This window comes from Vitiosangium sp. GDMCC 1.1324 (assembly GCF_003044305.1).
GTDB lineage: Bacteria > Myxococcota > Myxococcia > Myxococcales > Myxococcaceae > Archangium.
The window spans coordinates 344,645-547,463 of record NZ_PZOX01000007.1; the positions used below are offsets into that span (position 1 = coordinate 344,645).

Here is a 202,819-nt window from a genome sequence, read left to right on the forward strand (position 1 = left end):
GCGCCGTCTTCAGCGCCCGCTCCAACAGGCGCGGGAAGCTCTTCGCGTCCACGACGGAGGTGCTGGAGGCCGTGCAGTGCCGGAACATCTCCGCCGTGTTGATGCCGCCCTCGTCGGTGCTCTCCTGGATGGCGCCCAGCCCGAAGCGCTCGGTGGACACCTGTCCGCTGAGGGTCAGCACCGGCACCTGATCCAGGTGCGCGGAGGCTACGCCCGTCATCGCGTTGGTGGCCCCGGGGCCCGCTGTCACCGCGCACACGCCCAGCCGGCCCGTGGCGCGTGCGTACCCGTCCGCCATGAAGGCCGAGCCTCCCTCGTGGCTGCCGATGATGAAGCGGATGCGCGAGTGGCGGCGCAGCGCCTGCACCAGCGGCGCGATGTTGCCCCCGGGGATGCCGAACACCGCATCCACCTGCTCCGCCTCCAGGTGCGCCAGCAGCGCCTCCGCCACCGTGACGTCCTCCAGCGTCTGGAAGGAGCGCAGCTTCACCAGCGCCGCCGAGGGCTCCTCTCCTCGCGGGTGTGGCTCCGGCTGCACCACATCCTCGCGAGGATGGGCGGCCGTGGCCAGCTCCCCGTGACGCCCGTCCCTCTGGGCGGAAGCTCCCTGCGGAAACAGTGCGGGAGTGGACTCTCCGCGGCTCAGAGGATTCGACGCAACCTGGGCGAGGGCGGGCTGGGACACAGGCTCCCCTTTCTTTGCGTGGGACGTTCGGGGGGGCGCGCTTCCCCGGATCAGAGGGTTGGTGGACCTGGACCGCATCTCAGGCAGTGAGAACGGAGAGGAACGCGTGCGCGCGACGCGATGTGTCGGGCGTACGACAGGTTTGCAAACTACCTCAAATTTTTGACAGATGGAACACTGAAATTAAATTTTTTCAGGTCGGCTGGACGGCTGGTTGTGGTAGGGCCCGCGCCCTTGGCAAGAGCCAACCCCTTGAATTGTCGGGCAGAAGTCAGTTCGCGTTAAGCTGCGCGGCACCCTCGCGGGCTGGATGACACGCGAGGCTGTCCCACACCGATACGAGAGAAGTGATGCCTGTCCCACAGAACGTCGCCACGGACTACGGCTTCCGGGTCCACGCCCCCGGGTACATCACGCCGGCGGAGGCTCGCGCCTGGTTCGAGGATTTGAAGGCCCGGGTGATCGCCCTGGAGGGCAAGTCGTTCGGGATGATGGTGGACTCGCGTACCCAGAAGGCGAACCCACCGGACACCCAGGAGCTCATCAAGGAGTCGATGGTGTGGCTGCGCAGCCATGGGATGGAGCGCTCGGTGGTGGTGCTCGACAGCACGGTGGCGCTGATCCAGATCCTCCGGCTGGCGAAGGCCACGGGCGTATACGCCTATGAGCGCTACATGGACGCGCTGAAGGACCCCGAGTGGGAAGCCAAGGCGGTGGGGTGGATCGTCCATGCGATTGACCCGGATCTGCCGCAGCCGGATCAGAAGCAGGTGCGCTGAGCGGGCCCGCGTCCGCTGGACGCGCTGCGGGCCACGGGTTGATGGGCACACGCCCGGCGCCTCTCGTGCCGGGCGTGCAGCGCCTACCGCTGATAGAAGAGCAGGCTGGGTTCGCCGACGCCCACGAAGGTGCCGGCTGCGATCGCGTGCCAGGTGTGGCGCCAGTTGGTGTGCTTCGCCACCAGGGTGAGGTTCCCGTTGTTGTCCACCTGGTAGAACTCACCGAGTCCCGCGGCCCGTTCGTAGAACAGAAGGCCATTCATGATGTTCTGGGAGAGTCGGCAGGGGATGATCACATCCCAGCGCTTGCTCCAGTTGGTGTGCTTCGCCCGGGGGAGGAGGTCCCCGTTGTTGGGGTCCACCGCGTAGAACTCGCCGAGTCCCGCGGCCCGGTCGTAGAAGAGCAGGATGTTGATGTCGTTCCCGAAGTCCCTGTACGTGAGGATGTTGTTCCAGCTCTTGCTCCAACCGGAGTACTTCTTCGCCAGGGAAATGTTTCCCTGTCCATCCTGCCGGTAAAGCTCCCCCTGCCCCGCGGCCCGATCATAGAAAATCAGGGAGCTGAAAGTCTGGCCTTTCAAGAAGGGCCCCGGGACGATTTGATCCCAACTCTTGCGCCAGTTGGTGTGCTTTGCCACCAGGGAGATGCCGCCCTTTCCATCCACCACGTAGAACTCCCCGTGTCCGGCTGCGCGGTCGTAGAAGAGCAGGGATTCGTTGCCCGTGGGTTGCGGTAGGAAGCTACCCGAGACGATCTGTGTCCAGCTCTTGCGCCAGCCTTTGTGCCACTTCAGCAGCTGGAGCGAGCCATCCATGTCCGTGGTGAGGAACGTTCCCGTTCCCGCGCTCCGGTCATAGAAGAGCAGATCCGTATGCTCGCCGAACTCCGCATAGGAGCCGGGGATGAGCAGATCCCAGGTGCTCACCAATCCTCCCTGGGTGTGCGCGAGCGTCATGTTCGGCCCATCGAGGGTATAGACTTCGGCGACTCCGTTGGCGGAAACCCCAGGGCCCCAGTCCGCGGAGATGGGTTGCGGTGATTGTTCCTGTGCCATGTCTTCCCCCGTGTGCTGTGGGCAGTAACCCGCCCGGGTCCAACCCAGAAGCTGGAAATGGTTCCGGGATTTGTCAGCCGATGCAGTACTGGAGGGAGGGGCCAACCCCATGGTCGGCGGCGCCCGGGATCACAAGGGCGAGGAGCGCGGGGTCTCGAGCAATTGCAGCGTGCGCACCGCGACATCGACGAGCGTCTGCGCACATGGGTAGCAGCCTCCGCCGCAGCACTGGGGCCACTCGCCCTCGGGGTCTCGTAGGAGCGGGTACACGCAGCCTCGGTAGGTGACGGGCAAGCCGAGCTCGTCGCATGCCTGCCGCAGCGCGTCCTGCACACGTGGGTCCCTCACATCGGTCACCTGCGGTTCGTAACCGCCTGGCGCCTCGCCCGCCGCAACCCGGGACATTTCCTCTCGGAGACCATGCCGCCCATGGCTCGTGGGCTTGCCAGAGGGGCGGGTGAGCATGGTGTGAGAGTCGGCTAGCCTGGGCACGCCAACTCGCTCGGGAGTCGCTCGATGACGCTGGACCGCCGTGTCTTTCCCTGTCTGCTGCTTGCCTTGAACCTGGCGTGTGCCACGACGCGGCCGGTTTCCTCTGGACCTGATACGCCCCGGCTCCTCTCCTGGTCCGAGCAGCTCGCCGTCCGCGAAGGCTGGCTCGCGAAGCGTCACGAACTGCTGCTTCCGATGATGCGCCACCACGGCGTGGGCATGTGGATCATCGTGAATGAGGAGTTCCATGATGATCCACTCACCCAGTACGTGGCACCGCCGCGCCCGTACACCGGGTTTCGAGACGTGTTCGTCTTCATCGACGCGGGAGAGCAGGGGCTGAAGAAGATCGCCCTGCCGAGCTACGCCGAGGAGAACATCACGCGCTTCTTCGAGGTGCCGGAAGAGACGCGCGTGTACAAGCAGGTGTTGGGCGAGCTCTACAAACAATACCAGCCGAAAACCGTCGCGCTGGGGATCGGCGGCAAGCGCGCGGTGACGCACAGCCTGACGCGGGACGGCTACACGTACCTCGTCGAGGCGTTGGGGGCCGAGGCGGAGGCGCGCTTCATCAGCGCGGCGCCGCTCATCGAGGAGTACCTGGACACGCGCATTCCCGAGGAGCTGGAGCACTACCGCACGCTGGTGGCGCTCACGGAGCAGATGGTGCGGCGGGCGCTCTCGTCCGAGGTGGTGAAGCCGGGCGTGACGCGGGTGGGGGACGTGCGCCGCTGGCTGTTCGACGAGCTGGGGCGGCGAGGCGTGGGCACCTGGTTCCAGCCGGACCTGCGCGTGCAGCGCAAGGGGCAGGGCAATGGGGCGTCACACGGCTTCCTCGCGGTGGCTCGCGAGGACGTGGTCATCCAGCGGGGAGACCTGCTGCACGTGGACTTCGGCATCAGCTACATGGGCCTTCACAGCGACTGGCAGAAGATGGCCTACGTGCTGCGCGAGGGAGAGACGGATGTCCCCGAGGGGTTGAAGCGGGCCCTGGCGAACACGAACGCGCTGCAGGACGCGCTGGTGAAGGCGTCGCGTCCGGGGCGCTCGGCCGCCGAGGTGTATGACGCGGTGATGGCCGAGATGAAGGAGAAGGGGATTCAGGCGCAGGTGTACTCGCATCCGCTGGGCAACCAGGGGCACGCGCTGGGGGCCTCCATCGACTTCCGCTCCGCCAGCCGGAAGGAGGAGCCCAAGCCGTTGCGCGAGGGCTCGTACATCGCCATCGAGCTCAACACGCGCACCCCTGTGATTGAGTGGGACGGCCAGGAGGTGTTCGCGATGGAAGAGGACCCCGCGTACCTCACGAGCGAGGGCTGGCGCTTCTTCGTGCCCCGGCAGGAGGCCTACTACCTCATCCCGTAGGCGCCAGCGGCCCCGGGGCTCACGCCCCGCCCGTGCGGTCGGCGAGCTCCCCGGCCACGGGGCTGTCCTCGATACCGAGCCGCCGCTCCAGGACCAGCTCCAGGTAGAGCGCCGTCTCCTTGTTCTTGATGCGCGAGAGCAGCTTCACCTTGTTACCCTGCTGGTCGAGAGCCAGAAGGCTGAAGGACGGCCCCCGGTAGCCGTAGCTCAGGCCGAAGATGTCTGGCTTCCGGCTCCACTCCTTCAGGCAGTAGAGCTGGGTGAGCCCCTGGGCGGGCACGGTGCGGTTGCCCGGCCAGGGCAGGGGGCCGTGATTGATGGTGATCTCGCCCCGGTTCACCCTGACGCGGGTGGTATTCAGGAAGCCCGCCAGCGCCCAGTAGGTGAGGAGTGCGCCCACGCCCAGATGCAGTGAGAGGAAGAGCAACAGGAAGGGCCATACGGCGAGCGGCGCATCCACCACGCTCGGCACCATCACGGTACAGGAGATGGTGAAGAACGCCGCGCAGAAGAGCGCCGTGAAGACGTGATTCAGGCCGAACCAGCGCCAGGAGAGGACGGTGTACTGGTCGTTCTCTTCCTCTCGAAGTCCGGTAGGGCGTGCCACCCGGGGCCGATGCGGCGCGAGCCCATGCTGGGACTCGGTGGTGGGCATGCGCGCCTTGCGGCCCACCAGATCATAGACAGCACCGCACACGTGACACTTCGCCAACGCCAGGTCGAAGCGCACGTCCTCGGCGCGCAGGGGCGCCTGGCAGACCTCACAGTGGAGCTGCATGGTCCGCGAGCATGACAATGCGCTCGCGGGCCGTGCAATCCCTCACACCCGCGAGTGTTCAGCGCGTGTAGATGCGCTTGTGGTCGCGCGTGCCCTGGTAGCGGAAACCCTCGCCCGCCGTGTCCTCGGCCGGCTTCTCGTCCAGCTTCTCGCGCGCCGCCATGATGGCCTCGTACTCGGGGATGCTCAGCGCGCGCCGCCTCTCCAGCAGCGTCTCCAGGCCCAGCGCCTTCACGCGCGCCTGCGCCTCGGGCTGCACCACGCCGCTGAAGAACTCCGCGCACGAGCCGCTCCCGTACGAGAACAGGCCAATCCGCTTGCCCGTCAGATCCTCGCGCGACGTCGACAGCAAGCTCGCCAGCGCCAGGTACATGGAGCCCGTGTAGATGTTGCCCACCTGCGAGGGCAGCACGAGGCTCGGGCCCACCAGCCGGTCGAAGCTCGCATCCGGCTCCTTGTCCCCGTCCAGCGCGCGCACGTGGCGGTGCGCCTTGCGCGACATCTTCCCGTACGGCACGTGGTACACGAGCGCGGCGAAGCGATCGCTGTACAGGCCTCCCTCGCCCGCGTCCCCGGCCGCCTCTTGATAGGCCTTGTACGCGCCCTCCAGCGCGTCCAGGTAGCACTGCACCGAGTAGTGCCCGTCCACCACCGCGTCCTTCGAGTAGAGCGGACGCCAGAAGTCCATCACGTCCTTGGCGTACACGCCCGACTTCCCCGCCTCGAAGGCCAGCAGCTTCGGCGTGTCGGACACCAGCAGCGCCACCGCGCCTCCTCCCTGCGTGGGCTCGCCCGGCGTGCCCACCCCGTAGCGCGCGATGTCCGAACAGATGATGAGCGCCTTCTTCCCCTTCGCGCTGCCCGAGCGCACCCAGTCCAGCGCCATCTGCAGCGCCGCGGTGCCGCCGTAGCACGCGTGCTTCGTCTCGAAGACGCGGCAGCGCGTGGACACTCCCAGCAGGCCCTGCACATACGAGGACACCGGCTTGGAATGATCCACCGCCGTCTCGGTGCCCACCACCAGCATGCCCACGTCCTCGCCCGTGGCCCCGGCCGCATCCAGCGCCATCCGCGCCGCCCGCGCCGCCAGCGTCACCGTGTCCTCCTCCACCAGCGGCACCGCCATCCGCGTCACACCCAGCCCGTCCACGTACTTGCCTGGCGCCACTCCTCGCGCCTTGGCCAGCTCCGCCAGCTCCACGTACGTGGGGGGTACGGCGATCCCAAGGCTCTCGAGTCCTGCTTTCATCCAGCACTCCTTCAATTATTCAGCGGGGGTGTTGGAAACAGTCTGACCTATCTGCTGGGTGCATTTCCACCCCCATAAGGGTCCTTGTCATGGTGACAAGGTGCGGGAATGTGGTGATTCGAAGGCTCGAAGCCCCGCGGAGCCGGGGCCGGGGTTATGAAGTCCTCACGGCCTGTTTCGGAGGCTTTCCGTGTCCGAGCGTTCCACCGAATCCCGCTCTCCCGTGCGTTCCATCGAACCCGATATCGATCGCCTCGGCCCGACGCGCCGGCCGGAGGAGCGGCCGGTGATGTACCAGAGCTGGCGCCAGCTCCTCTTCCTCCACTGGACGCTGCCACCGGAGGTGGTGGCGCCGTTGCTGCCGCCGGGCCTGACGCTCGACACGTTCGATGGACGGGCCTGGGTGGGGCTGGTGCCCTTCACCATGCGAGGGGTGCGTCCCAGGGGCCTGCCCGCCGTGGGCTTCCTGTCGGACTTCCACGAGACCAACGTGCGCACGTACGTGCACTTCAAGGGCAGGGACCCGGGCGTCTGGTTCTTCAGCCTGGAGGCGGCCAACTCCATCGCCGTGCGGATCGCCCGAGCGTGGTTCAAGCTGCCGTACCACTACGCGGGCATGGAGCTCGTCGCCGGGGCCCAGGGGGAATCCTTCGCCTACCGCTCCGAGCGCCGCTGGCCCGGGCCCACGCCGGCCACCTGCGCCGTGCGCTGCAGGCCCAAGGGGCCCGCCGCCGCCTCCATTCCGGGCACGCTCCAGCACTTCCTGGTGGAGCGCTACTTCCTCTACTCCACCGCCCACGGGAGGCTCTACCGCGGGCAGGTGCACCACGCGCCCTACCAGGTGCGGGGCGCCGACGTGGAGGGCCTGGACGAGTCGCTCCTGGCGGCCGCCGGCCTGCCTCGTCCTCCCGAGCCTCCGCACGCCCTCTTCTCGGAGGGCGTCGATGTCGACGTGTTCCGCCTGAAGCGTGTGGAGCCGTGACGGCCGCGCTCCCGGAGCAGGCTCACGGGCAGGCGTGACAATCGGCGGCGCAGCTGGAGGGCGTGTTGCCCGTGCCGCACTTCTCCGTCGCCTGGCACGTCCCGTCTCCGCAGCTGTAGATGTCCGCCGCCTTCATGCGCGTGGTGATGGGGCGGTAGGTGACGCCGTTATAGGTGCAGGACGTGTAGTAGGTGTTGGTCGAGTCCCGGGTGCAGTACGTCGAGCAGTTCCCCACGTACGTCATGGGCACGCACTGCGAGGAGTTGGGCACGCCGGAGAGGGCGCACACGCGCGGGCTGCTCTGGCTGCTCGTCAGGGTCAGGCCATCATTGGCGCCGAAGGTGCCCGTGCTCCCGTCGAAGAGGTTGCCGAAGAAGCACCCTTCCTTGACGCCGTAGTCCGTCAGCTCCTGGCTCGTATAGGGGATGGTGTTGCCGGCTCCGTCGAGCCCCAGCAGTGACAGGTTGACGTGGATGCCGAACTTGTTGGCGTGCGCCGCCATGCAGGCCGACACCACCTGCAGCTCCGCCGTGGTGGCCGCCGAGCCGCCGGCCCAGCTCGTCGCCAGTCCCAGCCCCCCGTTCCACGTATAGGTGATGTTCGTGTTCGAGTCCGTGAACGTGCGCGTCTGGCCCGCGGGAACCGCGCACGTCACCACGTACCTCATCACCTCATCGCGCACCGCCGGGTCCGCCTGGAACCAGGTCCTGAAGCTGCTCGTCGATAGGCCGTTGAGGCTCAGGCCGTTGAGGCTCAGTCCATTGAGGCTCAACCCGTTGAGACTCAGGCCGTTGAGGCTCAACCCGTTGGGAATGCTGACATCCTGTGTCGTGCTCCCGAACTCCCCTGTTGTCAGCTCGCCTGTCTCGTCGGCCGGTCCTCCCGCCGGTCCGCACCCGATGGCGCACACCAGCGTGAGTACCACCCCCCCCATCCAACCCGCCGCCGGACGATGCTCCCAACCACTGCGCCGAGACTCGAAGGTCTTCATCAGCATGGGCCCACCCCCTGGGAACGGTTGTGATATTTTGCTCTGACTGTAATTCCCCCTCGTGGAGCCCCTCGGAAATCGGCCCGACAGCCTGAACTCCACGCGATAAGTGTGAGTGGAGAGAGAGGTGAAAAAAAGGATACCCCAGGCAAAACAGGCTATTCGGTCAGAATTGAGACATCTGAATGGTCTGAATCCAGGGTCGTTGTAAATGGAGTGTCGGGTAGCGGAAGACCCACCGCGTCACGAGCGAGGAGGTACTCGGTCCGTAGGGGGGGACTGGCACGGTCCGTACGGGGACGCGCGGGCTCGACGTGAGGCACGGGCGGCCTCCGTCCGTGTGGAAGGGGAAGGGGGCCCGTCAGCCGACGAGTGGCAGGGTGCTGGCGCGCGCGGCCGAGGGGGTGACGCCGAAACCGCTCGTGTCGCGCACCACCCAGCCGGCGATGTCCGCGAGGGGACCGCCGGTGACTTCAATGCCCTCGGGGCCGCGCCGTGCATCCACCTGGCCCACGTGGGCGCAGGCCCGCACGCTCACGCGCGTCCCGGCCGCACGGGCCTGGGCTCGCTGGTGCAGCTCGCGCGCCGTCTCCAACAACGTGTGGGCATCCGCGCGGGGAGGCTCGTCGAGCGGGCGCACGCCCAGCAGCGCCATGCCCGTCTGCACGGCGAGCACGAAGCCCGCGGCGCGCAAGTCCTGCTCCAGCCCGTCCAGCACCTCGGAGACGGTGGCGTAGGCGGCGTCGTCCTCGGCACCTTCCTCGAGCACCACCTCCGCGTGCAGGGCGAAGGCGCGCACGCTGCGGCCCGTGGCCGTCACCCGCTCGGCGGACATGGGCACCACCGCCTCGCGCAGCGCGGCGCGGAAGGAGGCCACGTCCGGGTAGCGCCGGTCCGCTTCCTTCTCCAGGCAGCGCAGCACCACCGCGTCCACCGCGGGCGGCACGGGCGCTTCCGTGCTCGGCCGGGGCGGCGGCGCTTCCAGGTGCATCCGCTCCACCTCCAGTCGATCCTCCGACTGGTACGGGTAGTGGCCCGTCAGCATCTGGTACAGCAGCACGCCCAGTGCGTACACGTCCGTCGTGGGCCCGATGCTGCCGCCGCGGAACTGCTCGGGCGCCATGGCCTGCGAGGTGCCCAGCCGCTGCCCCGCCACCGTCAGCCCCTCCTGCCCCGGCTCCGGGTGGATGAACTTGGCGATGCCGAAGTCCAGCAGCTTCACCACCGGCGGGTCTCCCTCGGACACCACCGCCACGTTGCTTGCCTTGAGGTCGCGGTGCACCACGCCCGCGCGGTGGGCCGCCTCCAGCGCCCCGCACACCGGCTCCAGGTAGGCCAGCGCCCGCTCCGGCGACAACCGCCCCCGCTCCTGCAGCAGCTGGCTGAGCGTGCGCCCCGGCAGCAGCTCCATCACGTAGTAGGGACTGCCGTCCGGCAGCATCCCGAAGTCGTAGACGTCCACGATATGCGGGTGGCGTATCTGGTTGACGACCCGCGCCTCGCGCACGAACCGCTGCAACATTTCACCCTGATCGGTCAGGTGCGGATGCAGCACCTTCACCGCGGCCCGCCGGCCGAGGATGCGGTGTTCAGCTTCGTACACCGCACCATGCCCTCCCGAGGCGAGCACCGCCTTGAGCATGTACTCACCTGCGAGGGAGCCGGGAGCAGGCTGCGCGCGAGCAGGGATGTCTCGGGGCGGTGTCCGCTCGTTGCGAGGGAGGATGTGAAAAGTGCTGTCCGAGTCCGCCATCACTTCAAGACTAGCACTGGCAGCGGAGCCGCTCCTGCGGGGGGGGGGGGCCTCTGTCGAGCGGAGGGCACTTGGGCTACCCTCCCGGGTCGAGGTGTCCAGTGCTGGATGGATGGGCATGCAAGGCATCGGGAGGGTGGGATGCTCCAGGCCCCGGCTCTGCTGGATACTTCCACGGCTGACGAACACCTGCCCTCGGGAAGAGTATGCCCATGAAGATGGTGGACGACCTCACGATGTGTGGAGGGCCGGCGAACCCGCTCCCTTCCGCGGAGAGCGCGTGCCTCATCCTCACCAGCACGACGACGCCGGCGGCGATCGGAAAGGTCTTCCGCATCGAGTCCCCGGAGCATGTGCTCGGACGAGGCGTGGACGCGGGCTTTCAAATCAATGACCACGGGGTGTCGCGCCGGCACGCACGAATCTCCCGCACGGCCGAGGGCGGCTTCCACATCGCCGATCTGGGCTCGACCAATGGCACCTACGTCAATGGGGTGCGCATCGCGTCCGCCGAGCTGCACGAGGGGGACCGGGTCCAGATTGGGACCGTGACGGTGCTGCGCTTCTCCATGCGCGAGCTGGTGGAGCAGGGGGAGGAGCAGCTGCGCCAGGCGCTGAGCGCGGCGCGCGTGGGCATCTGGGACTGGAATGCCGTCACCGGCGCGGTGACGTGGTCCGAGCAGGTGGACCGGCTCTTGAGCCTGCCGGTGGGCTCGCTGTCGGGGCGCCCCACGGACCTGTCCGAGGTGGTGCATCCGGGAGACCTGCAGCGCGTGCGCGAGGCGCTGGCCACGGCGCTGGCCCAGCGCGCCCACCTGGACGTGGAGTACCGGATTGAGGTGGCGGGGGCGCGGGGCCGCTGGCTGTCGTGCAAGGGCGACGTGCTGTGCGACGAGACCGGGACGCCCGTGCGCATCACCGGCACGGTGATGGACATCACCGAGCGCAAGCTGGCCGAGCAGGAGCTGCGCCGGCAGGCCCTCATCTTCGAGAGCCTGTGCGAGGGAGTCGTGGTCACGGACCGGGGCGGGCGCATCATCGACTGGAACGCGAGCGCGGAGAAGATGTTCGGCCGGGGCAAGGCCGAGGCGCTCGGGCAGACGCTCTTCGGGCTGCTGCACCCGGGCGAGGAAGACAAGCGCACCGGCGAGGTGCTCGCGGCGCTGGAGAGCCAGGGCCGGTGGACGGGGGAGATGGACTTCAAGCGGCCCGATGGTGCGCAGTGCTACTGCGAGTCCGTGGTGGCGCCGCTGCGCGACGCCGAGGGCCGGACCATCGCCCACATCCTGGTGCACCGGGACACCACCGAGCGCCGCCTGCTGCAGGCGCGGTTGCAGATGGCGGACCGGTTGGCCTCGGTGGGCACACTGGGCGCGGGCGTGGCCCATGAAATCAACAACCCGCTGGCCTACATGCTCGTCAACCTGCACCTCGTGTCCGAGGGGCTGGAGCGGCTGAGGACGTCGCCGGTGGCGCACGACGTGGAGCCGCTCCACCAGGTGGTGCGCGAGACGGTGGAGGGGGCCGAGCGCATCGCCTCCATCGTGAGGGACTTGAAGACGTTCGCCCGCGGCCAGCAGGAGGACCGGCTGGGACCGGTGGAGGTGAGCAAGGCGGTGGAGCTGGCGTGCAAGATGGCGGACAACGTCATCAAGCACCGCGCCCGGCTGGTGACGCAGTTCGAGCCCGTGCCCTCGGTGCAGGGCAACGAGTCGCGCCTGTGCCAGGTGTTCCTCAACCTGCTGCTCAACGCGGCGCACGCCATTCCCGAGGGGGATGCGAAGGACCATGAGATTCGCGCCATCATCCGCGAGAGCGGCACGGGCGAAGTGGTGGTGGAGGTGCGCGACACGGGCGTGGGCATGACGCCGGAGGTGCAGGCGCGCATCTTCGACCCCTTCTTCACCACCAAGCCGGTGGGGGAGGGCACCGGGCTGGGGCTGTCCATCTGCCACGGCATCATCGACTCCATGGGCGGCCGCATCGCCGTGGAGAGCGCACCGGGCAAGGGGAGCACCTTCCGTGTGCACCTCGGGGTAGCCGGGACTCCCGTGGAGGTGCGGGCGGAGCCCGTGCCCGCGCCCGCCCCGGGGCGAGCGCGCATCCTGGTGGTGGACGACGAGCCCTATGTGACGCGGGCGCTCCAGCGCTCGTTGTCGCCCGAGCACGAGGTGGCCACCGTGAATGGTGCCCGGGCCGCGCTCAAGTTGATGGACCAGGGCAGCCGCTTCGACCTCATCCTCTGTGACGTGATGATGCCGGGGATGACGGGCATGGACCTGTACGCCGAGCTCAACCGCTCGGTGCCGGATCAGGCCCAGCGTGTGGTGTTCATGACCGGTGGGGCCTTCACCCCCCGCGCGCTGAGCTTCCTGCAGGAGGTGCCCAACCCGAAGATCAGCAAGCCGTTGGACCTGCGGCAGCTCCGGGCGCTGGTGGGCCGCTCCGCCCAGACACCCGCCCCCGCGGCCTCCCCGTCCGCGGCCTCATCCGTCGCCATCCTCCAGGGAGGCGTGTGATGAGCGACGAGCCGTCGGGACGCACCGCGGCGGCTTCCGAGCTGGTTTCGGACGGCTCCCCACCGCCTCTCCATGCCGTCCCCCCGGCGTCGCCCTTGCAGACCGAGCTGACGGTGCGCGCGCTGGTGGCCGGAGGACTCATCGGCTCGGTGCTGGCCGTCACCAACGTCTACATGGGGCTGAAGACGGGCTTCTGGGAGTCCGGGTGCCTCTTGTCCGCGCTGCTGGCCTTCGGAGGCCTGTCCGCGCTCGCCCGGCGCGGCACCCCGCTGTCTCCGCTCGAGACGAATCTCTCCCAGACGGCCGCGGTCTCCATGGGCGCGATGCCCGCCAGCGCGGGACTGCTGGGCGCGATGCCCGCGCTCGCGCTCATGGGCTCGCCGCCATCCTCCGGGGCAGTGGCGCTGTGGGGCGTGGGGCTGGGGGCGCTCGGGGTGTTGTTCGCCTTCTCGCTGCGGCGGCGCCTGCTCGAGGAGGAGGCCCTGCTGTTCCCCACCGGTGCCGCCACCGCGGAGCTCATCTCCACGCTGCACTCCACCGGCTCGGCCTATGCCGCGCGCGCCCGGGGCCTGTGGGTGAGTGGCCTCGCGTCCGCGGTGCTCACGTGGTTTCGGGATGCGTGGGGGCTCGTGCCGTCGGCCTCGATGCTGCCCGCGACGGTGCGGGTGGGCGGGCTCGGCGCGAACAGCTTGGCGCTGGGCCTCGGATGGAATCCGATGATGCTGGGCATCGGCGTGCTGATGGGCCCCCAGGCGGGGCTGAGCATGCTGCTGGGCTCGATGGTGGCGTGGGTGGGGTTGGCGCCCTGGCTGGTGCGCACGGGGCTCGTCCCGAGCGCGGACTTCCCGATCCTCCAGGGCTGGCTCCTCTGGCCCGGTGTGGGGCTGATGGTGGGCGCGGCGGCTACGTCGCTCGCCTCGCAGGTGCGCGCGCTCCCGGCCGTGGTGGGGGACCTGCGGGGGCTCGGGGCCCATGGCGAAGGCTGGGAGTCCACGGCGGGCCGGTGGGTGGCCCGGGCGGTGCCTCCGGTCATCCTCCTCACCCTGGCCACGGGGTGGCTCGCCTTCCACCTGAGCCCGCTCCACTTCCTGCTCGCGCTGACGCTGGCCTTCCCGCTGTGCGCGGTATGTGCCCGCGCGACGGGTCAGACGGACATCGCGCCCATCAGCACCGTGGGACAGCTCGCGCAGGTGGGCTTTGGCGTGGTGGTGCCGGAGCAGCCCGGCCTCAACATCGCGGCGGGCTCGGTGGTGTCGGGCGCCGCGTCGCACACCAGCGGGAGTCTGTGGTCGCTCCAGTCCGGGCGCCTGTTGGGAGCGAATGCTTCCCGCCAGCTCCTCGTCCAGCTCTCGGGGCTGCTGCTGGGGGCCGCCGTGGCCGTGCCCACCTACTCCCTGTTGGTGTCCGTGTACGGGGTGGGCTCGCAGGCGCTGCCCGCGCCCACGGGGTTGCAGTTCAAGGCCGTGGCGGAGATCTCCTCGCATGGGCTGGGTGGAATGCCGCCCTCGTCCACGCTGGCCACCGGCCTGGCTTTCGCCCTGGGCATCCTGCTGTCGGTGGGTTCGCGGGGACGGCTGGCGCGTCTGCTGCCCTCGGCGGCGGCCATGGGCATCGGCTTCGTCGTCCCGGCCTACTATGCGGTGACGCTGTGTCTGGGCTCGTTGCTCGCCGTGCTCGTGGCCCGTCTCCGGCCCTCTTCTACTCAGACGCTCCAGTCGGCGGGGGCGGGCGCCATCGTCGCCGAGTCCCTCATGGGCGTGCTCATCGCGGCGCTGCTCTCGTTTGGGCTCATCCATCCGCCGGGGTGAGCGCGGCTCACGGGCCTCACGCGGCGGGGCTGAGGCGTGCGCGCTCCAGGCTGCGTTGCAGCCGACCCCCCATGACGTTGGGGATCGTCTCCGCCCGGCGCAGCGCCTCCTCCAGGATGCGCACGGCCTCCTCCTGCTCGCCCCGCCGCAGCCAGGCCAGGCCCCGCAGCTCCAACACCTCCAGCGGCTCCTGCTCCACCGAGTACTCGTTGGAGCGGGCCAGCAGCGCGTTCCACTCCTCGGTGCTGGCGTCTCGGGTGAGCAGGGCCACGGCGGAGAAGAGGACTTCCTCCGCGGGGGTGAATTCCGCGCCGGTCTGTCCCAGCGTCCGGCGGATCTCCATCAGCCGCTCGCGCGCCTGCTCATACTGCCCGGTATAGGCCAGGGCCCGCGCCTGTAGCAGCAGCGCCCACGGCCGGTGGGCCATCTCCGGATGGCGCCGCTCCAGCTCGATGGCCCGGGCGATGTGCGGGGCCGCTGCCTCCGCCTCCCCCGCCTGGTAGAGCAGCTCTCCCATGTTGTGCTCGGCGAAGTACTCCCAGCCCACCATTCCCAGCTCGCGTCCCAGGTGCATGAAGCGCTCCTGGTCCAGCATCGCGCCGTGGAAGTCGTTGCGCGCCACCCACAGGTTGCGCCGGTTGCAGATGGCGCTGCCCAGGTGGAGCCGGTCCCCGCGCTCGGTGCATGCGGCGATGACCTCCTCGAAGAGGCGCTCCGCCTCGTTGATGCGGCCGATGTTGGGCAGGATGACCCCCAGTAGCAGCTGCGCTACCACCCGCGACTCGTAGCCGGCATCCCCCAGCTTCCGGGCGCGCTCGATGGCCTCCTGCAGCGGCTCGCAGCACTCCTCCCACTGGCCGTTGCGGAACTGCGCGCGCCCCAGGCCCAGTAGCAGCCGCACCTGCAGGAGCTGCGACTGCAGCTTCCCGGCGAAGACCAGCTCCTGGGCCCCGTACACCCGCTCCTCGGAGCGCGCGTAGTCGTTGATCCAGTCGTAGGCCATGGCCTCGTCCAGCATCAGATCCACCTCGTCGCTCACCGCCCCCAGCTGCCGGGCCAGCTCGAGCGCCGCGGCGAAGTCCGCCAGCGAGTCCTCGTAGCGTCCCACGCGGTAGCGCATGAGGCCCCGCCCCCGGAGCACGGTGAACCGGCGCCGCCGGTCCTCCGGGTCCAACAGCTCCAGGGCGCGCGTATAGGTGGACTCGGCCTCGATGTACGCGTGGCGGCCGCGGGCGGACTCGGCCAGGTCGATGTAGAGGGCGGCGGCCTCGTCGCGCAGGCCCGCGGCGGCGGCGTGCAGGGCCAGACGGGGCAGGCGCTGGCGCTCGGAGGCACCGGCCTCGCTCAGGTAGTGGCGGAAGGCGGCGCGGTGGATGCGCACCCGGTCCGCTTCGGGCAGCGAGCGCTCCACCGTGGCGCGCAGCAGCTCGTTGCGGAAGCTGAGGCCCTCCTGGCGGTGGCTCACCAGCAGGCCCAGGTCCAACAGCCGGCGCGTGGCGTGGCGCGGGTCCAACGGGAAGTCCGCCGCGCCCCCGTCCTCCTCCAGCGCGTGCACCACGCCCTCGGCCTCGGCGGCGGTGAAGTCCGGGCCGAGCAGCGCGCACAGCCTCGCGTGGGCCGCCAGCTCCACCGGCAGGGCGCCCAGCTCGCGATCCGCCAGCCAGTCCACCAGCCGCAGCTCCGGCATGCGCTCCAGCTCGTCGGTGGCCAGGTACCAGCTGCCTCCGCTGGCGCGCTGGCGCACCAGGCCTTGGCGCTTGAGGCCGCGCACCAGCTCCACCAGGAAGAGGGGCACGCGCTGGGCGCGCTCCGTCAGCCGCTCGAGCGCGGCGGCGGGGACGTTCTCCGCGGGGCGCAGCAGGGTGCGGCACAGCTCCACCGCGCTGAGAGGAGACAGGGGGCCGAGCGGCAGCACATGGCGACGGGCGGCGCGCGTACCCCATGAGGGGCGCAGGCGCTCGAAGCCCGGGCGCGCCAGCACGCACACCCAGAGGGGCAGGCGGGACTCGGCGAGCGCGGCGTACTCGAGCGCGTCCAGGGCCGTCTCCTCGGCGTACTGGGCGTCGTCGAGGATGAGGCACATGGGACGGCGGCGGGCCCGCGCGGCCAGCAGCTCACCGGCGGCGCGCATGGCCAGCGAGCGCAGCGCGCCTGGTGCCGCGGCCCAGTTCTGCAGCCCGGCGGCGCCCGGGGAGAGCCACCCCAGCGTGGAGGCCACGCCGGGCCACAGCTCGGCGGCCAGCTGCGGTCCCAGCAGCTCGAAGCAGGTGGCGCGGCCCTCGTGGTCGGAGCCCGTCAGCTCGGAGCCACCACGGAAGTCGTACAGCGCTCCGCGCAGCAGCATGCGCAGGGTGCCCTCGGGATCGCCCTGCACCGGCTCCCGGGCGCGCCACGCGGTGACGCATGCGTGGGGCAGGGCCACCTGGAGCTGCTGCAGGAGGGCGGCGCTCAGGTGCGTCTTGCCGTGTCCCCGGTCCCCCAGCACGGTGACGAGCGTGGGCGCGCCCTCCACCAGAGCCAGGCCCGCGCTCTCCATCAGCTCGGCCAGCTCGCTGCCGCGGCCCACCAGCACCCCGCTGCCGTGCTGGAGGATGGTGACGTCCTCTCGCCCCGTGGCGGTGGGCGCGCGCCGGAAGATGCCGTCCCGGTCCGGGAGCGGCTCGCAGAGCAGGTCCGGCAGGGCCTCCGCCGCCGCGGTGGTGAGCAGCAGTGTGGAGGGGTCCTCATCCGTGGGGTAGCGGTCCTTGCGGGAGAAGATGGGGCCGAGGTAGCGCGCGGGGCCTCCGGGGCGGCGCTGCACCGTCACCGTGGCCACGTCCACCAGCGAGGCGGACGCCAGGTTCTGCGCGGCGAGGCCCTCGGCGGCCTGCCGGGCGCGCTGCACGGGGTTCTCCCCCACGTCCGGGTCGAAGGCGCCGGCGAAGCGCGTGCCCTCGTGGAAGGCCATCTGCCCGCCAAAACTGGCGAGCGCCTTCTGCACGGTGACGGGGTTGGCGCCCGAGCGGAAGAAGAGCACCGCCACCGAGCGCCGCACGGGGGCGGGTGGCGTGGCGGCGGGTTTCTCCAGGGGGGGCAGCAGGGCGGACACCGGGGTGGGAGGCTTCTCGGTGCTGGCCAGCGCCTCCTGGAGCGCGAGCTTCAGGAGGGCCACGGAGTCGTAGCGGCGCTCGCGCTCCTTGGCGAGGCAGCGCAGTACCACCTGCTCGAGCGACGCCGGCACGGGGGTGTGCTCCGAGGGGCGCAGGGGCCGGCGCGCCAGGTGCGCGTGGATGACATCGGCCGGGGTGCCGAAGAAGGGCGGCCGGCCGGTGAGCATCTCGTAGAAGAGGACACCCAGGGAGTAGATGTCCGAGCGGACGTCCAGGAAGGGCTGGCCCGAGCACTGCTCGGGGGACATGTACTCGACGGTGCCGGCGAAGGAGTCGCCGATGGGGGGCGTGGGCTCCTCGGCGGAGGAGGTGGGCTGCGTGCTCACGGGCCGCGCGAGGCCGAAGTCGAAGAAGCCTGCGGAGCGCGCGGAGTCGTCGAGGAAGACGTTCTCCGGCTTGAGGTCGCCGTGCAGGTAGCCGTGGCCGTGCACCACCGTGAGCGCGTCCAGCAGGGCCTGTGCGCGCGAGGTGAGCTCGGGCATGGGCATGGGGCCGGACAGCTGCGCCAGACGGTGCGCCAGGGTGGGCAGCGCGACGTACTGCATGATGAGGTACGGGGAGCCATCGGGCAGCGTCCCCGAGCCGTGCACGGAGGGCACCGTGGGTGGGCCGATGACGCGCAGCACCTCGGCCTCGCGAGTGAGCTGGGTGCGCGCCAGGGGCACCTCGGCATGGGCCACCTTGATGGCCACGCGCAGGCCGTCATGCTCACGCCTCGCGGAGTAGAGCGTGCCGAAGCCGCCGCGCGCCACCTCGTCCTCCAGGTGGTAGCCCGCGATGGCGAGCGACGGCTCCATTCGGCCGCTCCCCGGGATGGGGGCGTTGGTCGGGGTGGCTCCTCGGGGACAGTGCGCGTGGGTCCCCTCCCAACGCTGCCCGCATGTCACACAACGCGGCACGTCCCCAATCTACCGCAACCCGAGCGGCTTTCCCCCTGCCTGGCAGAGATCGGGCTCCCCCTCGTTGGAGGATGGCTGCTGCGTCGCGTTGCTCGTACTCAGGAAGTCGTGAATCCCGGGCCAGGTTTCGTGGGGAGTGCGCCCTCGCGTGCCCATGCACTTCACGGTGTGGGTGGGAGTGCGAGTCTCGTGCCGCGTGCCCTACGGACGGGTGGAGCAGCAGGTGGAGGTTGCTAGAGGTTGCTACACGAACAGCAGCCGCCGCGCCGGAGGCGGACTCTGGTCACCGCGACGACCCCCGCCGCGGGTCCTGGCGTATGCCGGCTCAAGGAGTGGCAGTTCACCGAGCTGGCCCAGGTCGTGCGTACCTTGCACGCAACTCCAGCCGTTCCGCATGCTCTGCAACAGGAGAAGACGGAGCAGAAACCACAGGAGAAGACATGGACTGGCAGCAACGGATGAAGGTTGCGGAGGCGCGCGAGCTGGTCAAGGCCTACTACCTGGGTTCGGAACAGAACGGGTACCGGTACACCGAGCCCCCACCGGTCACGGTCGCGATCCTGGATGATGGATGCGATGACGATCACCCGAACCTGAGGTCCGTGATCAAAGCGAGCCACAGCTTTCTAACCAAGAGCAAGGCCGTCAAGAACAAGGGGAGCTCGCACGGAACCCTGTCCGCTGGGCTGGTCGGGGGGATTGCGGAGGGTGGCTTCCTGGGAGGCGTGGCGCAGCCGGATAGCGGAATCAACACCTCGCTCATTGTCGCCCAGTATCATCCCGACAGCGCCGACGATCAGAAGATGTTCACGACGCTCTGCGAGATGGGAGCCCGGGTCATCAGTTGCAGTTGGGGCTATGGACCCGGCTATTTCAGAGCCAACAAGGGCGCCGCCCAGAAGGCGCTTAAATTACAAAGACTGCTCAGGGAACTGAGCGAGAATTTGGGCGTGGTGTTTGTCTTCTCCTCCGGAAATGAGGGAAAGGAGTTGGCCCCGAAGGATGTCCTGTTCGCGGAGAGCGCCATCCTGGTCTCGGCGACGCTCAATCTGGAGGATGCACCGGAGGTGAAGAGTGGCCCTTGCAGCTATGGGGCCGGGATCACCGTCTGTGCGCCCGGTAGCGACGATTCCGGGCTCCGCCCCATCAGCACCTGCAATCAGGGAGCAGGTGACGAGTCTCTCGGGAGTCCGCATTTCGACTACCACGGGAACACCTCCGCGGCCTGTCCGATGGTGGCCGGGGTGGCGGCCCTCGTCATCGCGGCGAACCCGGCGCTTTCAGCCATGGAGGTCAAGACGATCCTGTGTGAGACCGCCGATGTCATCGATCCGGATTGTGAGCACAACAAGGGGGAATGGACGGTGGCACGCGCGGCACTCAGCCAGGGACAGCTTGGCTCGGTGGATCGCAGGGTGTGGGGTGCCGCGTATAGCCGGTGGTATGGTTTTGGCCGCGTCAACGCGGAGGCGGCCGTCCAGAAAGCCCTGTCGCTGAGGACCTAGTCCGGAGCGCTTGCTGGGGCCCAGTGCGAGCAGGGGCTGGTTCGTTTCGGGTTTTGAGCAGACCGGTGGCCGAGCGTCTGTCCGGACGCTCGCTGACTCACTGATGCCGCTATTCATGAGTCCTCCCAGGTGCAAGTGGACCGGAGAGGGTCGCTCAGTCCTCGGGGGGCGGACCCCGGGCCGTGACACCTTGCGCCGTAGAGGGAGCGGCTCCACCTAGAGGAGGTCTCGGAATGGGTGGGCCGGGGGCGGCGGAATGGTCGTGTTCCTCATGGATTCGCAGCCGGAGCCGGCGCGGGTGGCGCGTCATGCCATCGCCGCGCGGCGGTTGCGGTTGGAGGTGCCCGGCCTGCTGGGGAACAAGTACCTGGGGCGGCGGCTGGAGCGGACGCTCGAGACGTGGCCGGGGGTGGAGGAGGCCAGGGCGGAGCCGCGCAGCGGCCGTGTGCTCGTGCGGTATGCGCCGGGAGCGCCGCTGCTGGGCCGCTTGAAGGAGCAGCCCGAGCCCTCGCGTGCGCCGGAGCCGAAGCGGCGCGCTCTCCCGGGAGCGGCGGAGCGGCGGCCCCAGCGCCCCTGGCATGCCCTGGACTCGGTGGAGGTGCTCGGGCTGCTGCGCAGTGACTCCGGAGGCCTCTCGCGCGAGGAGGCGGCGGAGCGGCTGCGCGGGTATGGCCTCAACCTGGTGGAGGAGGTGGGCCAGCGCTCGCGCTTGGCGATTCTCGGCTCGCAGGTGGCCAACGTGCCCATGGGCCTGTTGCTCGGCTCGGCGGCGGTGTCTGCGCTGACGGGGGACCTGCTGGAGACCGCGGCCATCCTGGTGGTGGTGGGCATCAACGCGGGCATCGGCTACCGCATCGAGAGTCACAACCAGGAGCTGATCTCCTCGTGGCGCAAACTGGAGGCCGGCGAGGTGCAGGTGCTGCGGGGTGGTGTGCTGCTCCCGGTGTCCACGGCCGAACTCGTGCCGGGAGACGTGCTGCTGTGCCGGGCGGGGGACGTGCTGCCCGCGGATGTGCGCGTGCTGGACGCGCACCGCCTCACCAGTGACGAGTCTCCACTCACCGGTGAGAGCGAGCCGCAGCCCAAGCAGGCCGCGGCGGTGGACGAGGACGCGCCGCTCGCCGAGCGGACCTCGATGATGTACGCGGGCACCACGGTGGCCACCGGGCATGGGCGCGCGGTGGTGGTGGCCACGGGTCGGAACACCGAGCTGGCGCGGGTGCGCGCGCTGGTGGAGGAGGCGGCGGCTCCGGTGGATCCGCTTGCGAATCGGTTGGCCCAGATGGACCGGCGCGTGGCGGTGGGAGCCGTGGGCGCGGCGGCGCTGGCGGGCGTGGCGGGCGCGCTGCGGGGGCGGCCTCCGAGGCAGGTGCTGCGCGGCGCGGTGGCCCTGGGCGTGGCCGCGTTGCCCGAGGGCCTGCCGTTGGTGGCCACGGCCGCGCTCGTGCGCTCGATGCAGCGGCTGCACCAGCGCGGCATGGTGGTGCGCCGGGTGGCCTCGGCGGAGGCGCTGGGCGGCATCACCGTCATCTGCACGGACAAGACGGGGACGCTCACGTACAACCAGATGCGGCTGGAGGTGATGGACCTCGGGCGGGGGCCGCTGGAGCCGGGCTCGGTGAAGGCGAAGCCAGACCGGGTGCTCGAGGACGCGCCGACGCTCGCGCTGGCCACGGTGCTGCTCAACAGCGATGTGGACATGCACCGCGAGGGAGCCCAGTGGGTGGTGTCCGGCAGCTCCACCGAGCGGGCGCTCGTCTCCTCGGCGCTCGCGGCGGGACTGGATGGGGCCGAGTTGCGGCGGGACTTTCCCCGGCGCGAGCTGCGGGAGCGCTCCGAGGGTGTGAACTACGTGGTGAGCCTGCATGGCACGCCAGAGGGCGGAGAGGTGGCCTTCGTGAAGGGGGCCCCGGAGCAGGTGCTCGGGCTGTGCGCGAGGGACCTGTATGGCCTGCTGGACGCGGCCGGCCGGGAGCGGGTGCTGCGCCGCAACGAGGAGCTGGCGGATCGGGGCCTGCGGGTGCTGGCGCTGGCCTGGCGGCGCATCGAGCCGGGACGTTCGCCGCCCCGGGATGGATACACGCTGATTGGCCTGGTGGGACTGAAGGACACGCTGCGAGAGGGCGCGGCGGACTCGATCCGGCTGGCGCGCGTCGCGGGCATCCGGACGGTCATCCTCACGGGGGACCAGCCGCGCACGGCGGCGGCCATTGCCCGCGAGGTGGGGCTCGAGGGCGCGGCGCTGGGCGTGGCGGAGCTGCGCAGGCTGTTGCCGCTGCCGGACGGCGAGCTGGTGAAGGCGCTGGACCGGGTGGCGGTGCTGGCGCGCGTGACGCCGGAGCACAAGGTGGCGCTGGTGAGAGCGCTGCGGGAGCGGGGCGAGCGGGTGGCCATGGCGGGCGATGGCATCAACGACGCGCCGGCGCTCAAGGCGGCGGACGTGGGCATCGCGGTGGGAGCGAGCGCCACGGACCTGACGCGGCAGGTGGCGGACGCGGTGATGTCGAGCGAGGACCTGCGCACCATCATCGCCGCGGTGGGCGAGGGCCGCATCGTGCAGGACAACCTGCGCCGGGCCATGCGCTTTCTCTTCGCCACCAATCTCTCGGAGATGACGCTCGTGGTGGGCGCGGCGGTGTTGGGGCTGGCGGAGCCGCTGACGCCCATGCAGTTGCTGTGGCTCAACCTGCTCACCGACACGCTGCCAGGCATCGCGCTGGCGCTGGAGCCAGGGGACCCGGACATCCTGGACCGGCCGCCCGCGCCACCGGACGCGCCGCTGCTGTCCGGCACCATCACCCGGAGCATCCTCCGCGATGGGCTGCTGCTGGCCGGAGTGGGAGCGGTGGGGTGGATGCTGGGAGGCCCGCCCCTGGCCTTCGGGACTCTCACGGCGGCGCAGCTCGGCTACGCGGCGGTGTGCCGTGCACCCGGGCGGGCGCGCTCGCCGAGCCAGACCCGGGCGGACCTGCGCTTCACGGCCTTCGTGGGTGGAGGCGCGGCATTGCAGTTCGCGGCGCTCACCGTGCCGTCACTGCGGCGGATACTGGGCATGCCCACGCCCTCGCTGCTCTCGCTGGGCGGCTTCGCGGTGGGGCTGGTGCTGCCCTCGCTGCTGGCGAGCTCTTTCGCTGTCCAACCGCTGGAGGTGTCTCCGTGAAGTTTGATCTCTCCTCATTCCTGCTCGGCTATGGCGCGGGTGCCACGACGGTGTTCCTCGGCAAGCGCCTGCGCCCACTGCTGCTGGAGCTGGCCACGATGCTCTACCGCTTCTCGGACTCGGTGATGGCGAAGGCGGCGATGAAGCAGGAGGACCTGGAGGACCTGCTGGCCGAGGCCCGGGCCCGGGCGCACCGTCACACCGAGCCCACGACGGCTCGCGAACAGGCCCAGGCCTAGGAGGCGCGCATGCTGCCGCGAATCATCTATCTGGCCCACTCCTCGCCTGGGCGCACGCGCCTGCGGCTGCCCTGGCTGCGTCAGGATTCGAAGCTGGCGACGACGGTGGCGGACGCAGTGGAGCGGTTGCCCGGCGTGGAGATGGTGGAGGTGAAGCCCTACACGGGCAGCGTCCTCTGCACGTATGACCCGGGAGAGCTCCAGGAAGAGACGCTGCTGGAGGAACTGCGGCGCGTCACCGGAGTGGAGCTGGTGGTGCGGCCCGGGGAGTCGGTGCCCGGCGAGGAGGAGGAGTTGCTCAAGGCCATCGACGGCGGCAGCAATCTGGCTGTCGAGGCGAGCCGCTTCTTCAAGGGGGTGAACCTGGACATGCTGAGGGCAACGGGAGGCCACATGGACCTGCCGACGCTGGCGACGTTCGGGTTCGTGACGGCGGGAGCCGTCGAGGTGCTGACCACGAAGAAGCTGCCGATGCCGCCCTGGTTCAACCTGGCGTGGTGGGCGTTCCGGACCTTCACCACGATGGAGAAGAAGGCCATCGAGAATACAGAGGCGCCGCTGCGGCCGGGGGACGGCACGAGGCGCCCGGAGTCCCACCGCGACAATGACAAGGCTCCCAGGCCGGAACCCCGGAGCTGAGACAGACATAGACAAACGGGGCAGGGTGGCTTCATTGCCGTGGGGCCGCCCACCCCCTGTCATGCCGTCAAGACTTGTTCATGCGGTGAGCTTGGGGAGGTAGTGCAGGGCGAAATCGCGAGGCGTGGGCATGCCCATGAAACATGGCACGTCCACGCCCAGGCCTCAGCGCACCTACCACCGCTGGCGGGTCTGTAGTCATTTACCGCTCACGTTCTTCAGGATTCCACGCCGGTCCCGCATCATTGTTTCATGCGACTGACCGTGGACCTTGAGCATGCTCCTCGAACGGGAAGGTATTCATGCCCCCCATGATCTGTCTCCATTCCAGGAGGCGGGGGATCCATGGCTTGGGTGGGCTTGCGCTCCTGTTGTTGCTCACGGCATGTGCCGCGACGCCCTCCAGGGGCGAGCCTCAGTGGTATGGGCAGACAAGTCCTGTCACTGCTCGGGACTTCCCTGGTGCGGCCCGAGCCGGGCATCAGACCGTCGAGGTTGACTTCGAGGTCGCCACGCCCCAGCGGGTAGAGGAACCTCGGCAGCGCGGCGTCGAATTGCCCCGGGCCTCTCAGTTGGGAGACCCACGAGCGCATCGGGATTTCGTCGAACGCCGAGTGACTGCCGTGGGCTTTGGCATCACTGCAGGAGGGTATCTTCTCTACTGCGAGGGATTGCCGCTGCCCGTGCTCGTTCCAGAGACCCATGTCGACCTGGGACTCACGAGCGCGGATGCGCTGAATGCATCCATCTATCCGGACCGGGATGCGGCACTGGCGGACATGGAAGCCAGTGCCCTCGGGTCAGGACACGCGAGGTACGCCTGGTACCGCGGAGCGGGAGGGAAGCTCATCGTGCCCACCCTCTTCTCTCCGGCCACCACCCCTCGCATCGCCCGGACGATGCGCGAGGTGCGGCAGGACCTGGCGGAGACGGTCCAGCGTGAGCTGAAGGTTGTGTTGTTGGGCCTGACAGGGGCCAAGGTTCTCCAGGGAGTGTTCTCGCGCGTGGTGCGGGTGGGCGCGGAGCCAGCACTTCGTCCGCTTTCCCGGCAGGAGGGACTCGGGGGAGAGACTCCGGCGCCGCGACAGCCGGTGCCGCGTTCCACTGCACCCGCGCCAGAACTCACTCCTGCGCCAGAGTCGGCTCCCGCGCCAACAGCACCCGCTCCCGCGCCAGCAGCGCCCGCACCATCGCCAGGATTGGTCCATGCGCTCACTGGTAACAACCCGACGCCGCCGGTGGCTGCTGGGCCACGCCTGCCTCAGGACGTTGCAGTCAACCCGAAGGTGCCCAGACAACTGTCGCCAGACCGGCCTATTGGCTCCAGCCTCACCCAGAACGCGCAGGTCCAGGCGGACATCCGGTACCTGCGGACCATTGGTGCCGAGAATATCCGGGTGAACCAGCAGCAGATTACGGTGCGCAACGGCCAGCGCGTCGGAACCAATCGGCCGGACCTTCAGTTCGACTATAACGGCCGCCGCTACCATGTGGAGTATGACACGCCCACGTCGGGCCGTGGCCCCAGCCACCAGTCGCGCACTACGTCCAACGACCGAGATGCGGAGACCATCCTCCTCATTGTGCCCTGACGGGCGAGGCTCACCTGATGACCGAGAACATGAAGGGACTGCTCCTGGATGACCGCTGGGCGCCTGTCACTTCGGAGATGGGCTTCTTGGAGACCAATGCGGAGCACGCCGCCCGTGCCTTCGCTGCGTGGCAGGGAGGGCTGCTGGCGCCCCGTGGCATCGCTGTGAAGGTGCGCTCGGTATCAGGCACCCTGGAGCAGGCCCTCTCCGCCCTGCTGCCCCTGACCAGTCCGGAGACGCGGCGGCACCTCTTCATGCCGACGCGTAGCGCCTGGACGGCATACGTCAGCAACGGGTGGACTGGGACCGATGCCGCGAGCGCCATGGGCTACATGGCCGAGACATTGGGCTGTCGGGGTATGCGCGTTGTCGCAGTACCCCACACCTACCGGAAGGGCAAAGGTCGCTATGGTGCCGTGATTCTGGAGGTGTACGGCCCGTACCAGACGCATTGGCTCAACTACCTACGTACCATCTATGCAGCCAACGATGGTGGCCCCTGGGTCTTCGGCCAATCCGGTGAGCCCTTTCCCTTCGAGAAATTGGAGCACTACCAGGCGCGCCGGGTGAGGGACCGGTTCACTTTCGACATGCTCAAGGAGTATCTGCGCCACCTGGGACTGTCGCCCTTCGAGGAGGATTTCTACCTGCCGGAGGGTGCACCGGCGTGGCTGGTGGAGAAGACAGGTACGTTCGTTCCCGCACAGACGGAATACACCCTGGCCCAGGCCCGGGCCCGGGAGGACCTCTGATACACGGCTGCTTCACGTCCAACGACCCGAACGCGGAAACCATCCTCCTCATCGTGCCTTGACGGACGAGTCTGACCTGATGACTGAGAACATGAAGGGACTGCTCCTGGATGACCGCTGGGCGCCTGTCACTTCGGAGATGGGATTCCTGGAGACCTCTGCGGAGCACGCCGCCCGCGCCTTCGCAGCGTGGCAGGGAGGTCTGTTGGCGCCCCGTGGCATCACTGTGGATGCGCACCCTGTGTCAGGCCCCCTGGAGCAGGCCCTCTCCGCCCTGCTGCCCCTGACCGGTGGGGAGAAGCGACGGCACCTCTTCATGCCGACTCGCAGCGCCTGGACGGCGTACGTCGACAACGGGTGGACTGGGACCGATGCCATGAGCGCCATGTCCTATATGGCTCAGACGCTTGGCTGCCGAGGCCTGCGCGTGGTCGCGGTGCCCCACACCTATCGGAAGGGCGAAGGTCGTTATGGTGCCATGATGCTCGAGGTGTACGGCCCGCACCGAACGGCCTGGCTCAATTACGTGCGTGCCGTGAGCGCGTCCAATGACGGGGGCCACTGGGCCTTCGACCAGTTTGGTGAGCCCTTCCCCTTCGAGATGCTGGCGCAGTACCAGACGCGCCGGGTGAGGGATCGCTTCACCTTCGACATGCTCAAGGAGTACCTGCGCCACCTGGGGCTGTCGCCCTTCGAGGAGGACTTTTACCTGCCAGAGAGTGCACCCGCATGGCTGGTGGAGAAGACAGGTCCGGTCGTCGCCACCCATGAGGAGTACACCCTGGCCCAGGCCCGCGAGGACTTCTGACGCACGGGCCGAAGGATCGCATCGGCCATGCACGAAGTCCCCGGGTTCACCTCTACCGTGGCCCCGAGCCGAACCGCGAGCGGAACATGCCCACCAGGTCCTCATCGAGGACGTAGTCCTCGACGTAGAGCCGTGCGGCCTCGAACTTCAGCTCGCGCAGCTTGCGGTAGTGCAGGTCCAGGTCGCGAGGCGTGGGCGTGCCCACGAGGCATGGTGCGTCCTCGAACCGTGAGCTGAGGATGCTGGAGAAGACGCACCCCATGAGTGTGTCCTCGATGGGGTGCAGCAGCTTGAGCGCGGCGCGGATCTTGTGGTCCCAGCCGGTGGCGAAAGAAATCTCCCGAATTTCCCCCACGGGCCTGTGGCTGCGGATGGCGCCCGCCTCGGTGAAGAGGACATCGCGGCGCTCCTGGAAGCGGCGGATGGCCCGGCGCGGGTCGAAGCAGTGGGGCGCCGAGTCATCCACCACGAGCGTTCCGGGCCTCAGCCTGTCCACCTCCACCAGGTTGGCGGCGCTGGTGGCGCTGAGGATGACGGAGGCGCTGTACACCTCCTCGGGCACGGTGCTGCCGGAGATGAAGGTCACCTCCACCTTCCCCCGGAAGCCCAGCTCCGTCACCAGCTCCTCGGTGAGCTGTGTCAGGTGCTCGCGCTTGGCGGGGACGTCGCACAGCCTCAGCCCCCGCGGGTGGGGCAGCGAGCGGAGCATCAGGCGCAGGATGGCGGTGCCGATGGAGCCGGCGCCGAGGAGCGCCACGGACTCCTCCTCCATGCGGCGGCCTCCGGCGCGCAGCACCTGCTCCACCATCATCACGAAGCAGGCGGCGGTGGTGGCATGGCCGGTGGTGAGCCGGGGCAGTCCGGAGCGCCCGGAGGTGGCCTCCTGGATGGAGCGCCCGTAGTCCGTGGCCGAGGGCACCAGTCCTGTCAGGGACACAGTGTCGGCGCCCAGGCGCGCGGCCTCCTCGAGTCCCTGGACGACGGCGTCCACGGTGCGCTGCTTGTCCACGTAGAGCGTGGCGTCCTCCAGCGGCAGCACGATGAGCCCGATGCGGCCGAGGAACGTCTCGTACACGCTGACGAGCGACGCATCCCCGTGAAGGCAGTCGCGGATGAACTCGCGGGGCGAGAGCCGGAGTTGCTCGAGGAAGGCGCGGGGCAGGGTGGCGAGCGCGGCCGCGTCGACGGAGAGCTTCGGGCTGTACTCCACCTTGCGCGCGGGCCGCCGGTCCTCCGAGCCCACGTCGTTGTACACGTCCGCGATGCTCAGCAGGTGCACGGCGCTCTCGGGCAGCGTGGGGCCCGCGTAGTAGAGCGAGAACATCACCTTCTCGAAGAGCACGGGGAAGGAGAGGTTCGACGAGACGAGCTCCTCCAACCGGGCGTCCAGCGTTCCGCGCAGGCCGTGGCGCTGCTCGCGCAGGTGCACCTTGAGGCGCTCCCAGATGTGGAGCACGGAGAGCATCTCCATGAAGTCGGGGCGCTGGAACTGGGCGGGGAAGGGGCTGGGGAGGGTGGTGGTGCCGTTGCTCTCGGCGGTGAGGAAGACGCGGACGGTGTGCGCCAGCAGGTTCAGCATGGCGAGGAAGCTGGCGTAGAACTCGCGGTCGCTCCCGAGCTGGCGCATGGGGATGACGGAGTCCAGGTCCGCGAAGGTGCCGTTGAGGAGCACGTTCTGCGGCTCGATGCACTGCCCGTTCTTGAAGTGCTGGATGTCGCTGGGGAAGTAGCCGAGCAGCAGCAGCCGGGCGGCGAGCTTCACCCACGAGTCGACCACGGCCTCGGGGTCCAGGTTGTGTTTGAGGGTGGCGTAGACGAGGCGCGTGTTGGCGAAGCCGCCCGAGCCGGTGCGCTGGCTTTCCTGGGCGAGCGAGCCGGCGAAGTGGCTCACGCGCGGGAAGGGCGCCTTGGGGAACCAGTAGACGTAGCAGGCGAGGCCGTCGCGCAGCTCGCCCTGGGCGATGGTCAGCGTGAAGCCGGACAGCAGCGGGAGCAGCCGGGCCCGGAAGCGTGCCACCACGTCCTCGGACCAGCGCACCACCAGCAGCGGCAGGGGCACCCCGCCGGGCTCGTGGAACTCCTCCAGGAAACGGCTCTGCACCTCGGCCGCGTGCTGCGCCTCGTTGAGTGCCTCGGGCAGCGTGAGCGCGCCGGGCACCTTGCGCTCCTGGATGAGGAAGTACTCCAGCGTGTTCGTCACCGAGTGCTTCGCGAAGCGCTCGAAGAGCCGCTGCTGGAGGAGCTGGAGGAAGCCGAGCTGGTCATCGCACCGCACCTCGGCGCCCTTGATGGCGAGCACGCTCTCTCCGGGGCCGCGCCGGTAGAAGGAGCGGAAGTGTCCCTGCGGGCGGAAGAAGCCCTCGGTGTCGAAGGTGCCGTTGGTGGGCGGCACGGGGATGTCCCGTTTCATCCGCTCCAGCTCCTCGGCGACCCACGGCTGGGCCTCGCGCAGGTAGCGCCAGAGCGCGGGGGCATCGCGGGCCACGTCCCAGGCGATGGCGAAGGGGCCGGACTCGGCGCGCGGCTTGCGCGTGCCCAGCTCCTCGAGGAGCTGCCCGAGCGGGTGGCGCAGCAGCTCCTCCTGGCTCAGCCCGAGCGCGTACCGGCTCTCCAGCAATTGCTGCAGCTCGAGCTGGCGCATCGAGTCCAGTCCGAGCTCCGCCAGGGTGCGCGTGGGGTCCAGGGCCTCGGGGGCGATGCCGATGAGGCGGGCGAGCTGCTCGCGCAGGAAGCCGGAGGGGCTCGCATCGGACGGTTCGGCGCGGGGGAGCGCGAGCCGGGCCGTGTGGAGCACGTCCAGCGTGCCCGCGAGGAACTCCTGACGGCAGGCATTGCGTTGAATCTTGCCGCTGGACGTCTTGGGCACGGAGCCGTGGCGCACGAGCACCAGCGTGTCCAGGTGGATGCCGTGCGCGGCGGCCACGGACTGCCGGGCGGCGTGAGCGATGTCCTCGAGGCTGTCGCCCTCCCTGTCCCGGTGGACCTCCTGGACGATGACGAGCCTCTCCTCCTGGCCCGAGTCGATGGAGAAGGCGGCGCCGCAGCCGGGGCGCAGCGCGGGGTGACTCTCCTCGACGGTGCGCTCGAGGTCCTGGGGGTAGTGGTTGCGCCCCCGGATGATGACCAGGTCCTTGATGCGGCCAGCGAAGAAGAGCTCGCCGTCCTGGAGGAAACCCAGGTCCCCGGTGCGCAGCCAGGGGCCTTCCTCCGTGTCGGCACGCCAGGCGCGGAAGGTGTGCTCGGTCTCCTCGGGGCGGTTCCAGTAGCCCTGGGCGACGCTGGGGCCGGAGACCCAGATTTCTCCCACGCGGTCGGGGGCGCAGCGCGTGCGCGTGACGGGGTCCACGATGATGACCTGTTGCTCCAACCACGAGCGGCCCAGTCCCACCATGCGCCGCGAGCCTGGAGTCCCCTCGGGAAGCTCGACAATCCACCAGGACTCGAGCGCCGCGCCGTCCACCGTGCGCACCGTCCGGCGAGCCCCCGGGAAGCCTCCCGTCACCATGAGCGTGGCCTCGGCCAGGCCGTAGAGGGGACGCAGCGCGTCCGGGCGGAAACCCGCGGGCGCGAAGTGGCGCGTGAAGCGCTCGAGGGTGTCGGGGCGCACGGGCTCGGCGGCGTTGAAGGCATAGCGCCAGCTGCTCAGGTCGAGCGCCTCGCGCTGCTCCAGCGTCACCTTGCGCGCGCACAGGTCGAAGGCGAAGTTGGGCCCGCCGCTGAGGGTGCCCCGGTAGCGGGAGATGGCCTGAAGCCAGCGCACCGGCTTCTGCAGGAAGCTCTCCGGGGGCATGAGGACGATGCGGAAGCCGGCGTACACCGGTTGCAGCACGCAGCCGATGAGCCCCATGTCGTGGTACATGGGCAGCCAGCTCACGCCGACGGAGTCCTCGGTGCTGCCAAAGGCCCGCTGGATGATGGCCGCGTTGTGGAGCAGGTTGCCGTGGGTGAGCAGCACGCCCTTGGGCACGGCGGTGGAGCCCGACGTGTACTGGATGAAGGCGAGCGAGCTGGACGTCACGTCCGCGGGCCGCCACTCCGCCTCGCTGCCCGGGGCGATGTCATCGGTGGCCACCCATCGCAGCGAGGCGAGCTCCGGCGAGTGGCTGGCGAGTCCATCCACCAGGTCCCGGATGGAGCCGAGCGTGAGCACCAGGGTGGCCTGGGCGTCCTGGGCGATGGCGCGCAGCCGAGGCAGCGTGCGGTGGAGACGGGTGGGATCCGGCGGGTACACCGGCACGGCCACGACTCCGGCGTACAGCGCTCCGAAGAAGGCGGCGGCGTAGTCCAGTCCGAAGGGGTAGAGAAGCAGGGCACGCTCCCCGGCCGCGGCGTACCGCTGGAGCGTGGCGGCGATGGCTCGCGCCTGACGATCCAATCCCGCGAAGTCCAGGTGCCTCGTCTCCGTCTCTCCGTCTTCCAGGAGGGTGAAGACGCGGCGCGAGGGCTGTTCGAGCGCCCTCTTCCGCAGGATGTCCACAAAGGTCGAGCCGTGCTCGCGCCGCGCTACTGCCTGGGGCTTCATGTCTCTCGGCACCGCGGAAGGGGGAGACGCCGCGTGGGGGAGCGCGGCGGTGCCGGAAGGGAATGGGGGTTCCCCAGGCGGCTGGATCTTCATCCGGCCGCTCGCCCGCTTCAACGGCGGAGGGGAAACCCCTGATGCATCGGGTGGGGTGATTGCCACCCCACGGATGACCTCAGCGTCGCGGCGAGTGTGTGCGGCGGGCGCTCGCGGAGGCGGGAGCCAGCTTGCGCCGGCCGAGCAGCGCGGCCAGGGTCAGCGCGGCGGCGACGAGCAGGGGCGTGCCGCCGGTCGAGGAGGCGCCGCAGCTCGCGGGGGGCACTCCGGTCGCGAGCGTCGAGTCACCCGGGACGATGCCGCCCGCACCCGGAGTGGAATCGCTGGAACCCGAGGGCACCTGGGCGATGGGGCCCTGTTGTTCGTCGGGGGGGCCATCCGAGGGAGTGGGGGTACCGGGAGTCCCGGTTGCCGGGTCCGTCTCCGGAGTGGGCTCCGGAGTGGGAGTGGCGACGGCGGGCATCACGTCCTCGAGGCTGGTGGCCTGGACGAAGCCATCGTGGAAGACCACGCCTTCCGGCGCGATGGACTCGTCGCGGTAGAGGCCGAGCTTGAGGTAGTTGCGCTGGCCCGAGTACTGCGTGGCCAACTTCATCTTCGGCAGGACGACCTTGCCGTCGTGGTAGAGCTCGACGAAGCCGACGTTCGGGTCGGGAGACCACTTCACGTGCAGGATGAAGTCGTTCCAGTGCTCGCGCTGGAGCGGCGAGGTCCAGACGATCTTCCCGCTGCTGCCGCCCACGCGCAGGGTCAGCGTGTCATTCACCACGTAGAACTCGAGCGGCGGAGAGCCGCCGTTGCCATCGTGGTGCCACTGGGTGAACAGCGCCCACTTGGGAGAGCGCGGGAAGCTGCTCGGGAAGAGAGTGCTCCACTTGTAGAAGTACTCGGAACCGGGCTCCTCGCGGCCCATGTGGAGGACCTCGTTGCGGTTGCCACTGGCGTTGATGGGATCATCGCCCTGGTGGACGGTGGCCTTCAGCGCGTAGCGGCCCTCTCGCACGGGGGAGCTGACCACCTGCAGGCGGCTGGCGGAGACACTCTGCTCGCGGTCCCACTGCGAGAGATTGCCGGTCTCGAAGTCTCCCTTCCACACGGTGGAGGCGAGCGCCACGGTGGGCAACATCAGCGCGAAGGGGGCAAGTTTCAGCAATCGCTTCAAGCTCGGTCCTTTCGTTCCGTTGGGCTCTCACGGACAAATGGCCGCGCTTGTGACTTCCCGGGCTGCTCCCCTGTCAGCCCCTCTGGAAGCAGGTGCTCTTCGTCTTGCTCGGGCACGCTCGGAACACACGGGCGCCGCGCAGGGGGCCCGCTCGGCGAGCAGGCACGGGCCCCCCTGGCATTTCAGGCGTTTAGCGCCGCGGCGTGGTGGCGGAGGTGGTCCGCGATGAACGTCGAGACGAAGTAGTAGCCGTGGTCGTACCCGTCCTGGACTCGGAGCGTCAGGGGCTGCCCTGAGTGCTTGCAGGCCTCCTGGAGGAGCTCGGGTTTGAGCTGCTCGACGAGGAACTTGTCACGCGTGCCCTGGTCCACGAGCAGGGGCGGGAGACGCGCGCCCGAGGAGATGAGCTCGGTGGTGTCCCACGCACGCCAGGCCTCCCTGTCAGGTCCGAAGTAGGTGGTGAATGCCTTCTGTCCCCAGGGGCAGCGCATGGGGGCGCTGATGGGAGCGAAGGCGGAGACGGAGCGGTAGCGGCCGGGCTGGCGCAGGGCGCAGACGAGGGCACCGTGTCCGCCCATGGAGTGGCCGAAGATGCCCTCGCGGTCCATGCGCGCGGGGAAGTTCTTGCCCACGAGCTCGGGCAGCTCCCGGGTGACGTAGCTGAACATGCGGAAGCGCGAGGCCCAGGGGGGCTGGGTGGCATCCACATAGAAACCGGCGGCGGTGCCCACCTCCCAGTCAGCGTCCTCCTTCGGAATGCCGGTGCTGCGAGGGCTGGTGTCGGGGACCACGAGCATCAGCCCCAGCTCGGCGGCGAGCCGTTGCGCACCGGCCTTGATGAGGAAGGTCTCCTCGGTGCAGGTGAGCCCCGAGAGGTAGTAGAGGACGGGCACCTTGCCCGCCCGGGCCTGGGGGGGCAGGTAGACGGCGAAGCGCATCTCGCCGCCACACACCTCCGAGTCATGGCGGTAGAAGGCGACGGTTCCGTCGAAGCAGCGGTGCTCGGAGGCGAGCCGGAGGTTCGGCTCCATCCTCAGTACCTCACCACCGAGCGGATGGACTCACCCCGGTGCATCAGGTCGAAGCCCTCGTTGATGCGCTCGAGGGGCAACGTGTGGGTGATGAGCGGGTCGACCTGAATCTTGCCCTCCATGTACCAGTCGACGATGCGGGGCACGTCGGTGCGGCCCCGGGCGCCGCCGAAGGCACTGCCCTTCCACACGCGCCCGGTGACGAGCTGGAAGGGACGGGTGCGGATCTCCTCTCCGGAGGCGGCCACTCCGATGATGATGCTCTCGCCCCAGCCGCGGTGGCAGCACTCGAGCGCCTGCCGCATGGTGTTCACGTTGCCGACGCACTCGAAGCTGTAGTCGGCGCCGCCCTGGGTGAGGTTGACGAGGTAGGGCACCAGGTCGGCGCCCACCTCGTTCGGGTTGACGAAGTGGGTGAGGCCGAACTTCTCGGCGGTGGCGCGCCGGGCGGGATTGAGGTCCACGCCGACAATCTGGTCCGCGCCCACCATGCGGCAGGCCTGCACCACGTTGAGGCCGATGCCACCCAGACCGAAGACGACCACCCGGGCCCCCGCCTCCACCTTCGCGGTGTAGACGACGGCGCCCACGCCCGTGGTGACTCCACAACCGATGTAGCAGACCTTGTCGAAGGGCGCGTCCTCGCGAATCTTCGCCACGGCAATCTCGGGGAGCACCGTGTGGCTCGCGAAGGTGGACGTCCCCATGTAGTGGTAGATGGGCTGCTTCCCGATGCGGAAGCGGGTGGTGCTGTCGGGCATGAGGCCCTTGCCCTGGGTCGCGCGGATGGCCGTACAGAGGTTCGTCTTGCGCGACAGGCAGGATTTACACTGGCGGCACTCGGGGGTGTAGAGCGGGATGACGTGGTCGCCCTTCTTCACCGAGGTGACGCCGGGGCCCACGTCCACCACCACGCCCGCGCCCTCGTGGCCGAGGATGCAGGGGAAGAGGCCCTCGGAGTCCTTGCCCGACAGGGTATACGCGTCGGTATGGCAGATGCCCGTGGCCTTCAGCTCGATGAGCACCTCGCCAGCCTTGGGGCCTTCGAGTTGCACCGTTTCGATGCTCAGGGGCTTGCCGGGTTCGAATGCGACCGCTGCCTTGATGTCCATGCTCGTGTCCTCCGGTTGCGAGATGTAGCGGGGAGCGGCGGAGGATAGCGGGCGCGTTCGCGGCCGGGGGGATTCATCGTCCGAAGAATTGCGCTTCCCGACAGCCGGGGTAACACATGGTCGGATTCATCAGTCTTCGAGTCACACCGGACGAAGCGCATGAGATGCGGAGTCGACAGAGCGCGAGCGATCGTGCGGCCTGGCGGGACGAGCGTCCTGCTGGTGTCGCTGCTGCTCGCGGTGTCGGCCTCCGGGTGTGCACGGATTGACGATTCCATTGATTCCCTCACCCTCCAGTTGGAGGAGATGAGCCGGCCCCGGCACGACACCGCCGGGAAGTCCGGACAGCGCACCGCTCCCCAGCACCTCGCCTCGGTGCGGGAGCCGGTGCCATCGCAGCGGAGCGCCGCCCGGGTTCGGGGGGTGCTCATCGCGGGCCTCGCGGTCAGCCGCGCGGATATCCCGCCCATGCCAGTGGGGACCGAGCTCCGACGGTCCCCCCCGGGCCAGGAGGCACCGCCTCCGAGGCTGGCCCGGAGAGCCGAGCCCTTGCAGGTGAAGAAGGTGCTCGCACCCGGTGTCGGGTCCGCCCAGGAGCGGACACGGGTGAGCGCGCCCGAGAAGTGGGCGCGCCAATCGGCCGCCGGCCTGCAGCCGGTGAAGGCCATCCGTCAGACAGACGTCGGAGCACCGCGGCAGGAGGTCAACACTCGCCGCGGTCGAGGGATGATGCAGGGGGTCGCACGAGGCCGGGGGATAGACTCCACCGAGCCGGCGGACCTCGCGCGCCCGTTGCCGGGCGGCACATCCCTGTGGGCAGGAGGTACTCTGCCCGACACTCCCCGTTCGCGGTGGGGCCCAGAGCCCACAGGGAGACTTGAAGCCGCGAAGCCTCATCCCCAACTCCTCGCACACCTCGAAGCCGCCAGGACACCTGACGGGGCGGCGGGCGTGGAGGGTCGGAGGAGGCGTGTACATGAATCGGGGAGTCGTGACTCGGGCCACCAGGACCTGTGTGCTCGCGGCAGCTGTGTGGCTTCCGGCTGGCGCGTGGGCGAGCAACCCCCACCTGTCGTTTCCGGTGGTGCTCCCCGAAGGGTCGGGCCTGTCGTTGCGCACGGGCCTGATGGCCCCGCGCCTCGAGGGCCACTGGTGGTACGGATGGAGGGAGGAGGGACAGGAGCCGGTGGTCTGCGCCCCGAGCACCTGTACGCCTCCGCGCGGCGTGGACGTGTGGCGCGTATACCCCCAGGACCAGGGGGGAGACTGGCAGGCGGGCGTCTTGAATGGGACGCCAGGCGCCACCGTGGGCGTGTCCGAGGTGGACTGGAGCGACGCGCTCGAGAACACCACCTGGACCACCGCGTCCGCCCTCCGAGTGGAGACCACGCTGTACACCGAGCTCGCCGAGCCCTTGCTGGCCTACGAGATGGTGCACCTCTATGGCCAGGGGAGCCGGGAGATGCAGGGCGTGGTGGCATCGGACACGGACCCGGCCATCCCCTCGGTGACAGAGAGCGGGGACGCGACGGTGATTACGCCGTGCGCGCGGCTCACGATTCAGAAGCTGGAGGCGTCCGACAGCGCCCACCGGCCGCTGGAGGAACATTTCCGTTGGAACGCGGCCACGGGCGAGTGGAACGGGGCGGCATACACGCTCGTCAACAGCGCGGTCTGGGAGAAGGGAGACCAGGGCCGGAGTGGTGGCCTGAAGGCCGAGGTGGATATCAGCGGCAAGGCACGGTTCCGGTATGACTGGGAGCTGTGGCGCGTCGCGATGCCCTCGCACGTGAGCGCCGCGGGTTGGTATCGACTGACGTTCAGCCTGGATGGGAGCGCCGCGGGTGGCAAGCGCTGTGGCGGGTATGCGCTCAACACGTCGATCACCGAGGCGGCGGTCGAGGTGGGTGACCAGTACCCGGCCGTGGTCGACCCCGTGTGGAACCTGTCCTACGTGGACATCTACGTGCGGCAGAAGGACTGAGCACGTCCACGCCTCGGGGCGATCGGGCAGTCCAGCCGCATTCGGGGATTGTGTGCCAACATCCCCCGCATGCCTCTTGTGACTTGTGCCCTGGTGGTTGCCGCTCTGCTCACGTCGTCCCCGGTGCCCCCGGAGGAGGCCGTTGCGCGGAAGCAGTCGCCCACGCTCCATGCACTGAAGTTCGACTGGAGATGGGATGGCGCGGGCACCGCGGCCCTCGCGGGCGTGCTGGTCACCGGGCTCGTCTTCAAGGAGCAACTGGCGCCCACCGGGTGCCACCTGTGTGACTACACCGTGGAGGGCGGGGACCGGCTTGGACTCGCCGACCGGTGGGGACGCACGGCGTTGCGGGCACAGGACGGCGAGGATCGCCGTGTGGCCTCCGACTGGAGCGACGTGGTGGGCAACGCCGTGCTGCCGGTAGGGATGCTCGGTGCGGAGTTCCTCATGGTCGCCGCGAGTGATGCCCCCTGGCCTTGGCTCGCCGAGGACGCCCTCATCATCACCGAGTCGTTGGCGTTCTCCACGTTGGTGAACACGGCGGTGAAGTACGGGTCGGCCCGGATGCGCCCCTATGCCTATGCGCGCTACGTGGCCGGCGAGAACCCGTCACGCCTCAGCGCGGCGGACCTCTCCTCCTTCTACAGCGGGCACACCAGCTTCGCCTTCAGCCTCGTGGTGACCGTGGGCACGCTGGCCGAGCTGCGCGGCTACCCGGGCCGCTGGCTGGTGTGGACGGTGGGCCTGCCGCTGGCCGCGCTCGTGGGGTCGCTGCGAATGGTGTCCGACAAGCACTACCTCACCGACGTGCTGGTGGGCTCGCTGGCGGGCTCGGCCCTGGGCGTGGCCGTGCCGCTGGTGCTGCACGGACGCAAGCCCTCGCCCGAGGGTGTCTCGCTCCGGGTGACCATGGCTCCAGGTGGGGCGGCCCTCGTGGGGCGCTTCTAATTCGCCTTCCCAGCGGCCAGTGGCTGGCGCGGCTCGCGGCAGTGCCACAGGTCGAAGGTCGTCACGGTGGAGGCGCCGCGGTGCACCGTCACCTCGCCGAGTGCCTCGACGCTCGCGCAGCGCTCCGAGAGCCGCTCCTGGCCGTTGTGGAGCGGTTGGCGCCGGTCGGACACCACCAGCAGGTCCCGGCCGTTCAACGCCTCGGACCCAAGCCAGTAGTCGTACTGCAACCCCGCTTCGCCCAGCACGCCATCCGACTGCGTCTCCGGCTGCCCTGGCAGGTAGAAGGCCAGCTCGCTCGCCGTCTTGTAGCCCCAGCCCACCACGAGGGGCTCGTGGCCCGCGCTCGAGGTGATGCGTGCGCGGTGGGTCTCCACCGCCGAGGCCAGCTCGCGCCAGCCATTGGTGAGCGCATCGCGTCCCGAGAAGGGCACCTGCGGCACGAGGGGAATCAGGTACATGCCCAGCATCAGCGCGCTGCTGCTGGCCACCGCGCTCCATGCCAGCACGCGCACCCGGCGCTGGCTCCATGCCCTGTCCCAGAAGCCCGCCAGCCCCACCATCAGCGCCAGGTAGCACGGCGCCACCCAGTTGAGCTTCACCCAGTGGTACGGCGCCACCGCGGAGAAGAGGAGCAGCCCGGGTGCGCTCGCGAGGATCAACAGCCGGGCCCTCGGCTCACCGCGCCAGGCCTCGCGCGCGAGGAGGAACGCGGTGACCCACAGTGCCACGTACAGCACCGGACCCACCGCCACCGCCTGGAGCCCGAGGTAGCGCCCGAGGAGGAACGGCTTCAGCCCGTGCACCTGCTGCACCCGGCCCGAAGTCTGGAAGGCGAAGCTCGCCCACCCATGGGTGGCGTTCCACACCAGCACGGGCGAGAAGACGAGGAGCGTGACCAGCACCGCGAGGTACGGGTGGGGCGTGCGGAGCGCGGCGCGGCCCCGCTCGGAGAGGAGCGCGGTGAGGAGTATCTGGGGAAGCAGGAGCCCCGCGGTGTACTTGGAGAGCATGCCCAACCCGCACAGCGCGCCCAGCAGGTACCAGCGGTAATGGAAGCGCCCGGGCCCCTTGCCGTCCGGGAGCACCAATTCACACAGCACGCGGAGCGCCGCCGCCCAGCACACGACGAGCGGCACGTCCGGCGTCATCACCACCGAGCCGAGCCCCAGCAGCACCGTCGCGTTGCCCGCCAGCGCCGCGAACGCGCCCGCGGCCGGGGAGTAGAGCCGTCGGCCCAGGGAGGCGAGCAGCAGCGAGAGCGCCACCCCGCAGAGCACGGCCGGCAATCGCACTCCCAGCTCCGTCGCCCCGAGCAGCCGCGTGGACAGGGCGATGAGCCACGCGCACATCGGTGGGTGGTCGAAGTACGAGAGCGCCAGGTGGCGGCCGTACTGCCAGTAGTACGCCTCCTGGGGAGCGACCTCGACGAAAGGGGCGTAGAGCAACCGGACGAGTGCGAGCGCGAGGGTCCCCACCACGGCGGCACGACCCCACACCTGGGCGGTGTCCGTCTCCCGCGGCAGGCTGGCGGGCAGCTGCCCGGTGGTGGAGGTGTCCATGGAAGTCTCCCGGCGCTCGGGGTGGGGTCCGGCGCGGCAGGTATACACCTATTTTCAGGGAGCACTTCCCTCCAGCGGCAGGGCGAGCGTGAAGGTGGCGCCCTGGCCTTTTCCGGCGCTCGTGCAGGAGAGGCGTCCGTTCATCTCGGTGGCCGCCAGTGCACTGATGTGCAGCCCGAAGCCGTGCCCGCTCTTCTTGGTCGTGAAGCCCTGGGAGAAGAGGCGTGAGAGGTACTCGGGCGCGATGCCCACGCCGTTGTCGGACACCGAGATGACCAACCGCTCTTCTCCTGTTTCCAGCCGGATGCGGATGCGCAGGCGCTTGTCCGTCCTGCTGCTCTCCTTCAGGGCATGCCGCGCGTTGCTCAGCAGGTTGATGAGGATCTGCAGCAGCTTGTGGCGATCCACGAGGATGGGAGGGACCTCGGCGTACTCCCGCTCGATGAGGATGCCCTCGCTCTCGATGGAACCGGCGTGCAGACGCAGGGCCTCCTCGATGAGCTCGGGCACCGGCAGCCGCTCCACCACTCCGGCGGCCCGCGCATGCCGCTGCTGCATGCTCACGATGGACTTGATGTGGTCCACGCTCTCGCTCAGGGCGTTCACCTCCTTGCGCAGCGCCTCGCGCTCCTTCTCCAGCTCCTCCGAGAGGGCGATGAAGTAGTCCGGGAGCCGTTGCCCGCGCGGATCCGTGGAGAAGAAGGTGCCGAAGTCCGGCGAGTGCTCGCGCAGCAGCTGGGCGGCTTTGAGCAGGCCGGCGACCCGCGAGGTGCGGAGCTGATCGCGCAACAGGCTGGCCGAGATGTTGACGCTGTTGAGCGTGTTGCCCACGTTGTGCAGCACGCCCGTGGCCACCTCCGCCATGCCCGCCTGCCGCGAGATGTCCACCAGGGTGCGGTGCATCTCGCTCAGCCGGGCCTCGGCCTCCTTGCGCTCCGTGATGTCCCGCGCGGAGAGGGTCAGCCCCGTCACCTTTCCCTCCGCGCCCAGGATGGGATTGAGAGAGATATCCATCACCCGAGGTTTGCCTCCAATCCTGTACTCATCCTCGAGCCGCATGCGCTGGCCGGTGAGCGTCGCGTCGAGCCGCGGGGACCAACGCGCCTGGAGCTCGGGCGGCATGGCGGCGAGGAACTCCTGTCCGGGGAGGATCTCCTGGCCGTGATGGGAGCGGAAGGCCCGCCGCATCGCCGCGTTGGCGGTGAGGACGCGCTTGTGCGTGTCGAGGGAGCAGACCAGGTCCTCGGTGCTCTCGATGACGCTGAGCAGCTTGCCTTCGCTCTCGCGCAGGGTCTTCAGGGTCCGCTCGAGTGCCTCTTGGGCCGCATCGCGTGCGGTGCTGTGCAGCGAGCTCACCAGCCATCCTCCCATCAGGGCGATGGCCGCGGAGACGTGCGCGGTGAGGAATTGATGCACGGAGAGGGGCCCCAGGTCGTGGCCGGAGCGCAGGCGGTAGAGCGGATAGAGGAGCTCCACGGCCACGCAGAGAAAGGCCGTGAAGAGGAGCCCCGGGCGTGGGCCCACCATGTACACCGCGAAGGCGGGGACCAGCATGCTGGTGGCGTGGACACCCCCAATGGGGGAGTTGTTCATGAAGATGGAGAACACGAGCGCCACCGCCACGGCCGCGCACAGGATGAGTCCCGGGATGGCGAGCGACGTGGCCTTGCGGGCCAGCGCGAGCACGCTCAGGTAGCACAGGCTCACGATGACCATGGGCACGTGAGCGGGCCTGAAGGGCTCGGACACCAGGTACAGCGACGTGAACAGCAGGGAGAACACGGTGACGCCGATCAGCACCCGGTACCGGAGGAGCTCGGAGGGGGGCGCCTGGCGGAGGTGCTCCGAGAGGAACCCGTCCAGCAGGGGCGTGAGCCAGGTGTGAGATCCCCGGCGTATGCCGCCCGTCGCCGGCGGCGGGGGTTCACCAGGTGCTACGGGCTTGGAAAGGGATGTGCTCGCCATGGGGGTCTGGCGAGTGTGTCCAGAAGCGGACGGCGCTTCAAAGCGAAGATGACGACAAGAAGCGTCCCTTGTGTGAGGGACTCACACGTCCGCGGGCGCGTCGTAGTTGGGCGTCAGGTCGATCACATACACGGTGAGCAGGTGGTAGATGATGACGTTGCTCACCCAGAAGAAGACTGCGGGGAAGCTCACGTAGACGAGCATCGTGCCCGGCCACACCTGCAGGTGCTTGCCGGTGAGCTCCACCGCGAGGAAGCCTCCCACCCACTCACCGGCCCAGCACACCACCGAGGCGATGGCGATGCGCGTCCAGAGCTTCATGCTCTTGGGGTGGAACCACCAGTAGTGCAGCGTCCACATCAGGAACACCGCGCCCGACCAGAGCACCATGCTCCCGAACGAGAACCATCCGTAGGGAGAATCCGGGTACAGCCAGCCGTACGTCCCATTCATCGCCTTCCAGGCCAGGTTCTGGCCCAGCTCCAGCAGCCAGAGCAGCGGAGCGATGTAGAGAATCTGGGTCGCCAGCACTCGCGCGTAGACGTTGAACGGCCGGCGTTGCGCGTCGGTCGTCAGAGCAATCGCGTTCATCGGATTCCCCCCGGAAGGAAAAGATGGGTTGGGTCAGGTAACGGCCGCTGATAGCACCCACCAGAACCCCCACCGCTTCCTTCGGGCCGTCATCCGCTTTCATTCTGGCGCCAAACCTCTATGGATTTCCAGTCCCGGACGATTTTTCCGGTGCGCTGAGGGTGGGATGGGTGGGCGGGCGCTCTTCCGTGACAAGCTCGCGCCGCCCTTCGACAGGAGCGAGTCATGTCCAAACCCACACCCCGCAACATGACCGACTATGAGGCCACCTACCGCAGCTTCCGGTGGGAGCGCCCCGAGTACTTCAACTTCGCCATGGACTTCGTCGATCGCTGGGCCACCGAGCGCCCCGATGCTCCCGCGCTGCAGTGGAGTGACGAGGCGGGAAACTCGCGGCGCTTCACCTGGCGCGAGGTGCGGCAGCGCTCGGAGCACGCGGCGCGGTTTCTTACGGGCCTGGGCCTGCGCAAGGGCGACCGCGTCTTCACGATGATGCCGCGCATTCCAGAGTGGTGGTTCCTCACGCTGGGCTGCATCCGCGCGGGCATCGTCTTCATGCCGGGCACGCCGATGCTCACCCCCAAGGACATCCGCTACCGGCTGGTGGCGGCGGAAGCTCAAGGCGTCCTCACGGACGCGAGCTGTCTGGACAAGTTCGAGGGCCTGGAGGGAACGGGCCGGGTGAAGACCTGGGTGGCAGTGGGCCAGGCGCCCTCGCCGTGGGTGCGCTACGAGTCCGAAGCGGCGGGCCCGGGCGAGCACGGCGCGCGGTTCGAGCGCACGCGGGCGGATGACCCGATGCTCATCTATTTCACCTCGGGCACCACGGGCATGCCGAAGATGGTGCAGCACACGCAGGCCAGCTATGGGCTGGGGCACCAGATTACGGGCCGCTACTGGTTGGACCTGACGCCGGAGGACCGGCACCTGACGCTGTCGGACACGGGCTGGGCCAAGTGCGCCTGGGGCAAGCTGTTCGGCCCGTGGAGCCAGGGCGCGTGCAACGTGGTGTATGACTTCCGGGGCCGGTTCGACGCGGCGCGGATATTGCGGATGCTCGAGCAGCAGAAGGTGACGACGTTCTGCGCGCCGCCCACGGCGTGGCGGGCCCTCGTGCTGCAGGACCTGTCGCAGTACGACCTGTCTTCCATCCGGCATGCCTTGAGCGCGGGCGAGCCGCTCAACCCCGAGGTCATCGACGCGTGGAAGCAGGCCACGGGGCTGTACATCCGCGAGGGCTATGGGCAGACGGAGTCGGTGATGGTGGTGGGGATGTTCCCCTCGCTGGAGCCGAAGGCGGGCTCGATGGGCAAGCCCTCGCCGGGCTTCGACGTGGCGGTCATCGACCAGGAAGGGAAGGAGGTACCGGCGGGCCAGGAGGGAGACATCGCGGTGCGGGTGAAGCCGGAGAAGCCGGTGGGCCTCTTCGATGGGTACCTCAACGACGAGGCGTCGAACCAGGTGTCGTTCCGGGGCGACTGGTACGTGACGGGGGACCGGGCGGTGAAGGACGCGGACGGCTACTTCTGGTTCGTGGGGCGGCGCGACGACGTCATCAAGACGTCGGGCTACCGGGTGGGGCCGTTCGAAGTGGAGTCGGCGCTGCTGGAGCACGCGGCCGTGGCGGAGTCCGCGGTGGTGGGCGTGCCGGACGAGCGGATCGGCCAGCGCATCAAGGCGTACGTGGTGCTGGCGCCGGGCTTCCAGGCCTCGGAGGCGCTCGCCCAGGAACTGCAGGAGTACGTGAAGAAGACGACGGCGCCCTACAAGTACCCGCGGGAGATTGAATTCGTGACCGAGCTCCCGAAGACGGTGAGCGGGAAGATCCGCCGCACGGAGCTGAGGGCCATGGCCCAACATCCCTCGAAGAAGGACTGACGCGAAGGCTCGCGTCAGTCCTCGCCAGGCTCAGATGTGCTGCTGGAACGCGCTCTCGAGCCTCGCCTTCGGCAGGGCGCCCACGATCTGCCCCACCACCTTGCCCTGCTTGAAGAAGAGCAGGGTGGGGACCGAGCGGATGCCGTACTGCTGGGCCGTGTCCTGGTTGTCGTCGACGTCGAGCTTGGCGACCTTGATGCGGCCCTTGTACTGGGTGGCGAGCGCCTCCACCGTGGGCGCGATGGCGCGGCACGGTGCGCACCAGGTGGCCGTGAAGTCCACCAGCACGGGCTCCTCGGCCTCCAGCACTTCGCGGCGGAAGTTCGCGTCCTGAACCTGAATGACGTCTGCTGACATGGTGTGTCCTCGCGTCCCGGGTGGGCGTATGGGCCCCGGGGTTGTGGTTGCCCGACTTCCCATGGCGAAGACTTAAGGGTCACGGCGCGGGTCCGCGAGAGCCCGCCGCGCAATGGATTGTTCCGCGAAGAGCCCCGTCAGCGTGTGCGACCCGGCTCTTCCCAGGGGACCGCGGCGCTGCGCTGGGCGAGCGTGTCGAGGAAGGCGCGCACCTTGAGCGGAAGCTGCCGGCCACTGGGGTAGACGGCGTAGATGGGGAGCCCTGGTGGGGACACCGCTTCCAGCACGGGGACGAGCACGCCCGCGCGCACGTCGTCCGCGGCGAGCACGGTGGGCAGCCGCACCAGGCCCAGTCCCGCGCGTGCCGCCGCGTGGCCGGCGCGAACGCTGGGGACCTGCAATCGGCCGCTCACCGGCACCGTGCGAGCGCCACGCGGGCCCGCGAAGAACCACACCTCACTCGTGCCCGGCTCGGCGACCAGCACGCACTCGTGGCGCTGGAGCTCATCCGGTGAGCGGGGGGTGCCGCGCCGGCTGAGGTAGGCGGGGCTCGCGTAGTAGCCGGTGCGCACGTGCCCGAGCCGCCGCGCCACTTGTGACGAGTCCGGGAGCGGCCCGGTGCGCAGGGCGATGTCGTACTCCTCGGCGACGAGGTCCACGTACGCCTCGGCGAGCGATACCTCCACGCGCACCTGCGGGTGGCGCAGGAGGAACTCGGTGATGACGGGCGTGAGCAGCTCGCCCAGCAGCGAGAAGGTGGCCACCCGCAGTGTTCCGTGAGGCGTGCCTCGCGACTCGCTCAGGGCCCGGTTCACCTCCTGGGCCTCGGCGACGAGCCGCGCGCAGTGGGCGTGGTACTCGCGCCCCGTCTCGGTGAGCCGCAGCCGCCGCGTGTTGCGCTCGAGCAGGCGCGTGCCCAGCCGCTCCTCCAGCGCCGCCAGCCGCCGGCTCACCGTGGACTTGCGCAACCCCAGCCGCGTGGCTGCCGCGGTGATGCCTCCCGCACTCACCACCTCGGCGAAGACGAGCATGTCATCCAGCAGCGGCGGGGTCGGGGACATGGTGCGCGGGAGCCTACGCCTCGGCTGCTGGGGCCGCGAGCGTCAATTGGGCTCTGGAACCCGCTCGACCGCCAGCTCGTCGAAGTTCACGTCGAGCAGCTTGGGTTGATCGAACGTGAAGCCCCGGATCTTCCCTCCCGAATCGAAGGAGAAGGTCATGAAGCCCTGCGGAAATCCCATGGGGTCCCTCCAATGAGTCCGGAAGGTGTCGTATTGCCAATGCTCCAGATCGGCCGTGAAGGCAGGGCTGTGGCTGAACCGGAGCACCAGCCTTCCATTCTCATTCGCGATGGACAGGTCCCCGTACATGCGGTCCCGGTACTTCCCGGCGTACCGCCCCAGTTCGAGTGAGGGCTTCGTCCCCTGTGTACGCGCGGCGACCTGCGCTGCTTCGGCCTCCTTCTCCTTCTGCTCGCCTTCCGTCCGGAACTTCAGCGCGATCCTGGCCCAATCGGTCGGTGGCGCTCCGAGGTAGGCATCGAGGATGCGGTACGCCATCGCGTTGAAGATGCCACCATCCTGGTGCGACAGGACGGTGATGCCGAGGTTCTCCTCCGGTACGAGGATGACGACCGCGGCCATTCCATCCATGCCGCCCGTGTGGGAGATAATCTTGCGCCCGCGGTAGTCGCGCAGGAACCAACCGAACCCATAGGCGCGGAACCGGGCATCGAGGGATTTGAGCTCGGGCCGGGGAGAGGGGGGATTGGGCACGAGCATCTGTGGCGTGAAGAGCTCGCGCGCCACCTTGTCACTGTAGAGCTTCTTGCCCTGGGAGGTGCCCTCCGCCAGCAGCAGTTGCATGTACCTGGCCATGTCATTGACGCTGGACACGATGGAGCCGGCGGGGCCGATGTTGTCCGAGTCCCGGTACTCGATGGCGACGGATTTGCCTTCGAGGCGCACATGCGGCATGGCGAGGTTCTTCGACTTCTGCAGGTCGCGGTAGAGCGAATTGCTCTCATCCATTCCGAGCGGGGTGAAGATGCGCTCGCGAATGAAGTCATCCCAGCTCTTCCCGGAGACCGCGTGGACGACCTCTCCCGCCGCCATATACATCACGTTTTGATAGGCGAAGGTGCTGCGGAAGCTGGAGACCGGCTTGATATGGACAATCCGTTTCAGCACTTCCTCGCGGTTGTAATCCGAGCCATACCAGAGAATGCCGCCGCTCACGTCCGGAAGACCGCTGCGGTGGGTGAGCAGATCCCGGATCGTGAGTTCGCGAGTGACATAGGGATCATAGAGCTGGAGGTACGGGAGGTATCTGCTGACGGGGTCGTCCCAGGAAAGCTTGCCTTCATCCACCAGCATGCCGAGCGCCATGGCGGTGAAGGATTTCGAGATGGAGCCGATCGCGAAGAGCGTGTGCTCGTCGACCGGAGCGGGCTCGCCCACCTTGCGAACGCCATACCCTTTCGAGAGGACCACCTTGCCATCCTTGACGACCGTGATGGCGAGACCCGGCACGTTCCAGTCGTGGATGGCGCCGTTGGCATAGGTGTCGAGGCCCTTGAGGGGGGCCGCCTGCCCCCAGGCCAGGGAGCAACTGAGCAACAGGACGAGGACGGAGATGGAGGTTGCTGCGGTGCGTTGGCGCATCGACCAGGCTCCTGGTCGTGAGGTCTGGAGAGAAGCGGAGGGAGGAGTAACCGGGGCGGGCCGCTCGTGTCCAACGGGCCGTGGGCCGGTTCGATCTCCGGGCACATGACCAATCCATGACATCGATATGCAACGAATGGAGGGCATGGATAGAATCACTCCCACGGCCGGTAAGGAGCTCATTGCCCGGACGCGTCCCTTCGCAACGCAGGATGTCACGCGCAGTTGGTGGCACGTCGCGTCAACCTTGGGCGCGTTGGTCGCCGCCATCGCGGTCGCGGTCGCCGCACCCTGGTGGCCACTGAGGGTCGTGGGCGGGCTCGTCGAGGCGCTCGTGCTCGTCCGCTCGTTCATCCTCTACCACGACTTCATGCACGGCGCCCTGCTGCCTGCCTCTCCCGTGACGCGGATGCTCTTCCACATCCAGGGCGTGCTGCTGCTCACCCCCGCCCGCATCTGGAATGACACCCACAACCACCACCACGCCAACACCGCGCGTCTCTCCGCTTCCTCTGCGGGTACGTTCGCCACGTGGACCACCGACATGTGGCGCGCTGCTTCCACCCGGCAGCGTCTCGCCTATGTCGTCGAGCGCCACCCGCTGACCCTGCTCTTCGGCTACATCACGGCCTTCCTGCTCAGCCTGTGTCTCGTGTCGTTCGTGCGCGACCCACGGCGGTACTGGACCTCGGGACTCGCGGTGCTCGTCCACATCGCACTGTCCGTCTTGGTCTGGGTCGCCTTCGGCCCGGCGGTGTATTTCTTCGCCTTCCTCGGGCCGCTCTTCGTGGGCTATGCGCTGGGCGCCTACCTCTTCTATGCCCAGCACAACTTCCCCGAGATCGAGATCAGCTCGGAGGACGAGTGGACGCATGCGGGCTCGGCGCTCGATGCCTCGAGCTACCTGGAGTGCGGTCCGGTGCTGGCCTGGTTCACGGGCAACATCGGCTATCACCACATCCACCACCTGAACCCGCGCATCCCCTTCTACCGCCTGCCCGAGGCCATGGCCGCGCTCCCCGAGTTGCAGCACCCGCGCGTCACGACGCTGCACCCCCGGGATGTGCTCGCCTGCCTGCGCCAGAACCTCTGGGAGCCGAAGCTGCAGCGGATGGTGGCCTACCGCGACGCGCGTGCTGGGATGTGAGGGCCGCACGCCTTTCACGTCTCACTCGCGAAGCATGGAGATCGCCCGCTCGAGGACCTCGTCCCGTCCCGAGCGGATGCCTTGCACGGTGGGCCGCACCTCCACGTCCGGAGTGACTCCCACGCCCTGCACCGGACGGCCATCCGGGTAGAGCAGGAGCTGGCCGGTGAAGAGGACACAGATGGCTCCAGGCAGGCACACGTTGGTGGTGTCTCCCACGGCGCCCGCGGTGGGTGCTCCCACGAGCCGGGTGCCCGCCGTGGCCTGGAGCATCATGGCCGTGTACTCGGCCTGGCTGGAGGCGCGCTCGTCCACGAGCATCACGGTGCGGCCGGTGTAGCGCGGTGGGGTGGCTCGGGAGATCTCCGAGTCGGAGAACCGCAGCTCCTGGCGCCGGCCGGAGGACACGAGCGGTCGGGCGACCACCGCCGCGTGCTCGGCACCCTTCACGTTGAGCCGGGGCGCGAGCTCCCACGCGGTGCTCTGGGGCTGGCCGCGCATGTCGAAGATGATGCCGCGAGTCCCCTTCAAGAACTCCAGCATCGGGTCGATCTGCTCCACCCGGAGCAGCCTCAGGTCGACATAGCCGAGGTTGCCCTCGAGCTTCCGATAGGGCTCGCCCCCCGTGGGGGGTTGCCGGAAGGGCGCGAGGAAGGCGCGGGAGCGGGGCAGCTTCAGCTCCTTCTGCTTGCCATCCGCGGACCTCACGCGCAGCGAGACCTGTGAGCCATCCGGTCCAGCGAGCAGCATCTCCGCCACCTTCAGCGAGAGCGCCGCGGGAGTCGAGGCCGCGAGGTGACGGCGGAGGAACGCAGCCCGCTCCTCCACGGGCTGTCCGTCCACGGTGAGCAGCTCGTCTCCCACGGAGAGCCCGGCCTCGCGGGCCACGTTGGCATCGAAAATCTCCGTCATCAGGGGGCGGCCCTCCACGTAGCGCGGGAGGATGGGGGCGGTCGCCTCGCCGAGCGTGCGGAAGACGGTGCCGCGCTCGGCCAGGAAGATGTGGCCGTCATGGACGCGGGCGGACAGCTCGTAGAGCGCGAGCGCGTAGGCTCGTGCATCCGAGGCCTCGCGGGCCTTGCGGAGGAACTCGGGCAGCACCGCGTCCCAGTCGTCGAGCGCCTTCGGGTCCGGGTGGAAGTAGCGCATGACATTCCAGAAGCGGCAGACGGCCAGCGCCCTGAGCTCGGGGGAGGGGTACTCCTGGTCCGCGTAGGTCTCGTCCGCGTGCCATGTGGGCAGTCCGGCCCGTGGTGAGGCATTGCGCGCGGGAGTCTTCGCCCTGCCCGAGCGGACGAGCTTCAGCGCGGCCTGGATGGCGGGGCCCTGTTCTCCTTCATCGGCGTTCGCGGGCACGGTGACATCCGCACGCAGTCCTTGCGAGCCCTCGGGGAAGACGAGCTCGGAGGTGCGCACGATGGCGCGGTGGCCACCGGCGAGGGGCAGCTCCATCGTTTTGACGGCGGAGCTCTCGTCGAGCGCTCCCTGGGCCACGAGGAAGGTGCGGGACGAGGATCCCACCATGGCCAGCAGCGGCGGGACGAGCGGGGTGCGCCCGTTGACGAGGAAGGCCACGGAGCGCTTGGGGGCACCGGGCGCGGACGCGAAGCCCTCGGCGAGCTTCAGGTCCATCGTGGTGCCGTAGCCGCCCGAGGTGGCGCCGAACTGGATGCGATAACCCGAGTGCTGGAGGTAGCGCTCACCGGGGCCCGTTACCGGCTCGGAGGGCAGCGCGCCCGCGAGGAAGCCCAGGGCCTGATCCATCCAGATGGCTTCATCCGCGCCACTGGCACGCAGGTCCACGACGACGCGGCGGGCCTTCGCGAGCTCGGGGCCCAGTGCGGAGACCGCCATGTACAGCTCCTGGAAGTTCCCGAAGCGGCGGTCGAGGTCCACCACGAGCACATCCCCCACCTGGCGTGAGAGGGGAGGGGGTTGCGCGCTCGGAGTGGGAGGGGGAGGCGTCTGCCGGACCACCCGCGTGATGGGGTCTCCGAGCCTGCCGAGCATCTCCTGAAGGGCATCGGAGATGGCTTCGGGAGAGTGGGCCCCCATCACCCGGGGCGTTGCCTCCACCAGCGCCGCGTCCCAGTCGAGCTCCCGGGAGGGCAGGGATGGATGGAAGTACTCCACCGCGCCCCAGACACGGCAGAGCGTCGCGAGCCGCGCATCGGGAGTGGCCTCCACGAGCTCCGGAGCGCCCTCGGCCGTGGGGGCCGCATATGCGGCGAGCCCCATGACGAGTGTGAGTAGAAAGATCGCTCCTGGTTGACGGCGAACCCGTGTGGTGGCCATGTTCCCCTCCCGATGTTGCCGCAGAGACACCGGGAGGAGTGAAAGGTTCCCCGAGGCCTATTTTCCGGCCGGCGGGTTGTCCGAGGCGGGCGAGGGCTCCGGGGCGGAGTGGGCATCCACCTCCTCGCGATTGAGCGAGGCCGGTAGGAACGCGTTGGCGAGGACGCCCACGAGCGCGGCCAGGGCCATGCCATGCAGCTCCAGGTGGATGCTTCCCAGCGCCACCGGCACCTTCGCGCCGCCCAGGCCGAGCACGAGGATGAGGCTCACCACGATGAGGTTGCGGCTGTGGGCGAAGTCGATCCGCGCCTCGGAGAGGGTGCGGATGCCCACGGAGGCGATCATCCCGAAGAGCAGGATGCTGACGCCTCCGAGCACGCCAGCCGGGAGACTCTGGAACACGGCGGCCAGCTTGGGCGAGAGGCCGAACAGCATGGCGAAGCCGGCGGCGATGCGCAGCACGGCGGGGTCGTAGACGCGGGTGACGGCGAGCACGCCGGTGTTCTCCGCGTAGGTGGTGGCGGCGGGCCCGCCGAGCACCGCGGAGGCCATGTTGGCGATGCCATCGGCGAAGAGGGTGCGAGGCAGGCCCGGCCTCTCCAGGAAGTTCTTGCCCACCACGCGGCCGTTCACGATGACGTCGCCGATGTGCTCGATGAAGGTGACCAGGGCCACGGGGGCGAGCACGAAGATGGCCGTCCACGAGAACGCCGGAGCGTGGAATGGAGGCAGGCCCACCCAGGCCGCGTCGCGGATGGCGTCGAGCTTCGCGGGCTCCACGGCGCCGAGCACCAGCGCCGTCACGTAGCCGGCGATGACGGCGATGAGGATGGGAATCATCTTGAAGAGGCCGCGAGCGAAGACGCTGGTGAGGATGGCGGCCAGCAGCGTGACGAGCGCGAGCCCCCAGTGGCTCTGGGCCTGGTTGACGGCGACTCCGGCGAGGCTGAGCCCGATGACGATGATGACGGGGCCGGTGACGATGGGCGGGAAGATCTGCTGGATGCGCTGCACGCCGACGGCCTTCACCAGGGCGGAGAAGACGAGGTACATGGCGCCGGCGGCGACGAGCCCTCCTCCGACGGCGGCGGGACCCTCGGCCTTGAGCACGGCGATGATGGGGGCGATGAAGGCGAAGCTGCTGCCCAGGAAGATGGGCACGCCGAGCCCGGTGAGGACGTGGAAGAGCAGGGTGGCCATCCCAGCTCCGAAGAGCGCGACGCTCGGGTTGAGGCCGGTGAGGAGTGGTACCAGCACGGTGGCGCCGAACATGGCAATGGTGTGCTGGAGGCCCAGCACGACCTTCTTCTGGAGCGGGAGGGGCGGCATGGAGCTTCGCCTTACCGCACCGGTGCCCCTGCCGGGTACTGCCTACTTGTTCGGGTGAGCCCGGCGCGCGGGGCTCGCGACAGGCCGAGTGCTCAGGGAACGAGCGCTCGGGCTAGACTCCCGCTCCGTGCCAGCCGACGACGAACAGAGGCCGGGGCCCGAAGCGCCACCCGATGCGCGGTGGGGGAAGGGAACGCGGGCCCACGAGGAGCGCATCTTCCTGGAGGGCCCGCGGTCTCGCGGGACGGAGCTGCGCCGGGCCCTGCGCATCTTCAGCGAGTGCATCAAGGGCTTCCGCACGCTGCACTTCGTGGGGCCGTGCGTGACGGTGTTCGGCTCGGCGCGCTTCGGCTCGGAGCACCCCTACTACCAACAGGCGCGGCGGATGGGGGTGGAGCTCGCGAAGATGGGCTTCTCGGTGATGACAGGAGGCGGGCCAGGCATCATGGAGGCGGCCAACCGCGGAGCACGCGAGGCCGGGGGGCGCTCGGTGGGGTGCAACATCCAGCTCCCCCATGAGCAGAAGCCCAACGCGTACCTCGATACCTTCGTCGAGTTCCGTTACTTCTTCGTTCGCAAGCTGATGCTGGTGAAGTACTCGTACGCGTTCGTGGCGTTCCCGGGTGGCTTCGGGACGATGGATGAGATCTTCGAGACGGCGGTGCTCATCCAGACGGGAAAGATTCGCAGCTTTCCGTTGGTGTTGATGGGCAGGGAATACTGGGCGCCGCTGGTGGACTTCCTGCGCGGGACGTTGCTGGCTGCGGGCACCATCGACGCGGCGGATGTGGACCGGCTGGTCATCACGGACTCGGTGGAGGAGGCTGCACAATGCATCCGTCAAGGCATGGAAGGCGGGCCGGGGCGCGGCAGGTTCCGATGAAAGGCATGCACCTGCTGCCGCTCCTGTCGCTGCTCGCCTGCCTGGAGGCCATGGCTGCTCCACTCCATCCCCCCGTCTCACTCATGAGCACGGAGTCCCTGGCGGCCGAGTTCCGTGTGCTGCGGCAACTCCCCGATGAGCCCTGGACTCCGGAGCTCAAGGGCTGGAATGGCTGGATGCATCAGGTGATGCTCGAGCTCGAGCACCGCCTGAGGGAGGGGGCGTACCTGAAGCCGGAAGTCGTCCAGCTCCTCGGCGAGCCGGACGAGGTGTGGCCCTGGCTCTCCAGACGGAGCGAGTACCAGTTGGGCTTGTCCGGCTACACGTACGACGCGAGCGAGGTCCTCGTCTATTACTGGCGAGGACTGCACGACTTCCTGTTCTTCTCCTGCGAGGGTCCGCTCATCGTCCAGGTGGACTGGTTCCTGGCCTACGAATGAGCGGAGGGTAGGCGTCAGCTCCAGTCGGAGTGGACGAAGCCGGCCTCGGGCCTGTCGCGGCGCTGGTAGGTGTGGGCGCCGAAGGCGTCTCGCTGGGCCTGGGTGAGGTTCTGCGGCAGCTCGGCGCTGCGGTAGCTGTCGAAGTAGGCCAGGCTCGCGCTGAACACCGGCACCGGAATCCCCAGCCGTGTGGCCACCCCCACCGTGCGTCTCCAGGCAGGCCCCATCTTCTCCAGCACCGGTGCGATGTTGTCGGCCAGCATCAGGTTGATCAGATCCGGCTTCTTCGTGAAGGCCTCGCGCAGCGGCGTGAGCAGCTTCGCGCGGATGATGCAGCCGGCCCGCCAGATGCGCGCCATCTCCGCCAGCGACACGTTCCACTTGTGCTCGTTGGACGCCGCCTGGATGAGCCGCATCCCCTGCGCGTACGTCACCACCCTCGCCGCGTACAGCGCGTCATGCACCCACGCCGCCACGTTCGCCTTCTCGTCCGCGGACAGGGACTCCTTGGGCCCATGGACGATGCGGCTCGCCGCCACGCGCTCCTCCTTCATCGAGGACAGGATGCGCGCATCCAGCGCCCCCGCGATGGAGGGCACCGGCACGCCCAGGTCGAGCGCCACCTGCACCGTCCACTTCCCCGTCCCCTTCTGGCCCGCCTTGTCCAGCACCAGGTCCACCAGCGGCTTGCCCGTCTCCGGGTCCTTCTTGCGCAGCACCTTGATGGTGGTCTCCAGCAGGAAGGACTCGGCGATGCCCTTGTTCCACTGCTCGAAGAGGTTGGCGATCTCCTCCTCGGACATCCCGAGCCCGCGGCGCAGCAAATCGTACGTCTCCGCCAGCAGCTGCATGTCCGCGTACTCGATGCCGTTGTGCACCATCTTCACGAAGTGGCCCGCGCCATCCGGGCCCACGTAGGTGACGCACACGCCTTCCTCACTCCTCGCGGCGATCGCCTCCAGCACCGGGCGCACCAGTGCGTACGCCTCGGCTGGGCCGCCCGGCATGATGGACGGGCCGTACCGCGCGCCCTCCTCACCGCCCGAGACGCCCACGCCCATGAAGTGCAGCCCCTTCTGCTTCCAGGCCTCCTCGCGCCTCTTCGTGTCCAGGAACCAGGAGTTGCCGCCGTCCAGCACCACGTCCCCGGGCTGCAGCAGCGGCTCCAGCTTCTCCATCATCGAGTCCACCGCCGCGCCCGCCGTCACCATCAGCATGATGCGGCGAGGGCGCTCCAGCGCCGCCACGAACTCCTCCAGCGAGGAGTAGCCCTGGAGGCTCTCGGGTGCGCCCTTCTTGCGCAGCTCGTCGAAGCGCTCGGAATGGCGATCCCACACCGCTACCCGGAAGCCATGGTCCGCTACGTTGAGCGCGAGGCTCTGTCCCATCACTCCCATTCCCGCTACGCCGAACTGCGCACGCCCCTTCTGCGGGCCCTGTGCTGTGCTCATTGCGTTGTCTCCTGCGTCCGCCGTGCTCACGGCGTCGAAAGCTGTGTCGGTGTCACTGGCCTTGTCCCGCGGCGGCCCGGTCCATCATCCATTGCGTGTGCTGCACCTTCGCGGCGGGGAGGTCCTCGCCCGCGAGCACCCGGCGCACCACGTCCCGCTTGCCCGCGCCGCTCACCAGGCCCAGCACCTTCCGGGCGGATTGGAGCACGGGCAGCGTCAGCGTCATCCTCCACGGCGGAGGCTTGGGGCCCACCACCGCCAGCACCCGCCGCTCCTTCTCCTGCAGCGCTGTGTTGCCGGGGAAGAGCGACGCGGTGTGTCCGTCCTCGCCCATGCCCAACACCACCACGTCCAGCGCGGGGGGCAGCTGCTTCTCGTAGTCGCGCGCCGCTTGATCCCTGTCCGTGCGCTCGCCCTGCATCCGGTAGATGTGCTCCGGCGGCACGCCCAGCGGCTTGAAGAGTGTCTCCTCCGCCAGCAGGTAGTTGCTCTCCGGGTGGTCCGGTGGAACGAAGCGCTCGTCCACGAAGTAGAAGTCCACGCGAGCCCAGGGGACGTCGCGCTTCGCCAGCTCCCGGTAGGCCGGCGCCGGAGTACTTCCACCCGACAGCGCCAGACTCGCCCGCTTGCCTTCGGCCAGGGCTTCCTTGAGCGCGCGTGCCACCCAGTCCGCGCCCTCGGCTCCCAGCGCATCCTTCTCCACCACGATGGGGGCGGGCCTCATCCCTTGAGCTCCGTCCAGCGCCGACCATCCTTCGACAGCAGTGCCGCCGCCGCATCCGGCCCCGCGCTGCCCGTCTCATACGTGTGCAGCGCGCCTCCCTTGCCCGAGTCCAGTGACTCGATGATGGGCGTCACCCAGGCCCACGCCTGCTCCACGCTGTCCTGCCGCGCGAAGAGCGTGGTGTTGCCCCGCATGCAGTCCAACATCAGCCGCTCGTACGCCTCCGGCACCGGCTTGTGGAAGCTGTTGGAGTAGTCGAAGTCCATGGTGACGCCGGCGATGTTGATGTCCTCGCCGGGCACCTTCGACTCGAAGCTCAGCGCGATGCCCTCGCGCGGCTGGATGCGCAGCGTGAGCACGTTGGGCTGCAGCCGCTGGCAGGTGTCGCTGGTGTTGAAGAGGCAGTGCGGCACGGACTTGAAGTGGATGGACACCTCCGTCACGCGCTTGCTCAGGCCCTTGCCGGCGCGCACGTAGAAGGGCACGCCCTGCCAGCGCCACGTGTCGATGTACGTCTTCAGAGCTACGTAGGTGGGCGTCTTCGACCCCTTGCCCACCCCCTGCTCCTCCCGGTAGCCCTTGTACTGCCCCTGCACCACGTACTTCGCCACTTCGCTGCCTTCCATGGTGCGCAGCGCACGGAACACCTTGTTCTTCTCGTCCCGGATGTCCTCCGCCGCGAACGAGATGGGCGGCTCCATGGCGCACAGGGCCAGCACCTGCAACAGGTGGTTCTGCACCATGTCCCGGATGACGCCCGTCTCGTCGTAGAAGCGCCCGCGCCCCTCCACGCCAATCTTCTCCGCCGCCGTTATCTCCACGTGGTCGATGTTCTGCCGGTTCCACAGCGGCTCGAAGATGGCGTTGGCGAAGCGGAAGACGAGGATGTTCTGCACCGTCTCCTTGCCCAGGTAGTGGTCGATGCGGAAGATCTGCTTCTCGTCCAGCACCGAGGCCAGGGCACGGTTGAGCTCCTTCGCGGTGGCCAGATCGCGGCCGAAGGGCTTCTCGATGACGAGCCGTCGCCAGGGCCGCTTCACGGCGGGGTCCTCTCGGTACAGCAGCCCGGCACCGGACAGGCCGTTGAGCAGCGAGGGGAAGGTGGAGGCCGGAGTGGCCAGGTAGTAGAGCTGGTTGCCCTGGGTGCCGAAGCGTTCGGCGATGCGGTCCAGGTGCTCGCGCAGGCGGATGAAGGACTCGGGGTCGTCGTAGCCGCCCGTCATCATCTCCAGCTTGGAGGAGAGCCGCTCCCAGGTGGCCTCGTCCAGCGGTTGGGTGCGGGCGAACTTCTGCAGCCCCTCCTTCACCTGGGCGCGGAACTGCTCCAGGTTGTGCTCCGAGCGGCTGAAGGCCACCACGGCGAAGTGGTGGGGCAGGAGCCCCTGGCGCGCCAGCTCGAAGAGGGCCGGGAAGAGCTTGCGTTGTGCCAGGTCTCCCGTGGCGCCGAAGAGGACCATGACGCAGGGGTCCGGTCTGCCCGCTCTCACCAGCGGTTCACCTTCGCGGGGATGGGTCTCGATGTGCAGGCCCTGCTCGTCCATGTCGCCCTCCGGAACTGCGGATGCGCGGGAACATATGCGCTCATGCCCGCGCTGGCGCACCAATACGTTGGGAGGCACACCCGTCCGTGAGGCCTGGGTTGCCGTCCGGTGCTGGATATGGGAGGAAGAACCGTTGGCCGGATGACGTGCCGGAGTTCCCCGCTCGCGAGTGGAGGCGGCGGGTTGTATCCTGGCCTGCCCACCTCCTGCCTTCTTCTTCGACGTCGCATGTCCTCCGATTCAGGTCGTGTCGCCATGCAAGAGTCCGCCCTTGCCCGGCAGGTGCTCGAGACTGTCCTCAAACGAGCCGTCTTCCACGAGGCCGCGCGCATCCGCGTGGTGCGCGGATGGGTGGCGGAGACGCAGTCGCTGTCCCCCGAAGGACTGTCCCAGCATTTCGCCGCCCACGCGCGGGGCACGCGGGCGGAAGGGGCGCGGCTGTTGCTGAACCTCATCCACGTGGAGGCGCGCTGCCGGACCTGTGGCCGCACCTACGCTCCCGAGCACTACCTCCTGCGCTGCCCGGTGTGTGGCAGCTCCGATGGGGAGCAGCTCGGGCAGACGGGACTGGCCGTCACCGCCATCGAGGTGGATTAGCCGCTCGACCGGCTCACCACGTGCCCACGCCGAGGTGCAGCCCGCCCCGGGCTTCTATCTCCTCCAGCAGCGCGGAGCCTCCGAGCGCCAGGCCCCAGGTAGGCATGGACTCCGTGACGAGCCGGCCGTCGTCGCGGGCGTTGTACGTCACCGGGACGGAGAGGCGGGAGAAGCCAGCGGCGCGCAGCAGCTTCTCTGCGGAGCGGCTGAGGAGGAAGGCGAGGGCGAGCTCTACGCCGTGCTTGGCCAGCAGCGCCAGTGCCCGGCGGGTGAGGAGCGTCCCGAGTCCCTGGCGCTGGTGCTCGGGCGACACCGCGATGCCCAGGCCCGCCACCTTCACCGTGCGGCCTCCCAGCAGCACGTCGCGGAAGGTGATGGCGCGGAAGCCCGCGAGTACTCCGCCGCGCCGCACCGTCACCACCAGGTCCGGCCGCGTGTCGTAGTAGTAGCGGCCGTGCAGCGAGGGCTCTCCCGGGAAGGTGCGGGCCACGAGTGCGCACAGCCCCGCTTCCAGCCCGGGTGGGAGCGCGCGGGTGTCGTGCACCTCGAGCTCCTGCTCCTCGCAGGAGGGCGGCCGGACGCGCCCGCGCGTCTTTACCGTCTCGTTGTAGAGCACCACCTTGTGCAACTCCACGGTGCCGCCGAAGACGGAGAGGCACAGCAGGTCGCGCAGCATCCCCTCGGCGCCCTCACCGCGACGCAGGCCCTTGCCTCCGAGCACGCGGATGAGGCCCTGGGCCGCGTCCACCGCCGCCTCCACGCCGTGCAACTTGATGATGGACAGGGTGCCGAACACGTCCTCGCCTCGCGACAGTGCGCCGAGCGCCGAGTCGAGCAGTGCCTCCAGTGTCTCCTCGGCCACGCGCATGCGCACCAGCCGCTCTTGAATGTACTGGTGGCGACCCAGGGGCTCTCCGAAGGTGCGGCGCGCCTGCGCGTGGGCCAGCCCCCGCTCCAGACAGCGGCGCACCGCCGCCAGGTACAGCACGCCGGCGAGCAGCCGCTCCTCGGTGAAGGTGGTGCGAAACAGGCGCACGCCATCTCCTGGCTCGCCGAGCCGCGTGTCCGGGGGCAGCATCACCCTGCGGGCGATGAGGTTGCCGGTGGCGGAGGTCGTCAGTCCCGTGAGGTCCGTCAAGGGGCGCATGTGCACGCCCGGGAGGGCCGTCTCCACGAGGAAGAGGTTCACCGCGTGGGCAGGCGGTACACCGGCCAGCCGCGCCGAGACGATGGCCAGGTCCGCGGACCCCACGTTGGTGATGCTGCACTTGCGCGCATCGAGCCTCAGCCCCTCCTTCTGGGGGCTCACCCGGGCGCGCAGGGCGAGGATGTCGGTGCCGGCGCGCGGCTCGGTGTTGGCCACGGCGCCCACCCACTCCCCGGAGAGCAGGCGGGGCAGATGATGCGCACACTGGGCCTCCGAGCCGGCATGGGCCAGCAACCGCGTGCAGACGAGGTGCGCGAGCAGCGAGGTGGCCAGCCCCAGGTCTCCCGAGCCCGCCGCGAAGCCCGCGAGCGCATGTACCGCGCCGATGAGCCCCTCACCCCCCAGAGTTGGCTCCAAGGCCACACGGAACATCCCCGCGTCGCCGAGCCGGCGGAAGACCGTTCGGTCCAATCCCGTGGGGGCCACGGCCTCCCGAGAGAGCCTGCGACCCACCTTCGAGCACTCGGCGCGGTAGCGCTCACCCAGGGTGCGGAATCGCTCGTGAAGCGCGCTCTTCATGCCTGTCTCCAGCGGTGTGTTGAGTCTACACCCGTGGGTGACGTGGCCGCTGGAGCAACAGGGCGGGCTCGGCCGCGTGGTCGCTCCAACAACAATTCTCATTTGACGAGATGTCCCCGCTTCACTGTTTCAGAGGGAAGCACCGTCTTTTCGCGTCCTGGCGCGTGGGTTGCACAACCCGTTCGGGCAATTCCTTTCAACCCGTGTGAGGAGAGAGATGATGAACCGCGTCTTCGGAAGCATCGCCGTGATGGGTGTACTGGCTCTGGGGGCTGGCTGCGGTGGAACCGAGCTGGAGGAGGCTCAGTCGCCCGACATGGAGGCGGTCACCCAGGCGGCGACGGAGGAGCCGCGCAAGTTGGATGACCTGATTGGCGCGCTCGACCGCGACCAGGGTGTGCTGCACGTCCGCGACGACTCTCAGGACGTCGTCCTGCGCGAGCTCCAGGCCCAGCGGGTGGACGAGACCACCTATCTGACCAAGGACGCGCTGACGGGTGAGGCGACGAAGTTCGTCCTCCAGGCCTACCCGCTGGTCAAGTGGTTGTCGCTGTTCAAGCTCTGTCCGAACGGCCAGTACGTGTTCTCGTGGCTGCAGTGCCCGACGCTCATCGTGAACGACCCGCTCACGCGCGTGTGGATGAACTCCACCTGCAACTGGAAGATCCAGTCGGCGGGCCTGAGCTCCTGCGTCAACACCAGCTCCGGCGCCAGCTACCGCTTCCAGTACCTGGAGGCGTGGAAGTGCGGCGTGGGCACCGGCTTCTGCGTGGAGCGCCGGGGCGCCACGGCCGTCCGCTACGACTACGCCCTGGCGTCGTGCGATCCCTCCATCATCACCAACGTGCAGAGCACCAACTACAACTTCCTCTGCAAGAAGTAGCCGGTGCTCGCGGAGGCGCTCGGGGGTTTCTCTAGAGCCCGAGCGCTTCCAGCGCGTCGCAGTGCGCCTGGTCGAGGCGCTCGCCGCGCCCCGGCTCCAGGTCGAGCACGAGGTGCGGCTCGCCGTCGCGCGTATACGAGGGCCACTCGGCCGCGCCCGAGCCGTTCGGATCGGCCCGGGTGGCGAAGCGGGTCCAGTAGCCGATGATTTTCGAGGAGAGCGCCCGCTCCTGGTCGGAGCCGAGGGAGAGCCGGCCCTTCTCGGCGCCGAAGACGAACGGCAGCTCGGCGGCGTGGGCCGCGCCCAGGTTCATGAAGGGGCCGGAGAAGCTCTTGGGCGCGTAGGTGAAGTGGTAGGTGTAGACAGGCTGTCCGTGCTCCACGTGCGTGCGCGCGAGCCGGCGGCTGGGGCAGAGGAAGAGGGCGTCGCGTAGCAGGTGATCGAAGGCAGCGTGCGGCGAGGCGAAGTCCTTCACCGGGTAGATGCGCAGCAACTCCTCCGCGTGCTCGGGCGAGCGCGCGCGCACCGCCTCCTCGTACTGCGCGGGCGAGTCCAGCTTCGCCCGAATCGTGAAGAGCGAGCCCTCATCCGCGTTGGTGCCGAGCAGCAGCGGCACCCGGGCGTACCGGCCCTCCGCGAGCAACTGGCGCGGCGCCGCGGGCACCACGTCTCCGTCCACCACCGGCGCGAAGCCCACGTGCGGCTTGAGCAGGTCCAGGGCGGCACCGCTCGCGGCGAGGAGCTGCTCGGGCGTCTTGGAGCGCAAGCACGCGGCCACGTCCTCGCCCGTGCAACCCAGCTCGCTGGCGAAGCGGATGCCGCGCTCCTCGGCGCTGTCCTCCTGGGGCGTGCCCGGGTCGCGCAGCGGCGTGGCCGTCAGGTAGCAGGTGCCACTCTCGGCGATGACGCGGTGGAAGAGGCCCTTGGCCTGGGGCGAGAGCATCTGCATGCACGCGGAGACGGCGCCGGCCGACTCGCCGAAGACGGTGACGTTGGCGGGGTCTCCTCCGAAGGTGGCGATGTTGTCTCGCACCCACTCGAGCGCGCGCCGCTGGTCCATCAGGCCGTAGTTGCTGGAGACGTGGTTCGGGTTCTCCGCGCCGAGCGCCGGGTGGGCGAGGAAGCCCAGCGCGCCGAGCCGGTAGTTCATGCTCACCACCACCACGCCCGAGCGGGTCAGCGCCGCGCCGTTGTACATCTCCTGGCTGGACGAGCCCATGGTGAAGCCGCCGCCGTGGATGAAGACCATGACCGGCGCGGGGCTCGCGGGCTGGAGCGCGGGCGTCCACACGTTGAGGGTGAGGCAGTCCTCGCTGGTGCCCTCCATGCGCTTGCCGGTGAACATCTCCATCTGCGGGCAGGCGCTGCCGAAGCGGGTGGCCTCGCGCGGCGCGCTCCACGCCTCGGGGGGCTCGGGCGCGCGCCAGCGGCGGGGACCGGTGGGCGGTGCCGCGTATGGGATGCCGAGGAACGCGGCGCTGCCATCCACGTACGCCAGACCCTGGACCGGGCCCTGGGTGGTGGCGACCACGGGAGCGGGTCCGTTCGCGGGGGCCGGCCCGCTCGAGTGGGCGCAGTGGGTGAGCAGCAGCAGGAAGAGCAGCTGCGAAGGGAGGGAGACTCGTACCGGGATGCGCATGGGGAGTGACGGAATCACACTCCCGCGCGCCTGCCCATGTGCGTGTGGGGGTCAGGCCCTGCCCAGGGCCTGCTCCAGGTGGAGGGCCTCCTGCCGCACCGGATGTTCCTCGGTCAGCGCTGTCCTGCCTGTGCGAAGGCCAGGCAGGGTTGTCTCGAGCGGGGCAGGGGGGCACTGTTGCCGCCCTCCCATGGCCCGAGTCCCTCAGTTCACGGTGAACTCGCGCGAGTAGCCAGTATAGGCGCGGATGAGCCCGTCCCAGCCGGACTTCCAGTCACCATCGTGACGGATGCGGTAGGTGCCCGGCGTGGCGTCCGCCGGAATCTTCCACTCGATGGTGACGTGCGAGCACCCGAAGGTAGGGACGCAGTTGTTGCGCTGCCAGCGGTACTTCGTCTCCCAGTCCCAGTCGTTGGCCACTGTCACCCACGAGGTGCCCGACTTGCGCTGCACCTGCAGGAAGGAGCCCTGGATGTGGAGGTTGTTCTTCGGGTGGCCACCCCAGAACTTCACGCTGACCGTCTCGCCCCGGGTGTAGGAGGCGCGTGCGTCCGTGACGAGGCTGCCGAAGCTCACCGTCAGCGGCTTGTCGTCGTACACCACGCCCGTCTGCACCGTCGTCTGGTTGTTGCGCAGGTCACGCGGGGTGGGGCCCGGCGCCACGCTGGCGCCCGTGCGCATCGCGATGGCCAGCTTGTCCACCTCCTGCTGCACCGCCGCGAGCTGCCACGGGCCGAAGTGGGTGGAGGCGCCCTCGTAGTCCTGCTTCGCGTACTCCTCGCGCGTGGTCAGGTAGCCGGCATAGGCGTTGGACAGGCCGGCGATGACGACCTGATCCACGCCCATCGGCGCGAGCTGTGCGAGCACCTGCGTGCGCAGCCGCCGGCCCGTCATGGTGGTGGGCTCGAAGGGCAGCGCCACCAGCGCCACATTGCCCAGCTTCACCACCTGGAGCGGCAGCACCTCGGGCGTCCACGGGTAGGGCTGCATCGTGCCCATCTCCAGGACGAGGGGCTTCTCTCCCTGGCATGGCGTGGTGGAGAGGGTGCAGTTGAAGGCGGTCCAGACGTCGTGGATGCTCTCGCAGGTGGCGCCCTCGTAGCCGAAGCCCGGGCCGTCCTCGGCGCCCGCGAGCATGGAGTCGCCGATGGCCGCCTCGCAGGTGGTGTGGGCCAGGCCATCCGCGTACTGGGGCGCCACCTGCACCTCGTCCATCTTCACGTACGCGTGCCGGTAGTCCACGCCGCCCGTCAGCTTCGCAGAGGCGCTGTCATAGAGCGTCTTCGCCAGGTTGAACTGCTTGCGGCCGGAGAGCTCCGTGCTCTCGAAGTCGTCCGCGCCGCCCCCGTTGGTGCCGCCGTAGATGTTGGGCGTCACGTCGCCCTCGTTGCTCTGCGCGAAGGCGGCCACGAAGGTCTTCTGCGCCGTGTAGCTCGTCCCCTTGAGTTTCTCGAAGAGGTAGGATGCATAGCCCTTGTTGTCGCCGCTGATGAGCAGGTTGTCGTTGCCCATGGACGTACCGTGCACGGCGAACCAGTTGACGAGGCCCAGCTCGCGCCCGTCATCGCCCTGCAGCCGCAGCAGCGTCATGCGCTTATCCGTGTCGTAGGCGGACTGCGCCCGCTCGGAGGCTGGGTTACGCAGGTAGGCCTCGGGAGAGCGGTTGATGCTCGCGTCGAGCAGGTCTCCGGAGGCGATGCGGATGCTGCCGGGCGCGAGGTTGTCATGGGCGCGGACGATGGACTGGTAGATGCCGTCCACGATGGCGTCGAAGTTCTGCTTGTCGTAGCCGAGGATGGTGAGGTTGTAGAGCGCGTAGTGGGAGAAGCCACCCGGGCCCGAGTGGGTGTGCGTGGCGCTCAGCAGCACGTTGTCGTCCGTGTAGAGGGTGCCGTACTTCGCGCGCAGCTTCTCCACCACCTGCTGCCTCACGCCCTGGAAGACCTGGCCGAGGTCCGTGCTCACGAACACCGCGCGCTTGCCGTTGCAGGGCGAGGAGATGACGAAGGCGCGCGAGCGCAGGCGCTGGTGGATGCCCGCCGTCTTCTGGTCCACCATGGCGTAGCCCATCATCCCCAGCTCCGCCGCCGGGCCGGTGATGTCATAGATGCCCGCGCCGATCTGGAAGCTCTGGTTGGTGGTGCACGGGTCCGCGAGCGCGGCCTGCTGCGTGGAGAGGGCGCTGTCGTCCGGGTCCGCCGGGTCCGGAGTCTCCGAGCTACATGCGCCCAGGGTGAGCGCGAGCACCGCGGCCGCGAGCGCGCGGGGCGAAGAGAAGACACGTCGTTGCATGGGGGCTCCTGTGTCGAGGTCTCCGCATTGTCCGCCCGAGGACGCCGGGGTGGCAGCCCCCTTCGGGTGCCGCGGTGCGTTGAGCGCGGGGTTCTGTCCGCTTCTTCTACGGAGGGAGGGTACGGTGGACGCGCTCCATCGCGGAGATGAGCTGCTCCACCTCGTCCCACGTGTTGGCCACGGTGGGTGTGGCGCGCAGCACCCCCTTGTCTCGCGGCACCAGCGGGTAGCCCTGCAGCGTCACGTTGATGCCTTCCTCGAAGAGAAGCTGGCCGCCGCGCTCCACGTTCTCCGCGCTGCCCACGTAGGCGCTGACGATGGGGAACGCGGTGTCGTTGTCCGTGGGAATGTCCCGCTCCCAGTACGCATCGAGGAGGGTGCGCGTGTACGCGTAGAGCGTGCGGCGCCACGCGTCGCCCTCTCGGGCGTTGAGCTCCAACCCAGCCAGCGCCGTGGCCAGTGACGCCGTGGGCACCGGGCCCGATACCAGGTAGCTCGTCACCGTGCACTTGAGGAAGGGCTTGAGCTTCCTCGGACAGCCGATGAAGGCCGCCAGTGAGGAGTACGCCTTGGACAGCCCCGACACATACAGCACGTTGTCGTAGGTGAGCCCCAGGTGGCGGATGACGCCGTTGCCCTTGCGGCCGTAGGGGTGCTCGGCGGTGGGCTCCTCGCCCAGGACGCCGAACCCATGCGCGTCATCCACGTAGACGATGGCGTCGTGCCTCCGTGCAATCTCCAGGATACGCCCGAGGGCCGGCAGCCGCCCCGTCGTGGACAGCACTCCGTCCACCACCACCAATCGCACCGTGGCGTCCGCGTGCGCCGTCAGTCCCGCCTCCAGCGTCGAGAGCTCATCGTGGCGGAAGCTGGTGAGCGTGGCCCCCATGTCCCGCGCCAGCCGGCAGCCGTCGTGGTTGACCTTGTGCACCACCCTGTCCGCGAAGATGGCCGCCCCCTTCCCCGTGAGTGCTGGAATGAGGCCGATGCCAATGAGGCTGATGGTGGGCAGCACCAGGGCGTCCTCGGTGCCCAGCAGCGCCGCCAGCTCTGCTTCGAGCCGCTCATACAGCTCGGGGCTGCAACACATGCGCGCCCACGAGGGATGCGTGCCCCAGTCGCGCACCGCCGGGCCGATGGCCTCCATCACCTCGGGCCTCAAGTCCAGCCCCAGGTAGTTGCACGAGGCGAAGTCCGTCAGCCACCTGCCTCGGACTCGCACCTTCCGGCCCCGGACGGCCGTGGCCACGTTGTCGTAGAGCCCACTGCGTTGCAGCAGCTCGTACACCTCGCGGTTCTTGTGGCTCAGCACCCGGTCGATGGCCCGGTCGAAGACGTCGCTCATAGGGGGAGGTATCCTCGGGCAGCCCTTTTAACCAATGCCCGCTCCGGGTGTTGCGGGTGGGGCTCCCCTGGCCATCGAATAAGGGGCCCGCTCCATCCGTCCGGGAAGACACCATGAATCGTTTCCTTGGCCCCGCATCCCTCGGCTTGTCCGTCCTGGCCCTCGCGGTTGCCCTCCTGGGCTCTCGCGGCGAGACGGTGGCTCCCGCTCCCCCGCCCTCCGAGCCGCCTTCCGCCTCCTCCTCCGCGGAATGGAAGGAGCTCGAGCGCCGGGTGAAGAACCTGGAGGACACCTCGCTGAGCCTGTCCAGGCGGATGATGCTGCTCGAGCAGCGGCCGGTGGTCTCCTCCGATGGGGGTGTGGTGGCCGCGGCTCCGACGGCGCTGGCCGCCGAGGTGGAGCAGCTCCGGTCGGAGGTTCGCGGCCTGGTGGCCGGCGAGGCGCTGAGCTCCGAGGGAGGGCGCCAGTACCTCAAGGACATGGTGCGCTCGGTGCAGGATGAGATGCGGACCGAGCAACGGGATGTCCGGATGCAGCAGTTCCAGCAGGCGCAATCCCAGGCGCAGGCGGCGCGCTCCGAGCGCCTGCGTCAGTTCGTCTCCGAGGCGCGGTTGAATTACAGCCAGGAGCAGGAGCTCACGCGCCGGATGCAGAACGAGGAGACCCAGCGGCAGGCGCTCTTCGATGCGGTGCGGGCCGGCGACAAGTCGCCCCGGGATGTCCGGCAGGAGGCCCGTCAGCTTCGCGAGCAGACGGACAAGGAGGTGAAGGCCCTCCTCGATGAGTCGCAGCAGGCGAAGTACGACGAGATGCGGCGCGAGGAGCGGCAGGCGGAGCGCCCCTGGGGAGGGCGGGGACAGGGGCCGGGGCCGCAGGGCGGTGGCCAGCCCTGAGCGGGGACTCCGTCGGACTCAGGCGCCTTCGGACGCACGGGCCAGGGCGCCCTCGGTGATGAAGGTGAGGAAGGCCTCGTAGGACATGCCCGCCTCCTTCGCGGCCAGCACGCACGGGGCGCTCGGAGCCAGGTACGAGTTGGGCGTGATGTCGATGAGCAGGGGCACGCCGCTCGCGTCCAGCCGGAACTCCACCCGGCCCCAGTCCCGCCCTCCCGCGAGCTGGAAGGCCCTCACGCACAAGGCCTCCACCGTCTCGCGCCGGCGCCACGGCGAGGCCGGTTGCCGTGTGGGCACGGGCTGGCGCCACCGCGCATCCCTCTCGAGCAACGGTGCGTCTCCGGACAACCCCGGCTCCGTGAACCACTTCGCGTCGAAGGTGCGCATCCGCAGGTAGCCCTCGGGCAGGTCGACGAAGGTCTGCTCCATCACTGGCAATGCACGCAGCGGATGTCCCGCCACCGACACGTAGAACTCGCGGCCCCCCACGTACTCCTCCACCAGCACCGGGCCACCGAAGCGGCCGAGCAGGTGGCGCGCCCTCGCCCGGACCTCGGTGTCGTTCCATGCCACGCTCGCTGCTTCCAGTCCGATGGAGGCGTGCTCGCCGCAGGGCTTGAGGACGACAGGCGGCTCCAATGCCAGGGAGAAGTCCTCCGCATTGGCCGCGTCATGGATGCACTGGAAGCGCGGAGTGGGGACGCCCTCGCTGGCCAGCAGGGCCTTGAGCGCGTGCTTGCTCTTGGTGAGGGCCAGGCCTCGTGCATCCGCGCCGGTGTAGGGGATGCCCAATGCGTCGAGCACGGTGGGCACCAGCAGCGCCGGAGCGCCTTCTCCGCCGAGCGTGTCACACAGGTTGAAGACGAGCGGCGGGCGCTCCCGGGCCAACGCGTGGAGCGATTCGAGCGCATCCGGGCCCAGCGCCAGCGGCGTGGCGGTATGGCCCGCGCGGGTGAGGGCCTGGGCGAGTGGGAAGGCATCCGAGTTGCGCCGCAGGCTTTCGAGATCGGGCACGTACGGGTGGAGCGGATTGTGGCGCGCGAGGACGGTGGCGGCATCCACGTCGTAGGCGACGCGCAGGGGGGCGGAACCTGTTGGCGGGAGGTTCGTGGGCGGCATGGTGTGGAGCGCGCTTGCTATTCCTTGACCGTGGCCCGGGTGCCGCCGTCGGTGCCTCGGATGAGCTGGAGCCCACTCCGCTGGATGCCACTGCCCTTGCCGTAATACCGCCGCTCATACTGCCGACGGTGCTGCTCCGCGTAATCCGGAGGCGTGCTTGCGTCCGGGGACTCCGTCGCCGGAGCTGTCTGCGCCGCTGCGTTCTCGGGGGCGGGAATGGGGCGGGGCATGAGATTCTCCCGCTCCTCGGGGGTGAGCGCACGGATGCTGGCGCCCTTTCCCGCCTCTTCGCCAGGGCTGGCCCGCGTGTTCTTCTGTGACTCCGGCGGCGTGGGAGCGGCAGGTGACGCTCCGTCCGCGGAGGACGCATCCTGCTTCGTGCAGCCCACGACGCTCAGGATGGCCACGAGTGGAAGTCGGGAGCGGCCCATGTGCATACCTCGGCTTCAGGCCAGTTGGCCCGTCACCGCGAGCGTATGTCAGGCCTTCTTGTCCCGTCACCCCATGCATCTGCCACGCGATGCAGTCCAGGCCGGCGGTCAGGCCTGGCTCGAGGGTGGCTCCTCGGGGGGAAGTTGGAGGGCCTCGACACGCGAGAAGGCGTCGAGGATCGCACGGATGATGGCGCTCCTCCCGGTGAAGAAGGCACTCAGGTGCCCACCCGGCAGGTAGCGCAGCTCCGCGCCGCGCCAGTGCTGTAGCAGGCGCAGGGTGGAGGAGGAGGGGACGAAGCCATCCCGGCGCGCGGCCACGAGGATGGCGCGGTGCGGATTGGACAGGGGCGGCAGCGCGGTGGTGGCCGCCGCGGAGAGCAGCTCGGTCAGCCGCTTGCGTGCCGCCTCGGGGCCTCCGGTGGTGCGGCCCAGCGCCTCCCAGTCGGGGAGGGCGGACAGCACGCCCTCGGTGAAGACGGGCGCCGACGAGTGCGCCGCGGCCAGGGGGATGACGGCCGCGGGGAGCGGGAACATCGTGGCGGCATAGGCGGCGATGCTGCCTCCCATGCTGTAGCCGGAGATGCCTACCTTGGGGTAGCCGCGCGCCAACAGCCACCCGAGCAGCGCCGTCGCCTCCACCGCCGTGGCCCGGAACATGAGCAGCAGGTCCAACACGGTGCGCACCGCGGGCCCCTTCTGCTCGGGAGGGCGGCGCGAGCCGTAATAGGGATTCTCCAGCAGCAGCGAGCCCACCCCGTAGTGGGCCAACTCCTTCGCGATGAAGCGGCGCAGGCCGAAGCCCTCGTCACCAGAGGCGGCCAGGAAGACGCACACCGGGGGGCGAGCTCCGGCGTCGTGCGGCAGCAACAGCTGGAAGCGCGCCTCCCGGCAGGACTCCGGCAGCGAGCCCACGGCGGCGGGGCTGGGAAAGCCGCCCTCCTGGATGAGCAGGTGCCCTTCGCGCCTCGGCTGGCTCATTGTCACCTCGGAGAGCTCGGGGAAGGCGAAGCCCACCGGGCCTCGGATGAGCTTCTCCAGCAGCGCGCTGGAGCCCCAGCCGTCCTCGAAGAAGCGGGGCTGGCGGGTTACCAGGAACCTCGCGGCGAGCGAGTCCAGCCAGTGCATGCGATTCATCCTTACAGACTCCCGGGGGAATGCCGCCGGCATCCTCGCCGCGTCCGGGCGGCATTCCAACCGGAAGTGCTGGCGCTATTGCTGTTCGCGGACGAATGCGCGGGCCGGCTCGGGAGCATCCGCCACCGACTCGAGGAGTCCGCGGGTGATGTGCTTCATCCCGCTCGGCATGAGCCCGGCCCGTGCGGCGCGAGGCTCCTGCGGGATTGCCGTACGCTGTCCGGTGTGCTGAGGAGGATAGCCCCATGTCCAGGACGAAGGCGAAGAAGAAGGCCAGGGCGGGAGCGCGGGTGGGGACGAGGCCGCGAGCGCAGGTGGAGCGCGTCCGGGTGACGCTGACGCTGGTGCACATCTTCGAGACCGCGCTGCGGCTGGTGGACACCGAGGGCCTGGAGTCGCTGACGATGCGGCGGCTGGCCACAGAGCTGGGCGTGGGGGCGACGACGCTCTACGGCTACGTGAGCGACAAGGAGGAACTGCTGGAGGGACTCGCGGAGTTCATCCTGCGCGAACAGCCGTCCGTGAAGGACACGGGCGACTGGGTGGCCCCGCTGCGCACCTGGTTCATGGCCCTGCGGCGCACGCTGCGCGCCCACCCGGGCATGGCCCACCTCTTCGTGCTCCATGTCGTCAGCAGCCGCCCGTTCATGCTGCACCTCGAGACGCACCTGGAGGTGCTGCGCATGGCGGGCATCTCGGGCCAGGAGGCGGTGCGCCTATGGGTGACGCTGCTGACCCATACGTTGGGCTTCGTCCTCTACGAGGCTCCGCGGGTGCACGAGCTGGCCACCCTGGGCGAGGAGGGCCGCACCGAGCGGCTCGCCCGGTGGATGTCGCTGCCTCCGGAGCGCTTCTCCCTCACGCTCTCCGCGGTGCCCCATCTCATGTCCTCCGCCTCGGATGAGCAGTTCGAGTTCGGCCTGGACTGCCTGCTCGACGGCATCCGCGCCCGCTCCGCATCGGCCAACACGGCCGGGCTCCAGAAATGACGAAGGCTCCGGGTTGGTGGGAAACCCGGAGCCCTCCTGCTCGCGTCGGATACCGACGGAGACTCGAATTCATGGGTCGGTGAAGCACCACCCGTGCCAATGTTCCAAGTGCCCGGACTTCCTGATGTGCCTTCTCTCGGCTCGGGAGCGTGTGGGACATGAAGGCGCGGGGGAAGTGTAAAGCCACCATACACAGGGGAGCTCAAACCCCTGGACTCCTTCTGGAAATCGACCTCGCACCCGGGTGTCCTGGTTCAGGACGAGAGCGCAGGGGAAGGTGGCTCGAATCAGGACACCCTTCCCACCGCCAGGGAGCGCACCCCCGCGCATCCTCGCGCCCGGAGCCAAGGCCTGCGTGAAGGTGGTATGCCCGGGAGCATGACGAATGCACCCGTGGCGCTCATCACCGGCGGCTCGCGAGGCGTGGGCCGCGCCCTCTCCCTGAGACTCGCGAAAGCGGGTTACGACATCGTCTCCACCTACCGGCGCGATGCCGAAGCCGCCGAGGTGCTCGTCAAGGAGGTGGAGGCGCTCGGCCGACGTTGCCGCGCCGTCATCGCCGACCAACTCGAGCCGGCCAGTCTCCATGCCGCCTTCGACCTGGTGCAGCAGGAGTTCGGCGGGCTGGATGTCTTCGTGGCCAACGCCGCCTCCACGGCCTTCACGCCGCTGATGCAGATGAAGCTCCACCAGATGGACAAGACGTTCAACGTCACGGTGAAGAGCTTCCTGCTGGGCGCCCAGCGTGCCGCGCCGCTGATGGAGGGCCGCAAGGGCCGCATCGTGATGGTGTCCGGCATGGACTCGCGCATGCCGCTGCCCTTCCACGGTTTCCTCGGCGCGATGAAGGGCGCCATGGAGATTCTGGTGAAGTACCTGGCGGCCGAGCTGGCCTCCAGCGGCATCCGCGTCAACGCGGTGAACCCGGGCTACATCGACACCGACTCCAGCCGCTTCTACATGGGCGAGGCCTGGGCCGCGCTCGAGGCGAAGGTGAAGGACAGCGTGCCGGTGGGCTACGTGGCCAGCTCGGATGAGATCGCCAAGACGATTGAGTGGCTGTGCTCCGAGGGCTCCTCGTACGTGAACGGCCAGACGCTGGTGGTGGATGGAGGCCTGGAGGTGAACTACGCCATGCAGTTCGCCAGCGTCCTCACCCAGTCCACCAAGTGAAGTACCTCGCCACGCTCTGGTTCTGGGCCGTCTTCGGGCTCACCGTGGTACCAGGCTTCCTGGTGGGCGTGGCGTTGTGGTTGGTGACTCTGCCGTTCGACCCGGACCGGCGCGTGCTGCACGCCTACGTGTGCCGCTGGTGCTTCCAGTACCTGCGGTGCTGGCCCGGCTGGAGCGTCCGGGTGACGGGACGCGAGCGGCTCCCCGCGGGGCCGTGCGTGCTGGTGGCCAACCACCAGTCCATGGCGGACATCTTCGCGGCCATGGGCCTCTTCCACCCCTTCAAGTTCGTCTCCAAGGCCTCGCTCTTCCGGATACCGATGGTGGGGTGGATGATGAGCCTGCTGCGCTACGTGCGTGTGGAGCGAGGGCGGCCCCAGTCCATGCGCGAGATGTTGGACGTGTGCCGCGCGTGGCTGCACGGGGGCATGCCGGTGCTCATCTTCCCCGAGGGAACCTACGCGGAAGGGGGCCGGTTGTTGCCCTTCCGGCGCGGGGCCTTCCGGCTGGCGCTGGATGAGAAACTGCCGGTGGTGCCGGTGGTGCTCGAGGGCACCACGGACCTCGTGGAAGGTGATGGCCCATGGATGAATCCCCGCGCGCACGTGCGCGTCCAGGTGCTGCCGCCCGTGCAGCCGGAGGACTTCGGAGCGGACGACGGAGTGCTCGCTGACCGGGTGCGCGGCCTCTTCCTCCAGGCCCTCGGTTCACATGACTCCTCGGGTTGAGGTAAAGAAAGGTCATCTCATGCCCACACGCCTGCGCCTCTACCAGGTCGATGCCTTCTCTTCCCAGGTCTTCGGGGGCAACCCCGCGGCGGTGTGTCCGCTCGACTCGTGGCTGCCGGATGACGTGCTCCAGGCCATCGCGGCGGAGAACAACCTCTCCGAGACGGCCTTCGTGCTGCGCGACGAGGTGCGAGGCTGGCAGATTCGCTGGTTCACCCCCCTCCAGGAGGTGGACCTGTGCGGTCATGCCACGCTGGCCTCGGCCTACATCCTCTTCACGCGGCTGGCGCCGGGGCTGGAGCGGGCGCAGTTCAACTCGCGCTCGGGACCGCTGGTGGTGACGCAGCAGGAGGGCGAGTGGATGGAGATGGACTTCCCCTCGCGTCCGCCAGAGCCGTGCCCGATGCCGGAGGGACTGGTGGAAGCCCTGGGCGCCCAGCCGCGCGAGACGCTGCTGTCGAGGGACCTGGTGGCCGTCTTCGACAGCGAGGATCAGGTGCGGGCGCTCGCGCCGGACATGGCGAAGCTGGCGCAGTTGGACTTCTTCGCGGTGGCGGCGACGGCGCGGGGCTCGGAGGCGGACTTCGTTTCGCGCTTCTTCGCGCCGCGGGTGGGCATCGCGGAGGATCCAGTGACGGGCTCGGCCCACTGCACGCTGGTGCCCTACTGGGCGCGGAAGCTGGGTAGGAAGCAGTTGCTCGCGCACCAGATTTCCTCGCGCGGCGGTGTGCTCCAGTGCGAGGACCGCGGCGAGCGCGTGGGCCTCTCCGGACAGGCCGTGCTGTACCTCGAGGGCTACATCACCTTGTGAGGCTCCTTCTTCCCCTGGGTGGGGGGGAGGGGTTTTCCTCCGCCTCGCCGGGGCGAGCCACCGAGAGGGGGCGCTGCCGGAGCAGCTCCGCGAGCAGCTCGCTGAAGGCCGTCACCTTGCGCGGTACGTGCTTGCGCCCCGGGTGCACCAGGTACACGGCTCCCGTCTGGCCCACCCAATTCGGCATCACGCGTACCAGCGTCCCCGCCGCCACCTCGGCGTCGGCCATGAATGAGGGAATCGCTCCGATGCCTGCCCCCGCCTTCAGGGCCTCGCGTACGAAGAACATGTCGTTGCACGTGATGCGGGGCCGCGCATCCACATCGGCTGTCGAGCCGGGTCCGGCAAGTAACACCTGCATCGTGCCGGGGTAGGCCACCCAGTCATGGCTCCGGAGCTCCTCGGGTGTGCGAGGCACTCCCCGGCGCGCAAGGTATACCGGCGCCGCATGGAGCTGGGCAACAATGGTCCCCACCCTTCGGGCAATGAGTGATGAGTCGCGCAGGGGTTTCTTCATCGAGACGCGCAGCGCGAGGTCGAACCCGTCCCGGACGAGGTCCACCACCGCGTTGGTGAGGTTCACTTCCACCTGGGTGTCCGGGTAGCGGGTCGTGAAGCGCGTCACCGCCTCCGACAGCACCATGGCGCCGAGATCGACGGTCGTGGTTACCCGCAAGGTGCCGGACGGTTCCTCCTCTCGCTCCGGAAGCTCCTCCAGCGACGCTTCCAGAGCAGCCAGAGAGGGAGCCATCCGAGCGTAGAGTGCCGCGCCAGCGGTGCTGGTCGACACCTTCCTCGTCGTCCGGTGGAAGAGCAGGACTCCGAGCGACTCTTCCAGCGTGGCCACCGCACGGCTCACGGTCGAGCGCGGCACGCCGAGCCGTTCAGCGGCGTTGGAGAAGCTCCCTGTGTCGTGGACCGCGACGAAGGCGCGGACGAGGTTCAAATCGATTGTTGCCATGGTGCACCACAGATGTTCGCCTCCGAGCATTGTTTCTGATGCAGCACGAATGCAAGTTGCTCGTGTCCAACAACGGAGACTTACATGTCCGCTTCAGCTCTTCTCGTGACGGGTGCCTCGGGTCAGCTCGGCCGCCGCGTTCTCGAACTCCTGCTCGACCGGAAGGCGGGCCCGCTCATCGCCACGACGCGCAACCCTGAGTCCTTGAAGGAGTTCGCCGCGCGGGGTGTCGAGGTCCGTCGCGCCGACTTCGACGACGAAGCCGGCCTGGTCCAGGCCTTCCGGGGAGCCGGGCGCGTGCTGCTCATCAGCACGGACGCCCTGGACCGTCCCGGCCGCCGCATCGCGCAGCACCGGGCGGCGGTGCGCGCCGCGGAAGCAGCGGGGGTCAAGCACGTCGTCTACACGTCGGTCCCCAACCCCTATCCCGGCTCCCCCGTGGCCGTCGCGGATGATCACCGCGAGACCGAAGCCGCGCTCGCTGCGTCTCGTCTCGACTTCACCATCCTGCGCAACAACCTCTACCTGGAGCTGCAGCTGCAACCGCTCAAGTCGGCCATCGCCTCCGGGCAGCTCGTCGATGCGCGCGGCACGGGGGCGACCGCCTTCGTCACGCGCGAGGATTGTGCCCGGGCAGCAGCGGCGGCGCTGGCCGAGCCGGCGACGGGCCGGCGCACGCTCGACGTGACGGGGCCCGCGGCAGTGACGAGCGATGAGCTCGCTGCGATCACCAGCGAGTTGGTGGGCCGCAAGGTCGTGCACGTCTCGGTGCCTCCCGACGCGCTGATTCAAGGAATGGTGGAGCACGGCCTGCCGCGGCCCGTGGCGGCTCTCCTCGCGTCGTTCGACGCTGGCACCCAGAAGGGGGACTTCTCCGGCGTCACCGATACGGTGCAACGCCTCACGGGACGCGCGCCGCAGTCGGTGCGCGACTTCCTCGCGTCCCACCGCGCGGCCCTGACCGGGAACTGATGCTTCCGTGGCTCGAAGGATCTGCCCGTAATGCTCACCGGTGAGGACCGGAACGGGCAGGGGCCAATCCACTGCGCATCGATGCGCAGTGACATGGGGGGTGCCCAATCCACTACTCACTGGTGAGGACCGGAACGGCAGGGGCCGATTCACTTCTCACCGGTGAGGACCGGAACGGCAGGGGCCGATTCACTTCTCACCGGTGAGGACTGGAACGGCAGGGGCCGATTCACTTCTCACCGGTGAGCAGTGGAACAGCTCGGGCGGCTGCGTAGCAGTTTTGCAGCTGGCCTGTATTCGCCCGACATCCGACGGTCTCCATGTAGGTGTCACTCCCGGGGTTGGCGCCGCGACCGTCAGCGGGCACACTGCGCGCCGCCTGAACGTACGAGCAGGGGGAGGGCTCCTCTGCCTGCTCGTGACGGACACAGGAGGGGAGCGCACGGATGCGCCTGCTGCACACGTCGGACTGGCACCTGGGACACACCCTGTATGACACCTCGCGCGAGGCCGAGCACGAGGCCTTCCTCGAGTGGTTGCTCGACTCGCTCGAGGCCCACAAGGTGGATGCGCTCCTGGTGGCTGGCGACATCTTCGACACCGCCAACCCCAGCGCTGAGGCCCAGGCCGCCTGGTATCGCTTCGTCGCCCAGGCCCGGATCCGCTGCCCGAAGCTGGACCTCGTCGTCATTGGCGGCAACCACGACTCGGCGGCCCGGCTGGATGCGCCCGATCCCCTCTTCGCCGCGCTCGGCGTGCGTGTGGTGGGCGGGCTCCCCAAGGTCCAGGGTGCGGTGAACCTGGAGCGTCTGCTGGTGCCGTTGAAGAACGCCCAGGGCAAGGTGGGCGCGTGGGTGGCGGCCGTGCCGTACCTGCGGCCCGCGGACCTGCCGCTCGTCCCGGAGGAGGCGGGGGACAAGCTCGTCGAGGGCGTGCGCTCGGTGTACGCCGAGGTGCTGGAGGGCGCCCGCTCCCAGCGCAAGCCGGGCCAGGCGCTCGTCGCCATGGGCCACTGTTACATGGTGGGCACCGAGCTGTCCGTGCTCAGCGAGCGCAAGATTCTCGGAGGCAACCAGCACGCGCTCCCGGTGGACCTCTTCCCCGAGAACGTGGCGTATGCGGCGCTCGGGCACCTGCACAAGGCGCAGCGCGTGGGCGGACGCGAGGGCGTACGCTACAGCGGCTCGCCCCTTCCTCTGTCGCTCTCCGAGGCCAGCTACGCCCACCAGGTGCTGCTGGTGGAGCTCGAGGGCGAGCAGCTCTCCTCCGTGAGGCCGCTGCACGTGCCTCGCCGGGTGGAGATTCAGCGCGTGCCTCCGCGCGACGCGGCCACGCTGGATGAGGTGGTGCAGATGCTGGAGGCCCTGCCGGAGTTGGAGCCGGAGACCCCCGACTGGCGCCGACCCTACCTGGAGGTGTGCGTCGCGCTGCCCCGCCCCGAGCCCGCACTGCGCCGCCGGGTGGAGGCCGCGCTCGAGGGCAAGGCCGCCCGGCTGGTGAAGCTCACTCCCGCGTATACCGGCAGCGGCAACGCGCTCGCGGATGACCGGCCGGGGGTGTCCCTCAAGGAGCGCACCCCCGAGGACGTGTTCCGCGCCCGCTACGCTCGTGACTACACCGAGCCGCCCGACCCGGCGTTACTCGAGGCCTTCCACGCGCTGCTCACCCAGGTGCAGGAGGATGCGTCATGAAGATCCTCTCCATCCGCGGCTGCAACCTGACGAGCCTCGCGGGCGACTTCTCCCTGGACCTGGACAAGCCGCCGCTCGACAAGATGGGGTTGTTCGCCATCACTGGCGCCACGGGAGCGGGCAAGAGCACGCTGCTGGACGCCATGTGCCTGGCCCTCTTCGATCGTACCCCCCGGCTGGGGGATCGCGGCGGCGTGCCGGTGGGACGCCCCGAGGAAGATGAGGACGCGCGGCTGACAGCCTACGACGTGCGCGGTGTGCTGCGGCGTGGCGCGGGCGAGGGCTTCGCCGAGGTGGACTTCCTGGGCAAGGACGGCCGGCGCTACCGTGCTCGTTGGTCCGTGTGGCGGGCGCGTAGCCGCGCCGAGGGGCGCTTCCGTCCGCAGGAGATGAGCCTCACCGACCTGGCCACCCAGCAGCAGTTCGGGCGCACCAAGTCCGAGGTGCTCAAGGCCATCGAGGAGCGGCTGGGCCTGTCCTTCGATCAGTTCCGGCGCTCGGCGCTGCTGGCGCAGGGCGAGTTCGCCGCCTTTCTGCGCGCGGATGCCAACGAGCGCGCGGAGCTGCTGGAGCGGATGACGGGGACGGAGGTGTACAGCCGGGTGTCCATGGCCGCGCACCAGCGCCACAAGGAGGTTCAGGAGGAGCTGGAGAAGCTGGCGCAGGGCGTGGCGGCCATTCCCCGGCTGTCGGAGGAGGAGCGTCAGGCGGCCGAGGAGGGGCGGGCGCGCGAGGAGGTGGCGCTGGCCGAGGCCCAGGCCGCTCAGGCGAAGGCGGAGCAGGCGCTGCGCTGGTACACGGAGCGGGCGCAATTGGTGGCGCAGGAGGCGGATGCGGAGCAGTCGCGCCAGCGCGCGGCGGAGGCGCTGGAGGCCTCGGAGCCCCGGAAGGCGGAGCTGGATAGGGTCCGCGCGGCGGAGGTGTTGCGGGCGCCGCTGAACCGGGCGGCCGAGGAGTCGCGGAAGCTGGTGGCGGCGGAGTCGGCGCTGGCGGCGCGGCGCGCGGAGGCGGAGGCAGCGCGAGCCTTGGCGCAGGCGCGCGAGGAGGCCCGGGCGAAGACGGAGGGGCGGGCCAGGGCGGCGGTGGAGGCGGAGGCCGCGGCGCGCCCGGCGTTGGAAGAGGCCGTGAAGCTGGATGCGGCGCTGGAGCGCACGCGGAGCGATGTCCGGGAGGCGGCGGGCAAGCTGGATGAAGCCCGGGAGTCCGAGCGGCAGGCTCGTGACGAGGTGGCTCGGGTGGCGGGGGACGAGTCGGCCGCGCGCTCGGCGATGACCGCGGCACAGGCGTGGCTGACCGAGCACGGGCGTGTGGCGGCGCTGGCCCGTGAGTGGCCCCGGTGGGAGGCGGAGCTCACCCGCTATGAGCGCGCGGCGGGGGAGGAGGCCAGGGCTCGCGGGGCATTCGCGAAGGTGCACGCACGGGCCGAGTCGTTGAGTGCGGACGTCCAGCGCCGCGACGAGGAGCGCCGCAAGGCGAATGAGTCCGTGGAGGCCGCAGCGGCCGCCGTGGCCAGTGCCGAGGCCTCGCTGGGCGAGGATGCCGGCTCGGAGCGGCGGGTCCGGCGGGAGTCGCTGCTGTCCCGGCAGGAAACGCTGCGAGCGCTGACGGACGCGTGCAAGGGCGTGAAGGAGGCCGCCCTCGCCGAGCAGGAGGCCTCCGGGGAAACCACGAAGGCTCGGGCGGAGCAGACCGCCGCGGCGACCGGGTCCGAGGCCGCGAAGGTGCGCCGCATCGGGCACGAGGCCGCGCTGAAGGAGGCCCGCCGTGCGCTCACTGAGGCCCGGGCGACATTGGACCTCGCGGAGTACCGTGTGGAGCTGCGGCCGGGCCAGCCTTGCCCGCTCTGCGGTGCCACCGAGCATCCCTATCGCCAACCCGGCACCGCGTTGGAGGGGCTCGCCACGAAGGCACAGGGACGGGTGGAGGAACTGGAAGGGGAGCTGAAGGCGGCGATTCAGGACGAGGCCTCGGCCAACGCACGGGTGGTGGCGGAGGGCTCTCGTGCGGCACAGGCAGAGGCCCGGCGCGAGGCCGCGGCGAAGCGGCGGATTCAGCAGCGCGAGGCGTGGAGCCACTCCCGCGCGAAGCTCGAGGGCGTGCTGCCTCCGGAGGATGTGGAGGCATCGGACGTCGAGGTATGGCTGGAGTCGGCGCTGACGGAGGCGAAGGCCCGGCTGGCCGCGCTGAAGGACGAGGAGGAGACGGCGGAGAAACTGGCCCGCGCGGCGAAGGAGGCCCGTGGCACGCTGACACTCGCGCGCGAGCGCCAGTCGGCGGCGGAGAAGGCGTGGCACGAAGCAGCCGATGCGTTGCGCCAGAACACGGAGGCCCAGGCCTCTGCTGGGCGTGAGGTGGAGCAGGCCGAGCGCGTCCGCCAGGAGGTGCTGGCCGGGCTGGCGGCTCCCTTCCAGGGCTCGCAACGCTGGGAGGAGTCGCTGGCCGCAGACCCCGCGGTCTTCCGCGCCCGCTGTGCGAAGTGGGTGGCGGAGTGGAGCACTCGCGAGCAGGCGTTGCGCGAGGCGGAGACGCGCGTGGTGCAGGCGGAGAAGAACCGTGCTCCCGCGGAGGCGCTCGTCAAGGAGCGGAGCTCCGTGGTCGAAAACCATGTGCGGGAACTGGCTCGGTTGGAGTCCGTGCTCCGGGAAACCCAGGCCGCGCGTGCGGGGGTGCTCGGCGGGCGTTCCACCTCCGAGGTGCGTGCCGGACTGCACCGGGAACTGGAGGAGTCCTCCAAGGCTTTCGAGCTCGTGCGCGCCGAGGCGGAGAGGGCGAATCAGGAGGCAGCCGCCGTCATCGCGCGTGCCGGTGAGGCGGTTCTGGTCTGTGAGTCCGTGAGCACTGCCAGGGTCGAGGCCGAGGCGGCGCTCTCGGCGCTGTTGTCCGCGCGGAGCCTCACCCGGGAGTCCGCGCAGGCCCTGCTCGCTCGGGACGCCGCCTGGTGCGAGGCCGAGGAGCGAGCCCTGGCGCAGCTCCGTCAGGCGCACGAGCATGCACTCTCCGTACTGAAGGAGCGTCAGGCTCAGCGCACCCGGCACGAGGCCTCCGGGCTTCCCTCCGTCGCTGAAGCGGAGGCTGCGGCCGCATGTGACCAGGCCCGCGCGGATACCAAGGTTCGGCTCGAGTCCGCTGCCAGGTGCAAGGCGATTCTCGAACAGGACGACGAGGCCCGCCGCCGTCAGGGTGCGCAGGCCCGGCTCCTGGAGGAGAAGCAGCGCGCCAGCGGTGTGTGGCGCACGCTCAGCGAGCTCATCGGCTCGCACGACGGCAGGAAGTTCAAGGTGTTCGCCCAGAGCCTCACCCTGGACGCGCTCCTTCATTACGCCAACGCGCACCTCGAGGAGCTGGCCCCACGCTACCGCCTGATGCGCGTGCCGAAGTACGACCTCGACCTCCAGGTGGTGGACCGGGACATGGGCGACGAGGTGCGAGCGGTCTCCAGTCTCTCGGGAGGGGAGAGCTTCCTCGTCTCGCTGGCGCTGGCCCTGGGGCTCGCCTCCCTCTCCTCGGAGACGACGCAGGTGGAGACGCTCTTCATCGACGAGGGCTTCGGCACGCTCGACCCGGCGACCCTGGAGGTGGCCCTGGCCACACTCGACGCGCTTCAGGCCACCGGACGGCAGGTGGGCATCATCTCCCACGTGTCCGGGCTCGCCGAGCGCATCGGCGTGCAGGTCCGCGTGGTGAAGCAGGGCGCCGGACGCAGCCGGCTCGTCGTGGTGGGCGAGCCGGGACTGCTCGTGCCCTCGGCTGCCGACATACGGTCCTCGGTGTCGGTGGGGTAGCGCGTCAGCTCGCCGTGCCCGCCAGGCTCGCCAGGTAGCGGTCCAGCGTCTCGGCGAACGTGGTGTCGTCGTTGATGAAGGCGAGCCCCACGCCTCCCTTGTATGGGTCGTCCACCACGTGCACCACCAGCGCGTCTCCCTGGAGGCGCTCGCCGTTGGGCAGCCTCACCTGGACCGTCACCACGCTGTCCACGGGAGGGCGGTGCGCCGTGCGCACGAAGAGGCCCCCGTTGGAGATGTTCGTCGCGTGCTCGCGCACGAAGTCCAGCTCCGTGCGGAACTCCATCTCCAGCTTCACCGCGAAGCGGCGTCCCCGGCGCTGCGTGTCGAACGTCTCGTACGCCGGGGTGCCCGGTTCTGGGATGCTCTCGGCCGGGGGCTCCTCGGTGGCGGGCTCCGTGCTCGGAGCGGGAGCGGGGGCCGCCGGGGCCTGGGCCTTGGCCGGGGTGTCGAAGTAGGCGATGGGGACGGATGTGGGTCCCGGCGGGGGCCCATCCGGGATGGGCTCGCGGACGGCGAGCTGCTGCAGGTGGCCGTGCAGCACGATGGCGGCGGCCTCGTAGTCATCCAACTCGTGGGCGTCCGGTCCGGTGAGTGCTCTGGCACGGAACGCGTCGCGCTCCGCCTTGGGCAGGCGCCACATCTCCACGAAGGTGCCACCGCTCTGCTGCACCTCTTCGATCAGCGCCTCCACCGCCGAGCGCGGGTAGCTGGGCACCTCCAGCTTCAGCTCCAGGGTGGCTTCCGTCTCCCGCAAGGCCACGACGATGCCAGGCGGCTTCGGCGAGGGCAGCAACGCCCCCAGCCCCTCCACCAGATCTCTCACCCGCTCTGCACGGGCCGAGCCATTCCACAACGCCGCGAGACCGAACACTGGCACGTCGACGGAGGTTAGCCGAGCCCGCGCTCCGGTGGGTCAACCATCGTGTATTTCTCGTCACAGGATGCCCCGCGAGCAGGCGAGCGTGAGGTGGGGCTTCCCCGACGGGCTTCGTGAGGCGCTGGTCATTCCAGGGGGCGGAGCCTGGTACGCGAGGGCAGGTTCCGGGAAACCCACCTGGGCAACGGGGGGCCTGCGACCCAGTTTCGCGGGCCGAGTGCCGCACCCCCTTCCCCGAGGCGGATCCCCATGCGTGTCCATTGTCGATTCCTCGCGGCCGCGCTGTTCGTGGCTGCGTTCGTGATGGGTTGTGGTCCTGGCAATCCGGGCCCCGACTCCCAACAGCCGGGAGTGGGTGAACAGCCCCAGGATCCAGACGATCCGACCCCGCCACCTCCACCTCCGCCCCCCGAGGAGGATCCATTCCCGGACGCTCCTGGCCCTCGCAACCCCCAGAACCCGACGCTCGATTCGGACTGCGACGGCCTGACGGACGCGGAGGAGTGGGGCAACGTCTATCCGGGCGACAAGAAGACGGACCCGAGCCGGTGGGACAGCGACGGGGATGGTCTACGTGATGGCCTCGAGGCGGGCCGCACCTCCACCGTCAACAAGAACCCGGAGTGCACGCGCCTGTTCCTCGCGGACGCGGACCCCTCGAGCCGGACGAACCCGGGGGTCGCGGACACGGACGGTGACGGGCTGAAGGACGGCGAGGAGGATCGCAACCACAACGGCAGGGTGGACCCGGGAGAGACGGACCCGGCCAACCAGGACACGGATGGGGATGGCCTGCTGGATGGTGAGGAGGACACCAACAGGAACAGCCAGGTGGACCCGGGAGAGACGGACCCGCGCAAGCGGGACACGGATGGGGACGGCCTCTCGGACGGCATCGAGCTGAAGGTGACCCATACGGATCCGCTCAACGCGGACACGGATGGGGACTCGTGCCGGGACGGTGCCGAGGATCTCAACGGCAACGGCGTGAAGAACCCGGGCGAGACGGATCCACACGACGGCTCCGACTGCGGCGCGGGCCGCTTCCTGGACACGGACAACGATGGCGTGCCGGACCAGGTCGAGGACGCCAACCGCAACGGGGTGCGCGACCCGGGCGAGACGGACTGGCGCAACCCGGACACGGACGGTGACGGGCTGAAGGACGGTGTGGAGGACCGCAACCGCAACGGCGTGGTGGACTCCGGTGAAACCGACCCGCGTCTGAAGGACACCGATTGTGACGGCCTGCTCGATGGCGCGGACCAGGGCGCCTTCAAGGGCGAGGACACGAATGGGAATGGGGTGCGCGACCCGGGAGAGACGGACCCGGCCAACCGGGACACGGATGGTGACGGCCTGCTGGATGGAGTGGAGCGGGGCGTCCCCGCGGGTTCGGCGCCCATCACCACCTGTGGCTATCCCGGAGACGCGGACCCAAGCACCACCACGGACCCGAACAATGCCGACTCGGACGGGGATGGCATCGCCGATGGCGCCGAGGACTCGAACCAGAATGGCCGGAAGGATCCGGGTGAGTTGGATCCGCGCAATGGAAGCGACGGGGCGAGCACCACACCGGCCGGCCAGGCGTGTGCGGCGCAGAACCTGCGGCAGGTCCTCTTCAAGGAGGACAGTGGAGGGGACGTCCGCCTGGCGCTTCGCCCCTCCTTCCAGGAGGTGAAGCAGATCGTCGTGAGCGGAAAGAGCCGGGGCTTCATCGGCTATGACGACACGAACAAGGTGGCTTTCATTGCCTACAAGCGTCCGCAGGCAGGCACCTCGACCACGGTGGTGGGCGACGAAGCGTTCGTACGCGGCCAGTTCTCTCCCTCGGTGACCATGGGCACCACCCAGACCTTCACCACCTGGGATGGCCACCCCGCGCTGCAGGCCTTCTACGACCAGAGCGCGACCACCCCGTTGCGGGACTACGCCAACGCGGTGGCCAACTCACTCGTGGGCTCGGGCGCGGGAGTTCTCTCGGGCGGCGCGGGAGTGACCGGGCCGTACAAGCTGCAGGTGCAGTATGTCCACCGCTCCAACTCGAGCGTACTGGTGGTGCTGGCCATCACCCCCAAGGCGCTCTTCAAGGAGCCGGGGCTCTTCGTCATGGGGGACACGGCGGGTGGTACGGCGCTGGCCCAGTTCGGTGACGCGGACGCGGTGCAGTGCGAGACCTTCACCGCCGGCAACGGCATGGCGGACTTCCTCTTCGTGGTGGACGACAGCGGCTCCATGCAGACGTCCCAGGGCGCGCTGGGCGATGCCGCCACGACCGTGGCCGAGCGGTTGGGTAAATCGCAGCTCGACTGGCGCATCGCCATGGTGACCACGTCCTATACACAGACGGGCTATGGCCTCCCCAACGCGGGGGTGTTCCGTGGCTTCACCCGGAGCATGGACCAGTTCAAGGCGTGGCTGCAGCAGAGCGCGCCGTGCCCGGACCCCAGCCAGTACTGCTGGGTGAACATCAACGGCTCCAGCGAGGAGCGCATCCTGGAGGGCGCGAGGGCGGCGGTGGACTACATGACCAACGCGAGCACGCCCGCGGCCAAGAAGTACCGCCCGGGCGCCAGGCTGGTGGTCATCGTCCTCACCGACGTGCGCGACCAGCCCGACACTCCGCCCGTCAGCACGTACATCAACTACTTCAAGGGCGCCAACCCCATAGGCCAGCTCATCCAGATGCACGGCATCATCTGTGACCCAGGCGGTGGCGAGTGCTACCCGGGCGAGCCCGTCAACGACCCGAGGCACCTGGACGTCATCCAGGCCACCGGGGGCGTCGTGGGCAGCATCCGCAGTACCTCGTCCATCCAGAACACCATCAACACCATCGTGGACAGTGTGATTGCCTCCACGGGCTACCGCACGCTCAAGCCACCCATCGGAGCCTCGGTGCGGGTGGCGCTGGAATCGGTTCAGGACCCCGCGCAGTGCACGGCGAGCGACCTGCCGCGTGGCCGGACGAACGGCTTCGACGTGGACGGTATCAGCCAGGTGCTGTCCTTCTACGGCGCATGCCGTCCGGCCTCGGCGGGGACGACGAAGGCCGCTGTCTCCTACCGCTACTGGAGCGACCTCACACCCAACAAGGATGGCAACCCGCCTCCCTGTTCGACGGACACGGGCTACTACGACCCGAGCGACCCGGACTTCTGCAAGGGACACCTCTCGTGCAACCGTCAGACGAACCGGTGCGAGTGCCCATCGGACTGCGGTGGTGGCGGCTCTCCTGGCGAGGTGTGCAACACCAGCAAGGACGTGTGCGACTTCACCTGCACGGCGGACTGTGGTGGTACGTGCGGCAGCTTCCAGATGTGCAACGCCTCCACGTGTAGCTGCCAATGCGTGGCATCCGCCACCTGCGCTCCGGGCTTCAAGTTCGACCCGGCGGCCTGCGGCTGCGTCTGTGACACGGCGGCGCTCAACTGCGGCCCCACCTACCAGGCCAACGCCAACGCTTGCGCCTGTGTCTGCAAGGATAACTGCGGTGGCACCTGCACGGGATTCACGCAATGCAACATGAGCACCTGTAGCTGTGAGCCGGTCCTCAACTGAGCGCTCACACCGAGGTGACCCCGGTGGGCTTCCGGCCCGCCGGGGTCACGGATGTCTCAAGGCCTCATCGCCACGTCGCCATTCATGAACGGCGGGATATCGGCCGGCTTGCCCGGGTTGCGCCAGACGGAGACTGGCTGGATGCCATCCTCGGTGAGCCGCCACGGCCCGAGCACCGCCGCGAGCTGCTCCGGGGTGCGCATGTGGAAGCCGGGCCCCATCATCTTCACCAGCTCGGGATGGTCCAGGGCCTTGGGGCGGGCGCCACCATCGCCGAAGCCTGATATGTCGCTGCCCAGGCGGGAGCCAGGCACCCGGGGAATGTGCTCACCATTGCTGTTAGAGTCGCCGCCCGTTCGTCCCCCCCCGACACGGAGTCCCATCCATGCAGAGCCGATCTCCCTTTCGCGTGAGCGCGATGCTGCTCGGCGCGGCCCTCCTCTCCGCCTGTGGCACCTCTCCCGCCGAGGACCGTGAGCGCGTCACCTTCCCCGCGCGCAACGACTTCCCCGTGGACTCGAGCAGCGTGGAGTCCCTGGCACCCGGTCCGCGCACCTATACGTTCGACCCGGACCTGGAGCGCAGCCACCTCTTCGTGCAGCTCTTCAGCGCCTCGCTCGGGCATGACCACGTGGTCCGCGCCACGAGTTGGTGGGGCTCCTTCCGCTTCGATCCGTCCAACCTCTCTTCCTGCGCGGTGTCCGTGACAGTGGAGGTGGAGGGGCTCGACCCCGAGCGCGACGAGATGCGCGACCTCTCCGGCATGGACCGGGTGTCCCGGAGTGATCGCGAGCAGATCCGCGAGCACCTGCGGACACCGGAGCAGCTCGACTTCGAGCAGCACAAGACCCTCCAGTTCACCTCGAAGTCCTGCGCCCTCACCGGGGAGCGGGGCGAAGGCGGCTACCCCGTGGTGGAGGTGACCGGCGATATGACGCTGCGCGGCGCGACCCACGAGGTGCGGCTGCCCCTGGAAGTGGCGATGGACGAGCAGCGGGTGGCGGCGCGAGGCGTGCTGACCACGCGCCACTCGGACTTTGGCTTCGAGCCCTATTCGATGCTCGGAGGGCTCTTCAAGAACAAGGACGAGCTCTACTTCGTCATCGACGTGCGAGGCATGCGCGTGCCCGGCAAGTGAGCCGCACGCCGGCCTGGGAGGGGGGATTGGGTTGGTTCCCTGAATTCAGGTAGAACGGGCCATCCCCTTTTCCGAGGATGCGAGATGAAGAAGGTTCTCTGGGCGGCCCTCGCCGTGTTGCTGGTGGGGGTGCTGGGGGCGGTGGGCTTCGTGCTGGGTTTGCGGCCCCGGGTGCGTCCAGCTCCGTCCCTGAAGGTGGTGGCCACGCCCGAGAAGCTCGCGCGGGGCCGCTACCTCGCGGAGAACGTCTCCATCTGCTTCCACTGCCACTCTCAGGCGGACATGAGTCTCTTCGGTACGCCTCCGAAGCCAGGCTCCCTGGGCGGGGGTGGCATGTGCATGGGTCCGGAGACGGGCTTCCCCGGCACCATGTGCGCCTCCAACATCACGCCTGATTCGGAGACGGGCCTCGGTCAGTGGACCGATGGGGAACTCATCCGCGCCATCCGCGAGGGCGTGAGCCGGGATGGTCGGCCGCTGATGCCCATCATGCCCTATGGCCTCTACAAGCAGATGTCCGACGAGGACGTGGAAGCCATCGTGGCGTACCTGCGAACGATTCCGGCTATCCGCAATCCCATCGCGCAGACGCGTCTCGACTTCCCGCTCAGCCTCATCATCCGCTTCATGCCCGAGCCCGTGGAGCAGGCCATCGCCACGCCCGCGCGCTCGGACACGGTGGCCTACGGCAAGTACCTGGTCACCGTGGGGGGCTGCGTGGAGTGCCACACGCCCACCGATGAGCAGCACAATCCACTGCCCGGGAAGCTGCTCGCCGGAGGCCAGGAGTTCGAGCTGGAGAAGGATGCGGTGGTCCACAGCGCCAACATCACCCCGCATGCGACAGGCATTGGAGGGCTCAGCCGCGAGGTCTTCATCGGGCTCTTCAAGCGTCACGCGCAGCCCGAGGCGCGGCGCGAAGTGGACCCGCGGTTCAACACGGTGATGGCCTGGCTGTCCTACGCGGGGATGACGGACGAGGACGTGGGGGCCATCTACGACTACCTGAAGACGGTGCCTCCGGTGGACAACGCCGTCATGGCCTGGACGGCCCCGAAGGTCGCGGCTCCGGCCTCACCCTGACGCAGCCTCCCCTGGCTGTCCGCCGCCAGGGGAGAGCCGAGCCACGCGGCGGGGATTGTTACTGGACCTGCACCTGGAAGTTGGCGGAGCCCAGCTCGGAGCCATCCGCGCCCACGAGCTTCGCCGTCCAGGCGCCGGAGTCGCCGGTGCGGAAGGTGCGGTAGGCGTGGGTGCGGTAGGACGAGCGGGGGACCTTCAGCTCCGTCTTGGAGACTTCCTTGCCATCCTTGGACCAGATGACGGTCACGGTCCCAGGCTCCACGCCGTTGACCTTGGTGGCGGCGTAGATGCGGGTGTTCGGAGCGACCGTGAAGCTGTCGGAGGCGCCGGTGACCTCATACTTCTCGATGCCGGTGCCGACCTTCACTTCTGCCGAGCCGGCGGCGAAGGCGGTGGTGGTGAGCAGCAGGGCGGGCAGCACATACTTCAGCCAGGAACGCTTGGACATGTGTCTCCTCCGATGTGAGGGACATCTACGCTAGTCCATCTCCCTGACGCGTCGAGCTTTCCACTCCCGCGTTCCCAGGCCACTCCTCCAGGAGCTCGCGGTGCGCGGAGATGGCCAGGAACGAGCGCCGCAGCGCCTCGTCGTGGAGCTTCCCCGCCTGCTCCTGGAGTTTGCGCTGGGCCGTCTCCAGGACTCGCTGTGCACGGGCGTCCTTTTGTGCTCGAAGGACTCGGAAGCAGGCCAGCCAGATTCTGAAGGGCTCCTCCACTCCGTGGAGCGCAATCCTTTCCAGATGCGAGAGGAGCTCCTCCGCGTATCCGAGGGCCTGCTGCTCCTCACCGGCCGCCAGTGCGACGGAGGCCAGGCCCGCGACGGACTCCATCTCGAGGTGGAGCATCCGCGCCTCCACGCGGATCCTCCGGGCCTGCAGGTAGGACTCCCGGGCCTCGGAGTAGCGCCCCAGGGAAGCCAGTGCGTGACCCCTGCTCATCCACGCATAACCCTGGTAGCGGGAGCTGCCGATCTCCTGGCTGAGCCACAGGGCCTGCTCGGAGAGCTCGAGCGCGGCGGGGGCATCCCCCAGGTGGGAGAGGACGAGTGCCAGGTTGCTCAGGTCGATGCACTCCCAGAACCGGTAGCCAATCACCCGGCTGAACTGGAGTGTCTGTTCGAAGTCCGCCCGGGCCCCGGCGAAGTCGCCCAGGCTCTTGCGCGCGTACGCCAGATAGCGGAGGGCGGAGAACTCCAGCCAGCGATCTCCCATCTTCCGGCAGAAGGGGATGACACGCTGGATGGGGGCGAGGCTCGCCTCCAGGTCTCCGGTCTCGTGGATGACGGCGCTCAGGTTGAGCAGGCTCTCCACCTCCACGTGCGCCAGCCGCGCCGACTCGGCGAGCGCCAGGCTCCGCTCGAAATGGCTCCGTGCGCCCGCGAAGTCCGCCTGGTGGTGCCGCAAGATTCGTCCCCACCGCAGGTGGCCGAGCGCCTCGCTGGCCACGTCTCCGAGATTGCTCGCCAGCCGGATGGCCTTGCGCGCCGCTTCCTCGCCCACCGCGAAATCGCCGATCTCCGAGGCGTAGAGGGCGCGGCGCAGGGCCGACTCGACCTGCCGCCGTTCGTCGCCGAGCTGTTCGGCCAGCGACTCCATCGTCTCGAGATCCTGCCGCTGCGCCTGCCGATCGCCCATGACGGCGTGGACCTTCTCGCGGGCCGCCACGATGGCATAGCGCTCGGGGAGATCCTCCCCGGGGGTCAGGGCCAGGGCACGCTCCAGGAACGAGCGCGCCTCCGCGTTGGCGAACAGGGACAGGGCCTCCTCTCCCGCGCGCCGCAGGTAGGCGGCCGCACGGACGCCCTGGCCGGAGGCCTCCAGGTGGTCGGCGATGAGCCCGAGGTGCTCCCGGGAGCGCTCGCCTCCGCGCGCCAGCAGCCACTCGGCGACGCGCCCATGAAAGGTGCGCCGCTCGCGCTTGAGCACGGTGTCGTAGGCCACCTCGCGGACGATGGCGTGCTTGAAGATGTACTCGCGCGTCCCGGCGAAGGCGGGGTTGGACTGCTCGAAGATGAGCTCGCGCTCCTGGAGCGCGGCCAGGGACTCGTGGAGCCGGGTGAGCGGATCCTCGTCCCGGCCCATCCCCGCGAGGGCCTCGTCCCAGAAGATGCGTCCCACCACCGAGGCCCGCTGGAGGATTTCCCGCTCGTGGAGGGGGAGGCTGTCCAGCCGGGACTGCAGGACGCCGCTCAATGTCGAGGGCACCTTGAGCGAGGTAAGCCGACGCGGCTCCACGCGCCAGCGCTCGCCGTCCGCGAGGATGACGCCCTCCTCGAGGAGCATCTGGATGAGCTCCTCGAGGTAGAAGGGATTGCCCTCGGCGCGGGAGACCACGAGCTCGTGAAGGGCCTGGGGAATCGCCTCCACCTTGCGTAGCAGCTCCGCCACGAGCCGGTGGCTGTCCTCCTGGGAGAGCGGCCGGAGCTCGAGCCGGACATGGGAGGGCGCGAGGGCCCATTCCGGCCGGCGCTCGAAGAACTCCGGCCGGGCGGTGCACAGCACGAGGAGCCGCTCGGGCGCGAGCGTCTGGAGCAGGCGCTCCAGCAGGTCGAGCGCGCTGTCGTCGGCCCAGTGGATGTCCTCCAGGAAGAGGACCATGGGCTCGCGGGAGAGGAGGGCGCGGAAGTACTCGCTGAGGGAGGCCAGGCCGCGGGCGCGGAGGCTCTGCTCGTCCGTGGGCGTGCCCTTCAGGTGAGGGCTGTCACTGAAGTCGAAGCCGATGAGGGAGCCGGCGAGGTGGGCGTGAAGGCGGCTCGAGTCCCCGGGGCCGAGTGCCTCGTGGAAGCTCTCCTCCAGCCGGGCGCGCACCACGCTGGGCAGGTCGCTCTCCTGGACCTGGAGGTGGAAGGAGAACAAATCCCTGAGCAGGGCGTTGGGATGGCGCCGCATCTCCGGGCTGGCGCGTCCGCGCAGACACAGGGGGGGCGCTGGCAGTGACTCGAGCCAGGTCTCGAACTCCCCGAGCAGCCGCGACTTGCCGATGCCCGCCTCACCGGTGAGGGTGACGCGCTGGCAACCGCCGCCGGAGAGCGTCGTGGACAGGGCGGAGCGCAGTTGCTGCGACTCCTCCTCGCGCCCCACGAGCCGGGCCCAGATGCCCTCCAGGCCCCGTCCCTGACGATGGAAGGCGCGGGGCCGGGCCGCTGTCACCCGGTACACCTGGAGTGGCTCCTGTTTGCCCTTGAGCCGCAAGGGGGCGAGGGGCTCGGCCTCGAAGGCCCCGCTCACCTGGCGATACGTCCCATGAGAGATGAGGATGCCGCCCACGGGTGCGGCCTGCTCCAGACGGCTGGCCGTGTTGACGGTGTCGCCCATCACCGTCAGCTCGCCGAGCGTGCCCACCATGCCCAGCAGGGCCGGGCCGGTGTGGATGCCGATGCGCATGCGCAGACCCTCGGGGGGACCCGCTTGGAAGGAGGCGAGCTGGGCCTGGATGTCCAGGGCGGCATGGAGCGCCTGCTCCGCGTCGTCCTCGCTCGCGCCGTCCGCGCCCCAGAGCGCCATCACGGCATCGCCAATGTGCTTGTCGATGCGCCCCCCGTGCCGGACGATGGCCGCGTCCACGCGCTCCCACAGCCGGTTCATCAACTCGCTGACGTCCTCGGGGTCCATCCGCTCGCTCAGGGCAGTGAAGCCGCAGAGGTCTCCGAAGAGTACCGTGACGTGCCGGCGCTCCAGGGGGACGCGAGAGGCGAGGGCCGCGAGCCGTGCGCGCAAGGCCGCCAGAGCGGCCTCGGTGGCCTCGTGGCCCAGGGTGGGGCGCTGGGCCTCCAGCATGGCCATGGCCTGCTCGAGCAGGTCCCGTTCGTTCCTCATCGTCCTCTCGACGCGCTACGTTAGGGGGGGCGCTGAGGAAGCTTCAACCCACGGGGAGTGCGGAGTGGGATGAATTCGAAACCGCGGCCCAACGAGGGGGGAACGGCGATAGGGCTACACCGCGGGCACGGGCTCCAGCCTCAGCGACAGGCTGCCATAGTCCTTGGGCAGATTGCGCAGCCGCAACGTGGTGACCGGCGCACTGCTGTCAACGAGGATACCGCTCTCCAATGCATCTGCATGGCGTTCGAGCACGAAACGCTCCATCAGCCAGACGAAGGTCTGGGTGAAATCCATGCGGCGGCCATCACCATCGACCAGCAGCAATGGGTTCGCCAGCCGCTCCTCATGGAACCAGTAGAACACCTCCCGGTCGACGAGCAAGGCGCCGACTCCGTCGCCGTTCTCCAGGAACAGCACCACCGACTCCCTGTACAACCGCTGCACCTCGGCGGGCAGGTCCGCCAGGGTCTGCTCGGCGTAGTTCCACTGGCCCAGAAAGCGCGAGAGCCGGTCCAGTTCCCGGGCCGGAAGGAGGCGATGCCCCTCCAGCTCCAGGCCATCTGAGTGCCGCAGCAGGGCGGCCAGCTCTCCGGGCAGCCGCATGCCCAGGCGCGACTCGGCAGCCTCGATGGCCTCCGGAGCCGCCCGCGGCGCGAGCGCCACCCGCCCAGGGATGTCCCACTCCCCGGCGAACTCCCGCTCCGCCTCGGCGAAGCGGGCCAGGCGCGTTCCAACGTCCGTGCCGGCCTGCCGCAGCGGCCCCATGAGGGGCGCCGCATCGACCAGCGGTATCCGGAACTTCCAGTTCTTCATCCGCCGCCGCTCTGACTCGGGCGCGTTCGCGGTGCCGCGCAGCACCAGCGTGCCGGCGCCGGCGGGAAGACTCAGCCGGCAACCGAGCTTCTGGGGGGCCTGCCCGGGGGCGACTTCGCCGCGGAGCGTGCCGAGCTCCTTCCCGGCATCGCTCCCGAAACGGACATCCATGACGTCGCCTGGACCGAGCCAGGTCACTACTTCCAGCGTCGTGCTTCGGGCCAGACGGGTCGCCTGCGAGGGGCTCGTCGCCCCGGTGCGGAAAAGGCCGCGGAGCAGCTTTCCCAGCATCATGTCATCCCTCCGAGGACTCCAGCGCGGCCAATAGCGCCAGGACGCAAGAAACACCAAGGGCCGGAAAGTACAAGCCCTCACGGAGACGTGAGGCCCTTGGGGGCCGAGTCCGTGCGGAAGATGGGGTAGAGGTTGAGGCGCGAGTCGTAGGCCGGGTGGCGTTCGTAGAAGAAGCGCAGGCGGGCACGCGGGTTGGCGGCGAACTCCTTGTCCTTCAGCTTCTCCTCCCACTGGGCCTTCACGGCGGGGTCCCTGGCCAGCAGCTCGCGAGCGAAGGGCTCCAGCACGTAGTCCTCGATGTACTCCTTCTGCTCGAAGTGGTTGTTGAAGAAGCCCCAGGCGAGCAGCGAGTCCGGCCCGAGCGGCTCGAGCAGGTGGGCCAGCAGGGGCACGTACTTCTGCGCGGCCGGTACGTAGAGCGTCCCCACGGGCAGCGTCTGCGTCTCCTTCTTCCACGCGCCCTTCACCGACAGGCCTTGATGGCCCTCGACGGAGGTGGGACGGAACTTCGCCTCGGTGCCGCGGAACACCTCCACCTCGGCCGAGGGTACCTGCTGACCGAGCCGCTGGAAGCGGATGCCATGCTCGGCCAGCTTCTCCGCCATCCATCCTGCGTGGGCCGGGGGAATCAGGTAGCCACCCGAGGGCAGGATCGCGGTGAGGACCGGGCGCAGCTCGTCATAGTAGGGAATGGTCCACACCTGGGGCTTCGTGTCGTCGTAGCGGATCCACGGCTGGGTGGAGAGCTCGGAGGGGGTGCGCTCGTAGGCGTAGCCGCGGAAGGAGATGAGGTGGTTCTTCTCGGTGTTGTCCCAGACGAGCACCACCTCGCGGACCTTGCCGGACTCGGCCTCGGCGTCCGCGGCCTTCCGGGCCGCCTGCAGTGCAGCTCCATCCCGAGCGACGAGCCGCAGCAGGCCCTCGAGCACGTGGCGCGTGGTGGCCACGCGGTGCGCATAAGGCTTCCACGAGTGGGTCTCCACCAGAACCCCGTAGCGCCGGTTGGCCGCCCAATACTGGTGGCTGAAGCGCGGGGGCGACACGCCGTAGGCCACGCCCGAGGCGGGGTCGTCGTTGTCCCGGAAGGAGGGGTAGAAGGCGAGGGGCAGGTGTCCCCGGGCCTCCAGCTCGGTGAAGAGCTCTTCGCGCAGCTTCGTGCCCAGGGCCTGCATCGCCTCGGGGCCCACCCGCTGGGGCTCCATCTGCACGCTCACGTCGTGCTCGAACTTGGCGCCGTCCGTGACGTGCAGGTCCACGTAGAAGAGGGGGTCCCAGGTGTGGAGCAGCTTGAGCACGGCCACCATCTCCGGGGCGTCTGCCTTCACGTAGTCACGGTTGAGGTTGAGGTTCTGCCCGGTGACGCGCCAGCCCATCTCCTCGGGGCCCACCTGATTGGGACGGTTGTTGGGGCCGAAGCGCTCGTGGCCGTCCACGTTGAGGACGGGCACGAAGACGGCCGTCACCCCCTTGAGCACACCGGGGAGCGCCTTGCCGTCGAGCAAGTCACGGAGCAACCAGAAGCCGGCGTCCTTGCCGTCGATTTCCCCGGCGTGGATGCCGCCCTGGAAGAGGACGACGGGCCGGCCCTTCTTCGCGGCGGCGGTGGGAGTGAGGGTGCCATCCGCGCTGGCCACGAGCGCGAGCATGGGGCGGCCCTCGGGGGTGGTGCCGAAGGTGTCACAGCGCACCTTGCCGGGGTAGCGCTTGGGGAAGGCGGCACAGAGGGACTCCACCTCCGCGTAGCGGCCGGTGCGGAGCCAACCGCTCTGCTCGGCGGCGGTGGTGAGGGGGGCCTGGTGGAGCGTCAGGGCGAGGAGTACGGGCAGGAGCATGGCTCCCCTACTGAGCACACCGCACGTTCGCCCTCAACTTCGGAGAGCCATGGGCGGCCCCATGCTCGTGCCTATTGCATTTCGAGTTCATAATCCCAGTTATGCAATAGCCAGATGAGATCCCCTGTGCGTGCACCGGACACCCGCTCGAAAACGCGTGGGTCGAGCGTGGCGAGGTGCTCACGCTGGAAGGAGGGATCGGCCACCACAGCCCGGCGCTTCAGGCCGCGCGTGGAAGTGGAGGTGAGGGCTCGGGGCATCTGTCGGAGGATGGCCTTGATGCTGTCCTCCCGTGTTGCCCGAGCCATACGTTCCGCCGCCATCTCCAGACGCTCTCGCACTGAGGCGTTTCCCTCCGGGCACCACGCATCCATGGCCCAGCCGCAGGAGGCCACCATCAGTTCCTCCAGGGTGAGTGCTGCCGCCAGGGTCTTGAAGAGGTAGCGCGCGGACTGGAGTGGCGCCCAGAAGCGCAGCACCGCTTGGAGGCGCGACGCTGTGCGCTCCGCGCTCACCGGGCCCATCTGCTCAATCGTGAAGTAAAGCGCGCCCCAGGCTGTTTCGCGGAAGAACTCTTCATAGGCATCCCTCAAGGTGATTGAGTTCTGCTCTTCTAGCGCTTCCCACAACGCGCTCATGACATCGGACACCATGTACAGTCGCCAGGCCGGGTGCTCGTGCTGGAAGTCAGCCACCCCGTGTGTCACCACGACCTCGCCAGGATGCACCTCCTGCATGTGGCGGGGCGCAGGGAAGGAACTGTCCTTGCGGTATTGCTCGCCGCACCGCAGGCCCTCCTCCCTCGTCTTCTGCTGGACCGCAGAGTACGTGCCATACAGGAAGGACGGCAGTTGCAGAGAAGAAGGCTGTCCAAGCGTCATGGCGCGCGTCCTATCAAACCGAGTCATCATTGAGGAAGGGACATGCCCGCTGCAGCGGGCACCTGCGCTGGCGCTGCGGTGGGTGGCGGTCGTGCTGGGAAAGGGATGACCTGTCCACCTCCCTGGTTGGGGGGCTGTTGGGCCCCCGTGCCCGAACCCATACGGCCCAGAATCGCGCCCGAGAAGAACCCCGTCGCTGTGGTCCCGACGACCTCAATGACGAGGCCAACGGCTCCGCTGAATGTGGCGAGCCGTTCGCGCCGACTGACCAGTCCCTCGACGGCCTGACCCACCCATCCACCGTACTGCCGCATCTCCTGCTCGGTGAGCGTCACCCACTGCCCGGCCTCATATGCCGCAGCCTCAGACTCGAAGCGTTGTCGGCTGTGGGTCCAACGGTACTGGACCACTCCTGGCTCATTGGTTCGCCACTCCAAGCGCCAGATGTACTGCCCCTGCGCGAAGCGGATCAGGATTTCTCCCTGGAAATCTGTGCCGCCTGTGAATCGTCTACCAACCAGGATGGTCCTGTTCAGTGCGGCCAGGTAGGTCCGAGCCTCCTCACGCCCCTCCTGGAGACCCTGGTCATTCCAGGGTTTGATTTCAAAGAGGTTCAGGATGAAGACGTCGGTGATGTCCGGGCGCAGGTTGCACTCGTCTGGGCGTAGATGGGACGTGTCTCCGAGCCCTGTCTTTGTAAGGATGGTTTTGATGGTCTCGGTATTGTAATACACTTCGCTATCTGGGTGATTCACGCCGTACATGTATGCAATCAGCCGGTGTGCGGCATTTGCCGAGGAAGAATTTCCAAGGCATCTCCGAATTCGGATTCCGGCCGGGGACGTCGTAGCCACGCACCGCTGCTTCGGAGAGAGTTCCGCCTGTTGTCGGGCCGTCGCTCATGGCCAACAGGAGTCGCGGCGGAGCAGCAGGGGCGAACGATGGACTGAATCGCGCTCCCTCTGCGCTCCACGTCGACGGCGCCTGAGTACCGGAGGTCGTGGCGCAGCCGACGAGTATCCACGAAAGAACCAAAGCCGCCCAACAGTGCGCGGTCCAATACCTGGACAGAGACCCGATGCTGGCACTCACAGACACCTCCCGCTCCTACGAGCCGGACAGCCGCGAAGTTTGGGAGCATTAGACGCCGGAAACCGTGGGCAGACAATGCCCTGTCAGGTAAGGTCACGAGACAGGGGAATTGTCGGGCCTCTCTATGGGAATGTCATTTCAGGAATGGTGATGCCGCGTGAGTCTTCACTCCACAACTTCAGCGTCAGTTCGCCATGTGCCTCCTGGGCTGTTGCATCGACCTCGACGATGACCGAACCGCTACCGTTGGGCGGAATTGGCTCCTCCTGTCGAAGCTTCATCCCCCTCAATTCCTTGCCATGGGCGTCCATCAACGAGGCTCCAGCCGCTGTCCAGGGTTCCAGGCTTGTGCTCCTCAGCAACACCTCCGCCGCGACACTCCTATCCGTGCGGTAGCTGACGCCCCCGCGAAACACGAGAGTACCTTCAGAGGGCTCAAGCACCTTCGGCCTGAACTCCCGGGTCTGGACGCCTTTTGTGCTGACCGTCTTGTTGGCGATCAGCTCCCGGAGCCCACCCGACCGCTCGAGCTGGACTCTCACCTGCTGGAGCTCCTCGCGGAGCCGCTGGCTCTTCGCCCGCTCCTGGAGCACTTCGTTCTGGAGGGCCTCCCTGGGGCGCTGGTCGCGATACACCTCCACCTGGTGCGTCGCCACCCCCAAGTGAGCCACCAGCGTGAAGGTGACGATTTCCTGGGTGCGCCCGCCTCCGAGGCGAGCCGTGAGCCGAAGCCGCTCTCCGGGCGCCATGTCCCGTGGAGGCATGAAGCTGATGCCAGTTCGGCCGCGGAGCACCTCCACGAAGCGCGCTTCGTCCTGCAACTCCCACTCAACAGGTGTATCGAAGAGAAAACCCGTCATGAGCCCCGGACTGACGCAAATCTCCCGTGCCGTTGCCGCGGGGACCAACGCCAGTTCGATGCGCTGCAAGTCCTCGCAAGCCGTGGGAGTGGGCGGTTGCATGGCGGGGGCGCCTCGAAGGAGCACGAGGAGCAGGAGGGAGGAAGGAGAAGGCATGGTCGATCTCCTCTGGCGCTGGGTTACTCGAAGCTCGTCACGGGCGTGACGCGGAGGATGTTGGCGACGCGGGCCTTCTGGGACGTGCCTCCGGGTTCCATCGCAATGCCTCGCCCCTTCGACGTCCTCACCTCCATGCAGATCGGCACGGTCTCACCGCCAGGCAAGCGGGCCCGCGTGAAACGGCCAAAGACATGTCCCTTCCCGAAATACAATCGGCCGTAGAGATGGCTGTCGTCCGGGAGTTGCCCCCAACGACCGATGGTCGAAGCGGTGACGTCACCTTCCGAAACCAGGATGTCAGGAGTTGGATGGTTGGGATCGGTGGGGAGGATGGCGATGAGCTGATCCCCCCAGAGTTTGAGTCGCTCGTGGCTCTCGGCTGCTCCTGGTGGGCACTCTTCCGGTTTCGGCGGCTGACGCTGCTGCGGACCACTCGCGCAGGCCGAGCCGGCGAGGCAGGCCGCGGCAGCCAGGGCCCGGGTTGTCTTGGATTGCGTCTGGGGTTTCTTCATCGTGGGCTCCTCGCTGTTCGTCGTGTTGGCGACGGGCGCGGGGGTGGCGGTGGATGACTCCCGAGGTTCCGCGCCGCTGCCAACGTCTCCCGTCAACCGCGCTGGCGCTATTTCCTGGCTGGAGCTGGCCTGCTGCGGTGGGGGAGGGGTAGGCAACTCGCTGCGTTGGGCGGGCAGGGAGTGCACCCCCAGCGCTCCCAGCACCGCGGTGAGAGCGAGCCCGGCGATCCGCCACCGTCTGAGGCCCTGCCTCTTGGGAGCCACGGTTGGGGGCACGGGGACGGGGGTTTTGTCGCCTCTGCCTCCTGGGAGCAGGGGCTCGCGCCAGGCTCTGTCCGCCCGGGTCCATTCCGTGGACAGGGCCTCCGCGAGCGCCTTCGCATCCGCGAATCGGTCCTCGGGCTCCTTCTCCAGCATCCGCATGCACAGCTCGCCCAGGGCCGGAGGTACGCGCGGGTTGAGCTCATGCGGAGCCGGTGGTGTCTCGTCGAGGATGGCGCGCACCATTCCCGGGCTGTTCCGGTCCCCGAAGGGCAGCGTGCGCGTCAGCAGCCAATAGGTGACGACGCCCAGTGCCCACAGGTCGTCTCCCGGCTTGGACGGATAGGGTTCTCCCTCCCACTCGCGAGCGAAGCGCAGTGCCTCCGGGCTGCGGTACTCGGGCGTTCCCGGCGGGAGCCGTATCGTCAGGCGCCGTGCTCCGTCGAGGCCCGCCGCGCCGAAGTCCACCAGCACCGGCTGCCCATCCGCCTCGCGCATGATGATGTTGGCTTCCTTGATGTCCCGGTGCACCACGCCCGCGGCATGGACGTCCGCCAGGGTGAGCGCGAGCGGCAGCAGCACCTGCATCACCAGCTCGAGCGCGGAGGGGTTCTCCTCTGCTGCCCAGACATCCAGTGGGCGGCCCTCGACGAGCTCCAGGGCCAGCACCAGGAAGCGTCGCTGCTCGTCTGGCCAGAAGCCGTACCCGTGAAAGCACACCACGTTCGGGTGCCGCATCAGGCGCAGGACATCCGCCTCCCGGTCGCCCCGTGGGTCGGTGAGCAGCAGCTTGATGGCGAAGAGCCGCCCATCCCGCTTCGCCCGGTACACGGTGCCGGAGCTGCCCGAGGCGAGCAGCCCCTCGATGGTGAAGCCGGCCACCTGCGTACCGCGAGCCAACTGCCAGGGCTGCTCACTCCTCGCCTCTCCGCCGTTTTCGTCGGGCATGCCGCCTGCCTCCGAGGGCGCCGGAGGCTACCAGAGAGATGGAGCGCGGCCCCGGACCCAATGGGTTGGGAGGCGGGAAGCCCAACCTCATGAGTGACGGACGGAGAGGCTCTCGCCCACGGCGAGCACATGGAGCGGCTCGCGGGGCAGCTTGCGGCGGTTCCACTCGGCATCGAGCCGCTGGGGAGGCTCATCCAGGGGCTCGTCGGTGAGCTTGAAGGTGCCCCAGTGCATGGCCAGGAAGCGCCGGGCCCCGAGGTCCTCATAGGCCTGCACCGCCTGCTCGGGGTTCATGTGCTGCTTCTCCATGAACCAGCCCGGGTCATAGGCGCCGATGGGCAGCATGGCCGCATCCAGCCCGGGGAAGCGCCGGCCTATCTCCTTGAAGCCCTCGAAGTACGCGGTGTCACCCGAGTGGTAGATGCGTGCGCTGGAGCCCTCCACCACGAAGCCGCCCCAGAGCGTCTCGTTGGCGTCGTTGAGGCTGCGCCGGCTCCAGTGCTGGGCGGGGACGAAGTGCACGGTCACCGGGCCCACCCGGGTGGAGCCCCACCAGTCCAGCTCGGTGATGGGCAGCGAGCCGTGGAAGTAGCGCGCCATGGCCAGCCCGGAGATGACGGGGGCGCCCACCTGGCGCACGGTGGGCATGTCCAGGTGGTCGTAGTGGTTGTGTGACACCAGCGTGGCGGCGATGGGGGGCAGCTTCTCCATCGGTACGCCCGGGTCCACGTTGCGGCGGATGAAGCCGGTAATCATGTCGCGCAGCGCGGGGTCGATGAGCAGCGACACGCCGTCGAGCTGTACCAGCCAGCTCGCGTGGCCCAGCCACGTGAGGCGCGCGCCCTCGCCGGGGGCAGGAGGAGTGGCCAGCGTGGCGAGGTCTGGTTCCACGCGGCGCACGGGGGCGTGGTCCGGGCTCTTGCGGCGCCTGCCCGCCAGCTTGTCTCCCACGGCCCACTTGAAGACGTTGGCGAACGGATGCGGGCCGCTGCCATCCAGGTTCTTGAAGCGCACCGGCATGGGGCTCTCCCTCGGGCCCGGGCAAAGAGGGGCCCAGGTCCTGTCTTGTTCCGGCGCCACCCCTGGATGCAAGGAACATGTGGGAACGCGGTTGCTCACACAGGGCACGTGAGGACTGTCCGGTGTGAACAGCGGGGGAGTCCGTTCTTTCGGCTGTTGACCAGATGAGGGGCCGCACCCGTGCATCGGCGCTCGGGGATGAAGAGAAATTCCCAGCGAGGGTAGGGGAAGGGACGGGTGGAGGAGCCATGCGACTGGGTCGCTTGCTGGTCGGGGTGTGGGTGGGGGTGGTGGCGCTGGTCCAGGTGGGGTGCGTCGGGTGTGGAGACCTGCCGGTCACGTACAGTCTGCCCAGCACTCCGGCCGGGACGTGTGCTGACGGACGGAGCTCGGGAGACGAGCCGTGCGGCACCGGCGGGGATGCTTGCCGGAGTGACGCGGACTGCCCGGGCGGGGTGTGCCGCGGTGGCGTCTGCCAGACCGCGTCGCCGAGCTGCTCGGACGGTGTGCGCAACAGGGACGAGACGGGCGTGGACTGCGGCGGAAGCTCATGCCCCGCGTGCTCCGGAGGGCAGCAGGCCTGCGGGAGCGACGCCGACTGTGAGTCCGGGGACGTGTGCATCGGGGGCGTGTGCTCGCCCTGCACGGAGAGCGCCCAGTGCACGGACGGCCTCGAGTGCCGCGAGGGGAGCTGCGTGAAGGACGACGCCGCGCCCCGGGTGCGGATGGCCTTCCTGCCGGGGAGCACGGTGCTCCGCGTGCGCTTCTCCGAGCCCATGCTGCGGGACGACTCCGCCTCCGGCATCCTCAATCCCGACAACTATTGCGTGGAGCTGACAGACGAGACACCCGAGGTGTGCACGCCCTCGGATGCGTTCTGGATGGGCAGCGTCCTCACCGTCGTGGACCCGAGCACTGTCGACATCCAGCTTCCCTTCGCGCCGGGAGGTGGCCGGTACACCGTGCATGTCTCGAATGTGGTGGACCGCGCGAACCACGTGTTGGACTCGCCGCGCCACGCGGACTTCGAGGTGGGAGGTCCCTTGCGCCTTCTGGAGGCTATCTCCCAGGGGCGGAACCAGGTCCTGCTCACCTTCTCCCGTCCGGTGGTGCCGGGGCCGGATGCCGCGGGGAGTGCGGGTTGCACTTCGCCCGCCACCTGTGGCTCGCGCTACCGGCTGTCCGGTCCCACCTCTCTGGGTGCCGTGCTCTCCGCCGAGGTGCGTTCCGCTCCGCGTGACAACGAGGTGCTCCTCACCCATGCCTCCGTCCAGCGGGGAGGCCAGTACACCGTCCTCGCCTCCAACGGGGTGGATGGGAATGCATTGGTGGCGGCGGAGGGCGGGCGTCTGGGTGCGTTGCCGCTGGACCGCGCCACCTTCACCGGGTTCGGTCCACCCATGAGCGGTTTTCAGGACGGGCCGGTGCAGGTAGACCCATTCGCCGATGGAGTCACGTCCCTCTCCGTCGTCTCGTACCGGGAGCGGTTGTACCTGGGCACCAACACCAACGGCACACGCGCGGTGGGCGTGCACCTGAACGGCCTCCGGCCCGATGACCTGGCCTTCCGCTTTCGCAAGGACACCCAGAGGATCGCTGGCTCGCGCAGCTCCAACACCGCCGGCTCGCTCTTCCCGTCCATCGGGTTCGCCGGCTGTCAGGGCAACACGTTCCAGTGCGGCCCGGACAACGAGGATGGACGCGCCCTGTTCGCCGCTGGCCTTCTCGGTGGCACCGAGTGGTTGATGATGGGTGGCACCCGGAGTGGTGGCGGGCTCGACTACGTCTACATGTCCCGCGATGACGACGCGACTCTGGACATGAAGTACGTGGACCTGGGCCAGGCGCTGGACGGGACGTTGGCCCGGAGCTTCTCTGCTGCGGGTTTCCTCGGAGGCCGTGCGTACCTGGGTGTCCCCATGAGCGGCGGAATGCGCCGGCCCGAGCTCCTCGCGCTCCTGCGCGCCCCCTCCGCGGACGCCGAGGGCCTGGAGGCCCGGGGCAATGGCGCCAATGGTGGAGCGTGCAAGCCCTCGGTGCATGACGTGTGCAACCTGTCGGCGCACCGGATGCCGGGCATCGGCGCGTCGGGCTCTCCTGCCAACCCCGCGCACACGGTGGGCATCGACTTCGTCGGCGAGTTCAACGGCAGGCTCTACCTGGGCAACAACGGTGGCCTCGTCCGCGCCACCGTCACGCAGCCGCTCGACTACGAGAGCTCGCCCTCGCACTGGGTGTCCATCACCCCGAGCGCGCCCGAGTACCGCGCGAAGGAGTCCATCACCACCGACAAGACGGCGGACCTCGAGCCGTCCGACCGGGCGTGGTCGCGGATGGTCGTCTTCAAGGGCCATGTGTACCTGGGCCGCAATACCATCTCCGGCCCGCAGCTGTGGCGGTGTGACCCCGGCCTCGTCTCCGGCCCGGCGCCCGCCACCGCCGAGGACTGTGATGCGGGAGACTGGGTGCTCGTCGCCGCCAACGGGAAGGGCGAAGCCCGGCTCAGCCAGTTCGACAACCCGAACAACACCCGGTTGACGCTGCTGGCCGTCAACGGGGACCACCTGTACGTGGGCTTCGACAACGCGGTGGACGGAGTGGAGGTGTACCGCTCGGCGGTGGACGTGCCCGCGAGCCGCTCAGACTTCATGGGCCAGGGCGGGTGCTCGGCGGCTGCCCCGGGCTGCGCGGGCCTGGGGGGGCAGGGCTTCGGCCAGCCCTCGCTCCACACCCGGTTCGGGGATGCCACCTCCGTGACTTCTGGAGACGATGGCTTCCTCTATGTCCCGGTGAGCGGGGGCCCGGGGACGCCCGTGCGCCTCTACCGGCAGCGGGACTGAGGCCGGTTCCACCGGGAGCGGCCAGGAGGACGGGGCTGCTCCCATTCTCCTGGTGGATTTCCTCGCGAGTTGTCCGGGCCGGGTGGAATATCCGGCCATGAGCGTGCGGCATTTCGACATCGTGGTGATTGGCTCCGGGCCGGGCGGAGAGGGGGCAGCCATGAAGGCCGCCAAGTCCGGCAAGCGGGTGTGCGTGGTGGAGCAGCAGCCCCTGGTGGGTGGCGCCTGCACCCATACCGCCACCATCCCCTCCAAGGCCCTTCGCCATGCCATCCAGCGTCTGGTGGATGTGCAGATGGATCACCCTGAGCTGCGAGTCGATCTGGCCAAGAGCTGGAAGTTCAAGGACATGATGCGGACGGCCACGTCCGTGGTGTCACGGCAGGTGCAGCTGCGGACCACCTTCTATGAACGCAACCGGGTGGAGCTGGTGGTGGGGCGGGCGCGCTTCCTGGACGCATCCACGCTTGAGGTCAGCGAGCCTCGGGGCGCCAGCGAGCTGCTGTCCGCCAAGGCCTTCGTGCTGGCCACCGGCTCGCGCCCCTATCGCCCGCCGGACCTGGACTTCAATCATCCGCGCATCTTCGACTCGGACACCATCCTCACGCTGCGCGAGACGCCGCTGACGATGATCATCTACGGCGCGGGCGTCATCGGCTGCGAGTACGCGTCCATGTTCCGCATGCTGGGCGTGAAGGTGGACTTGGTGAACACGCGCGAGCGGCTCCTGTCCTTCCTGGACGATGAAATCTCCGACGCGCTCTCCTACCACCTGCGCGAGCAGGGCGTGCTCATCCGTCACCAGGAGCAGATGGACAAGGTGGAGCCGCGCGAGGACGGGGTGGTGTTGCACCTCAAGAGTGGCAAGCGGCTGCGGACGGACATCCTCCTGTGGGCCAACGGGCGCACGGGCAATACCCAGGACATGGGGCTCGAGGCGTTGGGCATCCAGATGGACTCGCGGGGCAACGTGCAGGTGAACGACGCGTACCAGACGGTGGTGCCTCACATCTACGCAGTGGGGGACGTGGTGGGCAGCCCCTCGCTGGCCAGTGCCTCGTATGACCAGGGCCGCTTCGCCGCGACGCATATCGTCGAGGGGCGGTTGGAGCACAAGCTGGTGAAGGACATGCCCACCGGCATCTACACCAGCCCGGAGATCAGCAGCCTGGGGCGCACCGAGCAGGAACTCACGCGCGACGGCGTGCCCTACGAGGTGGGTCACGCCTTCTTCAAGAGCCTGGCGCGCGCACAGATTACCGGCCGCACGGTGGGCATGCTCAAGATGCTCTTCCACCGTGAGACGCGGGAGATTCTCGGCATCCACTGCTTCGGGGACAACGCCTCGGAGATCATCCACATCGGCCAGGCCATCATGGCGCAGGAGGGCGCTGGCAACTCCATCGACTACTTCATCAACACCACCTTCAACTACCCCACCATGGCCGAGGCGTACCGGGTGGCGGCGCTCAACGGGCTCAACCGCCTGTTCTGACGGGGTTGAATCCCCGCGGGCCTCGGGTAGTAGAACGGTGCATGGGTGCGCGAGGTGCGCGCCCGGTGAGCCCGAGGCACGGAATGCAGGAAGTTGAGGGAGTGGGGGAGTTGAATCCGGCGGTCGTGGAGTCCCTGGTAGGCAACCACCGGCGCTTCTTGAGTTTCCTCGAGAAGCGGGTGGGCAACCGGGCGCTTGCCGAGGAGATTCTCCAATCCTCCTATGTGCGGACACTGGAGAAGGGTGGTGACCTCCAGGATGGCGAGGGGGCCGTCACCTGGTTCTACCGCCTGCTGCGCAACGCGCTCGTGGACCACTACCGCCGGCAGGGCGCCGAGGGCCGGGCCCTGGAGCGTGAGGCGCGAGAGGCCTCCGAGGTGGGCCCGGACCCGGAGCTGACGCAGGCCGTGTGCGCGTGCATCCACGACCTGTTGCCCGCGCTCAAGCCCGAGTACGCCGAGATGGTGCGCCAGGTGGACCTGGAGGGCCGGGGTGTCCCCGAGGTGGCCCGGGAGGCGGGTATTACCGCGAACAACGCGGGAGTGCGGCTCCACCGGGCCCGTCAGGCGCTCAAGAAGCAGTTGGAGCGCAGCTGCGGCACGTGCGCATCGCATGGGTGCCTGGACTGCACCTGCGGCAAGCCGGGTGGAGGCTGCAAGACGCCCGCGTGATGGGCGCGCACCGTACCCGGTTCAGGCGATGCTCTGTGGCTCGCTCGTGAACAGCGCATGGAAGAGGGTCGTGTTCGGCGGCTCCTTCCAGTCCACGATCAACGGAATCGGGGTCTGGGCTATCTCATGGGGGAGCGCGCGCACTTCGAAGATGGCTTCGAGCTTCCTGGCGATGACTTCCGCGGGGGGTCTCATTTCAGGCGGAAGTGCGTCCAGGAATACCTTGTACCCGATGTGCTTCTTGCCACTGTATTCGTGTTGAACGCCGTAGATGGTGTAGACGGGCGCCAGGATGCTGACGCAGCCGACGACGACCCAGGGTGGCATTCGAGGGTTGTCGCTGGGTGGATATGCGGAGCAACGAAAGCTGGTGTTGGCCGTTGCTGTACCATCGCCAATGGTGAAGCCAGGTAGTTCCTTTTCGAGTTCATCCAGGAACGCCCACCACTGGTCGAGCTTCTTCAGCTTCTGATCCCAGAGCTCACAGCGCCTGATGTGCTCGGGGGCGCTCACGGGCTTGTTTTCGTATTCCTTGTCTGCGCGAAAGTAATTCCGCGCGATTGCGAGCAACTGCTCTGCTGAAAGAGGCATGGGCTCAGGGATTGATGATGACGGGGGAGGTTTTTTCGTGGCACGTCTTCATGACACGCGACTCTTTGATGGCGCCGCCTAGAATCACGCCATAGGTGCTCTTGAAGCTCTCACATGCAAGGCCGAGGGGAGTTTCGGGCGTTGCGGCACTGAAGACGGTGAGGGCGGCCTGGCTGGCGCAGTCCGCTGAAATACGCTGGGCGAGTGGGGTAGAGATGGGTCCATTCTCGGAGGTCTCCATCGGCATTTCGACACCGAACCTGCAAAGGAAGGAGTCGACTCCCGGGTCCCTTTTGAGGGAGAGGCCGACGCATGCCGCGCGCCAACCTCCTGCTCCCTGGCCTCGCTTGGGGACGACGGTAACGAATCGGAAGTGCCTTGGTTCGAACTGTCCCTCGACAAACGTCCTTGTTCCTCCTGTAGCGCAGCCCGAGAGGAGCAACAGCGGGAGAGCGTGGTGCCACATGGGCCGTTGAGGCTCTCCCAAGGGTCGTGCTTCACGAGTCGTCATGACTGCACACCCTTCCAGGTGAATCGCAACGATCGAGAACCAGCCCTGGAATTAGACGGTGTGATGGGATGGATGGATAGCGCGCGTTCACAGGACTGTTGGCCCCACGACCCGTGCCCTCCTTCTCTTCGATGGAGGACGCAGCGGGCGTTCCGCGAGCCAAGTGGGCAGTAAGTGCTCGCTTGACGTGTAGGCGAGCATGGTCCACTTCGGTGCCGAACCGCAGCGCGTGCCGTGACCACTGTAAGGGTCTGGTGCTCGCCCCGTTAGCGAGAGAGAAAGGAGCAGTTCCTTCTCATGGCCCACGAGCACACCCACTTGCACGATTCCCATGCCGGCCACTCGCACGGCCTTCCCTCCAGCGGGGAGGGCAAGGTGCTGGACCCGGTCTGCGGCATGACGGTCGACCCGGCGACCGCCAAGGGCGGCAGCCACGTGCACAAGGGCGCGACCTACCATTTCTGCAGCCCGAAGTGCCGCGAGCGTTTCGCCGCCGAGCCCGAGCGGTACCTCCCCAAGGACCCGGTGTGTGGGATGTCGGTGAACCCGAACTCGCCCAAGGGAGGCACCCACGTCCACGCGGGCAGGACGTACTATTTCTGCAACCCGAAGTGCCGCGAGCGCTTCGCTGCCGAGCCCCAGAAGTTCCTCACCCCTCAGGTGGAGCCGGAGCCGGTGGAAGCGCCGCCGGGCACGATGTGGATCTGCCCGATGGACCCCGAGGTCCGTCAGGACCACCCGGGCGCCTGCCCCAAGTGCGGTATGGCGTTGGAGGCCGAGCAGCCGGTGATGGTGGCTCGCACCGAATGGGTCTGCCCCATGCACCCGGAGGTGGTGCAGGACCATCCGGGCACGTGCCCCAAGTGCGGCATGGCGCTGGAGCCGCGTACGGTGTTGCCCGAGGAGAAGCCGGACCCCGAGCTGCGGAGCATGACGCGGCGGTTCTGGGTGGGCGTCGTCCTCTCGGTGCCGCTGCTCTTCCTCGGTATGTCCGAGATGATTCCGGGCCAGCCGGTGCAGCGCGCCCTCGACTCGTGGGTGCTGGCGTGGGTGCAGTTCGTGCTGGCGACCCCGGTGGTGCTCTGGGGCGGCTGGCCCTTCTTCGAGCGCGGCTGGGCGTCGGTGAGGAACCGGCACCTCAACATGTTCACGCTCATTGCCCTCGGCACGGGCGCGGCGTACCTCTTCAGCATCTTCGCCACGGTGGCGCCGGGGTTGTTGCCGCATGCCTTCACCGGCCATGGCGGCGCGGTGCCCGTCTATTATGAGGCGGCGGCGACCATCATCACGCTGGTGCTGCTCGGACAGGTGCTGGAGCTGCGTGCACGCCGCGCCACCTCGGGGGCCCTGCGTGCGTTGCTCAGTCTGGCTCCGGCGGTGGCCCGGCGCATCCACGAGGACGGCCGCGAGGAGGACATCCCGCTCGAGCAGGTGAAGGTCGGAGAGCTGCTGCGTGTGCGTCCCGGCGAGAAGGTGCCGGTGGACGGCGTGGTGATGGAGGGCGAGAGCGCGGTGGATGAGTCCATGGTGACGGGCGAGTCCATTCCCGTGGAGAAGGCGTCCGGAGCCCGCGTCATCGGCGGAACCGTCAACGGCACGGGCTCCCTGGTGATCAAGGCCGAGCGGGTGGGTCGGGACACGCTGCTGTCGCGCATCGTCCAGCGGGTGAGCGAGGCCCAGCGCTCGCGTGCTCCCATCCAGCGGCTGGCGGACAAGGTGGCCGCAGTGTTCGTGCCGGTGGTCATCGCGGTGTCTGGGGTGACGTTCCTCGTGTGGGCCTTCTTCGGGCCCGAGCCACGGCTGGCGCATGCGCTGGTGAACGCGGTGGCGGTGCTCATCATCGCCTGCCCCTGTGCGCTGGGTCTGGCCACGCCCATGTCCGTGGTGGTGGGCATGGGCAAGGGGGCGGAGGTGGGCGTCCTCATCCGCGACGCCGAGGCGCTGGAGCTGCTGGAGAAGGTGGACACCCTGGTGGTGGACAAGACGGGCACGCTCACCGAGGGCAAACCCAAGCTGGTGTCGGTGGTGGCGGCGGAGGGCATGGAGGAGGCGCGGTTGCTGCGTCTGGTGGCGAGCCTGGAGCGGGGCAGCGAGCACCCTCTGGCGGCGGCGGTGGTGGCGGGGGCCGAGGAGCGCGGGGTGGAGTTGACGGCGGTGCAGGGCTTCCGCTCGGTGACGGGCAAGGGCGTGCTGGGGCGTGTGGATGGCGCGGAGGTGGCGCTGGGCAACGCGGCGCTGCTGGAGCTGCTCGGCGTGGACGCGGGTCCGCTGCGGGCTCGCGCGGAGGAGCTCCGGCGCGAGGGCCAGACGGTGATGTTTGTGGCGGTGGACGGGCGGCCAGCGGGGTTGCTCGGAGTGGCGGATCCCATCAAGGCGACCACTCCCGAGGCGCTCGCCGCGCTGCACCGGGAGGGGGTGCGCGTGGTGATGCTCACGGGCGACAGCCGCACCACGGCCGAGGCGGTGGCGCGTCAGTTGGGCATCGACGAGGTGGTGGCGGAGGTACTGCCCGACGGCAAGGGGGACGCGGTGAAGCGGTTGCAGGCCGAGGGCCACACGGTGGCGATGGCGGGGGACGGGGTGAATGACGCGCCGGCGCTGGCTCAGGCGGACGTGGGCATTGCGATGGGGACGGGGACGGACATCGCGATGGAGAGCGCGGCGGTGACGCTGGTGAAGGGAGATCTGCGGGGGATTGTCCGGGCGCGCAAGCTGAGCCGGGCGACGCTGCGCAACATCCGCCAGAACCTCTTCTTCGCCTTCGTCTACAACACGCTGGGCGTACCCATCGCGGCGGGAGTGTTGTACCCCTTCTTCGGGCTGCTGCTGAGCCCGATGCTCGCCGCGGCGGCGATGAGCCTCTCGTCGGTCTCGGTCATCGGCAACGCGCTGAGGCTGCGCACGCTGAAGCTGTAGACCCTACCCACTCGAAACCCCAAGGAGACCCCGCATGTCCACTCCCGCTCCCTCCCTTCGTGAGGTGGACCGTCTCGAGGTGTGCGTCGTCGTCGACAACGTGCTCGATCTGCTCTCCACGGTTCCACCGACCGTGACGCCGGAGATGCCCAACCTCCTGCGGGCCGGGATGCAGGAGCTCACCGGCTCGTGTCTCTGCTGCGCGGCGTGGGGCCTTTCCTTGATGGTGACAGCCCATGCCGGGAGCACCCGGCACACCGTGCTGTTCGACGCGGGGCCCGAGTCCTATGTCTTCGAGCGCAATGCCCGGCGGCTCGGCGTGGACCTGGGCTCCATCGAGGCGGCCGTCCTGTCGCATGGGCACTTCGACCACGCGGGCGGGCTGCCCCGGGCGCTGCAGATGATCAAGGAGGCCAACGGTGGTCGGGACGTCCCCCTCCACGTCAACCCGGGGATGTTCGGCAGGCGCGCCTTCAAGCTCGCCAACGGCCGCGTCCTGCCGCTGGGCGATGTGCCCTCGGTGGAGGAGTTGTCGGCCGCCGGTGGCTCGGTGGTGAATGCGGCCGAGGCTCGCACGCTCCTCGACGACCTGTTCTTCGTCAGTGGGGAGATCGCCCGGGTGACGCCCTATGAGAAGGGTCTGCCGCAGCAGCTCCGCCGCGCGGACGACGGGAGTTGGGTACCCGACCCGCTGGTGATGGATGAGCGCTACCTGGCAGTGCACGTGCGAGACCGGGGGCTGGTGGTCTTCAGTGCCTGCTCGCACGCGGGAATCGTGAACGTGCTGAAGGATGCGGCGAGGCGCTTCCCCTCGGTGCCACTCCACGCGGCCATGGGGGGACTGCACCTCTCGGGTCCGTTCAACGAGCAGTGGATCGACGACACCGTGAGGGATCTTCAGGGGCTCGGCCTGAAGCGGCTCATCCCGGGCCATTGCACGGGCTGGAGGGCAACCCAGGCCCTCGTCCGTGTGCTCGGAGACGTGGTGGTGCCGGGCGCGGTGGGGCAACTCCACCGGTTCGGCCAGGGTGAGCAGGGCGCATGAGGCTGGCGTCTCCGCGTCTTTGACACCTCCCGGGACGGGCTCGGGCTACCGCATGTTGTTGATGACCTGCATCTCCGAGTCGTTCTTCAGCACCTTGCTGATGAAGGCGACGGTCTCCTGCTGCTTCTGGAGCATGAGCTGGGCCTTGGCCCGGGTCAGGTCATCGCCCGAGAGGCCGGCGAACAAGGCCTGTTCCTGCGCGGTGAGTCCCTTGTGGGTTTGCACCGCCGCCTTGAGCGCCGCATCCGCGGCACGGGTGACACTCATGGAGACATCCTCCAGACACAGGTCCTTTCGAGGATTATCGAGGACCGCGCAGCAATGTTGCGTCCCAATATTCGTGATGCCGAGCAATTCCTCTTCCCAGAGACGGGGCCTCGGACGGTTCCGGATGGGGCCCCGGCATAAACGCCTGGAAGTATTGGAGAAAAGCGGACTGTCGGCCATGCCGGTGCCTCCCATGTGGACGAGGCAGGCCGCAGTGTCCCGGGACGAGGTGGAACATGCGCACCCTCATCCTGTCCCTGGGCCTGCTCCTGGCCCTCCCGGCCGGAGCCCAGACGCATGCGCCTGGGCATGAGCACGAGGCCTCCAGCGAGCCCCCAGCCAGCGAGCCCCCAGCCAGTGAGCCCTCGACTCACGGTGAGCATAAAGCCGGGCACATGGGCCATCCGGGCGGGGAGCCCCAGGAGGTGCGCTCGCTCCGGGACATCCCCGTGATGCGGCGGGGTTCCGGCACGTCCTGGCAGCCGGACCTCATCCCCTCGTCGATGCTGCACTGGGAGGTGGCAGGGTGGGGCCTCATGTTCCAGGGCGTACTCTTCGGTGGCTACGACGTGCAGGGCGGGCCTCGGGGGGACAGTGCGCTCACCGGAATCGGCTGGTTGATGCTCATGGCGGATCGAGAGCTCCCCTCGGGGCAGCTCGTCGCGAGTCTCATGCTGAGCCCCGACCCCTTCACCGCTGGCGCGGACGGCGGCTATCCCCTGCTGCTCCAGACGGGAGAGTCCTACAAGGGCGAGCCGTTGCACGATCGGCAGCATCCGCATGACCTCTTCATGGAGCTGGCCGCCTCGTACACGCACTATTTCTCTGACACCTGGGGACTGATGCTCTATGTGGCGCCCGCGGGCGAGCCGGCGCTGGGTCCCGTGGCCTTTCCGCACCGGGTGTCGGCCCGGTACGACCCGTTGGCGGTGCTGGGGCACCACTGGCAGGACGCCACGCACATCTCCTATGGGGTGCTGACCGTGGGCCTCGTCACGCCCATGGCGAAGCTCGAGGTTTCCTGGTTCAACGGCCGCGAGCCCGACGAGAACCGGTACGATCTGGACCTGCGGGCTCCGGACTCGTTCTCCGTGCGGCTGTCGGCCAACCCCACGGCCCGCGTGAGCGCGCAGGTGTCCTACGGCTACCTGAAGAGTCCCGAGGCGCTCGCGCCGGACGTGTCGGTGCACCGGCTCACCGCGTCCGCCACGTACCATGCGCCCTTCGGGAGCAGCGGCTTCTGGGCGACCACGGCCGTCTTCGGTCGCAACGTGGAGGGCGAAGAGCCGCCCTCGGACTCTTTCCTCCTGGAGAGCAGCCTGGACCTGGACGGGCATCACGCCGTCTTCGGGCGCGCCGAGTACGTGCGAAAGACGGGGCACGACCTGGTGCTTCCCGAGTCCCTGGCGCACTCCCTCTTCGGCGTGGGCAGCCTGGTGCTGGGCTACGTCTACAGCTTTGGTCCCTTCGGACCGGTGCGGCCCGGGGTGGGCGTGCGCGGCGCGCTGAATGTCATCCCCGAGGGGCTCGAGCCCTTCTACGGCAGCCGCACCCCGTTGGGAGGCATGGTCTACGTCCGCCTGGTCTCGGCCGGGAGCCACCCCTGAGCCACCAGGAAGCGTGCACTCCCCGGGCGTCTCATTAGACTGACGTCATGTTCTCTTCTCGAGAGGAAGCCCGCGGGCCGGGCGCGTCGTCCGGACTCGTCTCGGTGGTCCGGCTCCCCCAGAGCTGGTTCATCCTCTGCGCCTCGCGAGAGCTGGGCCGCAAGCCGCTCGCGCGCATGCTGCAGGGCCAGCCGCTCGTCCTCTTCCGCACCGAGGGGGGCAAGCCCGCGGCGCTGGTGGACCGCTGCCCCCACCGCAACGTGCCCCTGTCCATGGGGCGCGTGGTGGGCGGCCAGCTCCAGTGCGGCTACCACGGCTGGCGTTTCGATGCCTCGGGCCAGTGCCGCGCCATTCCCGGACTGCTCGGCGAGCCCGGCGCCAAATCCCGCTGCGCCTCCTGGCATGCCACGCGCGAGCAGGATGGCTTCGTCTGGGTGTACTCCACCCCCGGCGTCGAGCCCACGCACGAGCCCTACCGCTTCCCCCTGCTGGACGCCCAGGGCTACAGCACCGTGCGCCGCGTCTTGCGCGCGAAGGGCTCGCTCCACTCCACGCTGGAGAACACGCTCGACGTGCCCCACACCGCCTTCCTCCACGGGGGCCTGTTCCGCACGGAGAAGAAGCGCAATGAGATCGAGGTCGTGGTGCGCCGGGGCGCGGATCGCGTGGAGGCCGAGTACATCGGCGAGCCCCGGCCGGAGGGGCTCGTGGGCAAGCTGCTGGCCCCGGGCGGCGGTGTGGTGCAGCACTTCGACCGCTTCCTGCTGCCGTCCCTCGCCCAGGTGGAGTACCGCATCGGCAATGACAGCCACCTGCTCGTCACCTCGGCGATGACGCCCGTGGATGACTGGGACACGTGGGTCTACGCGGTCGTCACCTTCCGCATGCCTCTGCCGCACTGGCTGGTGAAGCCGTTCCTCACCCCGGTGGCGCTGCACATCTTCAAGCAGGACGCCCGCGTGCTCGCGCGCCAGACGGAGACCATCCGCCGCTTCGGCTCGGAGACGTTCGCGTCCACCGAGGTGGACGTGCTGGGCCCGCCCATCCTCCGCCTGCTGCGCCAGGCCGAGCGCGAGAAGGTGCCCTCCTCGGCGGAGGTGCAGGAGACGCGGCTGAAGATGCAGGTGTGAACAGGGCGCCTGCGCGCCAGCGGACATTCCGGGACCTTCTGGGCTCACTGACTTTCCACCAGCGCACAGAAGCCCCGGGCGAGGCATGGCCGGGAGTTGGAGGGAGTTGTCACCCTTCGGTCATGCCCGCTGCGCTGACCACCGAGAAGCTCATCTTCGCCCAGTCCGTGGATGCTCTCTTCGTGCGAGCCCTGGGGCCGCACCTCACCCGGGAGGGGCGGCGCCGGTTGAAGGAGGCGGGGCTGGATTTGAACGAGCCCTTGCGGCCGGCCTACGCGCTCGAGCAGTGGAAGGCCTTCCTGCGCGTGGCGGCGAGCGATGTCTTTCCGGCGGCCTCGCCCCAGGAGGCGTGGTGCAGCCTGGGCGAGCGCTACCTGCAGGGGTTCCGGCAGACGGCGCAGGGGCGCGCGAGCATGTCGCTGGTGACGCGGCTGGGCCCCCGGCACACGCTGGAGCGCGTGCCGCACAACGTGCGCGCGGGCAACAACTTCAACGAGGTGCGGGTGGAGGAGCTGGGCACGCACGCGGCCATGCTGTGGATGAAGGACGTGGCCGCGGACAACCCCTTCTTCGCCTGTGGCTTCCTCGCCGAGACGCTGCGCGCGGCCGAGGCGGGTGACATCTCCGTGCACCCGGTGGCCTTCGACGGCACGGCGGCCACCTTCCGCCTCACCTGGACGCATGCCGCCACCCAGACCGCCGCCGTGGCGCTGACGCGGCGCTGAGGCGCTCAGGGCCTGGGGCTGCTAGCCCTCCCCCCGGGCCTCGTCCGGGTGGACGACGAGCGAGGTGTTCCTCGGATGGCGAGGATCCGAGGCCTCCAGGGAGGGCGCGCGGCCCGTCAGATCCTCCAGCACGCCCAGCACCCGGTGGTGGCGCTCGTCCTCGGTGCTCAAGCGGGCCCGCAGCGTGTGCCGCCGCTCCGTGCCGTTCGGGACGCGCACCCGGTATGACAGTGACACCTCGCTGGGGCTCGAGGCGCAGCGTGCGAGCCCCTCGGTCACCGCCTGCCGATCCTCCGGGTGCACCCGCGCGAGGAAGGCGTCCAGCGTCTCCTCGTGGGGCAGCGCCTTGAGCGCGAAGTGTGCCGAGGCTCCGCGTTCCCAGCGCAGGCGCCGCTCCGGCAACCGCAAGTCGAACAGCGTCATCGCCGCGGCCGACAGCGCCTCCAGCACCCGCGCCTCGTTCTGCCGCAGCGCCTCTTCCAGCAGCTTCAGGTCGGTGATGTCCCGGGAGATGCCGAAGAGGCCGAACACCACGCCCGCCTCGTCTCGCAGCACGCCCTTGGTGGACAGCCACACCCGTTTCACCGGCCCCGACTCGGACTCCTCGTAGGTGAAGGTCTGCCGGAAGGCGAGCACCTCCCGGTCATGGGAGCCGGCGGCCCGTGCCGCCTCGGGCGACCAGAGCTCCGCGTCGGTGCGGCCGATGATGGCCTCGGCGGGCCTGCCCATCAGGCGCGCCCCGGCCGCGTTGATGCGGGTGTACCGGCCCTGCATGTCCTTGGTGAAGATGGCGTCCGTGGCCCCTTGCAGCACCGCGTTGAAGAGGGCACTGGCGCGCCGTGCGGCCTCCGAGGTCCGGTGGTTCGCGGTGGCATCATGCAGGTAGACGAGCACCCCGCTGTCCGAAGGCACGGCCGTCCCCTCCAGGTAGAGGGTGTTGAAGCGCTCCTCGAAGTCCACCGGAGCGCCCGTGGCGAGCGCGCGCTGCACCTGGGTTCGCAGCACCGAGCCCGGCTCCTCGGCGTACTCCTGCCAGAGGCTGCGCCCCACGAGCAACTGGCGGCGCTTGCCCAGCAGCCGCTCCGAGGCCCGGTTGACGTAGATGAAGCGGCACTGCCGGTCGAGCGCGAGGAACGGGTCCGGCATGCACTCCACGAAGGAGAGCATCCGCTCCTCGAAGGCGGCCGTCTCGCTCACGAAGCGCTCGGTGTCCGTCACGTCCGACACCCACACCGCGAGCAGGCCGTCTTCCACGCGGACCGAGCGTGCCATCATCCGGCGTGCCGCCAGTCCCCGGCCCAGCGCGACCAGGTGCGTGCCGGGCGCGCCCGTGGCCAGCACCTGGCTCCATGCCCCCACCACCTCGACGAGCTCCGGCCGCCGCACCAACAGCCGCCGGCCCGTCAGGTTCTCCTCCAGCAGCACCTCGGCCGCTGGGTTCGCGTACTCGCAGACGAAGTCCTCGAGCGCAGCCTCCGTGCCCCCTACCGGGCGGAGCGCGAGGAATCCATCCGGGTTGAGCGCCTCGAGGGCGTAGCGGCTGCTCGGGGGGTGCATGGAGAGCTCCTCACCCGCTCAGGAAAGCACGGACTCTCCAGGCTTTTGACGGGGGGCCTCCCGTTCCGGTTCTCGAATGGGCGGGAGGTGACAGTCTCCTGCTGGCGGCTGTGCAGTGCGGTACGTGTGTCCAGCCTTTGCTCAAGGTGCGTGCAGTGACGCTGGACGGGAGGAGGGCGGTGCGGCCATGTAGAAGTGGATGCGCGTCACGGGCCGGTAGCCCATGCGCAGGTAGACGGGGTAGCCCGCCGGGGTGGCATGCAGCACCGTGCGTTGCAGCCCCTGGGTGCGGTGCGCCTCGGCGAGCGCCTGGCGGATGACGGCCTCGGCGCAACCGAGCCTGCGGTGCTCGTTGAGGGTCGCCACCAGTGCGACGTAGGCCACGCCGTCCACGGGGAGGATGGTCGCGCAGCTCGCGGCCTGCCCGTTGCGGTGCCCGACGTAGCCCACCCCCAGGCCCTTGCCCGCGAAGTAGGCCGGGACGTCGAGGGCCGTGCGCACCGCGTCGCGCGGAGCGTCGTAGGCCAGCGCGTTGATGTCCGCCACGTCATGCCGGCCCCGGGACTCCGTGGCTTGGCGGAGGTCGAGCGCTGGCAGGGGCCGGAGGGGCTCCACGAGCCGGTCGGTGACCATGCCGGTGGTGTCCATGCCGGTCTTCAGGCCGTAGGGGGCGAGCAGCTCGGCAGCACGGGCCCGGAGCCCCGGCGCCAGCCAGTCCTCGCACACGGCGAGCATCCACGCGTTCCCCCGGGGCTCGAAGTAGCGGGCCGCGGCGGCGGCGGCGCGCTGGAGCCCTTCCTCCGTCTCCAGTGGGGCGGGGAGGAAGGCCACGTTCAGCATGGGCCAGGTGACGTTGGACGAGGCGATGTGCACCTCGGGCAGGTCGAGCACTTCGCCGGTGGGGCTGTGCCGCGCGAAGAAGCGCCAGGCGCCGAGGAACTGCGTGTTGGATTCGAGGATTTCGTCGATGGGCATGTTGCGCTCCGGATTCGGGGAACGGCCATCCTACGGCCGCCCACTCCCTGGGCGGGCGTGTGCGTTGACGCTGTGCCTAAACCGGTGTTCAGTCTGAGGGAGAGCGCCATGGCACCCCAGATTGCCCTCGATTTCGTCACGTCCCAGGCAGTGCACCCGGCCCTCGAGCCGTTCCATCCGGTGGTGCAGCGGTGGTTCGCCGAGCGGCTCGGCGAGCCCTCGCGTCCCCAGGTGGAGGGCTGGCCCCTCATCCAGGCGCAGCACGACGTCCTCATCGCAGCGCCCACCGGCAGCGGCAAGACGCTCACCGCCTTCCTCGCGGCGCTGGACCGGCTCTTCCGCCTGGCGCTGGAGGGGCGGCTGCCGGACCAGACGCAGGTGCTGTACGTGTCGCCGCTGAAGGCGCTGGGCAACGACGTGCAGAAGAACCTGCTCCAGCCGTTGGAGGAGCTGCTGCAGCGGGCCCGTGCGGCCGGCTACGCGCCCCAGGAGCTGCGGGTGCAGGTGCGCACCGGAGACACCTCGGCGTCCGAGCGCTCGCAGATGGTGCGCCGGCCTCCGCACATCCTCATCACCACGCCGGAGTCCTTCTACCTCTACCTCACGGCGGACCGGGCCCGCGCCACCCTGCGCGGCGTGCGCACCGTCATCGTGGACGAAATCCACGCCCTGGCGCGCGACAAGCGGGGCAGCCACTTCGCGCTGTCGCTGGAGCGGATGAAGGCGCTCACCGAGGTGCGGCCGCAGCTCATCGGCCTGTCGGCGACGCAGAAGCCGCTGGATGCGATCGCCGCCTTCCTCACCGGGGAGCGGGCGGGGGAGTGCCGGATGGTGCAGGTGGGGCACCAGCGGCCGTGGGACTTGCGGGTGGAGATACCCGACGCGGAGCTGGGCTCGCTGTCGACGAACGAGATGTGGGGCCAGGTGTATGACCGGCTGGTGCAGCTGTCGGGCGAGCACCGCACGACGCTCGTCTTCGTGAACACGCGGAAGATGGCGGAGCGGGTGGCGCACGACCTGGGCGAGCGACTGGGGCCGGACAAGGTGGCGGCGCACCACGGGAGCATGTCGAGGGACATGCGGCTGTCGGCCGAGGAGCGGCTGAAGGCGGGGCAGCTGTCGGTGATGGTGGCGACGGCGTCGCTCGAGCTGGGCATCGACGTGGGGAACGTGGACCTGGTGGTGCAGCTGGGGACCACGCGCTCCATCGCGGTGCTGTTGCAGCGGGTGGGCCGTGCGGGCCACTACAAGGGTGGAATCTCGAAGGGCATCCTCATCGCGATGACGCGCGACGAGTTGATGGAGTGCGTCGCGCTGCTGAACGCGGTGCGCGAGGGGGACCTCGACGCGGTGCGGATTCCGGAGAAGCCGCTGGACGTGTTGGCACAGCAGGTGGTGGCGGCGTGCGCGTGCGAGGAGTGGGACGAGCGAGCGCTCTACAGCCTGCTGCGCCGGGCGTACCCGTACCGGGAGCTGACGTACGAGGAGTACGAGAAGGTGCTGGAGACGCTCTCGGAGGGCGTGTCGCTGCGGCGGGGGAGGGCGGGGGTTCACCTGCACCGAGACCGGGTGAACCAGCGGCTGAAGGCGCGGCGGGGCGTGAGGATTACAGCGCTCACCAACGGGGGAGCGATTCCAGACACCTTCACCTTCAACGTGGTGGCCGAGCCCGAGGGCAAGGTGGTGGGGACGCTGGACGAGGACTTCGCGGTGGAGTCGACGCCGGGAGACATCTTCCTGCTGGGCACGACGGCGTGGAGGATTCAGCGGGTGATGGGGGCGTCGGTGATGGTGGAGAACGCGCACGGGCAGCCGCCGACGGTGCCCTTCTGGCGAGGCGAGGCGCCGGGGCGCACGGACGAGCTGAGCGCGCACGTGGGCCGGCTGCGAGAGGAGCTCACCGAGCGAAAGGACGCGGCGCTCTTCCTGGAGAAGGAGCTGAAGGTGCCGCCGCCGGCAGTGGACGCGCTGCTGGCGTACCTGCGAGCGGGGCAGCAGGTGCTGGGCGTGGTGCCGAGCAACACCACCCTCGTGGCCGAGCGCTTCTTCGACGAGGCCGGGGGCATGCAGCTCATCCTGCACGCACCGTTCGGCAGCCGGGTCAACCGGGCGTGGGGCCTGGCACTGCGCAAGCGCTTCTGCCGCACCTTCGACTTCGAGCTGCAGGCGGCGGCGACCGAGGACGGGCTCTTGCTGTCGCTGGGCGAGCAGCACTCGTTCCCGCTGGAGGACATCTTCGAGTTCCTCAACCCGGAGAACGTGGAGGAGGTGCTGGTGCAGGCGGTGCTGCAGGTGCCGCTATTTGGCACGCGCTTCCGGTGGAACGCGACGCGGGCGCTGTCGCTGTCACGGTTCGCGGGAGGCAAGCGGGTGGCGCCGAACCTCCAGCGGGCGAGGAGCGAGGATCTGCTGGCGGCGGTGTTCCCGGCGCAGGTGGGGTGCCAGGACAACCATGGAGGGGCGGACGTCGAGCTGCCGGACCATCCGCTGGTGAAGCAGACGATGCAGGACTGCCTGCGCGAGGCGATGGACATCGATGGCCTGCGCGAGGTACTGAGGAGGATGAAGGACGGGCGCATCAAGCTGGTGGCGAGGGACGTGCCCGAGCCGAGCGTGTTCGCGCACCAGATGGTGAACAGCCAGCCGTACACGTTCCTGGATGACGCTCCGGCGGAGGAGCGGCGGGTGCGCAACGTGGTGCTGCGCCGGACGCTGCCGGCGGAGGACGCTGCATCGTTCGGAGCGCTGGACGCGGAGGCCATCCAGCAGGTGGTGCGGGACGCGGCGCCGCCGATGCGGGACGAGGACGAGCTGCACGACGCGCTGCTGCAACTGGTGCTGATGCCCGAGGAGGACGTACCCCAGCGTTTCGTCTCGAGCCTGATGGCCCAGCGGCGGGTGGCGTGGCTGGAGACAGGCACGAAGCGGTTCCTCGTTCCCGCCGAGCGCCTGAGTGCGATTCGCGCGCTGTTCCCCGAAACGCCCCTGCAACCGGAGCTGCAACCGCTGCCGGGAGACCGGCCGGTGGAGAGGGACGCGGCGGTATCGCAGGTGGTGCGAGGGTGGATGGAGCTGCTGGGCCCGACGACGGCGGCGGAGCTGGCGGAGCGCACGGCGCTGGACGAGTCCGAGGTGAACCTGTCGCTGCACCAGTTGGAGGCGACGGGAGGAATCCTGAGAGGCCGCTTCCGTCCGGATTCGACCCCGGGAGTGGTGGAGTGGTGCGATCGGCGCCTCCTGCAGCGAATCCACCGGCTGACGGTGGGCCGCCTGCGCAAGGAGATAGAGCCGCTCAGTGCCCAGGACTTCATGCGCTTCCTGTTCCGGTGGCACCACCTGGAGGAACTGGACGCGCTGCGAGGCTCCACGGGGCTGTCGAAGGCCATCAGCCTGTTGCAGGGGTACGAGGCGCCCGCGTCCGCGTGGGAGCGCTACCTGCTGCCCGCGCGGATGAAGGGCTACCTGGGAGACCTGCTGGAGAAGGCCTGCTACTCGGGCGAGGTGGCCTGGGGCCGGCTGACCCAGAAGGACGCGAAGCCGGTGCCCGGCCCGCGCCGGGGAGCCCCCGTGACGCCGCCCGAGCCCGAGGCGCCGCGCTCCCGGGCCGCGACGCCCAACCGCAACGCGAGCCTGACCTTCGTGCGCCGCGAGGACCTGGACTGGATGCTCTCGGCGGCGAGACCGAACGCGGTGCTGGCGGACGGAGGCGTCTGGGTGCCACCGGACCTGTCCGGGCCGGCGAAGGACGTGGTGACGGTGCTGGAGCAGCGGGGCGCATGCTTCTTCAATGACCTGTGCTCGCGCTCACGTCGGCTGCCCGCGGAGGTGGAGGACGCACTGTGGGAGTTGGTGGCGCGGGGATTGGTGACAGCGGACGCGGTGCAGAATCTGCGAGTGCTGCAGAGCCCGGCACAGCGCAAGCGCCAGAAGCTGTTGCAGCGAGGAGGCCCGGGCCGCTGGAGCCTGTTGGTGCCCTCGGAGCCCAAGGGCGAGGACGAGGTGCGTGAATCCCTCGCACGGCTGTTCCTCCAGCGCTACGGCATCGTTTGGCGCGACCTGGTGATGCGTGAGTCGCTGGCCCCGTCGTGGCGCGAGCTGCTGTACGTCTATCGTCGAATGGAGGCGCGAGGAGAGATTCGCGGAGGCCGTTTCGTGGCGGGCTTCGTGGGAGAGCAGTTCGCACTCCCGGAGGCGGTGGATGTGGCGCGAGCGGTGCGGAGGCAGGCACCCTCGGGAGTGCGAGTGCAGCTCTCGGCGGTGGATCCACTGAACCTGACGGGAGTGGTGACACCGGGCCCGCGAGTGGCGGCGACGGTGGGCAACGTCGTCACGTACGTAGACGGAGTGCCGCAGGGCTTCGACGCACAGGGAGACGACGAAGAAGCAGAGGGCGAGGACGGAACGGGTGAGACAGCGCAGACCAACTGAGTCCCAAGATAGGTCTGAACGTTGGAGGACCCAGCCCTCCCCTTCGGGGAGGAAGAGGAGGGCCGAGCGGAATTCACTACCGGCACGAGTGCGTCAAGGAAGGACCGAGATGCTCGCGCCCACCTGGGTGTTGTTGTCGATGAAGAACTCGCGCTCGCTGGGGCCTAGGTCCGCGGCGGCGCCCAGGTAGTACGTCCCCGCGGGGAGCCATGACTGGCCCGGCATCGTCATCGTCTGGCATTGGCCCGGAGCAAGGGAGTCGGTGTTGGCCCAGCCAATGCTGAAATCCGAGTTCGAGCGGAACGGCTCAGCCGGGGTGATGACCGAATCATACGACAGGTACAGCGTCACGTAGGTGCTGGCCGTTACCGTCCCCTGGTTGCACACCGTGACGGTGGCGGAGAACTGCTGATTGGACTGCACGCTCGCGGGACCCGTCACCGACGTCACCACGAGGTCCGGCTTGTAGCCCACCCCGATGCGGTTGCCCACCCGGGTCTTGTTGTCCAGGGAGGACTCGCGCTCGCTGGGGCCCATGTCCACGGCGGCACCCAGGTAGTACGTCCCCTCTGGGAGCCACGACAGGCCCTGCCCCGTGATCGTCAGCGTCTGGCATTGGCCTGGAGCAAGGGTGTCGGTGTTGGCCCAGCCAATGCTGAAATCCGGGGTCGAGCTGAACGGCTCAATCGGGGTGATGACCGAATCATACGACAGGTACAGCGTCGCGCCGGTGCTGCCCGTTACGGTCCCCTGGTTGCACACCGTGACGGTGGTGGAGAACTGCTGATTGGGCTGCACGCTCGCGGGCCCCGTCACCGATGTCACCACGAGGTCCGACTTGTAGCCCACCCCGATGCGGTTGCCCACCCGGGTCTTGTTGTCCAGGGAGGACTCGCGCTCTCTGGGACCTATGTCCACGGCGGCACCCAGGTAGTATGACCCCTCTGGGAGCCATGATTGCCCCGTGATCGTCAGCGTCTGGCATTGGCCTGGAGCAAGGGAGTCGGTGTTGGCCCAGCCAATGCTGAAATCCGGGGTCGAGCTGAACGGCTCAACCGGGGTGATGACCGAATCATACGACAGGTACAGCGCCACGTTGGTGCCGTCCGTTACCGTCCCCTGGTTGCACACCGTGACGGTGGCGGGGAACTGCTGACCGGGCAGCACGTTCGCAGGCCCCGTCACCGACGTCACCACGAGGTCCGACTTGTTGCCCACCCCGATGCGGTTGCCCACCCGGGTGTTGTTGTCCTCGAGGAGCTCGTTGTCGTCGGAGTATGGGTCCACGGAGGCGCCCAGGTAGTACGACCCCTCCGGGCGCCATGACACGTCCAGCCCCGTCATCGTCAGCGTCTGGCATTGGTCTGGAGCAAGGGGGGCGGTGTTGGCCCAGCCAATGTTGAAATCCGGGGCCGAGTCGTACGGGGTGATGACCGCATCCTGCGACAGGTACAGCCTCACCTCGGTGCTGCCCGTTACCGTCCCTTGGTTGCACACCGTGGCGGTGGCGGAGAACTGCTGACTGGGATTCACGTTCGTGGGCCCCGTCACCGACGTCACCACGAAGTCCGGCTTGTCGCCTATCCCGATACGGTTGCCTACCCGGGTGTTGTTGTCCTCGAAGAGCTCGGGGGTGCCGTTGGACGGATCCGTGGCGGCTCCCAGGTAGAACGTCCCCTGCGTATTCGCTCCGAACGGCATCCTCACCGTCCGACACTGGCCCGGGTTGAGGTAGCCGATGTACATGTTCCCCACGACGACGTCCGAGGCGGGGGAGGGAGGCACCGACGGCGTGATGATTTCATCCGCCGACAGGTACAGCTCCACATCATCGGCGCTGCCCCACCGCGTGCCCTGGTTGCAGACCTCCACCGAGGCGAAGCTCACCTCGCCTGGTCTCATGCTCGTGGGCCCCGTCACCGACGTCACCACGAAGTCCGGCTGGTCGCCCACCCCGATACGGTTGCCTACCCGGGTGTTGTTGTCGTCGATGAGCTCGGGGATGCCGTTGGAGGGATCCACGACGGCACCCAGGTAGAACGTCCCCTGCGTATTCGCTCTGAACGACGTCCTCACCGTCCGACACTGGCCCGGGTTGAGGTAGCCGATGTACATGTTCACCACGACAACGTCCGAGGCAGGGGAGGGAGGCACCGACGGCGTGATGATTTCATCCGCCGACAGGTACAGCTCCACATCGGCGCTGCCCCACTGCGTGCCCTGGTTGCAGACCTCCACCGAGGCGGTGCTCACATCGCCCGGCCTCATGCTCGTGGGCCCCGTCACCGACGTCACCACGAAGTCCGGCTGGTCGCCCACCCCGATGCGGTTGCCTACCCGGGTGTTGTTGTCGTCGATGAGCTCGGGGATGCTGTTGGAGGGATCCACGACGGCACCCAGGTAGAACGTCCCCTGCGTATTCGCTCTGAACGGCGTCCTCACCGTCCGACACTGGCCCGGGTTGAGGTAGCCGATGTACATGTTCACCACGACGACGTCCGAGGCAGGGGAGGGAGGCACCGACGGCGTGATGATTTCATCCGCCGACAGGTACAGCTCCACATCGGCGCTGCCCCACTGCGTGCCCTGGTTGCAGACCTCCACCGAGGCGGTGCTCACATCGCCCGGCCTCATGCTCGTGGGCCCCGTCACCGACGTCACCACGAAGTCCGGCTGGTCGCCCACCCCGATGCGATTGCCCACCTGGAGGTTGTTGTTCTCGTTCGACTCGATGGTGGTGTTGGACGGGTCCACGCCAGCACCCAGGTAATACGTCCCCTCCGTGGACAACCAGAGCCGCACGTTGCGCGTCTGGCACTGACCGGGGGAGAGGTAGCCGATGTACATGTGCCCCACGACGAGGTCCGAGGCGGGGGAGGGCGGCACTGGCGGTGTGATGACTCCATCGGCCGACAGGTACAGGTCCACATCGGTGTTGCCCTCCTGCGTCCCCTGGTTGCAGACCTCCACCGAGACGGTGATGTCCCCGCCCTGCCTCACGCTCGGGGGCCCCTTCACCGACGTCACCACGAAGTCTGGCCCGGAGCTCACGGCCTGTCCCGCCGTCTGGAAGGCCGCTCCCTCGGGCGTCCTGGGGCCTTCACCGCACGCGGCCGCGGTCATCCACACCGCGAGTCCCGTGACACATCTGAGAACTGCCCTTCGTTGATTCATGCGCTCTTCCTCGGAGCAAAACGCCAGCTCGGCGTTGTCCAAGGGAGCGGGAAGACGTGAAAGTGCCTCCAGAATTCAACGTCCGAGACTTTTTCGTCCGTTCGAGATGAGCTTTCTGAGTCCAAGATAGGTCTGTCGTCTCCGCCAAAAGGAAGTCCGCATGAAGGGTCTTGCCCTCTGCCTGGGCCTGCTGCTTACGTTCTCGGCCTCGGCGAGCTCCCTCGACGTTGCCCTGTGCAGGACAACGTCCCTGCCCGTGGCTCGGATGGAGAGCCAGGAGAAGCTGTGTCGCTCGTTCGCGCGAGCGCTTGCGGCTCTACCGGCGACGATGACGGACGATGCCCGGGTTCTGCTGACTCCTGAGAACCTCGCATTGATGGGCACGCTGACGACCGCATGGCTGGGGTCACAAGGAGTTCCAGTCGTGGGTGAAGTGGTGGACGCCGCGCTCCTGGTGCTCGGGGTGTCGCTGCTGGCCGGTCAGGCCGAGGAGCTCGTCCACTTCCTGTGGACCTACGCGAACCTGGCCATGACAGCGCGGAGCACGGTCGAGCTCGACACCGCGGCCACCTCTCTGGCCCGAGCCCTGTCGCTGGTAGGCATCAACGTCGTGGCCTTCATCCTGACGAAGAAGGCCATGGCGAAGGCCCCCCGTGGCCCCCCGTCGCCGCCCAGGGAATTCGCATTGCCCCAAGGGGGCGTCGCCGCGGCGACGGCGATGGAGTGGGCATCACCTTCGGCGTCTGACATGGTTCCCGCGGTTCTGATGGCGGGAGGCGCGGGCAGCGGACGTAAGCCCCCCGAGCAGGAGCGCCGTCCGGCGAAGAAGCCGGATCCAGCCGCCTTCGAGAAGTGGATCCGGCAAGCCGAGCGAAAGCCGGCCATCGAAATGCCGGAGCCAGCTGCTGGCTTCCAAAAAAGGCATGCGGGAGCGGAGGAGATTCTGGTCGAGGGGGGAGGAAAGCAGATCTGGGCGGATGGCGCCCGAGCTAGCGATGCTCACCTGCTCGAGACCAAGTATATCGAGAAGCCTGGGACGAGCCCCTTTATCGAGGGATCTGCGTGTGATGCAGACATCAGGCAGATCATCCGAACGAAAGAGGTGAAGGAGTTCACCCGGTATGCAGCGGTCATCTTGGATCCTGTCACCCCAGCCGTAGGGCTCGAAGTGATTGTCAATGATGCCCGCGCTCTTCCTTATTTCCAAGCGCTGATGCGCGAGCTTGGGATACCCGGCCGGGTCGTACTCAAGCAGTGAGAAGGAGATTCAGGATGAATTATTTCATCATCGTCAAGACAGGGTGGACCTTTGCTGCTCAGGAGTTCTCGGCGCAACTGCGCGAGCGTTGGCCGATCGCCCAGATCGATGAGATTCAAGACCCTGACGACAGTGAGGTATTGGAGTTCAAGTTGCCGATGGAGAAGTCAAGAATCTATGGCTCGCTCAACAGAGAGGGAAATGCCGTCATCTTTGTGGGTGGGTTCCAGGACTGCTCCAGGTTCGCACAATGGTGCCGCTCGCTCATTCCGCCGACCGAGAAGGTGGTCTTCTGTGACGAATCGATGAGCATCAACTTCGTGCTGGAACCGAGCATGACGCCAGAGGAAATAGTTCAAGCCGCTCGCTCTTCATGACTCATGAGGTGTCGATGTGCTCGTCATTGAGGAGAGGCTTGCGCATGGCCACAGAGGTAAACATGCCAGCACTACTTCTCGCACCACTCAGCGTACAATCCCCTCTCTTGCTCGCCTGCTAAAATGAGGGGATGGCTCAGGGGCGCGCCTGCTGGACGGTCCACGAAGGTCGTGCTACTCGTCCTGACGCGCTCTAGAGCGAATCCAAAAAAGGAGAAACAAGATGCGCAAGACCATGCTCATGGCTGTCTTTGTCGTGCCTTTTGCCGTGCAGGGGTCGGGCTGCTCCGAGGCCAAGGCCGAGGAGTCCTGGACGCTGACCACCATCGCCGATGCCCGCAGCGGCATCGCCTCGCCGGTGGACCTGGGGGCGCCGGGGGACTCGCCGGGCGACATGTTCGTGTTTGACCAGCCGCTGTTGGACGAAGCGAAGCAGACCATTGGGTCGAACAGCGGTTACTGCGTCCGGACGCTGCCCGGCCAGTTCAGTGAGTGCCAGTGGACGCTCACGATGGCTGACGGCACCATCACCGTCGCGGGCCGGGAGGCCGAGAATGGCACTTCCTACATTCCGGTCATCGGTGGCACGGGCACCTATCTGGGGGTGAGCGGAGTGCTGGCCACCACTCCCAACGGAGACAGGACGTTCACCCAGGTGCTTACGCTGCTGAAGGCGAAGTAGTAGCGGAGGTGGCACAGCAGAGGAGGCGAGGGGCGGTCTCCATCCCCACGCCTCCCCATTACCGCCGGGCGCTTACTTCACGCGCCCGTCCGTCCAGGCCTGCAGGAGCTGCTCATAGGGCACGGTCTCGCCCTTGGGCTTCTCGTTGGCCAGCTTCGGGTGCGGAGCGCCCGGCGCGTCGAGCCAGAACTTCGCCTCCTTCACCGGGTTGAGCTTCGGCGGGCAGTTCTGCATGCCCGCGCGCTCCAGCCGCCCCAGCACGTCGTCCATCTGCTCGGCCAGCGAGTCCATGGCCTGCTGCGGCGTCTTCTCGCCCTCGACGGCCAGGCTGATGTTCTGCCACCACAGCTGCGCCAGCTTCGGGTAGTCCGGCACGTTGGTGCCCGTGGGCGTCCACGCCACGCGCGCAGGGCTCCGGTAGAACTCCACCAGGCCGCCCAGCTTCGGGGCAATCTTCGTCACGTGCTCGGAGCGGATGTCCGAGTCACGAATGGGCGTCAGTCCCACCATGAACTTCTTGAGCGACGTGCTCTTGGCCACCGTGAACTGCGCGTACAGCCACGCGGCCTTGCGGCGCTCCAGCGGGGTGCTCTTGAGCATCGTCCACGAGCCCGTGTCCTGGTAGCCCAGCTTCGTGCCCTCCTCCCAGTACGGGCCGTGCGGCGAGGGCGCCATGCGCCACTTCGGCGTCCCGTCCGCGTTCACCACCGACAGGCCCTCCTTCGTCAGCGGCGCCGTGAAGGCCGTGTACCAGAAGATCTGCTGCGCCACGTTGCCCTGGCCCGGCACCGGGCCCGCCTCGGAGAACGTCATGCCCGCGGCCTGGGGCGGCGCGTACTTCTTCAGCCATTCAATGTACTTGGTCAGCGCGTACACCGCGGCCGGGCCGTTCGCCTCGCCGCCGCGCGCCACCGTGGCGCCCGCCGGGTTGCAGCCCTCCACGCGGATGCCCCACTCGTCCACCGGCTTACCGTTGGGCAGGCCCTTGTCGCCCACGCCCGCCATGGACAGCCACGCGTCCGTGAAGCGCCACCCCAGCGACGGGTCCTTCTTCCCGTAGTCCATGTGGCCGTACACCCGGACGCCGTCGATCTCCTTCACGTCGTTGGTGAAGAACTCGGCGATGTCCTCGTAGGCCGACCAGTTCACCGGCACGCCCAGCTCGTAGCCGTACTTCTTCTTGAAGCGCTCCTTCAGGTCCGCCCGGCTGAACCAGTCCGCGCGGAACCAGTACAGGTTGGCGAACTGCTGGTCCGGGAGCTGATACATCTTCCCGTCCGGGCCGGTGACGAAGCTCTTGCCCATGAAGTCGTCGATGTCGAGCGTGGGCAGCGTCACGTCCTTGCCCTCGCCCGCCATGAAGTCCGACAGCGGCACCACGTGCCCATAGCGCACGTGCGTGCCAATCAGATCGCTGTCATTCACATACATGTCATAGATGCTGCGGCCCGACTGCATCTGGGTCTGCAGCTTCTCGATGACATCGCCTTCCTGGATGATGTCGTGCTTGACCTTGATGCCGGTAATCTCCTCGAAGGCCTTCGCCAGCGTCTTGGACTCATAGACGTGGGTGTCGATGCTCTCCGAGACCACGTTGATCGTCGTCCCGCGGTAGGGGGCGGCGGCCTCGCGGAACCACTTCATCTCCGCGAGTTGTTGCTCCCGGGTGAGGGTGCTCGGCTGAAACTCCTGGTCCACCCACTTCTCGGCGGCCTTCTCCAGCGCGGCGACGTCTACCTGCTGGGGCTGCGCGGCGGCGGCGGGCTTCGCGGCCTCCTCGGGTTTGGACTCCTTCTTACATCCGGCGGCGGGAACCGCCATGGCAAGTGCCAGCGTCCATCTCAATGCGGTTTTCAATGGTCTACCCCCAGCGTGCAATGACAACCATGAACAGCAACGACACACCTACGGCCAACCAGATCGACGCATCCGTCAGGCCCACCCATGCGAGGTGGATGAACGCGCTGCCCAGCAGTCCGACGAAGAGGCGGTCTCCGCGGGTGGTGCTCATGGGCAGCAGGCCCTTGCGAGGCAGGGAAGGGGCGCGCGTTCCCCAGACGGTGTAGGCCAGCAGCAGCAGCGCGATGACCACGAAGAAGGCCGCGGTCGGCGCCGTCCAGGCCATCCATTCCAAATCCATGGTGGCTCACACCCTTCCCAGGGCGAAGCCCTTGGCGATGTAGTCGCGGACGAAGTAGATGACCACCGCGCCCGGTACGAGCGTCAGCACGCCGGCGGCCGCCAGCACGCCCCAGTCCATGCCAGCCGCGCTCACCGTGCGCGTCATGGTGGCCACGATGGGCTTGGCCTCCACCGACGTCAGCGTGCGCGCCAGCAGCAGCTCCACCCAGGAGAACATGAAGCAGAAGAACGCCGTCACGCCCACGCCCGAGCGGATGAGGGGCAGGAAGAGGCGCAGGAAGAAGCGGGGGAAGCTGTAGCCGTCGATGTACGCGGTCTCGTCGATCTCCCGCGGTACGCCGGACATGAAGCCCTCCAGAATCCACACCGACAGGGGCACGGTGAAGAGCATGTGCGCCAGGGCCACGGCCCAGGGCGTGTCGAACAGGCCGATGCTCGAGTAGAGCTGGAAGAAGGGCAGGAGGAACACGGCCGGGGGCGACATGCGGTTGCTCAGCAGCCAGAAGAAGAGGTGCGTGTCGCCGAGGAAGCGGTAGCGCGAGAAGGCATACGCCGCGGGCAGCGCCAGCATCACCGAGAGCACCGTGTTGATGGCCACGTACGTGAGCGAGTGCACGTAGCTGCTGCTCCAGTCCGGGTCGGTGAAGATGACGAGGTAGTTGGCCAGCGTGGGGCGGTGCGGCCAGAGGGTGAAGCCGCCCAATATCTCCTCGTTCGTCTTCAGCGACATGCCCACCAGCCAGTAGACGGGCACGAAGCTCAGCAGCAGGTAGAGGGGAACGGCGAGGCGTTTCATCGCGCCTCCTTCGTGCTCGTCATGGCGGTGTAGAAGACGTAGCTGAACAGCAGGATGACCAGGAAGTAGACGAGGGAGAACGCCGCCGCCGGGCCCAGGTCGAACTGGCCCACCGCGAGCCGCGTCAGGTACTGGCTGAGGAACGTGGTGGCGTTGCCGGGTCCGCCGCCGGTGAGGACGAAGGGCTCGGTGTAGATCATGAAGCTGTCCATGAAGCGCAGCAGCACCGCGATGGTCAGCACTCCGCGCAGCCGGGGCAGTTGGATGAAGCGGAACGTGGCCCAGACCGAGGCGCCGTCGATGCGCGCCGCCTGGTAGTAGGCCTCGGGGATGGCCTGCAGGCCCGCGTAGCAGAGCAGTGTCACCAGGGGCGTCCAATGCCAGACGTCCATGAGCAGCACCGTGAGCCAGGCATCCAGCGCGTTGGCCGTGTAGTTGTACTGGAAGCCGAGCCCGTTGATGAGCACGCCGAACAGGCCGATGTCACCGCGGGCGAAGATCTGCCAGATGGTGCCCACCACGTTGAAGGGAATGAGCAGCGGCAGGCCCAGCAGCACCAGGCTCACGGTCGCGGCACGCCCCTGCTTCGGAAGCACGAGCGCCAGCGCCACGCCCAGCGGAATCTCCAACGCCAGCACCGCCAGCGAGAAGCCGAGCTGCCGGCGCAGGGCTCCGTGCAGCTCGGGATCCCTCAGCACCTTGCGGAACCACTCCGTGCCCACGAAGACACGCTGCTCCGGTCCGAGGATGTCCTGCACCGAGTAGTTCACCACCGTCATCAACGGGATGACGGCGCTGAACGCGACGGCCACCAGCACGGGCAGCACCAGCAGCCAGGCGCGTTGGTTGGTGGGTTTGCTCATGGGATGGCACTGCCTCCGGCGTACAGCGTCGTCCAGCGCGGCGGCAGCTCCAGCCAGCATGTCTCTCCGGGCGCCAACCGCTCCTCCTCGGGCAGCCGCACCTTGAGGGACTTCTCCCCCAGCCGCGCGGTGGCCAGCTTGTGCCGCCCCAGGTCCTCCACCTGTGTCACCTCGACGCGCACCGAGGACGGTGTGCCCTCGGGGACGCGCCGCACGAACTCGGGCCTGATGCCGAGCAGCAGCTCGCCCCCGGCCGTCTTCGCCCGTGCGCACACGCCCGTGTCCAGCGGGAGCCGCTGGCCCTCCACCACCACCGCGCCCTCCTCCACGGTGCACGGCAGCAGGTTCATTCCCGGGCTGCCGATGAAGTAGCCGACGAAGGTGTCCGCCGGGCGCTCGAAGAGCTCCTGCGGCGTCCCCACCTGCACCACCCGGCCCTGGTTCATCACCACCACCCGGTCCGCGAGCGTCAGCGCCTCCACCTGGTCGTGCGTCACGTACACGATCGTCAGCTTCAGCTGCTCGTGCACCTGCTTCAGCTTGCGGCGCAGCAGCCACTTCACGTGCGGGTCGATGACCGTGAGCGGCTCGTCCAGCAGGATGGCCGCCACGTCCCGGCGCACCAGCCCGCGTCCCAGGGAAATCCGCTGCCGCATGTCCGCCGACAGCCCGCTCGCCCGCATCCGCAGGTCCGGCGTGAGCTCCAGCAGCTCCGCCACCTCCTCCACCCGCGCCCGCGTCTCGGCGTGTCCAATGCCCCGGTTGCGCAGCGGGAAGGCCAGGTTCTCGGCGACGGTCATCGTGTCGTAGATGACCGGGAACTGGAACACCTGGGCGATGTTGCGCTGCTGCGGCAGGGCCCCGGTGACGTCCACGCCGTTGAAGAGCACCTGTCCCCGCGAGGGCCTCAGCAGTCCGGAGATGATGTTGAGCAGCGTCGTCTTCCCGCAGCCCGAGGGCCCCAGCAGCGCGTAGGCGCCACCGTCCTCCCAGACGAGCTCCAGGGGCCGCAGCGCGTAGTCCTTGTCGGACGCGGGCGCGGGGACGTAGGCGTGGGCGATGCCGCGGAGCTCAATCCTGGCCATGCGCGGGCTCCTCGGGGGTGAAGGGGGGCGCGGCCACGAGCCGGCCGTCGGGTCCGAACACGAACATTCTCGATGGGGGGACGAACAGGTCCACGGGCGCGCCGTACGGGTGCCGCTGCACGCCCTCGACCTGCGCGGTGAGTGAGAGCCCGCCATGCGCCGCGTGAACCAGCGTCTCCGAGCCGCTCACCTCCTCCACCTCCACGTGCGCGGGGATGCGGACGTCCTCGGGCGAGGTCCGCTCGAGCCTCAGGTGGTGGGCGCGGACTCCCAGGCGGTAGCGGCCGGGGGCGAGGTCTCGCTGGTGCCCGGCCAGAGGGAAGGCCACGTCCGGCGACAGGCGTGCCGCGCCGTCCGCGGTGAGCTCGGCGTCCCACAGGTTCATCTGCGGATCACTGAAGACCTGGCCCACGCGCTCGTTCGCGGGCGCGTGGTACACCCCGAGCGTCGGGCCTTCTTGCAGCAGCCGCCCCTCGTGGAGCACCGCCGTCCGCCCGCCGAGCAGCAGCGCCTCGGTGGGCTCGGTGGTGGCGTACACCACGACGGCGGGGCGGTTGCGGAAGAGCTGGCGGATCTCCGTCCGCAGCTCCTCGCGCAGCTTGTAGTCGAGGTTGGCCAGGGGCTCGTCGAGCAGCAGCAGCGAGGCATCCTTCGCCAGTGCGCGCGCCATGGCCGTGCGCTGCTGTTGCCCGCCGCTCAGCTCCGCGGGAAGGCGGTTCAGGAAGGGCTCCAGGCGGAGCGCGGCGGCCGTGTCCCGCACGCGCCGGTCGAGCTCCTGTTTGCCGAGCTTCCCGGCCAGCCGCAGCGGGGAGGCGATGTTCTCGTAGACGGTGAGCGAGGGGTAGTTGACGAACTGCTGGTACACCATGGCCACGTCGCGGCGGCGCACGTCCAGGTGTGTCACGTCGGCGCCGTTGGCGCGGAGCGTCCCCGAGGTGGGCTTGTCGAGCCCGGCCATGAGGCGCAGCAGCGACGTCTTCCCGGCGCGAGTGCGGCCCAGCAGGACGCTGAAGGAGCCGGGTTCGAGCTTCAGGTTGATGTCCGCGAGGTGTGTCTCGCCATTCACGAGGCGAGTAATCCCGTCCAGCTCGATGCCGTGCTTCACCCGGTGTATCCCCTCGAAGTTGCCACTCCTGGAGTGACCGCGGGGGCGCATCGTAGAGAGAAGGCTCGCGCCGGGTCCAGGGGCAAGCGGGGGGAGCCGCGCGAGGGCAGGGGGCTGTCTGGACGCGCCGCCCCATGGGGCTCTAGCGTCGGACCCGGACCCTTTCTGCGTCCGAGGAATCTTTCATGATCCGCCGTTTCGCCCTTCTGGGGATGTTGGGCTTCACTGCCTGTACGTTGACGGAGGAGCCGCCGGCTCCTTCCACAACAGGGACGGTGAAGGGAACCCTGACCCCGTTCCGCCTCCAGTCCACTCCCACCGAGACCGTCCGGTCCGCGCTGCTGCGAGACGCCGGAGTCCGGCAGCGGCTCTCGAAGTCCATCTCCGCCGCTGTTGCCGCCCAGCAGCAGCAGGGCGTGCGGCGCGCGGAGCTCGCCACCAGCGACTCGGGGGACGCCGACGCCGTTCCCGGTGATGTCATCGTCCGTTTCGAGGAGGCCCAACTGTCCGAGGCCGACGCGCTGGCCCGCGTGAGCCTCCCCGGCTACCGCGCGGTGCACAAGGGTTACATCACCGAGCACCTGCATCTCATCGGCTACGAGCCCGTCGAGATGCGCGCCATGAAGGTGCAGGAGACGGCGGACCTGGCCCGGCTGGTCGCGAAGATGAGCGGCGTGAGCTACGCGGAGAAGAACCTGCGCTTCCACGCCTTCAAAACGCCCAATGATCCCGGGTACGCGCGCCAGTGGCACTACCCGATGATGAACCTGCCCGCCGCCTGGGACATCACCACGGGTTCCAGCAACGTCGTCATCGGCGTGCTGGATACGGGCATCGTCAAGCACCCGGACCTGGACGGCCGCGTCGTCGCGGGCGCCGACATGATTTCGGATGTGAGCTCGGCGGGGGACGGCAACGGGCGCGACACGGATCCCACGGACAAGGGCAAGGACCAGCCCAACGGGGGCTCCTCCTGGCACGGCTCGCACGTGGCCGGCACCATCGGCGCGGTGTCGAACGACAACCAGGGCGTGGCCGGTGTCACCTGGAGCGGCAAGCTCCTGCCGGTGCGCGTGCTGGGCAGCAGCGGCGGCTCGTTCGCCGACATCGCCGCGGGCATCCAGTGGGCCGCCGGCATCGACGTCGCCGGCCTGCCCCACAACAACAACCCCGCCCAGGTCATCAACATGAGCCTTGGCGGGCAGAACAGCCCCAGCCAGGCGCTGCAGGAGGTCATCGACGCCGCCATGGGCAAGGGCGTCATCATCGTCGTCGCCGCGGGCAACTCGAACATCGAGGCCAGCAAGTTCTCGCCGTGCAACCAGCAGAACGTCATCTGCGTGGGTGCCACGCGCTTCAATGGCAAGCGCGCCAGCTACTCCAACTACGGCAGCGCCGTGGACGTCATGGCCACCGGTGGCGAGACGGCCGAGGACCTCAATGGCGACGGCAAGCCGGACGGCGTGCTCTCCACCATCGTGGATGAGACCAACCAGCCCATCTGGGCCTACTACCAGGGCACCAGCATGGCCTCCCCGCACGTGGCCGGTATCGTGGCGCTGATGAAGTCGGTGTACCCGGGCCTCACCCCGGCCCAGGCGAAGCAGATCCTCAAGAGCACCGCTGACACCAACAGCCAGTGCACCGAGGGGTGTGGTGCCGGGCTCGTCAATGCCCAGGCCGCCGTGCGCGAGGCGCAGCGGGTCGCCAACGGTGGAACCCTTCCCGCGGAGCCGCCGAAGCTCGGCGTGGGCTCCACCCAGCTCTCCTTCACCGGCAGCGGCACCCAGCAGCTCGCGGTGCGCAACGTGGGCGGTGGCACGCTCCGGGTGACCGCGGCGGCCTCGGGCACGAAGGCCTCCGCGCTGTCCTTCCCCAAGGGCAACACGCTGGAGCTGGCGGCCTATGAGTCGAAGCCGCTCGCGGTGTCCGTCAACACGGCGGGGCTGTCCAACGGCAACTACCTGGCCCAGGTGTCCCTCTCCGGTGACAACGGGAACAAGACCGACGTGCTGGTGAAGTTCCAGGTGGGCGCCGCCCAGGACAAGGACGCCATCGTCGCCTTCCTCTACCTGGACGACAACGATGAGTGGAAGGTGGATGATGGTGCCATCGCACTGGTGTCGTCGTCCGGCGGCTATGCCTACAGTCTGAAGCTGGCTCCCCAGACGTACTACGCCATCGCCACCATCGACGAGGACGGGGACAACGAGCTCTTCGAGGATGGAGAGCGCGTGGGCTTCTGGCGCGACGCCACCACCATCGAGTCCATTCCCCTGGCGGTGGACCAGACGGTGGGCAACATCAGCTTCGCCCTCGTGCCCTACCAGTCGGATGACGAGCAGCCCTCGACGTCCGTCATCGGCAAGCCCTGCACCAGCAGCAGCCAGTGCGGCGATGGCTTCTGTGCCACCAACTTCCCCGGGGGGTATTGCACCCGGAGCTGCATCGCGAAGGACTGCCCCGCGGGCTCCAAGTGCGAGTTCACCACGGACGGCACCGCGGCCTACTGCTTCGCCACCTGCACGGACGTGGGGATGCAGGGCACCTGCCGCACGGGCTACGTCTGCGACGACGACGACGCGGGCGGCGGCGTGTGCATTCCTCCGTGAGGGGGTAGGGCGTACCCGGGGAGGGGCTCGCTCCATGCGTCCCCTCTCCACCGGGCTGGCGGAAGGTGGACATTTGGACATCGTGAGCGTTCCCTGATTCGCGGCCCATGCGCATGCTCGGAGGAGTCTTGTTCTCCTCCGAGCCCCGCACCCTTTTACGGACGTTGAAGGCGGAGACCCGCCCCCACCACGAGCGCGCCGAGCGCGTGGTACGCCTGCTGTCTCCGGAGCTGACCCTGTCCGGATACCGGCGCCACCTGGAAGCGCTGTTCGGCCTGCATGCCCCACTGGAGGCGGCCCTCGGCGTGAGGTTGGAGGAGCTCGCGGCCGACTTGCGCCTCGACGAGCGCTGGAAGCTCCCCCTGTTGGAGGAGGACCTCCGGGCGCTCGGCCACGACGATGCCTCGCTGGCGCGCCTGCCCTGGCTCTCGCACCTTCCTCCGCTGCCGGATGTGCCCGAGGCGCTCGGGGCCCTGTATGTGCTGGAGGGCTCGACACTGGGAGGGCAGCTCATCCTCCGCCACCTCGTGCGCCACTTCGATGGCGTGTCCGCGGGGGAGTTCGCCTTCTTCCGGGCCTATGGCGAGGCCGTGGGGCCCATGTGGAAGGACTTCGGCGAGGCCCTGCTCCGCCTCTGTCCGGAGCCGGCACTCGCTCCCCGTGTGGTGCGGGGGGCCCAGGACACCTTCGATGCCTTCGAGGCATGGCTCCGCGAGGTCCATGGCGATGCTCCCTCCCATCTCTGAGGCGGACCTGTCCCAGTGCGAGCGCGAGCCCATCCATCTGCTGGGGGGCATCCAGCCGCATGGTGTGTTGCTGGCCTTCTCGGAGCCGGACCTCACCGTGAAGGTGGTGAGCGCCAACACCCAGGAGATGCTGGGGCGTCCGCCGGAGGCGCTCCTGGGCCGGCCGCTGGGAGAGGTGCTCCCTCCCTCGTCGCTTGCCATCCTCACCCGGGCCCTGCTCCCTCCCACCCCCGAGCGTGTGCGCATCGAGGCCGCGGGCCGCTTCTTCGTGGGCCTGCTGCACCGCAGTGACGGACTGGGGGTGCTGGAGTTGGAGCCCTTCTCGGAGGTGGGCAGCGAGGAGGATGCGCTGGCCATGGTGGAACTGCTCCTCTCGCCGCTGGCGCGTGCCCAGGGCCCGCTGGGGCTGCTCCAGGCGGTGGTGGAGGCGGTGCGCTCGCTCACCCTCTTCGACCGGGTGATGGTGTACCGCTTCGACGCGGACTGGCATGGCGAGGTGGTGGCGGAGAGCCGCGATGTGACCATGGACGACCTTTTGGGCCAGCACTTCCCCGCCAGCGACATTCCCGCGCAGGCCCGTGCCCTCTACACGCGCAACACCCTGCGCCTCATCGCCGATGCGCGCGCCGCGCCCGTGCCCCTGGTGCCCGCCATCCTGCCGGACCTCGGGCGCCCGTTGGACTTGTCGGACGCGGCCCTGCGCAGCGTGTCCCCGGTGCACCTGGAGTACCTCGCCAACCTCCGGGTGAGCGCCTCCATGTCCATCTCGCTGGTGCGCGAGGGCGAGCTGTGGGGCCTCATCGCCTGCCACCACCGCACGCCCCTGCTGGTGCCGGCCGCCACGCGCCGCGCCTGTGACGTGCTGGCCCGGCTGGTGGTGTTGCAGCTCGCGTCCGAGGAGCGCGCCAGCGTGTCCGCCGAGCTCGCCCGCCGCGCCCGCTTCCAGTCGGAGTTGGTGGAGCCGCTTTCCGCGGAGGCGGGGACGTTGCCCGTGGCCCTGTCCCGTCAGGGAGAGCTCCTGCTCGGCCTCGCCGGAGCGGGCGGTGGTGCCCTGCTGTTCGGCGGGGCTCCCATTCTCGTGGGCGCCACGCCCTCCGCCGACGAGGTGGTGGCGCTGGCCGGCTGGCTCGCGGGGCAGCACTTCGACGGCACCTTCCACACGGCCCGGCTCGGACAGCTCCACCCGCCCGCCGCCGGGTACGCGGACGTGGCCAGCGGCCTGCTCGCGGTGCGGTTGGACGCGACCGCCCCCCACTTCGTCCTCTGGTTCCGCCCGGAGATGGCCCGGACCGTCACCTGGGCCGGCAATCCCCAGAAGCCGGTGGTGCCCGGGCCCGGCGCCAGCCGCCTCCACCCTCGCGCCTCCTTCGCCGCCTGGCAGGAGACGGTGCGCGGAACGAGCCTCCCCTGGACCGCGGAGGACATGGCCACCGTGGTGGGCTTCCGCGGCGCGCTGGTGGGCGTGTTGTTGCGGCATGCCGCCGCCCTCGCCCGCTCCAACGCGGAGCTGGATGCCTTCAGTGGCACCGTGGCGCACGACTTGAAGGAACCGCTGCGCGGCATCCAGCAGTACGTGGGCTTCCTTCTCGAGGACCAGGGCGAAGCCCTGGGGCCCGACGGGCGTCAACAGCTCGAGGAGGTGCGGCGGCTCGCCGGTCGCACCCAGAACCAGATGGATGCCCTCTTCGAGTACAGCCGGGCGGGGTGCGTGGAGCTCGCCTGGGGCGAGGTGGACATGCACGAGCTGGTGGACGAGGTGCTGCTCACCGTGTCCGCCCGCCTGCGAGAGAACCAGGTGGAGGTGCGCATTCCCCGGGGCCTGCCCCGGGTGGAATGTGACCGGGTCCGCATTCAGCAGGTCTGGGCCAACCTCTTCACCAATGCCGCCAAGTACCACCAGCCGGGCGAGCCCCGTTGGGTGGAAGTGGGTTTCATCTCCCCGGCAGATGCCGTCTCCGTGCCGGCACGGCGGCGGCCAGATGAATACGTCTTCTTCGTGCGAGACAACGGCATCGGCATCCCCGAGCAATTCCACGAGAACATCTTCGAGATGTTCCGTCGGCTGCATCCCGCTCATGCCTATGGAGGAGGCACGGGGGCGGGGCTGGCCATCGCCCGGCGGCTCGTGCGGTTGCACGGGGGCGAGCTATGGGTGGAGTCCACTCCCGGACAGGGCTCCACCTTCTTCTTCACCCTGGGCGAGAGGCCCCGGTGATGGAGGGGGGACGGCCGCTGCGTCTGCCGGGAGGGGAGGAGTCCCAGGGATGAAGCTGAGCGTGCTCCTCGTCGAGGACAGCCTCGCGGATCAGCGGGCCCTGCGTCGGGCGCTCGAGAAGGACACGGAGACCCGGTGGGAGGTGGAGCTGGCCAACACCGCCGAGGAGGCCCTGGAGCGTCTTCGGCACGCCCCGTTGCCGGACGCGCTCGTGCTGGACTTCCACCTGCCGGGCATGGATGGGGTGGCCCTCCTGCGCACGTTGCGCGAGCAGTGCGAGGAGCGGCTGCCGGCGGTGGTGGTGTTCACCGGCAGCGGCAGCGAGCGCGTGGCGGTGGAGGCGATGAAGTCCGGCGCTCACGACTACCTCCTCAAGGACGGCTTCTCTCCGGAGCGCCTGCGCCACAGTCTGCGCACCGCGGTGGAGTCGGTGCGGATGATTCGCGAGCTGGAGGAGCACCGCCGCCAGGCGGAGCGCGCCGAGCGGGCGGCGCGCGAGGCCCTGGCGGTGCGTGACGAGTTCTTCGCCATCGCCACCCATGACCTCAAGGGGCCGCTGCAGAGCATCCTCCTGAGCACCCAGCTGCTGCGCCGTCAGCTGCCGGCGGAGGCGAACACGCCTGGCGTGAATGCGCGGCTGGAGCAGATATTGCGCGGCACGCAGCGGATGGGCGAGCTCATCGACCACTTCCTGGAGGTGACGCGGGGAGGGGAGCGCCCCTTGCGGCGCGAGCCGGTGGACCTGTTCGCGCTGGTGCGGACCAAGGTGCGCGAGCTGGCGCCGCTGGCGTCCACGCACCCGGTGCGCCTGCACGTGGAGGGCACGGACTTCGTGGGCCGCTGGGACGGGGGGAGCCTGGAGCGGGTGTTGGACAACCTGCTGGGCAACGCCGTGAAGTACAGCCCGAGGGGCGGCACCATCGACGTGTGGCTGAGGGAGGAGTCTCCGGGCCCCGAGGGCTGGGTGCGGCTGTGCGTGCAGGACCAGGGGATGGGGATTCCGGCCGAGGACCTGCCCCACATCTTCGAGCGCTTCCGCCGGGGCCGGAACGTGGCTCCGGTCATCTCCGGCAGTGGCGTGGGGCTGGCCAGCGCGCACCGCCTGGTGCTCCTGCACGGTGGCACCCTCACCGTGGAGAGCGAGGAGGGCAAGGGCTCGAGCTTCACCGTGCGCCTGCAGCGCGGGCTGAGCGTGAGGGCGTCCTCTCCGGAGCCGTCCGCCTGACGCTCCGCTGCCGTGCGTCAGTCCCTCAAGGCGACGTGGGCAGGCTGCCGCGCAGCATGAAGAAGATGACCACGCCCGTCACGGACACGTAGAGCCAGATGGGGGCCAGCCACCGTGTTACCTTCTTGTGACGTTCGAAGGCGTTGCGCCATGCGAAGTAGAAGGACAGCAGCGCGCCCGGCACCACGAAGATGGACAGCAGCACGTGGCTGGCGAGGATGAGCAGGTACACCGCTTTGAGCACCCCGCCCCCCGCGTAGCGCGTGTCGCCGTGCACGAAGTGGTAGGCCAGGTAGCACACCAGGAAGAGCGCCGAGGACGCGAAGGCGGACACCATCAGGTACTGGTGCACGCGCCTCGCTTTGCGGCGGATGGCCACCCAGCCCGACGCCAGGAACACCGCCGCCAGCGCGTTGAGGCTCGCGTTCACCGCCGGCAGGAAGCGCAGATCCACCCCGCCCACCGGTCCTCCTCGGCGGATGAGGAGAATGTACGCGAGGAACGCGAGCGCGGCGGCGGATACCACCGCCGTAAAAATGTAGAAGTTGCGATCGCTCACGCGGGGGAGAGGGGCCTGGGCGGCGTCGTTCATGGCGCACCTTTCTGTCCCGACTGTGCCCCGCGTGCAACCTGTGAAGGCCTGCTTCTCTGTTACAAGAGCAGGCGTATAGCCATTAACAGGAATTCCTGGCATAAGGAGCGGTGCAGTTTCCCCCCGCTGCATCCCCCCGGAGGTTCCCGTGCGCTTCGCACGACGCTTCCTCGCTCCGTTGGCCACCGCCGCCTTCCTGGCGGCCCCCCCTGTCCTCGCGGACGGGCCGGTGTGTGCCCCGGTGTCGAAGGTTCCCCTTGAGCGCCACCTGCGCCAACTCTCCCTGGACCTGCTCGGTCGCCCGCCCACCTATGAGGAGTACCAGGCGGCGCGCGCCAAGGGCGAGGTGACGGTCGAGGACGTCCGCGCGCTGATGGACAAGGAAGAGTTCTACACCCGCGTCCGCGCCTACCACCGTTCGCTCCTCTGGAGCAACGTGAGCGCCAGCGTCAACAACAACAGCAACTCGCGCATCGTGGGCGCTGGCGGAGCCGGCGATGCCATGGGGCTGCGCAACAACAGCAGCACGGCCCTGCGCGGCGCCAACGGCCAGGGCTGTGACAGCTACATCAACCAGGACGTCTGTGACGCCCGGCAGGATCCGCACGCGGACCCCGCGCTTCCCGCGGACGCGGCGGCCTGCGCGAAGGAGCGCTACGACGAGCGCGGTGTGCCCCTGCCGGTGAGCTGGGACTACAACGGCAACTTCTACACCTGCACCCGGCTGGACACGGCGGATGCCACCCTCGATTCGTGCGCCAAGGCGTCCGCCGCGAATCTCCTGGGCACGGGCGGGAAGTACCTCTACTTCTGCGACATGCGGCGCGTCACCGTCAGCGGCTCGACGACGAAGCTGTCGCCGCACCTGTGCAAGCCCACGTCGGCCAACTTCACCTCGGAGATCCTGGATGGGGCGGGCAAGGTGGTGGCCTTCGAGTACCCCGACGCTCCGTCCAACGTGACGAAGCGGCTGGACCGCTGCACGCTCAACCTCACCCTGAGGAGCGGCATCAAGGGCTCCTACGTGCCGCAGACCGGCTGTCTGCAGCGCGAGGGCTACGTGTCGCAGCCCGCGCCCTTCTGGAATGCCTCGGGCCCGGCGGTGAACGTGTGCGCCATCGAGGCGCAGAAGCGCACGGCCAACCCCTGGACGCTGGAGCCCTGCACCACCGCGCGCTTCGCCAGTGATCGCAGCTGCGGCTGCGGCGAGGGCATGGACCGCTGCGAGGCCCCCAACGGCACCACCCACAATTCCCGCGTGGCGGCCATCAATACGGAGCCCGAGCTCATCGCCGACTCGGTGGTGCGCCGCGACGAGCCCTACTTCAACATCCTCACCACGCGCCGCTCCTTCGTGAACGGGCCGCTCTCCGAGCTCTACCGGGATACCCAGCAGGGCGTGGGCGTCTTCAGCGCCACGCCTCCGGCGGAGACGGACGCGCTGCCCGCCATCCCCTTCGCGCAGGCGGACACCTGGAAGGAGTACGTGCGCTCGCCTGACCAATCCGGCGTGCTCACCACGGCCTCCTACCTCTACCGCTTCCCCACCCAGCGCGCGCGCGTCAACCACTTCTACTCGGCCTTCCTGTGCAAGACGTTCGCTCCGCCGGACAACGCCCGCCAGCCGGCCGCCGAGGACGCGTGCAACCGGGAGAACAACCTGGCCAAGCGCTGCGGCTGCAACTACTGCCACGCCACCATCGAGCCCACCGGCGCCCACTGGGGCCGCTACGCCGAGCGTGCCGCGCTCTTCCTCGACCCGGACCACTTCCCCCGCTACGACCCCAAGTGCCGCGACTGCGCGCTCTCCGGCAACACCACGTGCAACAACGAGTGCGGCCAGTACGTGATGCAGGCCTATGACGGCGACGGAGCCAGCTCGCTGGGCATGCTCAAGACGTACCTCTACCGCACCGCGGACGAGGAGAAGAACATCGACGGCGGCCCCGCGCTGCTGGTGCAGCGCATGCTGCAGACGGGCGACCTGGAGCGCTGCACGGTGAAGCGCGTGTGGCAGGAGTTCCTCGGCCGGCCCATGTCGGTGGAGGAGCAGCGCCTCTACCTCGAGCCGTTCGCCCAGGAGTTCGCGCGCGACGGCCACCGCTTCAAGGCGCTCATCGAGCGTCTGGTGATGTCCGATGCCTACCGGAGGATCGACTGATGCGACGCCTGCTCTTGTCCGCGTTCCTCGTGCTCGGCGTCGCCGCGTGTGAGAAGACCCCCGTCACTCCGCCCCCGGTGGATGGCCAGCTCGAGCCCGTGGTGAATCCGCACGAGGGGGACTCGGCCGCGCAGCTGCCGGACCCCGAGCTCCAGGATGGCCGGGTGGGCCGCGCCCCGCGCCGTCTCACCGTGAACCAGCTCGGCCGCTCCATCGAAGTGGCGGTGGGCCGGCCGTGGGCGGGGCTCGAGAACCTGGCGACCACGCTGGGCCGGGCCGACTACGCGCTCGTCAACATCGAGAGCACCGAGCCCAACCTCGTCTTCGCCAAGTTCCTCGAGGACGGGGCGCGCGAGGTGTGCGTGGCCCAGGCCGCCGCCGACGTGAATGCGTCCGCGACGGATCCAAAGCTGCGCGTGCTCTCCCGCACGCTGCCCACCGGGGCGGTGGGGGACCTGCGCAAGCTCACCGATGCCCAGGTGCGTGAGCTGCTCGTGTACCTGTCCACGCGCTTCTGGGGCGTGCCCCTGGAGGGCGAGGAGCTGACGCGCTGGGCGGGCTTCTTCACCCAGGCGGCGGCGCGTGCGGAGACCATCAAGAAGCGAGACCAGGCCCTGGCGGCCGTGTGCATCGGTCTGATGACGGACTCGCGCTTCCTCACCTACTGAAGGCCCGGGAACCTGCAGCCATGAAAAAGAACCACGAGACTTCTTCCGGGCGCCGGACCTTCCTCAAGGCCGCCGCTGGCTTCATGGGCTCCACCCTGCTGGGGGGGCTGCCCTTCCGCGCCTTCGCGCAGACGGCCGCGCTCAAGCCCGCGGACCGCTGCTTCGTCTTCGTCTACTTCGCGGGTGGGTGGGATCAGCTGCTCGCCTTCGACCCGAGGGACCCCGACGTCTTCACCCCCGAGCGGGTGTCGGAGACGCGCATCCTCCCGGGCTACAACCTCTTCACCGACTCGCGCTTCCCCTCCCGGCCCATCGTGCCGGAGATGCGTGCGGGCACGGCGCCGTCCAACATCACCTTCGGTCCGGGGGTGGGCACCCGGCTGGCGGCCCACTACGACCTGATGACGGTGGTGCGCGGCATCAACATGACCACGCTCGCGCATGAAGAGGGCATGCGCTACTTCATCACCGGCAAGCGTCCCATCGGCGCCGCGGCCCGTGGCTCGTCCACGGCGACGGAGGTCGTCGGGCAGATGTTCCCCGCGGTCCCCATTCCGTCCATCGCGTACGGGGTGGAGTCGTACAACGACCGCTACGCGGGGAGCGCCAACGCGCTCAAGGTGAGCAAGGCGAATGACCTGCTGCTCACGCTCTCGGCGAGCTCCACCGTGCTCGACAGCGAGCTGGAGAAGCAGCTCGTGGACTTCCGCGGGCAGCCCATCACCTGCGAGCAGGCGGCGTATGGCGCGGGCGGCGTGGGCGACTCGTACGCCACGAGCCGCGGACAGATGCAGCAGGTGGTGTCGGGCAAGCTGGACCAGTCCTTCAAGTTCGAGCTGCCGCAGAACGCGGCCGTCCGCAGCTTCTACGGCCTGTCGGACACGGGGACGACGCGCAACGGCTCCTTCGACAACTCGGCGGGCCGGGCGGCGCTGGTGGCCACCGCGCTCAAGCAGGGCATCAGCCAGTGCGTGTCCATCAACCTCGCGGGAGGCCTGGACACGCACTTCGGCTCGCAGACGACGCACGCGAGCAACCTGCGGGCCGGCTTCGACGCGCTCGGCATGCTGGTGGATGACCTGCGGGCCACCGCGCACCCCTCGGGCGGCAACTTCATGGACCACACCACCATCCTGGTCTACTCCGAGTTCGCCCGCACGCCGCTCATCAACTCCACGAACGGCCGCGACCACCACCTCACCAACAGCTGCCTGATGATGGGCGCGGGGCTCAAGCACAACACGGTGTTCGGCTACAGCGGCGACATCGCCATGGCGCCGGCCGTGGTGGACCTGAAGACGGGTGCGGCGGATCCGAACAACGGCACCAACATCCTCCCCGAGCACATCATCGCGACGGTGCTGGCATCCGCCGGGCTGGACTACAGCATCACGCGTGTCGAACCTCTCCGGTCCCTGTTGGCGGTGTAATGAAGACTCGAGCCTCGTTCCGTATTGGCCCCTTCCTGCTGGCGGGCCTGTTGGCCGCCTGCGACTCCACGCCGTCCCTTCCCCAGGACCATCCGAGCCCCGAGCCCTTCGAGCCGGTGCAGACGAAGGCCCAGGCGGATGTCGCCTCGGCGCCGGGGTTCGCGGATCAGACGGGAGGCGGCATCTTCGCGACGGCGGCGGGCGAGGCGCTGCGCTTGCGGTTGGACGGGACGCGGGCCGCGTTGGAGAACCACCCGGGGAACACCGTGGAGCCGGGGCCCATCCACGCGGTGTTCCGCATGGGGCCGGGCTCGGCGCTGGTGGAGGCCGACAATGGCCTCTTCATGGCGCAGTCGGGCTGGCTCATCGCTCCGTCCTGGCGCGAGGCCCTGGGCGCGGGGTTGAAGGCCACGGCGGTGACGCCGGACGGCGCGGCGTGGCTCGGACATGATGCGGGCCTCTACCGGCTGCAGGACGGGGCCATCTCCGCGCTCAAGGCGGACGGCAAGCCGCTGGACGGCATCTCCGCGCTGGCGGCGGCGCCGGTCGAGAATGGTGCCGAGGGCCTGTGGTTCCTCCGCCAGGGCAAGCTGTGGACCGCCGCGTTGACGGCGCCCGGCAACTGGCAGGTGCGCCAGGCCGAGGCTCCGCTCCTGGAGAACGAGCAGCCCGTGGCGCTGGTGGCGCTGGGGGCTTCCGAGAAGGGCAAGGCGGAGGCGTGGGTGCTGACGTCGGCGCGCCTGCTGCGGCGGGCGGCGGACGGGTGGCGGCAGGTGTCGCTGGCGCAGAAGCCCACGCAGGTGCTGGCGGCGGGGCGCTTCGTCTGGGTGCGCGCGGGCGACAAGCTCCTCGTCTACGACGCGGACGCGGAGACGTGGGGCGAAGCCTCGGGTGTGGACACGCGCGAGTTCCTCTTCCTGGCAGCCGACGAGAGCGGTTGTGCCTGGGTGCAGCTCGGCGCCGACACGGTGGCGCTCACCCGGGGCAAGGTGCCGCGGGTGCTCGGCATGCTCCAGGGTATGCAGGTGGTGGAGGACTCGCTGGTGGTGCGCGCCCGCCTGATGCCGGGTGTGGCGCCGCTGAGCGTCACCTTCGAGGTGGCGGGCGTGGAGGTGCCGGTGCGCGGGCCCGTGTACAGCCTCGGTGGCGCGGAGGCGGACGGGACGCCGAAGCCCTACTCCTTCGTGGGCCTGGAGCCGGGGCCGCACACGCTGAGCGCCGTGGCGCGCTACGCGGACGGCACCGAGGCCCGGCGCTCGGTGGCCTTCGACTACCAGCCCCTCTCCACCGTGGCGCTCGGTTGGGACAAGGACATCCGCCCCATCCACGAGTCCCGCTGCGCCAAGTGCCATGTGTCGGGGCCCGGTCGGCCGCTCTCCTCGTATGAGCTGTGGAAGGAGAACGTGCCGCTCATCGTCACCGCGGTGCGCGAGCAGCGCATGCCGGCGGACGGCCCGTTGGATCCTCAGCTCATCTCCCTCATTCAGCGCTGGGCCGCTACCGGCGCGAACCCGTGAGGCGTTCCCCCATGTCCCGAGTCCTTCGCGCGTCCCTCACGCTCGCGCTCCTGTCCGCGGCCTGCAACCCGGAGGAGAAGCCTCCCGAGTCGCCTCCCGCGGTGGACCCATGCGCGGGCCTGCCGCCCCTCACCCTCACCGCGAGCCCCGAGCAGGTGCGCGTGAATGACCCTGTCACGCTCACGGTCTCGGGCGGCAGCGGCCACTACGGCTACCGCGTCGAGCCTGGAGGCTCCTCGGGAGAGATGCGGGGCTCGCGCTTCGTCGCCGGTTCCACGCCGGCCACGGACACGTTGGTGGTGGAGGACCTGCGCTGCCCTGGAGACGCGCGTGCCCAGGTGAATGTGTCGGCGGCCTTCGACGTGGCGCCCTCGCGCGCCCAGGTGAAGCCGGGCACGTCCTTCCAGGTGCAGGTGACGGGGCAGATGGGAGCGCCCGTCTTCACGCTGGAGAGCAGCGCTGGGGGCAGCACGCTGACGTCCTCGGGCCAGTACACGGCGGGTTCAGGGCTGGGCGTGGACCTGGTGCGCGTGCGCGACAGCCGCACGGGAGACGAGGCCCTCCTGCAGTTCGAGGTGCGCGCGGACGCGGTGCTGCGCGGCGACCCGGAGCGGCTGGCGCTGCCGGCGGGTTCGGCGATTCCGCTGGTGACGGTGGGCGGGAGTGACCGCGTGGTCTGGACGAAGACGTCCGGCCCGGGCGCTGTGGAGGGAGCGCGCTTCTCGGCGGACCCGGGTGCCACGGGCACGGCGCTGCTGAAGGCGGAAGACCCGTTCACGAAGCAGACGACGACCGTGTCCGTGCGCGTGCTGTCGGAGCTGTCGCGCGATGCCATCGCCCACGGGCAGCTCACGGACACGGCCTCGGTGGTGACGGCGGACTTCGACGGAGACGGCGTGCCCGACGTGGCGGTGGGGCGGCCGGAGAGTGACCTCGCCCGGCCCCAGGCCGGCATGGTGCTCATCTTCAAGGGGAGCGCGGCGGGTCTGCCCTCGGAGCCCACGTGGGTGCTCACCGGGGAGACGGACACGGCGAAGTTCGGCGACAGCCTGGCGGCGGGCGACCTGGACAAGGATGGGAAGGCGGAGCTGGTCATCTCCTCGCCGGGTGCGGACGTCACCATCGACGGCTCGGGCGCGGTGTACCTGTACCGCTTCGGGTCGAACGGGCCCGAGCGCATCCGGCCGCCGCTCTCAGGGTTGGGCCGGGGTGCATTCGGGACGGGACTGGCGCTCGCGGACGTGGACGGGGATGGGGACCTGGACCTGGTGGTGGGCTCGCCGTCGGGTGACCTGGCGTCCTCCACGACGCTCTTCAACCGGGGCATCGTGGACATCTTCCAGCTCACCCCGGGGCAGCCGGTGCCGGATTTCGCGTCCATCCGTCTGGGCGGGGTCGACCTGGGGCAGAGCGGCGTCGTCGAGAACCGCGCCAGGACGGCCCTGGGCTCGATGCTGGCGGTGGCGGACCTCAACAAGGATGGCCGGCCGGACCTCGCCGCGGTCAGCAGGGTCTCGCGCTTGAAGTCCGATGGCTCCCTGGACGTGGCCGTGCCCGCGGTGTCCGTGTACTTCGGGCGCGCGGAGGCCCCGAGCTTCCGTGCCTCGCCGGATGCGTTCGTGCTGCCCTCGAATCAGGCCGACAGCAACGAGGGAAACTGGCGGTTGGGCGCCATCCCGGGGGATGACACGCGGCCTCCGCTGCTGCTGGTGCTGACGGATCGGGCGGAGTCGCCGGACCTCAAACCCACGGGACAGGGGGCGCTGCGGGACGCGGGCGCGGCGCTGCTCTTCGACCTGAGCGCGTACAAGCCCACGGGCGAGCCCGCGGACAAGCCGGCGCAGGTGAAGCTCGCGGATGCCTTCGCCCGGTTCTACGGAGACGCGGAGTTCGTCGTGGCGGGACGCAGCTGGGCCTTGGCGGACGTGGACGACAAGCCGGGCGTGGAGCTGCTGCTGGGCGCGCCCTACGCGAGTGTCCCTTCGGGGACGAGCTCGCTGTCCTCCGCGGGCAAGGTGCTGGTGTACTCGCTGACGGGACTGACCCGGGGCACTGCCGTCAACAGGTCTCAGGGCTTCCTGGGGGGACTGGCGAAGGCGGATGTCTTCGGAGCGGGGCTCTCGACGTGGGCGCTGCCGGGGAGCTCGGGGCTGGTGGTCTTCGCGGGACGCGCCTCGGCGGACAAGCGTGCCTTCACCGGCCGGGTGGATGGCTTCGTGAAGTCGGGTGACTCGCTCGCGAAGTGGACGCGCTCGAGCTACCTGGTGCCGGCGAAGCCGAGCGTGGAGCGCTTCGGCGAGGCGGTGGCGGTGGGCAAGGACGGCAAGGGCAACCTGGTGGCGCTGGTGGGCTCGCCGGGCTGGTCCGGTCCGGGGCCGAGCGGGGATGGCAATGACCTGTCGGCGGGCCGGGCCTGGACGTACGGCGCGGCGGGAGGCGCGGGCACGCTCGTGGGCGAGGGCATCACCACGCCGAAGTACAACGGGCGCAACGTGGGCACGGACGTGGCCTTCACGGACTTCAACGGAGATGGGAAGGCGGACCTGGTGCTGGGCGCGCCGGGCTTCACCGTCTCGAGGAGCGCCGCGACCGCCTCGGAGTTCAAGGACGGCTTCACCTCGGCCAAGGCCGAGTGCCTCCCCACCTCGGACACGGGGTCGGGCGGCGTGCTGGTGTCGCTGGGCCAGGCGGACGGGAGCTTCAAGCCCGCCTTCCGGCTGTGGGCGCTGGGCAACATCACGGACAACTGCATCGCCTCGAGCGGTACGTGCTCGCGCGCGGGCATCGGGCGCGGCGTGGTGGGCGGCTTCGACTTCAACGGGGACGGCAAGCAGGACATCGGGACGCTGCGCAACAGCGGCTTCGAGCTCTTCCTGGGGCGCGCTCCGGAGGATGCCGCGCTGGCGAAGATGACGATGGGGTGCGACCCTGTCTACTCGTCGCCCTACTTCGCGACGTCTTCCTCCACCGCGCAGACGACCTCGGCGCCCGTGGCGCTGGGCGACCTGAACGCGGATGGCTGCGACGAGGTGGCCTGGCGCTACTCGGATGGCAGTGCCCGCTCGGGCATCGCGGTGCTGTTCGGGTACGACACGACCGGTGCGAAGTGTGGCGGGCGCACGGCTCCGAAGCTGGTGCGGCTGGCGGGAGACCCGGAGGTGGGCATCAACTTCATGGGGCTGGGCGTGGCGACGGCGCGCGTGGGCCGCGTGCTGGGCAAGAGCGGCGCGGACTACCTGGCGGTGAGCGCCTCGGGCGTGCCCTACAACGGCGTGACGCAGCCGGCGGTGCTGCTCTTCGACACGGCGAAGCTGGTGAAGGCCTGGCTGGACCCTTCCACGGGGAGGGACCTGGTGGGCGCGCTGGAGAAGGACCTGATGCCCCAGGTGCTGGTGCACCGCTCGCGAGCGGTGGGCTTTGGCACGGCGCTGGCGGGCGGGGTGGACCTGACGGGTGACGGCGTGCCGGAGCTGGTGGTGAGCGCGCCGGGCGCGTCGGTGGCCTCGGATGGCGGCGGCGCGGTGTTCGTGTACGCGGGAGGGCCGGGCACCACCGGGGCGCTCACGCCGCTGCTCACGCTGACGGGAGACGTGTCCGAGCGCTCGGGCTTCGGCCAGGACCTGGCGCTGGTGGCGGGGAGCACGGGCTTCCCGCCGTCGCTCGTCGTCGGCGCGCCGCTGAGCTACCGCACGGGGACGCAGAACGGCACGGCCTTCGTGGTGCCGCTCGGCTTCTGACCCGCCTCAGTGCGCCAGGGACATGGGGGGCTCGGAGATGTCTTCGAGCACCCTTCCGGCGAGCCGCTCGTCCTCCATCTCCATGGCGAGGTCCCCCAGGGAGACGATGCCGGTGAGCTGCCCGTGCTCGTCCACCACGAGGAGGCGGCGCACCTGCAACTCGCCCATCTGATGGGCGACGTCCTCGACGTCGTCGTCCACGGAGCACGTCTGCACGTTGCGGGTCATCACGTCGGCGACGGAGGCATTGCGCGCGTCGAAGCCCAGCGCCAGGCCGCGCACGACGATGTCGCGGTCGGTGACGATGCCGACGATGCGCTCGCCCTCGACGACGGGTAGGGAGCCCACGTTGAGCAGGCGCATCATCTCCGCGGCGGCCATCAGCGTCATCTCCGGGTGGGCGGCGACGGCGTCCGGAGTCATCACGTCTCGAATCTTCATGGGACGCACCTCGGGGCGGTGGGTGGTGGCTTCGCAGGGGATGGTGTGTCTGCTTCGGCTCCGGTGCCGCGAGATTCCTCTTGCCGCTGTCATGTCCGGAGGCCTGCCCACCAGGCGGGAGGGGAGCGGGGCCGCGGGCTTGCCCGGCCGCCCGGCGGGGAGCATTGCCTCGTGTGTCCAACGGCATGCGCATCGTTGAATGCATGAGGACCGAAGCCCTGGGATGGTTCAGTTCGTTGGTGCTGGTACTGACCATCTGGACCCAGGTGTTCAAACTGTGGAAGTCGGGGGTCAGCCAGGGCGTGTCGAAGTGGCTCTTCGTGGGGCAGATCACCGCCTCCACGGGCTTCACCGTCTACAGCATGCTCGTGCACAACTGGGTCTTCGTGGTGACCAATGCCCTGATGTTGGTGAGCGCACTGGTGGGGATGGTCATCGTGTTGAAGCTCCGGCGTGCCGAGCGCCGGTGCACGCCAGACCCCGCCAGGGCATAGCCTGCCTGTCCGCTGTCCGGGCGGGCGCGGGGGCGGTGGGGTTGGCCGTGCGGGAGGGTCCGATCAGATTGCCGGGGACTTTGCCGGAAGGGCGGGGAGGACGTGATGGCACGCAAGTCCGAGGTGGAGAAGCTGCGGAGTCTGGCGCAGCTGGACGTGGACGCGGTGGGGGCCTACGACGCGGCCATTGCCCGGGTGAAGGAGCCGTTGGTGCGCGAGCGGCTGAACGAGTTCCGGGTGGACCACGTGCGTCATGTGCAGGACCTCAACGCGTTCATCCGCCGTTTCGGCGGGGAGCCGGTGGAGCTGCGGCCGGACTTGAGGGGCGCGGCGATGAAGGGCCTGACGGCGATGACGAGCCTGATGGGGACGGAGGCGGCGCTGGTGGCGATGCTCGGCAACGAGGAGTTCACCAACCGGGCCTATGAGCTGGCGCTGAGCTTCGAGTGGAGCCCCGAGGTGCGCTCGCTCATCGAGAAGAACCGCCGGGACGAGGAGCGGCACATCACGTGGATAAAGGAAGCGGTGCGCAAGCGTCCGTGGGTGGGCGAGGAAGCCGAGGCCCAGGCGTAAGGCCTGGGAGAGGGCGGGGGGGAGGGTCTACATTCCGGGGGAGGAGTCCCGCGCGAAGCGTGGAGTCCCGAGCCCTGGAGGCCTGTCGTGAGTGACACCCTGCCCGCGTTGCGTGCCACCCTGTCGGAGCTGGTCGCCCTGGACACGACGTCTTCGCGCCCCAACGCGCCCCTGGTGGAGCTGGCGCGGGGGCGGCTGGAGGCGGCGGGCTTCCAGGTGGAGCGGGTGACGTACCGGGACGGGGCGGGGGTGGAGAAGGTGAACCTCGTCGCGGTGAAGGGCGGCGGGGGCGAGGAGCGGGCGGGGCTGGCGCTGGTGGGGCACACGGACTGCGTGCCGTATGACGCGGCGTGGACGGACGCGCTGCGGCTGACGGAGCGGGACGGGAAGCTGTACGGCCGGGGCGCGTGCGACACCAAGGGCTTCATCGCCTGCGCGCTGCACGCGGCAACGCACTTCACGGGGCGGCTGCGGGCGCCGTTGATGGTGCTGCTCACGGCGGACGAGGAGGTGGGCTGCGAGGGGGCGAAGCTCCTGGTGACGCAGGGCAAGGGGCGGGCGAGGCACGCCATCGTGGGCGAGCCCACGTCCCTGGTTCCGGTGCGGGCCCACAAGGGCTACTGCCTGGCGGAGGTGGAGGTGCTGGGCCGCGAGGGGCACAGCGCGTACCCGGACGCGGGGGCCTCGGCCATCTTCCGCGCGGGGCGCTTCCTGCAGAAGCTGGAGACGCTGGCGCGCACGCGGCTGCGCGAGGAGCGGGACGAGTCCTTCGAGCCGCCCTTCACCACGGTGAACGTGGGCCTCATCAGCGGGGGCAAGGCTCCCAACGTCATCTCCGGGGCGTGCCGCTTCACGGTGGAGTGGCGCCCCATTCCCCGGCAGCCGAAGGAGCGGGTGATGGAGCTGCTGGAGTCCATCCGGCACGAGCTGGTGCGCGACGAGCCCGGCTACGAGGCGCGCATCCGGCTGCTGCGCACGGAGCCGGCGGTGGACACGCGCGCGGACGCGGAGGTGGTGCGGGTGCTGGCGGAGCTGTCTGGCAATGCGCCCATCACGGTGCCGTTCGGCACGGAGGCGCCGCAGCTCACGGAGCTGGGCGCGGAGGCGGTGGTGTTCGGTCCCGGGGACATCCGCGTGGCGCACCAGACGGGTGAGTTCGTACCCATGGAGGACCTGGTGCGGTGCGAGGCGTACCTCACTCGGGCCATCGCGCACTTTTGTGGCACGGCGGTTCCCGACGCCAGACGTTGAGCGTCACGGCGCGACAGTCCATGGCCCGGGACTTTTCGAGAGGGGCAAAGATGACCCGGAGCGAAGTTCGCGGGGCGCATCAATCCAGTAGGCAGACCTGACCTGGATGGTACAGTTCCACGCGGTGGGACTGGGCATGGACCCGAGAGCGTCGCGCAGGCCACGGGGAGGAGGCCGCGACATGCAATTCATCCCCTTCGAAGAGGGCATCGAGGTCAAAGGCCACTCGGTGAAGTCCGTCGTGGACGGCTTCAACACCTTCGCGGTGCTCGGCAGTGCCTATCTGTTGGACGAGGGCATTGGCACGCCGGCGCCCAACGGCCTGGCGAACCTGGACCTGGAGGGGTGGTATCCGCAGCGCTCGTGGTTGCTGTGTTTCCAGCAGATTGGCAAGCAGTTGGGGGATGGGCTGCTGATGCAGGTTGGCATGGCCATACCGCGCAATGCCGTGTTCCCCGAGGGCATCGAGGACATCCACGAGGCCATCCGGTCCATCGACGTGGCCTACCACATGAACCACCGCAAGAACGGCCGGCCCATGTTCGACCCGGAGAGCGGGCGCATGCAGGAGGGCATCGGCCACTACGGCTACGAGCCGGTGCCGGGAAAGCGGAAGATCATCTGCCTGTGTGAGAACCCGTATCCGTGCGCGTTCGACCATGGCCTGCTCACGGCCATGGCCCAGCGCTATCAGTCCAATGCTCGCGTCACCCACGACGAGGCGGGCCCGTGCCGCAAGCAGCGGGGCGACCGCTGTACCTACGTCGTCTCCTGGTAGGCGAGCGCCCTGCCGCCAGGGACATCACACGGTGTCCGTGGCGGCTCGCTCCCCGAGCGGAAGGGCTGCCGTGGTGGATTGCCCCGAGGGGCTCCTGGGGGGAGCAAATCGCGGGGCCCCCCTCTCTTCCCTCCGACCCCTCCTGATACCCTGAGGCCAGAACGGACCATGGCAGCGCTCAACTCTCTCGGCACCACTGGCCGCGTCCTCCTCGTGGACGACAGCCCCATTGCTCTCGAAGCCATCGGCTCCCGGCTGCAGGAGAGCGGACTGGATGTGGTGATGACGACGTCGCCACGGGAGGCCGTCGCACTCGCCACCGAGGGACCGCAGCCCTTCGATCTCCTCATCCTCGATGTGATGATGCCGCACATCGACGGCCACGAGCTGACGCGCCGTCTGCGCGACCACCCGCGCACCAACAACACGCCCATCCTCCTGCTCACCTCGCTCGACACCACCGATGATCGCGTGCTCGGCCTGGTCTCGGGTGCGGACGACTTCTTCACCAAGACGGCGCCGGACGCCGAGATGCTGGCGCGCGTGCGCTCGTTCATCTCGCTGGGGAAGATGCGCGCGCAGCTGCAGGCGCAGCACGAGGCCATGGCCCGCGTCATGCGCGAGCCGGAGGCCCCCACGCCGCCCCAGGCCCGGGTGGAAATCATCCACCACATGCCCGTGGTGAGCGAGCGGCTCGCGAGGGCCCTGAGGGGCTCGCCCGTGGGCGGCGAGTTCCAGCTCACCCAGCGCGCGTCCTCGCAGCGCATGGCCACCTCGGACGCGGACCTGCTCGTCGTCAGCTACCCGGTGGCGCTCGAGGGAGAGGCGCCGCTGCTCAAGCGCTTCGGCTTCGACGAGGAGGCGCCCGCCATCCTCGTGGTGGACGAGACCGAGTCCACCGCGCGCCGGGTGATGGCGTTCGACTCGGGCGCCGATGACTACCTCACCCTGCAGACGCCCATGGCCGAGCTGGCCGCGCGCCTGGGAAGCGCCCTGCGCCGCCAGCGCCGCCAGCGTCAGCTGCGCAGCTCGCGAGACCGGGCCATGCTGGTGGCGGTGACGGACCCGCTCACCGGGCTCTACAACCGCGCCTACTTCCACGAGGCGCTCGGCGTCGAGTTCCGGCGCGCCCAGCGCTACAAGCACCCGATGACGCTGGTGCTGCTGGACCTGGACCACTTCAAGCAGGTGAATGACAACCTAGGCCACAGCGCTGGAGACGAGGCCCTGCGCGAGGTGTCCAAGCGGCTGCGCCAGACGGCGCGCTCGACGGACGTGGTGGCCCGTCACGGGGGCGAGGAGTTCGCGATGATCCTCCCCGAGACGGACCTGGAGCAGGGGCTCATCGCCGCCGAGCGCTTCCGGGCCGCGGTGGATGGGGCCCTGGTGACGGGGGCCCGGGGTGGCAGCCGCGCGCTGACCATGAGCGCGGGCGTGGGTTGTTTCCCCGCGCACACCTCCTCCATCTCCGAGCTCATCGAGCTCACCGACGCGGCGCTGTACACCGCCAAGCGCCAGGGGCGGAACCGGGTATGTGCCGTCTCGGTCAGCCAGGAGCCCCCATCGCCCGCAATCCCCGCGGCCGCCGCTCCCAGCGTGGGGACGTCCGGCGTCATGGAGCGGTTGCGCCGGCTCGTGGCGGAGGACCTGGAAGGCCCGCTCACCGCCACGCGCACGGCCGCCCGCATGCTGCATGAGGCCTCGGATCCGGGCGACACGCTGCACACGCTCACCTCGCAGCTCCGCCAGTCCACCGACGAGGTGCGGCAGGAACTGCTGCGGGTGATGGATGACCTCTCCCGGGCCATCCTCGAGGCGGGCCGTGCGGGCGCGGCGCATGGCGAGCACAAGTGAAGCCTTCCCCGGACGTCGCCATTCCGCTCGAGCAGGACTCCGCCGCGCTCCCCTTGAGGGAGCTCAGCCTCGGAGCCCCCGTGTCACGCGCGTTCCTGCTCGGGAGCGCCGCTGGGGTGTTCATCGCCCACCTGGCGCTCTGGCTGTGGGTGTCATGGACCCGGGGCCCGGCCCTGACGGACATCCTCGACCGCTGGGACGCGAGCCACTACACCCTCATCATCCGTGAGGGTTACAGCGGCGAGCACTGGGCGTTCTTCCCGCTCTACCCGATGACGGTGCGGGCCGTGGCGAGCGTGCTCGGCGTGGAGCAGGTGCAGGTGCTGGGCGCGGTGCTCTCGACCGCCGCCTTCCTCGGCTTCGCGCTGCTCGTCGCACGGGCCCGCGAGCGGGACGATCTGCCGGAGGGGTTGATGCCCCGGACGCGGCTCGGGTGGCTCGTCTTCCTGCTCGCCCCGGCCAGCTATGTCTTTCATTCGCACCACACGGAGTCGCTCTTCCTGGTGCTGTCCTCGCTCGCCCTGTTCTTTGGTGCGACGCGGCGGCCCGGGTGGGGGGGCCTGCTCGCGGCCCTGTGCGTGCTGACGCGCAACCAGGGCGCCTTCGTCGTGCTGGCCACGGCGGTGTTGGCCGCCACGCGGGAGCAGGGCGGGGCGCGGCGGCTGCGCGCCTTCGTCCTCGTGGGAGCGCTCGGGGCGCTCGGGGCGCTCTGCTTCCTCGCGTTCGAGTACCTGGCCGCGGGGACTCCGCTGGCGTTCCTGCATGCGCAGAACGGGTGGCACCACGCCGACTCGGTGGCGGCGGTCTTCAAGACCTTCATCTTCGGCAACCCCTGGCAGAACACGCGCAGCCCCTACCTGCTGCGCTACGGCGTGTTCTGGGTTTGCCTCATCGGCACGTGGTTCCTGTCGCGCCGGCAGCCCGCGCTGGGGCTCTATGCCGCGCTCTCCATGGCCGTGATGCTCCTGCAGGGCGAGGTGGCGAACGTGTTCCGTTTTGGCACCGTCGTCTTCCCGCTGCTCTTCTTCCTGGGGGACCGGTGCGCCCGGCGTCCGGTGTGGTTCCAGGGCGTCGTGGTGGTGGCCCTGCTCCTGCTGAACCTCGCGACGGCGCGGGGGTACGCCGTGGGCCGGTGGGCGTACTGAGCCTCGACGGAGAAGGGGCGAGGGGCATAGGAGGCCACCTGTTAAGGTGGCCCGATGCGAAAGCTCCTCGTTGGATTGCTGTGCATGACGGTGGGTTGTGCCACCACCGCCACCTCGACCACTCCCTCCGCGCCCTCCTCCAGTGGCGCCCCCGAGGCGTCCGCGAAGACCGAGGTGAAGGACCCGGTCTCGCTCGACACGCTGAAGGCGGAGATTCAAAAGGCGCGCGAGAGCAAGGATTGGCCACGCCTCCAATCGCTCGCCCGCGAGCTCGCGCAGCGCGAGCCGGAGAACGGGGAGGCCCTCGCCTACGCGGGGATGGCGAGCATCATGCTCGGCCAGAAGGAGGAGGGCATCGCGGAGCTGGAGAAGAGCGTGACGGTGAAGGACAGCGCCCCCATCCGCTACATCCTGGCGAGTGTGCTCCGGGGCGAGGATCAGCCGCAGCAGGCGCTGGAGCACTTGGAGCGGGCGGTGGCGCTGGACGAGGAGGCGGTCCAGGCCTGGTACGACCTGGCGCTCCTGCGAGCCCAGGTCGGCAAGATAGATGACGCCTTCGCGGCGGCCGATCGGGTGAAGGCACTGGCCCCCGAGGCACCGCAGGCGGAGGCGCTGTTCATGTTCCTGTCCCAGTGGCACGCGGCGATGAGGGTGCCCCCGGAGGCCGCGGCGCATAACGCGCAGGGCTCGAAGCTGGCCACCGAGGGGCATGTGGAGGAGGCCATCACCGAGTTCGAGGCCGCGCTGAAGCTGGCCGCCGACTACGCGGACGCGCACTACAACCTCGCCCTGCTGCTGAGCCGGAAGGGGGAGAAGCCGCGGGCCGAGCAGGAGTATCGGAAGGCGATTCCGGGCTTCCACGAGCGAGAGAAGCTGCTGCGCGCGGACGCGCAGAACAACCTGGCGTTCCTGATGGTGGAGCGGGGCGTCAAGACGGAGGAGCCCGTCACCCTGGTGCGCGCCGCCATCGCGGTTCGGGGCGAGCGGGCGAGCTACCTGGACACGCTCGCGCGGGCCTGTGACGCCAGGAAGGACAAGGAGTGCGCGGTGGAGGCCTTCCGGAAGCTGCTCGCGTCCAGCGCGAAGCTGCCGTTCGACGTGAAGACCCACGCCGAGCAGCGGCTCCAGGCCCTGGCCCCGTAACGGGCTGCCTCAACCAGGCCGTGTGGCCTCGACGGAGGCTCGAGCCGAATGCCCGAGCCTCCTGACTACGCCTGGGGCAGGGCGCAGGTGTGAAGGTCGCGTAGCACCTTCCTGGCCTCGACGATGAGCGCCTGGTCCTTCACCTGCGCGTCCAGCTTCACCACCAGCTTCATGTCCGGGGTGAGCCGGTAGACACCCTTGGACTTCTGCACCAGGGCCGCCACCCGCATTCCGTCCAGGAGCGCGTCCGCGCCCAGCGTCACCACCAGCCGGCCCGGGCCTCCCTCCAGCCCACGCAGCCGCAGGTCGCGCATGTCGATCTTCAGCAGCGTCTGCTCCGAGAGGTTGTCCACCTCGTCCGGCGCCTCGCCGAAACGGTCCACCAGCTCGGAGCGCAGGTCCTGCACCTCGTCCGGATTGCCGGCCTGGCTGAAGCGTTTGTAGAAGACCAGCCGCTGGTGCACGTCCGGCACGTAGTCATCCGGGATGAGCGCCGGGATGGGCATGGTGATTTCGGGCTCGATCTGCACCCTCGGCGGCTCGCCCCGGACCTCGGACACCGCCTCCTCCAGCAGCTGCGCGTACAGGTCGAAGCCGATCGCCGAGATGGACCCCGACTGCTCGGCGCCCAGCAGGTTGCCCGCGCCGCGAATCTCCAGGTCGTGGCTGGCGATGGAGAAGCCCGCGCCCAGCTCGGTGAAGCGCTGGAGCACCTCCAGGCGCCGCTGCGCGTCCTTGCTGATCGCCGTCCGCGCCGGCACCAGCAGGTACGCGTACGCACGCTCCTTCGAGCGGCCCACGCGCCCTCGCAACTGGTAGAGCTGCGCCAGACCGAACGTGTCCGCCCGGTTGACGATCATCGTGTTGGCGCTCGAGATGTCGATGCCGCTCTCGATGATGCTGGTGCACAGCAGCACCTGGTACTTCTTCTCGGTGAAGTCCAGCATCGCCTTCTCGAGCTGCCCCTCGCCCATCTGTCCGTGCGCCACGCCGATGGTGATGTTCGGCACCAGCTTCTTGAGGGTGTCCTCCATCGCGGGGAGGGACTCCACGCGGTTGTGCACGAAGAAGACCTGGCCGCCGCGGGCCACCTCGCGCTCGATGGAGTCCTTGATGGTCTGCTCATCGAACTTCATCACGAAGGTGCGGATGGCGCGCCGATCCTGCGGCGGGGTGGCGATGATGCTCATCTCCCGAACGCCGGACATGGCCATGTGGAGCGTGCGGGGAATCGGCGTCGCCGACAGCGTGAGCACGTCCACCTGCGAGCGCAGCCTCTTGATCTGCTCCTTGTGCTTCACCCCGAAGCGCTGCTCCTCGTCCACCACGAGCAGCCCCAGCTCCTTGAAGGCCACGTCCCCACCCAGCAGCTTGTGCGTGCCGATGAGGACGTCCAGCTTGCCCTCCTTGGCGCGCTTGAGGATTTCCCGCACCTCGGGGGGCTTCTTCATCCCGGAGATGACCTCCACCGTGACGGGGTAGTCCTTGAAGCGCTTCTTGAAGGACAGGTAGTGCTGCTGGGCCAGCACCGTGGTGGGCACCAGCACCGCCACCTGCTTCCGGTCCAGCGTCGCCTTGAAGGCGGCGCGCATCGCCACCTCCGTCTTGCCGTAGCCCACGTCGCCGCAGACGAGCCGGTCCATCGGCTCGGTCTTCTGCATGTCGGCCAGCACGTCCTCGATGGCCTTGGCCTGGTCCGGCGTCTCCTCGAACTCGAAGTCCGCCTCGAATTGGGCGTAGTACCGGTCCGGCGGGCTGAAGGCGTGGCCCGGGTGTGCCCGGCGCGCCGCCGCGATGTTGAGCAGGTCCGCCGCCATCTTGAGCAACTGCTCCTTGACCCGCTTCTTCGTCTTCTCCCAGGACGTGCTCCCCAGCTTGTCCAGCGTCACCGTGGTGGGGTCACCGCCGGTGAACTTCTGGATGAGCCGCATGCGGCTCACCGGGAGGTAGATCTTGTCCTTGCCCGCGTACTCGAGGACTAGGAAGTCCCCGGGCACGCCGTTCACCTGCATCTTCGTCAGGCCCGCATAGCGGCCCAGGCCGAAGTCGGTGTGGACGATGATGTCGCCTTCCTTCAGGTCCTTGAAGCCCGAGGCGAACGCATCCAGGCTCTTCGAGCGCCGCACCCGCCGGCGGGCCCGCGCTCCGAAGATCTCCTCGTCCGAGAGCACGGCGAGCCCGCCCGCGCCATCCACGAAGCCATGGCTCACCTCGCCCGTGAAGAGGTGCGCGGAGACCGAGGGCTCATAGAGCTTCGCGGCATCCGCGAGCGGCTCGGTGTGGACGCGGACCATCACGTTGCGGTCCAACAGCAGACGCTTGAGCCGGTCCGCCTGGCTGAGGGTCCCGCAGGCCACGGCGCACGCGATGCGGGTGTCCCGCCAGCGCTGGAGCCGCTCGACGAGCGGGGTGAGCGCGCCCTCCTCACCGTGGTGGGCGAGGATGGCCTCGCGCACGTCCTGCGTCGTGCCGAAGGGGAAGTGCACGGGGGCCGCCTCGCCCTGGGTGAGCGACAGGCCTCCGCCCTCCAGCACTCGGAAGGCCGCGAGCCTCTGGTCCACCTGCGCGCGGGTGAGGAAGTGCTCCTCGGGAGGGTAGGCGAGGTCCTGGCGCTCGTCGGACGCCCGTGCGGAGCGCTCCACCTCGGTCCACAGCTCCTCGGCGATGCGCTCCTGGCCCAGGGGATCATCCAGGTAGAAGAGCGGCTCCGGGTGCCAGTGCGGCAGGTAGTCGAAGACGGTGCCCAGTCCGCCCTCGAAGAAGCCGGGCAGCAGCCCCTCCAGGCCGAAGCCGGGCAGGCCCTCGCGGATGGCGTCCAGGCGTTCGCGCAGCTGCGAGGTGGGCAGGTTGATGCGGTCCGCCACGGCGCGGGCGGCGGCCTCGGCGCGCGTGCGCGTCTGCTCGGAGAAGATGACCTCGCGAGCGGGCAGGAGGATGATCTCCTGGAGCGAGTCCACCGTGCGCTGGGTCTCCGGGTCGAAGACGCGGATGGACTCGATGGTGTCGCCGAAGAACTCGAGGCGGACGGGCTTGTCGTAGAGCGGGCTGAAGACGTCGATGAGGCCGCCGCGCACGGAGAAGGTGCCCAGGTCCTCGACGAGCGGGCTGGACTGGTAGCCCATGTTGGCGAGCTTGCGGGCGAGCGCGTCGCGGTCGACGTCCTGCCCCACGCGGACGAGCTCGGACAGCTCGTTCATCACCCGGGGCGGCAGCACCTTGCGGAACAGACCGCGCAGCGACAGCACGAGCGCGGGGAAGCGGGTGCCCCTGGCGAGGTGGAAGAGGGCTCCGAGCCGATCCGCGACGGCATCCGCATCCGGGGAGAGCTCGTCGTAGGGGAGCACCTCGTCGGCGGGAAGGCGGAGGACGTGGGGCTCGAGCGGGGTGCCCTTGCCGCCCAGGAAGAAGGCGAGGTCGTTGGCGAGCGCATCCGCGGCCTCCTCGTCGGGGGCAATGCAGATGAGGGGAGCCTTCAGGGTGCGAGTCAGGCGGGCGAGCGCATGGCCTCGAGCGGCTCCCTGGAGACCTTGCGTGCGGACACGCTGCCCGGCGCGCAGCAGTTCCTGCACGCGGGCGAAGGGGTCCCCTGTCACGGGAGACGTGCGGAGAGCCTCCGCGTCGAGCTTCTGGGTAAAAGGAGTTTCCATCCGGGGGGGCGCCTTGGTGGGCCCCCCGGTAATTAGGAGCCGGACCCGTGTGGGTCAACGGAAGAGAGGCGGGCCCGGTGGGAGAGCGTCAACCAGGGCCACGGCCTACAGGTGCCTACTCAGCCAACCACCCGGAAGTCCTCATCATCGTCGTCCTCGTCGCCGTCGTCATCGTCGTCGTCCCCCCCGTTTCCACCATCGAGGAGGGGCGCGGGACCGAGGCGGGCCTCGGCGGGGGACGCGGCGGGAAGCAGGCGGCCTGCCGAGCCGAGGAGACTGGAGAGGGCAAGCAGGGAGACGAGGGCGGCAGTGAGGGTACGCATGGGGAATGCCTCCGGTCGCGAGGGGACGAGGACCGCGACAGGGATATTCACCCCACACTCGGAGGGGAATCAGCCCTTCTTGAGGGTGCGGATGTAGGCGACGAGCGAGTCGATCTGCTGCGGGGTCAGCTTGTCCTTGTAGGCCTTCATCTTCTTGTTGCGGGTGGAGCCCTCGGCGATGACCTCGCGGATCTCCGCGTCGGACTCGGCCTGCTGCCAGGCCGCCTGGGACATGTCGACGATGGACTCCTTCTTGCCCATCTGGGTCTGCGCCTTGCCATCCGGTCCGTGGCAGGACTTGCACTTGGCCGTCCAAATCTCGGCGGCGGACTCGTCGGCCTGGGCGGCGGTGGCCAGGGAGAAGGAGAGCAGCAGGGCGAACCGGATCTTCATGGTGGAGTTCTCCAGGAGAGACGTCAGCGGGGGACGAAGCACAGTGTCGACCGACAGGGATGGTCGTGGCCAGGGAAACCGCGAATCCGCCCGGCCTCCGTCCTTGCGGCCTGGGTCCTGACAGGTGCGCTTCGGTGGCACTCGCGACGGACGCCGTGGTTGGATGCCCGCCGCCTGGTGCACGGATGATGAATCACCCACCATCGGATTCGGAGGCTGCGGCGAGAGCTCCCGGTGAGCGCTGGCTCCGGCGAGACCTGCTCGGGGTGTTCGTGGGCGCGGCCCTGTTCTTCCTGGCCCTGCTCTCGCGTGAGTACATCGGGGACGGCTACCGCTGGCTCCCATACCTGACCGGGCGGGACGTGCCCGGGCCGGGAGGAAACAACCACTTCCTGACTCCGTACCTGGGATGGGGCGCCTGGCGGCTCGTGCAGGGCACGGGATTCTCCTCGCTGCTCGCGAGCGTGACGGAGCGGCCCGTGGCGCTCGCGTTCTTCCAGGGGCTCAACGCCCTACTGGGCGCGGCGGGATTGGTGGCACTCTTCCTGCTGCTGCACCGCTGTGGAGTGTCGCGGCGTGGCGCCTGGCTTGGCGTGGCCCTCACGGGCCTGTCCCATGCGTACCTGCTGCATGCCACGGACATGACGGAGCCGATGGCGTCCGTGCCCTGGATGCTGCTCGCGGCCGCCGTGGTGCGGCGTGCGCCCGAGTCGCGGGGCTCCCGGTGGCTGGGCGGTGCGCTGGCGGGCCTGAGCGGCGCGTTCTACCTGACGTCGATTGGCGTCTGCGTGCTGCTGGGCTCGATGGTGGGCTTGCGCTACCTGCGGCACCGGCAGCTCGGGCGCGGGGTCGTGGCCGTCCTGGAGGTGGGCCTGGTCGCGGTGGGCACGCTGCTGGGCATCCTCCTGGTGGGGCGGTGGCTGAGCGCGGCTCCCGTTGCCGTGGGAGGGCATGCCCAGTCCTTCTTCGAGCTCCCCACGGGGGGTGGTCTCTTCGGGCACTTCGACCCCCGCCACCTGATGGGGGCCGTCTTCGGCTTCGCCAACGCGTTCGCGCCGCTGTGGGACTGGCTCGGGGCCGCCCGCCTCCTGGAGGCTCCGAGGGCGGTGCTGGCCTACAACCTGACCATCCTGGCCCTGCTCCTCGCTTTCGTTGTCGCGGTGGGCCTGCGCCTGCGCCGCGCGGCGCCCATGCTTCTGCGCTCGGACAGGGCGGCCGACCTGGCGGGAGCGCTGCTGTGGACGGTCTGCACCTACCTGGTCGCGAGCTACTGGTCCGCGACCTACGAGAAGCTGTGGATGGGGGGCGTGGTGGGCAGCACGCTCGTTCTGTGCCTCCTCTTCGAGGGAGGGGAGCCGGAGGCCCGGGAGTCCGAGTCACCCGTACGCCACTGGTTCCCGCTGGCACCGGTGGTGCTGCTGGTGCTCATCAGCCTCGTGGCGGGGGGCGTGAGGCGGCGGGTGATGCCCAACGAGGACCTGCACGTGGCGACCGAGCTGTCCAAGCGCCTGCGGCCTTCGGATGTCGCCATCTGCGCGGGCTGGGACGAGCCGAGCTCCCTGCTGACCCATGTCGTCACGCCCTCGTTCGAGTGCTGGAGCATCGTGAACGAGATGATCGCCACGAGGCTGCGCCCGGAGGTGTTCACCGCACGCCTGCGTGCGCTCGTGGACCAGGCGCGAGCCGAGCACCGGCGAGTCTACTTCTTCGGGCTGCTGGACCAGAGCGAGGAGGAGTGGCGGCGCTTCAACGGGGAGCGCCTGAAGCTGCCGTACTCGGTGCTGGAGCCGTACCGGGGGCAGGCCGTCGTCGTCGAGCGGCTGAGGGGCAAGGGAGGCGCGGAGTTCACGCTCTACCAGCTCTGCGATGCGAGCACTCCGGGCTGCCCCCCGACGGCGTCCCAGACATCCGTGCCGTGAGGCGGGGTCAGCCCCGGTGGCGCTCGGCCACGCGGTAGAGCTGGGTGAGGGAGAAGTCCAGCAGAGCCTGGCGCGAGCGCATGTAGCGGTGGGCTCGGACATACGGGAGCCAGACGCGGTTGCCCACGATGACTTGCATCTCCCCGAGCTTCTTGCGCGGTACCCACCGCCCGCCCAGGTGGCGCACCAGGAGCTCGCCCATGTACGCGCTGATGGCGGGTATGGCGTGCTCGTCGATGTTCTTGCGCTCGAAGCGCTCCGGGAAGTTCTCGGACCAGAAGTGGAGGTCGACGTCCGTGAGGGACTCTGGGGCCGCCTCGAAGACCGAGGGCACCTTGGTGTGCAGGAGTGCCACGAGGCGCTCGGCGAGAGTCGAATAGTACCTGCAAACGAGGGCCTGGTCGTTCACGTCCGAGGGCAGAGCCGATTCCGAGGGGAACCACTCGTCCGGCTCAGGGGGCTGCCAGGCGTTGAATTCGGCAATCTTGCGCTGGCGCTCGCTGATGGGGACGTGGTCCACCACGCGCGAGAGAAGCGGAGCCATGTCCGGAGGGAAATGAGGCTCCACGGGGGCGAGCGTGGCGCTGCGCTCGCGCAGGGTGCGCAGCACGGTGTCGAAGTCGAGGTCTGGCCGGAGGTGGGCGTAGGCTCGGGCCTGGGCCTGGCGAGCCTCGTCGCTGGCGAAGTCCGCCGCGATGGGCCAGGTCACCAGGAGGATGGAGCCGTTGGGCAACTCCTCCACCCGCTGGGCTGGCGTGGAGAGCATGCGCTCGCGGCCGACGGTTTCCACCAGCTTCGGACCGAAGACGTTGAGCCAGGACACCTCGTAGAGCTTGTCGAACCCGTCTCGTATCGAGGTCTGCATATCGCGGCCGAACCAGGGAGCACCCGACAACTGGTCTTCCGCCAGGCTGTTGGCCGAGGCGTAGGTGACCGGATAGTGGGAGGCCCAGGCGCGGACCATGTCGACGAACCTGCGGCAGCGCTCCTCCTCGGCGAAGAAGGAGAGCGGTTGGATAGCGACCCAGATGTTCAGCCTGAGAGGGCTGGGCGGGAACCAGAGACTGAAGGCCATATCCAATGCGGGCCACTTCGTCCGATAGAGCCCGAGCCCCATGCTGTTCTCATCGCGTCGTTCCTCCAGGGCTTTCCAAATGGCGGCGCGGGAGTATTTGCGTCGCCGCTTGCCCTCGACGACGTCCGGCATCCACTCGCCCGCATACTCCTCAAGTGCCTGGAGAAAGGGCTCCAGCTCGCGCTCGAGTGCAGCTTGCTGGTCGAAGGTCGCTTCGAAGGAGAGCCGGAGACTGTCCTCAACGCCCAGGTCGTGGAACTCCAGCGCCTTCATTGAACCAACACCTCCACTCCCTTGACCGCGTTCTGTGTTTCATTCACAGCAAACTGTAACCTTCCCGGAGCCTTGGGTTTGAGGCTGTCGCCCTCGTAGATGAGGCGGACCCTTTGGACCCGCACACGGAGCTTGAGTGAGGGCCGGCGGATGTCCAGAGTCCCTCCGTAATACCGAAGTGCGTCGCGCGCGTCCGCCGTCATCTGCGCCTTCAAGAGGTCTCCTGTCAGCGACGCGAGGTTGCGGCTCTTGAAGCTGAAGGTCTCCACGCGGGGCGGCTGGCCCGCAGGCGGTTGCTCCTCGATGACGAGTACGTCCGCGTAGCGCACGCCGGGAACGCCCTCCTTCGCCACGCCCACGTTTGTCTCGACGCGCGGCATGTTGAAGTCCTTGAGCCACCGGCGTTGCGCCCGCGGAAGCGCCGCGTCGGCGCGAAACAGGGCCACCATGATTCGCTCGAATACCAGCCCTCGGGCGAACAGCCCCCGCATCTGCTCGTAGGCCTCCCACCGGAGGGGCCCCTCGACCGCCTTGCCCTGCGCCAACTCAGCCAGCCGTTTCCCCCGGTAGGTCACGTACTCGCTCCAGAGCGCGGAGCCTTCGGGCACTCCCGGCGGCGGAGCCTCCAGCGAGGGACGCTGCTGCTTCAGCAGGGCCACGTCCGCGGGCAGGCGCGGACCCGCGGTCTCCAGCTCCGCCTGGAAGAGTTTGGCCTCCACCACCTCGGGGGTGAGGCCAAGCTCCACATCCACCAGCGAGGCCATGCCGCCGAAGCTCTTCTCGGCGCTGGCCCTGGGGCGTGCCGGCTCCTCCGCCACGTCCGCCACTCCCCCGGAGCTCTTCCCCGCACCGCTTCGTGCCGCCTGGGGGCCCGCGCGCTGAGGCTTCGCCTGAGACAACCAGACTTGTGCCTTGGCCACGTCGCCCCGAGCCTCGAAGAGGGCCGCGGCGGCGGGCTCGCCCCCCGCGCCGACGAAGGCGGCGGCCTCCCGGTTGGCTTGAATGTACCGGGCCAGCTCTCGAATGCCGTCCGCGCCCAGCCGCGCCTCCAACTGCCGCGCCATCTCCTTGATGGCCCCCAACCGCAGCTCCATGACCTGGAGTCCCATCCCGGCGCTCGTGACACCTCGGGCCTCCGAGAGGTAGCGCATGGCCTTGCCGCGTGCGTACAAAGCGCCCATCAGCGCCGCGGGAGCCAGCTCGCGCGTGGCCTGCTCGTATTGGCCCTGGGTCAGCGAGTACAGCCCGTGGCCCGACCCGGCCACCAGGTGGTAGAAGCCCAGTGGCATGCCGAAGGTCAGGTGGTCGAAACACCCCAGCGCCACGCTGTCCGGAGCGAAGTGCTGCCGCATCAGTGCCCGCTCCACCTCGTGGAAGGACTCCCGGTAGGGCGGCGGCAATTGGAGGAGCTGCGCGGACATGTTCATGTAGCGAGCCCCATCGCTTTGCTGGGTGCTGTTGAGGGCGTCTCTGGCAGCGCGGCCCAGGCCCCGCAGGACGTCACCGGGTTGCTCGCCCCGATCGGCGTAGTCCGAGAGTTTCAATCCGCGCCGCTCCAACTCGGCGCGGACGGCAGGCATGAGTCCCAGTGTCTGGCCGAGCTGCTTGTCCCGGGCCAGCAGCACAAGTACCTGCTTCAGCTCGTCGTCGAAGGCCGAGTGGAGGACGAAGGTGGCGAATACCTCGGCGTAGACAACGCCATACTCCTCGGTGGCATAGACGAGGTAGGAGGCTCGCTTGCGGTTGAGGACTTCGGCGGCGTCCGCACCCAGGGGCCCCAGGGCGCCGAGCCGGACGGCGTGCCAGTCATCCAATGCCTCCACCAGCCGGGGCATGTCCACCCCACGCTGAAGCTCCATGAAGTCCGCGACCGAGGTGCACGCCAGGAAGGGGGCGAGGAGCTCCTCGGAATCACCGGAGGACAGGTTGGGCCAGCCAGGGGGGCGCGCCTCTTCCTCCAGGCAGCCCGTTGCCCGTCCCCCTTGAAAGGCGTCGGTCGTCTGCTCGGGAAAGCCTCCCGCGCTTCCCATCCCTTCCGTTTGCACGAGAGAGGTGGCCGGGTGCTTCGGCCTGGAGTCGGAGAGGCGCGAGGGCACTGGCGAGTGGAGGTCGTGGCCACTGCTCAGGCGGCCCCCGAGCGGATGGCCCATGGCGCAACCACCGAGTAGCACCAGCGCCATCAGTGCCACGAGGAGCGGGCCGAGGTGTCGCCCTACCGGGAGCGGTCCAACAAAACGGGTGGACATGCTGCACCTCACCAGCGAGCCGGAATGGTGTCAAACACCTCGCCTGGATGTGGGATTTGCTTCCGGGAGGGCTGGCGCATCGCGCTCATCCGCCGCGTTCATGGGTGGGGAGAGGCTCCAGCGGCAGTCCGCGGCGCGACAGCGGGGGCGGGACTCCGTGGCGAGGTGCCCTGAGGATCGCACACCGGGTGCTCCGCCTCGTCGACGCGGAAGACGACCAGAAGCTGCTGGAGTGCCTGGGCTTGATGAGCCAACTCCTCTGCGGTGGAGGCCAGCTCTTCAGCCATTGCCGCGTTCGTCTGGGTCACCTGGTTCATCTGCACCATCACCTTGTTCACCTGCGCCACACCGGTGGCCTGCTCGTTCGAGGAAGCGGCCACCTCGTGGATCAGTTCCGCCGTCGTCCGGATGGAGGGCACGAGCTCCGACAGGAGCACCTGGGAGTGTTCGGCTTCCTTGACGCTGGAGTTGGCCTGCGCGCGGATCTCCCTGGCCGCGGCCTGGCTCCGTTCGGCCAGCTTGCGCACCTCCGACGCCACCACGGCGAACCCTCGGCCGTTCTCTCCGGAGCGTGCGGCCTCGATCGCCGCGTTCAGTGCCAGCAGGTTGGTCTGATAGGCGATCTCTTCGACGATCGAGATCTTCTCTGCGATGGTGTTCATCGCCAATGCCGTCTCGCGGACAGCCTTGGAGGTCTCCGCGGCATGGGTGGCGCCCTCGCGCGCCATCTGTGCCACCCGCTGGCTGTTCACACCGTTCTTCGAGATGGAAGCACTCATCTCTTCCATGCACGAACTGGTTTCCTCGAAACTGGCCGCCTGCTCGCTGGTGCCCTGGGAGAGGACCTGGGAGGTCGAGGACACCTGCGAGGAGGCCGAGAGCAGTCCATCCGCTCGGACCCTGACCTCGTGGATGATTTGCGAGAGCCGCAGCGACATCGCGCTCATCGCTTGCTGAAGCCTTCCGATCTCGTCCTGGCGGCCCTGCTCCATCCGCTGGGTCAGATCGCCCGTGGCGATGTTCTCCGCCACCCGTACTGCATCCAGGAGGGACTTCAAGATCCGGTGCACGTTGAGCACCGTGGCCGCGAGCACGAGCGAGATCCCCAGAGCGATGAAGAGCGCCAGGTTTCGGGCCGCGGCGCCAGAGGTGGCCAGCAGGTGGTCCACCGGCTGGATCACCTCGAGGACCCCGCGCACGTCGCCCAACTTCCAGCCGCGCTTGGGAGAGCGGGGGTGGGTGTTGTGGCAATCGACGCAGGCCTGCGTCGTCATCCTGTCCGCGATCGCGTAACGGAGCGCCGGGACGCCTTCGAACTCGGTCAGCCGCCAATAGCGCTGATCCGGATTCGCGGTGAGGAATTCGAGCGCGTCCCGCTCGAACGGGTCTCGCGGGCCTCCATCCGAGCGGAAGGGAAAGGGGAACTCACTGTAGAGCCGGAGGGTGAAGCCCTGCTTCTGGCTCACCAGGGAGTTCAACTGATGCACCAGGGTAGCCGGCAGGGGAATGGCTCCCGGATGCTCGGTATAGTCGTGAGTCGCCTCCACGCCGTTGGCTTGCGCGCGCGCCACCACATTTCGGGTGTAGTAGCCGCGCAACGCGTCGACCTGAGCGATGATGCGCTCGGCCGACTCCACCGCCATCTGCACCATCTGGTCGCGCGAGACTTTCACCACATACCAGGTGGTCACCACTCCCAGGAGTGTTCCCAGGAGCATGATCGGCAGGAGGGTCCTGGCCCGGATTCCCAGCGTCTTCATGGGTCTAGAAGCCCCCCGGTCCATCGAAGCCCATCAGGCGGGTGAGTCGCTGCTGCGTGGAGTGGAGCTGGAAGTTCCTCGACGTGTCGATGACAGATTCCCCCTGAGAGTCATTCAGCCTACTGCTTGCGACATACCCACCGACAAGGCACCGGACTGGGGCCGCACGTCGCATGGCCGCCTGGTAGGCGAGGGAGGATTCCGGAGTGGGAGACCCCCCTTCTGTCATCCGAGTGACGACGGTGCTGCACCGTCATTTTTCAGCACCAACCCCAAGCGCGGCGCGTGGTTGTTCGTGGCTCGACAGGTGCGTGGGTGCTCGTTGACAGGTCGTGAGGACACGAAAGATGGTGTCCATGCATGGCTTCCTGCCGCAGCCTCGGTGCGCTCGTCCACGCGGAGCTTCTGGGCCTCCTGCTTCCGCTCGGCCTGGGCGGCGAGGCCCTGGCACAGGCTCCGCCTGAAACGCCGAAGGCGGGACGGCCGTCGGATATCAGCGAGCTGTCGCTCGAGGACCTCCTGAATCTGGAGGTCGTCACCCCCTCGGCGCAGGCCCAGACCGTCAGTGAGGCTCCGTCCACCGTCTACGTATTCACCAAGGAGACCATCCGGCGCCGCGGCTACACCTATCTTGCCCAGTTGCTCGAGGACGTTCCGGAAATCGAGATGCATTTCAAGGCACGGCCCGAGTACAGCGAGCAGATCATCGTCCGTGGAATCCTCGGGCAGGGCAATGAGAAGATCATCATCCTGCTCGACGGCTTCCGCATCGATGCGTTGAGCAAGACCCCCCACTCCGTCGGGCACAACTTCTCCCTGGTGAACGTCGAGCGCGTGGAGGTCGTGCTCGGGCCGGTGTCCGCGCTCTATGGGCCGGATGCCTTCGCGGGCGTCATTCAAATCATCACCCGGAGCGGGGCCCAGGTGCAGGGCGGGCGCGTCACCGGGAGCATCGGCCGGTTCAACACGACCGAGGATTCGTTCGTCGTTGGCGCAAAGGCAGGGGACCTCTCGCTCGCGGTGTCCGGCAGTTACTACCACTCGGACGAGCCCACCCTCCCCAACTTCTACCCGGAAGACTTCCGCTGGTACAACGAGCGGTACAAGACACGGGGTGAGGTCCACGTCTCGCCCTTCGCGCCTGAGGATCTCGTCGTCGTCGTCCCCATCGAACCCTACGCCACCCCGACGAATGATTATTTCCTGAGCGCACGTCTCGATATTGGAGACTTCCGGTTTGGCTATACCCGGCACTACGACCGGCACAGCTCCTCCCTCCCCGAATCGTCGGACCTCGCCCTCTTCATCAAGGACGCGAAGTGGGCGTATACGATTCAGTCGGCCTACGGCCAGTACACCTACCGCAGCGGGGACGAGAAACTCGAGCTCATCACCTCCCTCTCCCTCAACACCTACGAGGTGGATCCCGACTCGGCCTTCATCAACTACGTCACGAGCTACCAGCGCGGCTTCAAGTATGAGCAATTCCTCGTTGGTGAGCTCGAGGAGCGGATTTCCTATCATTTCCTCAGTTGGCTTTCGGGAACATGGGGGCTGAGCTACCGGGACCTCGCCGGTGTCCCCAAGACGGCCGATCTGGCCAAGCGCCTCGACCCCGACGCCTCACCGCCCGAATTCCAGGGGCATGTGTACATCGGCACGGACGTCCGGGACGTCACCGGACGCGACCTGAGCGTGCCAGTGGACTTCTACAACATCCACGAGCAGAACCTCGGCACCTACCTGGAGCTGCGTGCCCAGCCGCGTCCCTGGCTCAATGTCACCGCAGGCGCGCGGTTCGACCACCAGACACGCTATGGGGACAGCCTGACCCCGCGCATCGGCGTGATTCTGCAGCCGCGCGAGGGCACGCGGCTTAAGCTGCTCTACGGCGAGGGGTTCCTCGCGCCCTCGCCGAATGTGGCCTACCAACACTTCGGTTCCTTCGCCCCCGTCACGGACGAGGCCGGCAACATCATCGGCCTGAAGAGCTTCTTCTTCCACCTGCCCAATCCGGACTTGAAGCCCGAGCGGCTCCGCATGGGCGAGATCATCGTCTCACAAGACTTCGGGGACGCCGTTCGGGTCAGCGCCAACGGGTACCTGAGCCATGTCCGCAATCGGTTTGGCGTCCAGCTCCTCGAGAACCAGACGTTCAAGGGGTGGCCGGTTGATGTCGTCGAGCAGCCGATCAACCTCGGCGAGCGTTTCTTGAGTTACGGAGGCACGCTGCGCCTGGATGTGCTCGTGCGCTCGGGCAGGCTCTCTCTCAATCCCTACGCGTCCTACACCTTCACCAGCGGGAAGAGAGGGGAGGATCCCATCCCGAGCGCCGCGATGCACGTGGTCAAAGGCGGACTGGACATCGCGTGGCGGGGGCTGTCGCTGTCGACTCGACTCATCGCACGCAGCAGTGCCTTCCACCCCGTTCTGCGCGACGAGAACGGCCATCTCATGGTCATCCCCGGTTCCACGGTGGTGAACGCACACCTGCGCTACTCGGACATCGTGCGCTTCCACGGCATCTCCCCCTCACTGTGGCTCGACGTCCGCAATCTCTTCGATGCCCGGTACTACCTCGTCTCGGGCGCCGTCGCTCACCTTCCCGGTGTACCCCAGGACCCCCTTCGCATCCTCGTCGGAGCGGAGGTGGCCTTCTGAGCGCCCACGGTCAGCCCGGCTTGTCTTCGCGGTGAGGTCGCTCTCCGTCAGCGCCATGACGAGGCCATGGCTGTCTTCCAGGAGGCGATACCGGACAATCAAACCCTCGCGCACCGTGAAGTGTGTGGAGAAGAGGGACTCGTAGACCCTGCCCGTCTTACGCATCCGGGAGGCGAACTCGCCCGTCGTGACGGCGAAGTCCCCCTCCACGAGCAGGTGTTGCAGCTCGAAGCGGACGGAGTCGATGTTGGCGAGCAGCTGCCGGAAGAACGCGGCGACCTCATGCCGGTGATGCCGTCGGCCCAGCCAGGGCGCCAGCGCCTCGTCTCCCGGGATGTACCAGTCCACGTCCTCGGCTAAGAGCTCGGAGATCCTGTCGGGGTCCCGGAGAGCGAGTCGCTCGTAGAAGCGGGTCACCACGGCGCGCGTGGTGGCCGTGGCGGAGTCGTTGGTGGCCATGGGGCGTCTTCTCCTGGGAGGTGTGTTGCCTCAGGAGTAACGAGGGCAGCGCCGCGGGTCGATTACCTCGGACGTCATGGCGGCTACTCCCCCGTTCCGAGGAGATGCCGTGAGCCGGCGTGTCCCAGGCTTGAGCCCCTTCAGATAGGTCCATGAAGGTCATGTCCGCGGAGCAAAAGGCGCAGGATGGGCATGAGGCGGGCGTCACGAAACCGGGAGAAGGCGCGGCCACGTAGAGTGAGCACCAGACCAAACGAAGCGCGCGGGGAGGGGACCTCCCGGGCGCGTTTTCCCGCAACTGGTCCGATGGCAGGGTTGGTCGGAACAGCGGATTGAGCCTGAGCGGCTGGAGGGCATGGCGAATGCCCTTCTCTCTGCCAAGACTGGGGGCTTCCTCGCTCGGCCGCCACTCCCTATCTGTTCTGACCAACCCTGTGGTCGGACCAGTCCGCGCAGAACGCGGCCGGAAGGTCCCCTCGGATTGGGTGGTGGGATGGCGTGCGAAGTTGTTCGAGTGGGTGGTGCCTTGAGCACGGTTCGGCAACCTTGCCGAAGGGGATTAGAAGCCCAGGGTCCGCCCCGGAGGAACGAGCCAGACCTTCTCGAGGAAGCGCACCGCACCTTCATCCCCGGCGTGGTACTTCACCGTCGCGGCCTGGGCGCCGAGCAGCAACGCGAACATCGCCAGCCCCGCGATGATGGGCCTGGCGCCAGGCTTCGTCTCCCCGCTCAGCCCCAGCTGCACGAAGACCCAGACGGCCAAGCCGAGCAGCAGTGCCAGTAGCAGCACTCCCGCCACCGGGTTGGAGACGCCGAGAAGGTTCAGCGCGCTCGGAGGCAGGTATCCCGCGCGCAGCAGTGGCACGGCCAGTCCGAGCACCACATTGGATACGTCATCGGGGACGTAGTTGACGAAGGTGGCCACGCCGGTGAACGCGATGGAGGCGGTGCACAGCGCCGCGGCTGCGCCCGTGAGTGCCCATCGGCTCGAAGTCCGCAGCCGCTCCAGCAGCAGGCTCGCGGGTAGTAGCAGGAAGGGCACCAGTCCCGTCAGGTGGCGCGGGCCTGTCGTCCAGCCCCATGAGTCATACGAAAAGGACGACGTGAAGTACGTGTACCCGGCGAGCAGCGCCACCACGAGCCACAGGTGCGCGCGCATCTCCACGCTGGCGCGAGCCTCTCGCCGCAGCACCGCCACGCCGGGCAGCGCGAGCAGCAGGAAGGGCGAGAGGGTGAACAGGCCTCGCAGCGGCGAGAAGAAGGACAGCACCAGTGCGCGAGGGTCCGGATAGCGGATGCCCAGGAATCCACCCAGGTGCCACGGTTGATAGGCCGAGTCGTTGAGGTGCTTGTACCCGCTCTCCAGCGGGTGTCCGAAGGCCGCCTGGTGGTACAGCATCAATCCCACCACGAAGGGCAGCGCCCCCAGCAGGGCCAGCCCCGCTCCTCGCCCCAGGCGCACCCACCGCGCACTCATCGGCTCCGCGCGCCACAGCATCGTCAGCACCGCGTACAGCACCAGCCCCAGCACGCCCAGTGCGCCGGTGTACTCGGCGGCCACCGTGGCGCCCGCGCATGCGCCCGCCACCAGGAAGCCTCGCTCACGCCACTCGCCGCGCGCCAGCCGCCACAACGCGTAGAAGCCGCCGAACAGCAGCACCGCTGTCGTCTGGTGGCTCATGAAGAGCAGCGAGTAGCTGAACGCCAGCGAGCCCAGCCCGTACGTCACCGTCACCGCGTCCGCCACTCCCGCGGACACGTACGCCCCCAGGAAGCGGCGCACGAGCCACAGCATGAGCAGCGTGGGCAGCACCGTGAGGAAGAGCCGGCTGAAGAAGACGAGCGGCACTTCGCGCACCGCGTAGAGGAAGCCACCGCCCACCCCGCGCAGCACCGCGTACACCGGCACTGCCGCGAAGGACAGCAGTGGCGCCTTGGACGGGTAATACCTCCCGTCCTTCACCGACAGGTCTCCCACCGGGCCGAAGTCCTGCAGCGCCCGATTGATGTCCAGCGTCCCGTACTCCACCAGGGCGCGCGTCTGCCACAGCCGGCACAGCTCGTTGGGCGAGCGCAGGCCCGGGTGGTACGGGAACAGCAACACGTACAGCGCCACCAGCACCGCGTACACCGTGCGCGGCGCTCGCGAGGCCCTCGCTCCCGGCGCCTCTGAGGCCTCCGGAGTGGTGGCGCTGGCGCGAGACTCGGGCACGGCGCTCACAGCGCGTCGCTGCCGCGTTCCCCCGTGCGGATGCGCACGGCTTCGTCCACCGGCAGGACGAAGATCTTCCCGTCACCGATCTTCCCCTCGGAGCCGGAGCGAGCCGCGCGCACGATGGCGTCCACCACCCGCGTCACCATGTCGTCGTCCACCACCACCTCCACCTTCACCTTGGGCAGGAAGTCCACCACGTACTCGGCGCCCTTGTAGAGCTCCGTGTGGCCCTTCTGCCGGCCGAAGCCCTTCACCTCCACCGCCGTGAGTCCATGCACTCCCACCTCGTGCAGGGCGTCCTTCACTTCATCCAGCTTGAACGGCTTGATGATGGCTTCGATCTTCTTCATCTGGCACCTCCCGTGACGCGCGCCACGGCGAAGAGGCTCATTCCCACCGGCAGTTTCACATGACTCTCGGCCTTCGCCAGGAACGGGGCGATCCGGTCGTACACCTTGAGCTGCAGCTTCGGCACCGAGCGGCGGCGCATCACCCGGCTGTTCATGAACCAGCCCGGAATGCCCACCAGGTTCATCCACTCCAGCTTCTCCACCTCGAAGCCGTTGCCCTCCAGCACCTCGCGCAGGCCGGCCATCGTGTAGCGCCGGTAGTGCCCCACCGCTTCGTCGATGGCACCGAAGATTTGCGGCAGTGCCGGCACCAACACCACCACGCGCCCGCCCTCGGGGAGGATCTGCCGGAAGCGGCGCACCGCCGTGGCGTCGTCCGGAATGTGCTCCAGCACGTTGGACAGCACGATGGTGTCCAGCCGCTCGGCCTTCAGCGCCTCCCAGTCCGCCAGCGCCACGTCCGACAGGTAGGGCCGCACGTGCGGCTTGCCCCGGAACTTGTTCTTCAGCCGGTCCACGTAGAAGCGGTCCACCTCGAGCGCGATGAGCAGCTCCAGCCCCGGCTCCAGCTTCTCCGTGATGGTGCCGATGCCCGCGCCGATCTCCAGCACGCGCCGGCCCAGGTGCTCGCGGAAGCGCTGCCCCAGCCACGCGTTGTAGTTGCTGGCGCCGTCCATGCGCTCCAGCGTGGAGTAGCCCTCGTGTTGGTTGTCCGCGTCGTCGCGCACCGTGGCGTAGCGCACCAGCGTGCGCAGCCGCGCCAGCTGGGAGGCCAGCGGCAGGTGCGGTGCCGCCTCCACGCCCACCGGCACCTCCGTCAACCGGTAGAGCTGCGCCGCCAGCTTCACGACGATCTCCGCGTCCACCGAGTCATCCTCGCTGGTGAGCGACACCGACTTGAGCGCCTCGGTGCGGAAGGCGCGCTGGCCGCAGAGCGGATCCTCCAGCGTCACGTCCGTGACGAAACGGGTGACGCGTCCCAGGGCCCGATCCGCCAGCAGCTCCGCGCCCAGTCCCTGAATCCGTCGGCTGCCGAACACCGCATCCGCGATGTCCTCGAGGATGGGGCGGCACAGCGCCTCGCAGGCGTCCAGGGAGTAGGCCGTATCCGCGTCCTGGAGCACGGTGATGTCGCCCGTCACCCGGCCGAGCGCCGCCCGGATGGCTGCTCCCTTGCCCGCGAGGCCAGAGAGCACGTGCACGTTGGGCGCGGAGGGCGTGTCGAGCGGACCGTCTCCGGCGAGGATGACCTCGGCGCCCCGGGGGGCGAGCACGTGGGCGAAGCGCGAGGCGGCCGCGGCGGACGCCGGTGTGTAGGGGATGACGAATGAGAGGGACTGGCTCACAGCGGACGTGACTACCACACGGCAGGCGCGGGTGCTCGTACAGGTGCACAGTGTGTGGCCGGAGGGCTTGCGGGCGAGTCCGGGAAGATTGACCCTCTGGGCCTCCCGGTGCAGTCTGACCCCTTCGCCACCGAGTGGGCGCGCCGGCGCCCCGGCAGGAGAGCGACGTGGAAGAGACCTCGACCGAGGCCCCCGAGGCCCATGAGCCCGCGCTGGACGTGATGCAATACGTCCGCGCGCTCTGGCGCCGCAAGTGGCTCATCGTCGGCGTGACGGCGGTGATGGTGCTGGTGGGCACGCTCCATACGTTGCGCCAGCCGAAAATCTACGCCGCCAGCACCTCCCTCATCATCGACGTGGCCGCTCCCCGCGTGCTCGACACCGAGGTCAAGGAGGTGATGGGCGACGAGCGCGGCAACTACTGGGCGAACAAGGAGTACTACCAGACACAGAGCGAGGTCATCACCTCGCGGGCGGTGGCCACGCGGGTGGTGGACCGGCTGGGCCTGCGCAATGATCCGGCCTTCCTCGGCGTGGAGGGCATCAAGGACGAGGAGGCACGCAAGAAGGCCATGGCCTCCGTGGACGCGGTGGCGGTGGTGCGCTCGCGCATCTCCGTCATCCCCTCGGCCAACTCGCGCGTGGTGCGCATCGCCGTGGAGGACCTGGACCCCAAGCGCGCGGCGCTGCTGGCCAACGAGGTGGCCGAGGCCTACATGGCGGAGAACCTCAACCTCAAGCTCAAGACGACCGAGGGCGCCAGCGCCTGGCTCGAGGAGCGGTTGAGTGAGCTGGGCTCGCGCGCCAGCACCAGCGAGCTGGACCTGTACAAGTTCAAGCGCAGCGCGGACGTGCTCTCCATGTCCACGGACGGCAAGGGCGGGCAGCAGCCGAGCTCGGCGAAGCTGGCGTACGACAGCTTCATGACGGAGCTCATCTCCGTGCGCACGAAGATGGCGGCCCTCCAGGCGCGGGTGGAGGCCATGCGCCAGCTGCGCCAGAACGCCAGCCCCGACTCGGAGCACTGGGCTGAGGGTCTCTCGGAGGCCAGCGAGGGTGCCCTGCGCGACCTGCGCAATCAGGTGCTGGAGCAGCGCTCCGTCTGCGTGGAGCTGTCCGAGCGCTACCTGCCGGAGCACCCCAAGATGCAGGAGTGCCAGGGGAAGCTGTCGGTGTTGCAGCAGGAGCTGCGGCGCAGCCTGGAGAACCTGGTGCGAGGCGCGGAGACGGACCTGGCGTCCGCCCAGGCCAACGAGCGCAACCTCCTCAAGCGCGTGGCCGAGGCCAAGGCCGAGGCCTTCGAGCTGACGGAGAAGGAGATCGCCTACGAGAAGCTCCGGCGTGAGGCGGACAATGATCAGCGCCTGTATGAGCTGGTCCTCAAGCGCTTCAAGGAGCTGGAGCTGTCGGGCCTGCTGCGCACCAGCAACGTGCGCGTGCTGGACACGGCGCTGCCCAACCCGGTGCCGGTGCGGCCCAACACGCGCAGCGCGGTGATGCTCTTCTTCCTGCTGGGCCTGATGGGGGGAGTGGTGGTGGTGGTGGGGCTGGAGCTCCTCGACTCGAGCGTGGCCAGCCGAGCGGACGTGGAGGAGCGGCTGGGGCTGGCCTTCATCGGCGCCATGCCCCCGCTGAAGGCCGAGGACGGCGCCCCGACGGACCTGTTCATCCACCGTCACCCGCGCTCGCCAGCGGCGGAGATGTGCCGGGCCATCCGCACCAACCTGCTCTTCATGTCGCCGGACAAGCCCTTCCGCAAGGTGGTGGTGAGCTCGGCGGGGCCCTCCGAGGGCAAGTCCACCGTGGTCATCAACCTGGGCATGGTGATGGCGCAGACGGGCACCCGGGTGCTGCTGATGGACACGGACATGCGCCGGCCCCGCCTGCACAAGGCCTTCGGCGTGCCCGACGACATCGGCGTCAGCTCGCTCGTGGTGGGGGAGGGCTCACTGGAGCGCGCCATCAAGTCCACGGACGTGCCCAACCTCTTCGTGCTGCCCTGTGGGCCGCTGCCTCCCAATCCCGCCGAGCTGCTCCACACGCGCGCCTTCTCCGAGCTGCTCGGCAAGCTCCAGGAGCGCTTCGATTGCATCCTCCTGGACAGCCCGCCCCTGGGGCCCGTGTCGGATGCGCTCGTCCTCTCCAAGCAGTCGGATGGCATCCTCCTGGTGCTCAAGGCCGGGGGTACCCACCGCGAGCAGGCGAAGCGCGCCATCCGCTCGCTGCGCGACGTGAAGGCCCGCGTCATCGGCGCCCTGCTCAACCACGTGGACGTGAAGGGCGGCAAGTACGGCTCCGAGTACCACGCCTACAACTACTACCGCAGCTACGGCAGCGAGCGCGACGAGCAGCGCTCCGCCAGCTGAGACGTGCTCCGGCGATGAAGGTCCTTCAACTGGGCAAGTATTACGCCCCCTACCGGGGCGGCATGGAGACGCACCTGTCGGGGCTGTGCGAGGAGCTCAAGGACCACGTGCAGCTGGAGGTCCTCGTCTCCCACACGATCCCTCGCACGGTGCGCGAGGTGGTGCAGGGCGTGTCCGTCACCCGCTGCGCCGAGCTGCTCAAGGTGGCTTCCACCTCGCTCAACCCCACGCTGCCGCTGGAGCTGTCGCGGCGCCAGTATGACGTGCTGCACATGCACTTCCCGCACCCCATGGCGGTGATGGGGTACCTGGGGAGCATGCGGCCGCAGCGGCACGGGCTCGTCATCACCTACCACAGCGATGTGGTGCGCCAGAAACGGCTGCTCAAGCTGTACGGGCCCTTCATGCAGCGGGCGCTGGAGCGCGCGGACGCCATCCTGGTGGGCTCGCCCAACTATGTGGAGACGTCCGAGGCGCTGCGCCCGCACCGGGCCCGGTGCCATGTGGTGCCCTTTGGCATTGACGTGACGCGCTTCGCCCGCACGCCCGAGCGCGAGGCGGCAGCCGCGGCCGTGAGGGCCCGGTATGGCGGGGCGCCGCTGCTCATGGGAGTGGGGCGGCTCGTTTATTACAAGGGTTTCGACCATGCCATCCGCGCGCTGCGCCGCGTGGACGGCGCGCACCTGCTGCTGGTGGGCGAGGGGCCGCTGAGAGCGGAGCTGGAGGCGCTGGCCCGGGCGAATGGTGTGGCCGGGCGCGTGCACTTCCTCGGGCGCCAGGGGGACGAGGCCCTCATCTCGCTCTATTACGCGTGCGACGCCTATGTGCTGTCCTCCGTCACCCGCGCCGAGGCCTTCGCGCTGGTGCAACTGGAGGCCCTGGCGTGCGGGCTGCCCGTCATCAACACCGCGCTGGACTCGGGGGTGCCCTTCGTCAGCCGTCACGAGGAGAGTGGCCTCACCGTGCCGCCGGGCGACGAGGTGGCGCTGGCCGCGGCGATGCGGCGGATGCTGGAGAACCCGGAGCAGCGCAGGGCCTGGGGCGAGGCCGGCCGGGCGCGGGTGCTGTCCGAGTTCTCCCAGGCGCGCATGGGCGAGCGCGTGCTCGGCATCTACGAGGAGGTCCTGGCCGCGAGAGGAGGGCCGCGGCGATGATGGGGCTGCTGCTCACGGTGCTCGCCCTGGTCTCCACGTATGGGGTGACGCGTCTCAAGGGCGTGGGCCACGGCCTGGGCGTGCTGTTCCTGTTCGGCTACTTCTACGGAATGCTCCGGGCGCGCTTCCCGGACGGGCTCTCCCACTTCATCTTCGACGCGGGTGTGATGGGCCTCTACCTGGCCTTCTTCACGAAGCGTTCGAAGTCGGTGCGGCTCGGCCGTGACGGTCAGGCGCTGCGCCTGTGGGTCAAGGCGCTGATGGTGTGGCCGCTCTGCACCCTGGTGCTGTCGCCCCTGTTCGACTCGCAGCACATCTTCATCCAGTTCGTCGGGCTGCGCATGGCCATCCTCCTGCTGCCGCTCATGCTCATTGGCCTGCGGCTGGAGGCGGAGGACCTGGACCGGCTCGGCACCTGGCTGCTGTGGCTCAACCTGGTGGCCTTCGGCTTCGCGCTGCTCGAGCTGGCCCTGGGCATCGAGCCCTTCTTCCCCCGCAACGCCTCCTCCTACATCATCTACATCTCCCGGGACGTGGGGGAGGAGGGGCTGCCTCGCATCCCCGCCACCTTCAACAGCGCGCACGCCTACGCGGGCACCATGCTGATGTCGCTGCCCCTGCTCGTGCGCCGCATCGGCCGTTCCAAGGCCGGCCGCCTTCTCACCTTCGCGACGCTGGGGACGAGCGTGCTGGGCATCTTCATCTGCGCGGCCCGCAGCCCGGTGGTGCAGCTCGTGGCTATCGGGGGGCTGCTGCTGCTCGTCACCCGCCTGTCCGTGAAGCTGCTGGGCGGCATGCTGGTGGTGGGGGTGCTGGTGGGCCTGATCGTCTCCGCGAACCCTCGCTTCCAGCGCTTCTCCACGCTGGATGACACCGACGCGGTCACGGACCGGGTGTCCTTGAGCGTGAACACCAGCGTGTTCGACGTCGTCACGACCTACCCGCTGGGCAACGGACTGGGCAGCGCCGCGGGGACGAGCATTCCCTTCTTCCTGTCGCACCTGGCCAAGCCCCAGGTCGGCTTCGAGAACGAGTTCGCACGTGTCGCCATGGAGCAGGGCTTCATCGGCCTCGTGCTGTGGCTGGGCTTCCTGGCCTGGTTCCTCATCAAGCTGCCGCCGCGTCGCCGCAAGGAGCAGGTCGTGGCCAACCGCATGATGTGGGCGACGGTGGTGGTGATGTGGATGACGGCCCTCATCGGCACGGGCCTGCTCGCGTCCGTGCCTGGCTCCGCGCTGCTGCTGCTCTGGATGGGGACGCTCATCGGGATGCGCCGGCCCGTGCCCGCGCTGGCCCCGCCGCTCAAGCAGCCCGTGCCCGCGGTCCAGCCCGCGTCCACGGTGATACCCCTGCCGGGACTCCCGGAGGCGGTCCGCCGATGAGAATCGCCCTGCTGGTGCATGAGTACAACCGGGGCTTCGGACACAGCCGCTACGTCGTCGAGCTGGCCGAGCGCTTCCGGGCCCACCACGAGGTGCATGTCTTCGCCCATCGCTTCGACTCGCGAGGGGCCAAGGGCATCACCTTCCATCCCGTGCCCGCGGTGCGCTCCGGCGCGCTCTCCACGGTGCTGTCCTTCTATGTCTCCGCGAGCCTGCTGCTGAGCCGTCAGAAGGGCTTCGACATCATCCATGGCCAGGGCATCACCGCCGCGCAGGCCAACGTCCTCACCGCCCACATCTGCGGCCGCGCCTGGTTCCAGGCCCAGCGTTTGCTCGGCTACGACTACACGTGGAAGCAGCGGGTCTTCGACGGGGTGCTGACTCCCCTGGAGGATCGGCTCTACCGAGGCTCGAGCGAGGCCACCGTCATCGCCATCTCCCACAAGCTGGGCGAGGAGTTGCGCGCCCTGTACGGGCGGCGAGGCCCCATCCGCGTCGTCCACCACGGCGTGGATGTCGAGCGCTTCTCCCCGGCCCTGCGAGAGCAGCGGCGGCGAGAGCTGCGCGCGGAGCTCGGCATCGGGCAGGAGGAGCGGTGCGCGCTCTACCTGGGAGACCTGCGCAAGGGCGGGGCGGTGACGCTGGAGGCGCTCGCCCGCGTGCCCGGCCTGTCCCTGGACGTGGTGACGCGCAGCGACCCGGGGGCCACCCGCGCTCGGGCCGAGCGGCTGGGACTGGGCGGGCGCGTGCGCTTCCACCCACCCACGGACGCCGTGGAGCGCTTCTACGCCGCGGCCGACCTCTTCGTCTGTCCCACGCCCTACGATGCCTTCGGGCTCGTCGTCACCGAGGCCATGGCGTCCGGGCTGCCCGTCATCACCACACGCGCCGCCGGAGCCTCCGAGCTCATCACCCACCGTCAGGATGGGCTGCTGCTGGAGGACGCGGGCGACGTGGATGCGCTCGCCGAGGCGCTGCGCGAGCTCGCCGGAGACACGGAGCTGGCGGAGCGGTTGGGCCGTGCGGCGCGTGTCCGGGCGGAGGCGTGTACCTGGGACGAGGTCGCGCGCCAGACGCTCCAGGTGTACGAGGACGTCCTCGCGAGGAGGGCTCGGGCAGCATGAGCGTGAAGCGGCGAGTGGCCTTCGTGGTGAACGGGACACCGGGCAGCCCCATGGGCTCGCGCGCCCAGGCGTTCGCGCGGGAGCTGGAGGGGGCGCTCGACATCACCCTGCTGTACCGCCAGCCCCGGAAGGTGCGGGCCATCGGGGAGATGGTGGCGGCGCTGCGCTCCTCTCGGCCGGAGGCCGTCTACGTCTTCGACCTGGCGTACTCGGGTGTGGTGGCCTCGGCCCTGCACACGTTGGGGACTCGCTGCCCCTGGGTGGTGGACACCGGGGATGCCATCTTCGCGCTCGCGCGCTCCGTGGGCGGACGTGGACCGGCGGGGCTGTTGCTCACCGCGGCCCTCGAGCAGTTCGGCCTGCGCGCCGCCAATGCCGTGGTGGTGCGGGGCACGTTCCACCAGAAGCTGCTGGCCGGGCAGTGCCTCGCCAGCACCGTCATCCAGGACGGTGTGCACGTGGATGCGTTCCGGCCGCGCCCCGCCGAGGAGCTGCGCCGGCGCCTGGGGCTCGAGGGCGTGCTGACCGTGGGCATCCTCGGCTCGTCCATCTGGAGCGACCGGTTGCGGGTGTGCGTGGGGTGGGAGCTGGTGGAACTGATTCGCACGATGAAGGGCCGGCCCGTGAAGGGCGTGCTCATCGGGGACGGCAGTGGCGTGCCCGTGCTGCGCGAGCGGTGCCGCTCCTACGGCATCGAGGACCAGATGGTGTTCATCGACCGCGTGCCCTACGAGTCGCTGCCCGAGTACCTCGGCCTCATGGACGTGACGCTCTCCACCCAGAGCAACGACGTGGTCGGCCAGGTACGCACCACGGGAAAGCTGCCGCTCTACATGGCGGCGGGCCGCTACATCCTCGCCACCGACGTGGGCGAGGCCTCGTTGGTACTGCCCGAGGCGATGCGCGTGCCGTACCAGGGCGTGGTGGACCCCGCGTATCCGGTCCGGCTCGCCGAGCGGGTGGAGGGGCTGCTGGCGAGGCCCGAGCAGCTGAAGTCCGCCGAGTCACTGGTGGGCGTGGCGCGGGAGCGGTTCGACTACCCGGTGCTGGCCAGACGTGTCCTCGAGGTGCTGGAGCGGGTCTAATAGACCCCGAGCAGACGCGCCCGGTACTCGAAACCCGGTTGCTCCGAGTCCTTGGACTCGGTGACCAGATCGAGGAGAAGCTCGGGGGAGAGCATGAGCTGGCCCGAGGCCAGTGAGGACATGAGTCCCTCTGTCAGCTTCTTGGGAGGGTGGTGCCAGCCTTCGACCAGCCACCGGGTCTTGAGCTCCTCCTTGTCGCGAATCACCTCGGGAGGGGGCGGTGCCAGCTCGCCCAGGGAGGCGGGCACGACCTTGAGCACGAACGCATCGAAGAGACTGTTTCCCGACCCCTGCTCGAGCCGGGCGCCCAGGAGCTTTCCGCTTCGGGCGTGGCGCAGCTCGAGCTTGACCGTGAGCAACGCGCTCCGGCTCTCCAGCGCATGGAGTGTCTCGACGGCCTGTGCGGGCCCGAGCATCTTGCGAACCGCATCCGGCTCGTTCCGGAACCGTTCGGCCAGCTGCTCGCTGTGCAACGGCGTCCGCGACGGAGGCGCGTACCCCGGCGATCCTGTCCGGCCGTACTCCTCGGCGGCCTCGGTGTAGTTCTTCATGAGGCCCGCGATGGGATTGTGGATGCCGAGCTGGTCGGGCGTCCCTCCATCCGTCCGTGCCAGGGCCTCCTCGAGCGAACCCCGGGCCTCCTGCAGATAGGGATGGCCTCCGATTCCCCGGACCCGCTCTTCCGCCATGTCGTCGTCGACCCAGCCCTGGACGCGGGCGGTGAGCCTCTCCGATTCCTCTTCGGATGTTTCAGGCCGGAGCTCGGGATCGCCCGGGCGCAAGGTCCTGCCGCGGGACTCGGGCCCCACGGCCAGGGAGCCCGTCGAGGGCGGTGCCTTCATCCAGGAGGGCACGAGCACGGGTGCTCGTGGCACATCGGCCTCCTCCGTCTCCGCGAGGGGCTGGTCCGGAGGGCCCTTCACGGGCTCATCGCTCCGGGGGCTCTCGGCGACGGGAGGGGGTGGCGGGCGCTTGCGCTCGACACGGGTTGAGGACCGGATGGGCTTGTCTACCGTCTTGGGAGGCTGCCTCGGGGCCTCGACGGCGGGCGGCGGCGCATCGATGAACTCCAACTCCACGGCGAGCGGTTCCGGCTCCGTCCGCACCGAGGGCGGCGCGGGCAGGACCGGCCTCTCCTCCAGCCACAGCCAGACCCCGAGCAGCAGGTGCAGGAGCACCGAAACGATCAGGGGACGAACGAGCCTGTTGCGGGAAGAGCGTGCGCTCATGGCGTGGCCATCCTCCACCCGGAGCGCTTCGAGGACAAGCCATGTGCGATGCCTCGGTGGGGGATGAACGTCGAGCGGCTCCCGAGTGGCATCTAGCGGACGTCCGAAGGGCCGCATCCATCGAGCCGAGCACGAACAGATATCGCCGCGCTCCGTTCGGTTGCATCGTTCGCGCGTTGGACACAGACGTCGGTTGAACGCAGGGCTCACACCAGGAGACGAGAACCATGGGAATCAGCAAGGGCAATGCGCAGTGGAACGGTGGTCTGAAGGACGGCAAGGGCGTGATGAAGCCCGCGCATGGTCCCGAGGTCCCTTTCTCACTCGGTAGCCGTTTCGAGGGCCAGCAGGGAAGCAACCCCGAGGAACTCATCGGCGCGGCGCTCTCGGGATGCTTCTCCATGGCGCTCTCGCTCGGCCTGGAGACGGCGGGCCTCAAGCCCGCGAGCATCAAGACGTCCGCGGACGTGCAGCTCGAGAAGCAAGGCGCGGGTTTCGCCATCACCACCATCGCGCTCACCTGTGAGGCGAGTGTGCCCGGCGCGAGCAACGACCAGTTCCAGAAGATCGCCGAGGAGACGAAAAAGGGCTGTCCGGTCTCCAAGGCGCTCGCGGGCGTGAACATCACGCTCAAGGCGACGCTGGCGCGCTGAGCCGCGCTCCAGCTACGTGCTGGGGCTTGCTCTCCCGGCCCCACACGGCACGGCTTCGGATGGCTGGAAATGAGAGTATGTTCTAGACGTGCCGCCACAGCGTGTGCACGTCCTCTCATCACCAGGGAGCCCTCCGTGAGCCTGAATCAGCGTCAAGCCGGGTCTGTCTTCATCGCCTCGCTGTTGCTCTCCTCCGCGAGCGCCTTCGCGCAGGATGCCGCGTTCCGCAGTGCCCTGCAGACAGCGGCCCTCAAGAAACACAATGAGCTCCGTGCGAAGCATGGCGTGCCTGCCCTGAAGACCAGTGCGACGCTTCAAGCGGTTGCGCAGGCCTGGGCCAACAAGCTCGCCGCGGAAGGAAAGATGTACCACAGCAATGGCAAATACGGAGAGAACATCTACTGGACGAGCGCCTCGCCTGGGGCCGGGCAGGGCACGAGTCTTGGCAATTCGAGCGTCCAGTCCTGGTACAGCGAAATCAAATCCTATGACTTCGGCAAACCCGGCTTCGACATGAAGACCGGCCACTTCACCCAGGTGGTCTGGAAGGGCAGCACGGAGCTGGGCTGCGGAGTGGCGGGAGGCGCGAAGGGGACCTTCGTGGTCTGCAATTACAACCCTCCCGGTAATTTCGAGGGGCAGTTCCCGGCCAACGTCTCGAAGCCCAGGTAACGAATCGGGAAGGGCCGAGGTCAGCGCTCTCTCGTGACGGAGATGCTGTAAGGTGAAGACACCATGAAATCTCTGATCGCGTCTGCGTGCATCACGGCACTCGTGCTGCTGGGTTGTGGTGCGAGTCCTTCCAACACGGGTACTCCCAACGGCCCCTCCACGGACACTCCCTCCCAGGGAGACTCGGGAACCCAGCCGGTGGTGGCCAAGAGCGCCAAGCGGGGAATCGCCTTCGACTTCGCGGCGCCCGAGGACCTGGCCGCCGTCGCTCCCGGGGTGAGCTGGTGGTACAACTGGAGCCCCCGGCCCCACTCGAACGTCCCCACGGACTACAAGTCCCGCTACGGCATGGATTTCATTCCCATGCTGTGGAACGGGAACTTCGACGCCGCGAGCATCGAGTCCTTCCTCAAGGCCCATCCCGACATCCACTACCTGTTGCTGCTCAACGAGCCCAACCTCACGGACCAGGCCAAGATGTCGCCCCAGGACGCGGCGAAGCTGTGGCCCCGGTACGAGAGCGTCGCCGCGAACACGGGGGTGAAGCTGGTGGGCCCCGCGATGACCTGGGGAACCCTTCCGGGCTACTCGGATCCGGTGGTCTGGCTCGATGCCTTCTACTCGGCCTACCGCGCGGCGAATGGCAACCGCGACCCGCGCGTCGACTACATCGCGTTCCACTGGTACGACTACGGGCTCGCGGGCCAGCTGGACCGGCTCAAGAAGTATGGCAAGCCTTTCTGGGTCACGGAGTTCGCCAACTGCCACAGCCAGAAGGATGGTGCGCAGATCGACTCGGTGGCGAAGCAGAAGGCCCAGATGACGGAGATGGTGGCCGTCTGTGAGAGCCGCGACGACGTGTTCCGTTACGCCTGGTTCACGGGCCGGTGGACGAATGACCCGTGCTTCGCGAGCTTGTTGGGCGCGTCGGGCACCCTGACGGAGCTGGGCGCCCACTACCTCTCGCTCCCCTATCGCTGACGAGAACCGCGGACGGGTCCAGGCCGTGCAAAACCTGAGAATCGAGGAAATGTCAGGCCTGGATGGATACTCCTGCGCGCGGACCGGGAGGACGCCTCGTCGTGGGCGGCCCGGTCCGTCTTGCATCAACGGGAGCGGTGCTCCCTCAACCTCTGCAGGAGGAAGTCTATGAAGCTGTCTTCGTGGGGTCGTCGTCAGCCGCGTGCTGTGTGGGGGCTCGGACTCGCGGTGCTCGGGGTCGTGGGATGCGGCACGGTCGAGACTCCGGGGACGGAGGAAGCCGCCGGCGAGCGTCCGGCGGTGCTGTCGTACGAGGAGTTCCGCGCGGGTGTCTACCAGGAGCCCGGCACGGGGGTGTTCATCGTCGAGGGTGACACGCTGGTGGAGAACGAGGCCGGCCTGCGCGAAGTCTACCGGGACTACCTCGAGGACCAGCAGCGCATGAGCGCGGACGGGCTGGGGACGAAGCGCGATCCGCTCATCGTCAACACCGTGGGAGGGGCGGATGACCGGTGGAGCTACACCCGCCAGCGCAGCATCCCCTACTGCGTGAGCACGGCCTTCGGGTCCAACTACAACGCGGTGGTCAATGCCATGCACCAGGCGGCGGGCGCGTGGCACCAGGTCAACGTGTTCTTCCAGCACCGCTCCGACCAGGACGGCAACTGCAACGCGGCCAACAACAACGTCATCTTCGACGTGCGCCCGGTGAGCGGCCAGTCGTACCTGGCGCGTGCGTTCTTCCCGAGCACCACTCGCGTCAACCGCAACGTCCTCATCGACGCGTCCTCGTTCGGCAACATCGCGCCGTATACGCTGCCGGGTATCCTGCGCCACGAGCTGGGCCACACCATCGGCTTCCGGCACGAGCACACCCGCCCAGAGGCTCGCTCCTGCTTCGAGGACAACAACTGGCGCGCGCTCACGGGCTACGACGCGGCCTCGGTGATGCACTACCCGCAGTGCAATGGCTCCAACCGGGGGGACCTCAACCTCACCGCCACGGACGTGAGCGGCGCGAACTCGCTCTATGGACCCCTGGGGGAGCCCGGCGTGGACACCGTCTTCTACGTGAACAACTACAGCGACCTGCGCGCCGCCTTCGGCAACAACTGGGCCGCCGCCCGCGACCACTGGCTCAACAACGGCATCAACGAGGGTCGCCGTGGCTCGGCCCACTTCGACGCGGCCTACTACCTGTCCATCCACCCGGACCTGATCGCGGCGTTCGGCGCCAACAACTACGCGGCCGCCTACAATCACTGGCTCAACGCCGGCATCTCCGAGGGACGCCGCGGTTCGCGTGAGTTCGACGTGCGGTACTACCTCGACGCCAACCCGGACCTGAAGGCGGCCTTCGGCAACAACTACGCCGCCGCGCTCAATCACTGGCTCACCGCGGGCCTGTATGAGGGCCGTCGTGCGTCGGCGGACTTCGACGTGCAGTATTACCTGGCCACCAACGGGGACCTCCAGGCCGCGTTCGGTGCCTCCAACTACCCGGCGGCGATGGACCACTGGATCTTCGCTGGCCGTGGCGAGGGGCGTCGCGGCGCGCCCTGAGTTGTGTGACGTGAGCGCCTGAGTGCCTGCTCCCGCGTCCCGGTGCCAGTCACGAGGCCGGGGCGCGGGGAAGCCGCCCATTGGCTGCTTTTCCGGGTCACCCCTTCCTGCTTCCGGGGGCCGAGGGTCCTCCGGCGATGAGTGCCCGCAGTCGCTCGGCGACCTCCTGCGCGCCGAGCGCGTCCGTGAAGTGGTCGATGCAGACGCCCTCCGGGTTGATCACGTAGGTGATGGCCGTGTGCGGCACGGCGTAGCCGTCGGGGTCCTCGGGGTCCTCCCGGCGCCGGGCGAAGACCCGGAAGGCCGCCTTGGCCGCCTCTATTTGTTCGTGGCTGCCAGTCAGTCCGAGGAACCCTGGCCGGTTCTCGAGGTATGCCTTCATGACGGCCGGGCTGTCACGATCCGGGTCGACCGTGATGTACAGGGGCTGCACCCGCGCGGCCTCGGGGCCGAGCAGCTCGAGCACCGAGGAGAGGCGTCCCAGCGCGCGAGGGCAGACGACCCGGCAGTGGGTGAAGCCGAAGAACACCAGGGCGTACGTACCGTGAAAGGTCTCGTTCGTGACCGGACGCCCGTCGTGGTCGATGAGGGCGAATGCTCCTCCCACCGGGGGGGCCGCTCCGGGTCGGACGGCGCTCATCGCGCACCTCCCGGCCAGGACAGTGTGAAGGTGCTGGTGGCCTCGGTCCGTGCCAGGCGCAGGTCGAGGTGCTGCTCGCGGCGCCGCACGTCCACGCTCCGCTCCTCGTGCACATCCTGTCCGTTGCTGGTGGCGACCAAGCGGCCGTCCTGCCGGAGTTCCCACGGCCCCCGGTCCCAGACGTTGGCCACGCTGACAACGGGGTCGCCGATGCCATCAACGTGGACGCCGAGCGTGAAGTGCAGCGTCGCTCGCGCGTCGTCGTAGTGTGCCCGGTGCACCTCGACCGCGTCGCCCACGAGCGTGAGGTTCGGCTCGGCGAAGTGGCCCGATGCCCACGGCCGCTCGTAGAGCCGGCGCAGCCCGTGCGGCACGTTCAGGCTCGCGTACGCGAGGAGGACGTTGCCGGTCAGGGGCTCGACGCACGTGTAGTTTCCCTCCGCATCGGAGAGCACGTCGTGGCGAGGGAAGAAGCGGCCGCCTTCGTACGTCGTGGGCCGCATGTAGCGCTCCGCGTGACGCAGCAACCCCTCCAGCCTCTCACGGTCTCCCATTTCGGAGGCCCAGACTGACAGCCAGCCGAAGTCGCAGGAGTCGTTCTCGATGGGCCGTGTGCCGAATGTCCTCGGCTTCGCGGGTCGGACCGACAGCGTGCCGTCCGGTCCCTCGAGCAGGTGCGTGCCGATCACGGAGTGGTAGTACTTCTCCACGAAGTCGCCGTTCCAGGTGTTCGCCAGCGAGCCGTACCAGGCGTCACCCCACGGCATCACGCCCGCGTTGGGGATGGGCGTCCTCGAGTCCGAGGCCGCGTAGAGGTACAGGTGTCCGTTGGCGGCGACGGGTCCGCCGAATTGCTCCCAGGCCTGACGGAAGCCGCGGCTCACCTCGGCCGCGGTCGAGCCGCCCGTCAGCAGGTCGTGCATCCGGAAGCCGATGATCGCCGGCTGGTTGCAGATCTGGAAGACGCAGTTCGGCTCGCAGGCGATCCCGAGATACCCGTTCTGCACCATCTGCCAGTACAGGTTCTGGTTCAGCGAGAACTGGTCGTATTCGAACTTCCGGTCGAGGCCTCCCGGCGAGCCGCCATCGCCCCAGAAGGGCGTGAAGTACTCGAGGGTCAGCGCACCGGGCTCGCCGTAGCGCGCGTCGTCGAAGAGCACGTTGTACATCAGGGCCATCGACTGCACGTAGGCGCTGTACATGATGTTGTCATGCGCCACGGGATCCCACTGCTCGGGAAGGCCTGACATGTGCGGGTTCCAGAGGCCGCCGCCCTTGCTCGAGTCGCGCCAGTACATCCAGACCTCGGGCTCGAGGATCTTGGCGATCAATCGCTGGAACGTGGGCCGGATGACCCCCGGCGCCGCCGGCAGCCGATGGACGTGCGTCAACGCGAGCGCGTAGGCCGCATAGGCCAGTTGGAATCGGTAACCACCGAAATCCATCTGGTTCGGCGTGCGCCCGCTCATCAACGACCAGTCATTGCGCTGCCGCCGGGACAGGTTGTCGAGGTGACGCAGGTAGCCCCGTTGTTTCGCATCCAGCCCCGCGGCCGCGGCTGCACCGGTGTCCGTGGGGGACCCGTCCCCGGTGAGTCTCTCCCGCTCCAGTGGCAGCGCCCGGCCGCTACCATCGTTCGTCGTCATCACGTCCTCCACAGATGCTGGATGTCCGCGAGAGGATAACGGCGCCAGTCGGGGCGGGCTCGACCAAACGCAGCGGCTTTCAGTACCCCGTGAGCCGGTGGTAGGTGTCGAGGATGATGCGCGCGTGGTTCGTCCACGAGTAGCCGCGTCCACGCGTCACCCGCTGGCTCCGGGCTGTGTCGGGCTCCGTGGACTCCAGCAGGCGCTGCACCGACTCCGTCCAGGCGCCGATGTCTCCCACCGGGGCATAGGTGACGGTGTCGCCGCCCACTTCGCGCAGCACGGGCAGGTCGCTCGCCACCACGCGCGTTCCGCAGGCCAGGGCCTCGATGACGGGCAACCCGAAGCCCTCGGCCTCGCTCGTCACCAGCACTGCCCGCGCCTTCCGGTACAGCCCCGCCAGCGTCGCCCGGTCGAGCTTCGGAGGTTGGAGCAGTGCATCACCGATGCCGAGCCTCTCCACGTGGGCCCGTTGGGCCTCGCTCAGCGCCGCTCCCTGCTGCACCAGGCGCAGGTCCGGATGCTGACGGCGCAGTGCCGCGAAGACCTCGAAGAGTACGTCCACGCGCTTGCGAGGAATCCCGCTACCCACGTGCAACACGTAGGGCCGGCCTCCGAGTGGACGCAGCACCTCGTCGCTCGTGTCTCCCGGCACCGGCTCGGGTCCGTACTCCGCCGAGACACCGGGCGGCGCGTACACCAGTCGCTCGGGGCGCACCAGTTTGTGGCGCAGCAGTTCCTCGCGCACCGCGCGCGTGCCGTGGAACACCACCGCCGCCCGTTGCAGTCCCTTCAGCGTGGTCCACGCCATGGCCCGGAACCATGCCGGCCGAGGTTCCTTCTCCGGCTCCACGAGGCTGCGGAAGGCATCCAGGTCGTGGCAGTACACGCCCGTGCGCTCGGGCGGCAGCGCGTGCACGAGCTGCGCATATGTGTGGTCCACCACGTGGTACGCGTCCTGCCCTCGCGTGCGGAGGGCCGCCCGGGCCGGGTAGGCGAGGAAGCGCGTGAGCACCCGGTCCATGTTGAGCGCATCGCGGCGCTCGCGCAGCACGGGCAGCTTCCTCGCCACGGGCAGCAGCTTGGGGCGCACCGACGTCACCCACACCGACTCCGCCAGCGGGCCGCTGAACTGCTCGTGCAGCGCCTCGCCCGCGAGGTCCATGCTCGGCCAGCCCTCGCCGAGCGGATCCATCAACAACGCCAGGCGCAGCGGGCGATGGTTGCGGCTCATGTGTCCTCCACTGCGCGCGCATCCGTCCGGTCCAGCAGCACGTCCAGCGTGTGCGCGAGCGAGAAATTCTCCGTGTAGAAATCGGCGGCGCGCCGGCCCAGGGCGGGCCACGTCTCCGGCGCGGACATCAGCTCCCTGGCGGCCTTCAGGACGGCGGCACCCGTGGGCTCGGGGGCCAGGGCGAGTGCGTGGGAGCCATGCCACGGGGGCTCGGTGGCGGGGCCGGCGTTGGACACCAGTGGCACGCCCAGCCCCAGTCCCGCCATGGCGCTGCTGCGGCGCGTGCTGAGCCCATCGGGGAAGGGCTGGAGCAGCACGTCGCAGGCCTTCAGCGTGGCCGCGAGCTCGTCTCCCGGCAGTCCGCCCAGTGCGCGCACGCGTCCGGTGAGCTCCGGGTAGCGGCGGGTGAGTTGCTCGGCGAAGCGCGTGCCCCCCCGGCCAGCCAGCACCGCCACGCGGCGCGCGTCCTCGCGCAGCAGCTCGGGCAGCACTTCCTCCAACAGGCCCGCGATGAGGTCTCCGTACGTTCCCAGGTGGCCGAGCAGCACGGTCTCCGGGCTCGTGCGCAGCGAGGCCCGGATGCGCTCCACCGCGCTCGCGGGGGGCTGCGTGGGCAGGTTGCTCGGCACGGGCAGCCACTCGATGGGGACACGGCGCGGCGGCGCGTGGAGGAGCCTGTTCCACCACGGCGTGGAGACGAAGAGCCGGTCCGCTCGCGCCAGGACGATCGCCGCCATGGCCCGGGTGACGGCCCCCAGCACGTTGTGGCGCCACGGCAGCTTCCAGCCCCAGGGGAAGCAGACCTCGTGGAAGAACATCCACACCTCGTCCCGCCGGCGCCTCGCGAGCCACAGCGTGAAGGGGACGTTCATCGCCCGGTAGCCGAAGGCGTGGGGCACGTACTGCACCACCAGCCGCTTCGGGCCGGGCAGCCGCTCCAGCTCCCGCTCCAGTCGCGCGAGGCCTCGCACACCGAAGCCCTCGGGGAGCCGGTGCACGGTGACGCCCTCGGGGGGCGGAGTGTCCTGCCGCTCGCCCGGGGCCCAGACGTGGACGGCACAGCCCTCTTGCGCGAGCCCCTCGGCCACCTGCCACGTGTAGTCACTCACTCCGCCGGGCTGCGGGGGGAACTCGCCCGTGAGGAGGTGCCAGGAGACGCCGTGCGCGTCCGCGCGCCGACCGCTCATGTCCGCCCTCCCAGCACCCGCGCGTAGACGTCCCGTACCTGCGCGGCGTAGCGCTCGCGGGTGAAGCGCTCGAGCACCGAGCGCCGGGCCTCCGTGCCCAGCCGCGCGCGCAATTCCGGCTCCTGGACGAGCCGTGCCATCGCCTCGGCGAGCGCCTCCACGTTCCCGGGCGAGAAGGTCAACGCGTCGTGCTCGGAGCGGACGAGCTCCGCGGCCCCACCCGCCGCGGACACCACCACCGCCCGGGCGCACGACATGGCCTCGACGATGGTCATCCCGAAGGGCTCCGGCCGCGTGCTGGCGTGCACCACCGCGTCGAGTGCCCGGTAGATGGGCGCGGGCTCGGACTGGAAGGGGATGAAGCCCACGTGGCCCTCCAGGCCCAGCGAGTGCGCGGTGGCGCGCAGCTCCGCCTCGGAGAACTGGGAGCCGGGCGTGCGGTACACGGGGCTGCCCACCACGTAGAAGCGCACCGCCTGTGTGGGGTACCGGGCCCGCAGGCGCGCCGCCGCCTGGAGGAACACTTCCTGTCCCTTCCAGCGCGCGTAGGTGGCCACGAGCCCCAGCCGCACCGTGTCTCCCGGCGCCGGAGGCAGTCCCGCGAGTGTGTCGAGCCGTCCGCCATCGGCCGGGCCGGGTGCGAAGCGCTCCGTGTCCACGCCGTTGTGGACCGGGAACACCGGGACGCGGCCGAGCACGTGCCGTGCGTCCTCCGCCACCGCCGCCGAGTTGGCGATGGCCGCCGCCGCGCGCACCCCGGCCACCCGCAGCAGCCGCCGCACCAGGGGCCGCTCGCCGAGGAAGTCATGGAGGTGCCACACCACGGGCGCGCCCGGGGCGCAGAGCGCGGAGAGCAGGTGCGTCTTGAGTCCGTTGGAGTGGACGAGGGTGGGACGGAAGTCCCGGAGGGCTCGCTGCAGGGAGAGCAGGTGGGCCGCGGCGGACGGGGTGGCCCGGGCCAGGGAGGCGCCGAAGCGCAGGACGCGGTCCGCTCCGGCGCCGCGCAGCTGCGAGTCCCCGAGCGAGGCGAGCCCGGAGGGCAGGGGCAGGACGAGTGTCTCCACGCCGAGTGCTCGTGCCTGCTCAGTCAGGGGTCCTTCCGCACCGGCGATGAGCCCGAGCCAGGGGGTCTCCGGCGAACGGCGTAGACAGTCCATCAGGTCCAGGAGCGTCCGCTCCGCACCGCCCACCACTCCCACCGGACTGAGGAAGAGCCAACGCACGCGGCGGACCCCACCAGAGGTCCACCGGCCAGGTCAAGGAAGCGTTGAAAACATGGAGAGTGGGGCGGAGGCCCGGCTGGCCGCCCGCAGGTGGGGGAGCCTGGCTCGGTGGGAATATCCGCGGGCCGTTCCCAGGCCGGGTGATGGCAGTATAGGGAGCACGCCTATGAGTCGAACGCGCCGCTATCTCCGGGGAATGGGGGTGGGTTACGCCTACCAGCTCCTCTCCATGTGCGTCGGGCTCTTCCTGACCCGATTCCTGCTCCTGCGCCTCGGCTCCGAGCAATACGGCCTGTGGGTCATCGGCATGCAGCTGCTCAGCTGGCTGCTGCTGCTGGACGTGGGCGTTATCGCCCTGGTGCCTCGGGAGGTCGCGATCGCCACCGGCCGTGCGGAGGACCCGGAGGCCACGCCGCGTCTGGTGGGCTTCACGCTGCGGCTGGCCTTGATGCAGTCGCTCCTCATCGGGACGGCGGCGCTCGGCCTGTGGTTGTTGCTGCCCTCGGACTGGGAGGCGCTGCGCCCGGCCCTGGGACCCACGTTGTTCGCGTTCGTCCTCCTCTATCCGCTGCGTATGTTGTCCGCGCTCATCGAGGGCCTGCAGGACCTCGCCTGGCTCTCCGTCTCGCAGATGGTGGGCTGGGGCGTGGGGACCGCGACCACGGTGCTGCTGGTGGTGCTCGGCCACGGCATCGTGGCGCTCGCGTGGGGGTGGATCGTCCAGCAGTTGCTCCAGGCCACGCTGGCGGGCACGCGGCTCGTGTGGCGCCACCGGCACGTGCTCCCGCGGCGGTTGCCCCGGCTCGCGTGGGCCGACGTGCTCGCCTGGTTGCGCCGGGGCGCGTGGGTCACCGTCAGCCAGCTCGCCACCGTGCTCCTCACCGGCACGGATCTGCTCCTCGTCGGCAAGCTGCTCGGCCCCGAGGCCACAGTTGCCTACGCGTGCACCTCCAAGGCCGTCTCCATCCTCATCCACCAGCCGCGCATGCTCGTGAATGCCGCGCTGCCCGGCCTCAGCCAGATGCGCACCGGCGAGTCCCGCGAGCGGCTGTTGCAGGTGTGTACCAGTCTCATCCAGGCCTCGCTGCTCGTCAGCGGGCTGCTCACCACCGGCGTGGTGGCCGCCAACGGCGCCTTCGTGGGCTGGTGGGTGGGCCCGGACAAGTACCTGGGGCTCGGCGTCTCCGGGCTCATCGCCCTCAACATGGTGCTGCGCCACTGGAGCGGCGCCACCTCCATGGCCACGTTCGCCTTCGGGGATGAGCGCCGCATCGCCCTCACCTCGCTCGCCGACGGGTTGCTGGCCTTCGCGGTCGGCGCGGTGGGAGTGAAGCTCTTCGGGTACATCGGCGCGCCGCTCGGCACGTTCGCGGGCCTGGCGCTGGTGAGCCTCCCGGGCCATCTGCGCGCGCTGGCTCGGCACTCGGGCATCCCGCTGGGCCAGCTCCTCCGGCCGCTCTTCCCCTGGTTCTGGCGCACCGGGGTGACGTTGGGAGTCGCCGCCGCGCTGTCCCTCGCCTGGGGGCCCGGTCACATCCTGGGATTCCTCGTGACGGGCGCCGCCGCCGCGCTGCTGTACGGACTCGTGGTGGGCCCCGTCGCCTTCCATGGGCCGCTGGAGTCCTATGTACGGCCCCGGTGGAACGCGCTCTTCTCCCGCGTGTCCGTGTCCAAGCCCACGGGAGCGCCATGAGCCACGCGTTTCGCCTCCTCCTCGTCACGCGGCACCGCGCGGTGGTGGGCGGTGTGGAGACGCACCTGCGCACGCTGCTGCCGCTGCTCCAGGCCCGAGGCCATGCCCCCGGGCTCCTCTTCGAGCACGACGCCCGCCCCGGCCAGATGCGCATCGACGAGGGACTCGACATTCCCGTGTGGAGCCTCGCGGCGCTCGGGCGCCAGGGCGTGCTCGAGGGCGTGGCGGCATGGCGGCCCGAGCGTGTCTACCAGCATGGCGTGCAGGACCTCGAGCTGGAGGAGGCGCTGCTGGAGCGCTACCCGGCGATGCTCTTCCTCCACGCCTACTACGGCACGTGCATCAGCGGGATGAAGCGCCATGCCTTTCCCTCGCCCGTGCCTTGCGAGCGCGTGCTCGGCCCCGCGTGCCTGGTGCACTACCTCCCGCGCCGCTGCGGCGGGCGCAGCCCTGTCACCGCCCTGCGCGAGTACCGCTACCAGCAGCGCCGCCTCGCGCTCGTGCACCGTTATGGCACCGTGCTGGTGGGCAGCCGGGCCATGCGCGAGGAATACCTCCGGCACGGACTCTCCGAGTCCCAGCTGAGGTGCGTTCCCCTCTTCGGGGATGGCGCGCCGGACCCGGAGCCACCCTCCCCGAGGCCCTCGTCCGGACAGGTGCTGATGGTGGGGCGGCTCACGGAGCTGAAGGGCGGAGTGGAGCTGGTGCGCGCGCTGCCCGTGGCCCGTGCGGCGCTGGGACGCGAGTTGGAGCTGGTGGTGGCGGGGGATGGCCCGGAGCGTCCGCGCATGGAGGAAGAGGCCGCGGCGCGGCGGGTACCGGTGCGCTTCGCGGGGTGGGTGGACCGGGCCGGGCGGGATGAGCTGATGCGGCGGGCGGACCTGCTCGCGGTGCCGAGCGTCTGGCCCGAGCCCTTCGGCATCGTGGGGCTGGAAGCGGGTGGAGTGGGCCTGCCCTCGGTGGCCTTCGCGGTAGGAGGCATTCCCGACTGGTGCGAGCCGGGCGTGTCCGGTGAGCTGGCCCCGAGCAATCCGCCCACGTCCAGGGGGCTCGCGGAGGCCATCGTCCGGGCGCTCTCCGACGCGGGCCACCATGCGCGGCTCAGAGAGGGCGCCTGGCGCACGGCTCGGCGCTTCAGCGCAGAGGCCCATGTGGACGCGCTGTGCGAGCACCTCGGGGCGCTCGGGCGATAACTCAACATTGGATGCACGGCCGCTCTCCTCGCGAGCGGCGCGGGGCTCTCATGCCACTCGCGCGGACGGGGGCGGTGTGGCAAGACGGGCCCGGTCCTTCCGCGTATGCGCTCCCTTCTCGACCCCGTCCAACGCAACGTCACCGCCGCCCGGCTGAGGCTCGCCGCCCTGCTCGAGGGCCGGCCCCGTCTGGCGTACGTGGGCGGCCATGGCTTCCAGAACCTCGGCGACGATGCGCTCTTCGAGGCCGCGCGGCAGGAGCTCGACGGCTTCCACCTGGCCACCTTCCGCTACCCGCCCCAGGAGGTGCGCCTGGCGCGCCTGGGACTGTCCGGCTCGCGCTACTTCCAGCAGTTCATCCTCGGCGGGGGGACGTTCATCAACCCGTATGGGCTGCCCGTGGCGCGCACCGCCCTCCAACAGGGGCTGCCCGCCTGGACGCTGGGCACCGGCGTGGGCAGCGCTGGCTTCAACATGAGCAGCCGGCCGGACCTGACGGAGTGGCGAGCCCTGCTGCGCGACTTCCGGGCGGTGGGGGTTCGGGGTCCGTACTCCAAGGCCGCCCTCGACGCGCTGGGTGTTTCCCGTGCGGAGGTGATTGGAGACCTGGCCCTGGTGTTCGCGCAGGCGGCGCCCACGCCGGTTACGCATCCGCGCCGGTTCGCCGTCAACATCACCGTGCCGCCTCCCGAGGAACCCGAGGGCTACCCCTACGAGCGCCTGGAGGGCCTGGAGCGCGCCACCCGGCACCTCATGGCCCAGGGCTGGACGCCCGTCTTCGTGGCCATGCACTCCAACGACTACGAACCCATGCGCCGGCTCATGGCCGCGGTGGGCCGGCCGGAGGAGCCCCTCCACACGCCAGGGCGAGCCAGGGAGTACCTGGAACTCGTCGGCCCGTGCACGCTCACCCTCGCTGTCCGGCTCCACGCCGCGGTGCTCTCGTGCTGCGCGGGGACGCCGGTGCTCTCGATGGGTTACCGCGAGAAGTGCCTCGACTTCATGGCCTCGCTGGGGCTGGAGGCGTGGCACGTGGACCTGGCCACTCCCGAGGGAGACATCTTCGAGCGGGCGCTGGCCCTGTCCGAGCAGGCCGATGGTCTGAGGACCACCGTGCTGGCGCGGGCCCGGGAGAAGCAGCGGGGTATCCGCGATTACGTGCGGAAGTTGCTGAGCGCCTGAGCGGTAATGGCCATGGAGGCTTGAGCATGCGAAGGCTCGAATTTTCGATGCATCCCTCCTCGATGAAGGAGTGGCTGGGGCTCGCTGCTTTGATGAGCGCGGTGGTGTTTGTCTTCGCGGTCGTCGCGCGCGGCGATGCCTTCAGGGGTGTGGTTGTCTTCTGGTACGCATGGAGCGGTCTGGCATTGTCCGTGGCGTTCCATATCGCTCGCAGAGGAGCGTTCCTCGTCCGCGGCCGGTCAACGGTGAGCACCTGGGTGGACAAAATCCTGCTCACCAGTGTCCAGGCGTTCGGTCTCGCGGCCTTTGTGGCGCTCTCTTTCAGGCGATGAGTCGTTTGAGGTACTCCCTCGCGATTGGAGCTGAAGGTCAGGGCGTGACGGACTCGAACCACGTGCGCAGGCGGGCCAGTGGGTCCGCCGCCACGCGGGCCTCGACAGCGGCTCGTGCTTGCTCCCCCATGTGTGGCAACTCCGAGCGGCGGCGAATGGCCTCCTCCAGTGTGGCCGCGAGCGCCTGTTCCTTGCCGGCGGGAACGAGCCAGCCCGTGCGGCCGGGCTCGACCCAGGCGGCGCCACCACACTGATCCGTCACGACGACGGGCAGCCCGCAGGCCATGGCCTCGCCCACCACGAGCCCGAAGCCGTCCTCCAGCGTGGGCAGCACGAAGAGCTCGGAGCTCTCATAGGCCGGGCGCGGGTCTCCCGGCGTCGCTTCCACCGCGAGTCCCTGGCGCTCTCGCTCGAAGAGCTGGCGGGACACGCGGTCTCCGGTGGCTCCCACGATTCGGAGCTGGACGCGCTCCGAGCCCACCTGGCGGATGGCGCGCAACAGGTAGTGAAATCCCTTGCGCACGTCGAGTGAACCCACGAAACACACGCGCAGCGGTCCCTCGGCCGGAAGCCGGGTGGCCGGAGGGCGGAAGCGCTCCAGGTCGATGAGCTGATCGATGACGGAGATCTTCCCCGCGGGCACGCCGCCGCGGACCATGGAGTCGCGCGACCAGGGGGACGAGACGCGGATGGCGCTCGCGAGCGTGTACTCGCGCTGGATGCGGCGCACCGACGCGGGCGTGGGGTGTCCCAGGTGGGGGCGTCGGGCCTGCCGCCACGTCTCGCGGACGTAGACGTCCCGGAAGCCGGCGATGTGGCCGTTGGGGTTGTCCACCACGCTCGGCACTCCGGCGCGCCGGGCCCACTCGAGGGGCTCGAGCCCCACCTGCGTGAACGTGTACAGCCGCGAGGGCCGCAGGTGCTCGAGGCGGGAAGCGGCCCACTGCCCGAGGTGCTCGTCCTGGTGGAGCTGGAAGGCTCCCGTGAGCCACCGGTAGGGTGTCCAGCGCTGCACGGACGCGAGCAGGGGACGCGGAGGCGTGTGCCACACGACACCGGGGAGCGAGGCCAGCCGGGAGTCGGCGGGATGTGGCCCGAGCACATGAAGCGGGGTCCCCTCATGGGCGAGCGCGCGCACCACGGTAGCCGCGAATCCGCCCAGTCCTCCGGAGCCCGCCGCGGCTCCACACACGATGGCCGTGCTCGAGGCGTGTTCCCTGTGCATACGCTCCCCTTACCGAATTCCAATTCAACGGGACAGCAAATGCCGGGGTTCTCGAAATTTCCGTCTGTTGGGCTCCCCAGCATGCAGGCAACACGGAGGTGGTACTGCGGGACATTGACGCTCCGCGGCGCTCCCGCCACCATGCGCGCCCCTGGGGGATGGAGGCGTCGATGATTACCTACCTCGTGGCCTTCCTCGTCGCGCTGATGGTGGCCGTGGTGTTGACGTGGGTGGTGCGCAACCGTGCGCATGCGTGGGGCCTGCTGGACCAGGCCAACTCCAGCCGGAAGGTGCATGCCCGGCCCATTCCCCGCCTGGGCGGCATTGGCATCGTCGGCGGGTTCTTCGCTCCCCTCTGTGCGCTCTTCCTGGTGGACTCGGGAGTGGGCAACCACTTCCGCGCGCAGACGGCGCTGGTGTGGGGCCTGTTCGGTGGGGGATTGGGTGTGGCGGCGCTGGGCCTCTACGACGACCTGCGCGGCGCGGGCGCGAAGCTGAAGTTCAGTGTGCAGTTGATGTTGGCGCTCGGACTGTACGCGCTCGGCTTCCGCATCGAGCTCATCGCCAACCCCTTCGGGCCGCCGCTGCCGCTGGGGATGCTCAGCCTGCCCTTCACCTTGCTGTGGGTGGTGGGCGTCATCAACGCGCTCAACCTCATTGACGGGTTGGACGGGCTCGCGGGCGGAGTGGCCTTCTTCGGCGTGGGCACCAACTTCATCCTCGCGCTCACCCGGGGCGACGTGATGCTGTGCCTGATGATGGCGACGCTGGCGGGTGCCATCCTCGGGTTCCTCATCTTCAACTTCAACCCGGCCTCCATCTTCATGGGGGACACGGGCAGCATGTTCCTGGGCTTCGTGCTGGCGGCCGTCTCCATCAAGACGAGCGCCAAGAGCGGCACCGCGGTGGCCATGCTGGTGCCGGTGATGGCGCTGGGCCTGCCCATCATGGACACGCTGCTGGCCATGGTGCGGCGCACGGTGCTCGGCCGGCCCATGTTCAGCGCGGACAAGGAGCACATCCACCACCGGATGATGAGTCGGCTGGTGCTCAGTCACCGCTCGACGGTGCTGGTGCTGTACGGCCTGTGCGCGCTCTTCACCCTGACGGCGCTCGGCCTGCACTGGGCCAACACCGCGCAGAGCGCCATGTTGCTCACGGGCATGGCGGTGGTGGTGGCGGTGCTCATGCGCAAGCTGGGCTACCTGGACCTGCGGCACGCCGGCGGCGTGGGCGAGGCCCGGCGCAAGAATATCCGGCTGCGCTCGATGGTGAAGGAAGTGACGGACGCGGTGCGCGCCGCCACCGGGGTGAAGGACATCTGGGCCTCGGTGCGGCTGTTGGCGGACGAACTCGATGCCTCCCGGCTGGAGCTGCGCCTCGAGCGTCTGCAAGGGAGCAACCGGGACGGCCTCACCTTCGAGACACAGCGGCCCGCGGGCTCGGCGCTGCCGCTGGAGGTGTCCCTGGAGGTGAAGAGCGGGGATTCGGCGCTCGGCCGGTTCCTGATTGCCTGGGCCGACGGACGCTCGGAGATCAACCGCGACGAGGAGCTGGCGCTGGAGCTGGTCGCGGACGCGGTAGGGGACCGGGCCGGGACGCTGCTGGCCCAGGCCGAGGCGGATCCGCAGCGCGTCGTCTCCCTGCGTCGGTGAGCGGGGTGGGAGCGCGGGCACTCCTGGACGTGCTCCATTCCTGGCCGGAGGCCCCTCGAGGCGCCGAGCCCGGGGACGCGGAGGCGCTGGTGCTCGCGGCGGCGCGGCACGGGCTCGCGGGTTTCGTGCAGCACGCGGTGGGGCGCGCGGGGTGGACGTTGGACGAGGCGGCGCGCACGCACCTGCGGCGCGAGGCGCTGGCCCAGGCGGCGCGAGGCATGCGGGTGAAGGCGCTGCTGCTGCGGAGCCTGGACGCGTTGGTGGCCGTGGGCGTGGTACCGGTATTGCTGAAGGGGTATGGACTGGCCACGCGTCTATACCCGGAGCCACTGCAGCGGGCGACCACGGACGTGGATCTGCTGGTGGCGGACGCGAAAGTGGCCGTGGCGTCGGAGGCCCTGGTGGGACTGGGTCTCAAGGCCCTGGACGAGGCGGCGGCGGCACATGCGCGGGAACATGAGCACCACCTGACCTTCACGGGCGCGGCGGGGATGGTGGAGCTGCACTTCCGGGCGCTCGTGGGGTACGGCCAGGCGCTGGAGGCGGAGGCGCTGTTGGCCCGGGCGGAGGAGCGCGTGTTGGAGGGCCGGCGCGTGCGCTACCTGCGAGCGGAGGACGAGCTCGTCTACCTCGCGCTCCATGCGAGCAATCACCTGCTGCAGCGCCTGGCGTGGCTGTTTGATTTGAAGCTGCTGGTGCTGGCGAGCCCGGGGCTGGACTGGGGACGGGTGGTGGAGGTGGCGCGGGGGACGGCCTTCTCGCACCTGGCCTGGTACGCATTGGAGGCCGCACGACGGTTGCTGGGAGCGCCGGTGCCGGAAGAGGTGCTGGCCGCCCTGGCGCCGCCCCTGTGGCAGCGGTTGATGGCGGCGCGCTTCTTCAGTGCGGAGCGGCTACTGGAGACGGAGTTGATGCTGCACAAGCCGGTGTGGGTGGCGGCCAAGCTGCTGCTCGCACCCCGGCTGCTGCCCATGGCGCGCTATACCGTGCGCAGGCTGAGGGAAGACGGGCTCGCGGCGCTGCGTCCGAGGTGAGGCCTCGCCATCCCCATCTCGAGCGAGCAGTTGATTGCCATTGCACGGGATTGGTGGCCCTCGGACATGAGCGCTTGTGCCATCGGCTCGGGAGGCTACGCTGTGCCGCCTTGCGTGAAGGAGCCTCGAGCGTGAGCACGTCCCCCTCCGAAGTGCCCTCGATGTCGAACGATTACCCTCCCGCGCCCTGGGCCCTGCGCGGGCAGATGTACTTCTCCGTGTGGATGGTGCCCGCCGAGCGCCTCCAGGTCCGTTTGGATCCGGCGTTCGAGCTGTTCACCATCGCGGGCCGTGCGTGTGTCGCCGCGTGCTTCGTGGACTACCAGGAGGGGAGCGTGCTGACCTACGGCGAGCTCTTCGGCGCCGTCAGCGTGAGGACGCGGGGCTCGCACCACCATGGCCTCACGGTCACCCATATGTGGGTGGACAGCGAGCGCGCCATGCGTGGGGGGCACGCGCTGTGGGGCATGCCCAAGCAGATGGCGCGCTTCGAGCTCGACCACCAGCCACCCGGCGGGAGTGTCTTCTCCGGGACCGGCTGGGACCCACGGGGCGGTGAGCTGGCGCGGGTGCGCTTCCAACCTCTCGCCGGGCTGCCGCGGAGTGTCCGCATCCCGCTTGGCCTGCCCAACCTGCAGATGCTCCGCGGGCGGGTGCATGCCCCCAAGGCGGCGATCCGATTTTCGCCCCGGCTGCTGCGAGGGGCGGAGTGGTCCATTCCGACGGACAGCCCGCTGGCCTCGCTCGGCATCGTGGGGGCGCGCCCCTGGCTGAGCGGCCAGGTGCGGGACTTCGAGTGGAACCTGCCCGCGGCAACGCCTGTGGATTGAGCGCCGCGAGCGGGACGAGGGGCGCGATTCCGCTGTGGCCCCTTCGCGATTTGGGGGGGAAATTCGTCAGACTTCCTCGTCGGGCAGGAGCGCGAGGAGCAATTCGTCGTCGGGTCCGAGAGGGCGCCAGCCGGGCGGCGGTGGCGTAGTGAGGAGTGCTGTCCTGACCTGCCTGGCGCGCTCCTTATGGGTCTCTGGGGTGTCGGCCAACCACGAGCCGAACGCCTTGGCAACCTTGAAACGGTTGGCGTCATCCAGCACGGCCGGCCAGCCGTCGGGGAGACACTCGATCAGTTCGCGTACAAGCACATCGCGCACAAAGCGCGTGACCTGCTTGCGCTGCTCTGCCTCGGCGAGCAGCCCACTCAACACCTGCATCCCGGCGACGTCGTCCTTGCCGAGTTCCTCGGCCAGCGCAACGAGTGAGGCGGTGGGGCGGGTGTTCGCGAAGGCTGTGAGCGAATCGTAACCGCGCTCGCGGACCCGCTCATACAGGCGGACCCTCCAGTTGCCCCGCCATGCCTGTCCGCCGCTCATTGCCCTCTCCAGGGAGTGAACTCCACTGGGATGTCATAGCGCCTCATGCGATACGCGACGATGTCCAGGACTTCATTTCGCGTCAACATCCGTCCAGCCGTTACCTCGGCTTCGCGCAGCGCCTCCATGATCATCCGGTTCCATTCACCGGGCCACATGCGCCCCAGCTTCCAGTCGCCACCGCCGTGAATGGCCTCGTGGTGCGCCTGCTCCAGCTTGACGCAGAACTCGTCAATGTCCATCTCGCCAGTGAAGCCGCGCTTCTCGAACCACTCGCGGAACTCTTTGGGCATGACGTGGTGCCGCGGCGGCTCGGCCATGCCAGCCCCCGCCTTGCCCGTCTCGTGC

151 protein-coding genes and 1 pseudogene (1 of these 152 only partly in view) are annotated in these 202,819 nt (G+C 69.0%); 77 read left to right on the plus strand and 75 right to left on the minus strand.

The annotated features are described in order from the left end of the window. Positions 1–538 carry the start of a thiamine pyrophosphate-binding protein gene (locus DAT35_RS22535; protein WP_233261642.1) on the minus strand. 1,283 nt of this gene lie to the left of the window's left edge, so the window shows 538 of its 1,821 coding nt (coding positions 1–538); it begins with the start codon at positions 536–538; its stop codon lies beyond the left edge, outside the window. Between the two features lie 497 nt (positions 539–1,035). Here DAT35_RS22535 and DAT35_RS22540 point away from each other — a divergent pair, with 497 nt between their 5' ends. Then, positions 1,036–1,464 (plus strand): hypothetical protein, encoded by a 429-nt coding sequence (locus DAT35_RS22540; protein ID WP_108069162.1) that lies wholly within the window; start codon positions 1,036–1,038, stop codon positions 1,462–1,464. Between the two features lie 83 nt (positions 1,465–1,547). Here the strand turns inward: DAT35_RS22540 and DAT35_RS22545 are convergent, their stop codons facing one another. Further along, entirely contained in the window at positions 1,548–2,519 is a 972-nt protein-coding gene (locus tag DAT35_RS22545; RefSeq protein WP_146209832.1) for a hypothetical protein, read from the minus strand. Between the two features lie 129 nt (positions 2,520–2,648). Then, entirely contained in the window at positions 2,649–2,924 is a 276-nt protein-coding gene (locus DAT35_RS22550; protein ID WP_369945995.1) for a hypothetical protein, read from the minus strand. A 111-nt stretch (positions 2,925–3,035) separates the two neighbouring features. On the opposite strand from DAT35_RS22550, the gene DAT35_RS22555 reads away from it, so the two are divergent. Continuing rightward, positions 3,036–4,376: a M24 family metallopeptidase gene (locus DAT35_RS22555; protein WP_108069164.1), complete on the plus strand. Its 1,341-nt coding sequence runs from the start codon at positions 3,036–3,038 to the stop codon at positions 4,374–4,376. A gap of 19 nt (positions 4,377–4,395) precedes the next feature. On the opposite strand, the gene DAT35_RS22560 is transcribed toward DAT35_RS22555, so the two are convergent. After that, entirely contained in the window at positions 4,396–5,154 is a 759-nt protein-coding gene (locus DAT35_RS22560) for a hypothetical protein (RefSeq protein WP_108069165.1), read from the minus strand. Between the two features lie 58 nt (positions 5,155–5,212). Beyond that, complete coding sequence (locus DAT35_RS22565; protein ID WP_108069166.1) at positions 5,213–6,403, minus strand: hydroxymethylglutaryl-CoA synthase; 1,191 nt, start codon at positions 6,401–6,403, stop codon at positions 5,213–5,215. Positions 6,404–6,593: 190 nt separating this feature from the next. On the opposite strand from DAT35_RS22565, the gene DAT35_RS22570 reads away from it, so the two are divergent. Beyond that, on the plus strand, positions 6,594–7,385 hold the full coding sequence (locus DAT35_RS22570; protein WP_233261643.1) for a YqjF family protein: 792 nt from the start codon (positions 6,594–6,596) through the stop codon (positions 7,383–7,385). Between the two features lie 22 nt (positions 7,386–7,407). Here the strand turns inward: DAT35_RS22570 and DAT35_RS22575 are convergent, their stop codons facing one another. Both DAT35_RS22575 and DAT35_RS22580 read right to left on the minus strand, forming a co-directional pair. Then, positions 7,408–8,382, minus strand: coding sequence for a hypothetical protein (locus DAT35_RS22575; protein ID WP_108069167.1), 975 nt, complete (start codon positions 8,380–8,382; stop codon positions 7,408–7,410). Between the two features lie 355 nt (positions 8,383–8,737). Further along, complete coding sequence (locus DAT35_RS22580) at positions 8,738–10,129, minus strand: serine/threonine-protein kinase (protein WP_369945996.1); 1,392 nt, start codon at positions 10,127–10,129, stop codon at positions 8,738–8,740. Positions 10,130–10,335: 206 nt separating this feature from the next. Here DAT35_RS22580 and DAT35_RS22585 point away from each other — a divergent pair, with 206 nt between their 5' ends. Further along, positions 10,336–12,648, plus strand: coding sequence for an ATP-binding protein (locus DAT35_RS22585; protein ID WP_108069169.1), 2,313 nt, complete (start codon positions 10,336–10,338; stop codon positions 12,646–12,648). Continuing rightward, positions 12,648–14,456 (plus strand): OPT family oligopeptide transporter, encoded by a 1,809-nt coding sequence (locus DAT35_RS22590; RefSeq protein WP_108069170.1) that lies wholly within the window; start codon positions 12,648–12,650, stop codon positions 14,454–14,456. Before DAT35_RS22585 ends, DAT35_RS22590 begins: the two co-directional genes overlap by 1 nt. A gap of 16 nt (positions 14,457–14,472) precedes the next feature. On the opposite strand, the gene DAT35_RS22595 is transcribed toward DAT35_RS22590, so the two are convergent. Next, positions 14,473–18,402, minus strand: coding sequence for a serine/threonine-protein kinase (locus tag DAT35_RS22595; RefSeq protein ID WP_108069171.1), 3,930 nt, complete (start codon positions 18,400–18,402; stop codon positions 14,473–14,475). A gap of 542 nt (positions 18,403–18,944) precedes the next feature. Here DAT35_RS22595 and DAT35_RS22600 point away from each other — a divergent pair. The 7 genes from DAT35_RS22600 (at position 18,945) to DAT35_RS22630 (ending at position 27,199) form a co-directional block, all read left to right on the plus strand. Further along, a complete protein-coding gene (locus tag DAT35_RS22600) occupies positions 18,945–20,009 on the plus strand; it encodes a S8 family serine peptidase (RefSeq protein ID WP_158501831.1) in 1,065 nt (354 codons plus the stop codon). 256 nt (positions 20,010–20,265) lie between these two features. Beyond that, positions 20,266–23,169: a cation-transporting P-type ATPase gene (locus DAT35_RS22605; protein ID WP_108069173.1), complete on the plus strand. Its 2,904-nt coding sequence runs from the start codon at positions 20,266–20,268 to the stop codon at positions 23,167–23,169. Beyond that, a complete protein-coding gene (locus DAT35_RS22610; protein WP_108069174.1) occupies positions 23,166–23,408 on the plus strand; it encodes a hypothetical protein in 243 nt (80 codons plus the stop codon). Before DAT35_RS22605 ends, DAT35_RS22610 begins: the two co-directional genes overlap by 4 nt. A 9-nt stretch (positions 23,409–23,417) precedes the next feature. After that, positions 23,418–24,047 carry an HMA2 domain-containing protein gene (locus tag DAT35_RS22615; RefSeq protein ID WP_108069175.1) on the plus strand — a complete coding sequence of 210 codons (630 nt, stop codon included), beginning with the start codon at positions 23,418–23,420 and terminating at the stop codon, positions 24,045–24,047. 614 nt (positions 24,048–24,661) lie between these two features. After that, on the plus strand, positions 24,662–25,639 hold the full coding sequence (locus tag DAT35_RS22620) for a hypothetical protein (RefSeq protein ID WP_146209833.1): 978 nt from the start codon (positions 24,662–24,664) through the stop codon (positions 25,637–25,639). Positions 25,640–25,656: 17 nt separating this feature from the next. Beyond that, on the plus strand, positions 25,657–26,391 hold the full coding sequence (locus DAT35_RS22625) for a hypothetical protein (RefSeq protein ID WP_108069177.1): 735 nt from the start codon (positions 25,657–25,659) through the stop codon (positions 26,389–26,391). 79 nt (positions 26,392–26,470) lie between these two features. Next, complete coding sequence (locus tag DAT35_RS22630; protein WP_108069178.1) at positions 26,471–27,199, plus strand: hypothetical protein; 729 nt, start codon at positions 26,471–26,473, stop codon at positions 27,197–27,199. Positions 27,200–27,251: 52 nt separating this feature from the next. Here the strand turns inward: DAT35_RS22630 and DAT35_RS22635 are convergent, their stop codons facing one another. The 4 genes from DAT35_RS22635 to DAT35_RS22650 all read right to left on the minus strand — a co-directional run bounded on the left by DAT35_RS22635 (position 27,252) and on the right by DAT35_RS22650 (position 35,080). Next, complete coding sequence (locus DAT35_RS22635) at positions 27,252–31,721, minus strand: AMP-binding protein (protein ID WP_158501832.1); 4,470 nt, start codon at positions 31,719–31,721, stop codon at positions 27,252–27,254. 172 nt (positions 31,722–31,893) lie between these two features. Beyond that, positions 31,894–32,937: a polysaccharide lyase gene (locus DAT35_RS22640; RefSeq protein ID WP_233261645.1), complete on the minus strand. Its 1,044-nt coding sequence runs from the start codon at positions 32,935–32,937 to the stop codon at positions 31,894–31,896. A 182-nt stretch (positions 32,938–33,119) separates the two neighbouring features. Then, on the minus strand, positions 33,120–33,968 hold the full coding sequence (fghA, locus tag DAT35_RS22645) for an S-formylglutathione hydrolase (RefSeq protein ID WP_108069181.1): 849 nt from the start codon (positions 33,966–33,968) through the stop codon (positions 33,120–33,122). A 2-nt stretch (positions 33,969–33,970) separates the two neighbouring features. Next, on the minus strand, positions 33,971–35,080 hold the full coding sequence (locus tag DAT35_RS22650; RefSeq protein ID WP_108069182.1) for an S-(hydroxymethyl)glutathione dehydrogenase/class III alcohol dehydrogenase: 1,110 nt from the start codon (positions 35,078–35,080) through the stop codon (positions 33,971–33,973). 976 nt (positions 35,081–36,056) lie between these two features. Here DAT35_RS22650 and DAT35_RS22655 point away from each other — a divergent pair. After that, positions 36,057–37,064: a hypothetical protein gene (locus DAT35_RS22655; RefSeq protein ID WP_108069183.1), complete on the plus strand. Its 1,008-nt coding sequence runs from the start codon at positions 36,057–36,059 to the stop codon at positions 37,062–37,064. Positions 37,065–37,133: 69 nt separating this feature from the next. Continuing rightward, complete coding sequence (locus DAT35_RS22660; protein ID WP_108069184.1) at positions 37,134–38,012, plus strand: phosphatase PAP2 family protein; 879 nt, start codon at positions 37,134–37,136, stop codon at positions 38,010–38,012. Here the strand turns inward: DAT35_RS22660 and DAT35_RS22665 are convergent. The 3 genes from DAT35_RS22665 to DAT35_RS22675 form a co-directional block, all read right to left on the minus strand. Then, positions 38,009–39,574 (minus strand): glycosyltransferase family 39 protein, encoded by a 1,566-nt coding sequence (locus DAT35_RS22665; protein ID WP_108069185.1) that lies wholly within the window; start codon positions 39,572–39,574, stop codon positions 38,009–38,011. The two genes, DAT35_RS22660 and DAT35_RS22665, sit on opposite strands and share 4 nt — an antisense overlap. A gap of 54 nt (positions 39,575–39,628) precedes the next feature. After that, positions 39,629–41,539, minus strand: a complete 1,911-nt coding sequence (locus DAT35_RS22670; RefSeq protein ID WP_108069186.1) for a nitrogen regulation protein NR(II) — start codon at positions 41,537–41,539, stop codon at positions 39,629–39,631. A gap of 81 nt (positions 41,540–41,620) precedes the next feature. Next, on the minus strand, positions 41,621–42,130 hold the full coding sequence (locus DAT35_RS22675; protein ID WP_108069187.1) for a hypothetical protein: 510 nt from the start codon (positions 42,128–42,130) through the stop codon (positions 41,621–41,623). Between the two features lie 225 nt (positions 42,131–42,355). Here DAT35_RS22675 and DAT35_RS22680 point away from each other — a divergent pair, with 225 nt between their 5' ends. Beyond that, on the plus strand, positions 42,356–44,008 hold the full coding sequence (locus tag DAT35_RS22680) for an acyl-CoA synthetase (RefSeq protein WP_199242968.1): 1,653 nt from the start codon (positions 42,356–42,358) through the stop codon (positions 44,006–44,008). A gap of 30 nt (positions 44,009–44,038) precedes the next feature. Here the strand turns inward: DAT35_RS22680 and trxA are convergent, their stop codons facing one another. The 3 genes from trxA to DAT35_RS22695 all read right to left on the minus strand — a co-directional run bounded on the left by trxA (position 44,039) and on the right by DAT35_RS22695 (position 47,028). Continuing rightward, complete coding sequence (gene trxA / locus DAT35_RS22685) at positions 44,039–44,365, minus strand: thioredoxin (protein WP_108069188.1); 327 nt, start codon at positions 44,363–44,365, stop codon at positions 44,039–44,041. Between the two features lie 137 nt (positions 44,366–44,502). Then, positions 44,503–45,426 carry a LysR family transcriptional regulator gene (locus DAT35_RS22690; RefSeq protein ID WP_108069189.1) on the minus strand — a complete coding sequence of 308 codons (924 nt, stop codon included), beginning with the start codon at positions 45,424–45,426 and terminating at the stop codon, positions 44,503–44,505. Between the two features lie 42 nt (positions 45,427–45,468). Next, entirely contained in the window at positions 45,469–47,028 is a 1,560-nt protein-coding gene (locus DAT35_RS22695) for a serine hydrolase (protein ID WP_158501833.1), read from the minus strand. A 145-nt stretch (positions 47,029–47,173) separates the two neighbouring features. Between DAT35_RS22695 and DAT35_RS22700 the strand changes: the two genes are divergently transcribed. After that, the gene (locus DAT35_RS22700) at positions 47,174–48,175 is read left to right on the plus strand and encodes a fatty acid desaturase (RefSeq protein ID WP_108069191.1); all 1,002 of its coding nucleotides are present in this window, start codon (positions 47,174–47,176) and stop codon (positions 48,173–48,175) included. 21 nt (positions 48,176–48,196) lie between these two features. Here the strand turns inward: DAT35_RS22700 and DAT35_RS60865 are convergent, their stop codons facing one another. Further along, positions 48,197–50,470, minus strand: coding sequence for a S41 family peptidase (locus DAT35_RS60865; RefSeq protein WP_108069192.1), 2,274 nt, complete (start codon positions 50,468–50,470; stop codon positions 48,197–48,199). A gap of 57 nt (positions 50,471–50,527) precedes the next feature. Further along, complete coding sequence (locus tag DAT35_RS22710; protein WP_108069193.1) at positions 50,528–51,799, minus strand: uracil-xanthine permease family protein; 1,272 nt, start codon at positions 51,797–51,799, stop codon at positions 50,528–50,530. Between the two features lie 127 nt (positions 51,800–51,926). Between DAT35_RS22710 and DAT35_RS22715 the strand changes: the two genes are divergently transcribed. After that, on the plus strand, positions 51,927–52,682 hold the full coding sequence (locus tag DAT35_RS22715) for a TIGR00730 family Rossman fold protein (RefSeq protein ID WP_108069194.1): 756 nt from the start codon (positions 51,927–51,929) through the stop codon (positions 52,680–52,682). Continuing rightward, entirely contained in the window at positions 52,679–53,122 is a 444-nt protein-coding gene (locus tag DAT35_RS22720) for a hypothetical protein (RefSeq protein WP_108069195.1), read from the plus strand. The genes DAT35_RS22715 and DAT35_RS22720 overlap by 4 nt, the downstream gene beginning before the upstream one ends. A gap of 14 nt (positions 53,123–53,136) precedes the next feature. On the opposite strand, the gene gndA is transcribed toward DAT35_RS22720, so the two are convergent. The 3 genes from gndA to zwf are packed head-to-tail and all read right to left on the minus strand — an operon-like array spanning position 53,137 to position 56,838. After that, the gene (gene gndA, locus DAT35_RS22725; RefSeq protein ID WP_108069196.1) at positions 53,137–54,573 is read right to left on the minus strand and encodes an NADP-dependent phosphogluconate dehydrogenase; all 1,437 of its coding nucleotides are present in this window, start codon (positions 54,571–54,573) and stop codon (positions 53,137–53,139) included. Between the two features lie 52 nt (positions 54,574–54,625). After that, a complete protein-coding gene (gene pgl, locus DAT35_RS22730; protein WP_108069197.1) occupies positions 54,626–55,297 on the minus strand; it encodes a 6-phosphogluconolactonase in 672 nt (223 codons plus the stop codon). Next, positions 55,294–56,838, minus strand: a complete 1,545-nt coding sequence (zwf, locus tag DAT35_RS22735; protein WP_108069198.1) for a glucose-6-phosphate dehydrogenase — start codon at positions 56,836–56,838, stop codon at positions 55,294–55,296. Before zwf ends, pgl begins: the two co-directional genes overlap by 4 nt. Positions 56,839–57,093: 255 nt before the next feature. Between zwf and DAT35_RS22740 the strand changes: the two genes are divergently transcribed. Beyond that, on the plus strand, positions 57,094–57,435 hold the full coding sequence (locus DAT35_RS22740; protein ID WP_108069199.1) for a hydrogenase maturation nickel metallochaperone HypA: 342 nt from the start codon (positions 57,094–57,096) through the stop codon (positions 57,433–57,435). A 13-nt stretch (positions 57,436–57,448) separates the two neighbouring features. Here DAT35_RS22740 and DAT35_RS22745 read toward each other — a convergent pair whose 3' ends face one another. Beyond that, a complete protein-coding gene (locus tag DAT35_RS22745) occupies positions 57,449–59,161 on the minus strand; it encodes a GNAT family N-acetyltransferase (protein WP_158501834.1) in 1,713 nt (570 codons plus the stop codon). Between the two features lie 217 nt (positions 59,162–59,378). Between DAT35_RS22745 and DAT35_RS22750 the strand changes: the two genes are divergently transcribed. Continuing rightward, positions 59,379–60,044 (plus strand): hypothetical protein, encoded by a 666-nt coding sequence (locus DAT35_RS22750; protein ID WP_108069201.1) that lies wholly within the window; start codon positions 59,379–59,381, stop codon positions 60,042–60,044. Between the two features lie 31 nt (positions 60,045–60,075). On the opposite strand, the gene DAT35_RS22755 is transcribed toward DAT35_RS22750, so the two are convergent. From DAT35_RS22755 to DAT35_RS22765, 3 genes are all read right to left on the minus strand, one after another. Further along, positions 60,076–61,701 carry a carboxylesterase/lipase family protein gene (locus DAT35_RS22755; protein ID WP_158501835.1) on the minus strand — a complete coding sequence of 542 codons (1,626 nt, stop codon included), beginning with the start codon at positions 61,699–61,701 and terminating at the stop codon, positions 60,076–60,078. A 186-nt stretch (positions 61,702–61,887) separates the two neighbouring features. Then, positions 61,888–63,975 (minus strand): neutral/alkaline non-lysosomal ceramidase N-terminal domain-containing protein, encoded by a 2,088-nt coding sequence (locus tag DAT35_RS22760; RefSeq protein ID WP_108069203.1) that lies wholly within the window; start codon positions 63,973–63,975, stop codon positions 61,888–61,890. Between the two features lie 106 nt (positions 63,976–64,081). Then, positions 64,082–65,320: an aminotransferase class I/II-fold pyridoxal phosphate-dependent enzyme gene (locus tag DAT35_RS22765; protein WP_108069204.1), complete on the minus strand. Its 1,239-nt coding sequence runs from the start codon at positions 65,318–65,320 to the stop codon at positions 64,082–64,084. Positions 65,321–65,433: 113 nt separating this feature from the next. Here DAT35_RS22765 and DAT35_RS22770 point away from each other — a divergent pair, with 113 nt between their 5' ends. Then, positions 65,434–66,213: a hypothetical protein gene (locus DAT35_RS22770; RefSeq protein WP_108069205.1), complete on the plus strand. Its 780-nt coding sequence runs from the start codon at positions 65,434–65,436 to the stop codon at positions 66,211–66,213. 18 nt (positions 66,214–66,231) lie between these two features. Here DAT35_RS22770 and DAT35_RS22775 read toward each other — a convergent pair whose 3' ends face one another. The 3 genes from DAT35_RS22775 to DAT35_RS22785 form a co-directional block, all read right to left on the minus strand. Continuing rightward, positions 66,232–67,332: a hypothetical protein gene (locus tag DAT35_RS22775; protein WP_108069206.1), complete on the minus strand. Its 1,101-nt coding sequence runs from the start codon at positions 67,330–67,332 to the stop codon at positions 66,232–66,234. A gap of 17 nt (positions 67,333–67,349) precedes the next feature. Beyond that, the gene (locus tag DAT35_RS22780; protein ID WP_146209834.1) at positions 67,350–67,763 is read right to left on the minus strand and encodes a hypothetical protein; all 414 of its coding nucleotides are present in this window, start codon (positions 67,761–67,763) and stop codon (positions 67,350–67,352) included. Between the two features lie 108 nt (positions 67,764–67,871). Then, entirely contained in the window at positions 67,872–68,900 is a 1,029-nt protein-coding gene (locus DAT35_RS22785; protein WP_158501836.1) for an alpha/beta hydrolase family protein, read from the minus strand. Between the two features lie 245 nt (positions 68,901–69,145). On the opposite strand from DAT35_RS22785, the gene DAT35_RS22790 reads away from it, so the two are divergent. The 4 genes from DAT35_RS22790 to DAT35_RS22805 all read left to right on the plus strand — a co-directional run bounded on the left by DAT35_RS22790 (position 69,146) and on the right by DAT35_RS22805 (position 72,601). Continuing rightward, positions 69,146–69,889, plus strand: coding sequence for a TetR/AcrR family transcriptional regulator (locus DAT35_RS22790; RefSeq protein ID WP_108069209.1), 744 nt, complete (start codon positions 69,146–69,148; stop codon positions 69,887–69,889). Positions 69,890–70,267: 378 nt separating this feature from the next. After that, the gene (locus tag DAT35_RS22795) at positions 70,268–71,062 is read left to right on the plus strand and encodes an SDR family NAD(P)-dependent oxidoreductase (protein ID WP_233261646.1); all 795 of its coding nucleotides are present in this window, start codon (positions 70,268–70,270) and stop codon (positions 71,060–71,062) included. Beyond that, the gene (locus DAT35_RS22800) at positions 71,059–71,790 is read left to right on the plus strand and encodes a 1-acyl-sn-glycerol-3-phosphate acyltransferase (protein WP_108069211.1); all 732 of its coding nucleotides are present in this window, start codon (positions 71,059–71,061) and stop codon (positions 71,788–71,790) included. Before DAT35_RS22795 ends, DAT35_RS22800 begins: the two co-directional genes overlap by 4 nt. 19 nt (positions 71,791–71,809) lie before the next feature. Beyond that, positions 71,810–72,601: a PhzF family phenazine biosynthesis protein gene (locus tag DAT35_RS22805; RefSeq protein WP_108069212.1), complete on the plus strand. Its 792-nt coding sequence runs from the start codon at positions 71,810–71,812 to the stop codon at positions 72,599–72,601. Here the strand turns inward: DAT35_RS22805 and DAT35_RS22810 are convergent. After that, on the minus strand, positions 72,591–73,562 hold the full coding sequence (locus DAT35_RS22810) for a LysR family transcriptional regulator (protein WP_233261647.1): 972 nt from the start codon (positions 73,560–73,562) through the stop codon (positions 72,591–72,593). The two genes, DAT35_RS22805 and DAT35_RS22810, sit on opposite strands and share 11 nt — an antisense overlap. 84 nt (positions 73,563–73,646) lie before the next feature. Between DAT35_RS22810 and DAT35_RS22815 the strand changes: the two genes are divergently transcribed. The 3 genes from DAT35_RS22815 to DAT35_RS22825 all read left to right on the plus strand — a co-directional run bounded on the left by DAT35_RS22815 (position 73,647) and on the right by DAT35_RS22825 (position 80,007). Next, positions 73,647–74,534 (plus strand): SDR family oxidoreductase, encoded by an 888-nt coding sequence (locus DAT35_RS22815; protein WP_108069213.1) that lies wholly within the window; start codon positions 73,647–73,649, stop codon positions 74,532–74,534. 446 nt (positions 74,535–74,980) lie between these two features. Then, a complete protein-coding gene (locus DAT35_RS22820; RefSeq protein WP_108069214.1) occupies positions 74,981–76,225 on the plus strand; it encodes an exonuclease SbcCD subunit D C-terminal domain-containing protein in 1,245 nt (414 codons plus the stop codon). Then, positions 76,222–80,007 (plus strand): AAA family ATPase, encoded by a 3,786-nt coding sequence (locus DAT35_RS22825; protein ID WP_108069215.1) that lies wholly within the window; start codon positions 76,222–76,224, stop codon positions 80,005–80,007. The genes DAT35_RS22820 and DAT35_RS22825 overlap by 4 nt, the downstream gene beginning before the upstream one ends. Positions 80,008–80,011: 4 nt before the next feature. Here DAT35_RS22825 and DAT35_RS22830 read toward each other — a convergent pair whose 3' ends face one another. Beyond that, entirely contained in the window at positions 80,012–80,833 is an 822-nt protein-coding gene (locus DAT35_RS22830; protein WP_233261648.1) for a TIGR02266 family protein, read from the minus strand. A 303-nt stretch (positions 80,834–81,136) separates the two neighbouring features. Here DAT35_RS22830 and cglD point away from each other — a divergent pair, with 303 nt between their 5' ends. Then, a complete protein-coding gene (cglD, locus tag DAT35_RS22835) occupies positions 81,137–84,451 on the plus strand; it encodes an adventurous gliding motility lipoprotein CglD (protein WP_108069217.1) in 3,315 nt (1,104 codons plus the stop codon). A 56-nt stretch (positions 84,452–84,507) separates the two neighbouring features. Here cglD and DAT35_RS22840 read toward each other — a convergent pair whose 3' ends face one another. Further along, a complete protein-coding gene (locus DAT35_RS22840) occupies positions 84,508–84,765 on the minus strand; it encodes a hypothetical protein (RefSeq protein WP_146209835.1) in 258 nt (85 codons plus the stop codon). A 71-nt stretch (positions 84,766–84,836) separates the two neighbouring features. On the opposite strand from DAT35_RS22840, the gene DAT35_RS22845 reads away from it, so the two are divergent. Together DAT35_RS22845 and DAT35_RS22850 are read left to right on the plus strand one after the other, a co-directional pair. After that, the gene (locus tag DAT35_RS22845) at positions 84,837–85,589 is read left to right on the plus strand and encodes a YceI family protein (RefSeq protein WP_108069219.1); all 753 of its coding nucleotides are present in this window, start codon (positions 84,837–84,839) and stop codon (positions 85,587–85,589) included. 84 nt (positions 85,590–85,673) lie between these two features. Next, a complete protein-coding gene (locus DAT35_RS22850; protein WP_108069220.1) occupies positions 85,674–86,672 on the plus strand; it encodes a c-type cytochrome in 999 nt (332 codons plus the stop codon). 58 nt (positions 86,673–86,730) lie between these two features. Here DAT35_RS22850 and DAT35_RS22855 read toward each other — a convergent pair whose 3' ends face one another. The 9 genes from DAT35_RS22855 to DAT35_RS22895 form a co-directional block, all read right to left on the minus strand. Further along, on the minus strand, positions 86,731–87,120 hold the full coding sequence (locus tag DAT35_RS22855) for a DUF2914 domain-containing protein (protein WP_108069221.1): 390 nt from the start codon (positions 87,118–87,120) through the stop codon (positions 86,731–86,733). Positions 87,121–87,145: 25 nt separating this feature from the next. Further along, positions 87,146–90,487, minus strand: coding sequence for an adenylate/guanylate cyclase domain-containing protein (locus DAT35_RS22860; protein ID WP_108069222.1), 3,342 nt, complete (start codon positions 90,485–90,487; stop codon positions 87,146–87,148). A 114-nt stretch (positions 90,488–90,601) separates the two neighbouring features. After that, positions 90,602–91,597 (minus strand): SMI1/KNR4 family protein, encoded by a 996-nt coding sequence (locus DAT35_RS22865; protein ID WP_108069223.1) that lies wholly within the window; start codon positions 91,595–91,597, stop codon positions 90,602–90,604. A 77-nt stretch (positions 91,598–91,674) separates the two neighbouring features. Continuing rightward, positions 91,675–93,429 (minus strand): M14 family zinc carboxypeptidase, encoded by a 1,755-nt coding sequence (locus DAT35_RS22870; RefSeq protein WP_108069224.1) that lies wholly within the window; start codon positions 93,427–93,429, stop codon positions 91,675–91,677. A gap of 71 nt (positions 93,430–93,500) precedes the next feature. Then, positions 93,501–94,310 carry a hypothetical protein gene (locus DAT35_RS22875; RefSeq protein ID WP_108069326.1) on the minus strand — a complete coding sequence of 270 codons (810 nt, stop codon included), beginning with the start codon at positions 94,308–94,310 and terminating at the stop codon, positions 93,501–93,503. 26 nt (positions 94,311–94,336) lie between these two features. Beyond that, entirely contained in the window at positions 94,337–95,074 is a 738-nt protein-coding gene (locus tag DAT35_RS22880) for a hypothetical protein (protein WP_108069225.1), read from the minus strand. Positions 95,075–95,524: 450 nt separating this feature from the next. Beyond that, positions 95,525–96,418 carry a DUF2381 family protein gene (locus DAT35_RS22885; RefSeq protein WP_108069226.1) on the minus strand — a complete coding sequence of 298 codons (894 nt, stop codon included), beginning with the start codon at positions 96,416–96,418 and terminating at the stop codon, positions 95,525–95,527. Between the two features lie 23 nt (positions 96,419–96,441). Continuing rightward, on the minus strand, positions 96,442–98,142 hold the full coding sequence (locus DAT35_RS22890; RefSeq protein WP_108069227.1) for a serine/threonine-protein kinase: 1,701 nt from the start codon (positions 98,140–98,142) through the stop codon (positions 96,442–96,444). A gap of 87 nt (positions 98,143–98,229) precedes the next feature. Then, on the minus strand, positions 98,230–99,162 hold the full coding sequence (locus DAT35_RS22895; RefSeq protein WP_108069228.1) for an MBL fold metallo-hydrolase: 933 nt from the start codon (positions 99,160–99,162) through the stop codon (positions 98,230–98,232). 248 nt (positions 99,163–99,410) lie between these two features. Between DAT35_RS22895 and DAT35_RS22900 the strand changes: the two genes are divergently transcribed. From DAT35_RS22900 to DAT35_RS22910, 3 genes are all read left to right on the plus strand, one after another. Then, positions 99,411–102,002: an EB domain-containing protein gene (locus DAT35_RS22900; RefSeq protein WP_108069229.1), complete on the plus strand. Its 2,592-nt coding sequence runs from the start codon at positions 99,411–99,413 to the stop codon at positions 102,000–102,002. A gap of 97 nt (positions 102,003–102,099) precedes the next feature. Further along, complete coding sequence (sthA, locus tag DAT35_RS22905; RefSeq protein WP_108069230.1) at positions 102,100–103,497, plus strand: Si-specific NAD(P)(+) transhydrogenase; 1,398 nt, start codon at positions 102,100–102,102, stop codon at positions 103,495–103,497. Positions 103,498–103,580: 83 nt separating this feature from the next. Then, positions 103,581–104,168 (plus strand): RNA polymerase sigma factor, encoded by a 588-nt coding sequence (locus DAT35_RS22910; protein WP_108069231.1) that lies wholly within the window; start codon positions 103,581–103,583, stop codon positions 104,166–104,168. A gap of 21 nt (positions 104,169–104,189) precedes the next feature. Here DAT35_RS22910 and DAT35_RS22915 read toward each other — a convergent pair whose 3' ends face one another. Both DAT35_RS22915 and DAT35_RS22920 read right to left on the minus strand, forming a co-directional pair. Continuing rightward, positions 104,190–104,681, minus strand: a complete 492-nt coding sequence (locus DAT35_RS22915; RefSeq protein WP_108069232.1) for a hypothetical protein — start codon at positions 104,679–104,681, stop codon at positions 104,190–104,192. A gap of 82 nt (positions 104,682–104,763) precedes the next feature. Beyond that, positions 104,764–105,000, minus strand: coding sequence for a hypothetical protein (locus tag DAT35_RS22920; RefSeq protein ID WP_108069233.1), 237 nt, complete (start codon positions 104,998–105,000; stop codon positions 104,764–104,766). A gap of 567 nt (positions 105,001–105,567) precedes the next feature. On the opposite strand from DAT35_RS22920, the gene DAT35_RS22925 reads away from it, so the two are divergent. Further along, positions 105,568–108,186: a heavy metal translocating P-type ATPase gene (locus tag DAT35_RS22925; RefSeq protein ID WP_108069234.1), complete on the plus strand. Its 2,619-nt coding sequence runs from the start codon at positions 105,568–105,570 to the stop codon at positions 108,184–108,186. 34 nt (positions 108,187–108,220) lie between these two features. After that, positions 108,221–109,231, plus strand: coding sequence for an MBL fold metallo-hydrolase (locus DAT35_RS22930; RefSeq protein WP_108069235.1), 1,011 nt, complete (start codon positions 108,221–108,223; stop codon positions 109,229–109,231). A 45-nt stretch (positions 109,232–109,276) separates the two neighbouring features. Here the strand turns inward: DAT35_RS22930 and DAT35_RS22935 are convergent, their stop codons facing one another. Beyond that, the gene (locus DAT35_RS22935; RefSeq protein WP_108069236.1) at positions 109,277–109,498 is read right to left on the minus strand and encodes a hypothetical protein; all 222 of its coding nucleotides are present in this window, start codon (positions 109,496–109,498) and stop codon (positions 109,277–109,279) included. Positions 109,499–109,734: 236 nt separating this feature from the next. Here DAT35_RS22935 and DAT35_RS22940 point away from each other — a divergent pair, with 236 nt between their 5' ends. The 3 genes from DAT35_RS22940 (at position 109,735) to DAT35_RS22950 (ending at position 112,960) form a co-directional block, all read left to right on the plus strand. Then, positions 109,735–111,105: a hypothetical protein gene (locus DAT35_RS22940; protein ID WP_108069237.1), complete on the plus strand. Its 1,371-nt coding sequence runs from the start codon at positions 109,735–109,737 to the stop codon at positions 111,103–111,105. Positions 111,106–111,152: 47 nt separating this feature from the next. Continuing rightward, on the plus strand, positions 111,153–112,235 hold the full coding sequence (locus DAT35_RS22945; protein ID WP_108069238.1) for an aromatic ring-hydroxylating dioxygenase subunit alpha: 1,083 nt from the start codon (positions 111,153–111,155) through the stop codon (positions 112,233–112,235). Positions 112,236–112,357: 122 nt separating this feature from the next. After that, positions 112,358–112,960: a DUF2378 family protein gene (locus DAT35_RS22950; RefSeq protein WP_199242969.1), complete on the plus strand. Its 603-nt coding sequence runs from the start codon at positions 112,358–112,360 to the stop codon at positions 112,958–112,960. Between the two features lie 21 nt (positions 112,961–112,981). On the opposite strand, the gene DAT35_RS22955 is transcribed toward DAT35_RS22950, so the two are convergent. Both DAT35_RS22955 and DAT35_RS22960 read right to left on the minus strand, forming a co-directional pair. Continuing rightward, positions 112,982–114,517: a PAS domain-containing protein gene (locus tag DAT35_RS22955; RefSeq protein ID WP_108069239.1), complete on the minus strand. Its 1,536-nt coding sequence runs from the start codon at positions 114,515–114,517 to the stop codon at positions 112,982–112,984. Between the two features lie 141 nt (positions 114,518–114,658). After that, positions 114,659–115,492, minus strand: a complete 834-nt coding sequence (locus DAT35_RS22960) for a GNAT family N-acetyltransferase (RefSeq protein ID WP_108069240.1) — start codon at positions 115,490–115,492, stop codon at positions 114,659–114,661. Between the two features lie 108 nt (positions 115,493–115,600). Between DAT35_RS22960 and DAT35_RS22965 the strand changes: the two genes are divergently transcribed. After that, the gene (locus tag DAT35_RS22965; RefSeq protein WP_108069241.1) at positions 115,601–119,920 is read left to right on the plus strand and encodes a DEAD/DEAH box helicase; all 4,320 of its coding nucleotides are present in this window, start codon (positions 115,601–115,603) and stop codon (positions 119,918–119,920) included. A 93-nt stretch (positions 119,921–120,013) separates the two neighbouring features. Here DAT35_RS22965 and DAT35_RS22970 read toward each other — a convergent pair whose 3' ends face one another. Then, the gene (locus DAT35_RS22970; RefSeq protein ID WP_146209838.1) at positions 120,014–123,094 is read right to left on the minus strand and encodes a CARDB domain-containing protein; all 3,081 of its coding nucleotides are present in this window, start codon (positions 123,092–123,094) and stop codon (positions 120,014–120,016) included. Between the two features lie 160 nt (positions 123,095–123,254). Between DAT35_RS22970 and DAT35_RS22975 the strand changes: the two genes are divergently transcribed. The 3 genes from DAT35_RS22975 to DAT35_RS22985 all read left to right on the plus strand — a co-directional run bounded on the left by DAT35_RS22975 (position 123,255) and on the right by DAT35_RS22985 (position 125,411). Then, on the plus strand, positions 123,255–124,352 hold the full coding sequence (locus tag DAT35_RS22975; protein WP_108069243.1) for a restriction endonuclease fold toxin-2 domain-containing protein: 1,098 nt from the start codon (positions 123,255–123,257) through the stop codon (positions 124,350–124,352). A gap of 14 nt (positions 124,353–124,366) precedes the next feature. Next, complete coding sequence (locus tag DAT35_RS22980; RefSeq protein ID WP_108069244.1) at positions 124,367–124,729, plus strand: hypothetical protein; 363 nt, start codon at positions 124,367–124,369, stop codon at positions 124,727–124,729. Positions 124,730–124,952: 223 nt separating this feature from the next. Further along, positions 124,953–125,411, plus strand: coding sequence for a dirigent protein (locus tag DAT35_RS22985; protein ID WP_233261649.1), 459 nt, complete (start codon positions 124,953–124,955; stop codon positions 125,409–125,411). A 72-nt stretch (positions 125,412–125,483) separates the two neighbouring features. Here the strand turns inward: DAT35_RS22985 and DAT35_RS22990 are convergent, their stop codons facing one another. From DAT35_RS22990 to DAT35_RS23015, 6 genes are read right to left on the minus strand one after another with little or no spacing between them, the layout of a single operon-like run. Then, positions 125,484–127,232: an ABC transporter substrate-binding protein gene (locus tag DAT35_RS22990; RefSeq protein WP_108069245.1), complete on the minus strand. Its 1,749-nt coding sequence runs from the start codon at positions 127,230–127,232 to the stop codon at positions 125,484–125,486. Between the two features lie 40 nt (positions 127,233–127,272). After that, positions 127,273–127,551: a DUF2160 domain-containing protein gene (locus tag DAT35_RS22995; protein WP_108069246.1), complete on the minus strand. Its 279-nt coding sequence runs from the start codon at positions 127,549–127,551 to the stop codon at positions 127,273–127,275. A 6-nt stretch (positions 127,552–127,557) separates the two neighbouring features. Continuing rightward, positions 127,558–128,349 carry a carbohydrate ABC transporter permease gene (locus tag DAT35_RS23000; RefSeq protein ID WP_108069247.1) on the minus strand — a complete coding sequence of 264 codons (792 nt, stop codon included), beginning with the start codon at positions 128,347–128,349 and terminating at the stop codon, positions 127,558–127,560. After that, positions 128,346–129,212, minus strand: coding sequence for a carbohydrate ABC transporter permease (locus tag DAT35_RS23005; protein WP_108069248.1), 867 nt, complete (start codon positions 129,210–129,212; stop codon positions 128,346–128,348). Before DAT35_RS23005 ends, DAT35_RS23000 begins: the two co-directional genes overlap by 4 nt. After that, complete coding sequence (locus tag DAT35_RS23010; protein ID WP_108069249.1) at positions 129,209–130,297, minus strand: ABC transporter ATP-binding protein; 1,089 nt, start codon at positions 130,295–130,297, stop codon at positions 129,209–129,211. Before DAT35_RS23010 ends, DAT35_RS23005 begins: the two co-directional genes overlap by 4 nt. Further along, positions 130,284–131,402 (minus strand): ABC transporter ATP-binding protein, encoded by a 1,119-nt coding sequence (locus DAT35_RS23015; protein WP_233261650.1) that lies wholly within the window; start codon positions 131,400–131,402, stop codon positions 130,284–130,286. The genes DAT35_RS23010 and DAT35_RS23015 overlap by 14 nt, the downstream gene beginning before the upstream one ends. Positions 131,403–131,587: 185 nt before the next feature. On the opposite strand from DAT35_RS23015, the gene DAT35_RS23020 reads away from it, so the two are divergent. From DAT35_RS23020 to DAT35_RS23035, 4 genes are all read left to right on the plus strand, one after another. Then, the gene (locus DAT35_RS23020; RefSeq protein WP_108069251.1) at positions 131,588–134,014 is read left to right on the plus strand and encodes a S8 family peptidase; all 2,427 of its coding nucleotides are present in this window, start codon (positions 131,588–131,590) and stop codon (positions 134,012–134,014) included. 128 nt (positions 134,015–134,142) lie between these two features. Then, positions 134,143–134,760 (plus strand): biliverdin-producing heme oxygenase, encoded by a 618-nt coding sequence (locus DAT35_RS23025; protein ID WP_233261651.1) that lies wholly within the window; start codon positions 134,143–134,145, stop codon positions 134,758–134,760. Further along, positions 134,735–136,975, plus strand: a complete 2,241-nt coding sequence (locus DAT35_RS23030) for an ATP-binding protein (protein ID WP_369946005.1) — start codon at positions 134,735–134,737, stop codon at positions 136,973–136,975. Before DAT35_RS23025 ends, DAT35_RS23030 begins: the two co-directional genes overlap by 26 nt. A gap of 49 nt (positions 136,976–137,024) precedes the next feature. Beyond that, entirely contained in the window at positions 137,025–138,200 is a 1,176-nt protein-coding gene (locus DAT35_RS23035; RefSeq protein WP_108069252.1) for a hybrid sensor histidine kinase/response regulator, read from the plus strand. Between the two features lie 25 nt (positions 138,201–138,225). On the opposite strand, the gene DAT35_RS23040 is transcribed toward DAT35_RS23035, so the two are convergent. Beyond that, the gene (locus DAT35_RS23040; protein WP_108069253.1) at positions 138,226–138,792 is read right to left on the minus strand and encodes a DUF420 domain-containing protein; all 567 of its coding nucleotides are present in this window, start codon (positions 138,790–138,792) and stop codon (positions 138,226–138,228) included. Between the two features lie 148 nt (positions 138,793–138,940). Between DAT35_RS23040 and DAT35_RS23045 the strand changes: the two genes are divergently transcribed. From DAT35_RS23045 to DAT35_RS23065, 5 genes are read left to right on the plus strand one after another with little or no spacing between them, the layout of a single operon-like run. After that, the gene (locus DAT35_RS23045) at positions 138,941–140,953 is read left to right on the plus strand and encodes a DUF1585 domain-containing protein (RefSeq protein WP_108069254.1); all 2,013 of its coding nucleotides are present in this window, start codon (positions 138,941–138,943) and stop codon (positions 140,951–140,953) included. Next, positions 140,953–141,621 carry a hypothetical protein gene (locus DAT35_RS23050; protein ID WP_108069255.1) on the plus strand — a complete coding sequence of 223 codons (669 nt, stop codon included), beginning with the start codon at positions 140,953–140,955 and terminating at the stop codon, positions 141,619–141,621. Before DAT35_RS23045 ends, DAT35_RS23050 begins: the two co-directional genes overlap by 1 nt. Before the next feature lie 20 nt (positions 141,622–141,641). Beyond that, a complete protein-coding gene (locus DAT35_RS23055; RefSeq protein ID WP_108069256.1) occupies positions 141,642–143,051 on the plus strand; it encodes a DUF1501 domain-containing protein in 1,410 nt (469 codons plus the stop codon). Next, positions 143,051–144,568: a hypothetical protein gene (locus DAT35_RS23060; protein ID WP_108069257.1), complete on the plus strand. Its 1,518-nt coding sequence runs from the start codon at positions 143,051–143,053 to the stop codon at positions 144,566–144,568. Before DAT35_RS23055 ends, DAT35_RS23060 begins: the two co-directional genes overlap by 1 nt. 11 nt (positions 144,569–144,579) lie before the next feature. Then, positions 144,580–148,305: an FG-GAP-like repeat-containing protein gene (locus DAT35_RS23065; protein WP_108069258.1), complete on the plus strand. Its 3,726-nt coding sequence runs from the start codon at positions 144,580–144,582 to the stop codon at positions 148,303–148,305. Between the two features lie 6 nt (positions 148,306–148,311). Here the strand turns inward: DAT35_RS23065 and DAT35_RS23070 are convergent, their stop codons facing one another. Next, positions 148,312–148,746 (minus strand): CBS domain-containing protein, encoded by a 435-nt coding sequence (locus tag DAT35_RS23070; protein WP_108069259.1) that lies wholly within the window; start codon positions 148,744–148,746, stop codon positions 148,312–148,314. A 203-nt stretch (positions 148,747–148,949) separates the two neighbouring features. On the opposite strand from DAT35_RS23070, the gene DAT35_RS23075 reads away from it, so the two are divergent. The 7 genes from DAT35_RS23075 (at position 148,950) to DAT35_RS23105 (ending at position 155,984) form a co-directional block, all read left to right on the plus strand. Continuing rightward, positions 148,950–149,240, plus strand: a complete 291-nt coding sequence (locus tag DAT35_RS23075; RefSeq protein ID WP_108069331.1) for a hypothetical protein — start codon at positions 148,950–148,952, stop codon at positions 149,238–149,240. Positions 149,241–149,345: 105 nt separating this feature from the next. Then, entirely contained in the window at positions 149,346–149,813 is a 468-nt protein-coding gene (locus tag DAT35_RS23080) for a ferritin-like domain-containing protein (RefSeq protein ID WP_108069260.1), read from the plus strand. A gap of 87 nt (positions 149,814–149,900) precedes the next feature. Next, on the plus strand, positions 149,901–151,064 hold the full coding sequence (gene argE, locus DAT35_RS23085) for an acetylornithine deacetylase (RefSeq protein ID WP_108069261.1): 1,164 nt from the start codon (positions 149,901–149,903) through the stop codon (positions 151,062–151,064). Positions 151,065–151,245: 181 nt separating this feature from the next. Further along, positions 151,246–151,842 carry a hypothetical protein gene (locus DAT35_RS23090; protein ID WP_108069262.1) on the plus strand — a complete coding sequence of 199 codons (597 nt, stop codon included), beginning with the start codon at positions 151,246–151,248 and terminating at the stop codon, positions 151,840–151,842. Positions 151,843–152,010: 168 nt separating this feature from the next. Next, on the plus strand, positions 152,011–153,696 hold the full coding sequence (locus DAT35_RS23095; RefSeq protein WP_108069263.1) for a diguanylate cyclase: 1,686 nt from the start codon (positions 152,011–152,013) through the stop codon (positions 153,694–153,696). Further along, positions 153,693–154,841, plus strand: a complete 1,149-nt coding sequence (locus tag DAT35_RS23100) for a mannosyltransferase family protein (protein WP_108069264.1) — start codon at positions 153,693–153,695, stop codon at positions 154,839–154,841. Before DAT35_RS23095 ends, DAT35_RS23100 begins: the two co-directional genes overlap by 4 nt. Before the next feature lie 54 nt (positions 154,842–154,895). Beyond that, a complete protein-coding gene (locus DAT35_RS23105; protein WP_108069265.1) occupies positions 154,896–155,984 on the plus strand; it encodes a tetratricopeptide repeat protein in 1,089 nt (362 codons plus the stop codon). 65 nt (positions 155,985–156,049) lie between these two features. On the opposite strand, the gene mfd is transcribed toward DAT35_RS23105, so the two are convergent. From mfd to DAT35_RS23120, 3 genes are all read right to left on the minus strand, one after another. Continuing rightward, a complete protein-coding gene (mfd, locus tag DAT35_RS23110; RefSeq protein ID WP_108069266.1) occupies positions 156,050–159,631 on the minus strand; it encodes a transcription-repair coupling factor in 3,582 nt (1,193 codons plus the stop codon). Between the two features lie 119 nt (positions 159,632–159,750). Continuing rightward, positions 159,751–159,954 (minus strand): hypothetical protein, encoded by a 204-nt coding sequence (locus DAT35_RS59070; protein WP_158501837.1) that lies wholly within the window; start codon positions 159,952–159,954, stop codon positions 159,751–159,753. Between the two features lie 69 nt (positions 159,955–160,023). Further along, positions 160,024–160,347, minus strand: coding sequence for a c-type cytochrome (locus DAT35_RS23120; protein ID WP_199242970.1), 324 nt, complete (start codon positions 160,345–160,347; stop codon positions 160,024–160,026). A 185-nt stretch (positions 160,348–160,532) separates the two neighbouring features. Between DAT35_RS23120 and DAT35_RS23125 the strand changes: the two genes are divergently transcribed. Next, positions 160,533–162,266, plus strand: a complete 1,734-nt coding sequence (locus tag DAT35_RS23125) for a hypothetical protein (protein ID WP_146209839.1) — start codon at positions 160,533–160,535, stop codon at positions 162,264–162,266. A 7-nt stretch (positions 162,267–162,273) separates the two neighbouring features. On the opposite strand, the gene DAT35_RS23130 is transcribed toward DAT35_RS23125, so the two are convergent. The 3 genes from DAT35_RS23130 to DAT35_RS23140 form a co-directional block, all read right to left on the minus strand. Beyond that, positions 162,274–163,614, minus strand: a complete 1,341-nt coding sequence (locus DAT35_RS23130; RefSeq protein ID WP_108069268.1) for a hypothetical protein — start codon at positions 163,612–163,614, stop codon at positions 162,274–162,276. Beyond that, on the minus strand, positions 163,611–165,860 hold the full coding sequence (locus DAT35_RS23135; protein WP_108069269.1) for a hypothetical protein: 2,250 nt from the start codon (positions 165,858–165,860) through the stop codon (positions 163,611–163,613). The genes DAT35_RS23130 and DAT35_RS23135 overlap by 4 nt, the downstream gene beginning before the upstream one ends. A gap of 98 nt (positions 165,861–165,958) precedes the next feature. Further along, positions 165,959–167,644 carry a methyl-accepting chemotaxis protein gene (locus DAT35_RS23140; RefSeq protein ID WP_233261652.1) on the minus strand — a complete coding sequence of 562 codons (1,686 nt, stop codon included), beginning with the start codon at positions 167,642–167,644 and terminating at the stop codon, positions 165,959–165,961. Positions 167,645–167,980: 336 nt separating this feature from the next. Between DAT35_RS23140 and DAT35_RS23145 the strand changes: the two genes are divergently transcribed. Continuing rightward, positions 167,981–170,281, plus strand: coding sequence for a TonB-dependent siderophore receptor (locus DAT35_RS23145; RefSeq protein ID WP_108069270.1), 2,301 nt, complete (start codon positions 167,981–167,983; stop codon positions 170,279–170,281). A 99-nt stretch (positions 170,282–170,380) separates the two neighbouring features. On the opposite strand, the pseudogene DAT35_RS60870 reads toward DAT35_RS23145, so the two are convergent. The 4 genes and pseudogenes from DAT35_RS60870 to DAT35_RS23165 all read right to left on the minus strand — a co-directional run. After that, positions 170,381–170,740, minus strand: a pseudogene (locus DAT35_RS60870) (nuclear transport factor 2 family protein); the annotation flags it as partial. A 559-nt stretch (positions 170,741–171,299) separates the two neighbouring features. Next, positions 171,300–172,952 (minus strand): hypothetical protein, encoded by a 1,653-nt coding sequence (locus tag DAT35_RS23155; RefSeq protein ID WP_369946007.1) that lies wholly within the window; start codon positions 172,950–172,952, stop codon positions 171,300–171,302. Between the two features lie 5 nt (positions 172,953–172,957). After that, positions 172,958–173,305 (minus strand): P-II family nitrogen regulator, encoded by a 348-nt coding sequence (locus DAT35_RS23160; RefSeq protein ID WP_108069272.1) that lies wholly within the window; start codon positions 173,303–173,305, stop codon positions 172,958–172,960. Continuing rightward, positions 173,302–174,651, minus strand: a complete 1,350-nt coding sequence (locus DAT35_RS23165) for a methyltransferase domain-containing protein (protein WP_108069273.1) — start codon at positions 174,649–174,651, stop codon at positions 173,302–173,304. The genes DAT35_RS23160 and DAT35_RS23165 overlap by 4 nt, the downstream gene beginning before the upstream one ends. Positions 174,652–174,818: 167 nt before the next feature. On the opposite strand from DAT35_RS23165, the gene DAT35_RS23170 reads away from it, so the two are divergent. From DAT35_RS23170 to DAT35_RS23190, 5 genes are read left to right on the plus strand one after another with little or no spacing between them, the layout of a single operon-like run. After that, a complete protein-coding gene (locus DAT35_RS23170; protein ID WP_233261653.1) occupies positions 174,819–177,017 on the plus strand; it encodes a polysaccharide biosynthesis tyrosine autokinase in 2,199 nt (732 codons plus the stop codon). A 14-nt stretch (positions 177,018–177,031) separates the two neighbouring features. Beyond that, the gene (locus DAT35_RS23175; RefSeq protein WP_108069274.1) at positions 177,032–178,171 is read left to right on the plus strand and encodes a glycosyltransferase; all 1,140 of its coding nucleotides are present in this window, start codon (positions 177,032–177,034) and stop codon (positions 178,169–178,171) included. After that, positions 178,168–179,553, plus strand: coding sequence for a hypothetical protein (locus DAT35_RS23180; protein ID WP_108069275.1), 1,386 nt, complete (start codon positions 178,168–178,170; stop codon positions 179,551–179,553). The genes DAT35_RS23175 and DAT35_RS23180 overlap by 4 nt, the downstream gene beginning before the upstream one ends. Beyond that, positions 179,550–180,677, plus strand: a complete 1,128-nt coding sequence (locus tag DAT35_RS23185) for a glycosyltransferase family 4 protein (protein ID WP_108069276.1) — start codon at positions 179,550–179,552, stop codon at positions 180,675–180,677. Before DAT35_RS23180 ends, DAT35_RS23185 begins: the two co-directional genes overlap by 4 nt. Beyond that, a complete protein-coding gene (locus DAT35_RS23190) occupies positions 180,674–181,762 on the plus strand; it encodes a glycosyltransferase (RefSeq protein ID WP_108069277.1) in 1,089 nt (362 codons plus the stop codon). Before DAT35_RS23185 ends, DAT35_RS23190 begins: the two co-directional genes overlap by 4 nt. Here the strand turns inward: DAT35_RS23190 and DAT35_RS59075 are convergent. Then, positions 181,759–182,991 (minus strand): TonB C-terminal domain-containing protein, encoded by a 1,233-nt coding sequence (locus tag DAT35_RS59075; protein WP_158501838.1) that lies wholly within the window; start codon positions 182,989–182,991, stop codon positions 181,759–181,761. The two genes, DAT35_RS23190 and DAT35_RS59075, sit on opposite strands and share 4 nt — an antisense overlap. Positions 182,992–183,218: 227 nt before the next feature. Here DAT35_RS59075 and DAT35_RS23200 point away from each other — a divergent pair, with 227 nt between their 5' ends. The 4 genes from DAT35_RS23200 (at position 183,219) to DAT35_RS23215 (ending at position 186,860) form a co-directional block, all read left to right on the plus strand. After that, positions 183,219–183,644: an OsmC family protein gene (locus tag DAT35_RS23200; RefSeq protein ID WP_108069279.1), complete on the plus strand. Its 426-nt coding sequence runs from the start codon at positions 183,219–183,221 to the stop codon at positions 183,642–183,644. A 135-nt stretch (positions 183,645–183,779) separates the two neighbouring features. Next, positions 183,780–184,316, plus strand: coding sequence for a CAP family protein (locus DAT35_RS23205; protein WP_158501839.1), 537 nt, complete (start codon positions 183,780–183,782; stop codon positions 184,314–184,316). Between the two features lie 63 nt (positions 184,317–184,379). After that, positions 184,380–185,297 carry a glycoside hydrolase family protein gene (locus DAT35_RS23210; RefSeq protein WP_108069281.1) on the plus strand — a complete coding sequence of 306 codons (918 nt, stop codon included), beginning with the start codon at positions 184,380–184,382 and terminating at the stop codon, positions 185,295–185,297. A 168-nt stretch (positions 185,298–185,465) separates the two neighbouring features. Then, positions 185,466–186,860, plus strand: coding sequence for a M57 family metalloprotease (locus tag DAT35_RS23215; protein WP_108069282.1), 1,395 nt, complete (start codon positions 185,466–185,468; stop codon positions 186,858–186,860). 97 nt (positions 186,861–186,957) lie between these two features. On the opposite strand, the gene DAT35_RS23220 is transcribed toward DAT35_RS23215, so the two are convergent. The 5 genes from DAT35_RS23220 to DAT35_RS23240 form a co-directional block, all read right to left on the minus strand. After that, a complete protein-coding gene (locus tag DAT35_RS23220) occupies positions 186,958–187,500 on the minus strand; it encodes an SCO family protein (protein ID WP_108069283.1) in 543 nt (180 codons plus the stop codon). Then, positions 187,497–189,146, minus strand: a complete 1,650-nt coding sequence (locus tag DAT35_RS23225; RefSeq protein ID WP_108069284.1) for a hypothetical protein — start codon at positions 189,144–189,146, stop codon at positions 187,497–187,499. The genes DAT35_RS23220 and DAT35_RS23225 overlap by 4 nt, the downstream gene beginning before the upstream one ends. Before the next feature lie 79 nt (positions 189,147–189,225). Then, positions 189,226–190,380, minus strand: coding sequence for a glycosyltransferase family 1 protein (locus DAT35_RS23230; protein WP_233261654.1), 1,155 nt, complete (start codon positions 190,378–190,380; stop codon positions 189,226–189,228). Then, positions 190,377–191,567, minus strand: a complete 1,191-nt coding sequence (locus DAT35_RS23235; RefSeq protein WP_108069285.1) for a glycosyltransferase — start codon at positions 191,565–191,567, stop codon at positions 190,377–190,379. The genes DAT35_RS23230 and DAT35_RS23235 overlap by 4 nt, the downstream gene beginning before the upstream one ends. Further along, positions 191,564–192,790 (minus strand): glycosyltransferase family 4 protein, encoded by a 1,227-nt coding sequence (locus tag DAT35_RS23240; protein ID WP_108069337.1) that lies wholly within the window; start codon positions 192,788–192,790, stop codon positions 191,564–191,566. The genes DAT35_RS23235 and DAT35_RS23240 overlap by 4 nt, the downstream gene beginning before the upstream one ends. 166 nt (positions 192,791–192,956) lie before the next feature. Here DAT35_RS23240 and DAT35_RS23245 point away from each other — a divergent pair, with 166 nt between their 5' ends. The 4 genes from DAT35_RS23245 to DAT35_RS23260 all read left to right on the plus strand — a co-directional run bounded on the left by DAT35_RS23245 (position 192,957) and on the right by DAT35_RS23260 (position 197,190). Next, entirely contained in the window at positions 192,957–194,483 is a 1,527-nt protein-coding gene (locus DAT35_RS23245; RefSeq protein WP_158501840.1) for a lipopolysaccharide biosynthesis protein, read from the plus strand. Beyond that, positions 194,480–195,676 carry a glycosyltransferase family 4 protein gene (locus DAT35_RS23250; protein WP_108069287.1) on the plus strand — a complete coding sequence of 399 codons (1,197 nt, stop codon included), beginning with the start codon at positions 194,480–194,482 and terminating at the stop codon, positions 195,674–195,676. Before DAT35_RS23245 ends, DAT35_RS23250 begins: the two co-directional genes overlap by 4 nt. A gap of 105 nt (positions 195,677–195,781) precedes the next feature. Further along, positions 195,782–196,858, plus strand: a complete 1,077-nt coding sequence (locus DAT35_RS23255; RefSeq protein ID WP_108069288.1) for a polysaccharide pyruvyl transferase family protein — start codon at positions 195,782–195,784, stop codon at positions 196,856–196,858. A gap of 26 nt (positions 196,859–196,884) precedes the next feature. Continuing rightward, positions 196,885–197,190, plus strand: coding sequence for a hypothetical protein (locus DAT35_RS23260; protein WP_108069289.1), 306 nt, complete (start codon positions 196,885–196,887; stop codon positions 197,188–197,190). Positions 197,191–197,227: 37 nt separating this feature from the next. Here DAT35_RS23260 and DAT35_RS23265 read toward each other — a convergent pair whose 3' ends face one another. After that, positions 197,228–198,415, minus strand: coding sequence for a glycosyltransferase family 4 protein (locus DAT35_RS23265; protein WP_108069290.1), 1,188 nt, complete (start codon positions 198,413–198,415; stop codon positions 197,228–197,230). A 170-nt stretch (positions 198,416–198,585) separates the two neighbouring features. Between DAT35_RS23265 and DAT35_RS23270 the strand changes: the two genes are divergently transcribed. From DAT35_RS23270 to DAT35_RS23280, 3 genes are all read left to right on the plus strand, one after another. Continuing rightward, positions 198,586–200,070, plus strand: a complete 1,485-nt coding sequence (locus DAT35_RS23270; protein ID WP_108069291.1) for an MraY family glycosyltransferase — start codon at positions 198,586–198,588, stop codon at positions 200,068–200,070. Between the two features lie 5 nt (positions 200,071–200,075). Next, positions 200,076–201,104, plus strand: coding sequence for a nucleotidyltransferase family protein (locus DAT35_RS23275; RefSeq protein WP_108069338.1), 1,029 nt, complete (start codon positions 200,076–200,078; stop codon positions 201,102–201,104). Between the two features lie 131 nt (positions 201,105–201,235). After that, the gene (locus tag DAT35_RS23280) at positions 201,236–201,934 is read left to right on the plus strand and encodes an acetoacetate decarboxylase family protein (protein WP_146209840.1); all 699 of its coding nucleotides are present in this window, start codon (positions 201,236–201,238) and stop codon (positions 201,932–201,934) included. 66 nt (positions 201,935–202,000) lie between these two features. Here the strand turns inward: DAT35_RS23280 and DAT35_RS23285 are convergent, their stop codons facing one another. Further along, the gene (locus tag DAT35_RS23285; RefSeq protein ID WP_108069293.1) at positions 202,001–202,471 is read right to left on the minus strand and encodes an NUDIX hydrolase; all 471 of its coding nucleotides are present in this window, start codon (positions 202,469–202,471) and stop codon (positions 202,001–202,003) included. Next, positions 202,468–202,819 (minus strand): DUF2380 domain-containing protein (locus tag DAT35_RS23290; RefSeq protein WP_146209841.1); only part of this gene is annotated, 352 nt, incomplete at its 5' end. The genes DAT35_RS23290 and DAT35_RS23285, both read right to left, overlap by 4 nt.

What these genes read in the sequence shown, in the direction of transcription:
- DAT35_RS22650 (WP_108069182.1), bottom strand. Translation starts at nt 35,080, where the DNA reads ATGGACATCAAGGCAGCGGTCGCATTCGAACCCGGCAAGCCCCTGAGC.
- DAT35_RS22635 (WP_158501832.1), bottom strand. Translation starts at nt 31,721, where the DNA reads ATGAAGCCCCAGGCAGTAGCGCGGCGCGAGCACGGCTCGACCTTTGTG.
- DAT35_RS22700 (WP_108069191.1), top strand. Translation starts at nt 47,174, where the DNA reads ATGGATAGAATCACTCCCACGGCCGGTAAGGAGCTCATTGCCCGGACG.
- DAT35_RS23010 (WP_108069249.1), bottom strand. Translation starts at nt 130,297, where the DNA reads ATGGCCAGGATTGAGCTCCGCGGCATCGCCCACGCCTACGTCCCCGCG.
- DAT35_RS23020 (WP_108069251.1), top strand. Translation starts at nt 131,588, where the DNA reads ATGATCCGCCGTTTCGCCCTTCTGGGGATGTTGGGCTTCACTGCCTGT.
- DAT35_RS22565 (WP_108069166.1), bottom strand. Translation starts at nt 6,403, where the DNA reads ATGAAAGCAGGACTCGAGAGCCTTGGGATCGCCGTACCCCCCACGTAC.
- DAT35_RS22665 (WP_108069185.1), bottom strand. Translation starts at nt 39,574, where the DNA reads ATGGACACCTCCACCACCGGGCAGCTGCCCGCCAGCCTGCCGCGGGAG.
- DAT35_RS23265 (WP_108069290.1), bottom strand. Translation starts at nt 198,415, where the DNA reads ATGCACAGGGAACACGCCTCGAGCACGGCCATCGTGTGTGGAGCCGCG.
- DAT35_RS22560 (WP_108069165.1), bottom strand. Translation starts at nt 5,154, where the DNA reads ATGCAGCTCCACTGTGAGGTCTGCCAGGCGCCCCTGCGCGCCGAGGAC.
- DAT35_RS23210 (WP_108069281.1), top strand. Translation starts at nt 184,380, where the DNA reads ATGAAATCTCTGATCGCGTCTGCGTGCATCACGGCACTCGTGCTGCTG.
- DAT35_RS22600 (WP_158501831.1), top strand. Translation starts at nt 18,945, where the DNA reads ATGGACTGGCAGCAACGGATGAAGGTTGCGGAGGCGCGCGAGCTGGTC.
- DAT35_RS23230 (WP_233261654.1), bottom strand. Translation starts at nt 190,380, where the DNA reads ATGAGCCGCAACCATCGCCCGCTGCGCCTGGCGTTGTTGATGGATCCG.
- cglD (WP_108069217.1), top strand. Translation starts at nt 81,137, where the DNA reads ATGCGTGTCCATTGTCGATTCCTCGCGGCCGCGCTGTTCGTGGCTGCG.
- DAT35_RS22585 (WP_108069169.1), top strand. Translation starts at nt 10,336, where the DNA reads ATGCCCATGAAGATGGTGGACGACCTCACGATGTGTGGAGGGCCGGCG.
- DAT35_RS22990 (WP_108069245.1), bottom strand. Translation starts at nt 127,232, where the DNA reads ATGGCGGTTCCCGCCGCCGGATGTAAGAAGGAGTCCAAACCCGAGGAG.
- DAT35_RS22970 (WP_146209838.1), bottom strand. Translation starts at nt 123,094, where the DNA reads ATGAATCAACGAAGGGCAGTTCTCAGATGTGTCACGGGACTCGCGGTG.
- DAT35_RS23160 (WP_108069272.1), bottom strand. Translation starts at nt 173,305, where the DNA reads ATGAAGAAGATCGAAGCCATCATCAAGCCGTTCAAGCTGGATGAAGTG.
- DAT35_RS23255 (WP_108069288.1), top strand. Translation starts at nt 195,782, where the DNA reads ATGCGCTCCCTTCTCGACCCCGTCCAACGCAACGTCACCGCCGCCCGG.
- DAT35_RS22780 (WP_146209834.1), bottom strand. Translation starts at nt 67,763, where the DNA reads ATGGGCCGCTCCCGACTTCCACTCGTGGCCATCCTGAGCGTCGTGGGC.
- DAT35_RS22760 (WP_108069203.1), bottom strand. Translation starts at nt 63,975, where the DNA reads ATGCAACGACGTGTCTTCTCTTCGCCCCGCGCGCTCGCGGCCGCGGTG.
- DAT35_RS22950 (WP_199242969.1), top strand. Translation starts at nt 112,358, where the DNA reads ATGCCCGCTGCGCTGACCACCGAGAAGCTCATCTTCGCCCAGTCCGTG.
- DAT35_RS22710 (WP_108069193.1), bottom strand. Translation starts at nt 51,799, where the DNA reads ATGCCGCCCCTCCCGCTCCAGAAGAAGGTCGTGCTGGGCCTCCAGCAC.
- DAT35_RS23175 (WP_108069274.1), top strand. Translation starts at nt 177,032, where the DNA reads ATGAAGGTCCTTCAACTGGGCAAGTATTACGCCCCCTACCGGGGCGGC.
- DAT35_RS23000 (WP_108069247.1), bottom strand. Translation starts at nt 128,349, where the DNA reads ATGAAACGCCTCGCCGTTCCCCTCTACCTGCTGCTGAGCTTCGTGCCC.
- DAT35_RS23005 (WP_108069248.1), bottom strand. Translation starts at nt 129,212, where the DNA reads ATGAGCAAACCCACCAACCAACGCGCCTGGCTGCTGGTGCTGCCCGTG.
- DAT35_RS22695 (WP_158501833.1), bottom strand. Translation starts at nt 47,028, where the DNA reads ATGCGCCAACGCACCGCAGCAACCTCCATCTCCGTCCTCGTCCTGTTG.
- DAT35_RS23180 (WP_108069275.1), top strand. Translation starts at nt 178,168, where the DNA reads ATGATGGGGCTGCTGCTCACGGTGCTCGCCCTGGTCTCCACGTATGGG.
- DAT35_RS23260 (WP_108069289.1), top strand. Translation starts at nt 196,885, where the DNA reads ATGCGAAGGCTCGAATTTTCGATGCATCCCTCCTCGATGAAGGAGTGG.
- DAT35_RS22890 (WP_108069227.1), bottom strand. Translation starts at nt 98,142, where the DNA reads ATGCCCGACGAAAACGGCGGAGAGGCGAGGAGTGAGCAGCCCTGGCAG.
- DAT35_RS22995 (WP_108069246.1), bottom strand. Translation starts at nt 127,551, where the DNA reads ATGGATTTGGAATGGATGGCCTGGACGGCGCCGACCGCGGCCTTCTTC.
- DAT35_RS22825 (WP_108069215.1), top strand. Translation starts at nt 76,222, where the DNA reads ATGAAGATCCTCTCCATCCGCGGCTGCAACCTGACGAGCCTCGCGGGC.
- pgl (WP_108069197.1), bottom strand. Translation starts at nt 55,297, where the DNA reads ATGAGGCCCGCCCCCATCGTGGTGGAGAAGGATGCGCTGGGAGCCGAG.
- DAT35_RS22900 (WP_108069229.1), top strand. Translation starts at nt 99,411, where the DNA reads ATGCGACTGGGTCGCTTGCTGGTCGGGGTGTGGGTGGGGGTGGTGGCG.
- DAT35_RS22815 (WP_108069213.1), top strand. Translation starts at nt 73,647, where the DNA reads ATGTCCGCTTCAGCTCTTCTCGTGACGGGTGCCTCGGGTCAGCTCGGC.
- DAT35_RS23030 (WP_369946005.1), top strand. Translation starts at nt 134,735, where the DNA reads ATGGCGATGCTCCCTCCCATCTCTGAGGCGGACCTGTCCCAGTGCGAG.
- DAT35_RS22925 (WP_108069234.1), top strand. Translation starts at nt 105,568, where the DNA reads ATGGCCCACGAGCACACCCACTTGCACGATTCCCATGCCGGCCACTCG.
- sthA (WP_108069230.1), top strand. Translation starts at nt 102,100, where the DNA reads ATGAGCGTGCGGCATTTCGACATCGTGGTGATTGGCTCCGGGCCGGGC.
- DAT35_RS22865 (WP_108069223.1), bottom strand. Translation starts at nt 91,597, where the DNA reads ATGATGCTGGGAAAGCTGCTCCGCGGCCTTTTCCGCACCGGGGCGACG.
- DAT35_RS22625 (WP_108069177.1), top strand. Translation starts at nt 25,657, where the DNA reads ATGACCGAGAACATGAAGGGACTGCTCCTGGATGACCGCTGGGCGCCT.
- DAT35_RS23090 (WP_108069262.1), top strand. Translation starts at nt 151,246, where the DNA reads ATGCAATTCATCCCCTTCGAAGAGGGCATCGAGGTCAAAGGCCACTCG.
- DAT35_RS23105 (WP_108069265.1), top strand. Translation starts at nt 154,896, where the DNA reads ATGCGAAAGCTCCTCGTTGGATTGCTGTGCATGACGGTGGGTTGTGCC.
- DAT35_RS22910 (WP_108069231.1), top strand. Translation starts at nt 103,581, where the DNA reads ATGCAGGAAGTTGAGGGAGTGGGGGAGTTGAATCCGGCGGTCGTGGAG.
- DAT35_RS22870 (WP_108069224.1), bottom strand. Translation starts at nt 93,429, where the DNA reads ATGCTCCTGCCCGTACTCCTCGCCCTGACGCTCCACCAGGCCCCCCTC.
- DAT35_RS22595 (WP_108069171.1), bottom strand. Translation starts at nt 18,402, where the DNA reads ATGGAGCCGTCGCTCGCCATCGCGGGCTACCACCTGGAGGACGAGGTG.
- DAT35_RS59075 (WP_158501838.1), bottom strand. Translation starts at nt 182,991, where the DNA reads ATGAGCGCACGCTCTTCCCGCAACAGGCTCGTTCGTCCCCTGATCGTT.
- DAT35_RS23050 (WP_108069255.1), top strand. Translation starts at nt 140,953, where the DNA reads ATGCGACGCCTGCTCTTGTCCGCGTTCCTCGTGCTCGGCGTCGCCGCG.
- DAT35_RS22580 (WP_369945996.1), bottom strand. Translation starts at nt 10,129, where the DNA reads ATGGCGGACTCGGACAGCACTTTTCACATCCTCCCTCGCAACGAGCGG.
- DAT35_RS23235 (WP_108069285.1), bottom strand. Translation starts at nt 191,567, where the DNA reads ATGAGCGGTCGGCGCGCGGACGCGCACGGCGTCTCCTGGCACCTCCTC.
- DAT35_RS22795 (WP_233261646.1), top strand. Translation starts at nt 70,268, where the DNA reads ATGACGAATGCACCCGTGGCGCTCATCACCGGCGGCTCGCGAGGCGTG.
- DAT35_RS22985 (WP_233261649.1), top strand. Translation starts at nt 124,953, where the DNA reads ATGCGCAAGACCATGCTCATGGCTGTCTTTGTCGTGCCTTTTGCCGTG.
- DAT35_RS22750 (WP_108069201.1), top strand. Translation starts at nt 59,379, where the DNA reads ATGATGAACCGCGTCTTCGGAAGCATCGCCGTGATGGGTGTACTGGCT.
- DAT35_RS22860 (WP_108069222.1), bottom strand. Translation starts at nt 90,487, where the DNA reads ATGAGGAACGAACGGGACCTGCTCGAGCAGGCCATGGCCATGCTGGAG.
- DAT35_RS22675 (WP_108069187.1), bottom strand. Translation starts at nt 42,130, where the DNA reads ATGAACGCGATTGCTCTGACGACCGACGCGCAACGCCGGCCGTTCAAC.
- DAT35_RS22790 (WP_108069209.1), top strand. Translation starts at nt 69,146, where the DNA reads ATGTCCAGGACGAAGGCGAAGAAGAAGGCCAGGGCGGGAGCGCGGGTG.
- DAT35_RS22845 (WP_108069219.1), top strand. Translation starts at nt 84,837, where the DNA reads ATGCAGAGCCGATCTCCCTTTCGCGTGAGCGCGATGCTGCTCGGCGCG.
- DAT35_RS23200 (WP_108069279.1), top strand. Translation starts at nt 183,219, where the DNA reads ATGGGAATCAGCAAGGGCAATGCGCAGTGGAACGGTGGTCTGAAGGAC.
- DAT35_RS22590 (WP_108069170.1), top strand. Translation starts at nt 12,648, where the DNA reads ATGAGCGACGAGCCGTCGGGACGCACCGCGGCGGCTTCCGAGCTGGTT.
- DAT35_RS22855 (WP_108069221.1), bottom strand. Translation starts at nt 87,120, where the DNA reads ATGTCCAAGCGTTCCTGGCTGAAGTATGTGCTGCCCGCCCTGCTGCTC.
- DAT35_RS22885 (WP_108069226.1), bottom strand. Translation starts at nt 96,418, where the DNA reads ATGCCTTCTCCTTCCTCCCTCCTGCTCCTCGTGCTCCTTCGAGGCGCC.
- DAT35_RS22980 (WP_108069244.1), top strand. Translation starts at nt 124,367, where the DNA reads ATGAATTATTTCATCATCGTCAAGACAGGGTGGACCTTTGCTGCTCAG.
- DAT35_RS23040 (WP_108069253.1), bottom strand. Translation starts at nt 138,792, where the DNA reads ATGAACGACGCCGCCCAGGCCCCTCTCCCCCGCGTGAGCGATCGCAAC.
- DAT35_RS22690 (WP_108069189.1), bottom strand. Translation starts at nt 45,426, where the DNA reads ATGTCCCCGACCCCGCCGCTGCTGGATGACATGCTCGTCTTCGCCGAG.
- DAT35_RS22975 (WP_108069243.1), top strand. Translation starts at nt 123,255, where the DNA reads ATGAAGGGTCTTGCCCTCTGCCTGGGCCTGCTGCTTACGTTCTCGGCC.
- DAT35_RS22880 (WP_108069225.1), bottom strand. Translation starts at nt 95,074, where the DNA reads ATGTACGGCGTGAATCACCCAGATAGCGAAGTGTATTACAATACCGAG.
- DAT35_RS23270 (WP_108069291.1), top strand. Translation starts at nt 198,586, where the DNA reads ATGATTACCTACCTCGTGGCCTTCCTCGTCGCGCTGATGGTGGCCGTG.
- DAT35_RS23220 (WP_108069283.1), bottom strand. Translation starts at nt 187,500, where the DNA reads ATGAGCGCCGTCCGACCCGGAGCGGCCCCCCCGGTGGGAGGAGCATTC.
- DAT35_RS22875 (WP_108069326.1), bottom strand. Translation starts at nt 94,310, where the DNA reads ATGACGCTTGGACAGCCTTCTTCTCTGCAACTGCCGTCCTTCCTGTAT.
- trxA (WP_108069188.1), bottom strand. Translation starts at nt 44,365, where the DNA reads ATGTCAGCAGACGTCATTCAGGTTCAGGACGCGAACTTCCGCCGCGAA.
- DAT35_RS23285 (WP_108069293.1), bottom strand. Translation starts at nt 202,471, where the DNA reads ATGAGCGGCGGACAGGCATGGCGGGGCAACTGGAGGGTCCGCCTGTAT.
- DAT35_RS23145 (WP_108069270.1), top strand. Translation starts at nt 167,981, where the DNA reads ATGGCTTCCTGCCGCAGCCTCGGTGCGCTCGTCCACGCGGAGCTTCTG.
- DAT35_RS22785 (WP_158501836.1), bottom strand. Translation starts at nt 68,900, where the DNA reads ATGAATCGCATGCACTGGCTGGACTCGCTCGCCGCGAGGTTCCTGGTA.
- DAT35_RS22765 (WP_108069204.1), bottom strand. Translation starts at nt 65,320, where the DNA reads ATGAGCGACGTCTTCGACCGGGCCATCGACCGGGTGCTGAGCCACAAG.
- DAT35_RS23095 (WP_108069263.1), top strand. Translation starts at nt 152,011, where the DNA reads ATGGCAGCGCTCAACTCTCTCGGCACCACTGGCCGCGTCCTCCTCGTG.
- DAT35_RS23250 (WP_108069287.1), top strand. Translation starts at nt 194,480, where the DNA reads ATGAGCCACGCGTTTCGCCTCCTCCTCGTCACGCGGCACCGCGCGGTG.
- DAT35_RS22540 (WP_108069162.1), top strand. Translation starts at nt 1,036, where the DNA reads ATGCCTGTCCCACAGAACGTCGCCACGGACTACGGCTTCCGGGTCCAC.
- DAT35_RS22945 (WP_108069238.1), top strand. Translation starts at nt 111,153, where the DNA reads ATGTTCTCTTCTCGAGAGGAAGCCCGCGGGCCGGGCGCGTCGTCCGGA.
- DAT35_RS22850 (WP_108069220.1), top strand. Translation starts at nt 85,674, where the DNA reads ATGAAGAAGGTTCTCTGGGCGGCCCTCGCCGTGTTGCTGGTGGGGGTG.
- DAT35_RS60865 (WP_108069192.1), bottom strand. Translation starts at nt 50,470, where the DNA reads ATGGCCACCACACGGGTTCGCCGTCAACCAGGAGCGATCTTTCTACTC.
- DAT35_RS22605 (WP_108069173.1), top strand. Translation starts at nt 20,266, where the DNA reads ATGGTCGTGTTCCTCATGGATTCGCAGCCGGAGCCGGCGCGGGTGGCG.
- DAT35_RS22935 (WP_108069236.1), bottom strand. Translation starts at nt 109,498, where the DNA reads ATGAGTGTCACCCGTGCCGCGGATGCGGCGCTCAAGGCGGCGGTGCAA.
- DAT35_RS22805 (WP_108069212.1), top strand. Translation starts at nt 71,810, where the DNA reads ATGCCCACACGCCTGCGCCTCTACCAGGTCGATGCCTTCTCTTCCCAG.
- mfd (WP_108069266.1), bottom strand. Translation starts at nt 159,631, where the DNA reads ATGGAAACTCCTTTTACCCAGAAGCTCGACGCGGAGGCTCTCCGCACG.
- DAT35_RS22775 (WP_108069206.1), bottom strand. Translation starts at nt 67,332, where the DNA reads ATGCCGCCCACGAACCTCCCGCCAACAGGTTCCGCCCCCCTGCGCGTC.
- DAT35_RS23140 (WP_233261652.1), bottom strand. Translation starts at nt 167,644, where the DNA reads ATGGACCGGGGGGCTTCTAGACCCATGAAGACGCTGGGAATCCGGGCC.
- DAT35_RS23190 (WP_108069277.1), top strand. Translation starts at nt 180,674, where the DNA reads ATGAGCGTGAAGCGGCGAGTGGCCTTCGTGGTGAACGGGACACCGGGC.
- DAT35_RS23215 (WP_108069282.1), top strand. Translation starts at nt 185,466, where the DNA reads ATGAAGCTGTCTTCGTGGGGTCGTCGTCAGCCGCGTGCTGTGTGGGGG.
- DAT35_RS22895 (WP_108069228.1), bottom strand. Translation starts at nt 99,162, where the DNA reads ATGCCGGTGCGCTTCAAGAACCTGGATGGCAGCGGCCCGCATCCGTTC.
- zwf (WP_108069198.1), bottom strand. Translation starts at nt 56,838, where the DNA reads ATGGACGAGCAGGGCCTGCACATCGAGACCCATCCCCGCGAAGGTGAA.
- DAT35_RS23125 (WP_146209839.1), top strand. Translation starts at nt 160,533, where the DNA reads ATGATGAATCACCCACCATCGGATTCGGAGGCTGCGGCGAGAGCTCCC.
- DAT35_RS59070 (WP_158501837.1), bottom strand. Translation starts at nt 159,954, where the DNA reads ATGCGTACCCTCACTGCCGCCCTCGTCTCCCTGCTTGCCCTCTCCAGT.
- DAT35_RS22615 (WP_108069175.1), top strand. Translation starts at nt 23,418, where the DNA reads ATGCTGCCGCGAATCATCTATCTGGCCCACTCCTCGCCTGGGCGCACG.
- DAT35_RS23080 (WP_108069260.1), top strand. Translation starts at nt 149,346, where the DNA reads ATGGCACGCAAGTCCGAGGTGGAGAAGCTGCGGAGTCTGGCGCAGCTG.
- DAT35_RS22575 (WP_108069167.1), bottom strand. Translation starts at nt 8,382, where the DNA reads ATGCTGATGAAGACCTTCGAGTCTCGGCGCAGTGGTTGGGAGCATCGT.
- DAT35_RS22660 (WP_108069184.1), top strand. Translation starts at nt 37,134, where the DNA reads ATGCCTCTTGTGACTTGTGCCCTGGTGGTTGCCGCTCTGCTCACGTCG.
- DAT35_RS22965 (WP_108069241.1), top strand. Translation starts at nt 115,601, where the DNA reads ATGGCACCCCAGATTGCCCTCGATTTCGTCACGTCCCAGGCAGTGCAC.
- DAT35_RS22720 (WP_108069195.1), top strand. Translation starts at nt 52,679, where the DNA reads ATGAAAGGCATGCACCTGCTGCCGCTCCTGTCGCTGCTCGCCTGCCTG.
- DAT35_RS22920 (WP_108069233.1), bottom strand. Translation starts at nt 105,000, where the DNA reads ATGGAGACCTCCGAGAATGGACCCATCTCTACCCCACTCGCCCAGCGT.
- DAT35_RS22545 (WP_146209832.1), bottom strand. Translation starts at nt 2,519, where the DNA reads ATGGCACAGGAACAATCACCGCAACCCATCTCCGCGGACTGGGGCCCT.
- DAT35_RS22820 (WP_108069214.1), top strand. Translation starts at nt 74,981, where the DNA reads ATGCGCCTGCTGCACACGTCGGACTGGCACCTGGGACACACCCTGTAT.
- DAT35_RS23070 (WP_108069259.1), bottom strand. Translation starts at nt 148,746, where the DNA reads ATGAAGATTCGAGACGTGATGACTCCGGACGCCGTCGCCGCCCACCCG.
- DAT35_RS22940 (WP_108069237.1), top strand. Translation starts at nt 109,735, where the DNA reads ATGCGCACCCTCATCCTGTCCCTGGGCCTGCTCCTGGCCCTCCCGGCC.
- DAT35_RS23060 (WP_108069257.1), top strand. Translation starts at nt 143,051, where the DNA reads ATGAAGACTCGAGCCTCGTTCCGTATTGGCCCCTTCCTGCTGGCGGGC.
- DAT35_RS22770 (WP_108069205.1), top strand. Translation starts at nt 65,434, where the DNA reads ATGAATCGTTTCCTTGGCCCCGCATCCCTCGGCTTGTCCGTCCTGGCC.
- DAT35_RS22745 (WP_158501834.1), bottom strand. Translation starts at nt 59,161, where the DNA reads ATGAAGAGCGCGCTTCACGAGCGATTCCGCACCCTGGGTGAGCGCTAC.
- DAT35_RS22655 (WP_108069183.1), top strand. Translation starts at nt 36,057, where the DNA reads ATGAATCGGGGAGTCGTGACTCGGGCCACCAGGACCTGTGTGCTCGCG.
- DAT35_RS22630 (WP_108069178.1), top strand. Translation starts at nt 26,471, where the DNA reads ATGACTGAGAACATGAAGGGACTGCTCCTGGATGACCGCTGGGCGCCT.
- DAT35_RS23075 (WP_108069331.1), top strand. Translation starts at nt 148,950, where the DNA reads ATGAGGACCGAAGCCCTGGGATGGTTCAGTTCGTTGGTGCTGGTACTG.
- DAT35_RS23225 (WP_108069284.1), bottom strand. Translation starts at nt 189,146, where the DNA reads ATGACGACGAACGATGGTAGCGGCCGGGCGCTGCCACTGGAGCGGGAG.
- DAT35_RS22740 (WP_108069199.1), top strand. Translation starts at nt 57,094, where the DNA reads ATGCAAGAGTCCGCCCTTGCCCGGCAGGTGCTCGAGACTGTCCTCAAA.
- DAT35_RS23065 (WP_108069258.1), top strand. Translation starts at nt 144,580, where the DNA reads ATGTCCCGAGTCCTTCGCGCGTCCCTCACGCTCGCGCTCCTGTCCGCG.
- DAT35_RS22555 (WP_108069164.1), top strand. Translation starts at nt 3,036, where the DNA reads ATGACGCTGGACCGCCGTGTCTTTCCCTGTCTGCTGCTTGCCTTGAAC.
- DAT35_RS23130 (WP_108069268.1), bottom strand. Translation starts at nt 163,614, where the DNA reads ATGAAGGCGCTGGAGTTCCACGACCTGGGCGTTGAGGACAGTCTCCGG.
- DAT35_RS23120 (WP_199242970.1), bottom strand. Translation starts at nt 160,347, where the DNA reads ATGAAGATCCGGTTCGCCCTGCTGCTCTCCTTCTCCCTGGCCACCGCC.
- DAT35_RS22810 (WP_233261647.1), bottom strand. Translation starts at nt 73,562, where the DNA reads ATGGCAACAATCGATTTGAACCTCGTCCGCGCCTTCGTCGCGGTCCAC.
- DAT35_RS22670 (WP_108069186.1), bottom strand. Translation starts at nt 41,539, where the DNA reads ATGGCGAGCACATCCCTTTCCAAGCCCGTAGCACCTGGTGAACCCCCG.
- DAT35_RS22550 (WP_369945995.1), bottom strand. Translation starts at nt 2,924, where the DNA reads ATGTCCCGGGTTGCGGCGGGCGAGGCGCCAGGCGGTTACGAACCGCAG.
- DAT35_RS23245 (WP_158501840.1), top strand. Translation starts at nt 192,957, where the DNA reads ATGAGTCGAACGCGCCGCTATCTCCGGGGAATGGGGGTGGGTTACGCC.
- gndA (WP_108069196.1), bottom strand. Translation starts at nt 54,573, where the DNA reads ATGAGCACAGCACAGGGCCCGCAGAAGGGGCGTGCGCAGTTCGGCGTA.
- DAT35_RS22960 (WP_108069240.1), bottom strand. Translation starts at nt 115,492, where the DNA reads ATGCCCATCGACGAAATCCTCGAATCCAACACGCAGTTCCTCGGCGCC.
- DAT35_RS22930 (WP_108069235.1), top strand. Translation starts at nt 108,221, where the DNA reads ATGTCCACTCCCGCTCCCTCCCTTCGTGAGGTGGACCGTCTCGAGGTG.
- DAT35_RS23055 (WP_108069256.1), top strand. Translation starts at nt 141,642, where the DNA reads ATGAAAAAGAACCACGAGACTTCTTCCGGGCGCCGGACCTTCCTCAAG.
- DAT35_RS22955 (WP_108069239.1), bottom strand. Translation starts at nt 114,517, where the DNA reads ATGCACCCCCCGAGCAGCCGCTACGCCCTCGAGGCGCTCAACCCGGAT.
- fghA (WP_108069181.1), bottom strand. Translation starts at nt 33,968, where the DNA reads ATGGAGCCGAACCTCCGGCTCGCCTCCGAGCACCGCTGCTTCGACGGA.
- DAT35_RS22680 (WP_199242968.1), top strand. Translation starts at nt 42,356, where the DNA reads ATGTCCAAACCCACACCCCGCAACATGACCGACTATGAGGCCACCTAC.
- DAT35_RS23035 (WP_108069252.1), top strand. Translation starts at nt 137,025, where the DNA reads ATGAAGCTGAGCGTGCTCCTCGTCGAGGACAGCCTCGCGGATCAGCGG.
- DAT35_RS23135 (WP_108069269.1), bottom strand. Translation starts at nt 165,860, where the DNA reads ATGTCCACCCGTTTTGTTGGACCGCTCCCGGTAGGGCGACACCTCGGC.
- DAT35_RS23185 (WP_108069276.1), top strand. Translation starts at nt 179,550, where the DNA reads ATGAGAATCGCCCTGCTGGTGCATGAGTACAACCGGGGCTTCGGACAC.